Source organism: Serratia sp. L9 (assembly GCF_050632285.1).
Classification (GTDB): Bacteria; Pseudomonadota; Gammaproteobacteria; order Enterobacterales; family Enterobacteriaceae; genus Chania.
Genome location: NZ_CP192591.1, coordinates 1,094,603 through 1,325,288, shown reverse-complemented (window position 1 = coordinate 1,325,288; position 230,686 = coordinate 1,094,603). Strand labels below are relative to the sequence as shown.

181 protein-coding genes, 1 tRNA gene, 3 rRNA genes and 34 pseudogenes (2 of these 219 cut by a window edge) are annotated in these 230,686 nt (G+C 52.7%); 120 read left to right on the top strand and 99 right to left on the bottom strand.

The features are described 5' to 3' along the window. Window positions 1-358, bottom strand: partial view of an HTH-type transcriptional repressor FabR gene (gene fabR / locus ACQ86O_RS06215; RefSeq protein WP_024482854.1) — the 5' portion only. Its footprint begins 275 nt before the window's first position; 358 of the gene's 633 nt are visible here — the first part of the coding sequence; its start codon is at window positions 356-358; its stop codon lies beyond the left edge, outside the window. Window positions 359-572: 214 nt separating this feature from the next. On the opposite strand from fabR, the gene sthA reads away from it, so the two are divergent. Continuing rightward, complete coding sequence (gene sthA, locus ACQ86O_RS06210) at window positions 573-1,970, top strand: Si-specific NAD(P)(+) transhydrogenase (protein ID WP_431224539.1); 1,398 nt, start codon at window positions 573-575, stop codon at window positions 1,968-1,970. Here sthA and oxyR read toward each other — a convergent pair. Further along, window positions 1,953-2,870 carry a DNA-binding transcriptional regulator OxyR gene (oxyR, locus tag ACQ86O_RS06205; RefSeq protein WP_431224538.1) on the bottom strand — a complete coding sequence of 306 codons (918 nt, stop codon included), beginning with the start codon at window positions 2,868-2,870 and terminating at the stop codon, window positions 1,953-1,955. The genes sthA and oxyR overlap by 18 nt on opposite strands. Window positions 2,871-3,020: 150 nt before the next feature. Between oxyR and ACQ86O_RS06200 the strand changes: the two genes are divergently transcribed. The 4 genes and pseudogenes from ACQ86O_RS06200 to ACQ86O_RS06185 all read left to right on the top strand — a co-directional run bounded on the left by ACQ86O_RS06200 (window position 3,021) and on the right by ACQ86O_RS06185 (window position 6,039). After that, entirely contained in the window at window positions 3,021-3,752 is a 732-nt protein-coding gene (locus tag ACQ86O_RS06200) for a glutathione peroxidase (protein WP_431224537.1), read from the top strand. 139 nt (window positions 3,753-3,891) lie between these two features. Beyond that, a pseudogene (locus tag ACQ86O_RS06195) lies at window positions 3,892-5,339 on the top strand (dihydrolipoyl dehydrogenase). Window positions 5,340-5,714: 375 nt separating this feature from the next. After that, window positions 5,715-5,930, top strand: coding sequence for a hypothetical protein (locus ACQ86O_RS06190; RefSeq protein WP_431224536.1), 216 nt, complete (start codon window positions 5,715-5,717; stop codon window positions 5,928-5,930). A gap of 16 nt (window positions 5,931-5,946) precedes the next feature. After that, window positions 5,947-6,039 carry a toxin-antitoxin system HicB family antitoxin gene (locus ACQ86O_RS06185; protein ID WP_431224535.1) on the top strand — a complete coding sequence of 31 codons (93 nt, stop codon included), beginning with the start codon at window positions 5,947-5,949 and terminating at the stop codon, window positions 6,037-6,039. Between the two features lie 69 nt (window positions 6,040-6,108). Here the strand turns inward: ACQ86O_RS06185 and argH are convergent, their stop codons facing one another. The 4 genes from argH to argC all read right to left on the bottom strand — a co-directional run bounded on the left by argH (window position 6,109) and on the right by argC (window position 10,600). Beyond that, window positions 6,109-7,482, bottom strand: a complete 1,374-nt coding sequence (gene argH, locus ACQ86O_RS06180; RefSeq protein ID WP_431224534.1) for an argininosuccinate lyase — start codon at window positions 7,480-7,482, stop codon at window positions 6,109-6,111. A gap of 71 nt (window positions 7,483-7,553) precedes the next feature. Then, complete coding sequence (locus ACQ86O_RS06175; RefSeq protein WP_431224533.1) at window positions 7,554-8,774, bottom strand: argininosuccinate synthase; 1,221 nt, start codon at window positions 8,772-8,774, stop codon at window positions 7,554-7,556. 27 nt (window positions 8,775-8,801) lie between these two features. Then, window positions 8,802-9,575, bottom strand: a complete 774-nt coding sequence (argB, locus tag ACQ86O_RS06170; protein ID WP_431224532.1) for an acetylglutamate kinase — start codon at window positions 9,573-9,575, stop codon at window positions 8,802-8,804. A 20-nt stretch (window positions 9,576-9,595) separates the two neighbouring features. Further along, complete coding sequence (gene argC / locus ACQ86O_RS06165; protein ID WP_431224531.1) at window positions 9,596-10,600, bottom strand: N-acetyl-gamma-glutamyl-phosphate reductase; 1,005 nt, start codon at window positions 10,598-10,600, stop codon at window positions 9,596-9,598. 217 nt (window positions 10,601-10,817) lie between these two features. On the opposite strand from argC, the gene argE reads away from it, so the two are divergent. Both argE and ppc read left to right on the top strand, forming a co-directional pair. After that, the gene (gene argE / locus ACQ86O_RS06160; RefSeq protein WP_431224530.1) at window positions 10,818-11,963 is read left to right on the top strand and encodes an acetylornithine deacetylase; all 1,146 of its coding nucleotides are present in this window, start codon (window positions 10,818-10,820) and stop codon (window positions 11,961-11,963) included. A gap of 318 nt (window positions 11,964-12,281) precedes the next feature. Continuing rightward, window positions 12,282-14,918 carry a phosphoenolpyruvate carboxylase gene (gene ppc / locus ACQ86O_RS06155; RefSeq protein WP_431224529.1) on the top strand — a complete coding sequence of 879 codons (2,637 nt, stop codon included), beginning with the start codon at window positions 12,282-12,284 and terminating at the stop codon, window positions 14,916-14,918. Window positions 14,919-15,035: 117 nt separating this feature from the next. Here the strand turns inward: ppc and metF are convergent, their stop codons facing one another. From metF to metB, 3 genes are all read right to left on the bottom strand, one after another. Beyond that, window positions 15,036-15,929 (bottom strand): methylenetetrahydrofolate reductase, encoded by an 894-nt coding sequence (gene metF / locus ACQ86O_RS06150; protein WP_431224528.1) that lies wholly within the window; start codon window positions 15,927-15,929, stop codon window positions 15,036-15,038. A 244-nt stretch (window positions 15,930-16,173) separates the two neighbouring features. Beyond that, window positions 16,174-18,609, bottom strand: a complete 2,436-nt coding sequence (locus tag ACQ86O_RS06145) for a bifunctional aspartate kinase/homoserine dehydrogenase II (RefSeq protein ID WP_431224527.1) — start codon at window positions 18,607-18,609, stop codon at window positions 16,174-16,176. A gap of 2 nt (window positions 18,610-18,611) precedes the next feature. Continuing rightward, window positions 18,612-19,772 carry a cystathionine gamma-synthase gene (gene metB / locus ACQ86O_RS06140; protein ID WP_431224526.1) on the bottom strand — a complete coding sequence of 387 codons (1,161 nt, stop codon included), beginning with the start codon at window positions 19,770-19,772 and terminating at the stop codon, window positions 18,612-18,614. Between the two features lie 316 nt (window positions 19,773-20,088). Here metB and metJ point away from each other — a divergent pair. Then, window positions 20,089-20,405 (top strand): annotated as a pseudogene (metJ, locus tag ACQ86O_RS06135) (met regulon transcriptional regulator MetJ). Window positions 20,406-20,475: 70 nt separating this feature from the next. Here metJ and rpmE read toward each other — a convergent pair. Next, window positions 20,476-20,691, bottom strand: coding sequence for a 50S ribosomal protein L31 (gene rpmE, locus ACQ86O_RS06130; protein WP_037425558.1), 216 nt, complete (start codon window positions 20,689-20,691; stop codon window positions 20,476-20,478). 198 nt (window positions 20,692-20,889) lie between these two features. Between rpmE and priA the strand changes: the two are divergent. The 7 genes and pseudogenes from priA to rraA all read left to right on the top strand — a co-directional run bounded on the left by priA (window position 20,890) and on the right by rraA (window position 29,136). Next, window positions 20,890-23,084 (top strand): annotated as a pseudogene (gene priA / locus ACQ86O_RS06125) (primosomal protein N'). Window positions 23,085-23,363: 279 nt separating this feature from the next. Then, window positions 23,364-24,392: a DNA-binding transcriptional regulator CytR gene (gene cytR, locus ACQ86O_RS06120; RefSeq protein ID WP_431224525.1), complete on the top strand. Its 1,029-nt coding sequence runs from the start codon at window positions 23,364-23,366 to the stop codon at window positions 24,390-24,392. Window positions 24,393-24,637: 245 nt separating this feature from the next. After that, complete coding sequence (gene ftsN / locus ACQ86O_RS06115) at window positions 24,638-25,549, top strand: cell division protein FtsN (RefSeq protein ID WP_431224524.1); 912 nt, start codon at window positions 24,638-24,640, stop codon at window positions 25,547-25,549. 103 nt (window positions 25,550-25,652) lie between these two features. Continuing rightward, entirely contained in the window at window positions 25,653-26,183 is a 531-nt protein-coding gene (hslV, locus tag ACQ86O_RS06110) for an ATP-dependent protease subunit HslV (RefSeq protein ID WP_037404291.1), read from the top strand. Between the two features lie 12 nt (window positions 26,184-26,195). Next, window positions 26,196-27,530: an HslU--HslV peptidase ATPase subunit gene (gene hslU / locus ACQ86O_RS06105; protein ID WP_431224523.1), complete on the top strand. Its 1,335-nt coding sequence runs from the start codon at window positions 26,196-26,198 to the stop codon at window positions 27,528-27,530. A gap of 97 nt (window positions 27,531-27,627) precedes the next feature. Further along, a complete protein-coding gene (locus ACQ86O_RS06100) occupies window positions 27,628-28,545 on the top strand; it encodes a 1,4-dihydroxy-2-naphthoate polyprenyltransferase (protein WP_431224522.1) in 918 nt (305 codons plus the stop codon). A 105-nt stretch (window positions 28,546-28,650) separates the two neighbouring features. After that, window positions 28,651-29,136: a ribonuclease E activity regulator RraA gene (gene rraA / locus ACQ86O_RS06095; protein WP_076943998.1), complete on the top strand. Its 486-nt coding sequence runs from the start codon at window positions 28,651-28,653 to the stop codon at window positions 29,134-29,136. 54 nt (window positions 29,137-29,190) lie between these two features. On the opposite strand, the gene zapB is transcribed toward rraA, so the two are convergent. After that, window positions 29,191-29,430, bottom strand: coding sequence for a septal ring assembly protein ZapB (gene zapB, locus ACQ86O_RS06090; RefSeq protein ID WP_021181887.1), 240 nt, complete (start codon window positions 29,428-29,430; stop codon window positions 29,191-29,193). A 539-nt stretch (window positions 29,431-29,969) separates the two neighbouring features. Here zapB and ACQ86O_RS06085 point away from each other — a divergent pair. The 3 genes from ACQ86O_RS06085 (at window position 29,970) to glpX (ending at window position 33,503) form a co-directional block, all read left to right on the top strand. Then, on the top strand, window positions 29,970-30,815 hold the full coding sequence (locus ACQ86O_RS06085) for an MIP/aquaporin family protein (RefSeq protein ID WP_431224521.1): 846 nt from the start codon (window positions 29,970-29,972) through the stop codon (window positions 30,813-30,815). Between the two features lie 61 nt (window positions 30,816-30,876). Continuing rightward, window positions 30,877-32,364 (top strand): glycerol kinase GlpK, encoded by a 1,488-nt coding sequence (gene glpK / locus ACQ86O_RS06080; protein WP_431225662.1) that lies wholly within the window; start codon window positions 30,877-30,879, stop codon window positions 32,362-32,364. Between the two features lie 128 nt (window positions 32,365-32,492). Then, window positions 32,493-33,503 carry a class II fructose-bisphosphatase gene (glpX, locus tag ACQ86O_RS06075; protein ID WP_431224520.1) on the top strand — a complete coding sequence of 337 codons (1,011 nt, stop codon included), beginning with the start codon at window positions 32,493-32,495 and terminating at the stop codon, window positions 33,501-33,503. Between the two features lie 34 nt (window positions 33,504-33,537). Here the strand turns inward: glpX and ACQ86O_RS06070 are convergent, their stop codons facing one another. After that, window positions 33,538-34,254 (bottom strand): MFS transporter, encoded by a 717-nt coding sequence (locus ACQ86O_RS06070; RefSeq protein ID WP_431224519.1) that lies wholly within the window; start codon window positions 34,252-34,254, stop codon window positions 33,538-33,540. Beyond that, a complete protein-coding gene (locus ACQ86O_RS06065) occupies window positions 34,152-34,721 on the bottom strand; it encodes an MFS transporter (RefSeq protein ID WP_431224518.1) in 570 nt (189 codons plus the stop codon). Before ACQ86O_RS06065 ends, ACQ86O_RS06070 begins: the two co-directional genes overlap by 103 nt. A 294-nt stretch (window positions 34,722-35,015) precedes the next feature. On the opposite strand from ACQ86O_RS06065, the gene ACQ86O_RS06060 reads away from it, so the two are divergent. Both ACQ86O_RS06060 and fpr read left to right on the top strand, forming a co-directional pair. Beyond that, the gene (locus ACQ86O_RS06060; RefSeq protein WP_431224517.1) at window positions 35,016-35,639 is read left to right on the top strand and encodes a helix-turn-helix transcriptional regulator; all 624 of its coding nucleotides are present in this window, start codon (window positions 35,016-35,018) and stop codon (window positions 35,637-35,639) included. 4 nt (window positions 35,640-35,643) lie between these two features. Next, entirely contained in the window at window positions 35,644-36,390 is a 747-nt protein-coding gene (gene fpr / locus ACQ86O_RS06055; RefSeq protein ID WP_431224516.1) for a ferredoxin--NADP(+) reductase, read from the top strand. Between the two features lies 1 nt (window position 36,391). On the opposite strand, the gene ACQ86O_RS06050 is transcribed toward fpr, so the two are convergent. Further along, on the bottom strand, window positions 36,392-36,811 hold the full coding sequence (locus ACQ86O_RS06050) for a DUF805 domain-containing protein (RefSeq protein WP_431224515.1): 420 nt from the start codon (window positions 36,809-36,811) through the stop codon (window positions 36,392-36,394). 196 nt (window positions 36,812-37,007) lie between these two features. Here ACQ86O_RS06050 and ACQ86O_RS06045 point away from each other — a divergent pair, with 196 nt between their 5' ends. Together ACQ86O_RS06045 and tpiA are read left to right on the top strand one after the other, a co-directional pair. Continuing rightward, on the top strand, window positions 37,008-37,595 hold the full coding sequence (locus tag ACQ86O_RS06045) for a DUF1454 family protein (protein WP_431225661.1): 588 nt from the start codon (window positions 37,008-37,010) through the stop codon (window positions 37,593-37,595). A gap of 126 nt (window positions 37,596-37,721) precedes the next feature. Next, a complete protein-coding gene (tpiA, locus tag ACQ86O_RS06040) occupies window positions 37,722-38,489 on the top strand; it encodes a triose-phosphate isomerase (protein WP_431224514.1) in 768 nt (255 codons plus the stop codon). A gap of 65 nt (window positions 38,490-38,554) precedes the next feature. Here the strand turns inward: tpiA and ACQ86O_RS06035 are convergent, their stop codons facing one another. The 4 genes and pseudogenes from ACQ86O_RS06035 to ACQ86O_RS06020 form a co-directional block, all read right to left on the bottom strand. After that, window positions 38,555-39,544, bottom strand: a complete 990-nt coding sequence (locus tag ACQ86O_RS06035) for a sulfate ABC transporter substrate-binding protein (RefSeq protein ID WP_431224513.1) — start codon at window positions 39,542-39,544, stop codon at window positions 38,555-38,557. A 182-nt stretch (window positions 39,545-39,726) separates the two neighbouring features. Further along, window positions 39,727-40,689 carry a 6-phosphofructokinase gene (gene pfkA, locus ACQ86O_RS06030; protein ID WP_431224512.1) on the bottom strand — a complete coding sequence of 321 codons (963 nt, stop codon included), beginning with the start codon at window positions 40,687-40,689 and terminating at the stop codon, window positions 39,727-39,729. A gap of 232 nt (window positions 40,690-40,921) precedes the next feature. Next, entirely contained in the window at window positions 40,922-41,824 is a 903-nt protein-coding gene (fieF, locus tag ACQ86O_RS06025) for a CDF family cation-efflux transporter FieF (protein WP_431224511.1), read from the bottom strand. 128 nt (window positions 41,825-41,952) lie between these two features. Then, a pseudogene (locus ACQ86O_RS06020) lies at window positions 41,953-42,078 on the bottom strand (phage tail protein); the annotation flags it as partial. 321 nt (window positions 42,079-42,399) lie between these two features. Between ACQ86O_RS06020 and ACQ86O_RS06015 the strand changes: the two are divergent. Next, window positions 42,400-42,879 carry an Hcp family type VI secretion system effector gene (locus ACQ86O_RS06015; protein ID WP_431224510.1) on the top strand — a complete coding sequence of 160 codons (480 nt, stop codon included), beginning with the start codon at window positions 42,400-42,402 and terminating at the stop codon, window positions 42,877-42,879. A gap of 416 nt (window positions 42,880-43,295) precedes the next feature. Here the strand turns inward: ACQ86O_RS06015 and ACQ86O_RS06010 are convergent, their stop codons facing one another. Further along, complete coding sequence (locus tag ACQ86O_RS06010) at window positions 43,296-43,613, bottom strand: DUF4225 domain-containing protein (protein WP_431224509.1); 318 nt, start codon at window positions 43,611-43,613, stop codon at window positions 43,296-43,298. A gap of 35 nt (window positions 43,614-43,648) precedes the next feature. Further along, a pseudogene (locus ACQ86O_RS06005) lies at window positions 43,649-44,856 on the bottom strand (IS256 family transposase). Window positions 44,857-45,493: 637 nt separating this feature from the next. Between ACQ86O_RS06005 and ACQ86O_RS06000 the strand changes: the two are divergent. Next, window positions 45,494-45,679 (top strand): annotated as a pseudogene (locus ACQ86O_RS06000) (tyrosine-type recombinase/integrase); the annotation flags it as partial. A gap of 170 nt (window positions 45,680-45,849) precedes the next feature. Here ACQ86O_RS06000 and cpxP read toward each other — a convergent pair. Beyond that, a pseudogene (cpxP, locus tag ACQ86O_RS05995) lies at window positions 45,850-46,343 on the bottom strand (cell-envelope stress modulator CpxP). Between the two features lie 148 nt (window positions 46,344-46,491). On the opposite strand from cpxP, the gene cpxR reads away from it, so the two are divergent. The 3 genes from cpxR to trmL are packed head-to-tail and all read left to right on the top strand — an operon-like array spanning window position 46,492 to window position 49,088. After that, window positions 46,492-47,190 carry an envelope stress response regulator transcription factor CpxR gene (cpxR, locus tag ACQ86O_RS05990; protein WP_431224508.1) on the top strand — a complete coding sequence of 233 codons (699 nt, stop codon included), beginning with the start codon at window positions 46,492-46,494 and terminating at the stop codon, window positions 47,188-47,190. Beyond that, window positions 47,187-48,557: an envelope stress sensor histidine kinase CpxA gene (cpxA, locus tag ACQ86O_RS05985; protein WP_431224507.1), complete on the top strand. Its 1,371-nt coding sequence runs from the start codon at window positions 47,187-47,189 to the stop codon at window positions 48,555-48,557. The genes cpxR and cpxA overlap by 4 nt, the downstream gene beginning before the upstream one ends. A 57-nt stretch (window positions 48,558-48,614) precedes the next feature. Further along, entirely contained in the window at window positions 48,615-49,088 is a 474-nt protein-coding gene (trmL, locus tag ACQ86O_RS05980; protein WP_431224506.1) for a tRNA (uridine(34)/cytosine(34)/5-carboxymethylaminomethyluridine(34)-2'-O)-methyltransferase TrmL, read from the top strand. Here trmL and ACQ86O_RS05975 read toward each other — a convergent pair. Next, window positions 49,078-49,215 (bottom strand): hypothetical protein, encoded by a 138-nt coding sequence (locus tag ACQ86O_RS05975; RefSeq protein ID WP_431224505.1) that lies wholly within the window; start codon window positions 49,213-49,215, stop codon window positions 49,078-49,080. The genes trmL and ACQ86O_RS05975 overlap by 11 nt on opposite strands. Window positions 49,216-49,295: 80 nt before the next feature. Here ACQ86O_RS05975 and rhaT point away from each other — a divergent pair, with 80 nt between their 5' ends. Next, window positions 49,296-50,330 carry an L-rhamnose/proton symporter RhaT gene (gene rhaT, locus ACQ86O_RS05970; RefSeq protein WP_431224504.1) on the top strand — a complete coding sequence of 345 codons (1,035 nt, stop codon included), beginning with the start codon at window positions 49,296-49,298 and terminating at the stop codon, window positions 50,328-50,330. Between the two features lie 13 nt (window positions 50,331-50,343). Here the strand turns inward: rhaT and rhaR are convergent, their stop codons facing one another. Together rhaR and rhaS are read right to left on the bottom strand one after the other, a co-directional pair. Beyond that, window positions 50,344-51,183 (bottom strand): HTH-type transcriptional activator RhaR, encoded by an 840-nt coding sequence (rhaR, locus tag ACQ86O_RS05965; protein WP_431224503.1) that lies wholly within the window; start codon window positions 51,181-51,183, stop codon window positions 50,344-50,346. 86 nt (window positions 51,184-51,269) lie between these two features. Then, window positions 51,270-52,091: an HTH-type transcriptional activator RhaS gene (gene rhaS, locus ACQ86O_RS05960; protein ID WP_431224502.1), complete on the bottom strand. Its 822-nt coding sequence runs from the start codon at window positions 52,089-52,091 to the stop codon at window positions 51,270-51,272. A 323-nt stretch (window positions 52,092-52,414) separates the two neighbouring features. Between rhaS and rhaB the strand changes: the two genes are divergently transcribed. The 5 genes and pseudogenes from rhaB (at window position 52,415) to rhaM (ending at window position 57,520) form a co-directional block, all read left to right on the top strand. Then, entirely contained in the window at window positions 52,415-53,884 is a 1,470-nt protein-coding gene (rhaB, locus tag ACQ86O_RS05955) for a rhamnulokinase (RefSeq protein ID WP_431224501.1), read from the top strand. Continuing rightward, window positions 53,881-55,137, top strand: a complete 1,257-nt coding sequence (locus ACQ86O_RS05950) for an L-rhamnose isomerase (RefSeq protein ID WP_431224500.1) — start codon at window positions 53,881-53,883, stop codon at window positions 55,135-55,137. The genes rhaB and ACQ86O_RS05950 overlap by 4 nt, the downstream gene beginning before the upstream one ends. Before the next feature lie 12 nt (window positions 55,138-55,149). Then, window positions 55,150-55,973, top strand: a pseudogene (rhaD, locus tag ACQ86O_RS05945) (rhamnulose-1-phosphate aldolase). Between the two features lie 67 nt (window positions 55,974-56,040). Further along, entirely contained in the window at window positions 56,041-57,189 is a 1,149-nt protein-coding gene (fucO, locus tag ACQ86O_RS05940; protein WP_431224499.1) for a lactaldehyde reductase, read from the top strand. 16 nt (window positions 57,190-57,205) lie between these two features. Further along, window positions 57,206-57,520 carry an L-rhamnose mutarotase gene (gene rhaM, locus ACQ86O_RS05935; RefSeq protein ID WP_431224498.1) on the top strand — a complete coding sequence of 105 codons (315 nt, stop codon included), beginning with the start codon at window positions 57,206-57,208 and terminating at the stop codon, window positions 57,518-57,520. Window positions 57,521-57,534: 14 nt separating this feature from the next. On the opposite strand, the gene cysE is transcribed toward rhaM, so the two are convergent. From cysE to ACQ86O_RS05910, 5 genes are all read right to left on the bottom strand, one after another. After that, window positions 57,535-58,356 (bottom strand): serine O-acetyltransferase, encoded by an 822-nt coding sequence (cysE, locus tag ACQ86O_RS05930; RefSeq protein WP_431224497.1) that lies wholly within the window; start codon window positions 58,354-58,356, stop codon window positions 57,535-57,537. 104 nt (window positions 58,357-58,460) lie between these two features. Next, window positions 58,461-59,480, bottom strand: a complete 1,020-nt coding sequence (gene gpsA / locus ACQ86O_RS05925; protein WP_431224496.1) for an NAD(P)H-dependent glycerol-3-phosphate dehydrogenase — start codon at window positions 59,478-59,480, stop codon at window positions 58,461-58,463. After that, window positions 59,480-59,950 carry a protein-export chaperone SecB gene (gene secB, locus ACQ86O_RS05920; protein WP_431224495.1) on the bottom strand — a complete coding sequence of 157 codons (471 nt, stop codon included), beginning with the start codon at window positions 59,948-59,950 and terminating at the stop codon, window positions 59,480-59,482. The genes gpsA and secB overlap by 1 nt, the downstream gene beginning before the upstream one ends. A gap of 86 nt (window positions 59,951-60,036) precedes the next feature. Beyond that, window positions 60,037-60,285, bottom strand: a complete 249-nt coding sequence (gene grxC, locus ACQ86O_RS05915) for a glutaredoxin 3 (protein ID WP_142008446.1) — start codon at window positions 60,283-60,285, stop codon at window positions 60,037-60,039. A 25-nt stretch (window positions 60,286-60,310) separates the two neighbouring features. After that, on the bottom strand, window positions 60,311-60,745 hold the full coding sequence (locus ACQ86O_RS05910) for a rhodanese-like domain-containing protein (protein WP_431224494.1): 435 nt from the start codon (window positions 60,743-60,745) through the stop codon (window positions 60,311-60,313). Window positions 60,746-61,040: 295 nt separating this feature from the next. On the opposite strand from ACQ86O_RS05910, the gene gpmM reads away from it, so the two are divergent. The 3 genes and pseudogenes from gpmM (at window position 61,041) to ACQ86O_RS05895 (ending at window position 64,883) form a co-directional block, all read left to right on the top strand. Then, the gene (gpmM, locus tag ACQ86O_RS05905; protein WP_431224493.1) at window positions 61,041-62,588 is read left to right on the top strand and encodes a 2,3-bisphosphoglycerate-independent phosphoglycerate mutase; all 1,548 of its coding nucleotides are present in this window, start codon (window positions 61,041-61,043) and stop codon (window positions 62,586-62,588) included. A 9-nt stretch (window positions 62,589-62,597) separates the two neighbouring features. Continuing rightward, a pseudogene (gene envC, locus ACQ86O_RS05900) lies at window positions 62,598-63,930 on the top strand (murein hydrolase activator EnvC). A 2-nt stretch (window positions 63,931-63,932) separates the two neighbouring features. Then, window positions 63,933-64,883 carry a divergent polysaccharide deacetylase family protein gene (locus ACQ86O_RS05895; protein ID WP_431224492.1) on the top strand — a complete coding sequence of 317 codons (951 nt, stop codon included), beginning with the start codon at window positions 63,933-63,935 and terminating at the stop codon, window positions 64,881-64,883. A 34-nt stretch (window positions 64,884-64,917) separates the two neighbouring features. Here ACQ86O_RS05895 and tdh read toward each other — a convergent pair whose 3' ends face one another. Beyond that, window positions 64,918-65,943: an L-threonine 3-dehydrogenase gene (tdh, locus tag ACQ86O_RS05890; RefSeq protein WP_431224491.1), complete on the bottom strand. Its 1,026-nt coding sequence runs from the start codon at window positions 65,941-65,943 to the stop codon at window positions 64,918-64,920. 124 nt (window positions 65,944-66,067) lie between these two features. Next, window positions 66,068-67,273, bottom strand: coding sequence for a glycine C-acetyltransferase (gene kbl, locus ACQ86O_RS05885; protein ID WP_431224490.1), 1,206 nt, complete (start codon window positions 67,271-67,273; stop codon window positions 66,068-66,070). A 240-nt stretch (window positions 67,274-67,513) separates the two neighbouring features. Here kbl and rfaD point away from each other — a divergent pair, with 240 nt between their 5' ends. The 5 genes from rfaD (at window position 67,514) to ACQ86O_RS05860 (ending at window position 72,544) form a co-directional block, all read left to right on the top strand. After that, window positions 67,514-68,446 (top strand): ADP-glyceromanno-heptose 6-epimerase, encoded by a 933-nt coding sequence (gene rfaD, locus ACQ86O_RS05880; RefSeq protein ID WP_431224489.1) that lies wholly within the window; start codon window positions 67,514-67,516, stop codon window positions 68,444-68,446. A gap of 24 nt (window positions 68,447-68,470) precedes the next feature. Further along, a complete protein-coding gene (rfaF, locus tag ACQ86O_RS05875) occupies window positions 68,471-69,517 on the top strand; it encodes an ADP-heptose--LPS heptosyltransferase RfaF (RefSeq protein WP_431224488.1) in 1,047 nt (348 codons plus the stop codon). Window positions 69,518-69,519: 2 nt separating this feature from the next. Next, window positions 69,520-70,491, top strand: coding sequence for a lipopolysaccharide heptosyltransferase RfaC (gene rfaC, locus ACQ86O_RS05870; RefSeq protein WP_431224487.1), 972 nt, complete (start codon window positions 69,520-69,522; stop codon window positions 70,489-70,491). Next, a complete protein-coding gene (locus ACQ86O_RS05865) occupies window positions 70,491-71,393 on the top strand; it encodes a sugar glycosyltransferase (RefSeq protein ID WP_431224486.1) in 903 nt (300 codons plus the stop codon). The genes rfaC and ACQ86O_RS05865 overlap by 1 nt, the downstream gene beginning before the upstream one ends. A gap of 185 nt (window positions 71,394-71,578) precedes the next feature. Beyond that, window positions 71,579-72,544 carry an O-antigen ligase family protein gene (locus ACQ86O_RS05860; protein WP_431224485.1) on the top strand — a complete coding sequence of 322 codons (966 nt, stop codon included), beginning with the start codon at window positions 71,579-71,581 and terminating at the stop codon, window positions 72,542-72,544. A gap of 41 nt (window positions 72,545-72,585) precedes the next feature. Here ACQ86O_RS05860 and ACQ86O_RS05855 read toward each other — a convergent pair whose 3' ends face one another. From ACQ86O_RS05855 to ACQ86O_RS05845, 3 genes are all read right to left on the bottom strand, one after another. After that, on the bottom strand, window positions 72,586-73,545 hold the full coding sequence (locus tag ACQ86O_RS05855; RefSeq protein WP_431224484.1) for a glycosyltransferase family 9 protein: 960 nt from the start codon (window positions 73,543-73,545) through the stop codon (window positions 72,586-72,588). A 207-nt stretch (window positions 73,546-73,752) separates the two neighbouring features. Continuing rightward, complete coding sequence (locus ACQ86O_RS05850; protein WP_431224483.1) at window positions 73,753-74,844, bottom strand: glycosyltransferase family 9 protein; 1,092 nt, start codon at window positions 74,842-74,844, stop codon at window positions 73,753-73,755. 1 nt (window position 74,845) lies between these two features. Continuing rightward, the gene (locus ACQ86O_RS05845; RefSeq protein WP_431224482.1) at window positions 74,846-75,802 is read right to left on the bottom strand and encodes a polysaccharide deacetylase family protein; all 957 of its coding nucleotides are present in this window, start codon (window positions 75,800-75,802) and stop codon (window positions 74,846-74,848) included. A 212-nt stretch (window positions 75,803-76,014) separates the two neighbouring features. Between ACQ86O_RS05845 and rfaQ the strand changes: the two genes are divergently transcribed. The 3 genes from rfaQ to ACQ86O_RS05830 are packed head-to-tail and all read left to right on the top strand — an operon-like array spanning window position 76,015 to window position 79,324. Then, the gene (rfaQ, locus tag ACQ86O_RS05840; protein WP_431225660.1) at window positions 76,015-77,097 is read left to right on the top strand and encodes a putative lipopolysaccharide heptosyltransferase III; all 1,083 of its coding nucleotides are present in this window, start codon (window positions 76,015-76,017) and stop codon (window positions 77,095-77,097) included. Continuing rightward, the gene (locus tag ACQ86O_RS05835) at window positions 77,094-78,221 is read left to right on the top strand and encodes a glycosyltransferase family 4 protein (protein ID WP_431224481.1); all 1,128 of its coding nucleotides are present in this window, start codon (window positions 77,094-77,096) and stop codon (window positions 78,219-78,221) included. The genes rfaQ and ACQ86O_RS05835 overlap by 4 nt, the downstream gene beginning before the upstream one ends. Before the next feature lie 2 nt (window positions 78,222-78,223). After that, a complete protein-coding gene (locus tag ACQ86O_RS05830; RefSeq protein WP_431224480.1) occupies window positions 78,224-79,324 on the top strand; it encodes a glycosyltransferase in 1,101 nt (366 codons plus the stop codon). 28 nt (window positions 79,325-79,352) lie between these two features. On the opposite strand, the gene ACQ86O_RS05825 is transcribed toward ACQ86O_RS05830, so the two are convergent. Continuing rightward, window positions 79,353-80,366, bottom strand: coding sequence for a glycosyltransferase family 9 protein (locus tag ACQ86O_RS05825; protein WP_431224479.1), 1,014 nt, complete (start codon window positions 80,364-80,366; stop codon window positions 79,353-79,355). A 122-nt stretch (window positions 80,367-80,488) separates the two neighbouring features. Here ACQ86O_RS05825 and waaA point away from each other — a divergent pair, with 122 nt between their 5' ends. From waaA to coaD, 3 genes are read left to right on the top strand one after another with little or no spacing between them, the layout of a single operon-like run. Beyond that, window positions 80,489-81,766 carry a lipid IV(A) 3-deoxy-D-manno-octulosonic acid transferase gene (waaA, locus tag ACQ86O_RS05820; RefSeq protein ID WP_431224478.1) on the top strand — a complete coding sequence of 426 codons (1,278 nt, stop codon included), beginning with the start codon at window positions 80,489-80,491 and terminating at the stop codon, window positions 81,764-81,766. Beyond that, a complete protein-coding gene (locus ACQ86O_RS05815; RefSeq protein ID WP_431224477.1) occupies window positions 81,767-82,540 on the top strand; it encodes a glycosyltransferase family 2 protein in 774 nt (257 codons plus the stop codon). A 3-nt stretch (window positions 82,541-82,543) separates the two neighbouring features. Then, window positions 82,544-83,029: a pantetheine-phosphate adenylyltransferase gene (coaD, locus tag ACQ86O_RS05810; protein WP_431224476.1), complete on the top strand. Its 486-nt coding sequence runs from the start codon at window positions 82,544-82,546 to the stop codon at window positions 83,027-83,029. On the opposite strand, the gene mutM is transcribed toward coaD, so the two are convergent. From mutM to radC, 4 genes are all read right to left on the bottom strand, one after another. Further along, window positions 83,030-83,839: a bifunctional DNA-formamidopyrimidine glycosylase/DNA-(apurinic or apyrimidinic site) lyase gene (gene mutM, locus ACQ86O_RS05805; protein ID WP_431224475.1), complete on the bottom strand. Its 810-nt coding sequence runs from the start codon at window positions 83,837-83,839 to the stop codon at window positions 83,030-83,032. A 250-nt stretch (window positions 83,840-84,089) separates the two neighbouring features. Continuing rightward, window positions 84,090-84,257: a 50S ribosomal protein L33 gene (rpmG, locus tag ACQ86O_RS05800; protein WP_002208990.1), complete on the bottom strand. Its 168-nt coding sequence runs from the start codon at window positions 84,255-84,257 to the stop codon at window positions 84,090-84,092. Between the two features lie 11 nt (window positions 84,258-84,268). Continuing rightward, a complete protein-coding gene (gene rpmB / locus ACQ86O_RS05795) occupies window positions 84,269-84,505 on the bottom strand; it encodes a 50S ribosomal protein L28 (protein WP_004931195.1) in 237 nt (78 codons plus the stop codon). Between the two features lie 264 nt (window positions 84,506-84,769). After that, complete coding sequence (gene radC, locus ACQ86O_RS05790; RefSeq protein WP_431224474.1) at window positions 84,770-85,453, bottom strand: RadC family protein; 684 nt, start codon at window positions 85,451-85,453, stop codon at window positions 84,770-84,772. Window positions 85,454-85,634: 181 nt separating this feature from the next. Here radC and coaBC point away from each other — a divergent pair. The 3 genes and pseudogenes from coaBC to slmA form a co-directional block, all read left to right on the top strand. Beyond that, window positions 85,635-86,840: pseudogene (gene coaBC, locus ACQ86O_RS05785) on the top strand (bifunctional phosphopantothenoylcysteine decarboxylase/phosphopantothenate--cysteine ligase CoaBC); the annotation flags it as partial. Continuing rightward, window positions 86,817-87,287: a dUTP diphosphatase gene (gene dut / locus ACQ86O_RS05780; RefSeq protein ID WP_431225659.1), complete on the top strand. Its 471-nt coding sequence runs from the start codon at window positions 86,817-86,819 to the stop codon at window positions 87,285-87,287. The pseudogene coaBC and the gene dut, both read left to right, overlap by 24 nt. A 538-nt stretch (window positions 87,288-87,825) precedes the next feature. Then, window positions 87,826-88,422: a nucleoid occlusion factor SlmA gene (gene slmA / locus ACQ86O_RS05775; protein ID WP_431224473.1), complete on the top strand. Its 597-nt coding sequence runs from the start codon at window positions 87,826-87,828 to the stop codon at window positions 88,420-88,422. 74 nt (window positions 88,423-88,496) lie between these two features. Here slmA and pyrE read toward each other — a convergent pair whose 3' ends face one another. Beyond that, window positions 88,497-89,138, bottom strand: coding sequence for an orotate phosphoribosyltransferase (gene pyrE, locus ACQ86O_RS05770; protein ID WP_431224472.1), 642 nt, complete (start codon window positions 89,136-89,138; stop codon window positions 88,497-88,499). Window positions 89,139-89,230: 92 nt separating this feature from the next. Continuing rightward, the gene (gene rph / locus ACQ86O_RS05765) at window positions 89,231-89,947 is read right to left on the bottom strand and encodes a ribonuclease PH (protein ID WP_431224471.1); all 717 of its coding nucleotides are present in this window, start codon (window positions 89,945-89,947) and stop codon (window positions 89,231-89,233) included. Window positions 89,948-90,074: 127 nt separating this feature from the next. Between rph and ACQ86O_RS05760 the strand changes: the two genes are divergently transcribed. The 6 genes and pseudogenes from ACQ86O_RS05760 to ACQ86O_RS05735 all read left to right on the top strand — a co-directional run bounded on the left by ACQ86O_RS05760 (window position 90,075) and on the right by ACQ86O_RS05735 (window position 94,761). Continuing rightward, the gene (locus ACQ86O_RS05760; protein WP_431224470.1) at window positions 90,075-90,938 is read left to right on the top strand and encodes a YicC/YloC family endoribonuclease; all 864 of its coding nucleotides are present in this window, start codon (window positions 90,075-90,077) and stop codon (window positions 90,936-90,938) included. A 176-nt stretch (window positions 90,939-91,114) separates the two neighbouring features. Next, window positions 91,115-92,380 (top strand): tyrosine-type recombinase/integrase, encoded by a 1,266-nt coding sequence (locus tag ACQ86O_RS05755; RefSeq protein WP_431225658.1) that lies wholly within the window; start codon window positions 91,115-91,117, stop codon window positions 92,378-92,380. A 577-nt stretch (window positions 92,381-92,957) separates the two neighbouring features. Beyond that, window positions 92,958-93,428: a single-stranded DNA-binding protein gene (locus tag ACQ86O_RS05750; RefSeq protein ID WP_431224469.1), complete on the top strand. Its 471-nt coding sequence runs from the start codon at window positions 92,958-92,960 to the stop codon at window positions 93,426-93,428. Window positions 93,429-93,525: 97 nt separating this feature from the next. Then, window positions 93,526-93,729: pseudogene (locus tag ACQ86O_RS05745) on the top strand (terminase small subunit); the annotation flags it as partial. Between the two features lie 178 nt (window positions 93,730-93,907). After that, window positions 93,908-94,294, top strand: a complete 387-nt coding sequence (locus ACQ86O_RS05740) for a hypothetical protein (protein ID WP_431224468.1) — start codon at window positions 93,908-93,910, stop codon at window positions 94,292-94,294. A 278-nt stretch (window positions 94,295-94,572) separates the two neighbouring features. Then, on the top strand, window positions 94,573-94,761 hold the full coding sequence (locus ACQ86O_RS05735; protein WP_431224467.1) for a hypothetical protein: 189 nt from the start codon (window positions 94,573-94,575) through the stop codon (window positions 94,759-94,761). Here ACQ86O_RS05735 and ACQ86O_RS05730 read toward each other — a convergent pair. Further along, window positions 94,762-95,071, bottom strand: a pseudogene (locus tag ACQ86O_RS05730) (hypothetical protein). Window positions 95,072-95,254: 183 nt separating this feature from the next. On the opposite strand from ACQ86O_RS05730, the gene ACQ86O_RS05725 reads away from it, so the two are divergent. Continuing rightward, window positions 95,255-95,992 carry a hypothetical protein gene (locus tag ACQ86O_RS05725; RefSeq protein ID WP_431224466.1) on the top strand — a complete coding sequence of 246 codons (738 nt, stop codon included), beginning with the start codon at window positions 95,255-95,257 and terminating at the stop codon, window positions 95,990-95,992. Window positions 95,993-96,246: 254 nt separating this feature from the next. Here the strand turns inward: ACQ86O_RS05725 and tssD are convergent, their stop codons facing one another. Next, complete coding sequence (tssD, locus tag ACQ86O_RS05720; RefSeq protein WP_431224465.1) at window positions 96,247-96,591, bottom strand: type VI secretion system tube protein TssD; 345 nt, start codon at window positions 96,589-96,591, stop codon at window positions 96,247-96,249. Then, window positions 96,582-97,698 (bottom strand): IS3 family transposase gene (locus ACQ86O_RS05715; protein WP_431224464.1). Its coding sequence is split into 2 segments (ribosomal slippage): window positions 96,582-97,446 and window positions 97,445-97,698, totalling 1,119 coding nucleotides; the frame shifts between segments, so codons are not numbered across the junction. Before ACQ86O_RS05715 ends, tssD begins: the two co-directional genes overlap by 10 nt. A 751-nt stretch (window positions 97,699-98,449) precedes the next feature. Here ACQ86O_RS05715 and fdnG point away from each other — a divergent pair. Genes fdnG through fdnI form a run of 3 tightly spaced genes read left to right on the top strand, consistent with a single transcriptional unit; the run spans window position 98,450 to window position 103,031 of the window. Continuing rightward, window positions 98,450-101,497 (top strand): formate dehydrogenase-N subunit alpha, encoded by a 3,048-nt coding sequence (fdnG, locus tag ACQ86O_RS05710; RefSeq protein WP_431224463.1) that lies wholly within the window; start codon window positions 98,450-98,452, stop codon window positions 101,495-101,497. Between the two features lie 12 nt (window positions 101,498-101,509). After that, window positions 101,510-102,403 carry a formate dehydrogenase subunit beta gene (gene fdxH / locus ACQ86O_RS05705; protein WP_431224462.1) on the top strand — a complete coding sequence of 298 codons (894 nt, stop codon included), beginning with the start codon at window positions 101,510-101,512 and terminating at the stop codon, window positions 102,401-102,403. Next, window positions 102,390-103,031 (top strand): formate dehydrogenase-N subunit gamma, encoded by a 642-nt coding sequence (gene fdnI / locus ACQ86O_RS05700; protein WP_431224461.1) that lies wholly within the window; start codon window positions 102,390-102,392, stop codon window positions 103,029-103,031. Before fdxH ends, fdnI begins: the two co-directional genes overlap by 14 nt. 61 nt (window positions 103,032-103,092) lie before the next feature. On the opposite strand, the gene ACQ86O_RS05695 is transcribed toward fdnI, so the two are convergent. After that, window positions 103,093-103,986: a LysR family transcriptional regulator gene (locus tag ACQ86O_RS05695; RefSeq protein WP_431224460.1), complete on the bottom strand. Its 894-nt coding sequence runs from the start codon at window positions 103,984-103,986 to the stop codon at window positions 103,093-103,095. A gap of 107 nt (window positions 103,987-104,093) precedes the next feature. Here ACQ86O_RS05695 and ACQ86O_RS05690 point away from each other — a divergent pair, with 107 nt between their 5' ends. Further along, window positions 104,094-105,173, top strand: coding sequence for a linear amide C-N hydrolase (locus ACQ86O_RS05690; protein WP_431224459.1), 1,080 nt, complete (start codon window positions 104,094-104,096; stop codon window positions 105,171-105,173). Window positions 105,174-105,454: 281 nt separating this feature from the next. Further along, window positions 105,455-106,639 carry a NupC/NupG family nucleoside CNT transporter gene (locus tag ACQ86O_RS05685; RefSeq protein WP_431224458.1) on the top strand — a complete coding sequence of 395 codons (1,185 nt, stop codon included), beginning with the start codon at window positions 105,455-105,457 and terminating at the stop codon, window positions 106,637-106,639. 44 nt (window positions 106,640-106,683) lie between these two features. On the opposite strand, the gene ACQ86O_RS05680 is transcribed toward ACQ86O_RS05685, so the two are convergent. Then, window positions 106,684-107,112, bottom strand: a complete 429-nt coding sequence (locus ACQ86O_RS05680; RefSeq protein ID WP_431224457.1) for a DUF3574 domain-containing protein — start codon at window positions 107,110-107,112, stop codon at window positions 106,684-106,686. A gap of 266 nt (window positions 107,113-107,378) precedes the next feature. Here ACQ86O_RS05680 and ACQ86O_RS05675 point away from each other — a divergent pair, with 266 nt between their 5' ends. Continuing rightward, window positions 107,379-107,996: a trimeric intracellular cation channel family protein gene (locus tag ACQ86O_RS05675; protein ID WP_431224456.1), complete on the top strand. Its 618-nt coding sequence runs from the start codon at window positions 107,379-107,381 to the stop codon at window positions 107,994-107,996. Here the strand turns inward: ACQ86O_RS05675 and ligB are convergent. After that, window positions 107,993-109,261, bottom strand: a complete 1,269-nt coding sequence (gene ligB, locus ACQ86O_RS05670) for an NAD-dependent DNA ligase LigB (RefSeq protein ID WP_431224455.1) — start codon at window positions 109,259-109,261, stop codon at window positions 107,993-107,995. The genes ACQ86O_RS05675 and ligB overlap by 4 nt on opposite strands. After that, entirely contained in the window at window positions 109,174-109,740 is a 567-nt protein-coding gene (locus ACQ86O_RS05665; RefSeq protein WP_431224454.1) for a hypothetical protein, read from the bottom strand. Before ACQ86O_RS05665 ends, ligB begins: the two co-directional genes overlap by 88 nt. Before the next feature lie 284 nt (window positions 109,741-110,024). Here ACQ86O_RS05665 and gmk point away from each other — a divergent pair, with 284 nt between their 5' ends. The 5 genes and pseudogenes from gmk (at window position 110,025) to recG (ending at window position 115,891) form a co-directional block, all read left to right on the top strand. Beyond that, window positions 110,025-110,648 (top strand): guanylate kinase, encoded by a 624-nt coding sequence (gene gmk / locus ACQ86O_RS05660; RefSeq protein WP_431224453.1) that lies wholly within the window; start codon window positions 110,025-110,027, stop codon window positions 110,646-110,648. Between the two features lie 54 nt (window positions 110,649-110,702). After that, complete coding sequence (gene rpoZ, locus ACQ86O_RS05655) at window positions 110,703-110,978, top strand: DNA-directed RNA polymerase subunit omega (RefSeq protein ID WP_024482945.1); 276 nt, start codon at window positions 110,703-110,705, stop codon at window positions 110,976-110,978. A gap of 18 nt (window positions 110,979-110,996) precedes the next feature. Then, window positions 110,997-113,111, top strand: a complete 2,115-nt coding sequence (gene spoT, locus ACQ86O_RS05650) for a bifunctional GTP diphosphokinase/guanosine-3',5'-bis pyrophosphate 3'-pyrophosphohydrolase (RefSeq protein WP_431224452.1) — start codon at window positions 110,997-110,999, stop codon at window positions 113,109-113,111. Between the two features lie 5 nt (window positions 113,112-113,116). After that, window positions 113,117-113,814 (top strand): annotated as a pseudogene (trmH, locus tag ACQ86O_RS05645) (tRNA (guanosine(18)-2'-O)-methyltransferase TrmH). Further along, window positions 113,811-115,891 (top strand): annotated as a pseudogene (gene recG, locus ACQ86O_RS05640) (ATP-dependent DNA helicase RecG). The pseudogenes trmH and recG overlap by 4 nt, the downstream one beginning before the upstream one ends. Before the next feature lie 45 nt (window positions 115,892-115,936). Here the strand turns inward: recG and gltS are convergent. Further along, window positions 115,937-117,146: pseudogene (gene gltS, locus ACQ86O_RS05635) on the bottom strand (sodium/glutamate symporter). Between the two features lie 237 nt (window positions 117,147-117,383). Here gltS and ACQ86O_RS05630 point away from each other — a divergent pair. After that, a complete protein-coding gene (locus ACQ86O_RS05630; RefSeq protein ID WP_431224451.1) occupies window positions 117,384-118,778 on the top strand; it encodes a nucleobase:cation symporter-2 family protein in 1,395 nt (464 codons plus the stop codon). Window positions 118,779-118,920: 142 nt separating this feature from the next. Then, on the top strand, window positions 118,921-120,585 hold the full coding sequence (locus tag ACQ86O_RS05625) for an AsmA family protein (protein WP_431224450.1): 1,665 nt from the start codon (window positions 118,921-118,923) through the stop codon (window positions 120,583-120,585). A gap of 49 nt (window positions 120,586-120,634) precedes the next feature. Here the strand turns inward: ACQ86O_RS05625 and fabY are convergent, their stop codons facing one another. The 5 genes from fabY to typA form a co-directional block, all read right to left on the bottom strand. After that, window positions 120,635-121,582, bottom strand: coding sequence for a fatty acid biosynthesis protein FabY (gene fabY, locus ACQ86O_RS05620; protein WP_431224449.1), 948 nt, complete (start codon window positions 121,580-121,582; stop codon window positions 120,635-120,637). 23 nt (window positions 121,583-121,605) lie between these two features. After that, on the bottom strand, window positions 121,606-122,043 hold the full coding sequence (gene dtd, locus ACQ86O_RS05615; RefSeq protein WP_431224448.1) for a D-aminoacyl-tRNA deacylase: 438 nt from the start codon (window positions 122,041-122,043) through the stop codon (window positions 121,606-121,608). Beyond that, entirely contained in the window at window positions 122,040-122,933 is an 894-nt protein-coding gene (locus tag ACQ86O_RS05610) for a virulence factor BrkB family protein (protein ID WP_431224447.1), read from the bottom strand. Before ACQ86O_RS05610 ends, dtd begins: the two co-directional genes overlap by 4 nt. A 173-nt stretch (window positions 122,934-123,106) precedes the next feature. Beyond that, window positions 123,107-123,697, bottom strand: a complete 591-nt coding sequence (gene yihX / locus ACQ86O_RS05605) for a glucose-1-phosphatase (RefSeq protein WP_431224446.1) — start codon at window positions 123,695-123,697, stop codon at window positions 123,107-123,109. A 166-nt stretch (window positions 123,698-123,863) separates the two neighbouring features. Next, a complete protein-coding gene (gene typA, locus ACQ86O_RS05600) occupies window positions 123,864-125,687 on the bottom strand; it encodes a ribosome-dependent GTPase TypA (protein ID WP_431224445.1) in 1,824 nt (607 codons plus the stop codon). Window positions 125,688-126,057: 370 nt separating this feature from the next. Here typA and glnA point away from each other — a divergent pair, with 370 nt between their 5' ends. The 4 genes from glnA (at window position 126,058) to ACQ86O_RS05580 (ending at window position 130,465) form a co-directional block, all read left to right on the top strand. Further along, window positions 126,058-127,467 carry a glutamate--ammonia ligase gene (glnA, locus tag ACQ86O_RS05595; RefSeq protein WP_431224444.1) on the top strand — a complete coding sequence of 470 codons (1,410 nt, stop codon included), beginning with the start codon at window positions 126,058-126,060 and terminating at the stop codon, window positions 127,465-127,467. A gap of 292 nt (window positions 127,468-127,759) precedes the next feature. Then, the gene (glnL, locus tag ACQ86O_RS05590) at window positions 127,760-128,815 is read left to right on the top strand and encodes a nitrogen regulation protein NR(II) (protein WP_431224443.1); all 1,056 of its coding nucleotides are present in this window, start codon (window positions 127,760-127,762) and stop codon (window positions 128,813-128,815) included. A gap of 2 nt (window positions 128,816-128,817) precedes the next feature. Further along, window positions 128,818-130,230, top strand: a complete 1,413-nt coding sequence (gene glnG, locus ACQ86O_RS05585; protein ID WP_431224442.1) for a nitrogen regulation protein NR(I) — start codon at window positions 128,818-128,820, stop codon at window positions 130,228-130,230. 112 nt (window positions 130,231-130,342) lie between these two features. Then, window positions 130,343-130,465: a YshB family small membrane protein gene (locus ACQ86O_RS05580; protein ID WP_431225657.1), complete on the top strand. Its 123-nt coding sequence runs from the start codon at window positions 130,343-130,345 to the stop codon at window positions 130,463-130,465. Window positions 130,466-130,500: 35 nt separating this feature from the next. Here the strand turns inward: ACQ86O_RS05580 and hemN are convergent, their stop codons facing one another. The 3 genes and pseudogenes from hemN to ACQ86O_RS05565 all read right to left on the bottom strand — a co-directional run bounded on the left by hemN (window position 130,501) and on the right by ACQ86O_RS05565 (window position 132,866). Then, a complete protein-coding gene (gene hemN, locus ACQ86O_RS05575) occupies window positions 130,501-131,874 on the bottom strand; it encodes an oxygen-independent coproporphyrinogen III oxidase (protein WP_431224441.1) in 1,374 nt (457 codons plus the stop codon). Window positions 131,875-132,060: 186 nt separating this feature from the next. Further along, window positions 132,061-132,608: pseudogene (gene yihI / locus ACQ86O_RS05570) on the bottom strand (Der GTPase-activating protein YihI). A 120-nt stretch (window positions 132,609-132,728) separates the two neighbouring features. Further along, window positions 132,729-132,866: a hypothetical protein gene (locus ACQ86O_RS05565; protein WP_431224440.1), complete on the bottom strand. Its 138-nt coding sequence runs from the start codon at window positions 132,864-132,866 to the stop codon at window positions 132,729-132,731. Window positions 132,867-133,351: 485 nt separating this feature from the next. Between ACQ86O_RS05565 and yihA the strand changes: the two genes are divergently transcribed. Then, window positions 133,352-133,999 (top strand): ribosome biogenesis GTP-binding protein YihA/YsxC, encoded by a 648-nt coding sequence (yihA, locus tag ACQ86O_RS05560; RefSeq protein WP_431224439.1) that lies wholly within the window; start codon window positions 133,352-133,354, stop codon window positions 133,997-133,999. A 473-nt stretch (window positions 134,000-134,472) separates the two neighbouring features. Here the strand turns inward: yihA and polA are convergent, their stop codons facing one another. After that, entirely contained in the window at window positions 134,473-137,271 is a 2,799-nt protein-coding gene (polA, locus tag ACQ86O_RS05555; protein WP_431224438.1) for a DNA polymerase I, read from the bottom strand. Between the two features lie 499 nt (window positions 137,272-137,770). Here polA and ACQ86O_RS05550 point away from each other — a divergent pair. Next, window positions 137,771-138,666 (top strand): annotated as a pseudogene (locus ACQ86O_RS05550) (acyltransferase). A 41-nt stretch (window positions 138,667-138,707) separates the two neighbouring features. On the opposite strand, the gene dsbA reads toward ACQ86O_RS05550, so the two are convergent. From dsbA to ACQ86O_RS05535, 3 genes and pseudogenes are all read right to left on the bottom strand, one after another. Further along, complete coding sequence (gene dsbA / locus ACQ86O_RS05545) at window positions 138,708-139,331, bottom strand: thiol:disulfide interchange protein DsbA (protein WP_431224437.1); 624 nt, start codon at window positions 139,329-139,331, stop codon at window positions 138,708-138,710. A gap of 29 nt (window positions 139,332-139,360) precedes the next feature. Beyond that, a pseudogene (locus tag ACQ86O_RS05540) lies at window positions 139,361-140,346 on the bottom strand (serine/threonine protein kinase). Between the two features lie 93 nt (window positions 140,347-140,439). Continuing rightward, window positions 140,440-140,709 carry a YihD family protein gene (locus tag ACQ86O_RS05535; protein ID WP_431224436.1) on the bottom strand — a complete coding sequence of 90 codons (270 nt, stop codon included), beginning with the start codon at window positions 140,707-140,709 and terminating at the stop codon, window positions 140,440-140,442. A 151-nt stretch (window positions 140,710-140,860) separates the two neighbouring features. Here ACQ86O_RS05535 and mobA point away from each other — a divergent pair. Beyond that, window positions 140,861-141,501, top strand: a pseudogene (gene mobA / locus ACQ86O_RS05530) (molybdenum cofactor guanylyltransferase MobA). After that, complete coding sequence (mobB, locus tag ACQ86O_RS05525; protein ID WP_431224435.1) at window positions 141,446-141,967, top strand: molybdopterin-guanine dinucleotide biosynthesis protein MobB; 522 nt, start codon at window positions 141,446-141,448, stop codon at window positions 141,965-141,967. The pseudogene mobA and the gene mobB overlap by 56 nt, the downstream one beginning before the upstream one ends. 182 nt (window positions 141,968-142,149) lie before the next feature. Here the strand turns inward: mobB and rrf are convergent. The 4 genes from rrf to ACQ86O_RS05505 form a co-directional block, all read right to left on the bottom strand. Continuing rightward, window positions 142,150-142,265: ribosomal RNA gene (rrf, locus tag ACQ86O_RS05520) — 5S ribosomal RNA — on the bottom strand. 106 nt (window positions 142,266-142,371) lie between these two features. After that, window positions 142,372-145,278 (bottom strand): 23S ribosomal RNA (locus ACQ86O_RS05515). Between the two features lie 373 nt (window positions 145,279-145,651). Continuing rightward, a tRNA-Glu gene (locus tag ACQ86O_RS05510) sits at window positions 145,652-145,727 on the bottom strand. A gap of 143 nt (window positions 145,728-145,870) precedes the next feature. Then, window positions 145,871-147,412: ribosomal RNA gene (locus ACQ86O_RS05505) — 16S ribosomal RNA — on the bottom strand. Together the 16S, 23S and 5S rRNA genes with 1 tRNA gene alongside form the textbook arrangement of a ribosomal RNA operon. A 531-nt stretch (window positions 147,413-147,943) precedes the next feature. On the opposite strand from ACQ86O_RS05505, the gene ACQ86O_RS05500 reads away from it, so the two are divergent. Together ACQ86O_RS05500 and mdtD are read left to right on the top strand one after the other, a co-directional pair. Next, window positions 147,944-148,633, top strand: a complete 690-nt coding sequence (locus ACQ86O_RS05500) for a FadR/GntR family transcriptional regulator (protein WP_431224434.1) — start codon at window positions 147,944-147,946, stop codon at window positions 148,631-148,633. 56 nt (window positions 148,634-148,689) lie between these two features. Then, complete coding sequence (gene mdtD / locus ACQ86O_RS05495; RefSeq protein ID WP_431224433.1) at window positions 148,690-150,108, top strand: multidrug transporter subunit MdtD; 1,419 nt, start codon at window positions 148,690-148,692, stop codon at window positions 150,106-150,108. Here the strand turns inward: mdtD and rbsR are convergent. The 7 genes and pseudogenes from rbsR to kup all read right to left on the bottom strand — a co-directional run bounded on the left by rbsR (window position 150,105) and on the right by kup (window position 157,943). Beyond that, window positions 150,105-151,106, bottom strand: a complete 1,002-nt coding sequence (gene rbsR / locus ACQ86O_RS05490; protein ID WP_431224432.1) for a ribose operon transcriptional repressor RbsR — start codon at window positions 151,104-151,106, stop codon at window positions 150,105-150,107. The genes mdtD and rbsR overlap by 4 nt on opposite strands. A gap of 4 nt (window positions 151,107-151,110) precedes the next feature. After that, window positions 151,111-152,037 carry a ribokinase gene (gene rbsK / locus ACQ86O_RS05485; RefSeq protein WP_431224431.1) on the bottom strand — a complete coding sequence of 309 codons (927 nt, stop codon included), beginning with the start codon at window positions 152,035-152,037 and terminating at the stop codon, window positions 151,111-151,113. A 63-nt stretch (window positions 152,038-152,100) separates the two neighbouring features. Continuing rightward, a pseudogene (gene rbsB / locus ACQ86O_RS05480) lies at window positions 152,101-152,987 on the bottom strand (ribose ABC transporter substrate-binding protein RbsB). A 25-nt stretch (window positions 152,988-153,012) separates the two neighbouring features. Then, a complete protein-coding gene (gene rbsC, locus ACQ86O_RS05475; protein WP_431224430.1) occupies window positions 153,013-153,978 on the bottom strand; it encodes a ribose ABC transporter permease in 966 nt (321 codons plus the stop codon). Between the two features lie 6 nt (window positions 153,979-153,984). After that, window positions 153,985-155,489: pseudogene (rbsA, locus tag ACQ86O_RS05470) on the bottom strand (ribose ABC transporter ATP-binding protein RbsA). A gap of 7 nt (window positions 155,490-155,496) precedes the next feature. Further along, on the bottom strand, window positions 155,497-155,916 hold the full coding sequence (gene rbsD, locus ACQ86O_RS05465; protein WP_431224429.1) for a D-ribose pyranase: 420 nt from the start codon (window positions 155,914-155,916) through the stop codon (window positions 155,497-155,499). 159 nt (window positions 155,917-156,075) lie between these two features. After that, window positions 156,076-157,943, bottom strand: a pseudogene (gene kup / locus ACQ86O_RS05460) (low affinity potassium transporter Kup). Between the two features lie 309 nt (window positions 157,944-158,252). Here kup and ravA point away from each other — a divergent pair. After that, window positions 158,253-159,761, top strand: coding sequence for an ATPase RavA (gene ravA, locus ACQ86O_RS05455; RefSeq protein ID WP_431224428.1), 1,509 nt, complete (start codon window positions 158,253-158,255; stop codon window positions 159,759-159,761). A gap of 2 nt (window positions 159,762-159,763) precedes the next feature. After that, on the top strand, window positions 159,764-161,227 hold the full coding sequence (gene viaA, locus ACQ86O_RS05450; RefSeq protein ID WP_431224427.1) for an ATPase RavA stimulator ViaA: 1,464 nt from the start codon (window positions 159,764-159,766) through the stop codon (window positions 161,225-161,227). 10 nt (window positions 161,228-161,237) lie between these two features. Here the strand turns inward: viaA and ACQ86O_RS05445 are convergent, their stop codons facing one another. Both ACQ86O_RS05445 and asnA read right to left on the bottom strand, forming a co-directional pair. Then, complete coding sequence (locus ACQ86O_RS05445; protein ID WP_431224426.1) at window positions 161,238-161,618, bottom strand: fimbrial protein; 381 nt, start codon at window positions 161,616-161,618, stop codon at window positions 161,238-161,240. Between the two features lie 406 nt (window positions 161,619-162,024). Beyond that, complete coding sequence (gene asnA / locus ACQ86O_RS05440) at window positions 162,025-163,017, bottom strand: aspartate--ammonia ligase (protein ID WP_431224425.1); 993 nt, start codon at window positions 163,015-163,017, stop codon at window positions 162,025-162,027. Window positions 163,018-163,172: 155 nt separating this feature from the next. Here asnA and asnC point away from each other — a divergent pair, with 155 nt between their 5' ends. The 23 genes and pseudogenes from asnC (at window position 163,173) to ACQ86O_RS05325 (ending at window position 186,167) form a co-directional block, all read left to right on the top strand. After that, window positions 163,173-163,634, top strand: a complete 462-nt coding sequence (gene asnC, locus ACQ86O_RS05435; RefSeq protein WP_431224424.1) for a transcriptional regulator AsnC — start codon at window positions 163,173-163,175, stop codon at window positions 163,632-163,634. 182 nt (window positions 163,635-163,816) lie between these two features. Further along, entirely contained in the window at window positions 163,817-164,257 is a 441-nt protein-coding gene (gene mioC / locus ACQ86O_RS05430) for an FMN-binding protein MioC (RefSeq protein WP_431225656.1), read from the top strand. 381 nt (window positions 164,258-164,638) lie between these two features. Beyond that, complete coding sequence (gene mnmG / locus ACQ86O_RS05425) at window positions 164,639-166,528, top strand: tRNA uridine-5-carboxymethylaminomethyl(34) synthesis enzyme MnmG (protein WP_431224423.1); 1,890 nt, start codon at window positions 164,639-164,641, stop codon at window positions 166,526-166,528. A 102-nt stretch (window positions 166,529-166,630) separates the two neighbouring features. After that, on the top strand, window positions 166,631-167,287 hold the full coding sequence (rsmG, locus tag ACQ86O_RS05420) for a 16S rRNA (guanine(527)-N(7))-methyltransferase RsmG (RefSeq protein WP_431224422.1): 657 nt from the start codon (window positions 166,631-166,633) through the stop codon (window positions 167,285-167,287). A gap of 626 nt (window positions 167,288-167,913) precedes the next feature. Next, window positions 167,914-168,297, top strand: a complete 384-nt coding sequence (gene atpI / locus ACQ86O_RS05415; protein WP_431224421.1) for a F0F1 ATP synthase subunit I — start codon at window positions 167,914-167,916, stop codon at window positions 168,295-168,297. Between the two features lie 20 nt (window positions 168,298-168,317). Next, window positions 168,318-169,139: a F0F1 ATP synthase subunit A gene (atpB, locus tag ACQ86O_RS05410; RefSeq protein WP_431224420.1), complete on the top strand. Its 822-nt coding sequence runs from the start codon at window positions 168,318-168,320 to the stop codon at window positions 169,137-169,139. A gap of 49 nt (window positions 169,140-169,188) precedes the next feature. Next, on the top strand, window positions 169,189-169,428 hold the full coding sequence (gene atpE, locus ACQ86O_RS05405) for a F0F1 ATP synthase subunit C (protein ID WP_004093904.1): 240 nt from the start codon (window positions 169,189-169,191) through the stop codon (window positions 169,426-169,428). 58 nt (window positions 169,429-169,486) lie between these two features. Beyond that, a pseudogene (gene atpF / locus ACQ86O_RS05400) lies at window positions 169,487-169,956 on the top strand (F0F1 ATP synthase subunit B). Between the two features lie 14 nt (window positions 169,957-169,970). After that, entirely contained in the window at window positions 169,971-170,504 is a 534-nt protein-coding gene (gene atpH, locus ACQ86O_RS05395; protein WP_431224419.1) for a F0F1 ATP synthase subunit delta, read from the top strand. Window positions 170,505-170,516: 12 nt separating this feature from the next. Then, on the top strand, window positions 170,517-172,058 hold the full coding sequence (gene atpA, locus ACQ86O_RS05390; protein WP_431224418.1) for a F0F1 ATP synthase subunit alpha: 1,542 nt from the start codon (window positions 170,517-170,519) through the stop codon (window positions 172,056-172,058). A gap of 57 nt (window positions 172,059-172,115) precedes the next feature. After that, a complete protein-coding gene (gene atpG, locus ACQ86O_RS05385) occupies window positions 172,116-172,979 on the top strand; it encodes a F0F1 ATP synthase subunit gamma (RefSeq protein WP_431224417.1) in 864 nt (287 codons plus the stop codon). Between the two features lie 156 nt (window positions 172,980-173,135). Beyond that, a pseudogene (gene atpD / locus ACQ86O_RS05380) lies at window positions 173,136-174,517 on the top strand (F0F1 ATP synthase subunit beta). A 20-nt stretch (window positions 174,518-174,537) separates the two neighbouring features. Next, complete coding sequence (locus ACQ86O_RS05375) at window positions 174,538-174,957, top strand: F0F1 ATP synthase subunit epsilon (protein ID WP_004933814.1); 420 nt, start codon at window positions 174,538-174,540, stop codon at window positions 174,955-174,957. Window positions 174,958-175,251: 294 nt separating this feature from the next. Next, a pseudogene (gene glmU, locus ACQ86O_RS05370) lies at window positions 175,252-176,621 on the top strand (bifunctional UDP-N-acetylglucosamine diphosphorylase/glucosamine-1-phosphate N-acetyltransferase GlmU). Window positions 176,622-176,836: 215 nt separating this feature from the next. Continuing rightward, window positions 176,837-178,666, top strand: coding sequence for a glutamine--fructose-6-phosphate transaminase (isomerizing) (gene glmS / locus ACQ86O_RS05365; protein ID WP_431224416.1), 1,830 nt, complete (start codon window positions 176,837-176,839; stop codon window positions 178,664-178,666). Between the two features lie 412 nt (window positions 178,667-179,078). Beyond that, on the top strand, window positions 179,079-180,119 hold the full coding sequence (gene pstS / locus ACQ86O_RS05360) for a phosphate ABC transporter substrate-binding protein PstS (protein ID WP_431224415.1): 1,041 nt from the start codon (window positions 179,079-179,081) through the stop codon (window positions 180,117-180,119). Window positions 180,120-180,211: 92 nt separating this feature from the next. After that, window positions 180,212-181,168: a phosphate ABC transporter permease PstC gene (gene pstC, locus ACQ86O_RS05355; RefSeq protein ID WP_431224414.1), complete on the top strand. Its 957-nt coding sequence runs from the start codon at window positions 180,212-180,214 to the stop codon at window positions 181,166-181,168. Between the two features lies 1 nt (window position 181,169). Beyond that, window positions 181,170-182,060, top strand: coding sequence for a phosphate ABC transporter permease PstA (gene pstA, locus ACQ86O_RS05350; protein ID WP_431224413.1), 891 nt, complete (start codon window positions 181,170-181,172; stop codon window positions 182,058-182,060). A 54-nt stretch (window positions 182,061-182,114) separates the two neighbouring features. Continuing rightward, window positions 182,115-182,885, top strand: coding sequence for a phosphate ABC transporter ATP-binding protein PstB (gene pstB, locus ACQ86O_RS05345; protein WP_431225655.1), 771 nt, complete (start codon window positions 182,115-182,117; stop codon window positions 182,883-182,885). A gap of 12 nt (window positions 182,886-182,897) precedes the next feature. Next, window positions 182,898-183,620, top strand: a complete 723-nt coding sequence (gene phoU, locus ACQ86O_RS05340; RefSeq protein ID WP_431224412.1) for a phosphate signaling complex protein PhoU — start codon at window positions 182,898-182,900, stop codon at window positions 183,618-183,620. Between the two features lie 168 nt (window positions 183,621-183,788). Beyond that, the gene (locus ACQ86O_RS05335) at window positions 183,789-184,619 is read left to right on the top strand and encodes an ABC transporter substrate-binding protein (RefSeq protein WP_431224411.1); all 831 of its coding nucleotides are present in this window, start codon (window positions 183,789-183,791) and stop codon (window positions 184,617-184,619) included. 78 nt (window positions 184,620-184,697) lie between these two features. Beyond that, window positions 184,698-185,411 (top strand): amino acid ABC transporter permease, encoded by a 714-nt coding sequence (locus ACQ86O_RS05330; RefSeq protein WP_431224410.1) that lies wholly within the window; start codon window positions 184,698-184,700, stop codon window positions 185,409-185,411. A 1-nt stretch (window position 185,412) separates the two neighbouring features. Then, window positions 185,413-186,167 (top strand): annotated as a pseudogene (locus ACQ86O_RS05325) (amino acid ABC transporter permease). Here ACQ86O_RS05325 and yieH read toward each other — a convergent pair. Next, entirely contained in the window at window positions 186,123-186,788 is a 666-nt protein-coding gene (gene yieH / locus ACQ86O_RS05320) for a 6-phosphogluconate phosphatase (protein WP_431224409.1), read from the bottom strand. The pseudogene ACQ86O_RS05325 and the gene yieH sit on opposite strands and share 45 nt — an antisense overlap. 224 nt (window positions 186,789-187,012) lie before the next feature. On the opposite strand from yieH, the gene ACQ86O_RS05315 reads away from it, so the two are divergent. After that, window positions 187,013-188,350, top strand: a complete 1,338-nt coding sequence (locus ACQ86O_RS05315) for an NCS2 family permease (protein WP_431224408.1) — start codon at window positions 187,013-187,015, stop codon at window positions 188,348-188,350. Window positions 188,351-188,387: 37 nt separating this feature from the next. On the opposite strand, the gene ACQ86O_RS05310 is transcribed toward ACQ86O_RS05315, so the two are convergent. The 8 genes and pseudogenes from ACQ86O_RS05310 to rpmH all read right to left on the bottom strand — a co-directional run bounded on the left by ACQ86O_RS05310 (window position 188,388) and on the right by rpmH (window position 195,111). Continuing rightward, window positions 188,388-189,443: a hypothetical protein gene (locus ACQ86O_RS05310; RefSeq protein WP_431224407.1), complete on the bottom strand. Its 1,056-nt coding sequence runs from the start codon at window positions 189,441-189,443 to the stop codon at window positions 188,388-188,390. Between the two features lie 96 nt (window positions 189,444-189,539). Next, window positions 189,540-190,105: pseudogene (locus tag ACQ86O_RS05305) on the bottom strand (NADPH-dependent FMN reductase). Between the two features lie 174 nt (window positions 190,106-190,279). Further along, entirely contained in the window at window positions 190,280-191,011 is a 732-nt protein-coding gene (locus ACQ86O_RS05300) for a 4'-phosphopantetheinyl transferase family protein (protein ID WP_431224406.1), read from the bottom strand. Between the two features lie 259 nt (window positions 191,012-191,270). Further along, window positions 191,271-192,634: pseudogene (gene mnmE / locus ACQ86O_RS05295) on the bottom strand (tRNA uridine-5-carboxymethylaminomethyl(34) synthesis GTPase MnmE). A 58-nt stretch (window positions 192,635-192,692) separates the two neighbouring features. Then, window positions 192,693-194,369 carry a membrane protein insertase YidC gene (yidC, locus tag ACQ86O_RS05290; protein ID WP_431224405.1) on the bottom strand — a complete coding sequence of 559 codons (1,677 nt, stop codon included), beginning with the start codon at window positions 194,367-194,369 and terminating at the stop codon, window positions 192,693-192,695. Between the two features lie 2 nt (window positions 194,370-194,371). After that, window positions 194,372-194,629, bottom strand: a complete 258-nt coding sequence (gene yidD / locus ACQ86O_RS05285) for a membrane protein insertion efficiency factor YidD (RefSeq protein WP_431224404.1) — start codon at window positions 194,627-194,629, stop codon at window positions 194,372-194,374. Further along, a complete protein-coding gene (gene rnpA, locus ACQ86O_RS05280; protein ID WP_431224403.1) occupies window positions 194,593-194,952 on the bottom strand; it encodes a ribonuclease P protein component in 360 nt (119 codons plus the stop codon). Before rnpA ends, yidD begins: the two co-directional genes overlap by 37 nt. 18 nt (window positions 194,953-194,970) lie before the next feature. Continuing rightward, window positions 194,971-195,111, bottom strand: a complete 141-nt coding sequence (gene rpmH, locus ACQ86O_RS05275) for a 50S ribosomal protein L34 (RefSeq protein WP_004093983.1) — start codon at window positions 195,109-195,111, stop codon at window positions 194,971-194,973. A gap of 681 nt (window positions 195,112-195,792) precedes the next feature. Between rpmH and dnaA the strand changes: the two genes are divergently transcribed. The 5 genes from dnaA to yidA all read left to right on the top strand — a co-directional run bounded on the left by dnaA (window position 195,793) and on the right by yidA (window position 202,917). Beyond that, window positions 195,793-197,196, top strand: a complete 1,404-nt coding sequence (gene dnaA / locus ACQ86O_RS05270) for a chromosomal replication initiator protein DnaA (protein ID WP_431224402.1) — start codon at window positions 195,793-195,795, stop codon at window positions 197,194-197,196. Window positions 197,197-197,201: 5 nt separating this feature from the next. Next, a complete protein-coding gene (dnaN, locus tag ACQ86O_RS05265) occupies window positions 197,202-198,302 on the top strand; it encodes a DNA polymerase III subunit beta (RefSeq protein ID WP_431224401.1) in 1,101 nt (366 codons plus the stop codon). A gap of 155 nt (window positions 198,303-198,457) precedes the next feature. Then, window positions 198,458-199,543: a DNA replication/repair protein RecF gene (gene recF, locus ACQ86O_RS05260; protein ID WP_431224400.1), complete on the top strand. Its 1,086-nt coding sequence runs from the start codon at window positions 198,458-198,460 to the stop codon at window positions 199,541-199,543. Window positions 199,544-199,561: 18 nt separating this feature from the next. Continuing rightward, entirely contained in the window at window positions 199,562-201,976 is a 2,415-nt protein-coding gene (gyrB, locus tag ACQ86O_RS05255) for a DNA topoisomerase (ATP-hydrolyzing) subunit B (protein ID WP_431224399.1), read from the top strand. Between the two features lie 125 nt (window positions 201,977-202,101). After that, window positions 202,102-202,917 carry a sugar-phosphatase gene (gene yidA, locus ACQ86O_RS05250; protein WP_431224398.1) on the top strand — a complete coding sequence of 272 codons (816 nt, stop codon included), beginning with the start codon at window positions 202,102-202,104 and terminating at the stop codon, window positions 202,915-202,917. A 112-nt stretch (window positions 202,918-203,029) separates the two neighbouring features. Here yidA and ACQ86O_RS05245 read toward each other — a convergent pair whose 3' ends face one another. The 6 genes and pseudogenes from ACQ86O_RS05245 to ACQ86O_RS05220 all read right to left on the bottom strand — a co-directional run bounded on the left by ACQ86O_RS05245 (window position 203,030) and on the right by ACQ86O_RS05220 (window position 209,822). Then, on the bottom strand, window positions 203,030-204,439 hold the full coding sequence (locus tag ACQ86O_RS05245; protein ID WP_431224397.1) for a Na+/H+ antiporter NhaC family protein: 1,410 nt from the start codon (window positions 204,437-204,439) through the stop codon (window positions 203,030-203,032). 16 nt (window positions 204,440-204,455) lie between these two features. After that, complete coding sequence (locus tag ACQ86O_RS05240; RefSeq protein ID WP_431224396.1) at window positions 204,456-205,616, bottom strand: trans-sulfuration enzyme family protein; 1,161 nt, start codon at window positions 205,614-205,616, stop codon at window positions 204,456-204,458. Window positions 205,617-205,697: 81 nt separating this feature from the next. Beyond that, window positions 205,698-206,966: a serine dehydratase subunit alpha family protein gene (locus tag ACQ86O_RS05235; RefSeq protein WP_431224395.1), complete on the bottom strand. Its 1,269-nt coding sequence runs from the start codon at window positions 206,964-206,966 to the stop codon at window positions 205,698-205,700. Window positions 206,967-207,324: 358 nt separating this feature from the next. Continuing rightward, window positions 207,325-208,266, bottom strand: a complete 942-nt coding sequence (locus ACQ86O_RS05230; protein ID WP_431224394.1) for an ornithine cyclodeaminase family protein — start codon at window positions 208,264-208,266, stop codon at window positions 207,325-207,327. After that, a pseudogene (locus ACQ86O_RS05225) lies at window positions 208,253-209,220 on the bottom strand (threonine/serine dehydratase). The gene ACQ86O_RS05230 and the pseudogene ACQ86O_RS05225 overlap by 14 nt, the downstream one beginning before the upstream one ends. After that, window positions 209,217-209,822, bottom strand: coding sequence for a helix-turn-helix transcriptional regulator (locus ACQ86O_RS05220; protein WP_431224393.1), 606 nt, complete (start codon window positions 209,820-209,822; stop codon window positions 209,217-209,219). The pseudogene ACQ86O_RS05225 and the gene ACQ86O_RS05220 overlap by 4 nt, the downstream one beginning before the upstream one ends. Before the next feature lie 245 nt (window positions 209,823-210,067). On the opposite strand from ACQ86O_RS05220, the gene dgoR reads away from it, so the two are divergent. The 6 genes and pseudogenes from dgoR to ACQ86O_RS05190 all read left to right on the top strand — a co-directional run bounded on the left by dgoR (window position 210,068) and on the right by ACQ86O_RS05190 (window position 216,327). Further along, complete coding sequence (dgoR, locus tag ACQ86O_RS05215) at window positions 210,068-210,763, top strand: D-galactonate utilization transcriptional regulator DgoR (protein WP_431224392.1); 696 nt, start codon at window positions 210,068-210,070, stop codon at window positions 210,761-210,763. Then, window positions 210,760-211,653 (top strand): 2-dehydro-3-deoxygalactonokinase, encoded by an 894-nt coding sequence (locus ACQ86O_RS05210; protein WP_431224391.1) that lies wholly within the window; start codon window positions 210,760-210,762, stop codon window positions 211,651-211,653. The genes dgoR and ACQ86O_RS05210 overlap by 4 nt, the downstream gene beginning before the upstream one ends. Beyond that, window positions 211,637-212,254: a 2-dehydro-3-deoxy-6-phosphogalactonate aldolase gene (locus tag ACQ86O_RS05205; protein ID WP_431224390.1), complete on the top strand. Its 618-nt coding sequence runs from the start codon at window positions 211,637-211,639 to the stop codon at window positions 212,252-212,254. Before ACQ86O_RS05210 ends, ACQ86O_RS05205 begins: the two co-directional genes overlap by 17 nt. Beyond that, window positions 212,251-213,398, top strand: a pseudogene (gene dgoD / locus ACQ86O_RS05200) (galactonate dehydratase). Before ACQ86O_RS05205 ends, dgoD begins: the two are co-directional and overlap by 4 nt. Before the next feature lie 306 nt (window positions 213,399-213,704). After that, a pseudogene (locus tag ACQ86O_RS05195) lies at window positions 213,705-214,996 on the top strand (MFS transporter). A gap of 46 nt (window positions 214,997-215,042) precedes the next feature. Next, window positions 215,043-216,327: pseudogene (locus ACQ86O_RS05190) on the top strand (DUF3748 domain-containing protein). An 11-nt stretch (window positions 216,328-216,338) separates the two neighbouring features. Here ACQ86O_RS05190 and ACQ86O_RS05185 read toward each other — a convergent pair. Then, window positions 216,339-216,686 carry a YceK/YidQ family lipoprotein gene (locus tag ACQ86O_RS05185; RefSeq protein ID WP_431224389.1) on the bottom strand — a complete coding sequence of 116 codons (348 nt, stop codon included), beginning with the start codon at window positions 216,684-216,686 and terminating at the stop codon, window positions 216,339-216,341. Between the two features lie 370 nt (window positions 216,687-217,056). On the opposite strand from ACQ86O_RS05185, the gene ibpA reads away from it, so the two are divergent. From ibpA to ACQ86O_RS05170, 3 genes are all read left to right on the top strand, one after another. After that, window positions 217,057-217,470: a small heat shock chaperone IbpA gene (gene ibpA, locus ACQ86O_RS05180; RefSeq protein ID WP_431224388.1), complete on the top strand. Its 414-nt coding sequence runs from the start codon at window positions 217,057-217,059 to the stop codon at window positions 217,468-217,470. Between the two features lie 135 nt (window positions 217,471-217,605). Further along, window positions 217,606-218,034: a small heat shock chaperone IbpB gene (gene ibpB, locus ACQ86O_RS05175; RefSeq protein ID WP_431224387.1), complete on the top strand. Its 429-nt coding sequence runs from the start codon at window positions 217,606-217,608 to the stop codon at window positions 218,032-218,034. A 165-nt stretch (window positions 218,035-218,199) separates the two neighbouring features. Continuing rightward, window positions 218,200-219,858, top strand: a complete 1,659-nt coding sequence (locus ACQ86O_RS05170; RefSeq protein ID WP_431224386.1) for a putative transporter — start codon at window positions 218,200-218,202, stop codon at window positions 219,856-219,858. A gap of 40 nt (window positions 219,859-219,898) precedes the next feature. On the opposite strand, the gene ACQ86O_RS05165 is transcribed toward ACQ86O_RS05170, so the two are convergent. From ACQ86O_RS05165 to ACQ86O_RS05125, 9 genes and pseudogenes are all read right to left on the bottom strand, one after another. Then, window positions 219,899-221,152, bottom strand: coding sequence for a valine--pyruvate transaminase (locus ACQ86O_RS05165; protein ID WP_431224385.1), 1,254 nt, complete (start codon window positions 221,150-221,152; stop codon window positions 219,899-219,901). 134 nt (window positions 221,153-221,286) lie between these two features. Beyond that, window positions 221,287-223,352, bottom strand: a pseudogene (locus tag ACQ86O_RS05160) (alpha-amylase). Between the two features lie 342 nt (window positions 223,353-223,694). Continuing rightward, entirely contained in the window at window positions 223,695-224,672 is a 978-nt protein-coding gene (gene ghrB / locus ACQ86O_RS05155; protein ID WP_431224384.1) for a glyoxylate/hydroxypyruvate reductase GhrB, read from the bottom strand. Between the two features lie 168 nt (window positions 224,673-224,840). Continuing rightward, window positions 224,841-226,109 carry an MFS transporter gene (locus ACQ86O_RS05150; RefSeq protein ID WP_431224383.1) on the bottom strand — a complete coding sequence of 423 codons (1,269 nt, stop codon included), beginning with the start codon at window positions 226,107-226,109 and terminating at the stop codon, window positions 224,841-224,843. A gap of 89 nt (window positions 226,110-226,198) precedes the next feature. Continuing rightward, complete coding sequence (locus ACQ86O_RS05145) at window positions 226,199-227,143, bottom strand: sugar kinase (RefSeq protein WP_431225654.1); 945 nt, start codon at window positions 227,141-227,143, stop codon at window positions 226,199-226,201. Further along, window positions 227,143-227,901, bottom strand: coding sequence for a sugar phosphate isomerase/epimerase family protein (locus ACQ86O_RS05140; protein ID WP_431224382.1), 759 nt, complete (start codon window positions 227,899-227,901; stop codon window positions 227,143-227,145). The genes ACQ86O_RS05145 and ACQ86O_RS05140 overlap by 1 nt, the downstream gene beginning before the upstream one ends. 156 nt (window positions 227,902-228,057) lie before the next feature. Next, on the bottom strand, window positions 228,058-229,092 hold the full coding sequence (locus ACQ86O_RS05135) for a LacI family DNA-binding transcriptional regulator (protein WP_431224381.1): 1,035 nt from the start codon (window positions 229,090-229,092) through the stop codon (window positions 228,058-228,060). Between the two features lie 127 nt (window positions 229,093-229,219). Next, entirely contained in the window at window positions 229,220-229,882 is a 663-nt protein-coding gene (locus ACQ86O_RS05130) for an OmpA family lipoprotein (RefSeq protein WP_431224380.1), read from the bottom strand. Window positions 229,883-230,180: 298 nt separating this feature from the next. Next, window positions 230,181-230,686, bottom strand: a pseudogene (locus ACQ86O_RS05125) (6-phospho-beta-glucosidase); it runs 930 nt beyond the window's last position.

The following is a 230,686-nucleotide window of genomic DNA, read 5'->3' as shown; positions in this document are numbered from 1 at the left end:
ACGCCGCAGAAGTCCCGGAGCGTTCACGCAACAATAGCCGGAAGGCATTGGGATTATTGCCGATAAATTCCATAAAGGTAGAAACCGACGTGCGGATCACGCTACCGCCTTTGGCAATACGTTGGCGTGCCTGGCGCATCAACTGGCGCAACATCAGACCGCTTTCGTCTACCATGGTTAACCCGAGTTCATCCACGTCACGGAAATGACGATAAAATGAAGTGGGCGCGATACCCGCCTCGCGTGACACTTCGCGCAGGCTCAGGCTGGCAAAACTGCGTTCGGCACTGAGCTGGCTGAAAGCCGCCTCGATGAGGGAACGACGCGTCCGTTCTTTTTGTTGTGCTCTGACGCCCATATGCATATCCGGATAATTCCATTCTCTCAGTCTAACGTCGCAGAACTGGCAATATAGCAAATTTATTGCAACAGCATTTACACAAACGCGCTTTGTCACAGTTCCGAACCGCACTGATTGTGCTTTGCCTCAAAAAGCCTAATGGTGATTGGGCACGCAGCGCTATGATGTTAAGATACCGTTGTAATTTTGTATAAGAACAGGTCTCTCCTACATGCAACAGCACTATCAATTTGACGCCATTATTATTGGCTCGGGCCCTGGTGGTGAAGGCGCCGCTATGGGGCTGGTGAAACAAGGTGCCCGCGTGGCCGTGATTGAGCGGTACAATAACGTGGGCGGCGGCTGTACTCACTGGGGAACCATCCCCTCCAAAGCTCTCCGCCACGCCGTCAGCCGCATCATCGAATTCAACCAGAACCCGCTTTACAATAACTCCCGCACGCTCAGTGCAACTTTCCCTGACATCCTTCGCCACGCCGATAACGTCATTAATCAGCAAACCCGCATGCGCCAAGGTTTTTACGAGCGTAACCAATGCAAACTGTTTGCCGGTGATGCCCGTTTTATTGACGCTAATACCGTCAGCGTAAGCTATATGGACGGCACCCAGGATACTGTCCGCGCCGACCATATCGTCATCGCCTGTGGCTCACGCCCTTACCACCCAAACAGCGTCGATTTTAAACACCCGCGCATTTATGACAGCGATTCCATCCTTGAGCTGAGCCATGAACCGCGCCATGTGATTATCTATGGTGCGGGGGTGATTGGCTGTGAATATGCTTCGATCTTCCGTGGGTTGAACGTAAAAGTCGATCTGATCAACACCCGCGATCGCCTGCTGGCGTTCCTCGATCAGGAAATGTCAGACTCCTTGTCTTACCATCTTTGGAATAACGGTGTGGTGATCCGTCACAACGAAGAGTTCGAGAAGATCGAAGGCACCGATGACGGCGTTATCGTTCATCTCAAATCCGGTAAAAAAGTGAAGGCCGATTGCCTGCTGTACGCCAATGGCCGCACCGGCAATACCGATTCGCTGGGGTTAGATAACGTGGGCCTGGAAGCAGACAGCCGCGGCCTGCTGAAGGTCAACAGTATGTACCAGACTGCCGTGGCCCATATTTACGCTGTCGGTGACGTCATCGGCTACCCAAGCCTGGCTTCAGCCGCTTACGATCAGGGGCGTATCGCTGCACAGGCCATTTCTTCCGGGGAAGCTAGCGGGCATTTGGTCGAAGACATTCCAACGGGCATTTATACCATTCCGGAGATCAGCTCAGTGGGTAAAACCGAGCAGGAGCTGACGGCGATGAAAGTGCCGTACGAAGTGGGCCGAGCGCAGTTCAAGCATCTGGCTCGTGCGCAAATTGCCGGGATGAGCGTTGGCAGCCTGAAGATCCTGTTCCACCGCGAAACGCTGCAGATCCTTGGGATCCACTGTTTTGGTGAGCGTGCGGCAGAGATCATTCACATCGGCCAGGCGATCATGGAACAGAAAGGTGAAGGTAATACGATCGAGTACTTCGTAAATACTACCTTCAACTATCCGACCATGGCCGAAGCCTACCGTGTTGCAGCACTAAACGGTTTAAACCGCCTGTTCTAGCACCGTGCCCAGGTAATTCTGCATATGTTCGCGAATTGCCTCGGCCAGTTGCTCGTAACGGCTACGCAGCGGGGAACCGGGGCGATACACCAAAGCGATGGTGCGCTTCGGTTCCGGCTTGTAACAGTCCAGATAGCAAATGCCGTCGCGCTCACGTTCAGGCGGTACCGCAAGCTTTGGCAACAACGTAATGCCACTGCCTGCAGCTACCATATTACGCAGCGTTTCCAGACTGGTCGCGCGGAAATGGGTATCCTCATCCGCCCCGGCCTGGAAGCAAAAGCCCAACGCCTGATCCCTTAGGCAGTGGCCATCTTCCAGCATCAGCAGTTTTTCCCCCGCCAAATCAGGCATTGCTACGCGATCGCGCTGTGCCCAAGGGTGATCGGAATAAACCGCAAGCTTCATCGACTCATCAAACAATGGCACTTCAATGAAAGCTTCGGTCTCTTTCACCAGCGCCAGGATGGCGCAATCGAGCTTGCCGCTGTCGAGTTGTGCCAGCAATTGATGAGTTTGCGCTTCGTGCAGATACATTTCCAACTTGGGAAAGGTTTTATGCAGCGTAGGGATAATTTGCGGCAGCAGGTAAGGCCCCACGGTGGGGATCAGGCCGATATGCAGCGGCCCGGACATCGCCTCGCCCTGCTGGCTGGCCATTTCCTTGAGGACTTTGACTTCGCGCAACACGGTACGCGCCTGTTCCACCAGCAATAAACCCGCCTGAGTGAACAACACTTTACGGCTGGTTCGCTCGAGCAACATCACGCCCAGTTCGTCTTCCAGCTTGCGGATCTGCCCACTCAACGTGGGCTGGCTGACATGGCATGAATCTGCAGCGCGCCGGAAATGGCGGTGCTCGGCCAAGGCGACCAGGTACTCTAAATCACGGATATTCATTGTTTCCCTCCATACCATGATAGCTCATGGCGATAGATAAGATAGCAATGAGCGATTAGATCTATCAAGCCCCGATGTGAATAATGTCCAACAACAAAGCGAAACACTGCGAACACTAAAAATTTATTTTCTTAATTAAGGGGTTAATCCATGTTTACCAGCCAAGAAGGCAAAAAAGTCCCTCAGGTTACTTTCCACACCCGTCAGGGCGACCAATGGATTGATACCACCACTGATGACCTGTTTAAAGACAAAACCGTAATCCTGTTCTCTCTGCCAGGCGCATTCACCCCAACCTGCTCTTCCAGCCATTTGCCGCGCTATAACGAACTGTCCAGTGTGTTCAAGCAGCATGGCGTTGACAGCATTCTGTGTGTCTCCGTAAACGACACCTTTGTGATGAATGCCTGGAAAGCAGACCAGCACGCTGAAAATATTACGTTCGTACCAGACGGTAACGGCGAATTCACCAAAGGCATGAACATGCTGGTTGAGAAAGCCGACCTGGGCTTTGGCCCACGCTCATGGCGTTATTCCATGCTGGTGCGCAACGGCGTAGTGGAAAAAATGTTCGTAGAGCCCAACAAGCCGGGCGACCCGTTTGAAGTATCTGACGCAGACACCATGCTGAAATACCTGGCGCCGGAGTTCAAAGTGCAGGAATCGGTTTCCGTGTTTACCAAACCGGGCTGTCCGTTCTGCGCCAAAGCCAAACAAATGCTGCAAGAGCGCGGTATCCAGTATGAAGAAATTGTGCTCGGCCAGGACGCTACCACGGTCAGCCTGCGCGCTGTAACTGGCCGTGCGACCGTGCCGCAGGTATTTATCGGTGGCCGCCACATTGGTGGCAGCGATGACCTGGAAACTTTCCTGTCAGCTTGAATTATAAAAAAACCCCGATGGACATCATGCACAGTTCAACAATCTGTTGTTTGAAAACATTGGGTTAAATGCCAACGTGAACTTTTTGGCGGGCACTAGCCCGCCTTTTTTTACATCAAGGATCTTTCCAGGAGCGGATATGAAACTGTTGAATGTGGATATTGCCGTGATTGGCGGTGGCACCGCCGGATTAGGTGCCTATCGCGCAGCCAAACTTTCGACCCCCAGCGTAGTGATGATCGAAGGCGGGCCTTTTGGCACCACCTGCGCACGCGTTGGCTGTATGCCATCCAAATTACTGATTGCCGCTGCAGAAGCGGTGCACCAGATAGAACGGGCCCCAGGTTTTGGCGTCCACCCTGCGGGGAAAACCACCATCAATGGCCGTGAGGTGATGGATCGTGTCAAACGCGAGCGCGATCGCTTTGTCGGCTTCGTACTGGAAGGGGTCGATAGTATCCCGGCCACTGACAAAATTCAGGGCTATGCCCGTTTTATTGACGACAATACGTTACAGGTGGACGAGCATACGCGCATCGTGGCGCAACGTATTGTGATCGCTACCGGTTCACGCCCGAGCTGGCCAGCCCCTGGAACTCGTTGGGAGATCGCCTGATCGTTAATGATGATGTCTTTAACTGGAGCGATTTACCCCAATCCGTCGCGGTATTCGGCCCAGGCGTTATCGGGTTGGAACTGGGCCAAGCGCTGCATCGTCTTGGTGTTAGCACCAAAGTGTTCGGCGTTGGTGGTGCGGTTGGTCCATTGACTGACAGCGTGGTTCGTGAATATGCCGCTAAAACGCTAGGGGAAGAGTTTTACCTCGATCCAGATGTCAAAGTGGACATCATGCAGCGTGAAGGCGACAAGGTGTTTATCCGCTACCAGGATCTACAGGGTCAGATGCAGGAAATAATGGTGGATTATGTGCTGGCCGCCACGGGCCGTCGCCCGAACGTTGACAACCTTGGGTTGGAAAACACCACTCTGGCGCTGGACGCCAAAGGTGTACCGCAGGCCGATCGTCTGACCATGCAAACCAACTTGCCGCATATTTTCATCGCCGGAGATGCCAGCAACCAACTACCGTTGCTGCACGAAGCCAGCGATCAGGCACGTATTGCCGGACAAAACGCCGGCAGTTTCCCGGAAATCAATCCTGGCCTGCGCCGCAGCGCGATTTCCGTCGTGTTTTCAGATCCACAGATCGCTATGGTGGGGGCGACCTTCCGCGAACTGAGCCAGAAATTCAGCGCCTGTGGCTGTTTTGAAACCGGTGAAGTGTCGTTCGAGAATCAGGGCCGTTCCCGCGTGATGCTGCGTAACAAAGGTATCTTGCACGTCTATGGCGAGCAAGGCACTGGCCGCTTCCTGGGAGCCGAAATGATGGGCCCGGATGTGGAGCACATCGCTCACCTGCTGGCCTGGGCACATCAACAGCAGATGACCATCGACCAGATGCTGGACATGCCGTTCTATCATCCGGTGATCGAAGAAGGCCTGCGCACTGCGCTACGCGATCTGCAGTCCAAATTGAAACTGGGTGAATCCGAGGCGGAACGCTGCCAGCGTTGTCCTGGCGAATAAACCTTTCGCGATGCAGTTAGTCATCACAGCCGGGCCTTGCGCCCGGTTTTTTGCGTATGGCATTCCAGCCTTGAACCATCCTGCTTGCCGAATTTTGATTCCAGCGTCATTTTTATATTCCTTTAGCTTGAAGTGATATCAATATTGATACTAATACTGAGGAGTTAAATGAAAGGACTCAGGGAGACCATTGACGATCTGCAACAGCGGCAAACCAACATAAAATTCAACGCATTGGTAAAGATCTGCACCTACTGGTTTGGCCCACCTCGCTTGAACGTGGCCAGGAGACCCACGGGTCAATATCCAACGGCATGGCAAAGGTCTATCAGGCTAAACAAGTCATCTCTGCATTGATCAAACTGGAGGAAGAGCATGGAAAGACATGAACACTCGACCTACCGTATCACTTGGTCAGCGGGGGACAGCGAATATGTCGGCCTCTGTACAGAGTTTCCCTCACTGTCATGGCTGGCCACTACCCACACGGCTGCGCTAGACGGTATTGAAAAACGGGTCTGCGAGGTGATTGCGATATGCTCGCTCAAGGCGAAACACCGCCAGAGGCGCTGGCAGAGAAAACTTCAGTAGCAAGCTGGTGTTGCGGATGACTCCAAAACAGCATCGCCGCTTGGCGATGAATGCCATGGATGAAGGCATCAGTTTGAACCGTTATCTGTGCGCACGGCAGGCAGGATAAGCGGGTGCGGCAGGCAGCGCCCCTGCAAATAAATTCGAAGGGCAGCATTGCTGCTGCCCCTGGCAGAGTTTAATACAGGCGTTTTTTGGCTTCGGCAATCGCGCTGGCGACCTGCTGAGGAGAAACGCCGCCTTTGGCCGCACGCTTATCCAGGCAAGATTGCAGCGACAGGATCGGATAAACGTCTTCGCCAATCACGCTGTTGAATTTCTGCAAATCGCTCAGCGGCAGGTCTTCCAACGGTTTGCCCTGACGGATCGCTTCAACCACCGCTTCACCCACAATGTGGTGCGCTTCGCGGAACGGCACACCTTTGGCCACCAGATAATCAGCCAGTTCGGTGGCGTTGGCATAACCCTGCTGCGCCGCTTCCTGGCAACGCGGGCGCTTCACCTGAATGCCGTCCAGCACCAGAGCCGCCATCTGCAAGCAATCCATCCAGGTATCAAGGGCGTCGAACAGCCCTTCTTTGTCTTCCTGCATGTCCTTGTTGTAAGCCAGCGGCAAGCCTTTCAACGTCATCATCATGCCGGTCAGAGCCCCCTGAACACGGCCAGACTTGCCACGGATAAGCTCTAACGCATCCGGGTTTTTCTTTTGCGGCATCAGGGAGGAGCCGGAAGTTACACGGTCCGAAAGCTCAACAAACGCCGCTTCACCGCTGTTGAAGAAGATCAAATCTTCGGCAAAGCGCGACAGATGCACCATGCTGATGGCGGCATTCGACAGCAATTCCAAAACGTGGTCACGGTCAGATACGCTATCGAGGCTGTTACGGGTAGCACTAGCAAAGCCCAACCACCCAGCAAGCTGCTCGCGATCGATCGGATAAGCCGTACCGGCTAAGGCACCGCTACCCAACGGGCTAACATCAAGGCGCTTTAGCGTATCCTGCAAGCGAGTCTCATCACGCGCCAGCATCTCCACATAGGCCATGCACCAGTGGGCAAAAGTTACCGGTTGCGCGCGCTGCAAGTGGGTGTAACCAGGCATCACAGCGTCCTGATTGGCTTCGGCGGTTTCTACCAACGCTTGCTGCAACTGGATAATCGCCTGATGCAGTTCACTTACCTGATGCTTGCACCACAGTTTCAGATCGGTAGCCACCTGATCGTTACGGCTACGGCCGGTATGCAGTTTTTTACCCAGATCGCCCACTTTGTCGATCAGCTTCTGCTCTACCCAGCTGTGGATATCTTCCGCGTCGCTTTTGACGATCGCCTGGGGATCGGCCTGCACTTCTTGCAGCAGCACATTCAGTGCCTGCTCAAGTTGCTGTTGTTCTGCTGCCGTCAGTACATTGACGGTTACCAGCGCTTTTGACCAGGCAACGGAACCCACAATATCCTGTTCCGCCAGGCGATAGTCGAAGCGCAGAGAATCATTTAATTGTTTGAACCGCTGGTCTGCTGCCTGACTGAAGCGTCCGCCCCAAAGTGCCATAATCTTGCTCCTGAATAAGTATGCGAAAGGGCGCAGCATGCTGCGCCCCTCAATTTGACGCTAAATTGCTATTATTTTTGCTTCTCGTCGTTCAACGCACGAATACGGGAAGACAGCGAGAACAGACGGATAAAGCCACCAGCATGGCTGTGGTCGTAAACCTCGTCCTCGCCAAAGGTAGCAAACTCTTCCGAGTACAAGCTATTGGCGGATTTCTTCTGGATTGCCGTTACCTGGCCTTTATACAGCTGTAACACGACTTCGCCGTTCACCTCTTCCGCCAGCGCTTGCGCAGAAGCCTGGATAGAACGACGCAGCGGAGCAAACCAGCGGCCATCGTAAACTACATAGGACATTTCCAGGCCCAACTGCTCACGCCACTTAAAGCTATCACGATCCAGAACCAACTGCTCAACTCCGCGCAGTGCGGCCACCATTATGGTGCCCCCTGGGGTTTCGTAGCAGCCACGGGATTTGATACCTACCAGGCGGTTTTCCACAATATCAATACGGCCAACGCCGTGTTTGGCACCCAGCACGTTGAGGGTTTCCAGACATTTGTATGGGCTCATCGCCTCGCCGTTCACCGCAACCACACGGCCTTTCTCTACAGTGACCGATACCTGCTCTGGCTGATCCGGCGCTTCCTGCGGATCAACAGTCCATACCCAGCAATCTTTATTCGGGGCATTCCATGGGCTTTCCAGCACGCCACCTTCAGTGGAGATATGCCAGGCATTTTCGTCACGGCTGTAGATTTTCTCCAGTGAGGCGGTGGTGGGTATATGACGCTCTTTCAGGTAATCCAACAGTGCTTCACGGGAACGCAGGTTCCACTCACGCCATGGCGCCACCACTTTCAGGTGTGGTGCCAACGCGGTATAGGTGGTTTCAAAACGCACCTGATCGTTACCTTTGCCGGTTGCCCCGTGGCACAGCGCGTCTGCGCCGACTTTCAACGCCAGATCAACCTGTGCTTTGGCAATAATCGGACGCGCCATAGAGGTACCCAGCAGATAGCTGCCCTCGTACAACGCACCGGTTTGCAGCACCGGATAAACATAGTCGCGGATAAACTCTTCACGCAGATCGACAACGTGGCACTCAGAGGCACCGGATTGCAGAGCTTTCTGCTCAACGCCTTCCAGATCGCTGCGCTCCTGGCCGATATCCGCAACGAAAGCCACGACTTCGCAGCCATCGTAGTTCTCTTTCAGCCATGGAATGATGGCCGAAGTATCCAGACCGCCGGAGTACGCCAGAACGATTTTCTTGATGCCTTTGTTTTGCATTGTGTTATTCCTTGTTAATTCTTAAATTTAAGCGAGGATCCGGGTGCCAATCGACACACCATTAAACAGAGCAGGAAGCTTTTCGGCATTGCGCCAGCTGGCGATATCCACCGGGCGGCCAAGCGTGCGGGCCGCATCCAGTGCCGCATTCACCTTCACAACCATACCATCGGTAATGATGCCTTGAGCAATCAGTTGCTCTGCTTTTTGTGCTGTCATTTCCGCGATACGCTGCCCTTTCCCGTCGAGAATGCCACTGACATCCGACAGCAGGATTAAATCCGCCTCCAGCGTGGCGGCCAGGGCCGTCGCAGCCTGATCGGCGTTCACATTCATCAGTTGGCCATCGTTAGTGATCCCAATGGAACTTACCACCGGCAGGTAACCGGCACCCAACAAGGTATTGAGCAGCACGGGAGAACCTGGTTGTGCGTTGCCAACGTGACCTAATGCTGGGTCCAACTGCGTGACAGCAACGCTGCCACCGTCTGCCAGGCTCAGACCAACGGCGTTGATTTTGTGTTTCACTGCCCATGCCAGCAGGGTTTTGTTGGCAGTCCCCGCCAGCGCACCGGTAATGATGTCGATCTGTTCGGCTGGCGTGACGCGCAGGCCGTTTTTCTTCACCACCGGCAGGGAGAGCTGTTTCATCAGTTCATCCACAACGCAACCGCCGCCATGGACAATCACCAGCGGGCGCTGATGCTCTTGGCGATAGACATCCAGCGCGGTAAACAAGCGCTCCAGCGCTTCTTCACTGTCCAGTAATACGCCGCCTAACTTGATAATCAATGGATTCATCGCTGTTTACTCACGCTGATTTAAAGTAATGACTGGGTTTCCGGGAACCCGAAACGGATATTCAGGCATTGCACCGCCTGGGCGGCTGCACCTTTCAATAAGTTGTCTTCTGCTGCCACGACGATCAGATGCTCGCCCTGCACGGCAAAGCCGATATCGCAAAACGGCAGGCCCACAACGGATTTCAGGGCCGGCACTCCTTTGTCGTACAACCGTACCAGCGGTTTGCCGTCATATGCCGCACGGTAAGCCGCCGCCACGTCCTGGGCAGTAACGCCGGCTTTCAGACGGCAGGTGATGGTTTCCAGAATACCCCGAGGGAAGTTGCCCAAATGCGGCGTAAAGATGACCGGCACCCCCAGGTGGGCAGAGATTTCTGGTTGATGACGATGGGCGAACAAGCCGTAAGGCTGAAGGCTGACCTCACAAAAACTGGTGGTGATGCTGGCTTTACGCCCGGCGCCGCTCACGCCGCTAACGGCGTTGATGACCGGCCATTGATCCCGATTCAGCAGTTGTTGATCGATCAAAGGTTTCAGCGCCAGTTGCGCAGCCGTCGGGTAGCACCCCGGCACGGCAATCAACTGCGCCTGTTTGAGCTCTTCACTGTGCCACTCTGCCAGCCCATAAACCGCCTGCGCCAGCCAATCGGCATGCTGATGCTTAAAACCATAATATTGGCTGTAAAACTCAATATCCTGAACGCGGAAAGCACCGGAAAGATCGAACACCACGCAACCGGCTGCCAGGAAGGCTGGCGCGATATCATGGCTCACCTCATGGGCAGTGGCGAGGAAGACAACATCAATGCCTTTCGCGGCTTCGACCACGTCAACCAGAGGCTGTAAAGGCAGATCGATGACACCTTTTAAATGAGGATGCAGCTCAGAAAGCAATTTTCCTGCATCTGCACTTTGCGCTGAAACCGCTAAAGCGGTTATGTTCATGTGTGGGTGGCGATTCAGGTAAGCCGTGAGCTCTGCTCCGGCATAACCGCTGGCACCAACAATCAGCGTATTCAACATGTGGCCTTTCACCTTCTTGGCTGGCAATACGAGTCACTTGCGACTCCGGTAGCAGGGCTTGGTCGCGTTGTTGCGCGCTTCACCCATATGGTTGAGCGTTGATGTTTTTATAAACACCTGGGCATCGTTTCCCTTACGCTCCAGCTTACTGTATTTTTATTCAAAATAAATGCATGAATATTGATACTATCCTAACCAAAGGCTGTCAACAGTGAAGATGAAATTACCTCCATTTATTGAGCTGTACCGGGCGTTGATCGCCACTCCGTCGATCAGCGCCACCGATGGTGCCCTCGATCAGAGTAATGAAGCATTAATCAACTTGCTGGCTGGCTGGTTTAACGATTTGGGTTTCCGCGTCGACGTACAACCCGTGCCAGATACCCGCAATAAATTCAACCTGCTGGCAAGCCTCGGCGAAGGCAGTGGTGGGCTGCTGCTGGCAGGCCATACCGATACCGTGCCCTACGATCAGGGCCGCTGGACGCGTGACCCCTTTACCCTGGCCGAACACGATAACAAGCTGTACGGGCTGGGAACCGCCGACATGAAAGGCTTCTTTGCGTTTATTCTGGATGCCCTGCGCGACATTGACCCCAGTAAACTGACCAAGCCACTGTACATTCTGGCCACCGCAGATGAAGAAACGACGATGGCCGGTGCACGTTATTTCGCCGCCTCCACCAAAGTCCGCCCGGATTTTGCCATTATTGGCGAACCCACTTCTCTGCAGCCGGTACGCGCACACAAAGGCCATATCTCCAATGCAATCCGCATCGTGGGTCAATCGGGCCACTCAAGCGATCCGGCGCGAGGCGTGAATGCCATCGATCTGATGCATGAATCCATCGGGCATCTGATGGAATTACGTAAAACGTTGCAGGAACGCTACAATAATCCAGCGTTCGCGGTGCCTTATCCAACCATGAACTTCGGCCATATCAGTGGCGGTGACGCAGCCAACCGCATCTGCGCCTGTTGTGAATTGCATATGGATATCCGCCCGTTACCGGGCATGACGCTGGATAATATCAACGCGCTGTTGCATGAAGCGCTGGCGCCGGTCAGCCAACGCTGGCCAGGTCGTCTGACTATCGATGAACTGCATCCGCCAATCCCGGGCTACGAATGCCCAACCGATCACCAGATGGTGGCGGTAATTGAGCAGTTGCTGGGGTCACGTACCGAAGTGGTCAACTACTGCACCGAAGCGCCATTTATCCAGGAAGTATGCCCAACGCTGGTCCTGGGGCCAGGCTCGATTAACCAGGCACATCAACCAGATGAATATCTCGATACCGCATTTATCGAGCCGACACGCAAGCTGCTGGGCCAATTGGTTGACCATTTCTGCCAGCAATAAACCATTAATAAAAGCAGGGGAATGAGTTACCATTCCCTACCTCTTTAGGCGTACAAACTGAAGCCAATAAGCCAGACTGATAACCGGCAGCCCGTAATTAAATTTCAGAAAATACGCCGAATTTGATGTTTTTTTGCTAAAAATAGTGTCAATTGATGATTGGACAGGAACGTGGCTTGCTAAAACTGGCGGACTTCGCCAGGCACGTGAAATTTACTTACAAGATGAAAAATCACGTACTCACCGCGCTCAGGTGGTGGTTAACAACGCCATAACCGGGGGGATGATGGGTATGCAGAGAACTGGGTCAGGGGTTATATGAACGAACAATATTCGGCAATGCGAAGTAATGTCAGTATGCTCGGCAAATTGCTCGGCGATACCATCAAAGAAGCGCTGGGCGAGCATATTCTCGATCGCGTTGAAACTATCCGTAAGCTTTCCAAATCTTCACGTGCCGGTAATGAGGCTCATCGTCAGGAGCTGCTATCGACGTTGCAGAATCTGTCCAATGATGAATTGCTGCCAGTTGCCCGCGCCTTCAGCCAATTCCTTAACCTGACCAACGTGGCCGAGCAATACCACAGTATTTCGCCCCATGGCGAAGCGGCCAGCAACCCGGAAGCGATGGCCCAGCTGTTTGCCCGGCTGAAAGATAAAAAACTCAGTAACAAAGAGCTGCAAAAGGCGGTGGACGATCTCTCCATCGAACTGGTACTGACGGCCCACCCGACGGAAATTACCCGTCGCACACTGATTCATAAACTGGTTGAGGTTAACCACTGCCTCAGCCAGCTAGACCATAACGATCTGGCCGACTACGAGCGCAATAAAATCATGCGCCGCCTGCGCCAACTGGTCGCACAATCCTGGCATACCGACGAAATCCGCAAAAATCGTCCTTCGCCGGTCGATGAAGCCAAGTGGGGCTTTGCCGTGGTAGAAAACAGCCTGTGGGAAGGTGTGCCCGCATTCCTGCGTGAGTTTAACGAACAGTTGGAAAACTCCATCGATTACCGCCTGCCGGTGGAATCCGTGCCTGTCCGCTTCACCTCATGGATGGGGGGCGACCGCGACGGTAACCCGAACGTCACCGCAGAAATCACACGTCATGTGCTGTTGCTGAGCCGCTGGAAAGCCTGCGATCTGTTTACCCGGGATATTCAGGTGCTGGTCTCCGAACTGTCGATGACCGAATGTACCCCCGAACTGCGCGAACTTGCCGGTGGTGACGAGGTACAAGAACCTTACCGCGAATTGATGAAGCAGTTGCGCAGCCAGTTGATGAGTTCTCAAGCCTATCTTGAAGGCCGCCTGAAAGGCGAGCGCGTCCTGCGCCCGCACGATCTGCTGGAAAATAACGAGCAGTTGTGGGAACCGCTGTACGCCTGTTACCAGTCACTGGTAGCCTGCGGCATGAGCATCATTGCCAACGGGCAACTGCTGGATACACTGCGCCGCGTGCGCTGCTTCGGCGTGCCATTGGTTCGTATTGATGTACGTCAGGAAAGCACCCGCCATACCGAAGCCCTTGCCGAGCTGACCCGCTATCTGGGGCTGGGTGATTACGAAAGCTGGTCAGAAGCCGACAAACAGGCATTCCTGATCCGTGAACTGAACTCCAAACGCCCACTGGTGCCGCTGAAGTGGGAGCCAAGCGCCGATACCCAGGAAGTACTGGAAACTTGCCAGGTTATCGCTGAAGCGCCGCAGGGTTCGATCGCCGCCTATGTGATTTCAATGGCCCGCACACCGTCCGACGTGTTGGCCGTGCATCTGCTGCTGAAAGAAGCAGGTTGCCCGTTCGCCCTGCCGGTAGCTCCGCTGTTCGAGACACTGGACGATCTGAATAACGCCGATGATGTGATGACCCAGTTGCTGAATATCGATTGGTATCGCGGCTTTATTCAGGGCAAACAGATGGTGATGATCGGTTATTCCGACTCGGCGAAAGATGCCGGTGTGATGGCCGCTTCCTGGGCACAATACCGTGCACAGGATGCTCTGATCAAAACCTGCGAGAAAGCTGGCGTAGCGCTGACGCTGTTCCATGGCCGTGGCGGTTCGATTGGCCGCGGTGGCGCTCCTGCCCACGCCGCCCTGCTGTCACAGCCGCCGGGAAGCCTGAAAGGCGGCCTGCGGGTAACCGAACAGGGTGAGATGATCCGCTTCAAGTTCGGCCTGCCAGAAGTCACTATCAGCAGCCTGGCGCTTTACACCGGTGCCATTCTGGAAGCTAACCTGCTGCCACCGCCAGAGCCCAAGAAAGAGTGGCGCTCACTGATGGACGAACTGTCCGAAACTTCATGCAAAATGTATCGCGGCTACGTGCGTGAGAACCCAGAGTTCGTGCCCTATTTCCGTGCCGCCACGCCGGAGCTGGAACTGGGTAAACTGCCATTGGGATCACGCCCGGCCAAACGCAAGCCAAACGGCGGCGTAGAAAGCCTGCGGGCCATTCCGTGGATCTTTGCCTGGACACAGAACCGCCTGATGCTGCCAGCCTGGCTGGGTGCCGGTGCCGGCCTACAAGAAGCGGTGAAGGCTGGCAAACAGGATCAACTGGAAGCCATGTGCCACAACTGGCCATTCTTCTCTACCCGTATCGCGATGCTGGAAATGGTATTTGCCAAAACCGACCTGTGGCTGGCGGAATACTACGATCAGCGCCTGGTTGATAAAGCCCTGTGGCCACTGGGCCAACAGCTACGCGATCAGTTGGAAAGCGATATCAAGGTTGTACTGACCATCGCCAACGACGATCATCTGATGGAAGACCTGCCGTGGATTGCCGAATCTATTGCCTTGCGCAACGTTTACACCGATCCCCTCAACGTGCTGCAGGCGGAGCTGCTGCACCGTTCACGCCAGCAGGAACAACCGGATGCCCGCGTTGAGCAGGCGCTGATGGTCACCATCGCAGGCGTCGCCGCCGGGATGCGCAATACCGGCTAGGTTCGATGAAGTCTTTAACCCGAAAGCACTGCCGAGACGCAGTGCTTTTTTTATGGGGAACAGGCATAAAAAAAGCGCCGTGATAGCACAGCGCTGTTCTCTTGAAACGATGCGATCTTACGCCGTTACTGGGCGAACCCCCAAGGTATGGCAAATGGCGTAACTCATTTCCGCACGGTTCAAGGTGTAGAAGTGGAAATCTTTCACCCCTTCGCGGCTCAGGATCTTCACCATGTCCATGGCGATATTGGCGCCGACCATTTTGCGGGTTTCCGGGTCCTCATCCAGCCCGTCAAACATGCTGGTCATCCAGCTTGGCACACGCACGTTGGTCATGGTGGCAAAGCGTTGTAACTGCTTGAAGTTGGACACCGGCAAAATACCTGGCACGATTTCCACATCAATACCGGCAGCCACACAGCGGTCGCGAAAACGCAGATAGCTTTCTACGTCAAAGAAGAACTGGGTGATAGCACGGTTGGCACCGGCATCGATTTTACGTTTCAGGTTGATCAGATCCGCCTGAGCGCTTTTCGCTTCTGGATGAACTTCCGGGTAGGCTGCTACCGAAATATCAAAATCACCAACGTCTTTGAGCAGCGTCACCAGATCGGCTGCGTACATTTCCGGCTTGCCACCGCCCGCAGGAAGATCGCCACGTAGTGCAACGATATGGCGGATACCGCTATTCCAGTAGTCGGTAGCGATATCACGCAGCTGTGCCGGGCTGGCATCAATACAGGTGAGATGTGGTGCCGCTTCCAGGCCGGTACGCTCTTTAATTCCTTTGATGATGCTGTGAGTGCGATCGCGCTCGCCCGAGTTGGCACCGTAGGTGACAGAAACAAACTTGGGTTTAAGGCTGCTCAGGCGATCGATTGACTGCCACAAGGTATCTTCCATTTCGCTGGTACGCGGCGGGAAAAACTCGAACGACACATTAATCTGGCCGCTTAACTCTGCCAGACTCTGATTCAGCGCTTCCCGCTGGTTTGCGTGAAAAAAACTCATACCCTGTCCGCCTCTTATCGATCGCTGTTTTGCGTTTTGCTTTATTTTAATAAGCGTCTATACGTTTAGACGTCTAGATAGAAAATGCCGGATGTTGCCCGAAGAGTCAACAGTAAAGTGAGGGTAATGTAATGATTAATCCTCACGCTGGATGAGAGAATTTCATGATCGTCTTGGCAGGGAATGAGGATGGCAGATTAAGCAGGGGCAGCATACCGCCGCCCCCTGAGGTTAACTCAAAGATTTAAAGCAACTGCGCCAAACGGTTAAGGTCTGACTGGATCGCCCCGGCGGTAACATCACGCCCGGCCCCTGGCCCGCGGATCACCAGCGGATTATCGCGATACCAGCGGCTTTCAATGGCAAACACGTTGTCGCAAGGCAGCAGCGAGGCCAGTGGATGCTCCGGCCGCACGGCCTCAACGCCAACCCGCGCTTTACCATTGGCATCGAAACGCGCCACATGCCGCAGCACCAGCCCCATTTCACTGGCCGCTTCAAAGCGCTGCAACATCTGCTGATTCAGCGCATCGCCGTTCTCAAAGAACTGGTCGATAGAGCCATTCTCCGCACCGGCGGGTACCAGCGACTCAACACGCACCTGGTTGGGTTCAATATCATAACCCGCCTCGCGAGCCAGGATCACCAGCTTACGCATCACGTCCTGCCCAGAGAGATCGACGCGAGGATCGGGCTCCGTCAGCCCTTGCTGCCAGGCCTGATCGACCAGGTCGGTAAAGGGGATCGTGCCGTCAAACTGCAGGAAAAGCCAGGATAGCGTGCCGGAGAAAATACCGCTGATCGCCAGGATACTGTCACCGCTGTCACGCAGATCGCGTACGGTATGGTTCACCGGCAGCCCAGCGCCCACCGTGGCGTTATACAGCCAGTGGCGACCCGTTTTGGCAAAAGCATCACGGATCTGACGATAGTTGGCGCTGCACGACGCCCCCGCCAATTTATTGGCACTGATCACATGGAAGCCATAACTGGCAAAATCCAGGTATTGCTCTGCCAGACTCTCGCTGGCGGTAACGTCGAGCACCACCAGATCGTCAAACGGGTGCGCGCGCATCCACAGGAACAACGATTCTTCATCCAGTTCCTGGGCTTCTTCTTCAAAGAATGCCAATGCGCGACTCGTATCCAGCCCTTCGTAATCCAGCAGGCTGCGGCGGCTGTCCACCACCCCGGCCAGGGTAAATTCAAAACCACTGCGCGCCGAGATATTCTTCTGTTCGCGAGCAAACAGCTCCAGCCAACGTGAACCGATATTTCCTTTACCAAACAGCACCAGCCCAATGCGTTTTTCTGCACGGAACAGCGTCTGGTGCAGGCCCTGGATCAGCAGACCGGTTGGCCCCTGACGCAGCACGGCCACCAGGCTGATACCATCTTCCGCCTGCCAGATAAACTCCACCGGCTGGTCCTTCAACTGCTGATAGAACCGATGGCTGTGCAGCGGATTCTTGCAAACCCCGGCACCCACCAGCGCCACCAGCGCCAATCCTTCACGCAGTTGCAACTCACCGGGGAGCACGGTCTCCTGCAAAATACGCAATACGCTGCCCACCACTTCCGAGGTGTAGCACAGTTGGATCAGGTTACGGTCAGGATGAACGCCTACGGCCAGCGGCTTGATCTGCGCGCGCTTAAGCACCAGTTCCAGTTCTTTCTGCGCCAACTTGAAATCATGCTGGGGAGCTACGCTGAGTTCGATCAGGCAGACATCATCATGGCTGGTGACAATTTTGGCACCGGTGCCTGAAGCCAGCACGCGCTCGATGCGGGTAGAACCTTGTTCTGGCTGGTAGCTGCAACGCAGTTGCAGATCGATATCGCTGCCGGATACCGGCTGCAAGGTACGGGTATGCAGCACCGGAGCCGCCAGGCGAGCCAGTTCGCTGGCTTCATCCAGGCGCAACAGCGGCAGCAGGCAGGCATCTTTCACTTTACGGGGGTCGGCACTGTAAACCCCGGCCACATCGCTCCAGATAGTGACCCGCTCCACACCGGCCAAGGCACCAATCTGTGTTGCTGAATAGTCACTGCCGTTACGCCCCAACAGCACGGTTTCACCGTCGTCGTTGCGCGAAATAAAGCCGGTCACCACCAGGCGCTTGCCCGGATGCTGAGCCATCAGCTGTTGTAATAAAGGATAGGAGCGGCCTTCATCCACCTGCGGCTGTGCAGCACGCTCGGCCCGCAGGAAATCACGCGCATCCAGCCATGCCGCCTGCATGTCCTGCCTGTTCAGCACCGCGGCCATCAAACGGGCTGACCAGATCTCCCCGTGCCCCACCACTTCGGCATACACCGCATCGTCAACTTTGCCGTCCAGCAATACCGCCAGGCGCTCAAGGTCGTGGATAAATTCGGCAATCAGCGGCTCTGCGGTTTCCGGCGGTAATAAACCACCGATCAGTTCGCTGTGATAACGGCGCAGTGTCTGCTGCACCTGATGCGCGGAAAGGCGATCGTTCTGGCTGAGCTTCAGCCAGCTAATCAATTGGTTGGTGGTGCTGCCAGCCGCCGAAACCACCATCATATCGCCAGGCTGGCTGTACTCGGCCATGATCCCGGCCACCCGCAGATAACACTTCACATCGGCCAGGCTGCTGCCACCAAACTTGTGCAGTTGACGCCCGCTTACCGGCCCTGCTACCGCAATTGCATTCATGCTTACCTCGTTGCCGCCGCCTGGAAGGCTTGTTCCAGATCGGCAATCAAATCTTCGCTGTCTTCAATACCCACGGAAACACGCAGCAGGCTTTCGGAAATACCGGCGGCGGCACGCGCTTCTGGCGCCATGCCAGCGTGGGTCATGGTCGCCGCATGTGAGATCAAGCTTTCTACGCCACCCAGTGATTCCGCCAGAGTAAACAGCTCCAGAGCGGACAGGAAACGGCGCAGCAGCGCTTCGTCACCATCCAGTTCAAAGCTGAGCATGGCACCGAACCCGCGTTGCTGACGGCGCGCAATCTCATGGCCAGGGTTTTCTGGCAGAGAAGGATGATACAGCTTTTTGACCAAGGGTTGCTGCTGTAAATAGCTGACAATTGCCTCGGCATTGTGTTGGGCCGCCTTGATGCGCGGAGACAAAGTGCGCATCCCACGTAATAACAGATAGCTATCGAAAGCCGCGCCGGTGACGCCGATATTATTTGCCCACCACGCCAGTTCCACTGCCAGATCTTTATCTTTGGCGATCACCGCCCCTGCGACGACGTCGGAATGGCCATTGAGGTATTTGGTACAGGAATGCACCACCAGATCGGCACCCAGTTCGAGCGGCTGTTGCAACGCCGGGCTGAGGAAGGTGTTATCCACCACCGCCAGCGCGCCCGCTTCATGCGCCGCGTTACAGATTGCAGCAATATCCACCACGCGGAGCAACGGGTTGCTTGGGCTTTCAATCAGTACCAGCTTGGGTTTTTGTGCCAATGCCTGTTGCAGCGCGGCTTCATTCCCTTGATCGACAAACAGCACCCGGTACGCGCCACGCTTACTCAGGCTGTCGAACAGACGGTAGCTGCCACCGTAACAATCATGAGGAGCCACCAGCAAATCACCTGGCTTGAGCAGCACCGTCGTCACCAGATGGATCGCCGACATACCACTGCTGGTCATTACCGCCCCCTCGCCCCCTTCCAGCTCAGCCAGCGCACGCTGCACCACATCACGCGTCGGGTTTCCACGGCGCGAATAATCATGGGCCCGGGGCTGGTTGAAGTCGGTGAAATTATAGGTACTGGAAAGATGGATCGGCGGGACGACACAACCGTACTGTTCGTCATCGTTCAGACCGCTACGCACGGCAATAGTGGCAGGTTTACGCGTCATAGGGTGGCTCGGCTCTCGGAAAGTGGGAAAATGAGGCCTAAAGATTAACCGCAGGAGATATGGACGTCAATACATCTGGACATCTAAACTTCTTTGCGTATAGATTGAGCAAAGAGACAATACCCGCTAAAATTATAGCGGTTTGTTATGACGATAAGATTTTAATCCGCAACCTAGAGAAACTGCCTGTTAATCGAGCAGATTCAGTGATTCGAGTCGCGTAAAATGGACATTTACTTAGTGCGAACAGTGAAGATCGGGCATAATTGGCCGGTTTTTAGAATTTTGTAATTTCAGACAAATTTTAAGGTGTCCCATGGCTGAGTGGAACGGCGAGTATGTCAGCCCTTACGCTGAACACGGTAAAAAAAGCGAGCAAGTAAAAAAATCACGGTATCCATTCCGCTGAAGGTCCTGAAAATTCTGACTGATGAGCGGACCCGTCGCCAGGTTAACAACCTGCGCCACGCCACCAACAGCGAATTGCTGTGCGAAGCATTCCTGCATGCCTTTACCGGTCAGCCGCTGCCAAATGATGAAGACCTGCGCAAAGAACGCAGCGATGAAATCCCGGAAGCCGCGAAAGTGCTGATGCGTGAATTGGGTGTTGATCCCGATACCTGGGAATATTGATCTGCCTGCCCAGAAGGCAAAAACGAAAAAAGGCGCCGAAGGCGCCTTTTTCATCTGACGATAAGAAATCTTATTTCTTAGCGCCTGGTACGCTGAAACGCTTGTTGAAGCGGTCAACGCGGCCACCGGTAGCAACATCACGCTGCTTGCCAGTGTAGAACGGGTGGCATGCGCCACAAACGTCCAGGTTCAGATCGTGACCCACGGTAGAGCGGATTTTGATCACGTTACCGCAAGAGCAGTTAGCAGTAACTTCTTCGTATTTTGGGTGGATACCTTGTTTCATGGGAAACCTCAGTTAAGGCCGTGTCGCTATCCAGCCCTGTTCCGCCAGACACCACACGTGGTTGATAATAGGTTTTGATATGGAATTATACCAAAGGCGGCAAATTATACAGAATAAAATGTACTGCGCAATCGGATCCGTACATTTGCCGGCCCGCAGTGTAAACTAGCCGACACTTTTTTCCACCTGGATAGCCACATGCCTGTTGTACACGTTGCTCTACCGGTTCCTCTTGCCCGCACCTTCGATTATCTGCTGCCTGAAGGCCTGCAGCCGGTCACTGGCGCGCGCGTTAGCGTGCCCTGGGGAAAGCAACGCGTAATAGGTATCGTCACCGGTTACAGCGAAACCAGCGAACTGCCCCTGGAAAAGCTCAAACCTATCGACAGCCTGCTGGACAAAGGTTCACTGTTCTCTGCCAGCTTATGGCGCATCCTGCTGTGGGCCAGTGAATATTATCATTACCCCATCGGTGAAGTGCTGTTCCATGCGCTGCCCATTCTGTTGCGCCAGGGTAAACCGGCGGAAACCGCCCCACTGTGGCAATGGTTTGCCACCGAGCAAGGGCGCGCAACGCCGCCGGAAAGCCTGAAACGGGCACCAAAACAGCAGCAGGCATTGGCCGCGCTGTTGCAACGCCCGGTGTACCGTCATCAGGTCAGTGAGCTGGAACTGACAGAAAGCGCATTGCAGGCGTTACGTGCCAAAGGGTTGATCGACCTGCGCACGCAGGAGGTGGCAACACAGGACTGGCGGCCCGGCTTTAAAATCCTTGGCGAACGGTTACGCCTGAATACCGAGCAGGCCACCGCCGTCGGGGCTATCCGCAGTGAGGACGATCAATTCGCCGCCTGGCTGCTGGCCGGGGTCACTGGCTCCGGCAAAACCGAAGTTTATCTCAGCGTGCTGGAAAACATCCTGGCAAAAGGCAAACAGGCTCTGGTGCTGGTGCCAGAGATCGGCCTGACCCCGCAGACCATTGCCCGTTTTCGCGAACGCTTCAACGCCCCGGTCGAAGTGCTGCATTCTGGCCTGAACGACAGCGAACGGCTTGCCGTTTGGCTACGCGCCCGCAGTGGTGAAGCCGCAATTGTGATCGGCACCCGCTCAGCATTGTTTACCCCCTTCTCGCGTCTTGGGGTGATCATCATCGATGAAGAGCACGACAGTTCTTACAAACAACAGGAAGGTTGGCGCTACCACGCTCGAGATCTGGCCGTCTTCCGCGCCCGGGAAGAAGACATCCCGATGGTGATGGGCTCGGCGACCCCGGCGCTGGAAACGCTGCACAATGTGCAACTGGGCAAATACCGCCAGCTCAGGCTGACCCAACGGGCGGGGAATGCCAAACCCGCCAATCAGCACCTGATCGATTTGAAGGGCTTGCCGCTGAAAGTTGGGCTCTCTCAACCCCTGCTGAAAAGCATGCAACACCATCTGAAAAACGGCAATCAGGTGATGCTGTTCCTTAACCGGCGCGGATATGCGCCAGCGTTGCTATGCCATGAATGTGGTTGGATTGCCGAGTGCCAGCGCTGCGACCACTACTATACATTCCACCAGAATCAGCGCCAGTTGCGTTGCCACCACTGTGATAGCCAACGCCCGGTGCCGCATCAGTGCCCGCAGTGTGGCTCCACGCATCTGGTTTCCGTCGGCGTCGGGACCGAGCAGTTGGAAAACGAACTGGCTCCCCTGTTCCCGGAAACGGCAATTACCCGTATCGACCGTGATACCACCAGCCGTAAGGGATCGCTGGAACAGCATCTGGCAGATATTCATCGGGGCGGCCCGCGCATCCTCATTGGCACGCAAATGCTGGCAAAAGGCCACCACTTCCCAGATGTGACCCTGGTTGCGCTGCTGGACGTAGATGGTGCGCTTTTCTCGGCCGATTTCCGTTCTGCCGAACGGTTTGCTCAGCTCTATACACAAGTTTCTGGCCGTGCCGGGCGCGCAGGTAAGCAGGGCGAAGTGCTGCTGCAAACCCATCACCCGGAGCATCCTTTACTCCAGATTTTGCTGCAACAGGGTTACGACGCCTTTGCCAAACAGACGCTGGCCGAGCGCAACAGCGTATTCTTACCGCCCTACACCAGCCACATTATCGTGCGTTCAGAAGACCACGATAATCAGCAAGCACCTCTATTCTTGCAGCAATTGCGCAATCTGCTGGAAGCCAGCCCGCTAAAGGATAATTCGCTGTGGGTCATGGGGCCGGTTCCAGCTTTGCAATCAAAACGCGGGGGCGATTCCGCTGGCAATTGCTCTTGCAACACCCTTCCCGGCGTTTATTGCAGCACCTGATGAAGAGCACATTGCCGCTGATCGGTACCTTACCCCAAGCCCGCAAGGTGAAGTGGACGCTGGACGTCGATCCCATTGACAGTTGATTAAGAAATTTCTTGTTTTTGCCGCTAAAGGCAAACGTTTACCCCATAATTTGCGATAGAACACGAAAAAACCTTCCTGCGTCACACTTTTTATGCAAATTAGGTAACAAAAGCGGTCCGTAATCTGTTTAGAATATCTGCGAAGGCTTTTTATACCTGAATACCGCAATGGGATGTTTGAATGTGGATGGCGCTAATAATAACAACACCACCGCAGACAGAATTGATGAGCACACTGAAGTAACCGCGTTAGCATGGCCTAACGCAAGGAGACAGGCGTTGGAACACAAGAAAGAATTAACCATGGCGACCATGAAGGATGTTGCCGAAATGGCCGGCGTTTCAACGGCAACCGTATCGCGTGCGTTGATGAATCCGGAAAAGGTGTCAACGCCGACGCGCCAGAAAGTGGAACAGGCCGTGCTGGCCGTAGGTTACTCCCCTCATGCTCTGTCCCGTAATATCAAACGCAACGAATCTCGTACCATTCTGGTGATCGTCCCCGACATCTGCGATCCATTTTTTGCCGATGTGATCCAGGGGATCGAGCAAACGGCAGCGCAACAGGGATATCTGGTGCTGATCGGTGACTGTGCGCAACAAAACCAGCAGGAACGCACCTTCGTTAATCTGATTATCACCAAACAAATCGACGGTATGCTGCTGCTCGGTTCCAATCTGCCTTTCGACGCCAGCAAGGAGGAACAGCGCAACCTGCCGCCGATGGTGATGGCTAACGAATTTGCGCCAGAGCTAGAGCTGCCAACGGTGCATATCGATAACCTGACCGCTGCATTTGAAGCGGTACATTATCTGCACCAGCTTGGCCATAAACAGATCGCCTGTGTGGCTGGGCCGGAGCATATGCCTCTCAGCCATTATCGGCTGCAGGGTTACATTCAAGCACTACGCCGTAATGGCATTAACGTCGAAAGCAGTTATATTACCCGTGGTGATTTCAGCTATGAGGCTGGCGCGCAAGCCTTGGCATCACTGATGGCACTGCCGAAACCGCCGACGGCGGTGTTCTGTCATAGTGATATCATGGCAATCGGTGTGTTGTCCCAAGCCAAAAAAATGGGCTTGCGGGTACCGCAGGATCTTTCCATTGTCGGCTTTGACGATATTAAACTGGTGCAATATTGCGATCCGCCGCTGACCACTGTCGCTCAACCCCGCTTCCAGATTGGCCAACAGGCGATGTTGCTGCTGCTGGAACAGTTGCATGGCCAGGTAGTGAACAGCGGTTCCCGGCTGTTGGACAGCGAATTGATCATCAGAGGCAGTACCGCGGCCCCTAAACGCTAGTCAAACATTTTTGGGTTAAGTAACATGGCTGACCCGACGCCTGCCTGGCAGGCGTAATGATTATTGTTGTGGCCATTTTGCCAGAACGGCTCCCCAGAGCGTGCTCACCCGGCGTTCATCATGGGCACAAGCTGATGCGAAATGGCCGATAAAGTAGCCTATACCTATTGATTTCAATGGGTTAATTTGAAATACCACCAGCAAGTGGATAGGCTCTAACCTCATTAGAACACAGCGGAATTATAGTGGCACAGAGAGACTATGTAGGCCGCGGGCGCTCAGGAGCAGCGCGGCGCAAGACCCCCAGCCGTAAAAAACGCAGTTCTCCGAAGGTCTCCAAAACCGTGGTGGCGCTTGCCGTCGCCCTTCTGGTTGTCTTTATCGGTGGCCTCTATTTCATTACGCACAACAAGCCGGAAGATACGCCGCTATTGCCTGCGCACGGCACACGCCCAGGTAACGGCCTGCCACCGAAGCCGGAAGAACGTTGGCGTTATATCAAAGAGTTGGAAAACCGCCAGATCGGCGTTCAATCGCCAACCGAGCCAACGGCCGGTGGTGAAGTGAGCTCCAAAACCGAACTGACCAATGAGCAGCGCCAACTGCTGGAACAGATGCAGGCCGATATGCAACAGCGCCCAACGCAGCTGTCCGAAGTGCCTTATAACGATCCTTCGCAGTTGCGCAATAATACGCGCCAGCAGCAGATACAGCCGCCAGTGCAACAACAGGCCCAACAGCCGCCGGTGCAGCAACAGGTAACACAGCCGCCGCGCAACCCGTTCAGCAACGGAGCCGCACCGGTGCAACAATCCAAACCGGCAGTGGTAACGCCACCGGTTCAAACCCGGCAGCCGGAACCAAAACCCCAGCCGAAGCCTGAAGTGAAGCAACCAGAAACGGCTAAACAGGAAACCAAACCTGAGCAGAAACAGAAATGGATGGTGCAATGTGGTTCGTTCCGCGCCACCGACCAGGCCGAGTCGGTCCGGGCACAGCTGGCGTTTGAAGGTATCGAAAGCCGTATTACCTCCGGCGGAGGCTGGAACCGCGTTGTGCTTGGTCCATACAGCAGCCGTGCGGCGGCAGACAAAGCTTTGGCCCGTCTGAAAGGCACAGGCATGACAAGTTGCATTCCCCTCTCCGTTGGGGGTTGAAAAGCGCGAATCCTCCCCCCATCTATACTCTCAATATGCCCCGTAGTCTCTGCCCCCGCAGCGGCTGCGGGGGCTTCTTTCCGTCCGCAACGAGGGTCTGCTCGTGACAACAATTGTAAGCGTACGCCGCAACGGCCAGGTAGTGATCGGTGGCGATGGCCAGGCCACACTGGGCAACACGGTAATGAAAGGCAACGTCAAGAAAGTCCGTCGCCTGTATAACGATAAAGTGATTGCCGGTTTCGCCGGGGGTACCGCTGATGCCTTCACCCTGTTCGAGCTGTTCGAGCGTAAGCTGGAGATGCACCAGGGCCATCTGGTGAAAGCCGCCGTTGAGCTGGCGAAAGACTGGCGTACCGACCGCATGCTGCGCAAACTGGAAGCATTGCTGGCCGTGGCAGATGAAAACGCATCGCTCATCATCACCGGTAACGGTGATGTGGTACAGCCAGAAAATGATTTGATTGCGATCGGCTCCGGTGGCCCTTATGCCCAGTCTGCCGCCCGTGCGCTGTTGGAAAATACCGAGTTAAGCGCCCGCGAAATCGTGGAGAAATCCCTCAGCATCGCTGGTGATATCTGTATTTACACCAACCATTTCCACACTATCGAAGAATTGCCTTCCAAAGCGTAAGGATCGAATACCATGTCTGAAATGACACCGCGCGAGATTGTCAGCGAACTGGACAGCTACATTATTGGCCAGAACAAAGCCAAACGTGCTGTCGCTATTGCCCTGCGCAACCGCTGGCGCCGGATGCAGCTCAATGAGATGCTGCGTCACGAAGTGACCCCAAAAAATATTCTGATGATTGGCCCAACCGGTGTCGGTAAAACCGAGATCGCCCGCCGTCTGGCCAAACTGGCTAATGCGCCGTTCATCAAGGTAGAAGCCACCAAGTTCACCGAAGTGGGCTATGTGGGTAAAGAAGTGGACTCCATCATCCGCGATCTGACGGATGCCGCGGTAAAAATGGTACGTCTGCAATCGATCGAGAAAAACCGCACCCGCGCGGAAGAAATGGCGGAAGAGCGCATTCTCGACGTGCTGATCCCGCCGGCCAAGAACAACTGGGGCCAGAACGAAGAGCAGAGTGAGCCTTCTGCTGCACGTCAGGTGTTTCGCAAGAAACTGCGTGAAGGCCAGTTGGACGATAAAGAAATCGAAATCGATCTGGCCGCAGCGCCGATGGGCGTAGAAATCATGGCCCCTCCGGGCATGGAAGAGATGACCAACCAACTGCAATCGATGTTCCAGAACCTCGGTGGGCAGAAACAAAAACCTCGCAAGCTGAAGATCAAAGAAGCCTTCAAGCTGTTGATCGAAGAAGAAGCCGCCAAGCTGGTAAATCCGGAAGAACTGAAGGAACAGGCAGTTGAAGCCGTTGAGCAGCACGGCATCGTATTTATCGACGAGATCGACAAAATCTGTAAGCGCAGTGGCCAGAACTCCGGCCCAGATGTCTCACGCGAAGGGGTGCAGCGCGACCTGCTGCCTCTGGTAGAAGGCTGCACGGTATCGACCAAGCATGGCATGGTGAAAACCGATCACATTCTGTTTATCGCCTCCGGTGCTTTCCAGACCGCCAGCCCTTCCGATCTGATCCCGGAACTGCAGGGCCGCCTGCCGATTCGCGTTGAGCTGCAAGCGCTGACCACGGAAGATTTCGAGCGTATCCTGACGGAACCGAGCGCATCACTGACCGAGCAGTATAAGGCGTTGATGGCAACCGAAGGGGTCACCATTGATTTCACCGCTGACGGCATCCGCCGCATTGCTGAAGCCGCATGGCAGGTTAACGAAAGCACAGAAAACATCGGCGCACGCCGTCTGCACACCGTGTTGGAGCGGTTGATGGAAGATATTTCGTACGATGCGAGTGAAATTAACGGTCAATCCATTACAATTGACGCAGAATACGTGCGCAATCATCTGGATGAACTGGTAGCAGATGAAGATCTGAGTCGTTTTATCCTATAATCGCTCTATCACTGCCCTGTCAGTTATCTATGTGGGAGGCATTGCCTCCCACATCTGTTTTTGGCAGACACCGCCTTTTGACTTACTGAAGCGAAAAATGAGCTTATCAACCACCACCACCCCGGCCAGAGCCTGGCTGGAAAGTTTACGACCACGAACCTTGCCGCTGGCCTTTGCCTCCATCGTGGTTGGTTCCGCGATCGCCGCCTGGCAAGGCAGCCTCAAGCCGGGTGTGGCACTGTTGGCCCTGCTCACTGCGGGCCTGTTGCAGATTCTCTCCAACCTGGCCAATGACTATGGCGATGCGGTAAAAGGCAGCGATAAAGAAGACCGGATTGGCCCCCTACGCGGTATGCAAAAAGGCATGATCACCCAAAGCCAGATGAAACGTGCGCTGGTGCTGACGGTGATCCTGATTGCTATTTCCGGCTGCTGGCTGATAGCCGTTGCCTGCGAAAAACCGAGTGACGTGCTGGGCTTTCTGGTGCTGGGTGGGTTAGCTATCGTCGCGGCCATTACCTATACCGTCGGCACCAAGCCTTATGGCTATCTGGGGTTGGGCGATATTTCGGTGTTGGTGTTCTTCGGCTGGCTCAGCGTAGCAGGCAGTTACTATCTGCAAACGCACACTTTTGACAGCATCGTAATGCTGCCCGCGACGGCCTGTGGCCTGCTGGCTGCGGCGGTACTGAACATCAATAACCTGCGCGATATCGAAAGCGACCGCCTCAACGGTAAAAATACCCTGGCAGTCCGCCTTGGCCCGCAGAATGCACGCTACTATCACGTATTGCTGCTGATCGCCGCCGTGACCTGCTTCGCCCTGTTTACCCTGATCAATTTACAAGGCCTGTGGGGCTGGCTGTTTGTATTAGCCATTCCGTTACTGTTCCGCCACGGTCTGCGCGTACTGCGCGATCCAACGGCTATCGGTATGCGCCCAATGCTTGAGCATATGGTCAAGGCAGCATTGCTGGCCAACGTTCTGTTCGCCATCGGTGTCGTACTCAGCTAACCATTGCATCAGTGGCCGGGAAGCCTCCCGACGCTGATGATTTTGCCAACAGGGCGAATAAAGGGATATACTGGTTATTCCAGCGGCAAACAGACGTAAAATCCTATGAAATACGATACTTCCGAACTTTGCGATATCTATCAGGAAGAGGTCAACGTAGTTGAGCCTCTGTTCTCCAATTTTGGCGGGCGTACTTCATTTGGCGGGCAAATCACGACGGTGAAATGCTTTGAGGATAACGGCCTGTTGTTTGAACTGCTCGAAGAAAACGGCCGTGGCCGCGTGTTATTGATTGATGGCGGCGGTTCCGTACGCCGTGCACTGATCAACGCAGAACTGGCTCGCCTGGCAACTCAGAACGAGTGGGAAGGCATTGTGGTTTACGGTGCAGTGCGCCAGGTGGACGATCTGGAAGAACTGGACATCGGCATTCAGGCGATGGCCGCCATTCCGGTGGGCGCAACCAGTGAGGGTGTGGGTGAGAGCGATATTCGCGTCAATTTTGGCGGTGTCACTTTCTTCTCTGGCGATCACCTGTATGCCGACAACACCGGCATCATCCTTTCCGAAGATCCGCTCGACATCGAGTAACTGCAGAATATGACAAAGGGCGCCTAGGCGCCCTTTTCGATCTTGGCTTACGGATCAGACTTCTTCCATTTTGCCCAGCAATGCCCGCAGGCGGTCTTGCCACACGTGCTGCTCTTCTTTCAACTGTTGGTTTTCACGCACCAGTGATTCGTGATTGCCAGCTGCACTCTGAACTTCCTGAGACAGGGAATTATTCTTCTCTTTAAGCTCTTCAATTTCCATCTGTAACAGAGTGATGGTATCGATCGCCTGCTGAACTTTTGCTTCCAGTTTTTCAAATACTTCAAATGACATTCTTCAGTCCCCTCATGGTAGCAAGGCGTACATCTATAAGTAGCGCCGCAACTTTGGTTGCGGCGGCTGCGAATATGCTCGCGCCAAGTGACAGGAAAACGCGCCTGTCTTGATAAAACGCTCCTACAATAAAAACGATTGTAAGTAGCCTGCCTCTCAGTGTCTAGCAACATACCGGCCCAAAGCGCAGTCTGTTGCAAATTTCCTGCTGCTACTATCAGCCAAAACTGAAAATCCCTGATGGACAGCTCAGTTTTTGTTAATAAAAGGAAACCAGAATACTGGTCAGATCACAGTTTTATGATGCAGAAAGAACACAGAACGACGCGAAATCGCTCAATTTTATGACGAAGGACACACATTTTGATTTCGCTATTTCTCGTTTATGTTCGTTAACGATAAATTCACATCACGCCTTCAATCGATAAGAAGGCGAAATGAAAGAAACTGTAATCCTGGGCCAAACGCGCAACATGCGCCTGGCCTGCATACCCGAGAGGGTATGAATCTATAACCGTCGTCTGCAGGACAAAAATTTTATGAGCCAAACCATCAGTCCGACCTTGAAAGGCCAGTGCATCGCAGAATTCCTCGGCACCGGTCTGTTGATCTTCTTTGGCGTAGGTTGTGTTGCAGCGCTGAAACTGGCAGGGGCCAGCTTCGGTCAGTGGGAAATCAGTGTCATCTGGGGTCTGGGCGTCGCCATGGCCATCTATCTGACAGCCGCCATCTCTGGCGCGCATCTGAACCCGGCAGTCACGCTTGCCCTGTGGTTGTTTGCCTGCTTTGATGGACGCAAAGTATTCCCTTATATCGTTGCGCAGATTGCCGGCGCCTTCTGCGCAGCAGCGCTGGTCTACGGACTCTATTACAACCTGTTCTTTGATTTTGAAGCTGCCCACCAGATGGTGCGTGGCAGCAACGAAAGCCTGGAACTGGCTGGTATTTTCTCCACCTATCCAAACGCGCATATCTCCGTCGGCCAGGCCTTTCTGGTTGAGACCGTAATCACCGCTATCCTGATGTGCCTGATCCTGGCGCTGACCGATGATGGCAACGGTATCCCACGTGGCCCATTGGCGCCGCTGTTGATCGGCATTCTGATTGCCGTCATCGGTGCCTCTATGGGGCCATTGACCGGTTTTGCGCTGAACCCGGCACGTGACTTCGGCCCGAAACTGTTCGCCTACCTGGCAGGTTGGGGCGAGGTTGCCTTCACCGGAGCTCGCGATATACCTTACTTCCTGGTTCCTATCTTCGGCCCTATCCTCGGTGCCGGTCTGGGTGCCTTTGGCTATCGCGCGCTGATTGGCCGCCACCTGCCTTGTGACGTTTGCGCTGAGGAAGAACAACCCACCGCCAAAGCAGAACAGCATAACGTGTGATTGGCACAGTTTTAACGGTTAACAACAGCAGGATTAAACTTATGACAACCGAAAAAAATATATTGTTGCTCTCGATCAGGGAACCACCAGTTCGCGTGCCGTAGTCCTCGATCATGACGCCAATATTGTTGCGGTTTCGCAACGTGAGTTCACGCAAATCTACCCGAAAGCCGGCTGGGTAGAACATGACCCGATGGAAATCTGGGCATCGCAGAGCTCTACGCTGGTGGAGGTGCTGGCCAAGGCCGATATCAATTCCGATCAGATAGCCGGTATCGGCATTACCAACCAGCGTGAAACCACCATTGTCTGGGAAAAAGAGACCGGTAAACCGATTTATAACGCTATCGTCTGGCAATGCCGCCGCACTGCCGATATCTGTGAAAAACTCAAACGTGATGGCCTGGAAGAATATATCCGTCACAACACCGGCCTGGTGGTTGACCCTTATTTTTCGGGCACCAAAGTCAAATGGATCCTCGATCACGTTGAAGGTTCCCGCGAACGCGCCAAGCGTGGCGAACTGCTGTTCGGTACCGTAGATACCTGGCTGGTGTGGAAAATGACCCAAGGGCGGGTACATGTGACCGATTACACTAACGCCTCTCGTACCATGATGTTCAACATCCACCAGTTGGATTGGGATGAGCGCATGCTGGAAGCTCTGGATATTCCACGCGCCATGCTGCCAGAAGTGCGTCCATCTTCAGAAGTGTATGGCCAGACCAACATCGGGGGTAAAGGCGGTACGCGTATTCCTATCGCCGGGATCGCCGGTGACCAGCAAGCGGCGCTGTATGGCCAACTCTGTGTCCAACCGGGCATGGCAAAAAACACCTACGGTACTGGCTGCTTCCTCTTGATGAACACCGGTAAAGAAGCGGTGCGTTCCAGCCATGGCCTGCTGACCACCATCGCCTGCGGTCCACGCGGTGAAGTGAACTACGCGCTGGAAGGTGCCGTGTTTATTGGCGGTGCGTCTATCCAGTGGCTGCGAGATGAATTGAAATTGATCAGCGATGCCGCTGATTCCGAATACTTTGCTACCAAGGTAAAAGACAGCAACGGTGTGTACGTGGTACCTGCTTTTACTGGCCTGGGTGCTCCTTATTGGGATCCGTATGCTCGCGGTGCTATTTTTGGCCTGACCCGTGGTGTGAACAGCAACCACATCATCCGCGCCACGCTCGAATCTATCGCTTATCAGACCCGAGACGTGCTGGATGCCATGCAGGCTGATGCCAATACCCGCCTGAAGTCGTTGCGAGTGGACGGGGGTGCCGTTGCCAACAACTTCCTGATGCAGTTCCAGTCTGACATTCTGGGAACTCGCGTTGAGCGTCCAGAGGTGCGGGAAGTGACCGCACTGGGTGCCGCTTACCTGGCAGGGCTGGCGATTGGCTACTGGAGCGATCTGGATGAAGTGAAGAGCAAGGCCAACATCGAGCGTGAATTCCGCCCTGGGATCGAAACCACCGAGCGTAACTACCGTTACAGCGGTTGGAAAAAGGCCGTGGCTCGCGCCCAAGCCTGGGAAGATCACGAATAAACGACGTTGTCGTTTTATCCGGTTGATGCGCTGCCTTCGGGCAGCGTTTTTTTGCCCCGCCCTGCCGCTATGACCCTGTGGTAAACTTTGCCGATATTTTCTTCCTTTTCATCACTGACAGGTTTGCCATGAAACGTGAATTAGCCATCGAATTTTCCCGCGTTACCGAAGCCGCCGCTCTGGCGGGGTACAAATGGCTGGGGCGCGGCGACAAAAACGCTGCCGACGGTGCCGCCGTCAATGCCATGCGCATTATGCTTAACAGAGTAGATATCGATGGCCGTATCGTGATCGGCGAAGGTGAAATCGATGAAGCACCGATGCTGTATATCGGCGAAAACGTCGGGACCGGGCAAGGAGACGCTGTGGATATCGCAGTCGATCCGATCGAAGGCACCCGAATGACCGCCATGGGGCAATCCAACGCGCTGGCGGTACTGGCAGTGGGCGATCGTGGCACCTTCCTGCACGCCCCCGATATGTACATGGAAAAGCTGGTGGTTGGCCCACAGGCACGCGGCGCTATCGACCTTAATCTGCCGTTGGCTGTGAACCTGAACAATATCGCCATCCGTCTTGGTAAGCCGCTGGCTGAATTAACGGTGATCACGTTGGCAAAACCGCGCCACGACGCAGTGATCGCTCAAATGCAGCAGCTTGGGGTGAAAGTCTTCGCTATTCCCGACGGCGACGTCGCGGCCTCAATCCTGACCTGTATGCCAGAGAGCGAAGTGGATGTCATGTACGGCATCGGTGGCGCTCCGGAAGGGGTGATTTCCGCAGCGGTGATCCGGGCGCTGGATGGCGACATGCAAGCCCGCCTGCTGGCTCGTCATCAGGTGAAAGGCGACAACGAAGAAAACCGCCGCATCGGTGAGCAGGAACTCGCCCGTTGTAAAGAAATGGGCATCGAAACCGATAAGGTGTTGGTGTTGGATGAAATGGCCCGCAATGACAACGTAATCTTTGCTGCAACCGGCATCACCAAAGGCGATCTGTTGGAAGGTATTACCCGCAAGGGCAATATGGCGACCACCGAGACCTTGTTGATCCGTGGTAAATCTCGCACCATCCGCCGCATCCGCTCAACCCATTATCTGGATCGCAAAGACGCCGCGCTGCACGAATTCCTGCTGTAAACTGACAGGGCTCAGCCTGCTGAGCCCATCCCTGTCATGCCGCATGCCCCTGATGCTGCATGCGGCTGGATAACGGCCACCAACACAGCAACATCAACAGCGCCATAGCAAACATCAGCAGCCCCAGACTGAATTGCCCGGTTTGCGGCAACATGGCCGAAAGCCAGGTTGCCAGGCCTGACCCCATATTCTGCATGCCCCCGACCAGCGCACCCGCAGCACCGGCCAGATAGGGGAATGGCTCCATTGCGCCAGTGGTGGCCAAGGGGAATAACATCCCGGCACCAAAGAAGAACAGGGAAGCAGGCACGATCAGTGTCCAGATGTTCATCACACCGAACCAGCCGGGGATCCACATCATTACCCCAGCTAACAGGCAACTGATCACCGAATGCCACATCAGGCTGTGAAATGATTTACCCTCGCGGCCAGCATACCAGGCTCCGAAAAACGCCGCCGGGATTGGCAGGATAAACAGGATACTGACCGTCAAACCGCTCAGCCCCAGCACCCCGCCCATCAACACCCCACAGCTGGCTTCAAAGACGGCGATCCCGGCCAGAGCACCGATCAGCATCACCAGATAGCAACTGAAGGTGCTATCTGCCAACAACTGGCGGAAACTGGCAAGCATGCGCCGTTTTTCCGTCAGCTGTGGCCGGGTTTCCGGCAACCAGCGGAACATGGCGAAGGCCACACCGGCACAAAGCACCAATAAAAAGGCATAACAGGCCCGCCAGCCAAACACCATCGCCAGCGCTCCCCCATCACCGGGGCCAATAACGGACTGACCAGGATCCCCATATTCAGCAAACTATTGGCATAACGCAGGGCCGTGCCGGCATACAGATCGCGTGGCATGGTTCTGGCCATCACGCCAGCAACGCCGGTTCCCATCCCCTGAATGGCGCTCGCGGCGACCAACATAGTTAAACTGCTCGCCAGCAAAGCACCCGTAGCTCCCAGCAGGAAAATCACCATCCCAGCCAGGATCACCGGGCGGCGACCAATACGATCGGAAAGCGGCCCATAAATCAGCTGCGAGAAACCATAAGTCATCAGATAAGCCGCCATCACGCGCTGCACGGCACCGGTTCGCACCGAAAGATCGTGGGCAATATCAGCAATGGTGGGAACATAAATGGTTTGTGCCATCTGCCCGACTGCGACCAGCAGGATCAGCATCACCAACAGGTGAAAGTTTTCAATTTTTCTCATTATCTTCATTACGTATCCGTCTTAACAACGCTCATTCACGCCCATATCTCAGGGGGAACCACATAGCGTCATCCTTGCGGCGCATAAGCTAACAAATCTGCTTTTTTTAGCGAGCTTCAGACAAATATAGATCGCCATCACACTGGCATTAATCGCGACCAGTCTCGTAAATTAAACTGTACGTATAACAAGAAAGAGTTAAAAATGATAAGCTTGCAATAGCGTCGCTTTAGCATTTAATCGATAATTATTTCCATCAACTTGCAATAAGATACCGCCACAGGGATTGGGTTTATGAAGACACCAGAGCTGATTTTATTACAGTTAAAAACCTTGGGTCCCCATTCTGCCAAAATGCTGGCAGAGCGGCTCGAAATCACGCCGATGGGTATCCGCCAGCATCTGCAATCCCTTGAACAACGTGAGCTGGTTTGCTACGAGGAAGCGCGCACCAAAGTAGGCCGCCCAACACGCTTCTGGTCGCTTACCCCGCAGGGTCATGCCCAGTTTGCCGATCGCCACGACCGGCTTTCATCGGTGTTGTTGGAGTCGGCACATGAGCTGTTCGGTGCTGAAGGCCTGGAGAAGTTGATCCGTGCGCGGGAAGATAAACTTTACCAACGCTATGCCAATGAGCTGGCTGAGGAAGAAAATCATCTCGGCAAGCTCGCCCGCCTGGTTCGCCTGCGCCAGCACGACGGTTACATGGCGGAACTGCTGGATCATCCGCAAGGTATGCTGCTGGTAGAAAACCACTGCCCAATCGGCGTTGCAGCACATACCTGCAGCAACCTGTGCAACTCCGAAATGCAGCTGTTCCATCGCCTGCTCGGCAGGGGTTACCGGATAGAGCGCACCGCGCATGCCATTTCCGGCTCACGACATTGTGCTTATTTGATTCGACCGCGGGAGCATTAAAAGTATGGCTGAATGGGTTAATGGCAAAGTGACACAGGTGCAACACTGGACTGATGGGTTGTTCAGCATCACCGTCAACGCCCCGATCGACAGTTTCACCGCCGGGCAATTTGCCAAACTGGCGCTGGAAATCGAAGGCGAACGCGTTCAGCGTGCTTATTCTTACGTCAATGCCCCCAGCGACCCTAATCTGGAGTTTTACCTGGTCACGGTACCCGAAGGGAAACTCAGCCCAAGGCTCAACCTACTGCAGCCCGGCTCAGAAGTTTTGGTCACCAAAGAGGCGGCAGGGTTCTTTGTGCTGGAAGAAGTGCCTGATTGCGAAACCTTGTGGATGCTGGCGACGGGTACGGCGATCGGCCCTTACCTGTCTATCCTGCAGGAAGGCAAAGATCTGGAGCGGTTCAACAATCTGGTGCTGGTTCATGCCGCACGCAAGGCTCAGGATCTCAGCTACCTGCCACTGATGCAGCAACTTCAGCAACGCTATAACGGCAAACTGCGCATTCAGACCGTGGTCAGCCGCGAAGAGGTGGCCGGTTCATTGACCGGGCGTATCCCGGCCCTGCTCGAAGATGGGCGGCTGGAAGCAGCGGTGGGCCTGACCATCGATGCCGAAACCAGCCATGTGATGCTATGTGGCAACCCGCAGATGGTGCGGGATACCCAACAAACGCTGAAAGAACATCGCCAAATGCGCAAACACCTGCGCCGCAAGCCCGGGCATATCACCAGCGAACATTACTGGTAATTCAGCGGAATTTTACCGGTTTGGCCTCAGGGCCGAACCGGTTATCCCCTTCGGTACCCACAAACGCCCCCAGATCGATAGCCATCATCACCATAATCAGCGTAGGGATAAAACGCCCGACGCCCCACTGCCATATCGGGGCCAACATTTGCCAATTTCCGGCCGCCAACATCCAGGCCAGGATCAACAGCAACGCCCACCAACCCTTTTTATTGCGATCGTGCAGGCGTTTGACTATCACCGCCGCCGTTGGCCACATCAGTGCCACAATGAAAAAGGCAATGGATTGGATCGCGACAACATCGTAGTTAGCCAATGTGAAGGCTGCGGCCATCAATACCACCCACGCCCCCATCCAGATCCAAAAATCACGCCGCCCGATACGACCATTTAATGAAAAACACCACTGCTGTAAAGTCATTGATTCATGCACTCTTGGCCTGCCCATATTCTGCGCCGCAGTGTAACATAGGCGATGCCGTGTTGAGTTACCCCGGCAGAACGCAAACCATCGCACGACTTGGTCTTTCAGCAAACGGGAGCCAGCAGGAATTTTTGACAATTCCCCCTGGTTATCGTTTTAATCGGAGCCATCTTTGTTACCGATACTTTATGCCATGCTGAGAAAATTCATCGTTATTGCCTGCCTGTTTTCCGGCATCAGTTGCGCCCTGGCCGATCCACCAGATGCGATAACCCCGGCGCCAGCGAACGCGCCTTATCTGCTGGCCGGAGCACCCACATTTGATCTGACGGTGGTGCAGTTTCGCGAAAAATACAATCGCGACAACCCGACGTTGCCGATTGGCGAGTTTCGGGTTATCCCTTCCAGAGAGGATGACTCGCCTCTATTAACCCGCGCAGCCAGCAAGCTTAACGAAAACCTGTATGCCTCCACCGCACTGGAAAAAGGCACCGGTAAAATCAAAACGATGCAAATCACTCATTTGCTGTTACAGGGCAATGAAGAGAAACCAGCACGAGCTATTGCGATCAATTATATGGCCGCCCTGATGCGCCAGTTTGAACCAGCGCTAACGGTAGAAGAAAGCATCATCAAAGTGAGCAATCTGCTGGAAAAAGGCAAAGGATCGTACTTTTATCAGCAACAGGTTGGGGCGATTCGCTATGTGGTGGCAGATAACGGCGATAAGGGCATTACCTTCGCTGTTGAACCGATTAAGCTAGCGCTTTCTGAACCCTGATTGCACCGTAATAAATGACAAAAAGCAAAGCCTTTGCATCGATTCATCTCTATACTGTTGGGCAGGTAAACTGCCGGTCCGGCAGTTGTCATTTAGACTCTCGCGTCCCTTTGTTGGAGAAAAAACATGCGTCATCCATTAGTTATGGGTAACTGGAAGCTTAACGGCAGCGTTCACATGGTTAACGAACTGATTGCCGCCCTACGCAAAGAACTGAGCAGCGTTGACGGTTGTGGGGTTGCTATCGCGCCTCCGGTCATGTACCTGGACCTGGCCAAGCACGAACTGGGCGGTAGCCGCATCGCACTGGGCGCACAGAACGTTGACATCAACCTGTCTGGCGCATTCACTGGCGAAGTCTCTGCCACCATGCTCAAAGATGTGGGCGCACAATACATCATCATTGGCCACTCAGAGCGTCGCACTTATCACAAAGAAACTGATGAAGCGATCGCTGAGAAATTCGCCGTGCTGAAAGCTGCTGGCCTGATCCCAGTGCTGTGTATCGGCGAAACCGAAGCCGAGAACGAAGCAGGTAAAACCGAAGAAGTTTGCGCTCGCCAGATCGACGCTGTACTGAAAACCCAGGGCGCTGAAGCGTTTAAAGGCACCGTTATCGCTTACGAACCAGTTTGGGCGATCGGTACCGGTAAATCCGCCACCCCTGCGCAAGCCCAGGCGGTACACAAATTTATCCGCGATCATATCGCCAAACAGGACGCTGCGGTTGCTGCTGAAGTCATCATCCAGTACGGCGGTTCTGTAAACGATAAGAATGCCGCAGAGCTGTTTGCTCAGCCAGACATCGACGGCGCGCTGGTTGGCGGCGCATCGCTGAAAGCAGACGCTTTCGCCGTGATCGTCAAAGCCGCTGCATTAGCGAAAAAAGCCTGATTTAATCTGGCCTGAAATAGCAAAACCCCGGCACGCCGGGGTTTTTTATTGCCAAGCTAATTGGCTCAACGTTTGCTGATTTCGTCAAACACGCCGCCAGTAGCAAAGTGCACCTTCTGCGCCTGCGTCCAGCCGCCAAAAGTATCATCCACGGTAAACAGTTTCAGTTTGGGGAACTGCTCGGCAAATTTGGCTGCCACAGCCTCATCACGCGGTCGGTAGTAATTTTTGGCCGCGATAGTCTGGCCTTCGGTTGTATACAGATATTTCAGGTAAGCAGTAGCCACATCACGGGTGCCACGCTTATCCACCACCTTGTCAACTACCGAGACCGTCGGTTCTGCCAGGACAGATTCACTCGGGGTGATGATTTCAAATTTATCTTTGCCCAGCTCTTTTTCCGCCAGCAAAGCTTCGTTTTCCCAGGCGATCAATACATCACCAATGCCACGCTCCACAAAGGTATTGGTTGCCCCACGCGCTCCTGAATCCAGTACTTCCACATTCCTGTACAGCTGTTTGACGAACTCCTGAGCCTTGGCTTGATCGCCATTATTGTGGCGCAACGCATAGCCCCAGGCGGCCAGATAATTCCAACGGGCACCGCCAGAGGTTTTTGGGTTCGGGGTGATGATCGATACACCGGGTTTTACCAGGTCGGCCCAGTCATGGATCTGCTTCGGGTTGCCCTTGCGCACCAGGAAGACAATGGTTGAGGTATAAGGCGCAGAGTTGTCTGGCAGACGCTTGATCCACTCTTTATCTATACGCCCACGCTCGGCAATGGCATCCACATCATAGGCCAGCGCCAGCGTGACCACATCGGCTTCGATCCCGTTAATTACCGAGGTCGCCTGCTTGCCGGAACCGCCGTGTGATTGACGTACCGTGACCTGATCGCCGGTTTTCTGCTGCCAATATTTACCGAACGCCTGGTTATATTCCTGATAGAACTCACGCGTTGGATCGTATGAGACATTCAGCAATTGAATATCTTGCGCCACAGCGCCCGATGCCAGCAGCAGTAAAGTCAAACCCACACCCCATTTACGCATTGCAAGTCCCCTAGAAAATGACGCAACCTCAATCGGTTGATTAAGCATCAGAGCCTGCCAGAAATTTTCATCGCAATTAAAGAATAAAAAATGTTGGGATAGACCATTCTGGAATATAGCGGCCTCAGACATAAAAAAAGCCTCCGAAAATGGAGGCTCTTTGGCAGCAATCCGATAGCGTATCAGTACAGCTTTTTCGCCGTGTCCAGCCAATCGCCCTTGAACGGACGCTTCATGTTTTCGATCGCGTCAACGATGTCATGATGCACCATCTTTTCGTTCTGAATACCGACACAACGGCCGCCGTAACCTTGCAGCAGCAACTCGATGGAATAGGCACCCATGCGGGAAGCCAGGATGCGATCATAGGCAACCGGTGAACCGCCACGCTGGATATGGCCCAACACGGTTGCACGCGTTTCACGCTTGGTTTCCTGCTCAATATGGCGTGCCAGCTCATCGATATCACAGATGTGCTCGGTGATCGCCACGATGGCGTGCTTTTTACCTTTGGCAATACCGGCTTTGATTTCTTTAACCAGATCGTCACGGTTGAAGTCAATTTCCGGCAGCACGATAAACTCACAACCACCAGCAATGGCTGCAGCCAGGGTCAGGTCGCCGCAATAGCGCCCCATCACTTCTACAATGGAGATGCGCTGGTGCGACGAAGAGGTGTCACGCAGGCGGTCAATTGCTTCTACCACGGTTTCCAGCGCGGTGAAGAAACCAATCGTGTAGTCGGTACCTGCTACGTCGTTATCGATGGTGCCCGGTAGGCCAATACATGGGAAACCTTCTTCGGTAAGGCGTTTTGCCCCCATGTAGGAACCGTCACCGCCGATGACAACCAGAGCATCGATGCCACGATTTTTCAGGTTTTCAATTGCCTTGGCTCGTACGGTGTCATCTCTGAACTCAGGGAAACGCGCAGAGCCCAGGAAGGTGCCGCCGCGGTTGATCATGTCAGACACGCTGTAGCGGTCTAATTGCTCCATGCGATCTTCGTACAAACCAAGGTAGCCATCGTGAATACCAAACACTTCCAGACCTTCTGACAGCGCAGACCGCACAACACCACGAATGGCCGCGTTCATACCTGGGGCGTCGCCGCCACTCGTCAGTACACCGATTTTCTTGATCATGACTACCTCTAAACTTGTAGATACAATTTTTTAAGAATTCTGTATTCACCGATCACCCTGGCACTTTACGACGGTGAAAAACCAGTTTTACGGCTTTTATTGCTGGATATTATAACAAAAACACCCAGCTGAATTGATTCAGGTCACGCAATAACTAGGTAAAAACGCCACATGGCACGCTGAGCTAACTCAATATCCATCTATCCATAAAACATTGGACCATGTTGCTTGATTATAGCTCCCAATGACCCTGCCGACCTGAAGGAACAACAGAACAAGGATCCTGGTGAATAATGACGTCCGCACCAGGAAAACGGTGCAATAGCGCTTGCTCCACCTGTTCCGCCAGAATGTGCGCCTGCATCAGCGGCAAAGAGTCTTCCATTTCCAGATGTAGCTGAATAAAGCGCGTTGGCCCAGACTGCCGCGTACGCAGATCGTGTGCCCCTTTCACCCCCGGCCAGGATGTGACAACATCGATAATCACCTGGCGCTCTTCATCCGGTAAAGCGCGATCCAGCAAAGATTGTACCGCTTCATACCCCATACGCAGCGCACTGTAGAGAATATAAACCCCAATCCCCAGGGCAAACAGCGCGTCCGCACGGTGAAAGCCATACCAGCTTAGCCCAAGCGCGACCAGAATAGCACCATTCATCATGACATCTGACTGATAATGCAGCATATCGGCTCGCACCGCCTGGCTACGCGTTTTTCTTACGACCCAGCGTTGATAGGTCACCAGGATCAGGGTACTGATCAACGCAATCACCGTAACACCCATCCCGATACCGGGTGCATTAAGGGGTTGTGGAGCATAAAGGTGTTGGAAGCCGGTAAGGAAAAGGAACAGGGCAGAGCCGGAAATAAACATGCTTTGTGCCAGCGCGGCCAGCGACTCGGCCTTACCGTGGCCGAAAGTATGTTCTTCATCCGCCGGTTGCAGCGAGTAGCGCACCACCAGCAGGTTGGTCAATGAAGCGGCAATATCAACCAGTGAATCCACCAATGCTGCCAACAGGCTCACCGAGCCGGTGAGATACCAGGCCACGATTTTGATCAGTAGCAAAACGGAAGCCATGGCGGTGGCCGCTAAAGCAGCGGATTGCACCAGACGTGCATATTGCTGTTCCATAAAGGGTCCCAAAGAAAGTTTATGGGCCTAGTATAACGGAATGTCAGACAAAAAAGCCCCGCCATCATGGCGGGGGACAACGAGAACTCAGCCACACCGCGCTGTAACTTTTCCCACTTGGCCTGTGCGGCACGCATGGCGGCGGCCTGGGTGCCTTTCTTACCGGCCTTGCCACTGGCAGCCAACACATCGGTGATGAGTACCGGGGTATCGAGGGGAAACAGTGTGGCATCGGCATCTTCCCCGGTGCAGATCTGCACACGATGGCGGGTGGAGGGCCTACCAGACAACAAACCGCATGAGTGAGGTAACGCAATGCAGGGGTAACGATCGTTTTCACCGTTCAATATTTGATTATTGATCTGGCGAATCGGTTGGGCGGGTTTTAGCCCTCCCTCTAGGGTAAATGGGCTTCTTGTGGCAACACCAGGGAAACGCCATAACCGCCGAAAACCCGCGTTTTTATGCGGGTTTTATTATGGGCGCTTATGTTACATTCTGTAGGTTCACTTAATGATACAACGCTGTCCGTCTGGTGGCACAAAGTCATATTGTTAATATAAGGATATTGAATAATGGCTAACGTAATCTATTTGACGTTGAAAGGTAAAAAGCAAGGGCTTATTTCTGCAGGATGTTCCTCCATGGACTCCATTGGTAATAAAGGGCAGGAAGGTCATTTAGACCAAATACTGATTTATAGCCTTCTCCATTCGATGACCAGGGAACAGAATGTCAGCCATCACCCTGCCGTACTGACCAAGCCTATCGATAAATCCTCGCCATTGTTGGGTGTGGCTATTTCCAATAATGAATCTCTTGAAGCCTTGTTTGAATTTTACAGAACCAATGCTTCCGGTGCTCAAGAGCTTTATTTCAGTATCTTACTCACTGATGCCACCATTTCGGATATCTCGGCTTCGCACCCCCATTCTATTACCCACACCGGCGCGCAACCGCAAGAAACCGTCTCTTTGAAATACAAAAGTATCACATGGAGCCACCACATCGCAGGCACCAGTGGTTACAGTATTTGGGATGACAGAGTCTATTGATGTTCGTAGGGATGGTTAACGCCATCCCAAACAGATTTTTAAATAAGTCAGCATGCTTTCAGTTAAAAAGAAATGCAGTGTTATTAATTGTAACTTATTTTCTATCTTTACCATGTGCCAACATGCTGACTATTACGCTTAAGATGGCATAGAGCAGTGGACCATAGTACATAAAATCATCATCTTCTGGGACTGAAATACCCAAAATAGGGATCACATGCAACCTTAAAACTATCATATGGAAAAGCACAAATAAGAGAGATATCATTATCCATAAAAAATATGAAGAGGATAAGGTGATGATGTTAGTTTTTTATTTGCGAAATATAAAATAATTAGGGTTAAAATAGAAAACGCAGAGTATGCATAACTCATAACAAGCTCCTAATAGGCTTCGTATTGAGAAATTAAGGTATTCATACTGCCAACAAACTCCGAATACAATTCTTTTTTGACATCATTTTAATACCCATTTCCTTTAAGCCCCAAAGCAGATCAGTATCAATGTAACGATATAGCCTTACTGCATCCTCGTCTAATCGCAGGCCAAGTAAGCCATTTATGGATATGCTTAAATCAACAAAAGCATAGATAACATCAGCATCTTTCTTCTCTATACCGAACAAAGCGCCCACCCCTTCATAAATAAACTTAAGAGGCCCGGTATAACTTTCTCGATAAAGCAGGAAGTAGCCATTCTCAACGATATTATTTATACCGTGAGCAATTAACAAGAGCCTGTCCATAATTCTGTGTAACTGCCAGCGTATTAAAGGTGCTCGTTTAGACGGTCACCAAACTCGATAATAAAGCGGCTCATCGCCAACCGCCAGTTCTGGATTGGCATACTCCATTTTTTCGATGCTGCCTGGATCGCCAGATAAATCACTTTTCGCACTGAGTCGTCTGTTGGGAACACCTTACGTTTCTTTATCGCCTGCCGGATTACGCTGTTCAGCGATTCTATAGCGTTGGTCGTGTAAATGGCCTTGCGGATATCCGCAGGGTAACCGAAGAACGTGTTGAGATTTTCCCAGTGGGTACGCCAGCTTTTGCTGATTTGCGGGTATTTCTCATCCCAGATACCTGCAAACTTATCCAATGCCATCAGGGCGGCTTCCTCTGTCGGGGCCTGATACACCGTTTTCAGCACGCTAGTCACCGCTTTGTAGTCTTTCCACGAAACGTATTTCAGGCTGTTACGCACCATGTGGATAATGCATAACTGGATGTGGGTTTGCGGATAAACGCTGTTTATCGCCTCTGGAAAGCCCTTCAAGCCGTCCACGCAGGCAATCAGGATGTCCTGAAGCCCCCGATTTTTCAACTCGGTCAACACGTTGAGCCAGAACTTTGCTCCCTCATTCTCGGCTAGCCACATGCCCAGCAGTTCTTTTTACCTTCGGTATTAATCCCCAGAGCCAGGAAGACGGCCTTGTTGATGACACTACCATTTTGACGCACTTTCACCACGATACAGTCAAGGTAAACAATGGGATACAGTGAGTCGAGGGGGCGATTCTGCCACTCGGTGACCTGTTCTTTGACGGCATCAGTGACTTTGGATATTAGCGTGGGTGACACATCGGCATCGTACATCTCCTTGAATGTGGCAACGATTTCCCTTGTGGTCATTCCTTTGGCATACAAGGATAAAATCTGGCTGTCCATCTGCGTGATACGTGTCTGATTTTTCTTGATTAACTGAGGCTCGAAAGTGTTTTCGCGATCACGGGGTGTATTCAGTTCGACCTCGCCATCATCAGTGAGCAGCGTCTTTGATGAGTAACCGTTGCGGGTATTCGAACCTGTTTTAGGGGCATTTTTTTCATGACCAAGGTGTTCGGTAAGCTCAGCATTCAACGCCGTTTCGACGGTGAGCTTGGTCAGCATACGAGAAAACGCATTAAGATCGGCTTCGGTTTTGAGGCCTTTAGCCAGTTCGGCAGCCAGTGCCTTAAGTTTCTTTTCGTCCATAATTTGCCTGTCTCCATTGTCAGGAAGAACATATCAAAAACAGGCAATTACACAATTTAAATTACAGTCTCCATTTCATATATTACATCAAATCTTCTTATTGGCATTGGCGGTATGTTTGGCACATTATCACTTGGCTACCTGCTTTATCTACTATTAAGCCCATCATTCGACAATGAAATATTTCATGTGATAATATCGATGCTCATTATAGCGTTAGGGTATATCATCTATGTAATGGGTGAAAAAATGCGATTGCGTCGTCAACATCACCATAATGACCAATAGGCTAGTAATATGCTCTGATTTATATTGTTAATGTATAGCTTTGATTGCTATCACCTCATCCCTCTTGTAGAGAGGAATAAAGTGACTGACAGTTATTATGATTGTAATAAATACTCAAGCACTGCAGATTCAATAATAGGTATATCGTTGTGACCATATCCAAGTAGGGGTCTTACTTCATACTTAACCTCTGGACCCACACCGAAGACCGATCCCGCAACCCATAGTGATGCACCTCGGCCATACGTTTAACCCGTCCAACAAACCCCACCACGGCAGCATCCCTGTTGCCTTGGGCCGTGCCGTGCGCAGCTTGGTAAACATCACCCGCTTAATTCCCCCTGCTTAGGCAACCCACGTATTGCGGCATACCTTTGTGAGCCATTTCATGATGAATGGCGGCAACATTATTGCGCTGCAACAAATCTTGGGGCACGCCAACATACAGCAGACTATAGCCTACGCTCATCTAGCGCCGGACTACCTGCAAAATGCGGTGATGTTAAGCCCGCTGAGAGGAGGGTTAGGTATTTGAGAGTGTCCACATAGTACCCACGCTCAAACGTTTTTGAAAACGCCCCAGCCCTTTGTAACTCTGCTAACAGCCTGTTTTTTTTAAGGATACAGATTATACAGGGTTAAAAAAACCCCCACATCATGTGGGGGAAGACAGGGATGGTGTCTATGGCAAGGAAAAACTGGAGACTACTCGGTCATACTTAACTTCTGGGCAGAAGTTTGCTGCAAACCAGAAATTTGTTGCTGCACCTGCTGCATACGCTGCTGATGTTTCTGGTCTAAAATACTTTTTGCTCTGGCGTCAGCAGGTTATACATTTGGTTGCGTACCCGGGCCATTTCGACCTGGCGCTTAACCTGTTCCTGAGCCATCTTTTCCGCTTGAGCATACACAGCGGATTCATCAAATTTGTCTGCGGTCACCAGCTTATGCATGGTTTCCATTTCAGCTACGTTGACTCCTGGCACATCGTAGCGAGCCTGGCGCATCAGATCGCGCATCTGCTGGCGTTGTTGTTCGGTAAGGCTGACGCCATCGAACATGTGATTCTGACCAGGCGTTGGCAGTAAAGAATCATTAGCAGGAGGCAAAGTAGTTTCCGGTGTAGTATCAGCAGCAAAGGCAGCGGTAGAACCTATTGCCAACATTGATGCCATAACTACTGCGGTAACCTTAACCATTTTCACTCCTCGAGCTTTCTCACTTTGCTAATCAACGAGGAGCAGTGTATCGCTGCACCTGCAAACATGCGTCAGTGCATGTAAAACTACGTAAAGTCATGGAATGCCAACAGTTGATGACGTATTTTGCCTCAGGAGGTAAATCACAATGAACAAAATTCTGTTAGTTGACGACGACCGCGAGTTGACCTCGCTATTGAAAGAACTGCTTGAAATGGAAGGTTTTAACATCGTCGTAGCCTACGACGGTGAACAGGCGTTGTCGCTGCTGGACAGCTCCATCGATCTGCTGCTGCTCGATATTATGATGCCAAAGAAAAACGGCATCGATACGCTGAAGGAATTGCGCCAGCACCATCAGACTCCGGTGATTATGCTGACCGCGCGCGGCAGCGAACTGGACCGGGTGCTTGGCCTGGAACTGGGCGCCGACGACTATCTGCCGAAACCCTTCAACGATCGCGAACTGGTTGCCCGCATCCGTGCCATTCTGCGCCGTTCCAACTGGAGCGAACAGCAGCAGAACGTGGATACCAGCGCCCCTACGCTGGACGTTGACGGCCTGCAACTTAACCCAGGCCGCCAGGAAGCCAGTTTCGATGGGCAAGTGCTCGACCTGACCGGTACCGAATTTACCCTGTTGTATCTGTTGGCACAGCATCTCGGCCAGGTGGTTTCCCGCGAATTGCTTAGCCAGGAAGTGCTGGGTAAGCGTCTGACGCCATTCGATCGCGCCATCGATATGCATATCTCCAACCTGCGGCGTAAATTGCCGGATCGCAAAGACGGCCACCCGTGGTTCAAAACCCTGCGTGGGCGGGGCTACCTGATGGTATCTGCTACATGATCAATAGTTTAACGGCACGCATCTTCGCCATTTTCTGGTTCACATTAGCCCTGGTGCTGATGCTGGTGTTGATGGTGCCCAAGCTAGACTCCCGCCAGATGACCTCGCTGCTGGACAGCGAGCAGCGGCAGGGGCTGATGCTGGAACAGCACGTCGAGGCCGAGCTGCAAAACGATCCGGCCAACGATCTGATGTGGTGGCGCCGCCTGTTCCGCGCCATTGATAAATGGGCACCACCGGGCCAACGTCTGCTGCTGGTGACCAGCGAAGGGCGAGTGATCGGCGCGCAGCGCAACGAAATGCAGATTGTGCGCAACTTTATCGGTCAATCCGATAACTCAGACCAGCCACAAAAGAAGAAATATGGCCGCGTCGAGCTGGTTGGGCCCTTCTCGGTTCGCGATGGCGAAGACAACTATCAGTTGTACCTGATCCGTCCAGCCAACAGTTCACAATCCGATTTTATCAACCTGATGTTCGACCGGCCGCTGTTGCTGCTGATTGTCACCATGTTAATCAGTGCCCCGCTCTTGCTGTGGCTGGCCTGGAGCCTGGCCAAACCGGCACGTAAACTGAAAAATGCTGCCGATGATGTCGCACGCGGCAACCTGAAACAGCATCCGGAGCTGGAGGCTGGGCCGCAGGAGTTCCTCGCCACCGGAGCCAGTTTCAACCAGATGGTGAGCGCGCTCGAAAGGATGATGACAGCCCAGCAACGGCTGATTTCCGATATCTCCCATGAATTGCGCACTCCCCTGACGCGCCTGCAACTGGCTACCGCACTGATGCGCCGCCGCCACGGCGAAGGCCATGAACTGGCGCGTATTGAAACCGAAGCTCAACGGCTGGATTCAATGATTAACGATCTGCTGGTGCTGTCTCGTGGGCAACAAAAAAGCGAACTGGTGCGCGAGCTGCTGAAAGCCAACGAACTGTGGGCCGATGTGCTGGATAATGCCGGCTTTGAAGCCGAGCAAATGGGTAAGCAGTTGGAGGTGACCTCTCCGCCGGGCCCATGGACCCTTTATGGCAACGCAGGGGCCCTGGACAGCGCGCTGGAAAACATTGTGCGTAATGCCCTGCGTTATTCCCACACACGTATAGCGGTGGCATTCAGCGCCGATAATCAGGGGATCACCATCGTGGTGGACGATGATGGCCCAGGCGTCAGTCCGGAAGACCGTGAACAGATTTTCCGGCCATTTTACCGTACCGATGAGGCACGCGATCGCCAATCTGGCGGCACTGGCCTGGGGCTGGCCATTGTTGAGGCTGCCGTCAACCAACATCGTGGCTGGGTGAAAGCAGAAGACAGCCCGTTGGGCGGCCTACGTCTGGTCCTGTGGTTGCCACTGCATCAGCGCTAATCGCCAGCACGCAAAGATTTTGCTATTCTGCGCCCCTCGTCATGAGGGGCTTTTTACATGCTGAATATCGTCTTATTTGAACCTGAAATTCCACCGAACACTGGCAATATCATCCGTCTGTGCGCCAATACGGGCTTCCAGTTGCATCTGATCGAGCCAATGGGTTTTCCGTGGGATGACAAACGCCTGCGCCGTGCCGGGCTGGACTATCATGAATTTGCCAGCATCAGGCGCCATGCCGATTATGCCGCCTTTCTAGCCAGCGAAAACCCGCAGCGGCTGTTTGCCCTCACCACCAAAGGCACTCCAGCTCACAGCGCGGTCAGTTACCAGGCTGGTGACTATCTGCTGTTTGGCCCAGAAACCCGTGGCCTGCCAGCCTGTATTCTTGATGCATTGCCCGCGCAACAGAAAATCCGTATACCCATGCAGGCCCAGAGCCGCAGCATGAACCTGTCAAATGCTGTCTCCGTGGTGGTTTACGAAGCCTGGCGGCAGTTAGGTTATGCAGGAGCATTGCTCAAAGAGTAGAACGCCATCGGGTGATACCAACATCACCCGAACACTGCCCTGCCAAATCTGTGATCGTCGACATACCCACCCACTGAATTTTGCCATGCTCGGTAATCACCCGGCAGCCAATTGAAGGTTCCTTCATCTGTGTCTCTTTAGACTTCCTGTTCATCCGTGGTTTCAGCGTTTTACGCCACTGCGCCAACAACAACGAAGGATAACAAGATGAACAATGCTATTTTGCTAGGGATACTCTGGCACCTGGTCGGGGCAGCCAGCGCCGCCTGTTTTTACGCGCCATTCAAACAGGTAAAAAGTTGGTCCTGGGAAACCATGTGGTCCATTGGTGGCTTTGTATCCTGGCTGATCCTGCCTTGGGCTGTCAGCTATGTACTGCTGCCGGATTTCTGGCAATACTATGGTTCATTCAGCGCAGCGACGCTGCTGCCGGTGTTTCTGTTCGGGGCCATGTGGGGTATCGGCAATATCAACTATGGCCTGACCATGCGCTATCTCGGTATGTCGATGGGGATTGGTATCGCCATCGGTATTACGCTGATCATCGGTACGCTGATGACCCCACTGCTGCAAGGCCGTTTTGCCGTCCTGTTCGGAACTGCCGGTGGCCAAATGTCTCTGGCGGGGGTATTTGTTGCCTTGATCGGTGTGGTGATCGTCAGCTACGCAGGCTTGCTGAAAGAACGGGCCATGGGCATTCGGGCCGAGGAGTTCAACCTCAAAAAAGGGTTGGCGTTGGCGATAATGTGCGGCATTTTCTCCGCCGGGATGTCATTTGCCATGGACGCCGCCAAACCCATGCACGAAGCGGCAGCCACACTGGGGATTGACCCACTTTACGTCGCACTGCCGAGTTATGTGATCATCATGGGCGGCGGTGCCCTGATCAACCTGGGTTATTGTTTTATCCGTCTGGCTACCATGAAAAATCTCTCGGTCAAGACAGACTTCTCTTTGCCGAAGAAACTGCTGGTCGCCAACGTGCTGTTTTCCATGCTCGCCGGGCTGATGTGGTATCTGCAATTCTTCTTCTATGCCTGGGGCCATGCCAAGATCCCGGCGCAGTATGATTATATGAGCTGGATGCTGCACATGAGCTTCTACGTGCTGTGTGGCGGTATCGTCGGGTTGCTGCTGAAAGAGTGGAAATGCGGCACCAGAAAACCGGTGGCCGTACTGTGCATCGGTTGTCTGGTGATCATCTTGGCGGCCAACATCGTGGGTCTGGGTATGGCGTCCTGAGGGTTGGAAAACCCTACGCGACAAATCGCTGGCGGTATTCGCGTGGGGTCATACCAGCCTCGCGCGTAAACACCACAGAAAAATAGTTACTGTCTTCAAACCCGCATCGGGCAGCAATATCACTGATGCGGAACTCGCTGCGGCGCAGCAAGCGCTTGGCCTGGCACAGGCGTATCTGCCGCAGATAATGGTTGATGGTCATGCCGGTTTGCTGGCGGAATAAGAGCTTCAGCGCCCGTTCGGTAAGGTTATGCTGCTGGCAAAATACCGGCAGATCAAAGTTCCCTTCAATGCCACCTTGCAGCGCCGCCATCAGTAAATCCAACTGCTCACCATCTGGCAGCATGTGCGCACAATTTACCGCATAGCGGTAGCGCTTGAGCACGATGGCCAACTGCAACAGCAAGGCTTCCGTCAGTTGAATTGACAGCGAATCAGTTTTGCGGCTCTCCTGCGAAAGCTGGGCGATAATTGGCCGTGCCTGCGCCATGCCCTGGGTAGACAGCCGCCAGTATTGTTCGTGTGACACGTCAAACGGCGGCAACAGGTTTTCCCATTGGGCATTGAGCCGCAAGCGTTCCGGGCAGTAGATAATATTATCCAGCACCAGATCGTTCACCGACTCATAGCTGTGGCTATCGCCGGCACGGATATAAAAAATATCCCCGCAGGTAATTCGGTAGGGTCGATCGTTCAGAACCTGTAGCCCGTTGCCGCGCCAAACGATCACAATCTCGCAAAACTGATGGGTGTGTGTGGCAAACCCCTCCTGGGGATAGCGCTCTGCAACGGCCACTGGCATCTGTTCAGAGGGCAGATAGTCTCGGCTCTCTAACAGTAATATCTCCCTCATCTGCACACCTTTTGTTTTTATCACGACCGAGCATTATTGCCGAACTTAAGCCGGGGGAAGTTGACAGGGTCGCGATTTCCACACTTCTAGCGCAACCCCCTCAACGCACGAGGTGGACAGGTAAATTCACGTTTGAACAGGGTTGAGAAATGGTTGCTGTCACCAAAGCCGCAGCGAAAAGCGATATCGGTGATGCTGCTGTCGCTGTGACGCAGCAAATGGCGAGCCTGCAGCAGGCGCAGGTGAGTCAGATAACGCTGGGGCGTCATGTTGGTGTGATGTTTCAACTGCCGGTGCAGCGTACGCAGCGGGATGGCAAAACGCTCTGCCAGCTCGGGCCATTCAATCTGTTCAGCATAATGCCCTTGCAGCCAATCCAGCAACTGATGCAGGCGCCCCTCCTGGTCGTCCCCTTGTCGGGCCAGGCACCCTTGCCACAGCTGCACCAGCAGTTGCATAAACCAGCTTTCATGCAACGCGATATCCTCTGGCCGATCGCCTGTCGGCGCATTTGCCAGTAACGAGATCAACCCTTTTACCTGTTGCAACACCTGCTGACTGACGCGCCAATGGGCGGGATAAACCCCGTCATGCTCACGCGGCAGGAATTGCTCAATGCCGGAGACAAAGCGAAATGCGTCCGGTGCCCGGAACAGGATATTGGTCAGTGTCAGGCCATCGGTCTGTTCAAACAGGTGGCGATCGTGATCGCGCACAAAACAGACGCAACCACTGTTCAAAGTATAAGGATTACCATTAAAAACATGGACCCCAGCCCCTTGCTCGACAATCACAATTTCATAAAAATCATGATGATGCTCAGGGAAAGCCTGCTGCGGCTCGCGGGGTTCGATCACCACGGGGGCGCTGCAGGAAGGGAAAAAGTCACTACTGTGCAATAGATTCATCTTACCCCCCGATGCTTTGGCGCGGCGGGATTACCGCGCTACGTCGGTTATCGATAGTAAGAGAAGCATCAGGGAAGATACCTTAAAGTTTTGACCAAAAACCGCGCTAAAACTGTGCGTTTTTTAAGAAAGACAGGGCAATGTCAAGAAATGCGCACAAGGTCACAACCCGTAGAAAAACGACCCGAATAACAAACTGTGAGCTACTTCACCTTTACCTTTGCCATTTTGCCAATCCCCTCCCGGCGCTGGCAGTGGTGAGAAGGCTTGGCTATCCGCAACTTCCTACACTGCTCGCATCAAGTAATTACGGGCTTTCTCTCATGACTATTCGCAACACTGTCGCCATCGATCTTGGAGCCTCCAGCGGGCGAGTGATGCTGGCCAGTTATCAACCGGAACAGCAACAGCTCCAACTGCGTGAAGTCAGTCGCTTCACCAACCGTTTGCAACATCGGGCCGGGCAAGACTGCTGGGATCTGGACGCGTTGGAACTCAATATCCGCCAGGCACTCTCGCAGCTTGATGAAGAAGGCGTCCATCTCGACAGTATTGGTATCGATACCTGGGGCGTGGATTTTGTCCTGTTGGATGCGCAAGGCGAACGGGTCGGCCAGGCGGTGTCTTATCGTGATGCCCGCACACAGGGGGTGATGGCCAAAGCGCAGCGGGAGCTTGGCAGGCGCAATATCTATCAGCGTACCGGCATTCAGTTCCTGCCTTTTAATACGTTGTACCAATTGCGGGCCTTGCGTGAGCAACAGCCAGAACTGCTGGAGCGCGTGGCCCATCTGTTGATGATCCCGGATTACCTGCATTTTCGTCTGACGGGTGAGCTGAATTGGGAATACACCAATGCCAGCACTACGCAGCTACTGAATATTGAAAGTGATCAATGGGATCAGGAACTGCTGGCCTGGGCAGGTGTGCCAACACGCTGGTTTGGTAAGCCGACCCCACCGGGCAACCGCGTTGGTTATTGGGCCAGCGCCAGCGGCCAGCGGATCCCGGTAATTGCGGTGGCCACTCACGATACCGCCAGCGCGGTTCTCGCTACCCCGTTACAGAATGCCGATGCAGCCTATCTCAGCTCTGGCACCTGGTCACTAATGGGCATTGAAAGCCCGGTCCCGGTAGTTCACCCCGCAGCCCTGGCGGCGAACATCACAAACGAAGGTGGGGCAACGGGTTACCGGGTGTTAAAAAACATTATGGGCCTGTGGCTACTGCAACGAGCCACTCAGGAACTGAACATCTGCGATCTCCCTGCGATGATCGCCCTGGCAGCACAACAACCGGCCTGCCGTTCATTGATTAATCCCAATGACGATCGTTTCATCAACCCGGCCAACATGTGCCAAACCATTCAGGACAGTTGCCGTGAACAAGGTATGCCCGTGCCGGAAACCGCGCCGCAGCTGGTGCGTTGCATCTTTGACAGCCTTGCCATGCTCTATCGCCAGGTTGCACAACAACTGGCAACGATGCATGGCCGCCCGCTCAGCCACCTGCATATCGTCGGTGGCGGCAGCCAGAACCATTTTCTTAATCAGCTGTGTGCCGACGCCTGCGGGCTGGCGATCAGCGCCGGGCCAATCGAAGCCTCGACACTGGGCAACGTTGGCTGCCAATTGATGGCATTGGATGCCGTCACTGACATCGGGCAATTCCGCCATATCGTGGCGCAGAATTTCCCACTGCAACATTTCACCCCTCGCGACAATCCAGACTTTGCTGCCCATTGGTCGCAATTTCAGTCGTTGAGTCAATTACCTGAGGAACTTTGCATATGAAAAGCTCTATCGATCAAGCCTGGGAACTGGCAAAACAGCGCTTCGCTGCCGTTGGCGTGGATGTTGAGGCCGCCATTAGCGCCATGGATACCCTGCCAGTGTCGATGCACTGCTGGCAAGGGGATGACGTGGCGGGGTTCGAAAACCCGGAAGGTTCACTGACCGGAGGTATCCAGGCCACCGGTAACTATCCTGGCAAGGCGCGTAACGCCAAAGAGCTGCGTGCCGATCTGGAGCAGGCGCTAGCGCTGATCCCTGGCCCAAAGAGACTGAATCTGCACGCCATTTACCTTGAGTCCGATGCTCCGGTAGCACGCAACAAGATTGAACCTCGTCATTTTAAAAACTGGGTGGAATGGGCAAAACAGCACCGCCTTGGGTTAGACTTCAACCCTTCCTGCTTCTCACACCCGCTGAGTGCCGATGGGTTTACCCTTTCCCATGCCGATCCAAAAATCCGCCAGTTCTGGATTGAACATTGCCAGGCCAGCCGCCGCGTTTCCGCCTATTTTGGTGAGCAGCTCGGTACCCCTTCGGTCATGAACATCTGGATCCCGGATGGCATGAAAGACACGCCGATCGATAGATTGGCACCACGCCAGCGTCTTTTGAGCGCGTTGGATGAAGTGCTCGCCGAGAAACTCGATCCGGCACACCACATCGACGCGGTGGAAAGCAAACTGTTCGGTATCGGTGCAGAAAGCTACACCGTGGGATCCAACGAGTTTTATCTCGGCTATGCCACCAGCCGCCAGACCGCGCTGTGTCTGGATGCAGGCCACTTCCACCCAACCGAAGTGATCTCCGACAAGATCTCCAGCGCCATGCTGTATGTTCCACGCCTGCTGTTACACGTCAGCCGCCCAGTGCGTTGGGACAGTGACCACGTGGTGCTGCTGGATGACGAAACCCAGGCCATTGCCGGTGAGATCGTGCGCCATAACCTGTTCAACCGCGTACATATCGGCCTGGACTTCTTCGACGCCTCCATCAACCGCATCGCCGCCTGGGTGATCGGTACCCGCAACATGAAGAAAGCCCTGCTGCGTGCGCTGCTGGAGCCAACCGACATGCTGCGCAAGGTCGAAGAGAGTGGCGACTACACCGCACGCCTGGCCCTGCTGGAAGAACAGAAATGCCTGCCATGGCAAGCGGTGTGGGAAACCTACTGCCAGCGTAACGATGTCCCGGCTGATGCCAGCTGGCTCGACAACGTACGCAACTACGAACAACAGATTCTCAGCCAACGTTAAGGATACGCCGCAATGCAACGCATACTTTCTTCCTGGTTTATCCAGGGCATGATCAAAGCCACCGGTGATATGTGGCTCAAAGGCTGGGACGAACGCAACGGTGGCAATGTCAGCCTGCGCCTGATGGCGGAGGATGTTGAACCCTTCCGCAGCGACTTTGTCGCCGAACCACGCTGCGTGGAACTGACACAACCGGCAACCGAACTGGCCAACTGCTGGTTCCTGGTCACCGGTTCCGGCAAATTCTTCCGCAATGTTCAGTTGGCCCCGGAAGAAAACCTGGTCCTGCTACAGCTGAACCACAACGGTACGGCCTACCACATCCACTGGGGGCTTTCGTTGGGGGGTTGCCCACCTCGGAACTGGCCGCCCACTTTCAGTCTCACATCGTGCGGATGAATGCCACTGATGGCCGCGATCGCGTCATCATGCACTGCCACGCGACCAATCTGATCGCACTGAGTTTTGTGCAGGAACTGGATAATGCCAGCTTTACCCGCCTCTTGTGGGAAGGCAGCACCGAATGCCTGGTCGTGTTCCCGGACGGCATCGGCATCGTGCCCTGGATGGTACCGGGTACTGACGGCATCGGCACACAGACTGCTGAACAAATGCGGGAACATAGCCTGGTGCTCTGGCCATTCCACGGCATCTTCGGCTCCGGCCCAACGCTGGATGATGCGTTCGGCCTGATCGACACCGCTGAAAAATCGGCCGAGATCATGGTGAAAGTGCTGTCGATGGGCGGCAAAAAACAAACCATTTCCGGTAGTCAGTTAAGCGCGCTAGCCAAGCGCTTTAACGTTACCCCACTGGCCGCCGCGCTCAAAGATTGAGAAATCGGTGCCCTGCGTCCGCTACGGCGGGCGCATCACAACGCTTTCCCACTTCAGGAGCAATAACATGAGTTTTATGCTGGCATTACCGAAAATCAGTCTGCACGGCAGCGGTGCCATTGAAGATATGGTCAAGCTGCTGGCACAGAAGCAATGGGGCAAAGCGCTGATCGTCACCGACGGCCAATTGGTTGAACTTGGGCTGTTGGAAGGATTATTCAGCGCGATGCAGCAGCACAATCTGCCCTACACCCTGTTCAGCGACGTTTTCCCTAACCCCACCGAAGAGCTGGTACAGCTTGGCTGGCAGGCGTTCAAACAACAGCAGTGTGACTATTTGATCGCCTTCGGTGGCGGCAGCCCGATAGATACCGCTAAAGCGATAAAAATTCTTACCGGTAATCCTGGCCCTTCCACCGCCTACTCCGGCGTTGGCAAAGTCAAAAGCACCGGCGCTCATCTGGTGGCCATCAATACGACCGCCGGAACGGCAGCCGAGATGACCAGCAATGCGGTGATCATCGACAGCCAGCGTCAGGTCAAAGAAGTGATTATCGACACCAATATCATCCCTGACATTGCCGTAGACGATCCGCAGGTGATGTTGAATATTCCTGCCAGCGTTACCGCTGCCACCGGCATGGATGCACTGACGCACGCGATAGAAGCCTACGTTTCTGTAGGAGCTCATCCACTGACCGACCACTCGGCGTTAGAAGCGATCCACCTGATAGGCCGCTGGCTACCCGCCGCCGTGGATGACGGCAAAAACCTGCAAGCCCGAGAAATGATGGCCTACGGCCAGTATCTGGCGGGTATGGCGTTCAACAGCGCCGGGCTAGGCCTGGTGCACGCACTGGCCCACCAGCCAGGCGCTACCCATAACCTGCCTCACGGCGTCTGTAATGCCATTCTGCTGCCGGTGATCGAAGAGTTTAACCGGCCTAATGCGATCGCTCGCTTTGCCCGTATTGCGCAGGCTCTGGGCGCAGATACACAGGGAATGAGCGAAGAACAGGCCAGCCATCAGGCGATTGCCGCCATTCGTGCGCTTTCGTTACGCGTGGGTATCCCGGCCGGGTTCTCGGCGCTGGGTATTAAAGAAACGGATATTGAAGGCTGGCTGGATAAAGCGCTCGCCGATCCATGCGCCCCTTGCAACCCACGTCAGGCCGATCGCGAACAGATACGTACCTTGTATTTGGCCGCCCTGTGATCCCAGAGGAGACCCCATGATCCGTAAAGCTTTTGTGATGCAGGTAAATCCGGAGGCTCACGCCGAATACCAGCAGCGCCACAACTCCATCTGGCCCGAATTGGAACAGGTGCTGAAAGACCACGGCGCGCACCACTACTCCATTTTCCTGGATGAGGCACGCAACCTGCTGTTTGGCTATGTTGTGATCGAATCGGAAGAGCGCTGGAATGCCGTCGCCAATACCGCCACCTGCCAACGCTGGTGGCGTTTTATGGGTGACGTGATGCCGAGCAACCCGGATCACAGCCCGGTTAGCTCGCCACTGCGTGAAGTGTTTTATCTGGAGTAACGCTATGGCGGCGGTTAAATCCCGTCGCCGTATTCAAACCCGTGATTCGCACCGTTAAAGTACTGATCCATATCCATCGAGGGCGTATCACTCTCTGGGCGACCGACAATACGCGCTGGCACACCGGCGGCCGTGGTATGTGGAGGGACGGGCTGCAACACCACTGAACCGGCACCGATTTTTGCCCCTTTACCCACTTCGATATTGCCGAGGATCTTGGCCCCTGCGCCAATCATTACCCCTTCACGGATCTTGGGATGGCGATCGCCACTGGTCTTGCCGGTACCGCCGAGAGTTACCGACTGCAAAATGGAGACGTTATTCTCCACCACGGCGGTTTCACCGATCACAATGCCGGTGGCATGGTCAAGCATGATGCCGCAGCCGATGGTGGCTGCCGGGTGGATATCCACGCCAAAGACGACGGAAATTTGATTTTGCAGGTAAATTGCCAAGGCCTGACGGCCCTGCATCCACAACCAATGGCCAATACGATAAGCCTGCAAAGCATGAAAACCCTTCAGATACAGCAAGGGGGTTGAGTATTTATCTACCGCAGGGTCACGCAGCCGTACCGCCAGAATATCGCGGGCCGCAGAGACAATCATTTGCGCGTCGGAACGGTAGGCTTCTTCTGCCACTTCACGAACGGCAATTGCGGGCATGATTGGGTTAGCCAGTTTGTTCGCCAGAATATAGCTCAGTGCGCTCCCCAGGTTTTCGTGCTTAAGCAAGGTCGCATGGAAAAAGCTAGCCAGCATCGGTTCACAATCAGCCAGTGCTCTCGCCTCTGATTTAATGCTGCTCCAGACCTGCTCTAACTCTTCTGACGACATTGCATTTCTCCTGCCTCACAAAACAAGCCACCTCACCAGCGTGCTGGCAAGGTGGCCTAATCCAATCGTAGGAGCACGTTAAACTGCCCTACAGGTGCCTAAGGTCAAGCACTGTGTTTCTCATCTTTCTTGGTGCGACCAAGTAGACTCAACGCTGCCTCGCGGGCATTTTTATCACAGTACAACACCTGATAGATCTGCTCGGTAATCGGCATTTCCACGCCGTGGCGCTTGGCCAGTGCCAACACCTCTTTGGTATTGCGATAGCCTTCGACCACCTGGCCAATGCTATCCTGCGCTTCCTGCACGCCCAAACCTTGCCCCAGCATAATACCGAAACGCCGGTTGCGCGATTGATTATCCGTGCAGGTCAAAACCAGATCGCCCAGCCCGGCCATGCCCATAAAGGTCGAAGGGTCGGCCCCCAGAGCAGAACCGAGGCGGCTCATTTCTGCCAGACCACGGGTGATCAGTGCGGTGCGCGCGTTAGCGCCAAAACCGATACCATCTGACATCCCCGCGCCGATGGCAATCACGTTTTTCACCGCGCCGCCCAGTTGCACCCCGATAAAATCCGGGTTGCTATACACACGGAAACTTTTGCCACAGTGCAGCAGTTGCTGCAAATCTTCAGCAAACTGCTCGTCGGTTGACGCCAGGGCGATTGCCGTTGGCAAACCTGCCGCCAGCTCTTTGGCAAACGTCGGCCCCGAGACTACCGCCAGTGGGATATCTGCCCCAAGCGCTTCGCGAGCGACGTCTTGTAACAGACGGCCCGTTTCGGCTTCCAGGCCTTTGGTGGCCCAAACAATACGCGCATCCGGGCGCAGATGGGGTTTCAACTGGCGCAGCACGTCACCAAAGACATGGCTGGGCACCACCACCAGCACATCACGGCTGGCGGCCAACGCACGGGCCAAATCGGTTTCGAGCAGCAAGGTATCTGGGAAAGTGACGTCGGGTAGAAACGCCTGATTACAGCGATCCCGCTGCATAATCTGAATCTGTTCGGGGTTATGCCCCCACAGCACTACCGGGTGGCCGTTACGCGCCAGCGTAATGGCTAATGCGGTGCCGTACGAGCCGGCACCGATTACGGTCATTGAAGCATTGACGGTGTTCATCAGGCATCCTGATGTGGTTCAGCACCTTCGCCTTCCGCCTGCTGTTGCAAATAGCTCATGAACAGTGCGTCAAAGTTTACCGGTGCCAGGTTCAACTGCGGGAATGTACCGCGTGAAACCAGGCTGGTGATGCACTCGCGTGCATACGGGAACAGAATGTTCGGGCAGTATGCACCCAGGCAATGTGCCAGCTGTGTACCTTCGATACCGGCTACAGAGAAGATACCCGCCTGCTGAACTTCACACAGGAATGCAGTTTCTTCGCCCAGAGAGGCCGTTACGGTAACACGCAGTACCACTTCATACACTTCGTCAGCCAGGTGGCTGGAAGCGGTATCCAGATCAAGTTTAACTTCTGGCTGCCATTCCTGCTGGAATACCTGCGGAGCGTTTGGCGCTTCGAAAGAGATATCTTTGGTGTAGATACGTTGGATCTGAAAAGCCATCTCGGTGCTGTTTTGTTCTGACATGTGTGTAATACCCTTGGTTAAATATCCTTATTGACACTCAGTGACCGTCATCCCCCCGTTACCGAAGCAGGGAATAGACAGCCAGCTTAAAGCAGTGGATCCAGCCCACCGCGAGCATCGAGTGCATGTAAATCATCACAGCCGCCAATGTGTTGGCCGTCAATGAAAATCTGAGGCACAGTGGTTCGCCCACTGCGCGCAATCATCGCTTCACGCTTCAGGTTGTCGCCATCAATGGCGATCTCGCTGAAAGCGGCCCCCTTGCTGTTCAGCAACGCTTTGGCGCGATGGCAGAACGGGCAGGTTGCCTTGGTGTAGATCTCAATGTTAGCCATGGGAACCCCTCAACGACACTAAAATTTACTTACCACGAGCCAATGGCAGGTTCTCCCCGCTCCATCCGGCAATGCCGTCTTTGAGGGTATAAACGTTTTCAAACCCGGCTTTGCTCAGGTTTTCTGCTGGCTCGCGTGACGTGGTGCCATTGGCACAGACTACGATAACCGGTTGAGCCTTGTGCTTTTCCAACTCGCCTAGGCTGCCACTTTTGATCTCACTCGCCGTCAGGTTGATCGCGTTGGCGATATGGCCCCTACGAAAATCGTCACGGCTGCGGGTATCAACCACAACAGCGTCTTCTTTGTTAATCAAGCGTGTTGCTTCGCCACGGGCGATTTCTTTCACCTTGGAGAAACGGCTTTTAAAGGTCATGACGATCACCGCAACCAGCAGGGCAACCCAGGCCAGGCTTAGTATCGGGTGCCGGCTAACAAATGGCATAATTTCTTGCAGCATGGGGTGTAACAACTCCCGTCAGTTAAGGGAAAATAAGTCAAGGTTTCAGAGTATACCTGCCGAATGCGTCAAATACAGCCAATAAGCAAACGGGATTGCAGAAACTGCGGCGTACAGCGGAAAATTACCGCAGTGCCATCACGAAAGTCGCCGCTGTTAACAGCATATTTGATCTTTCTGGGCTCTTTTTCGCCTGCCACGTTGTAGAATCATCAGGTTTTGGAGAGTGAATAGCCATCATTCCAACGGGCTGATGGCTATTCACAACTTAAGCGATCATAAAGAGGTTACAGCAATGTCGAGTACGAAAAAGCCCATGGTACTGGTGATCCTGGACGGTTACGGCCACCGGGAAGAGCAACAGGACAACGCGATCCTGAATGCCAGAACGCCGGTTATGGACCGTCTGTGGCAGCAACAGCCGCATACCCTGATTGCCGCTTCCGGCCTGGATGTTGGCCTGCCTGATGGCCAGATGGGTAACTCGGAAGTAGGCCACGTCAACCTGGGTGCCGGGCGCATCGTCTATCAGGATCTGACCCGTCTGGATAAAGAGATCAAAGACGGTGACTTCTTCACCAACGCCACGCTGACGGCAGCCGTCGACAAAGCCGTGAAAGCGGGTAAAGCGGTGCATATCATGGGCTTGATGTCCCCTGGTGGTGTTCACAGCCATGAAGACCATATCCTGGCGATGATCAAGCTGGCCGCCCAGCGCGGAGCCAAAGCCGTTTACCTGCACGCCTTCCTGGATGGACGTGACACTCCACCGCGCAGTGCTGAAAATACACTGAAACGTTTCAGTGATGAGTTTGCCAAACTGGGTGCCGGACGTATTGCTTCAATCATTGGCCGTTACTACGCGATGGATCGTGATAACCGTTGGGATCGCGTGCAATTGGCTTATGACCTGATGACTCAGGCGAAAGGCGAATACACCGCTGATGATGCCGTTACCGCGCTGCAGGCTGCCTATGCCCGCGATGAAAACGATGAATTCGTCAAACCAACCGTGATCCAGGCCGCAGGCGAAGCCACTGCCGATATGAATGACGGCGACGCGTTAATCTTCATGAACTTCCGTGCCGACCGTGCACGCCAGATCACCCGCGCCTTTGTTAACGCCGATTTTGACGGTTTCCCTCGCGCCAAAGTGGTCAAATTCTGTGATTTCGTGATGCTGACCGAATATGCTGCGGACATCAAAACTGCCTGTGCCTACCCACCGGCGTCATTGGTAAATACCTTTGGTGAATGGCTGACGAAGCACGACAAGACCCAGTTGCGCATCTCGGAAACCGAAAAATACGCTCATGTCACCTTCTTCTATAACGGCGGTGTCGAGGAGCCGTTCAACGGTGAAGACCGCATATTAATTAACTCGCCGAAAGTGGCTACCTACGATCTGCAGCCGGAAATGAGCTCCGCAGAACTGACCGAAAAACTGCTGGCGGCCATCCACAGCGGCAAATATGACACCATCATCTGTAACTACCCGAACGGCGATATGGTGGGTCATACCGGTATTTATGATGCGGCGGTCAAAGCGGTAGAAACGCTGGATAACTGCATCGCGCAGGTAGTTGATGCAGTGAAGGCCGTCGATGGCCAACTGTTGATCACCGCCGATCACGGTAATGCCGAGCAGATGCGCGATCCGGCCACCGGCCAGGCACATACCGCGCACACCAGCCTGCCAGTACCGCTGATCTATATCGGCAGCAAACCGGCTAAAGCGGTGGAAGGCGGCAAACTGTCAGACATTGCCCCCACCATGCTGACACTGATGGGAATGGAAATCCCGCAAGAGATGACTGGTAAGCCGCTGTTCATCGTGGAATAATCCTTCTCCATGAGGGAGAAGGCGAATTTTGCACTATCAAGGGTAACCCGAAGCGCAAACTCAGGCAGCCAGCCGCTGTCTGAACGCTCTGTGCCGCGGAAGTTAACCACCGTCTGCGCCAGCGTTTTTTCGCTGGCGCATTGCTGTTGCCATTAACTGGCAGTGCTGCTGAAGATAGCAAGTCTCAGCTCAAAGACATTCAACAGAGCATCGCCGAAAAAGAAAAAGCGGTTAAACAACAGCAGCAACAGCGCAGCTCGTTGCAGGATCAGCTCAAACTGCAGGAAAAGACCATCGCGCAGGCCAGCCGTGCGCTGCACGATACCCAAGGCACACTCAACATCCTGGGTAAAGACATTACCGGCCTGAACGCCTCCATCGCTAAACTGCAGACCCAACAGACAACCCAGCAGGATATCCTCGCCAAACAGCTGGATGCCGCATTTCGACAAGGGCAGCACAGCGCATTGCAACTGGTGCTCAGCGGTGAGGAAAGCCAACGCAGTGAACGCATTCTGGCCTATTTTGGCTATTTGAATGAGGCACGTCAGCAATCCATTGAGCAACTCAAACAGACCCAAACCCAACTGGCTGAGCAAAAGAGCTCACTGGTAGCCAAACAGAGCCAGCAGAAATCTTTGCTCGGCGAGCAGCAAACCCAGCAACAAAAGCTGGAACAGGCACGCAGCGCGCGCAAAAAACCCTGACCGCACTGGAAGCTTCGCTGGAAAAAGATCAGCAGCGGTTGGTGGAACTGCGCCAGAACGAAACCCGTATGCGCGATCAAATCGCCCGGGCGGAGCGTGAAGCCCGTGCCCGGGCCGAACGCGAAGCGCGTGAAGCCGCCAAAGTGCGTGAACAGGTCCGGGCCAAAGAACAGCAGGCAAAGAAAACCGGCTCCAGCTATAAGCCAAGTGAAGGTGAACGCTCACTGATGGCCCGAACCGGTGGATTAGGCCAGCCAGCAGGGCAAGCCGTGTGGCCGGTACGAGGCAGCATCGAGCATCGCTTTGGCGAACAGCTGCAAGGTGAATTGCGCTGGAAAGGGATGGTGATCTCCGCCGCCGAAGGCAGCGAAGTGAAAGCCATTGCCGATGGCCGCGTACTGCTGGCCGATTGGTTGCAAGGTTACGGCCTGGTCATCGTTGTCGAACACGGCAAGGGTGACATGAGTCTGTATGGTTATAACCAGAGTGCCTTAGTCAGCGTCGGTGCCCAGGTACGCGCCGGCCAGCCAATTGCTCTCGTCGGTACCAGCGGTGGGCAGGGAACGCCATCGCTCTATTTCGAAATCCGTCGCCAGGGTCAGGCGGTTAACCCACAGCCGTGGTTGGGAAGATAGATTTGCACTATACCAAAACGCGCACTGGCCTGTTGTTGGGTGCAGTGCTGTTAGCCAGCGCGGCACAGGCAGGAAAGCTCTCTATTGTGATTGATGATGTGGGTTATCGCCCACATGAAGAAAATGCCGTACTGCAAATGCCGACAGCCATCTCCGTTGCGGTGTTACCCAACGCGCCCCACGCTCATATGATGGCCACCAAAGCCCACAGCCAGGGCCGTGAAGTGCTGATCCACATGCCTATGGCCCCACTCAGCAAACAACCGCTAGAGCGTGATACCCTGCAACCGTCCATGAGCAGTGAAGAAGTACAGCGCATCATCCGTAACGCGGTGAATAACGTGCCTTACGCCGTGGGGATGAATAACCATATGGGCAGCGCCATGACTTCCAGCCTGCCAGGTATGCAAAAGGTCATGCAGGCACTGGAAGGTTATCACCTCTACTTTCTTGACAGCATGACCATCGGCAATAGCCAGGCTACCCGCGCAGCCTCTGGCACCGGAGTCAAGGTGATCAAACGCAAGGTGTTCCTTGACGATACCGCCAATCCGGATGATATCCGCCGCCAGTTCAACCGTGCCGTCGATTTGGCTCGCCGTAACGGCTCAGCCATCGCTATCGGCCACCCGCGCCCGGCTACGGTAAAAGTGTTGCAACAGATGCTGGCCACCTTACCTGGTGATATCGTGTTGGTGAAACCCAGTTCGTTGCTCAATGAGCCGCAACAAAATGGTGGCGGCTATGTACCTGTGCCTAAACCGAACAAAGGGCAGTCAAAAAATCCGTTTACCGGAGCCATCAAGCAGTGCAGGGTCAAATTGCCTAAGGAAGGCATGAACGCCAGCAGGGTGCTGAACGTGATCGAAGAAAGTGTGGCGCAGTCGCCGGTTGTGGTGGTGATCAAACGCCATTGGCAAAATTGGATGGGCTCGGCGCAAACCAGGTCGTAAATTAATTGGCGGAGCAAAAGCTCCGCCAATCATATCAATCCCAGCTCAGCACCACTTTCCCGGACTGCCCTGAGCGCATGGCGTCAAAGCCCTGCTGGAACTCGTCAATCGAGAAACGGTGGGTGATGATAGGCGTCAAATCCAGACCTGATTGAATCAAGGCCGCCATCTTGTACCAGGTTTCAAACATTTCGCGGCCATAAATCCCTTTGATAAACAGCCCTTTGAAGATCACTTGATTCCAGTCGATAGACATATCCGAAGGTGGGATCCCCAGCATTGCAATGCGGCCCCCGTGATTCATGGCATTGAGCAGCGTACGGAATGCCGGTGGTGCACCAGACATCTCCAGACCCACGTCAAACCCTTCCGTCATGTGCAGTTCGGCCATCACATCGTTCAGGTTTTCTTTACTGACGTTCACCGCACGGGTTACGCCCATTTTGCGCGCCAGATCCAGACGATATTCATTTACGTCGGTGATCACCACATGGCGTGCGCCAACGTGTTTACAGACTGCTGCCGCCATAATACCGATCGGGCCAGCACCAGAAACCAGCACATCTTCACCAACCAGATCGAAAGAGAGCGCGGTATGCACGGCGTTACCGAAGGGATCGAAGATAGAGGCCAGCTCATCCGAAATATTGTCCGGGATTTTGAAGGCGTTAAATGCCGGGATCACCAGATATTCAGCAAATGAGCCTGGGCGATTAACGCCCACGCCGATGGTATTACGGCACAGATGAGTACGGCCACCACGGCAGTTGCGGCAATGACCGCAGGTAATATGCCCTTCTCCAGAAACGCGGTCACCAATAGTGAATCCTTTGACTTCCTGGCCGATGGCCACCACTTCACCAACATATTCGTGGCCAACAACCATCGGAACCGGGATAGTTTTCTGCGACCATTCGTCCCAATTATAGATATGTACATCTGTGCCGCAGATGGCGGTTTTGCGGATCTTAATCATGACATCGTTATGGCCCAGCTCAGGCTGAGGCACATCGGTCATCCAAATACCTTCTTCCGCTTTCAGTTTTGATAATGCTTTCATGGAATTACCTTATGCAAATACCCTTCGTCTTTTAAGCTGGCGCGTTGTTACCTGCACTCACATACCCCAGTCACTGACTTGAGTCAGCTCCAGGGGAGCGGTGAGCTGGCGGCCTCGCTACGACTTAAAATCCATTGGGAATGACGCCGAGTGTCTTACCAATGCGGATAAACGCCTCAACAGCACGTTCAATCTGCTCCGGTGAGTGATCGGCAGACATCTGGGTGCGGATACGTGCCTGGCCTTTCGGCACGACCGGGTAGAAGAAACCAGTGACGTAGATGCCTTCCTTAAGCAATGCGTTGGCAAAATCCTGTGCCAGTTTAGCCTCACCCAGCATTACCGGGATGATGGCATGATCGGCCCCGGCAAGTGTGAAACCTGCAGCGGTCATTTTTTCACGGAACAGACGAGCATTGGACCACAGGCGATCGCGTAACGCGTCCCCTTCTTCGAGTAATTCCAATACTTTAATAGAAGCCGCCACAATCGCCGGTGCCAGCGAGTTGGAGAACAGATAAGGGCGTGAACGCTGACGTAGCCACTCCACAACCTCTTTCTTACCTGCGGTATAGCCACCAGAAGCCCCACCTAATGCCTTACCCAGAGTGCCGGTAATAATATCGACGCGGCCCATCACTTCGCAGTATTCATGTGTCCCGCGCCCGTTCGCCCCGACAAACCCCACCGCGTGGGAATCATCGACCATCACCAGCGCGCCGTACTCATCCGCCAAATCGCACACGCCCTTCAGGTTGGCGATCACACCATCCATGGAGAACACTCCGTCAGTGGCGATCATGATGTGGCGCGCACCGTCTGCCTTGGCCTGCTTGAGCTGTTCGGCCAGTTGGCTCATGTCGTTATTGGCATATCGGTAACGTTTGGCCTTGCACAGACGAACACCGTCGATGATCGAAGCATGGTTCAGCGCATCGGAAATAATGGCATCTTCCGGGCCGAGCAAGGTTTCAAATAACCCGCCGTTGGCATCAAAACAAGAGGAGTAGAGGATCGCATCTTCCATTCCCAGGAAGCTGGCCAGCGCCTGCTCCAGTTGCTTGTGGCTATCTTGCGTACCGCAGATAAAACGCACCGATGCCATACCAAAACCATGACTGTCCATCCCTGCCTTCGCAGCGGCAATCAAAGCGGGGTGGTTGGCTAGCCCCAGATAGTTATTGGCGCAAAAGTTGATGACGTGACGACCATCAGCAACGGCAATATCAGCCTGCTGCGCAGAAGTGATAATACGCTCTTCTTTGAACAGCCCTTCGGCACGAGTGGTAGCAAGCTGTTGTTCCAGTTGCTGATAAAAGGACGCAGACATACGGTCATCTCCAGGATAAGGACATTTCCGGCATATTTTACTGATTTGTTAGCAAACTGACGACAATGCACAGCAGAGAATATGAAAATTGCAGCAGATATCACGGCAAACCGCCACACTTGATAGCTCGGCGGGATATTAAGACCCGTTCAGATGTTCCCCGTGGCATGAAATGCTATTATAGGCTGCATATAGGGTGGGGCATTGTGCGCCACCGGGTAGAATACAGGGGTAAACCCAATGATTATCGTCACTGGCGGCGCTGGCATGATTGGCAGTAACATCGTTAAGGCACTGAATGATAACGGGTATCGCGACATCCTGGTGGTGGACAACCTAAAAGATGGGACTAAATTCGTCAACCTGGTCGACCTTGATATCGCCGACTACATAGATAAAGAAGATTTTATCGCCAGCATCATGGCGGGCGACGATCTGGGTGATATCGAGGCCATCTTCCACGAAGGTGCCTGCTCTTCCACCACCGAGTGGGATGGCAAATACATGATGGACAACAACTATCAGTATTCCAAAGACATCCTGCATTACTGCCTGGATCGCCAAATCCCATTCCTGTATGCCTCTTCTGCGGCAACTTACGGTGGCCGCACCGATAACTTTATCGAAGAGCGCCAGTACGAGCAGCCGCTGAACGTCTACGGTTATTCCAAATTCCTGTTCGACCAGTACGTGCGTGAAATCCTGCCAGAAGCGGATTCGCAGGTTTGCGGTTTCCGTTACTTCAATGTTTATGGTCCGCGCGAAGGCCATAAAGGCAGCATGGCCAGCGTAGCGTTCCATTTGAATAATCAGATCAATCGCGGTGAGAACCCAAAACTGTTCGCAGGCAGCGAGAACTTCAAACGTGACTTCATCTACGTCGGTGACGTAGCAGCAGTTAACCTGTGGTTCTGGAAAAATGGCGTATCTGGCATCTTCAACTGCGGCACTGGCCGTGCTGAGACTTTCCAGGCCGTCGCCGATGCGGTGGTGGACTACCACCAGTCAGGTGCCGTGGAATATATTGAGTTCCCGGAAAAACTGAAAGGCCGCTATCAGGCGTACACCCAGGCCGATCAGACCAAGCTGCGCGCAGCGGGTTATGACGCTCCGTTCAAAACCGTCGCCGAAGGCGTTAAAGAGTATATGGCCTGGTTGAACCGTACCGCTTAAGCGCTGAAGGAATTTATTAACGGTATGAAAATACTGGTCATTGGCCCTTCGTGGGTTGGCGATATGATGATGTCGCAAAGTCTCTACCGCACCCTGAAGGCCGAACATCCCTCAGCAGAAATTGATGTGATGGCACCAGCCTGGTGCCGTCCACTGCTGGCGCGGATGCCCGAAGTCAACCAGGCGTTGTCGATGCCGCTAGGGCATGGCGCTCTGGCATTGGGCGAGCGCCGCCGTCTTGGCCATGCGCTGCGCGCGAATGGCTATGACCGCGCCTATGTGCTGCCCAACTCATTCAAATCCGCACTGGTGCCGTTCTTTGCCAACGTACCGCAACGCACTGGCTGGCGCGGCGAAATGCGTTACGGCCTGCTCAATGATATACGTATACTGGATAAAGCCGCATTTCCGCTGATGGTGCAACGTTACGTGGCGCTGGCCTATGACAAACAGCGGATACAGCGTGCCGAAGACCTGCCGCAACCGTTGCTGTGGCCACAGTTGCAGGTTAGCGATGAAGAAATTGCCGAAACCACCTCTGCGTTTAACCTCACCGATCACCGGCCGATCATTGGCTTTTGCCCAGGAGCGGAATTTGGCCCGGCCAAACGCTGGCCGCACTACCATTACGCCGCATTGGCACAAATGCTGATCGATGAAGGCTATCAAATCGCCCTGTTCGGTTCGGCCAAAGATAGCGAAGCCGGTGAGCAGATCCGTTCGGCCCTGGCAGAAAATGCCCGAGATTTCTGCTTTAACCTGGCCGGAGAAACCCAGCTTGAACAGGCAGTGATCCTGCTTGCGTCCTGCCAAGCCGTGGTGAGTAATGATTCCGGATTGATGCACGTTGCCGCTGCGTTGAACAAACCGCTGATAGCCTTGTACGGCCCAAGCAGCCCGGATTTCACACCCCCATTGTCCCATAAGGCCAAAGTGATCCGTTTAATTAGCGGCTATCATAAAGTCCGTAAAGGTGATGCCGAGCAGGGATACCATCAGAGTCTGATCGACATTCAGCCACTGCAGGTGTTGGACGCGCTGAAGCCGTTACTTGCCGCCAGCGAGGAATAAACATGCAGGTTCTGATCGTTAAAACCTCCTCGATGGGGGATGTGCTTCATACGCTGCCAGCCTTGACCGATGCCATGCAGGCCGTTCCCGGCATCCGCTTCGATTGGGTAGTGGAAGAAGGGTTCAGCCAGATCCCTACCTGGCACCCGGCTGTAGATCGCGTGATCCCGGTAGCCATCCGCCGCTGGCGTAAAAACTGGTTTGGTGGGGAAGCGCGTCAGCAGCGCTGCGATTTCAAACGCAAAGTGCAGGAACGCAGTTATGATGCAGTCATCGACGCGCAAGGCCTGATCAAAAGCGCGGCGCTGGTAACGCGTATCGCCCATGGCCCCAAGCATGGCCAAGATTGTAAAAGCGTACGCGAACCCTTTGCCAGTTGGTTCTATAACTACCGTCATGAAATTGACAAGCAGCAACACGCAGTGGAACGTATCCGCGAGCTGTTCGCCAAAAGCCTGGGTTATGAAAAACCCCAGAGTACGGGCGATTACGCCATTGCCGCCCGCTTTCTCAGCCACCTTCCGGCGGATGCTGGGCAATACCTGGTTTTCCTGCACGCCACCACGCGTGATGAAAAACACTGGCCAGAGCAAAATTGGCGTGACCTGATTGAGCTTATCGCCCCAACCGGGCTGAAAATCAAACTTCCCTGGGGTGCAGAGCATGAGCGCCAGCGCGCCTTACGGCTGGCAGAGGGATTCCCGCACGTTGAGGTGTTGCCAAAACTCAGCCTGCAACAGGTGGCAGAAGTATTGGCCGGAGCAAAAGCCGTGGTATCGGTTGATACCGGGCTAAGCCACCTGACGGCCGCGCTGGATCGCCCTAATATCACCCTGTTCGGCCCAACCGATCCTGGGCTTATTGGGGGGTATGGACAGAATCAATATGCCTGCCGCCCTGAATCGGGAAATCGCATGGCCGGTATTTCTGCGCAAGAGGTTGCTGCGCTAATTCAAAACAGGATGCTGTTGTAATGGGAACTCTGTTCAAGCAGATTTACCGCTATACCCATGCTCGTCCCTTTCGGCATAATGAGAATCTTTGGCCCTACGTAAAAATTAAACGTGCCGCCAGCGGGGAAATCGTCGAACTGCGTTACAAACGGCAGTGGGTACCGATTGTGCCATTAGCCAGCCTGCAGGGGAATTTTACCGGTGACCTTCTGTTGACTGCCACGGGTCCCTCAGTAAAGCATCTTTGCCTGGATAAATTCCCTGCTATGCCGGCAATGGGGGTCAATGGGGCCTACTTCCTGCATGACCGCGTTGATTTTAAATTCTATGTCATTGTTGATATGGGATTTATTGACCAAAAACCAGAGATTATCCGCAAAATTATCGATAATCACGGGCTAACACTCTTCACCACGGTACATGGCGTTGCCAAAATCATCGACAGGTTCAGCCTTGAACAGATCCAATGCCGTTTTGCGGTGATTGAAGACGCCGCATTTAAGATCTATCAACCCAGGGTTGCCAACGACGCACTGTGGCCAACCTACCGCGACAATCGTGATGTGGTTTTTGCAACTGACCGCAAAGACATTGCCTTTAATACCGACATTCGCAACGGCATCTTTGATGCTGGTACGGTCGTTTACTGGGCATTACAGATCCTGACTTTCCTTGGTTTCAAACGCCTGTATATCATAGGGTTGGATATGAATAACTTCCACCAGCCCCGCTTTTATGAAGCAGCAGATAATAAATTGCCAACCAATTTGGAAGATAAAGTTGCCAGCCTGGTTATGCCCTCCTTCAATCATGCCAGCAAAATCATGAAGGCCAGGAATATCGCTGTAAAAAATCTTTCAGTCACCAGCGCCATCAGCAATGACATTTTCGACAAGGTTGACCCCGATGAAATATTCAAATAACGCTTTTCATCCGAAAAAGCTGTATGTGACGTTTTTTTCTTTTTTCATTTTTTAGCGCTATTTTTTGTGGCTTTACAAAGGTCAACAACCTGTTCCATCTCTCAGCCATTCTTTTTATTATCACTCTGTATCTTGATAAAGACCTCAGGCTGTCTTTTTTTCGCAATCGTGAGATCCGCCGTGGCTTGGCGCTTATTGCTGCAATGCTGCTCTACTTCGCCTGCAGCAACCTCTGGTCAAGCGAGCCATTCAATATCGAATCCACCCTGACGCACAGCATTTATCTGCTGTTGTATCTGGCGATGCTGATCACCGTGCTCAATGGCCGGCAACGAAATCTGTTGTTCACCATAATTGCTTTAGGTTTAACCCTTCTGTGTTTGTACTCAATAATATTTGATTACAACGAAATGCTGACCATTCGATTGTTATCGAAAAGCAATCCTGGCCCGGATAATGTCATCGATTTATCGGGATTGGCGGGTGTTGGCGTCATCCTCAGCCTGATCGTATTTCGCGAAAAACAGAGCAAGCTGATACTGCTCACCATTCCGGTTCTCTTTGGTACCATGCTGCTCACACAAAGCCGTGGACCGGTACTTTCTTTACTGATTGCCCTGATAATAACGCTGCCTTACAAGCATTTGAAATTGAAGCATCTCAGTTATTTCCTGCTGGTTTTGATCGGGATAGGCATAGCGATTTCTTTCACCGAAATGGGGCAGTTGCTGGTTGCCCGCTTCGAAGAAATGTACGTTCAAAGTTTCCTGCGTTTGAGCATCTGGAACCATACATTTGATCTGGTAAAGCAGGCACCTTATTTCGGCTATGGCTTCAACTATGAGCTGGATTTCACCAATTATTCTGGCGAACAGATCCACACTACACATAGCCTGTATTGGGGGGCGTTGCTGAAAGGTGGCATCGTGGGGCTGGGTATGTTACTCGCGGTATTAAGCTATTGCGCTGTTCTGGCTAAACGCCATCTACGCAATGGCAGGCAATTGGAGGCAGGATTATTCATTTTCGCACTGCTGTTTTATACCTCGCAAGGCATGTTCATGATCGGTAATCCGGCTGAATTCTGGTACCTGTTCTGGTTCCCCTTGGGCGTCCTCATGACCACCAACTTGAATTCCCGCGTTTATTGATGACCGATAGAGCCACTCATTCTGTGGCTCTGTTTTATCTTCTAAGACGTTATTTTCCGTGTTGCAGACGCGTCAACCATCATCGTAATCTGCTCACCAATCAACAGGGTGATCTGTTCAATCGGCACATCACTCACGTTTTTCTGATCCGTCACAAGCTGCACGGCATTTTCATAATTGGGTGACCATGTGACATAACCAGGCAACCCGGTATCCTTGAGTAATCGTTGGTTATAAATAGCAACCAGCCGCTTGTTAAAAGCACAAGCCATGTGAACCACCGATGTATCCGGAGAAATAATCAAATCTGCTCTTTTCACCATTTCTACCGCAGTGTTTACGGTACTGCCGGGGATATAAATGCACTCGGCAATGTTAAGAGAGGCGACCTTTATTTCCTGGCCAATGAGGAGCACCTGAGCGTGAATATTAAAAGATTTAATAAAATCAACGATATTCACAATTTGTGCGTGAGACAGATCCTTGTCCTCAGAGCCGGTAAAAGGGTTGATGGCGATCAGATAATCATAGCGAAGCCCTGCCAGGGCCGCGTCGACCTCATCCATTGACGACTGTGTGGGTTTTAAGGCATAGCGATATTCTTCACAACCAATTTCCAATAAATTCAACACTCGTTTATGCCGTTCAGTAACGTGCTTTTGGGCGTCAAGGAAATCAATCGAAGTGTCATACATGGAAAAATCTTTCTTGTTAAAACCAATAACGTGTTTAGCGCCAAGCTTATAAATTAACCGGCAGCGTTCATAGGTCGTGACATCATCAAAATCGATGATAATATCAAAACCTTCGTTCTTGAGCCGACTCAGCGATGCGCGACGCTGATATAAATAGCAATGGGTGATGTACTGCACACCAGAAAGTAAATTTGCGCAGGCAGGCCCGGATAGAACAGACACCTCATGACCGGCGTCGACAAGCTTCTTGATGGTTCCGGTAGCAACCACCATATCCCCGATTTTATCGTCCAGACGCAGTAGCAAGATTTTTTTGGCATTGACCCGATCGAAATTTTTACCGTTCTTTTTTTAGACCAATCACACCATGATAGAAGAAGTTGTAATTTCAGCTTCCTCAGTGCGGCGTTTTTCTGCCTGATAATCTTTCCAAATGGCGTCATCGTCAATAGCTCACTATTTCGGCAGAATAACGTTAAATTTGCTTATATTATTAAATATCCGGTGGCCCGGTTATTCGGTAATTATTTTCATCATCCTATCCATTACTTCATCGCTGGAAATAATGCTCAAGGGTTGATGACGCTGCTCATCACCTAGGGTGTTCGATTCTATCGGCACATATATCACCTGGTGACACTCGATATTCTGATAAGGCCCGGTTTGTTGTGGATCAGCGGTAACAAACAGGCTGACGGTCTTGGTTTTCAACGCAATGGCAAGATGCAACGGCCCGGTATCACCCGTAACCAGCACATCCATATTTTTCATCACCGCCAGCAGCTGTGGGAGCGTCGTTTTGCCAATATGGCTGACAACCCGGCCCTGTTCTTCCACCGTTAACCCAGCCATGAACTCTCTCTCGATCGTCTGCTCTTTTGGCGTTCCGATCAGGACAATCAGGTAATCCGGTGAACGTGCCAGCACCATTTTCGCCAGGCTGACAAAGTGGCTTACGGGCCAGCAACGCAACGGCTCGGAAGCCCCCATCTGGAAACCAACCAGGATTTTACCCGGCTGTTTTTGCTGCAGCGGGAATTCTATCGGGATAAACATTTCCCGGTTTTGTGTATCGCAACCCAACTGACCGACTAAATCCAGTTTACGCTGGATCAAATGACCTCTGCCTCGCACGCTAGTGCCGGTAAGCCATTGATCCACGCCGATCAGCTCATTTTTATACACGTCTTTAAATAGATACTCGCAACCGGAAAAAATTGCCGTGATGATGTCATACGGGGCTTTTGAATGCAGTATTACCGCCAGTTGCGGCCGGTTTTTCCTTAGCTGGCAGATAACGCTGAGCATATCTTTGGCTTTGTGATCCCAATAAATCACGTTGTCAAAATAGCGGCTAGTGCCGACGAGACCTCCGTTTTTATAGCTGGAGACCAAGGTGATTTTAGCTGCGGGATAGCGCTCGCGGATCGCGCGGATCGCCGGCGTGTTAAACATCAAATCGCCTAATGCGGTGGTAGAAAAAATAGCAATGCGGTCAAACTCGCGGCTTTTATCGAACGAGTGTATATCTTTAAAATTACTGCCAAGTTTTGTATAAAGCCGGAGACAAGTATTCGCCAGCTTTACCTTCCATTGCTTCGACATGTTAATTCACTTTAAGTTGATAATATTCAGCCAACGTCATGCCAACCGTGCGTGTCTGCAACCAATCAAACAGCTGTTCTAAATCGCGGTACAGCGCTTCAATATCCTGCTCAGTTTTAAACGTCGGGCTGCCTCCGGGCATGAACTCGGAGGAATGCAGCATAAATTCGACATAATCATGCCCTTGCGCCAGAGAACGTTCGGCCACAAGTTTCATTTTGTCCAGATTATTGCCGGTAGGTCGCAACCAATGCACCGACGGCGAACGCTGTTTACCACGCAAGCTGTCATAGCTTTGCTTGGCCAGGTTCATCAGCGCAGAGTGTTTATACTGGATACTCATTGGCACTTCCAGCAGTGTCGAATTACCAGGTTTGGCAATGTTAGCCGGATCGATAAAATAAGCCTGAGACGGGAAGTCTCGGTAATCGGTGCCGCCCTGCCCCTGCGGATTGCCCGGCGAATACTGCCAGTTAACCCGAGGCGTGACAGAGCAATCGACCTGATACCCATATTCCAGCAGTAATGAGGCGTAAAACTCATTAAACGCCCAGCGGCCAGCGCGATGGCTGAGCATCTTGGTCTGAAAAGCATCTTCCAACAATTTGGTCATATGATCGACCTTGGCGCGAATTTGCTCGGCCGGGTATTCAATCAGATAGGGTTTATGCCGCCAGTCATCGTCGGTTAGCGGGGTCAGCGGCGGGCTGTTCCAGGCATGCAGATGCATCCCTACTTCACCGGTGCCCCGTGCAATCACATCACGGGCAAATTCGACGTATTGCGCGTCTACCGCCATTTCATAATTGGTCAGGTAAACCGGCTTGAAGGCATACCTTTCACACAGCGCCTGAAAGCGTGGCAGGAAGCGTGCGTTCTCGGTCAAAATACGGTCGTGATTTTGCCAAAGGTTGTCGCCTTCAGTATCAATAGTGATAAGAAATGCCGGTTTAGTCATAAATATTGAGCCTGATATCAACAGATAAACATTATGTTACGCAGCCCGTTTGTTAAGGGCAAATGACTTTGCTGCCTCGTTTGGACAACATTGCATCTCATTTGTCACTACGAGTAATTATTTTTTTCGTTACCGGCAAGAAAACCGAGCAACAGTAGCCACATCCGATCGGGTCATTTAGAATCAAAGATTGGTTTCCCTGAAAGCGACTCATCATGAACGACGCGCCAGTCTTAGCTTCTGCCACGCCAGTACAGCGTATTCTGATCGTTAAACTTCGCCATCATGGCGATATGCTGCTGACCACACCGGTCATCAATACTCTGCGGCAGAACTACCCCGACGCACAGATCGACATACTACTGTACAAAGAAACACAGGATATGCTGGCGAGCAATCCGGCGCTGTCGCAAATATTTGTTATCGATCGCCAATGGAAAAAACTGGGTACCAAAGCTCATCTGAGCCACGAGCTGCACCTGATCCAACAATTGAAGTCTCAACGCTACGATCTGGTGGTGAACCTTGCCGATCAGTGGCGCAGTGCGCTGATTGCTCGCCTCACTGGCGCCCCCATGCGCCTGGGATTTGATTTCCCCAAACGCCGCGGCTTACTGTGGCGTTTTTGCCACACTCAGTTAGTCCCGGTGACCGGGCATGGGCAACTTCATACCGTTGAGCAAAACCTTTCATTACTGCAACCTCTTGGTTTACCTGCCCTCAGCCAGCAGGTCACCATGAGTTACAGCCCGCAGGACTGGCAAACCAGCCGCCAGCTTTTGCAACAAAATGACGTCATCGGCAGTTATATCGTGGTACAACCTACTTCGCGCTGGTTCTTTAAATGCTGGAGTGAAGAAAAAATGGCCATTACCATCAGCGCATTACAGGCCGAAGGCCACCAATTGGTGATCACCTCAGGGCCAGATGCCAAAGAGCAGCAGATGGTGGCACGGATCCTGGAACAGTGCCCACCGCAAGGCGTGGTCTCTTTGGCAGGCCAGTTGACCTTGAGACAACTGGCTGCACTGATCGACCACGCCAAACTGTTTATCGGGGTCGATTCCGTCCCTATGCATATGGCAGCGGCGTTACAGACCCCCTGCGTGGCGCTTTTCGGGCCCTCCAAATTAACCTTCTGGCGCCCCTGGCAGGTTATTGGCCAAGTGATTTGGGCCGGGGATTACGGCAACCTGCCAGACCCCGATGCGATCAACACCGGTACCGATGAGCGCTACCTCGACCTTATTCCTACAGACGTGGTGATTGCAGCCGCGCGGAGCACGCTTGCATGAAAGCATTTCGTTTGGCTATTGTTCGCCAAAAATATCGCCCGGACGGCGGGGCAGAGCGTTTCGTTTCCCGTGCCCTGGAGGCTCTGGAACAACAGGATCTGGATCTGAATGTCATTACCCGCGAATGGCAAGGCGATACCAATCCCAACTGGCACATTCACCTGTGCAACCCCATAAAAATCGGCCGTATCAGCCGCGAACGCGGTTTTGCAGAAGCGGCCAGGGAATTATGGCAGAAAGAAAATTTTGATCTGGTCCAGAGCCATGAGCGTATTGCCGGTTGTGATATCTATCGCGCTGGCGATGGCGTGCACCGCCGCTGGTTGCTGCAACGGGCGCGTTTGCTGCCGGAGTGGCGCCGTAAGTGGTTATTCTCAAACCGCTACCATCGCTATGTGATGTGCGCCGAACGGGCCATGTATGCCGCCCCGGAGCTGAAAGCGGTGATCTGCAATGCAGAGATGATCAAGCAGGAGATTATCGACGATTTCGGTGTTCCTGCGGACAAAATCACCGTGATCTACAACGCCATCGATAACCAGAAGTTTTCACCGGTAAATGAACAACAGCGGCAACTGTTGCGAGCTCAATATCACATCCCCCAACAAGCGCACTGTCTGATTTTTGTTGGCTCAGGCTTCGAACGTAAGGGATTGGCAGCCGCAATCCGTGCTGTAGCCGCAACCGACAGTTATCTGCTGGTCGTCGGCAAAGATAAAGCCGAGAAGCGCTATCGCTCAATGGCTCAGTCGCTGGGTTGCGGTGACCGGGTGTGCTTCGTGGGCGTACAGAAACAGACACTGCCGTTCTACCAGGCCGCAGATGCGCTGATACTGCCGACGCTATACGACCCATTCCCCAATGTCATTCTGGAGGCGATGTCCTGTGGGCTACCGGTGATCACCAGCACCACCTGCGGTGGCGCTGAGTTTATTACACCTGGGCAAAACGGTTTTGTCTGCGATGCGCTGGACGTCAGCGCTCTCACCGACGCAATTTTCGCGTTGCCACGGCAAGCTCTGGGTTCGGGCATGGGAGAAGCCGCACGGTTGCGCATCATGTCGGCCACTCCAGCGCACCTCTCAGCACAGCTTATTTCGCTCTATAACCGACTGCTGGACTAACTATGCGTATTCTGATGATTATCGATGGTCTGCCGGGCGGCGGTGCCGAAAAGGTCGTACTCACTCTTTGCCAGGGTATGCGGCAATCGGGGCATGACGTCAGCCTGATCTCACTGCGCAACGTATGCAACTATCCCATCCCGCCCGGAGTTGATTATCAGGTACTCATCGACAGTTGCCGCAAACCTTGGCGTAAACTGACCGAATTGGCACGCCGCGCTGCAATGTTGGATCGGGCGATTACCGCCGCCGAACAGCAAAAAGGCGGTTATGACCTGATATTCTCCAACCTGCATAAGACCGATCGTATTGTCAGCCATAGTAAAGTTATCGATCGCGATCGCTTATGGTTTTGTATTCACGGTATTCTTTCAACCTCCTACCTCGGTCATAGAGCCGGGCTGGGGCGCTGGCTGAAACGTCGCAAGATCGCGGGTGTCTATCAACAGCAAAATATTGTTGTTGTCTCACAGGCGGTGGGCAATGATCTGCAGCACAATCTGGGGATTGAGCCACATCGGTTGGAGGTGATCAACAACCCGTTCGATATCGCTGCAATCGAACGGCTGGCGGCAGAACCTTGTGAGCTGGCAGGCAAGGATTATCTGGTGCATGTGGGCCGTTTTCATCCGCATAAACGCCATGATCGCTTGCTGAAAGCCTATGCACTTTCCGGGATACAGGCGCCATTGGTGCTGGTAGGTACCGGTGATGAGCAGCATATCGAACAGATAAAATACCTCGCTGAACAGCTGAGCATCAGCGAACGCGTGCTGTTTCTCGGTTTTCAGGCCAATCCATATCCGTTGATCAAACATGCCGCGATGCTGGTGCTGAGTTCTGACAGCGAAGGGTTCGGTAACGTGCTGGTTGAAGCCTTGCTTTGTGATACCCCAGTGGTCAGTACCCGCTGCCCGGGAGGGCCTGAGGAAATTCTGGAAAAAGCGGGAATGCAACACGCTCTGGCAGAGTTAAATGAGAAATCACTGGCGGAGAAAATGGCACAAGTTTATGCGCAACCACCGGAGATTAATCACCAGCAGTTGTTAAGCTATTGTCTTAAACCTATTTGTGAAAAGTATTTGGCATTAAGAAATAAATAAAGGCAGGTTAATCCTGCCTTATTTTCAATTAGTTTAGTTCCTGTATTTTTTGCCAGACCTCTTCTACAGAAACATCCACGCAATCGCCAGAGTCGGTTTGCAGAATATGATAACGCCCGGACCACGGGTGCCATGACTCTTTATCGGTATCACCAAAAAACACCACCATGTCCTTATTCAGCGCCGCAGCAAGATGCATCTGCCCGCCATCGCTGCACAGCACCCTGTCGCATAGATCCAAGCCTGCCAATAACTCGCGTACCGAGGCCGTTGGATAAAGTGCTACCCGTTGATTCTGGCAGGAGGCCAATAATTGCTCCGCCCGTTGTTGATCGCCAATATCATCAGGGGTCAGCGTGCCCTGTGGTGACCAGAAGATCAGTACACCGTGACCAGGTTCGGCGATTAACCGGTTGATAATTTCCGCATAGCGCTCAATCGGCCAGCGCCGCTTGGGGCTGCGGCTGCTGATATGCACGGCAAAAACGCGGCTAACAGGGGGTAAGAGCTTATGCAAACGCTGCGCTGCTGCCTGCTGCTCTTGCGGGGTAAGAAATACCCTGACAGGAGGCGTGGGAATGGTTTTATCGGTAATCGCCGATAAATAACTGTAAGTACGTTCTACCTGATGTTTACCGCGAAAGTCGGCCCTTGTAAAAGGGCGCTGGATTTCACTGGTGCCTAAATCCGCACCGATAATATGTTTTGCCCCGGCCATTTTTGCCAGACGCAAGCTGTACTTGCAAGGCACCGGGTTAGCCAGGATCACCGCATCAAACTTTATTTTCCTAAGCTGCAGAAATATCATCAACCGCTCAAGATAAACGCCTAAGGTAGTTTCATTTTTGGCTTTGTGTTTTGCCTTTTTATAAACAAAAACCTTTTCAAGATGGGGGTTGTTTTTCACCACATCCTGACTGATTTTATTGATCAACAGATAAAGCTTCGCGTCAGGGTAGGCAATTTTCACCCCTTCAATTAATGGAGTGGTACAAACGAGATCGCCAATATTGTCACGGCGGATAATTAAAATATTCTTCATTCCAAACCTATCGGCGAAATCTCTCGCCTGTTGCCCCACCTGCTCCCGAGCTACCAAATTAGCGCCTTTCCCTTCCGGTTATGGTACTATTCTGGTTAACCCATATAAATGAAATTGATAGAATGCTGCTCCGTTTATATCAGGTACTACTCTACCTTATCCAACCCCTGATCTGGCTCCGCTTACTGCTGCGCAGCCGCAAAGCACCAGCCTACCGTAAACGCTGGGCAGAACGCTATGGTTTCTGCGCCGGTAAGGTGGTGCCAGGTGGCATCATGCTGCATTCTGTTTCTGTTGGCGAAACGCTGGCGGCCATCCCGTTGGTACGTGCACTGCGCCATCGTTACCCTTATCTGCCGATTACTGTGACCACAATGACGCCAACGGGTTCCGAGCGCGTGCAATCAGCTTTCGGTAAAGACGTACATCACGTCTACCTGCCTTACGATCTGCCTGGCTCTATGCGCCGTTTCCTCGATCAGGTGAACCCCAAGCTGGTGATCATCATGGAAACCGAACTCTGGCCAAATCTGATTAACGCCCTGCATCAGCGCCAAATCCCTTTGGTGATTGCTAACGCACGCCTTTCTGCTCGTTCGGCGGTGGGTTATAAGAAAATCAGCGGTTTTATCCGCGATATTCTTCGCCGTATTACCCTGATCGCCGCACAGAATCAGGAAGACGGTGAGCGCTTTATCGAACTGGGCCTGAAACGTTCACAACTTACCGTCACCGGCAGCCTGAAATTCGATATCTCTGTTACGCCAGAACTGGCGGCTCGTGCCGTCACGTTGCGCCGTCAGTGGGCACCGCGCCGCCCGGTATGGATCGCAACCAGTACCCATGAAGGTGAAGAAAGCATTTTGCTGGCAGCACACCGCAAATTATTGGAAAAACACCCTGATTTATTGCTTATCCTGGTGCCACGCCACCCTGAGCGCTTCCCAACCGCCAAGGATCTGACGCAAAAAGCGGGGTTCAGTTATACCACCCGCAGCAGCGGTGAAATTCCTTCCGGCAGTACTCAAGTGGTGATCGGCGATACCATGGGTGAGTTGATGCTGTTGTACGGCATTGCCGATCTGGCCTTCGTCGGTGGCAGCCTGGTTGAACGCGGGGGGCATAACCCGCTGGAGGCCGCAGCCCATGCCATACCGGTACTGATGGGGCCGTATACTTTCAACTTCAAAGATATCTGCGCCAAGCTCTCTGAAGCAGGTGGGCTGATCACCGTCAGCGATGTGGATTCACTGGTAAAAGAAGTAGACACATTGCTGACCGATGAAGATTACCGCCGCTATTACGGCCGCCACGCGGTTGAAGTGTTGTATCAGAACCAAGGGGCGTTGCAACGCCTGCTGCAACTGCTAGAGCCACACTTGCCGCAACGGAGCCACTAAATGAGCAGCCGTAAGAGCCTGTCGGTGGTGATGATCGCCAAAAACGAAGCCGAATTACTCACCGAGTGTCTGCAGTCGGTCAGTTGGGCCGATGAAATCATCATGCTCGATTCCGGCAGCACTGACGGCTCTGTCGCTTTGGCAGAAAACCTCGGGGCTAAAGTCTTTACACACACTGACTGGCAGGGCTTCGGCAAGCAGCGCCAGAAAGCGCAAAGCTACGCTACCCAGGATTACGTTCTGATGATCGATGCCGACGAGCGCGTCACGCCTGAACTGCGCCAATCAATCGAGCAGATACTGACATCCGCAGACGACAACGTTGTCTACAGCCTTGGCCGCAGCAACCTGTTCCTCGGCCGTTTTATGCGCCACAGCGGCTGGTACCCCGACCGGGTCAATCGGCTGTATGCCAATTCGCGTTACCACTACAACGACGATCTGGTACACGAATCGCTCAATACCCAGGGCGCAAAAATCGTACCGTTAAAAGGCGATCTGTTGCACCTGACCTGCCGTGACTTTTTTGCTTTCCAACGCAAGCAACTGCATTACGCCGAGCAATGGGCAACCCAACGCCATCAGGCTGGCAAACGTTGCGGTTATCTGTCTATCCTCACTCACACGCTGGGGGCTTTCTGCAAAACCTGGCTACTGCGTGCTGGCTTCCTTGACGGTAAACAGGGCTTGCTGTTAGCCGTGGTTAACGCGCAATATACCTTTAATAAATATGCCGCATTATGGGCATTGGGCCGTAACTATTCAGAGAAGTGAATCATGAGCAGCAAAGCCATTTACCCAGGAACCTTCGATCCACTGACCAATGGCCATCTGGATCTGGTAACCCGCGCATCACTGATGTTTGATAATGTGATTCTGGCTATTGCCGCCAGCTCAAGCAAAAAGCCGCTGTTTACGCTGGAGGAACGCGTTGCCTTGGCCAAGCAGGTGACCTCTCATCTGGATAATGTGGAAGTGCTGGGTTTCAGCGAATTGATGGCGCATTTTGCCGCCCACCAGAACGCCAATATTCTGGTGCGAGGCCTGCGTGCCGTGTCTGACTTTGAATATGAATTGCAGTTGGCGAATATGAACCGCCATCTGATGCCAACGTTGGAAAGCGTCTTTCTGATGCCCTCAGAAGAGTGGTCGTTTATCTCTTCTACGTTGGTGAAAGAAGTTGCACGCCATGGCGGCGACATTGCACCATTCCTGCCAGATGTCGTCACCAAGGCGCTGATGGAAAAGCTCGCAGCACGGTAATCAATGCTGGCAGCGGCGGCAAAAGAAGGTACTGCGCTGCCCGTGCTTTACGCTTTCAATCGGAGTGCCACATATGCGACAGGGTTCCCCTGCCCGGCCATAGACCTGCAGTTCCTGCGCAAAATACCCCGGTTTACCGTCTGATTGCAGAAAATCCCGCAGTGTCGTGCCACCTTGCTCAATGGAACGCAGCAAAACCGCCTTGATGGTCGCCACCAGGAGCTCCGCTTCAACGTTATTCAATGACCCGGCCTGTCGATCTGGCAGGATCCCGGCGGTGAACAGCGATTCGCTGGCGTAGATATTGCCAACCCCGACCACCAGTTTGTTGTCCATCAACCAGGGCTTGATCAACGTGCGCTTGTTGCGGGATTTCTCATAAAGATAGGTGCCATTGAACGATTCGCTCAGCGGCTCCGGGCCAAGATGGGCCAAAACGTTGCTGGCGGCCAGGTCTTCACACCACAGCCAGGCGCCAAACCGGCGTGGGTCGGTATAACGCAGGGTAAAGCCGTTGCTCATGACCAGATCGACGTGGTCGTGCTTACCCGCTTCGGTTTCTTCTGCCAGCATACGCAAACTGCCAGACATCCCTAAATGCACGATAATCCAACCATGGTCCAGCTCGATCAGCAAATATTTGGCTCGGCGCTGTACGCTGCGCACCGGCCGGTCACTCAACGACAGGATCTGTTCAGAAACCGGCCAACGCAGACGAGCATTACGCACCACCGCATACTGAATGTTGTGGCCAACGAGATAAGGCTCAATACCGCGGCGGCTGGTTTCGACTTCGGGTAATTCAGGCATACAGTCAGGCTCCTTCTCCAGTTTCTATACCCGTCGCCTTTCAAGTTGCAGCGTTATTACCTGTACTCATTCATCCCAGCCACTGGCTTAAGTAAGCGCCTGGGGATGAGTGAGCGGCTGTGCTGTACAGAGATGTACAAATATCACGGGCGCAGGGATGCGCTTGAGCGGCCAACTTGAAATTCATAGGGTATATACCCCTTATAACGAAAAAACCCGGCCGAGGCCGGGTTTCATTAGTCCACTAAAATTACTTAATTTTAGCTTCTTTGTAGAGCACATGTTGACGGACAACTGGATCGAATTTCTTCAGTTCCAATTTTTCCGGCTTAGTACGCTTGTTCTTCGTAGTGGTATAGAAGTGACCAGTACCAGCAGAAGAAACCAGCTTGATCTTCTCGCGAACACCTTTAGCCATGATTCAGTTCCTTAATACTTCTCACCACGGGCACGCAGATCGGCCAAAACCGTCTCAATACCCTTCTTATCGATAACGCGCATACCTTTAGCAGATACACGCAGAGTTACAAAGCGCTTCTCAGCCTCAACCCAAAAACGGTGTGAGTGCAGGTTAGGCAGAAAACGGCGTTTGGTCGCGTTCATTGCGTGGGAACGGTTGTTACCGCTCACCGGGCGCTTGCCAGTAACTTGGCAGACTCGGGACATGTCTATTCTCCAAAAATCAAATCAGCTCGAGCTTCGTATAGGGTATGGCCGCCTCGTCAGGCTTATAGAGCCCATCTCAGCAAACTTCATACTGAGGAGACTCCCGTCATCAGGTCAGAAACTACACATCAGGTCAGAAACCTGCTGAGATAGGCTCTTAACGCCAAACCCAAGATTCTCAAAGGTGGCGTAGTATACGCTCTGAAGCGTAAGTGCTCAAGTCCCGAACAGCTAAAGATCCCTCAAGGATCGCGAAAAAATTGCTTAAAGCCATCCGCGCTCGGCAAAAGAGACGCATTCACCCCGGCCGATAACCAAATGATCGAGCACTCGGATCTCCAATAACTGGCAGGCATTGACCACTTTCTCGGTTATCAAACGATCGCCATGGCTGGGCTCTGCCTTACCCGAAGGGTGATTATGCGCCAGAATGATGGCGGCTGCATTAGCCTTCAACGCTTCACGCACAATTTCTCTTGGGTGTACTACGACGCTGCTGATGGTACCAGCAAACATCTCTTGATGGCGAATAACGCGGTGTTGATTGTCTAAAAACAACACTAAAAACACCTCTCGCTCGTGATTAACCAGCAAACTATGCAGGTAATGCTGGGTAATTTTCGGATTTAGCAGCGCGTTCTCCAGTAAATGTGGCCCGGAAAACAACCGGAACGCCAATTCAGAAATCGCCTGCAACTGCGCATAAGTGGCATCCCCCAACCCTTTGTGGCTGCGAAATTGTTCGTAGTCCGCCGAAACCAGATGATACAGCGAGCCAAAATGCGCCAATAGCTGTTCGGCTCGTTGCGAAACATGGATCCCAGGCAAGCCGGTTCGCAGGAAGATCGCCAACAGTTCCGTATCGGAGAGTGCCGCTGCCCCATCACGCATTAATTTTTCTCTGGGAGCCAAGGCTCCTGACCATAAAGACCTATCCTGACTGCTCATCGCCTTCTCCCTGTAAGCCTACCAGCATGCCACGGCAGATTTCATCCCGCGACAGGTGGTTGATAACATTGCGAAGTATTACGAAAATCTCAATGTAACTGGGTGCATACACAGTTGAATCACTCACCCTGCCAGCGGTTATGCTAAAATGTCGCATCTTTCGGTTTTCAATCGGACACTCATGATGACGGGACTTTCTGGCAAGCATATTGTGCTTGGCATCAGCGGCGGTATCGCGGCTTACAAATGCCCTGAGCTGGTACGCCGCCTGCGCGACAGGGGCGCCGAAGTAAGAGTGGTTATGACCACCGCCGCCAAAGCATTCATCACCCCACTGACGCTACAGGCCGTCTCCGGTTATCCGGTTAGCGACGATCTGCTGGATCCTGCGGCAGAAGCCGCCATGGGCCATATCGAATTGGGCAAATGGGCCGATCTGGTGATTCTGGCACCGGCAACGGCCGACCTGCTGGCCCGCGTTGCCACTGGCATGGCCAACGATCTGCTGACGACGGTCTGCCTGGCAACCGATGCCCCTATCGCAGCGGCCCCGGCCATGAATCAGCAGATGTACCGCGCAGCCGCCACCCAAGCCAACCTGCAAACTCTGCAAGCGCGTGGTTTGCTGCTGTGGGGGCCTGACAGCGGCAGCCAGGCCTGTGGCGATGTAGGCCCAGGGCGCATGCTGGATCCGTTAGAGATCGTCGAACTGGCCAACAGTTATTTCTCTGTGCCACAGGATCTGAAACATTTAAAGATTATGATCACCGCCGGCCCCACTCGCGAGGCGCTGGATCCGGTACGTTTCATCAGTAATCACAGCTCAGGCAAGATGGGCTTTGCAATAGCCCGTGCCGCTGCCGCTCGTGGCGCACAGGTAACGTTGATAGCCGGGCCAGTCAGCCTGCCAACTCCGCCCTGGGTCACTCGTGTCGACGTCATCAGCGCGCTGGAAATGCAGCAGGCGGTGCAGCGGCAGGCCGCACAGCAGAACATTTTTATTTCCTGTGCCGCCGTAGCTGATTATCGTGCCGAGCAGATTGCCGATGAGAAAATCAAAAAACAGGGTGATGAGATCACCCTCAAGATGGTAAAAAACCCCGATATCGTCGCTGGCGTTGCCGCGATGAACAAAAATCGTCCTTTTGTCGTCGGATTTGCCGCCGAAACCCAGAATGTGGAAGAATACGCCCGTCAAAAACTGACGCGTAAGAAACTGGATTTGATCTGCGCTAACGATGTATCGCTTGCAGAGCACGGTTTTAACAGTGATACCAATGCCCTGCATCTTTTTTGGCAGGATGGAGAAAAGCACCTTGCGCATAGCGACAAGGCACTCCTTGGCCAACGTTTAATAGACGAGATAGTCAGCCGTTATGATGAAAAAATCGACGTTAAGATCCTCGACCCGCGCATCGGTCAAGATTTCCCATTACCCACTTACGCTACCCCTGGCTCCGCAGGTCTTGATCTGCGTGCCTGTCTGGATAGCGCGATTGAGCTCGCCCCGGGTGAAACCACCTTGCTGCCCACCGGCCTGGCAATCCACATTGCCGATACCGGACTTGCTGCGGTGATCCTGCCGCGCTCAGGTCTGGGCCACAAGCATGGGGTGGTGCTGGGTAACCTGGTTGGCCTGATCGATTCTGATTATCAGGGCCAGTTAATGGTGTCTATGTGGAACCGCGGCCAGAAATCTTTCACCATTGAGCCGGGCGAGCGCATCGCACAGATGGTGTTTGTGCCGGTGGTGCAAGCCGAGTTCAACCTGGTGAATGAGTTCGATAGCAGTGAACGTGGTGCCGGTGGCTTTGGCCACTCTGGTCGCCAATAGGTCTACCTCGTTAACAGGATAGTTGACAGGGAATGTTGCGTGAAAGCTTGCTGCCCCAAAGTAGTGGGATACCCGGCAATGAGAATACCGCACACCAGGTAACGCGGAGAATGATGGTCTTAGAGACCATATACCCTATGGATTTCAAGTTGCAGCCAGCCGACAGGCCTGTTTATCCCCAAGCGCTTACTTTTGTCAGTGAACGGGGTGAAAAATCTGTCGGGACAAATCGGTCAGGAACCGATTTGAATGCCGCCAGCGGTAGCCCGTAGGGGAATCACACGGCGGTGATTTCTGACAGATTGGCACACTGCTTGTAGAGCCCTTACAGGGCGAGCTCCACAGAGGCCCCGGGTAATCGGGTTCAGGTAACAAGACTGTGGCTTGAAAAACAACGGGTACGGCCCAAACATCGTACAAAAGCTATCACATAAGCCGCACAGAGCTTGCTCTGCAGCGGCCGGTGCACGGGTTTTCGAGAATCTATACCCAAAGAATGACCAAGGGTATAAGCCGTTTTAGCAAGGGTCTAACAAACATGGCAGAAAAAGAAAATACGAAAAGGAATCGGCGCGAGGAGATATTGCAGGCGTTAGCCCAGATGCTGGAATCCAGCGACGGCAGTCAGCGTATTACCACAGCAAAGCTTGCCGCCAACGTTGGTGTCTCTGAGGCTGCCCTTTACCGGCACTTTCCCAGCAAGACACGGATGTTTGACAGCCTGATCGAGTTTATTGAAGACAGCCTGATAACGCGTATCAACCTGATCCTTCAGGATGAAAAAGAAACCTTCAATCGTGTGCGCCTGATCATCTTGCTGGTTCTTGGGTTTGCAGAACGCAATCCGGGCCTGACACGCATCATGACCGGGCACGCGCTAATGTTTGAACAGGATCGCCTGCAGGGCAGAATCAACCAACTGTTCGAACGTATTGAGGCGCAATTGCGTCAGGTATTGAAGGAACGTAAGTTACGCGAAGGCAAAGGCTTTATCGTGGATGAGACATTGCTGGCCAGCCAGCTGTTGGCCTTCTGCGAAGGGATGCTGTCACGCTATATTCGCTCTGAATTCCGCTATCGTCCAACGCAGGATTTCGATGCCCGCTGGCCACTCCTGGCGGCTCAGTTGCAATAACGCCACACTCGAGAGGCACGCGCAATAACGTGCCAGCGATAAATAACGCCGGGTTTTATCCCGGCGTTTTCATTTTAAACGCCGTATTGCTCGCGATAGGCCCGCACTGCGGCCAGGCTATCGGCCATTTCCGGTTTCTCTTCCAGATAAGCAATCAGTTCCTTGAGCGTAATAATAGAGATCACTTTGCAGTGATAATCGCGCTCCACTTCCTGAATCGCAGAAATATCAGCCAGGCCACGCTCCTGACGATCGAGGGAAATCAGCACGCCAGCCAGGCTGGCATTGTGGGCGCTGATGATCTCCATCGATTCACGGATAGCGGTACCTGCGGTGATCACATCATCCACCAGCATCACACGGCCTTGCAGCGGGCTACCGACCAGCGTGCCACCTTCACCATGGTCCTTGGCCTCTTTACGGTTGAAGCAATAAGGCACATCACGCTCATGATGTTCTGCCAGTGCGACTGCTGTGGTGGTGGCGATTGGAATACCTTTGTATGCCGGACCAAACAGTAGATCGAAATCGATGCCAGAATCTACTAACGCCTCGGCATAGAAGCGCCCTAACAACGCGAGGTCACGCCCGGTATTGAACAGGCCGGCATTGAAGAAATAAGGGCTGATACGGCCGGATTTCAGGGTGAACTCACCGAATTTCAATACCTGCTTGTTAAGCGCAAACTCGATAAACTGGCGCTGATAGGCTTTCATTACTGCTTCTCCTCGTCTTACCTATAAGGTTGGATCTACTACCGCCCGATCTCCAGGCGTAAAAAAGGCGACTTCTCAGTCGCCTTGAAAAATCAGTCTGCCAGCGCCGCTTTCTGCGCCTGGAAGATAGTTTCGATGCCCCCTCGGGCCAGTGCCAGCAACGCCAGCAATTCGTCATGGCTGAACGGTTCGCCTTCGGCGGTTCCCTGCACCTCTATCATGCGGCCATCTTCCATCATCACAACGTTCATATCGGTTTCTGCGGCGGAATCTTCAACATATTCCAGATCGCATAGCGCTTCACCTTTGACGATACCCACCGAAACCGCAGCCACCAACCCTTTCATCGGATTGGCTTTCAATTTGCCGGCAGCTACCAAGGCATTAAGCGCATCGGCCAATGCGACACAGGCGCCAGAAATAGAAGCAGTGCGAGTGCCACCGTCCGCCTGCAATACATCGCAATCCAGAGTGATGGTGAATTCGCCCAGTTTTTTCAAATCTATCGCTGCACGCAGTGAGCGGGCGATCAGACGCTGGATTTCCAGAGTGCGCCCACCTTGCTTGCCTTTGGCCGCTTCACGGGCATTACGGCTGTGGGTGGAACGCGGCAACATGCCATATTCTGCGGTGACCCATCCCTGCCCCTGGCCTTTCAGAAAGCGCGGAACGCCCTCTTCTACCGTGGCGGTGCACAAAACTTTGGTATCGCCAAACTCAACCAGCACTGAACCTTCAGCGTGTTTCGTGTAGTGACGGGTCAGTGTCAGGGGGCGAACTTGTTGTGGTGCTCTGCCTGCAGGACGCATGGGCTCTCTCCGGCTTCTTATTCAACGATTGGCTGCGCATTATACGGGCTTCGTGACGTTATGCCTATCCTGCCTGCGGGTGCAACGCTATAATCATTTCATCTTTTCCTATTACGGGTACGCATCAATGATCCGCAGCATGACCGCCTACGCCCGGCGTGAAATCAAGGGTGAATGGGGCAGCGCAGCTTGGGAGCTGCGTTCCGTTAACCAGCGCTACTTAGAAACCTACATCCGCCTGCCAGAGCAGTTCCGCAGCCTTGAACCGGTGATCCGCGAGCGTATCCGTGGCCGTCTGACGCGCGGTAAAGTGGAGTGCAACCTGCGTTTCGAGCTGGATCCGAGCGCCCAAAGCTCAATGATCCTGAACGAAAAACTGGCTAAACAGCTGGTTGAAGCCGCCAACTGGGTCAAAATGCAAAGCGACGAAGGGGAAATCGACCCGATCGACGTATTGCGGTGGCCAGGTGTCATGTGCGCCCAGGAACAGGATCTGGACGCTATCAGCACGGAGCTGATGCAGGCGCTGGAAGGCGCACTGGATGATTTCATAACCGCACGCGAGAGCGAAGGCACCGCGCTGAAAGCCCTGATCGAGCAACGCCTCGATGGTGTGAGCGCCGAAGTGGTAAAAGTACGCGCACAGATGCCAAATATCCTTCAATGGCAGCGTGAACGCCTGGTAAGTAAGCTGGAAGAAGCGCAGGTGCAGTTGGAAAACACTCGCCTGGAGCAGGAACTGGTGCTGATGGCGCAACGTATCGACGTCGCCGAAGAGCTGGATCGCCTGGAAGCGCATGTGAAAGAAACTCACAATATCCTGAAGAAGAAAGAAGCCGTTGGTCGCCGTCTCGACTTTATGATGCAGGAGTTCAACCGCGAATCGAATACGCTGGCCTCCAAATCGATCAATGCCGACGTGACCACTTCAGCCATTGAGCTGAAGGTGCTGATAGAGCAAATGCGAGAGCAGATCCAGAATATCGAGTAACGTTGCATAGCATCGCACATCATCGCAAAAAACCAGAAGGCCCGCATAACAGCGGGCTTTTTTAATGTCATCAACTAGCATAAGGAATCAAGAAAGCGCACCATTGCCGTGTACATAGTGGTATTTATATACATAGCTTTATGTACACACCCATATTCAATGTTCAGGTATACACAATACCAAAGCTTACAGACATGCAGATCCGCGCCTGGATAAAGACCGCTGAACGTTTTGCAGGCCGCGCCGATGGTGGCGGGTTGTATCTGTGTTTCCCCAAAAACTACTCATCCCCATTCTGGCGGTTCCGGTATAAATTCGCCGGGAAGGCACGGGCAATGGTTATTGGTTCCTATGCCGAGCTGTCGCTCGCCAAAGCACGTGAAACTACCAAAGAGTTATCAGCGCGGGTTTCTTTGGGCTATGACGTGGCCGGAGAAAAGCAGGAACGTAAATCCGAAGCGCTGGAGAAGATGGAGCAGGAGAAACACGCGATGCGAGTATCAGCGCTTGCCGCTGAATACTTTGAACGCCAGATCCTGCCACGCTGGAAGCACCCCGACATTTTGCGCCGCCGCATCGACAAGGATATAAACCCGCACATTGGTAGCATGAAGGTGGAGGACGTTAAACCGCGCCACATTGACGACATGCTAAAAGCTATCGTTGATCGTGGAGCACCGACCATAGCAACCGACGTCTTAAGATGGACGCGCCGCATATTCGATTACGGCATTAAACGGCACGCACTGGAGATTAACCCCTGTTCGGCCTTTGAGGTTTCCGACGCTGGCGGGAAAGAGATAGCGCGTGACAGGTGGCTAACCCGTGACGAACTGATCCGACTGTTCCAGGCTATGCGAACCGCCAAGGGGTTCAGCAGACAAAACGAACTCACGTTCAAGTTATTGCTGGCCCTATGTGTGCGTAAGATGGAGCTATGCGCCGCACGGTGGGAAGAATTCGACCTAGACGCTGCTATCTGGCATTTACCAGAGGAGCGTAGCAAGAACGGCGACGCTATCGACATTCCATTACCGCCACCAGCGGTTGAGTGGCTGAGAGAGCTTCACACGTTCTCATGTAATAGCGCCTGGGTACTGCCAGCCAGGAAGATGCAAAACAGAATGATCCCCCACATACAGGAAAGCACCCTGCCTGTTGCTCTGACAAAGGTGCGGGCAGAAATGCCGGATGTACCGAACTACACAATTCACGATTTCCGGCGCACAGCACGTACTCACCTTGCAGCGTTAGGCGTTGATCCGGTTGTGGCTGAACGCTGCTTGAATCACCGCATTAAGGGTGTTGAGGGCATCTACAACCGGCACCAATACTTTGATGAGCGTAAAGCCGCACTGGCGCAATGGGCGGCGTTGCTGGTGGCCTTGGAACATGGTGAAGGCTACAACGTGACACCAATTAATAAAAAACTGGCAAGGTGATATATGGTTAGCTTTATAAAAATGGGTTTATTCGAAAGAGAAGCGAAGGCACCAGAAATTAACACAAGACAGTTGGCGCTTCTATTATGTGGCCTTGATCCAGAACTAAAGGCATCCGAAATTCCAAGTGAACATTCGGATGCTTATGGGATATTTTATCGTCACATCAGTAAGTGGATAAGCGCATCTAAATTATTCCCAAGAGGAAACGCAACTCCATTACGTTCCGATTATATGTTTGCTTTGGCGTACCCCCTAATCGATGACGAGATCACACCAGAGCCAATCCAGAGAAGATGCCTTCAAGCCGTAGCCGACCTTGCCGTAAGGAACGGAGGGAAGGACATATTGAACAATTTGCACGGGGAACTTTACCAAGCGTCGCACACCGGTTTTTCAGTCATATTCTAGGGGCTAGCGGTAGTTGTTATCTCGAAAGGCGCAGCGGTAAGTTCATAGAGAAGGATCCGGGTAATCAGTTTTTTGATATTTACGTTCGTGAGGGGACTGCATACCTGCTGGACTTATTGCCCGAAGAGCAACCGCTGGGATATGAGATCCACGGGAGAATCATCGAATGACCGCACAAATCGCAGCCCATGGCCGTCTGGTGGCCGATGTGCAGAGCAAGACCACCAGCAACGGCAACACAATGGCGTTCACGCGCATGGTGGTATCACTGCCCTGCCATAAGGCGGAGAACGGAGAAGCCCCTTTCTGGCTGGCTGTGGTGGCATTCGGCAAGCAGGCGGAGGCGCTGGCCCGTCACAGTAAGGGTGACATGGTGAGCGTATCGGGCAACATGCAGATCAGCCAATGGACGGCGCAGGACGGTAGTGCGGCAACGGGCTATCAAGTGGTGGCTGATTCGGTGGTCAGCGCCAGAACGGCACAACCAGGCGGTAAGGTAGCCGGTCAGAGCGGTGCCTCAAATCAGAGCGGGAAACCAGAGGCGCAGCAGGCAACAAACCAGGCACCGAGAGGCTGGGAGGTTTACCAGCAGCCGGACGATTTCGACCAGACACCGCCGTATGACAAGCCACTCTAACGGAGGGCACCCCCCGACCTAGAACGAGCGGGACAACCGACACAAGATTGCGAATTCCCAAAATCAAAGTGCGAATGAAACTGCGAATTCGCAAAGTAAAATTGCGCAGAAGAAATTGCGCACTGCGCAGATTGAAGAAAGCGCCGAAGAGCTGGTTAATGGTGAGTTAAGCGCAAAACAAAAACTCTTTGTTGCTGAATATCTTAAAGATTCCAATGCAACACAGGCAGCCATCCGGGCGGGATATAGCATAAAGACGGCTGAGCAAATCGCTTATCAGTTATTTCAGAAAACTTCAGTTCGCAATGGCAACTCCTCACGATTCCTCACGCTTGTTATCAATTGTTATTGTTGCTCCGAGCTACTGGGAAAAACCGGGGTTGCGCAGGTGTACCACGATGAGAGGCTGAAAAATGGCAAAATCGAACCAACAATCAAAATCGGGCTGGGGTGGCAAGCATCTAGGCGCGGGCGCTCCATTGGGTAACACGAACGCGGTGAAGCATGGCGAACGAAGCAGGCGGGCATTCTCGTCGCTGGTCGGTAGCGGGCAATTACCGCCGCTGGTGTCCCTGCGTGCCAGTAACCTGATGATTGCCGAGCGTGTGGGGGAATTATCGCGCCTGATGCCTTCTCCCGCTTTTGGCCCGGCAGCCTACCGCGAATTGATGTTGTTGGATGGCATTATGTGGCAACGCACCCGACGCATGGCCCGCATTGAGATGGATAACGCCAAGACGGCGATTAATCTGGCAAGCCTGGGGCGTGATCAGGCAAAGGCAACGTTACGCCTTGCTAAAGAGGTGTCCGCGGCTTTGCGCCCCTCTTTGTGTGGAGTGCAAAATACGCCAGACAGTAAGAAATAGTAAGGTTCAGGCCCCTGCGTAGGTGTGGGCGGTCACTGTGACGTATCCGCTTGATAGCGACAAATATAGACATTTGAGCGGCACGGATGGTAACAAATGGTAACGTTTCAAGCTGTTCACGGCAGCTTCTCGGATGTATGCAAATGTTAACGTTCGGGTGCTTTCCGTTCCGGTACCGGATGATAACATTTGATAAGGTTCGGAGGGTTTCGCCATTGCGACAAATTGCGACGTTCAAGCCCTCCCCGCCAGTACACGCCACACCTGCAGGTAACGCCATGTTAGACCATCAAGCTATAGAGCAGACGCTAATCAGCGCAGCCCGCCAGCAAGGTCTTACCCTGGACGGCAAAGACCTGCTGGATCTCCGCACCAGCGTAGCGGCATCACTGGCCGCCAAGGAACGACACAAGCAGCGTATGACCGCACCAGCCCACCAGTGGAAGAAGCCAGCGCCGAGGCGGTAGCTACCCTACCAGGGCGACAGTAATTAGACTGGCGTTATTGCCCTGCCGCTTCCAGGCGCTGTAAATATCCTTATCCCATAGCTTTACCGGCTTTGGTCTGATATTCGGCACCATTCAGCCGCTGAGCGATGATCCGGCCATTGTCCAACCCTTCCCCGATGGTCTGCGCCACAATGGCAATCACGGCCTCTTCACTGTACGGATGTGGAGGTATGCCAGGCTTATCGGCAACTAATGCCGCCACGGCCTGATTAAAGGCAGCCTGTAAATCTGCCGGAACCCGGAACGCCACTAAGTTGGATTTGCTCACGTTCGCACCTCGATAGCTTCTTATCTTGGTCAGTGATGCTAAAATTCAGGGATAGACTTATCATGGCTATAATTACATTCTGCTACGTGTAACTGCTTAAGTTTTAAATGGCATAGGCCCGCATTTGTTATTTTTTGCTATGATGCGGGTACCATGCCAAACAATCATAAGGAGTGTGAATGGATGGACTACAATCAATCAGCCCATGAAGTGTTGGCCAAATATTTTGAAGCGTTTATAGACAAGGCCAGCGGAGCTTTGCATGAAAGTGTAAGGGATATTGAAACCGGCGCAATTAGAACTCTCGCATTTATCTCACCACCTACTCCATTTGTGTACTCTAGCCCGCAATTTGCGTCTCTAATCGCAGCGTATAGAGATAAAGTTCGACAGGATGATTTACGAATGCTTTACTCCATCCGCTCCTTAATAATGAAACCTTTTGTAATTTATGATATGACACATGCTATTGTTAGCTTCATTTTTGCAACAATGCCAGAAAAAACAAAGAAAGACTTTGCAGAAAGACGCTCTGAGATTGAAGATAAAGTAACGGATACGATTGCAAAACAAGCCATAAAAGCAGCGGCTAAAATTGCTCTAATAGAAGTTATCGTGCAATTGATATCATTGCAAATTTCAAGATCTCCAGATGTTCTTTTAATGTCTAGGAAAGTAGTGGCTAGAATGCTAACAGCATTTCAAATTTATAGTTACTTCGATAAAGCATCTAGAGCCGCCGGTAAGTTAAGGCGGGAGAGTAGACTTATTTATAATATGTTATACGGTCAAGAGGTTGAAATGCTTTACTTTATCATTGCTGGAAAATTAGACCCATTAATAAAAGTTTCTGCCTCGAATGACCATGCGAACGCAGATGCGTTGATGTATGCTTTGGGTGACGTGTTTTACAAGAGGTAATGGTTATGCTTAAAGCGCTCGGTTCGGTGGGATTGGATATCTTAAGCTACATCTTGGCCTTTGTTCTTTCAGGGCTTTGTATATTTTTAGCTGGTTTTTTCTCTGATAGATTCTTCCTTGCGTTTTCTGTTGTCGGGGTTATATGTTCATTCTATTTCAGCATTAAGCTGATAGATAAACTCAGATAATTTTAAAACAGTCTTAACTTAAATTGCCTGCAAATTTGCAAGCAACTTAAGTTGTAGTTATATGGTTCAATAAACGCGATCATCCCAGATACTATAGCCAGAAGTCCCCGCTATTTTGTGCGCCCATGTAATCGACTCGTATTTTAATGAAAGTGATTCATATGGCATTACCCCAGAGCTATTAACCACATGCGGGTAAGTTGAATTTAAGCTTATAATGGTCGCATTAGTTAATTTTACTTCGTAGAACACTTCCAATACACCTGATTGATTGAGCCAATAGACTTGAAAAATAGCGGTGAGTTTTTCATTATTGGATACTGCAAGAGCGATTAATGGTGATGATTTATCTATAGGCTTTACGACATCAACAGGCAAGTGGTTGTGTAAGCACACCTGTTTTAGTTCCACACACTTTTTGAGATTTCCAGGTTTTCAGCCATCAGCCGATATTCTTCCGGCGTCAGGTTATTCAAGGATTCATGCGGACGCTCGCTGTTATATTCACTCAGCCAGAGCTCCGTGATTTCCCGCACTTCATTCAGGGTTCTGAACAGATAAAAATCCAGTATTTCTGTTCGGTATGTCCTGTTAAACCGTTCGATAAACGCATTCTGTGTTGGCTTTCCCGGTTTGATAAATTCCAGCATCACGCCATGAGCATGAGCTTCTGCCCATTGTGCCAGCGCCAGCGAGACCAGTTCCGGGCCGTTGTCCATCCGCAGTTTCAGTGGATAACCCCGGTTTGCCACGATCCTGTCCAGTACTCTGACCACCCGCTGTGCCGGGATATTCAGATCGATTTCTATTGCGAGGGCTTCGCGGTTAAAGTCATCCACCACGTTGAAGGTCCGCAAGCGTCTGCCACAGACCAGCGCATCATGCATAAAGTCTATCGACCAGCTCTGGTTAAGTGCCTCAGGTGTCACCAGTGGTGCCGGGTTACGGACTGGCAAACGCTGCTTTCCCTTGCGGCGAAAATTCAGTTTCAGCAGGCAGTAAATCCGGTGAACGCGTTTATGGTTCCAGGCATTACCCTGCCTGCGCAGCAACTGGAACAGCTTCTTAAAACCGTATCGCGGGTAGCGCTCTGCCAGCTCAGTCAGCACCTGGATCACCGGTTCATCGCGCCGGGTATCGGGCTGATAAAAATAGACCGTCCTGCTCAGCGATAACGTCCTGCATGCCTGGCGTATGCTCATCGTAAACTGTGCCGTCAGATAGCTGACGAGCTTACGCTTTATCGCTGGTTTTAAAGCTTTTTTCGATAACATCTTTGAGTGCCCGGCACTCTAGACTCAGCTCGGCAAACATCTGTTTCAGCCGTCGGTTTTCGTCTTCAAGATCTTTCATCTTTTTGATATCAGACGCTTCCATACCACCAAATTTCGCTTTCCAATTGTAGTACGAGGCCTCAGATATCCCTGCTTCACGGCAGACATCTTTGACAGTACGTCCGGCTTCAACGGACTTCAAAACGGCGATGATCTGGTGTTCGGTGAATCGAGCTTTGCGCATAGCGATCTCCTCAATGGGACATAATCAGTATGTCGGAAGATCTCTATAAGTGAATGGTTCGTTTTGCCGGGATACTTACACTGCCCTCGGCACTATTTTCTGCCGCCGTTCTTCAGGTGAAAACGTTGTTTTTTTACGCGTTCTGGCTCAGCGTAAAAATCATCTGCAAACTAAACAGCAACCGAATGGCCTCTGGATTCTGGACGATAGAGGCCAAATTCAATACCCGCCGTTTGCGGGTTTATTCCCTTCGCCAAAGCACGTAATCTCTGGTGGTTCTTCCTCGCGCCTCCCACAGTGAGCAATGCAGCAGCGGGTCCTTTTGCCTTTTCTCGCAATAACCCAGGTAGTTCAACCCGTTAAACGTGGAAAATAATAGTGTCGCGAAGTAAGTTCCAAATTAAAGCTTAAAAAATAAATAGTCCCGGCAAAAATAACGCCTGTCAGGAAATAAAACACCCCCCTCTCTTTCGATGAGTAATATTGCGCATAATCAGAAAGGTGTATTATCTCAAATTATTACCAAGCCCTTGGGAAAGTCTTTTATTCTAATTAATTAGCTTAATTAACCATTTTTACCCGTCCCCCGTTGGCCCCGATAAATTCAGGATGAGAAACGCCAGAAAAAACTACTTATTAAGGAGTATTTTTACGCTAAACCTGCGCTATTTTGATTTCCCTCAATAATCCCCCGGTTATTGCTGTTAATTTGCCATCAATAAAAAACCACTCACGTGAAATAGGGAAAACAATGGACGTCAATCGCAGACAGTTTTTTAAAATCTGCGCTGGCGGAATGGCTGGTACAACGGTGGCAGCTTTAGGCTTCGCGCCCAAGGCTGCACTAGCGGAAACGCGCAACTATAAGCTGTTGCGCGCCAAAGAAACCCGTAACACCTGTACTTATTGTTCCGTAGGCTGCGGTTTATTGATGTATAGCCTGGGAGATGGGGCGAAAAACGCCAAATCATCGATTTTCCATGTTGAAGGCGATGCGGATCACCCAGTCAACCGCGGTGCGCTCTGCCCGAAAGGGGCGGGCCTGCTGGATTACATCCACAGTGAAAATCGCCTGCGCTACCCAGAATATCGGGCCCCAGGTTCAGACAAATGGCAGCGCATCAGTTGGAACGATGCATTAGATCGCCTTGCCAGACTGATGAAAGATGACCGCGATGCCAACTTTGAAACCACTAACGCCGCTGGCGTTACGGTAAACCGTTGGCTGTCTACCGGTATGTTGTGCGCCTCTGCGGCCAGCAACGAAACCGGTATGCTGACACAAAAGTTTGTCCGCTCGCTGGGCATGCTGGCAGTTGATAACCAGGCGCGCGTCTGACACGGACCAACGGTAGCAAGTCTTGCTCCAACATTTGGTCGCGGTGCGATGACCAACCACTGGGTTGATATCAAAAACGCCAACGTTGTTATGGTGATAGGCGGCAACGCCGCTGAAGCGCATCCAGTGGGATTCCGCTGGGCGATGGAAGCCAAGAACAACAACGATGCCACGCTTATCGTGGTCGATCCACGCTTTACCCGTACGGCTTCGGTCGCTGATATCTATGCGCCGATCCGCTCCGGCACCGACATTACTTTCCTGTCGGGCGTCTTGCTGTACCTGATTTCCAACAACAAAATCAATGCCGAATACGTCAAGCATTATACCAATGCCAGCCTGCTGGTAAGGGACGACTTCAGCTTTGACGATGGGTTATTCAGCGGTTATGACGAAAGCAAGCGTCAGTACGACAAGACCAGCTGGAACTACCAGTTCGACGAGGACGGCTACGCCAAGCGCGATGACACACTCCAGCACCCACGCTGCGTATGGAACCTGCTGAAAACACACGTCAGCCGCTATACGCCGGAAGTGGTGGAAAATATCTGCGGCACCCCGCAGGAAGACTTCCTTAAAGTGTGTGAAGTACTGGCTTCGACCAGTGCCGCAGACCGCACTACCACCTTCCTGTATGCCCTGGGTTGGACACAGCACACGGTTGGCGCGCAGAACATCCGCACCATGGCGATGATCCAGCTGCTGTTAGGCAATATGGGTATGGCAGGCGGCGGCGTAAATGCCCTGCGTGGCCACTCCAATATTCAGGGGTTGACCGATATCGGCCTGCTGTCCACCAGCCTGCCGGGTTACCTGACGTTGCCTTCTGACAAACAGGCGGACCTGGACACTTACCTGCAAGCCAATACGCCGAAGGCCACCCTGCCAGGCCAGGTTAACTACTGGAGCAACTACCCGAAATTCTTTGTCAGCCTGATGAAGAGCTTCTACGGTAACGATGCCCAGAAAGAGAATAACTGGGGCTTTGATTGGTTGCCTAAGTGGGATCAGTCTTACGACGTGATGAAATACTTCCAGATGATGGATCAGAATAAGGTCAATGGCTATATCTGCCAGGGCTTTAACCCGGTCGCGTCATTCCCGGACAAGAATCAGGTCGTCGCCTCATTAGCCAAACTGAAGTATCTGGTGATCATCGATCCGTTAGTCACAGAAACCTCCAATTTCTGGCAAAACCACGGTGACATGAACGATGTCGACACGGCTTCGATTCAAACCGAAGTGTTCCGTTTACCATCCACCTGCTTTGCCGAAGAGGATGGCTCGATTGCCAACTCAGGCCGTTGGTTGCAGTGGCACTGGAAAGGCGGCGATGCCCCAGGCGAAGCGATGACGGATGGCGAGATCCTGGCCGGTCTGTACCATCGTCTGCGCCAGATGTATCGCAGCGAAGGTGGCAAAGGCGCAGAGCCGTTACTGAAGATGGGTTGGCACTACGAGCAACCGGATCACCCAGAGTCTGAGGAAGTCGCGAAAGAGAGCAACGGTTTTGCGCTGGCAGATCTCTATGATGCCAACAATAACCTGCTGGTGAAGCAGGGGCAGTTGCTGGATTCCTTCGCCCAGTTACGCGATGACGGCAGCACCGCTTCCGCCTGCTGGATTTATGCCGGTAGCTGGACCAGCAAGGGCAACCAGATGGCCAACCGTGATAACAGCGATCCTTCTGGTTTGGGGAATACGCTGGGCTGGGCTTGGGCATGGCCGCTCAACCGCCGCATTATCTACAACCGCGCCTCTGCTGACCCAATGGGGAAACCTTGGGATCCAAATCGCATGCTGATTGAATGGAACGGCACCAAGTGGGTCGGGAACGATATCCCGGACTACAACACCGCCGCACCAGGCAGCGGCGTTGGGCCGTTTATCATGCAACCGGAAGGGCTTGGCAGGCTGTTTGCCATCGACAAAATGGCCGAAGGGCCGTTCCCGGAACACTACGAGCCGTTTGAGACGCCGCTGGGCACCAACCCGCTGCATCCGAACGTTATCTCGAACCCGGCGGCTCGTCTCTATCCGTCTGATGCCAAACGTATGGGTGATAAATCCGAGTTCCCTTATGTGGGCACCACCTATCGCCTGACTGAACATTTCCACACCTGGACCAAGCACGCGCTGATTAACGCAATCGTGCAGCCGGAACAGTTTGTAGAAATCAGTGAAGGCCTGGCGAAACAGAAAGGAATTGCGAATGGCGACACCGTCAAGGTCAGCAGCAAACGGGGCTTTATCAAGGCGAAAGCCGTGGTGACACGCCGTCTGAGGACTTTGAAAGTGAATGGCCAGGACGTCGAAACTATCGGTATTCCGCTGCACTGGGGCTTTGAGGGTAAAACGCAAAAAGGCTATCTGGCCAACACCCTGACACCGTTTGTTGGCGACGCCAACTCGCAAACGCCAGAGTACAAGGCGTTTCTGGTTAACGTGGAAAAGGGTTAAGGAGCCGAATTTATGTCCATGCAAACACAAGACATTATCAAACGTTCGGCCACCAACTCCCTGACGCCGCCTGCACAAGCGCGTGATTACAAGGCAGAAGTCGCCAAGCTGATCGACGTTTCAACCTGTATCGGCTGTAAGGCGTGCCAGGTTGCCTGTTCCGAATGGAACGATATCCGCGATGAAGTGGGCCACAACGTCGGGGTTTATGATAACCCCGCCGATCTGAGCGCCAAATCCTGGACCTTGATGCGTTTCTCTGAAGTCGAGCAGAACGGCAAGCTGGAATGGCTGATCCGCAAGGATGGCTGTATGCACTGCGCCGATCCGGGCTGCCTGAAAGCATGCCCGTCTGCTGGTGCGATAATCCAATATGCCAATGGCATCGTGGATTTTCAGTCCGACCACTGTATCGGTTGTGGCTACTGCATTTCCGGGTGTCCGTTCAACATCCCGCGTCTGAACCCGAAAGACAATCGGGCGTACAAATGTACCCTGTGCGTCGATCGTGTCAGCGTAGGCCAGGAACCGGCCTGTGTGAAAACCTGCCCGACAGGAGCTATTCACTTTGGCACCAAGGCAGAGATGCTGGATGTGGCGCAGGAACGGGTCGAAAAGCTGAAGAAGCGTGGTTTTGATAACGCAGGGGTGTACAACCCGCAAGGCGTTGGCGGTACGCATGTCATGTACGTGCTGCATCACGCCGATAAACCCGAGTTGTATAACAATCTGCCAAAAGATCCCCATATCGACCTGTCTATCGGGCTGTGGAAAAGCGTACTCAAACCGTTATCTGTCGCAGGCTTCGTTGCTACCTTTGCCGGTCTGATTTACCACTACATCGGCATTGGGCCAAACAAGGAAGTAGATGATGAGGACGAGGAGGACCATCATGAGCAAAAGTAAAATGATTGTTCGCACCAAGTTTATCGATCGGGCCTGTCACTGGACGGTGGTCATCTGCTTCTTTATGGTGTCGCTGTCGGGCATTGCCCTGTTCTTCCCAACGCTGCAATGGCTGACCGAGACCTTCGGTACGCCGCAGATGGGCAGGATCCTGCATCCTTTCTTTGGCGTGCTGATTTTTATCGCGCTGATGTTTATGTTCTTCCGCTTTGTGAAGCACAACATTCCAGAGAAAGAGGATTTGCCGTGGATCAAGGGCATCGTGGAAGTTCTGAAAGGTAATGAGCATAAGGTCGCTGATGTCGGCAAATATAATGCCGGTCAGAAGATGATGTTCTGGAGCATCATGAGCATGATTTTCGTGCTGTTGATCACCGGTATTATCATCTGGCGCCCATATTTTGCTCAGCACTTCCCGATTCAACTGGTGCGCTATTCTCTGCTGATCCATGCCGCCTCGGCGATTGTCCTGATCCACGCCATTCTGATCCATATGTATATGGCTTTCTGGGTAAAAGGCTCAATCAAAGGGATGGTTGAAGGCAAAGTCAGCCGCCGCTGGGCGAAGAAACATCACCCACGCTGGTATCGCAAGGTCGAGGCTGAAGAGCAAAAGGACGAGAAATAATTCGTTCTGGTTAATCGCATCCGCCCTCTTACCTTGCGGGAAAGAGGGCGGATTTTTCACGTCAAACTTCGGCACCATTTGCACCAGCAAACATCTGCTGCATGTTTTCGATAACCTGCAGTAATTCGCCATCGGCTCCCGGTGTCCATAGCGCCACCATCGGGTGCATCAAACCCTGTTTCCCCAGTTCCGTATCGAGCCTGCTCACCTGTGGCAAATGCTGTATTTCCAGATGCGTTGGCAAGAAGGCCCACCCCATCCCGGCATTTAACAACGTTTGCAGCAAATCCAGCTCATTGACAACCTGAATGCGATCGGCAATCTGCAGGCGTTTCGCCATAGGTTCAGGCAGGTCATTAAACGGGATGAGTTGATTGCTGGAGGCCAGGGATAATAACGTTACCGGACCAGTTGCAGGGAAAAACCCCTCGGCTGCGTAGACTGCCAGCTCAATGGCCCCCAAGGCTCGCCATTTGAACTTCTCGCTGATCGAACGGTTCACGGCCTGGTAAACGCCAATATCGGCAATGCCGCTTTCCAACGCCTGCTCGGCATCAGCACGCTCCATCATCAGCAAATCAAGCTGGATGCCACGCTGGCCCAGCCAAACCGCCAGCTCAGTTAAAAAACTACGGGGAGTAAAAGCGTCGTAGCACAGTGTCAGTTTTTGCCTTACCTGCTGCGGGATATGCTGTGCCAACAGGCTGAAGGCTTCGGCTTCCTGTAAGAACAGGCGCGCTTGCCGATAAAGGCGCTGACCGGCTTCGGTCAATTGCAGCGGGCGCGTGCTGCGATCAAACAAGGCATACCCAAGATCCAGCTCCAGATATTCGATCAGTTCACCGATCGTGGTGCGATCCTTGGCCAGGCGTTTGGCTGCCCGTGTCAGGTTGCCAGTTTCACAAACGCTGGCGAACGCTTCAATTTGCGCCAATGAAAATCGTATCTGCCCCATTTGTGCTCCATATCATTACGGGGGATTTCCCCCAGTGATGCACTCTGCATCATCGCAAAGCAGGCTTACCATCGCTTCGTTCACCTAAAAATGGTAAGGAAAATCAGATGAAAAAAATGACACATACCCTATCGGCCCTGATGCTCGGCGCTGCCTTCAGCGCCAGCCTGACTACCGGCGCGCAGGCCTGCACCCGCGCCTTTATGAACATGTACCCAGGCTATATGATCAGCGCCCGTAATCTGGATTTCTTCGGACCGGTGGATCCTTCGCTGGTGATCACGCCACGAGGCATTGCTCATAACGGTGGTGACGCGAAAAACGCAGCCCAGTGGCAGACCCAATACGGCAGCGTTGTCGTTTATGCCGACGGGGTATTCCCGATGGACGGCATGAATGAAAAGGGGCTAGCGGGCCATACGCTGTTTTATATGAATGGCAGTCAGGTACAACAGGATAACCAGGACAAACCGGTGATCGAAAGCCGTGCCTGGTTAAGCTACATTCTAGATAACTACGCAACGGTAGATCAGGCGGTTAATGCTATTCGTAACGACGTACGCCTGGCCGCGGCGCATATGCCCATCGATTACGCCTCTGATACCAAACATATTGCGATCGAAGACGTTAGCGGTGACTCAGCCATCATCGAAATCGATAACGGCAAAGTGAACGTCTATCACGACAAAAACTATCGCGTGATGACCAATCCGCCTTCATACGATAAGCAGCTACAGAACCTGATGAAATATCAGAATGCCAAGCGCAGTGAGATCCCAGGGGGGTTAGAGGCCGACGAACGCCTGGTACGTGCCAGCTACAATCTGAAAAACCTGCCGCAACCGGACAACAAAAATCAGGCTCAGGGCTTTATCTTGTCGGTGGTGAATAACGTCGCTTACCCGATCGGCTCACCGGCTGAACCCAGCGAGCAAAAAGTCACTGATATGTATGCCAAATACAGCAAACGCCCGGATCAGAATAAAGGCATTGGCACCTATTGGACGGCTATCTCGGATCTTAGCCATGCGGAATACCACTTTAAGTCGGCTTTTGCCGCCTCACAGGTGTGGGTATCGCTGCAGGATATCAACTTCAACCAGGGCCAACCGGTACGCAAAATCGCTCACCTTAACGACTATGCGCAACAAGGATGGGAAGGAAACGTGCTGGCTCAGGCCAAATAACTCGCCTTCTCCAAATGTTTGTCTATTAAGCAATATCATGCCCGGTAAGTGAGTACCGAGTGGGTAGCAAAGCCCCCTCTACCGCAGGGAGAGGGGGCTTTGGCGCGGTACTCTCTTCCCCCTCACCTTCTCCCCGAAGGAGAGAAACTGGTGAGTCTCAGCGGACAGATATTCCGTCTGCCATAAGTATTTTGTTCTAATTATCACTAAGGATAATGAAAGGTGCAGCCTGCTGTGGCTAAATGTCATTTTTACTCGCTTGCAAGCTGTTCGGACTGTTTATGTCGCAAATTCTGCAATTTATTTTAGCCTTGGTTGTTATCCTCGCTCTCGCATTATTGGTCAGCAATGACCGCAAAAAAATCCGCCCACGCTATGTTATCCAGCTTCTGGTGATTGAAGCCGCGTTGGCCTATTTCTTCCTGCACTCAGAAAGCGGCTTGGGCGTGATCAAACACGTAGCCGGTTTCTTCGAGACATTGTTAACTTTTGCTGCTCTGGGTTCCGATTTTGTTTTTGGCGGTATGAGCAAAGAGGGGCTGGCCTTTATCTTCCTGGGCGTTCTGTGCCCGATTATCTTTATCTCTGCGTTGATCGGCATTCTGCAGCATTTTCGTATTTTGCCGCTGGTGATCCGCGCAGTAGGTACTGTGCTTTCCAAAGTGAATGGCATGGGCAAGCTGGAATCTTTCAATGCGGTCAGCACGCTGGTATTAGGCCAATCAGAGAACTTCATCGCCTATAAAGGCATTATTGCGGAAATCTCCCCACGCCGGATGTACACCATGGCAGCCACAGCGATGTCGACGGTATCCATGTCGATAGTGGGAGCCTATATGGTGATGATCGATGCCCAATACGTGGTGGCCGCATTAATCCTCAATATGTTCAGCACCTTTATTATTCTCTCTATCATTAACCCCTATCAGGTGGCAGATGAACCAGAACTAAAGTTGAATAAACTGCATGAAAATCAGAGCTTCTTTGAAATGCTGGGGGATTACATTCTGGCCGGTTTCAAGATTGCGATGATCATTGCCGCCATGCTGATCGGCTTTATTGCCTTGATCGCCGCAGTGAACGCCATTTTTTCCGCCATTTTCGGCATCAGTTTCCAGCAAATCCTGGGCTACGTATTTTACCCGCTGGCCTGGCTAATCGGTATTCCTGCACAGGATGCGCTTCACGCAGGCAGCATTATGGCCACCAAGCTGGTCGCCAATGAGTTTGTCGCAATGATTGAACTGAAAAAAATCGCGGCGGATATGACCCCGCGTGGATTGGGGATCCTATCGGTGTTCCTGGTCTCCTTCGCCAACTTTGCTTCCATCGGTATCGTTGCTGGTGCCATCAAGGGGTTAAACGAGCACCAGGGCAATGTCGTCTCCCGTTTCGGTCTTAAACTGGTCTATGGCTCCACGCTGGTTAGCCTGCTTTCGGCGGCAATCGCCGGGCTGGTACTTTAAAGGGCACCCGGCTTGCTACTTTTTTGCCGCAAGCCGGGAAATGGTCAAAACGCCACGCACACTGGCATATCGATACGCATCACCGAATCTTGCGCAAACTGTTGGATGTACTGGCTCCTCAGCGCTTCAATATTTTGCTCACTGGCAGCTCCAGGAACATGAATTAGCATCAGCGCTTTGCTGTTTTCCCGCGCTAATTTCCCCTCTTTCCCCAGCCATTGCCCTTTGGCATCAAAGACGGATAACCCCTCTTTAAAGCGCGGAGTTACCTGTTGATCGACATAGCTTTGCCACTCGGTAGCCGTAATCACCGGCCCTGCCGGTCGGTTCAGCCCGAAATAGAGCGTGGTTTGTGTCATAGGTTCACCGACGCTGCATTTCAGCGGTGTGGTTTTTTGGGTAGGTGCCACGCAGCCGCTTAGCAGCAAGGTCATGGTGACGGCAGCCACCGCCAGTACCGGGATGCTTTTCATCTTGTTTTCATGTTCCTTAATTTTAGTGGTTGCCTGGAGCAGGGCGGGAAGCAGAGTATAATCACTCAGTGCAATTAACCATAATTTTCTAATGAATCCGTTAAATCGAAAACAACAGTAATGCACCTATAAATGGGTTAATCGCCGAGTAATCATTAGATAATATAATTCGAAAGCGGATACCTCAAAAAACTCAGTGGTGATATTACCCGATGATAGATACCCTGCGCCGCTATCCCTGTCACAGGCTATTTTGTGGATCACCTATGTTACTGAGCATTCTTTATATCATCGGCATTACCGCAGAAGCCATGACTGGAGCATTGGCCGCTGGCCGCCGCCAAATGGATATGTTCGGCGTGATTTTTATCGCTTCGGCAACTGCCATTGGTGGAGGTTCGGTGCGTGACATGTTGCTTGGGCACTTCCCTTTAAGTTGGGTAAAACACCCTGAGTATATTGTTATCGTGGCGATAGCGGCGATTATCACCACCCTGCTTGCCCCCTTGATGCGCCATTTACGCCGCCTGTTTCTGGTGTTAGATGCCATCGGGTTGATTGTCTTTTCGATTATCGGTGCCCAGGTGGCTTTGGATATGGGCCATGCTCCGCTTATCGCTGCCATTGCCGCCGTGATCACCGGCGTATTCGGCGGTGTGCTGCGTGACATGTTCTGCAACCGCATTCCGCTGGTTTTCCAAAAGGAAATCTACGCCGGGATCGCCTTTGCCGCCGCCTGGCTGTATATCGGCCTGCAACACCTCGCTTTACCGCATAACATGGTGGTAATCATTACCCTGGTTGCAGGCCTTGGCGCCCGCCTGATTGCATTGCGCTTTCGCCTCGGCCTGCCGGTATTTAATTACCAACACCCCGACCATTAATCCACTGCCGCACTGCCAGGCAATGTGGCAATAACGGCACGATCCGGCGGCGGACTAAAACCGCTGATGTTGTGTTGCTGTAAGGTCTTGACCAATGCCAGAAACGCGGGGTTTTGCAGAAAGTCCTGCACAGCTTTAGCTTTTCTGGCCCCGACACCAGCAACTTTTTGCCACTGTTCCAGCGTGATTTGCCGGGTCTGTGGCCAACTTTGTAAAGCGGCGGACTGTAAGGGTGAGAGAGGGATGCCAAGTGCTATCAGCCAGCGGTTGAAAGGCTGTTGCCGGGCAAGGATCAATTGCTGGTAAAGCGCCCTTGCACGTTTTTCCCCTAAACCAGGCACCTGGCTGAGCGACTCCGCGGTTAAGTTCATCCAGCTCAATAAATCATTCACCAGACCCTGGTCGATCAGGGCCTGCCACCCTGCTCTATTTAGCCCAGTGATGTTTAACCCATTGCTGCTACTCAACCAGATCAACCGCGCCAGAAACTGCTGGCGGCAGCCAGGTTGCAAAGTAAAGCAGCTCAACGGGTGGTAATGCTCTGGGATGGGCGCTATGGGGACGGCTCTTTCTACCGCTCGCCAGACCACGCGATTCAGATGGGGAATACCGTGCCCCATCAAATTGATGGCAATATGATCGCCAGGCACGATATCCCATTTCTGCCACAGGGCCAGTGAACCCAGGTTAACTCTGCGGATCCATTTGTCGTCCATGCGAACCGGCTCCAGGCGCAACACCACGGCGATCTTTCCGGTGCGACCAATGGCAAACTCCACCCCCGTGACTCTGGCCACTTGCTGAACCGGAGGATATTTCCAGGCGACAGCCCAATCACTGGGTTTAGCCTGCCAGTAACGCCCCTGGGGCACCTGCCCTTGATGAATAACAATGCCATCGGTCACGAACGGCAAAGGGCCCTGATGCCAGAATGCTCGCCACTGTTCCACCTCAGCCAGCGTTTTAACCGGTTTTGAATATTGCTGCACAACTGCAAAACCCATAGCACCAAGCTGCTGCAAACGCTCGGCCATAGTTGGTGGGCCATCGGGCCATGCCCAGACAAACAGGCCAAGCCGTTTGAGTTCTGGCGAGAGCTGATGGCGCATCAGTATGCCAGCAACTTTTGAACGCGCGTTTACCCCTCCCTGAGCTTGCTGGCGATGATCGTTCACCATCAAAAACAACTCCCCCTGTAGCACCAATTCTGCCGGAGCCCCCGGTAATTCAATGGGCACAGCGGGAATAGCCTTGACCTTTTCCAACCAGTTTTCACCTTTCTGGCCATCACCCCGGCTGATGGCGCGGACCAAAACCCCTTTCGGTAGACCAGCGTTACCGCCACACCGTCCACCTTGGGTTGCACCCACAGATCGCCGCGCCCCTGTATCCATTGCCCCACAGCAAGACTGTCAGCCAGTTTACGCAACCCGGTTTGCACCACCGGATGCTGAACTTTGCCCGCAGGTAACGGGCGTTGAATTCCCTGCGAATACATGCCACCCGCACAGCGTTGCCAATTTTGCAATTGTTGCAGCAGGCCGTCGTAAACCTCATCTTCGATCAGGCTGTTACCTTGGCGATAATAAGCCTCATCCCAGCGCCCCAACTGGTTATCCAGGGCCTTTATTTCCAGCTGCAGCCGTTCTGGTGACCAATCCGGACAGTTTTTGGCCCATGCGGTGCCGCACAGCAAACCTATGGTCACCAGCACATGACACAACCCGTTAATGTATCCCCACATTCAGCACCTCCTTGATGCAAGGCAGTAAATACCCCATCGCCCGCGTTGGCTATTACCGCAATCTTGGGATGCAAAGTGGTTTCCAAAAAGAATGGGTATGTGCTGAAAACGGCAAAAATTCCCAGATCCGCAGCGCAAATCGGCCATTTCCCGCTGTTTTTGCCAGAAAACGGCGGCCAAAATGCGAGCTAACGCTGCATACCGCACGTTAGCCGTGTATACTGTGCGGAGAATTTACACATCCGCTGTAACTGGCTTATCAACCGCTATCAACGAACATCATCATGGCTCAAGGCACGCTTTATATTGTCTCTGCCCCCAGTGGCGCAGGGAAATCAAGTCTGATTCAGGCTTTGTTAAAAACGCAACCGCTGTACGACACGCAGGTTTCGGTTTCACACACCACGCGCGATAGCCGCCCGGGTGAAAATCACGGCGAACATTACTTTTTCGTCTCTAAAGACGAATTTCGCCGTATGATTGAGCAGGATGCGTTTCTTGAGCACGCAGAAGTGTTCGGCAACTATTACGGCACGTCCCGCGCAACCATCGAGCAAGTGCTGTCGACCGGCGTTGATGTCTTTCTGGATATCGACTGGCAGGGTGCCCAACAGATCCGGGCCAAAATGCCTCAGGCGCGCAGCATCTTTATTCTGCCGCCGTCAAAGGAAGAACTTGGCCGTCGCCTGCGTGGCCGTGGGCAAGACGCGGATGACGTGATCGCCAGGCGTATGGCGCAAGCCGTTGCAGAAATGGCGCATTACGCCGAGTATGATTATTTAATCGTGAATGACGATTTCGATCTGGCTTTATCTGATTTGAAAACCATTATTCGCGCCGAACGCTTGCGTTTGGGCCGTCAAATGCTGCGGCATGATGCTTTAATCAGCAAACTATTGGCAGACTGAAGACAGTTTCAGTATTATGCCCAGTCTTTTCGTCACCTGTGGAGTCGCACAAATATGGCACGCGTAACTGTTCAAGACGCTGTAGAGAAAATTGGTAACCGTTTTGACCTGGTGTTGGTCGCTGCTCGTCGGGCACGTCAAATCCAGACCGGTGGTAAGGATGCACTGGTACCTGAAGAGAATGATAAGTACACCGTTATCGCTCTGCGCGAAATCGAAGAGGGCTTAATCAATAGTCAGATCCTCGATGTGCGTGAGCGCCAGGAGCAGCAAGAGCAGGAAGCCGCAGAGATACAGGCGGTTACCGCAATTGCTGAAGGTCGTCGTTAATTAGACTGCGAGTCTGCCTTGTACCTGTTTGAAAGCCTGAATCTGCTGATTCAACGTTACTTGCCTGAGGAGCAGATTAAGCGCCTCAAACAGGCATACCTCGTTGCACGTGACGCTCACGAGGGACAGACACGCTCCAGCGGTGAGCCCTATATTACTCACCCGGTCGCCGTGGCCTGTATTCTGGCGGAGATGCGTCTCGATCATGAGACGCTGATGGCAGCCCTGCTGCATGACGTCATCGAAGACACCCCGGCCACCTATCAGGATATGGAACAACTGTTTGGCAAAAGCGTTGCCGAACTGGTTGAAGGCGTATCCAAGCTTGATAAATTAAAATTCCAGGATAAAAAAGAAGCGCAGGCGGAGAACTTCCGCAAAATGATCATGGCGATGGTGCAGGATATCCGCGTCGTATTGATCAAGCTGGCTGACCGCACCCACAACATGCGGACACTAGGCTCGCTGCGCCCTGATAAACGGCGGCGTATCGCCCGCGAAACCCTGGAAATCTATAGCCCACTGGCCCACCGCCTGGGTATTCATCATCTGAAAACCGAGTTGGAAGAGCTGGGTTTTGAGGCGCTTTATCCAAACCGTTATCGCGTAATCAAAGAAGTGGTGAAAGCCGCTCGTGGTAACCGTAAGGAGATGATCCAGAAAATCCTCTCCGAGATCGAAGGGCGTCTGACTGAAGCCGGTATCCCTTGCCGCGTCAGTGGCCGGGAAAAACACCTTTACTCCATCTACTGCAAGATGCACCTGAAAGAACAGCGCTTCCATTCCATCATGGATATTTATGCGTTCCGGGTGATCGTGAAAGAGGTAGATACCTGTTATAGGGTGCTTGGGCAGGCTCACAGCCTGTATAAACCCCGCCCGGGCCGGGTCAAAGACTATATTGCCATCCCCAAGGCCAACGGCTACCAATCGCTGCATACTTCACTGATCGGCCCGCATGGTGTACCGGTTGAAGTACAGATCCGTACCGAAGATATGGATCAGATGGCAGAGATGGGGGTTGCCGCACACTGGGCCTATAAGGAAAAGGAATCGGGTGAAACCACCGGTACCACCGCACAAATCCGTGCCCAGCGCTGGATGCAGAGCCTGCTGGAATTACAGCAAAGCGCAGGCAGCTCGTTTGAATTTATTGAAAGCGTAAAGTCTGACCTGTTCCCGGATGAGATTTACGTTTTCACCCCGGAAGGCCGTATCGTCGAGCTGCCTGCCGGTGCGACACCTGTCGATTTCGCCTATGCCGTGCACACCGATATCGGCCATGCCTGCGTCGGCGCACGTGTCGATCGCCAGCCGTATCCGTTGTCGCAATCCCTTAGCAGCGGCCAGACTGTCGAGATCATCACAGCCCCAGGCGCACGGCCAAATGCGGCCTGGCTGAACTTTGTGGTGAGTTCAAAAGCCCGCGCCAAGATCCGCCAGATGCTGAAAAACCTCAAGCGCGATGATTCTGTCAGCCTGGGTCGTCGCTTGCTCAATCATGCGCTCGGGGGCAGCCGCAAGCTTTCTGAAGTGCCGCAGGAAAATATCCAGCATGAGCTGGATCGCATGAAGCTGGCCACGCTGGACGATCTGCTGGCAGAAATCGGCCTCGGTAATGCCATGAGCGTGGTGGTAGCTAAAAACCTGCAAGGCGATCAGTCCAGCCTGGGAGCCTCTTCCGGTGTGCGTAATCTGGCTATCAAAGGCGCCGATGGCGTGTTGATTACCTTCGCCAAGTGTTGCCGCCCGATCCCAGGCGACCCCATTGTTGCTCATGTCAGCCCAGGAAAAGGGTTGGTGATCCACCATGAATCCTGCCGTAATATCCGTGGTTACCAGAAAGAGCCAGAGAAATTTATGGCGGTGGAGTGGGATATGGAAAGTGAACAGGAGTTCACTGCCGAGATCAAAGTGGACATGTTCAACCATCAGGGCGCGTTAGCTAACCTGACGGCGGCTATCAACGCGGCCGAATCGAATATCCAGAGCCTGAATACTGAAGAGAAAGATGGCCGGGTCTACAGCGCCTTTATTCGATTAACCACTCGCGATCGCATCCATTTGGCAAATATCATGCGTAAAATCCGTATCATGCCGGATGTGATTAAAGTTAACCGTAACCGAAACTAGCGCTTATGAGCCCTGAACGCTATGCGCGGATTTGTGAAATGCTGGCCACCCGGCAGCCCGACCTGACGGTCTGCCTGGAACAGGTTCACAAACCGCATAACGTCTCCGCAATTATCCGTACCGCCGACGCCGTTGGTGTGCATCAGGTGCATGCCGTGTGGCCGACTCCCCGCATGCGCACGCTGGTCTCCTCCGCTGCGGGCAGTAACAGTTGGGTGAACGTAAAAACTCACCGAACCATCACCGATGCAGTCTCTCATATGAAAGATCAGGGGATGCAAATCCTGGCAACTCACCTTTCTGCCCGGGCTGTCGACTTTCGCGAAATAGATTATACCCGCCCCACCTGCGTGCTGCTGGGGCAGGAAAAACCGGTATTACCGAAGAAGCCTTAGCCTTGGCGGATCGGGACATCATTATTCCGATGATCGGTATGGTGCAATCATTGAACGTTTCCGTGGCTTCGGCGCTCATCCTGTATGAGGCCCAGCGCCAGCGGCAAAACGCGGGGATGTATCTCCGGGAACACTGCGCCCTGGATCAAGAAGAACAGCAGCGTCTGCTATTTGAAGGCGGTTACCCGGTGCTGGCCAACGTGGCCAAGCGCAAAGGGCTGCCGCGCCCGCATATTGATGAGCAGGGCCAGGTGGTTGCCGATGCCGAATGGTGGGCAACCATGCAGGCGACGACGGTACGCCGATGAAAGGCCGCCTGCTGGATGCCGTCCCGCTTACAACACTTTCCGGGGTTGGAGCCAGCCAGGCAGGGAAACTCGCCAAAATCGGCCTGAATACCATTCAGGATCTGCTGCTCCATCTCCCTTTACGCTACGAAGATCGCACCCGCCTCTACCTGATTAATGATCTGCTGCCCGGCATTTTTGCCACGGTGGAAGGGGAAGTGCTGCGCAGCGATATCAGCTTTGGACGCCGCCGTATGCTGACCTGCCAGATCAGCGATGGCACGGGTATACTGACCATGCGTTTCTTCAATTTTAACGCAGCAATGAAGAACAGCCTGGCCACTGGCCGCCGTGTTACGGCCTATGGGGAAGTCAAGCGTGGTACCCACGGTGCAGAAATCATTCACCCGGAATACCGCATTCAGGGTGAGAACAGTGACGTCGAGCTGCAAGAAGCCCTGACGCCGGTATATCCCACCACCGAAGGTATTCGGCAAGCCACGCTGCGCAAATTAACCGACCAGGCTCTTGAGTTGCTGGATACCTGCGCGATTGCTGAACTGCTGCCGCCAGAACTGAACGGCGGTTTGATGAGCCTGCCGCAGGCGCTGCATACTCTGCATCGGCCACCGCCAGATATTCAATTGGTTGATTTGGAGCAGGGGAAACACCCCGCACAGAAGCGCCTGATCCTGGAAGAGTTGCTGGCGCACAACCTCAGCATGCTGGCAGTACGCGCCGGAGCACAAAGCTATAAAGCGTTATCACTAGCCCCGGACGACAGCCTGAAAACCCGCTTCCTCGCTCAGTTACCGTTCTCCCCTACCGGCGCGCAAAACCGGGTAGTCGCAGATATAGAAGCAGACCTGCAGAAAGGTTTCCCGATGATGCGTCTGGTTCAGGGCGACGTTGGTTCAGGTAAAACGCTGGTTGCGGCGCTGGCGGCTTTGCGGGCCATTGCCCACGGTAAACAAGTGGCACTGATGGCCCCAACCGAACTGTTGGCTGAACAACATGCCAACAACTTCCGCCAGTGGTTCGAACCGCTTGGGATCGAGGTAGGCTGGCTGGCCGGGAAGCAAAAGGCAAAGCGCGTCTTGCTCAGCAAGAAGCTATTGCCAGCGGCCAGGTAGCCATGGTGGTTGGAACCCATGCCATTTTCCAGGAACAGGTGCAGTTTAACGGTCTGGCACTGGTAATTATTGATGAGCAACACCGCTTTGGCGTGCACCAGCGGCTGGCACTATGGGAGAAAGGCGAAGAGCAAGGCTTCCATGCCCATCAGTTGATCATGACCGCCACGCCAATCCCACGTACCCTGGCGATGACCGCCTACGCCGATCTGGACACCTCAGTGATTGACGAGTTGCCGCCGGGCCGTACCCCGGTGACCACCGTAGCCATACCTGACACTCGCAGGGCGGATATTATCCAGCGGGTAAAAAACGCTTGTATCGAAGAAGGCCGCCAAGCCTATTGGGTTTGTACACTGATTGAAGAGTCTGATCTGCTGGAAGCCCAGGCAGCGGAAGCAACCTGGGAAGAATTGAAAATTGCACTACCGGAATTGAAAGTGGCGCTGGTGCATGGCCGCATGAAATCCCAGGAGAAACAGGCGGTAATGCAGGCATTCAAACAGGGTGAGTTGCAGTTGCTGGTAGCCACGACGGTGATTGAAGTCGGTGTCGATGTACCAAATGCCAGCCTGATGATTATCGAAAACCCAGAAAGGCTGGGCCTGGCACAGTTGCACCAATTACGTGGCCGGGTTGGCCGTGGTGCAATTGCCTCGCATTGTGTACTGCTGTATAAAACACCGCTCAGCAAAACTGCCCAGAAGCGCCTGCAAGTGCTGCGCGACAGTAACGATGGGTTTGTGATTGCTCAGCAGGATTTGGAGATCCGCGGGCCCGGTGAGTTATTAGGCACGCGCCAAACCGGCAGTGCAGAATTCAAAGTGGCGGATTTGTTGCGCGATCAGGCCATGATCCCAGAGGTTCAGCGCGTAGCACGCCATATTCACCAGCAATATCCGCAGCACGCTCATGCCCTGATTGAACGCTGGTTACCGGAAACCACCCGTTACTCAAACGCCTAAGATAGCCCCTTTTCTCCAGAAGAGGGGCTATCACATCCATTTACCTTAGCCAATCGCCGGGAACACCGGCAGCATCAGATACAGCTTGATTACGATGGCATTGGCGATATCGATAAAGAACGCCCCAACCATGGGCACCACCAGAAACGCCAGATGCGAAGGACCGAAACGATCGGTAATCGCCTGCATATTGGCAATCGCCGTCGGCGTCGCACCCATACCAAAACCGCAGTGGCCAGCAGCCAGCACAGCGGCATCATAGTTTTTACCCATCACGCGATAGGTCACAAAGATGGCGTACAGCGCCATCACCAGCGTCTGTACCGCAAGGATTGCCAACATCGGCAATGCCAACGAAGCCAACTCCCACAGGCGCAGGCTCATCAACGCCATCGCCAGGAAAAGCGAAAGGCTCACGTTACCCAATACCGAAACCGCCCGCTCGAACACCTGGTAGAAACCTGTTGCCGATAGGGTATTACTGAGGATCACACCGACAAACAATACGCAGACAAAGGTTGGCAGTTCGAAGGCAGTACCGTTCAATAACCCGGCAATAAAGTTGCCGATGCTCAAACAGATGGCAATCATGGCAATGGTTTCCACCATCACCAATGAGGTGATCATTCGGGCACTTTCCGGCTTTTCAAAACCGCTTGGCTGCACGCTGTCTTCCGGCGTTCCCTCTGGCGTAGAGGAGTGTTTCACCAGGTAGCGGGCCACCGGGCCACCAATCAACCCCCCAGCACCAGGCCAAATGTGGCACAGGCCATCGCCACTTCGGTGGCATTTTCAAATCCGTAGCGTTCAATGAACACCTTGCTCCAAGCAGCGCCAGTGCCATGCCCGCCGGAAAGCGTAATTGAACCGGCAATCAATCCCATCAAGGGATCCAGCCCCAGCATCTTCGCCATAGCAATACCAATGGCGTTCTGCACCAGCAGCAATCCCAGCACCACAAACAGGAACACCATCAGCGCCTTGCCCCCGGCACGCAGGCGCGCCAGATTGGCATTCAGGCCGATAGTGGCAAAAAAGGCCAGCATCAACGGGTCTTTCAGCGACATATCAAAGCTGATTTCCCAGTTGGCAGTTTTTTTCATAACCAGCAGCAATAACGCGACCAGGAGGCCCCCGCCACAGGGGCCGGGATCGTGTATTTTCTAAGCAGAGGAATGGAGCGCACACATTTGCCCCCGAGGAGCAAAACCAGTGTGGCAGCGACTAAGGTGCCATAAGTATCAAGATGAAACATCCAGGTACTCCGTGTAGAGGAAAACATCCAATAAAATAATAAGTTATAAAATTTACTCAGTTTTTTAACTTAGTGAATGCTGGATTAAAAGTAAAAACGGCTAATAACACAAGAAAAAATGAACGAAAATGCGACATTAAAGGACCGGGTTAGCCAAAAATATAAATGCGCAACCGTTTGCTTTTGTGAACTGGATCATTAAAATGCCTTCTTTGCCGCCTTTGGGAATGCCACACCATGACCATCCAATCCGCCGAGCTCGAAGCCGTACAACGAGCATCTGCAGCAGCGCCAAGCAACAGTGAACTGATTTATCGCCTGGAAGATCGCCCGCCGTTGCCGCAAACCCTGTTTGCCGCCAGCCAGCATCTGTTGGCAATGTTCGTTGCCGTGATAACCCCAGCCTTGCTGATCTGCCAGGCGCTTGGTTTGCCTGCGCAAGACACCCAACACATCATCAGCATGTCACTGTTTGCTTCCGGTCTGGCTTCTATTCTGCAAATCAAAACCTGGGGCCCGGTGGGTTCTGGCTTGTTGTCGATTCAAGGCACAAGCTTCAATTTTGTCTCTCCGCTGATTATGGGCGGCTTGGCGTTGAAAAACGGCGGCGCCGACGTGCCAACCATGATGGCTGCTTTGTTTGGCACCCTGATGGTCGCTTCATGTACCGAAATCTTGCTGTCACGCGTGCTGCATCTGGCGCGCCGCATTATTACCCCGCTGGTATCCGGCATTGTGGTGATGATCATCGGCCTGTCATTGATTCAGGTTGGGCTGACCTCTATCGGTGGTGGCTATGCGGCCATGAACGACCATACCTTCGGTACCCCCAAGAATTTGCTGCTGGCCGGTGCGGTTCTGGTGGTTATCATTCTGCTTAACCGCCAACGTAACCCCTACCTGCGCGTCGCCTCTTTGGTGATTGCCATGGCCGTCGGCTATCTGCTGGCCTGGGTAATGGGCATGCTGCCCGAAACTCAGCCAGTCACGCAAACCGCCGCTATCACTATTCCTACACCGCTTTATTACGGCCTGGGTTTTGACTGGAACCTGCTATTGCCGCTGATGCTGATCTTTATGGTCACTTCTCTGGAAACCATCGGTGATATCACTGCCACCTCTGACGTATCCGAACAGCCGGTCAGCGGCCCGCTCTATATGAAGCGCCTTAAGGGAGGCGTGCTGGCCAACGGCCTGAACTCGATGCTGTCTGCCGTATTCAATACCTTCCCGAACTCCTGCTTCGGCCAGAACAACGGGGTGATCCAACTGACCGGCGTTGCCAGCCGCTACGTGGGTTTTGTCGTGGCGCTGATGCTGATCCTGTTAGGGTTGTTCCCGGCGGTCGCCGGTTTTGTGCAGCATATCCCTGAGCCGGTACTAGGCGGTGCCACCATTGTGATGTTTGGCACCATCGCCGCCTCTGGCGTGCGTATCGTTTCCCGTGAGACGCTAAACCGCCGTGCGGTGATGATCATGGCACTGTCGCTGGCCGTTGGCATGGGGGTTTCCCAACAACCCCTGATCCTGCAATTTGCACCAGACTGGCTGAAAACCCTGCTTTCTTCCGGTATCGCAGCCGGCGGGATCACTGCCATTGTGTTGAATCTGGTGTTCCCACCTGAGAAATAAGCGCTTTAACGCGGTTAGAAAAAAGGCCGAAAGCAAACCGCTATCGGCCTTTTTTTATTGTCTTTCAGTCTATTGCACTTGAGCTGGCGAGCTAGTTGCGGCATAAACAAGGTATCTTTTCTGACCGCTACGGACTCCAACGATGAAATTTATCGGAAAACTGTTGCTGACATTACTGCTGCTGGTAGTGCTTGCGGCGGTATTGCTCTATGTTGTAGGGCAAACCCGCTGGGCTGCAGGCACCTTGAGCCGTTGGATCAGCGATAACAGTGAATATCGCCTTTCGCTGGAAAAAATCTCTCACTCGTGGAGCAAACCTGGGCAAATCAGCCTGGAGGGCGTTGCTTTTACCCGAGCCAACCAACCGCAGATTCTGGCTGCCAAGCAGGTCAACCTGGCATTCAGCCTGCGGCAGATCACCGATTTCGGCTATTTCGACAGCATAACCTTGCGCGATGGCACCCTCAACCTGCAGCCACAGCAGGGTGCCGTTCTGCCCATCCAGGCTGATGTACTGCAACTAAGTAATATGGCGCTGCACTATAACGATGAGACCTGGCAATTAAACGCCGAGAAGGTGAATGCCGGTATCAATCCGTGGCAACCCAAAACCGGCCATCTGCTCGGTGAAAACAATCAGTTCCAACTGAGTGCCGGTGTCATGGTATTGAACGGCATTCCTGCCTCACAAGTGTTGGTGCAGGGTGAAATCAAGCAGAACCAATTGATATTAAGCGACTTCGGTGCCGGGTTGGCGCAAGGAGATCTGACGGGCGTTGCCAGCCGGGCAGCCGATGGCAGCTGGTTGGTAGAACGCTTACGGCTGAGCAATGTACGCCTGCAAACGCCGTTAACGCTGGAGCAGTTCTGGGATCGCTTCACGGCACTGCCACCCATCACGGTGAAACGTTTTGATCTGATCGATGCTCGCCTGGAAGGGAAAGAGTGGGCGGTTAACGATCTCGATCTGTCGCTGCAAAATGTCACCTTCCAGCAGGGGGACTGGAGTAGCCAAAACGGGTTGCTCGACTTCAACGCGGGCGATCTCATCAACGGTAGTTTCCATTTAATCGATCCGATCATGAATATGCAGCTCTCCCCGGCGGGTATTGCCATTGGGCAATTCACCACCCGTTGGGAAGGTGGGCTATTACGAACCTCAGGCAACTGGCTGCGGGCCAATAAGCGTTTGCAGTTAGATGAGGTGGCCGTAGCTGCGCTGGAGTACACATTGCCTATCAACTGGCGTACGTTGTGGCTACAACCGCTGCCAAGCTGGCTGGCCGAGGTGTATATCGGCAAGATGACCACGAATCGTAACCTGATTATCGATATCAACCCGGATTTCCCGTTCCAAATCACCGCGCTGGACGGTTATGGCAGTAACCTGCTGTTAGCCAAAGATCATCAGTGGGGAGTCTGGTCGGGTTCGATGAAATTTAACGGCAACGATGCCACCTTCAACAAGGTCGACATACGCCGCCCTTCGCTGGCATTGGATGCCGATGCCCAGCAGATCAACGTTACCGAACTGAGCGCCTTTATGCCCGATGGCCTGTTGGATGCCAAGGTAAACGTCAGCCAATTGCCCGGCAAACCGTTCACGTTAAACTTTAGCGGCCGCTCGGTACCGTTGAACACTTTGCAACAATGGGGATGGCAGCACATTCCATTGGAAGGAGAGGGTAACCTGCAATTGCAGTTAAAAGGGCTGCTGAACAGCGATGGGCCATTCAAGGCTTCACTGCAAGGCCAATTACAGGCCACCAGTAAAGAGGGGCAAACGCTGGAACAACAGTTGCCATAATGAAAAAGGGTTCGGCATTACCGAACCCTGCATGTTAAGTCGGCGGTATTCAGTTAGGGATTGCTTCTGAACCGCCTTTGTCCAACGGCTCATCCGGTTCGGCAGGCAGCACCATATAAGTCCCTTCAAATACCGCCCCTTTGTCATCATCACCGAATAAATGCACCTCCGCCTGCACTCGCGCCCGGCGGCCACGCGCCAAACGGGCAAGATCGCCACTGAGTGAACTGAGATCGGCAACCGCTCGCGGCCGCCCGGTGATGGGTTTGCTATAACGGATATGCGCATCTGCCAGAATAATCGTCCCACCCAGATGGCGTTCACGCAGCAGCAGCCAGATCAATCCCCAGGCGGTCAGTGTCGCCAAGGAGAACAGGCTACCGGCAAACAGCGTATGATGTGGGTTCTGGTTGCCGACTTCCGGCATGGTGGTAACAAAGCGCTGGCCAGTATACTGGCTGATGCGTACCCCCATTTTTTCACTGAGCGGAATATGTTCATACCAGGCTTGCTGTAACTGCCCGCACCAGTCGGGGCGATGCAGGATATCGTCCAGTGTTGCCACCGGCTTGATCATCAGATAATGGCGGATAGGCGTCGTTTGTGGCGCAGTAATCTCACCCTGATTGATAAACCCGAGTTTGGCAAAGAAATCCACAGCATCTTCACGGGCGCTACACACCACCCGTTTGACTCCTTCCTGGCGTGCTACCGATTCCAGGGTCATCGCAACCAGCGTTCCCAACCCTTTGTCCTGCACCGTAGGATCAACGGCCAGGAAGCGGATAGCGGCTTCGTTATCGGCATTGATATATAAACGACCAATAGCCACAATGCGGCTATTCTCATCCACCACCATTTGATGGTGCGCCATGGCGTCGTAGGCATCCTTTTCCGAACCCACTGGCTGGTGCAATGGCTTACGCAGCATTTCCCAGCGAAACTGGTAATAATCCTTCAGTTCTTGCTCTGTAACGGGTACTCGTAGGTGATACATAGACGCCTTCTCTCTCGTATTGCTTAAACTTGAAGCCAGAATGTTACCGGCCCGTCGTTCACCAATGACACTTTCATATCGGCGGCAAACTCACCGGTCTGGGTTTCAACACCGCGCTCACGGCACTGGCCAACAAAATAGCGATACAACCGATCTGCCTCTTGTGGCACGGCACCGCGCGAGAAGCTCGGGCGCATGCCTTTCTGGGTATCCGCTACCAAGGTGAACTGTGACACGACCAGCACGCTTCCACCCGCTTGCCGGACGTTCAGATTCATCTTGTCATTCTCATCACCGAAAATACGGTAGCCTAAAACCCGCTCGCACAAACGTTCGGCTTTCTGTTCATTGTCATCCTGCTCAACGCCCAATAACACCAACAAACCCAGGCCGATCTCGCCGACTATTTTCCCTTCTACCGTGACGTTGGCATTTGATACCCGTTGAATTAACGCAATCATAAAGGCCCTTCCTGCTCCTGTTTTGGCTGTTGTTCTGCTTTTTGTTGCCGGTAAACACGATACTCACCGAGGGTTACGGTGATTTCGGCACCGAGTAACACGATACACCAGCTCCAATAGACCCACAGGAATAAAATCGGGATCACCGCCAACACGCCATAGATCAGCTGATATGACGGGAACATGGTGACGTACAGCGCAAACCCCTTCTTGCCCAGTTCGAACAGTGCCCCCGCCACCAGCGCGCCGATCAGGGCATCCTTCGGGGGGACACGCACCGTTGGCACCACGCTGTATAACAACCAGAAGGAGACCCACGACAGGATCAGCGGAAAAATACGTAACACTTCATCCACCAGGCTGTTTACGCCGGTTTGCGTTAACCAGTTCAGCGATAACAGATAAGAACTGATGGCCATACTGGCCCCCACCAGCAGCGGGCCCAAGGTCAGCACCATCCAGTAAACGGCAAAGGAAAACACGATAGGCCGTTTATTTTTGCTGCGCCAAATGGTGTTCAACACGCTATCTACCGAGGAAATCAGCAACAGCGCGGTGACAATCAGACCGCAAATCCCCACTGCAGTCATCTTGTTGGAATTGGCAACGAATTGTTCCAGGTAACGCTGAAGTACGTTACCAGCAGCAGGCATAAAGTTGGAGAAAATAAAGCTTTTCAACTGGACACTGATGTCAGCGAACATAGGGAAAACGGCAAATAGCGCAAACACTACGGTGATCAATGGCACCAGTGAAAGTAGCGAAACGAATGCCAGATGGCCCGCCAACATGGTCAGGCCATCGTCATCAATACGTTTAAACAGCAACCGCCCGAAGGTAATACCGGGCGTGATCGACGTTGGCAGCTTTTTGCGGCGGAAAAACGACATATCTTCTTCCTCTGATGTCAGTCTTTACCCTATGGATTTCGAGTTGCAGCTAGGCGACAAGCTATCTCATCCCCAGGAGCTTACGTTTAGTAAGTGACTGGGGTGAGATAGTGCAGGTAACAACGCTGCAGCTTGAAAGACGACGGGTACGCCTTAAGCTTAACGTACGGTGATTATTGAGCAAAATAAGCCGGCACAACCTGGCGATCGGTGACGTGCACCGCTTTGATCCCAAGTGCTTCAGCTGCTGCAACGTTAGCTGCCACATCGTCAAAAAATACCGCCTGCTCCGGCGGCATGTTTTCCTCGTTTAGCACATGCTGGTAGATATTGGCATCGGGCTTGCGCATGCCGATATCTTGCGAGAGGTACATATGATCGGCGGCCTCTGCTACCTGTGGGTAATGTTGCGGCCAGTAATTACAGTGCAGGCGGTTAGTATTTGATAACACTACGACGCGATGCCCCTCGCTACGCAGGCGATGCATAATGTCGATCACTTCCGGGCGCAGGGCGACAAACACCGCCTGCCAACCGGTAGCAAACTGCTCGAAACTGAGCGCAATCCCCATCTCTTCACACAGTTTTGCCGCAAACTCTTCGTCGCTGATCTCACCGCGCTCATGCTGCTGGAAAACCTCGCCCATGCTAAAGCGATCGGACAACATCGCCAGCGGTGTACCGCTAAGGTTGCTCCATACACCCAGTACACGTTTGAAATCGATATCGACAATCACATTACCTAAATCAAAGATATACAGCATAGTCCTCTCCCGATGGGCCAGTAAGATTTCACTGTAACGGGAAAAGTTAAGACTGAACAGGGAGCGGAGTGAAAATCGTTTGGCACGCCGTAGAAACGGGGAAAGGCAGAGGAAAAAACTCAGGGCGCTGTTACACGCCCTAAGCATTGCGGTTTAAATCGGCTGATTAAGCTTCTTTAGGACCACGGTTTGCACGCTTACGATCGTTTTCCGTCAGGTGACGCTTACGGATACGGATCGAGGTTGGCGTGACTTCGACCAATTCGTCATCATCGATGAATTCCAGAGCCTGCTCCAGAGACATCTTGATAGCGGGTACCAAGGTGGTGGCTTCGTCAGTACCGGAAGCACGCATGTTGGTCAGTTTTTTACCGGTCAGGCAGTTCACGGTCAGGTCGTTAGAACGTGAGTGAATACCGATGATCTGGCCTTCATAGACTTCAGCACCGTGGCCCAGGAACAGCTTGCCGCGATCTTGCAGACCAAACAGCGCGAACGCTACCGCTTTACCCTGACCGTTGGAGATCAGCACGCCGTTCTGACGCTGGCCCACTTCACCTTGACGGACATCGTCGTAGTGGCTAAAGGTGGAGTACAGCAGACCGGTACCCGAAGTCATGGTCATGAATTCGTTACGGAAACCGATCAAACCACGGCTTGGCACCACATAATCAAGACGCACACGGCCTTTACCATCTGGATCCATGTTTTTCAGGTCAGCTTTACGCTCACCCATCGCCTGCATCACAGAACCCTGATGCTGTTCTTCGATATCCAAGGTGACGTTTTCGAACGGCTCTTGTTTGCGGCCATCGATTTCACGGAAGATAACTTTCGGACGGGAAACGGCCAGTTCAAAACCTTCACGACGCATGTTTTCGATCAGCACAGACAGGTGAAGTTCACCACGGCCTGAAACACGGAACGCATCAGCATCTGCAGTTTCTTCAACGCGCAACGCAACGTTGTGTACCAGCTCTTTGTTCAGGCGCTCAAGGATCTGACGTGAAGTCACATACTTGCCTTCTTTACCGCAGAACGGAGAGGTGTTGACGTTAAAGAACATGCTTACGGTTGGCTCATCTACAGACAGTGCTGGCAACGCTTCTACTGCGCTCACATCACAAATGGTGTCAGAGATGTTCAGTTCGCCCAGACCGGTGATCGCGATGATGTCGCCCGCTTCGGCCACGGTCGCTTCGATACGCTCCAGACCCATATGAGTCAGCACTTTACCGACTTTACCGTTACGGGTTTTGCCTTCACTGTCGATGACGGTGATCTGCTGGTTAGGCTTAACTTTACCGCGCTTGATACGGCCGATGCCGATAACACCAACATAGTTGTTGTAGTCAAGTTGAGAGATTTGCATCTGGAACGGAGCTTCCAGCTCAACCTGCGGTGCAGATACGTGGTCGACGATCGCCTGATACAGCGGGGTCATGTCTTCAGCCATATCGTTATGGTCAGCACCCGCGATACCCATCAAGGCAGATGCATAGATGATTGGGAAATCGAGTTGTTCGTCGGTTGCATCCAGGTTTACGAACAGGTCGAAGACCTGATCAACAACCCAGTCCGGGCGAGCGCCAGGGCGGTCAACCTTGTTGATTACCACGATCGGTTTCAGACCATTAGCAAATGCTTTCTTGGTCACAAAACGGGTTTGCGGCATTGGGCCATCCATTGCATCCACAACCAGCAACACCGAGTCGACCATTGACATCACACGTTCTACCTCGCCGCCGAAGTCGGCGTGTCCTGGGGTATCTACGATGTTGATGCGGTAGTCTTTCCAATTAATGGCGGTGTTTTTTGCGAGGATAGTAATCCCACGCTCTTTCTCCAAATCGTTGGAGTCCATTACACGTTCAGTGGCTTCTGCACGCTCTCCGAAAGTACCGGATTGTTGCAGCAACTTGTCAACCAGGGTGGTCTTACCATGGTCAACGTGGGCAATAATGGCGATGTTACGCAAATTTTCGATCACAGCTTTGCCTCAGGCATTAGAAATAGCGCGCTATTGTACACGTATTAAGCGAGGGACTAAACAAGATCACAACACTCTCTTATAAACAACTGTGTACAGGTTAGTTTGTGATCCCTTTCACGGTGCAAAAAGCAGCAGCCGGACTCATTTTGCACCATTTTAGTGCTTGGCATCGATAAATTGCACTATCTTAGTGCGTTAGATCATTAATGGTGCATACTGGCCATGAGTAAAACCCGCGCAAACAGGCGATTTTTTCGCTTTTAAAAAGTTGGCACAGTTTTCGCTTTAGTCTAATCAAGGCGAAATCAAGCCAGTTACACAGATTCGTTCCACGACGACGACAATGATAAATCCGGGAGAGTTAAGTATGTCCGCTGAACACGTTCTGACGATGCTGAATGAGCATGAAGTGAAATTCGTAGACCTGCGTTTCACCGATACCAAGGGTAAAGAACAACACGTTACTATCCCAGCTCATCAGGTAAATGCCGACTTCTTCGAAGAAGGTAAAATGTTTGACGGCTCCTCAATCGGTGGTTGGAAGGGCATCAACGAATCTGACATGGTGCTGATGCCAGACGCCAGCACGGCAGTTCTGGATCCGTTCTTCGAAGAGTCTACCCTGATCATTCGTTGTGACATTCTCGAGCCAGGCACCATGCAGGGCTACGATCGTGACCCTCGTTCGATTTCAAAACGTGCGGAAGATTTCCTGCGCTCTTCGGGCATCGCCGATACCGTGCTGTTCGGGCCAGAACCAGAATTCTTCCTGTTTGATGACGTGCGTTTCGGCAGCAGCATCCGTGGTTCTCACGTAAGCATCGATGACATTGAAGGCGCCTGGAACACCAGCACCAAATACGAAGGCGGCAACAAAGGCCACCGTCCTCCAGTAAAAGGCGGTTACTTCCCAGTGCCACCGGTTGACTCTTCACAGGACATCCGTTCTACCATGTGTCTGACCATGGAAGAAATGGGTCTGGTGGTTGAAGCTCACCACCACGAAGTGGCAACAGCAGGTCAGAACGAAGTGGCCACCCGCTTCAACACCATGACCAAGAAAGCCGACGAAATCCAAATCTACAAATACGTGGTTCACAACGTGGCCCACGCGTTTGGCAAAACCGCAACCTTTATGCCAAAACCGATGTTCGGTGATAACGGTTCCGGTATGCACTGCCACATGTCATTGTCCAAGAACGGCACCAACCTGTTCGCTGGCGACAAATACGGCGGCCTATCTGAAATGGCGCTGTTCTACATCGGCGGCATCATCAAGCACGCTAAAGCAATCAACGCCCTGGCTAACCCGACCACCAACTCTTACAAGCGTCTGGTCCCAGGTTACGAAGCCCCGGTCATGCTGGCTTACTCTGCCCGTAACCGTTCAGCTTCAATCCGTATTCCCGTGGTTGCCAGCCCGAAAGCGCGCCGTATCGAAGCCCGCTTCCCGGACCCAGCGGCTAACCCATACCTGTGCTTCGCTGCGCTGCTGATGGCTGGCCTGGACGGCGTCATCAACAAGATCCATCCTGGCGATGCCATGGACAAAAACCTGTATGACCTGCCACCGGAAGAAGAAGCGGAAATTCCAAAAGTTGCAGGCTCGCTGGACGAAGCGATGGCTGCGTTGAACGAAGACCGTGAATTCCTGACCCGTGGCGGCGTATTCACCGACGACGCGATCGACGCTTACATCGACCTGCGTAAAGAAGAGATGGATCGCGTTCGCATGACGCCACACCCGGTTGAATTCGAACTGTACTACAGCGTTTAAGTCATACCCGCGTCCTCTGCGGAGGGCGCGTCGTTTTTTGTTGCCGTGGAAACTTTTTAGCCCATCTTCGGATGGGCTTTTTCTCCACCCTATCTTCTATAAAACTATTTCATACCGCGACGGATGAAGTAGGATGGATGCACTAAAACGGTGCAGTCGTCTGCTATGCTCAAGAGATTTCCAGGCGCAGCGAGACGGCAACCGAGCGAACCAACCGGAGCTTGGTCTGCCAAGTGACAGGTGTGAGTAAGGGCAGCCAACAACGCTGCGTCTTGAAAGATGAAGGGCATATATGGCAACTGGCAAGCTGCCCGAAGCAGGGCAGATCCTCAATTCTCTTATCAACAGTATTTTGCTGTTGGACGATCGGCTGGCCATTCACTATGCGAACCCGGCGGCACAGCAACTGTTGGCGCAAAGTGCCCGTAAACTTTTTGGTACGCCACTGCCCGAGTTGCTCGGTTATTTTTCGCTGAATATCGATTTGATGCGTGAGAGCCTGAATGCAGGCCAAGGCTTTACCGATAGCGAAGTGACCCTGGTAGTCGACAGCCGCGCACATATTCTCTCATTGACCGCGCAGGCGTTACCGGAAGGCTTTATCCTGATTGAACTGGCCCCGATGGATAACCAGCGCCGCCTGAGCCAGGAACAGCTGCAGCATGCCCAGCAGATTGCCGCACGCGATCTGGTGCGCGGGTTAGCCCATGAAATCAAAAATCCCCTTGGTGGCCTGCGTGGCGCAGCACAATTGTTGGCTAAAGCTCTGCCTGACCCGGCATTAACCGAATACACCAAGGTGATTATCGAACAAGCCGATCGGCTGCGTAATCTGGTAGATCGCCTGCTCGGGCCACAGCGCCCCGGCCAACATATTACCCAGAGTATTCATCAGGTGGTGGAGCGAGTCTGCCAACTGGTATCACTGGAAAAACCGGATAATGTCACGCTGGTACGTGATTACGATCCCAGTCTGCCTGAACTGGCGCACGATCCGGACCAAATAGAACAGGTGTTGCTCAATATCACCCGCAACGCACTGCAGGCACTGAGTGAAACCGGTGGAACCATCACGCTACGCACACGTACTGCGTTCCAGATTACTTTGCATGGCACCCGTTATCGGTTATCAGCACGTATCGATATTGAAGATGACGGCCCCGGCGTAGCGGCACAACTGCAAGACACCCTGTTCTACCCCATGGTGAGTGGCCGTGAAGGCGGTACCGGCCTGGGATTATCCATCGCCCGCAGTCTGATCGATCAGCATTGCGGAAAAATTGAATTTAACAGTTGGCCAGGGCATACCGAATTCTCGGTTTACCTGCCTATTCGGAAGTCGAGGTAGCTATGCAACGAGGGATAGTCTGGATCGTAGATGACGATAGCTCCATCCGTTGGGTGCTTGAACGCGCACTCACTGGAGCCGGCTTAAGCTGCGCCACCTTCGACAATGGCAATGCCGTGTTAGCTGCATTGGCTACGCAAACTCCCGACGTATTGCTATCTGATATCCGCATGCCGGGTATGGATGGCCTAGCACTGCTAAAGCAGATAAAACAACGCCATCCGATGCTTCCGGTCATCATAATGACGGCGCATTCGGATCTGGATGCGGCGGTGAGTGCCTATCAGCAAGGTGCTTTCGATTACCTGCCAAAACCTTTTGATATTGATGAAGCCGTGGCGCTGGTAGAGCGCGCCATCAGCCATTATCAGGAACAGCAGCAACCCGCACGCAGCCAACCCGCCAGCGATCCTGTCGCGGATATCATTGGCGAAGCCCCGGCAATGCAGGATGTTTTCCGTATTATTGGCCGTCTGTCGCGCTCCTCTATCAGCGTGCTGATAAACGGGGAGTCGGGAACCGGTAAAGAACTGGTCGCACATGCATTGCACCGCCACAGCCCACGGGCCAAATCCCCCTTTATCGCACTGAATATGGCCGCCATCCCTAAGGATCTGATCGAATCCGAACTGTTTGGTCACGAGAAAGGAGCCTTTACTGGCGCCAACCAGATCCGTCAGGGCCGTTTTGAGCAGGCCGATGGCGGTACGCTGTTCCTGGATGAAATCGGTGACATGCCGTTAGATGTGCAAACCCGTTTGTTGCGCGTGCTGGCTGACGGCCAATTCTACCGGGTAGGAGGTTATGCGCCGGTAAAAGTGGATGTGCGCATCATCGCCGCCACTCACCAGAACCTGGAGTTGCGCGTGCAGGAGGGTAAATTCCGTGAGGATTTATTCCACCGCCTGAACGTGATCCGCGTTCACCTGCCGCCATTACGTGAGCGCCGTGAAGATATCCCGCGTCTGGCGCGCTACTTCCTGCAGGTGGCAGCAAAAGAGCTGGGTGTGGAAGCCAAGAATCTGCATCCGGAAACAGAAACAGCCCTCACCCGCTTGCCCTGGCCTGGCAACGTGCGTCAGTTGGAAAACACCTGCCGCTGGTTAACCGTGATGGCGGCCGGGCAGGAAGTCTTGATCCAGGATCTGCCGGGCGAACTGTTTGAAACAACCACACCGGAGTCCAGCAGCCAAGGCCTGCCGGACAGCTGGGCGACCCTATTGGCACAATGGGCCGATCGCGCACTGCGTTCCGGTCATCAAAACCTGTTGTCTGAAGCACAGCCAGAAATGGAGCGTACCCTGCTCACGACCGCGCTAAGGCATACCCAAGGACACAAGCAGGAAGCCGCGCGTTTATTGGGATGGGGCAGAAATACCTTAACACGTAAGCTGAAAGAATTAGGGATGGAGTGATTTAGTGCGCTGATTATTAAAAATACAATGGAGCGCACAAAAAATAGACGAATTGAGACTTTACAGGGTTACCGGCGGCAGTATGATCGAGTCGCAAACATGGGAGGTTACGATGCTGGACTCACTCATCGTCTTTATTAGTCAAGGTGCAGACGTCGGCTCTGCGATCAGCCACACGCCGCAGGCAGCCGTTGCTGCTGTGTTGTGCGTTGCACTGATCAATTTCTTCAGTTAAAACCACAGCTGCCAATGCGGCTGTGGTTTTATAAATCAAATCACGCGTGAGAACTGTTGGGCGCGAGCCTGTTTACGCAGATAGATATCGAAACACATACAAATATTACGGATCAGCAAGCGCCCACGTGGTGTTACGCGAATGCTATGTTCATCACGTTCCACCAGCCCGTCACGCTCAAACGGTGCCAACAACTCCAGATCCGAAGCAAAGTACTCCGCAAACGTGATCCCATACTGCTGCTCGACGGGTTGATAATCCAATTGAAAATTGCAAATCAGTGTCTTGATGACGTCACGGCGCAGGCAATCGTCTTCCGTCATTGCCAAGCCACGCCACAGCGCATTACCCTGCTCTTCGATACTCGAGTAGTACACCTTCAGCTCTTTCTGGTTCTGCGCATAACTGTCGCCAAGCATACTGATGGCGGAAACCCCCAGCCCCAGCAGATCGCTGTCCCCTTGCGTGGTGTAACCCTGGAAGTTGCGGTGCAACCTGCCTTCGCGCTGAGCGATGGCAAGTTCATCGTTGGGCCGAGCAAAGTGATCCATACCGATAAACTGGTAGCCGGATCCCGTCAGTGAAGCGATAGTTTGCTGCAAAATATCGAGTTTCTGTTGGGCGCTAGGCAAGTCGGCATCTTTGATTTTGCGTTGAGCGGCGAACAAACTCGGCAAGTGTGCGTAGTTGAAAACGCTCAGACGATCCGGGTTAAGCTCGGCGACTCGTTGCAGCGTGAAGGCGAAACTCTCAGGCGTCTGCTTGGGCAGGCCATAAATCAGATCAATATTGGTCGAGTTGAACCCCAGCGCTTTTGCACGGGCGATCAGGGCAAAAATAAACTCCTCATCCTGCTCGCGGTTAACCAGGCGCTGCACTTCCTTATTGAAGTCCTGCACGCCCATGCTGAGGCGATTAAAGCCTTCTGCACGCAAGTGATCCAGCACATCCAGCTCGATTTCCCGTGGGTCGACTTCAATCGACATTTCCACCTCGGGCTGAAAATCGAAGTGCTGGCGCAGCATGGCCACCAGCCTGCTGATTTGTTGTTTATCAAGGTAGGTCGGTGTACCACCGCCCCAATGCATCTGGCTGACCTTACGCCCAGCAAACAGCGGTGCACGAGCGACAATCTCTCGCTCTAACAGGGTCAGGTATTCGTCCGCCTTGTGCGTCTGGCGCGTCACCAACTTGTTGCAACCGCAGAAATAGCAGAGCTTGTGGCAGAAAGGAATATGGACATACAGCGAAAGCGGGCGCTCAGGATAACGTGCCGCGGCACGTTGGAACGCGGCTTCGTCATAGCTCTGGCTAAACTCCAGTGCTGTGGGGTATGAGGTGTAACGCGGGCCTGAATAGTTATATTTTTGGATCAGGGCCAAATCCCAGACAATGCTCTGTTCTGACATGCTTACTCACTCCTTCCGATATTTTTTCCTACCGGGCCGGGAAATGGGCAGTTGTCTACGCTGTCTGGCCGCGGAAGCGCCGCGAAAACGCGCTTTGCGCTTCGACAGCCGCCATAGTTTACCGAATAACCACAGCAGATAACATGTCAACAGTAAGGCTATTACTGGGATCAGCCACATAACCGGTTAAAATACTTCTTTTGGGTTACCGCCTTTCAGCAGTTTCAGGATGTCTTCTTTCTTCTCTTCTTCTTCTTCGTCGTCTTCATCACCCAATTCGATACCTAACTGCTCCATCAGGGCATCGATACGATCCAGGGTTTGATCGACGTAAGCCTGATCTTCAGCATTAAGGGTTGCACCCTCATCCAGGCGATCGAGCAATGCATCCAGACGCTCATCGTTTTCCAGCTTGGTCAATTCTTCTTCTGGGGACAGGCGCGGCTTTTCTGCAACCTTAGGTTTCGGCTGTGATTTTACCTGCGCTTTAGCTTCGACCAACAGTGCAACCGGCACTTTACTGCCGATACGTGGATCCTTGGGTTGCGCCCCAGTTTTATTTTTCTGGTTTGTGGCATCGACCTGGGTACGGGAACCGGAAGCAAGACCACGGCGTTTTTTAAGACGCTTGCGCTCACGAGCTTCCTGATCGAGCTCCACACGACTTTTCTTTTACTTTTTGACGTCGCCGCGCTGTTGCGTGGGGCGCGAGGTGCTTTTGATGGCTGGTTCATAGCTTATGCTCTTAGGTATGTAAGTTCAGTATAGAGTTGCTATACGATTGCGGCGGAATCTAGCAGAAAGCAGACAAAGAAAAAAGGCGGCAGGTTAAACCTGCCGCCTATTTCGCACCTTCAGTCGAAGGATATTCTTGCTTCGCGCTCCATGCGCACACTCAACATCCCGGTCTTTCCATCTGCAATAACCGCATTCCCTGCAACTACGTCTTTCATCCTGAAAGGAAAATCGTCCTTGGCGCAATCCATATACATCCACTCTTCCTGAGTGCGCTTCCCGCGTGCATCCAAATTGCCGTTACTTCACCATCCGTAAGCTATTTATACGCTCCGATATAAATAGTCTCAAATCCCTCTGACATCATCCTGGTACTCATCACACATCCTGTGTGTTCCCTGAGATTTTTCACCCTTCCTGGATGTTCCTGATTCCTTCGCGTCCTGCGTTGCAACCTACTTTACGCTTTTATGGGTTGCACTCAAGGTACCTACAGTTGGCTTACGGCAATATCTTTAATATCGAAAATTCAACTTATTGTTTTATAAAGAAAACAATAATATCGGCTTTCGAATAAAGCGACATTACCCTCAGTTCGAATGGTCAATGTCTCACACGGCAGGTGCCGGTTTGCCACAAAAACTTTGTGGGCAAACGCTTAAAAACGGAGAAACACACCCTTTTATCGCTGATGCAGTTATAATCGCCAACCAGATAGCCATCCTCGCGGAGACGAAAGATTTTGACCAGCAAGAATTACAATTATCACGTGACCCACTTCGTCACCAGTGCGCCCGATATTCGCCACCTTCCGGGGGATGAAGGTATTGAAGTTGCGTTCGCCGGTCGTTCCAACGCCGGTAAATCCAGCGCACTAAATACCCTGACCAATCAGAAAAGCCTGGCGCGTACCAGTAAAACGCCTGGCCGTACTCAGCTAATCAACCTGTTTGAAGTAGAAGAAGGTATTCGCCTGGTCGACCTGCCAGGTTATGGCTATGCCGAAGTGCCGGAAGAGATGAAGCGTAAATGGCAGCGGGCGCTGGGTGAATACCTGCAGATGCGTAACTGCCTGAAAGGCCTGGTGGTGCTGATGGATATCCGCCATCCGCTGAAAGACCTCGATCAGCAAATGATCCAGTGGGCCGTAGACGTCGGCACCCCGGTGCTGGTTCTACTGACCAAAGCCGATAAGCTGGCCTCTGGCGCGCGCAAGGCACAGCTTAATCTGGTGCGTGAAGCCGTGCTGCCGTTTATGGGTGATATTCAGGTAGAAGCTTTCTCATCACCAAAAAAGATCGGTGTCGACAAACTCAGCCAGAAACTGAACACCTGGTTTAACGAAATCCCACCGGAAGTACTGCCAGAAGACGACATCGGCGGGGAATGATTCCCCCTGATGTAAAAAGAGCCGATGCAGAGACATCGGTTTTTTTACGTCTGTCCTACGCTGCGCTGTGTTTTCTGTTATCTAATTACAGTTTTGAAAGGAAACGACCAGAGAACACCGATGAAAGTCGGGGGCTTAACTGAAAGGTGGATGTTGCAACTATTGACATCGCGCAGGAAAACCAGGCTTCGATAAGAGAATGCGTTGGTTTCAGGGTGCTTTTACCATAAAAAACGCCCCAGTCAATACTGACTGGGGCGGCTAAATATTCAGCCAAATCCGATTACGTGAAGTAAAAGGTCTGAAAGATAGAACATCTTACCTCTGTACCCTACGCCGCTAACTCTACATCATTTTTTCGGGCTGCAAAAGAATTTTTTGTAGTTTACTTACATACTTTAGGCAGTAAGAACGGCTATTTTGCGGAAATAGTGGCCGATGCATGTTGCTCAATTACCAAAAGTAGATGACGGTTAGTGAGCCTCATCCCAGTTCTTGCCTACCCCAATATCCACCTTAAGTGGCACCGCCAGTTGCATGCTGCTTTCCATCAGCTCGTGAATGCGCAGGCTGGCAGCCTCAATAGCCGACTCATGGATTTCAAACACCAGTTCATCGTGTACCTGCATAATCATGCGCACCAGAGGCTTCTCTTGCCCTTGCAGCCAAGCATCCACCTCTATCATCGCACGCTTGATGATATCCGCGGCAGTGCCCTGCATAGGCGCGTTAATCGCCGCTCTTTCGGCTGCTTTGCGACGCATGCCATTACTGGAGCGGACATCTGGCAGGTACAGCCGGCGACCATCCAGGGTACTGACATAGCCCTGCTCGGCAGCCTGTTGCCGGGTTCGCTCCATATATTCCAGCACACCAGGGTAGCGCTCGAAGTAAAGATCCATATAGCGCTGTGCTTCACCACGCGGGATCCCCAACTGACGCGCCAGGCCAAATGCACTCATACCGTAGATCAGACCAAAGTTAATCGCCTTGGCGCTACGACGCTGTTCGTGGGTAACTTTGTCCAATGCCAGACCAAATACTTCTGCTGCCGTTGCACGGTGAATATCTTTACCTTCCGCGAAAGCCTTGAGTAAACCTACATCCTGTGACAGATGGGCCATGATACGCAACTCAATCTGGGAGTAGTCCGCGGCGACAATGCGATAACCTTCCGGAGCAATAAACGCCTGCCGAATACGACGGCCTTCATCGTTACGCACCGGGATATTCTGAAGGTTTGGATCGCTGGATGACAGACGACCCGTTGCTGTTACGGCCTGATGATAAGAAGTATGTACCCGACCGCTGACCGGGTTGATCATCAGCGGCAGCTTGTCGGTATAGGTGGTTTTCAGTTTTGCCAACCCGCGGTATTCCAGGATCACCTTGGGTAATGGGTAATCCAGGGCCAGCTCGGCCAGGACTTCTTCATTGGTTGAAGGAGCGCCACCAGGGGTTTTTTTCAGTATTGGCAGCTTTTGTTTTTCATACAAAATGGCCTGCAGCTGTTTGGTTGAGGCCAGATTAAACGGCTCTTCTGCCAGTTCGTGCGCCTGCACCTCAAGTTCCGCCAGGCGTTTGGTCAGCTCTTTGGAGTGTGCAGCCAGAATATTGGGATCGATCAGAACCCCGGTTCGTTCGATATGGGAGAGCACCGGCAACAATGGCATTTCAATCTCATTGAATACCGTCAGCAGGCTCTGGCTTTCTTTCAGCTGCGGCCACATGGCCAAATGCAGCTGTAGTGTAACGTCCGCATCTTCCGCCGCATAAGGAGCAGCCTGCTCAAGAGCAATCTGGTTAAAGGTCAGCTGTTTTTTGCCTTTGCCAGCAATCTCTTCAAAGGTAATGGTTTTATGACCAAGATAACGATCGGCCAGGCTATCCATATCATGGCGGCCACTGACGCTGTCCAGCACGTAGGATTCGAGCATGGTGTCGTAGGCAATACCGCGCAGGTTGATGTCATAACGTGCCAGCAGGCTCTTATCGAACTTCAGGTTCTGGCCCACCTTCAGCGCTTTTTCATCTTCCAGCAGCGGTTTCAGGGTGGCTAGCACCTGGTTACGATCTAACTGTGGTGGCGCATCCAGATAATCGTGCGCCACTGGCAGATAGGCAGCAACACCCGGTTCGATGGCGAAGGACAAGCCAATCAAATTGGCTGTGAGGGTATCCAGACCATCGGTTTCGGTGTCGAAGGCGAAAACTTCAGCTTTTTTCAAGCGTTGCATCCAATCTGCCAAAGCCTCCTCATCCAGGATTGTCACGTAACCTTCCTGCGATAAAGTAGCTTCTGATGCGGCTCTTGGTGCCTGCGGTTCAACGGCTGTCGGTTTTGCAGCAGAGCTGGCCTTACGGACTGCACCTTTGCTTTCTAGCCAGGTACCCGCTTCAACATCGGCCATCCAGCGTTTAAATTCATAGCGTTTAAACAATGCCTGCAGTTGGTCGATATCCGGTGAGCTGACTGCCAGTTCACTGCAGCTTAAATCCAGCTCAACGTCGGTTTTAATCGTGGCCAGTTTGTAAGAGAGGTAGGCCACCTCTTTATTCTGCTCCAACTTGGCTGCCATGGTCTTGGCACCACGGAAGCTTAACGTCGCAATGCTTTCAAGATTTGCATAGAGCGCATCCAGGCCGCCCAACCCTTGCAACAACGCCTGAGCGGTTTTCTCACCAACGCCCGGCACACCTGGAATGTTATCCGATGAATCGCCCATCAACGCCAGGAAGTCGATAATCAACTCTGGGGGAATGCCATATTTATCGCAAACTTCCTCGGGACCCAGAATGGTGTTGTTCATGGTATTGATCAAAGTGATATTAGGCGTTACCAACTGCGCCATATCTTTATCACCCGTGCTGATCAATACGGCATGGCCCGCTTTTTCTGCCTCTTGCGCCAACGTACCGATAACGTCATCGGCCTCTACGCCCGGCGTCACCAAGAGCGGCAGCCCCATGGCTTTTACCATCTGGTGCAGTGGCTCGATCTGCATACGCAGATCGTCCGGCATCGGTGGCCGGTGAGATTTATATTCGGCAAACAGGTCATCGCGGAAGGTTTTCCCTTTTGCATCAAACACCACCGCAACATGGCTGGGAGTATACTGCAGCAGCAGGCTGCGCAGCATGTTCAGCACACCGTACATCGCTCCGGTCGGCTCACCGGACGAGTTGGTCAGCGGTGGGAAGGCATGGTAGGCGCGGTAAAGGTAAGAGGAACCATCCACCAGGATTAATGGGTTTTCTGCAATCTGGGCCATAGCGTTTCTTTTTTGAAAGGGACTGGGGTAAGCATGCCATAGCTAGCCGCTGGTGACGAATCTTAGCGTGCATTACGACTAAATTAGATCTGATTATGCGAAGCGATCTACAAGATCCTGCCTGTGGATAACTTTGTGCATAGATTAGATACCGAATTATAACAATAGAAAAGTTGTTATAGCGGATAAGAAATTTTCTATTTGAATCAATCCGTTAATAAAGGCTATTTTCTTGCGGGGTATTTATTGGCCGTCAGATAATTTGTGGATATAACTGGCACCCAATTTTAGTAGCACAAATAATCAAATTTAGAGCCTCAATTAACATAGCACAGGATTAAAAACTTGCACGAAAACACTCCGGGGAACTATTTGTGCCCGGTTAAAAAACGCTTACTTTTAACTGCGTTAACTTTCCCATGATTCTGTTAAAATATTTTTTTGTTCATACGCTGTAATGTATGTAACGATGTTCTCATCAACCTTCAGCGCTTAACTCATGCCAAAATTGTTAGCCCCTGTTATTTTTATCTTTTCTGCGCTGCTTGCCATTGTTGTGACGGTACTGTGCTCTATCCCCATTGTACTGGCCGGTATCATTAAGCTGCTCATCCCGGTGCCTGCCGTTTGGCGGAACATTTCTGCTTTTGCCGATTTAATGATGAGATGCTGGTGCCAATGTCTGGCAATACTTTTAAGAATTAACCAAGGTTTACAATGGGATATTGTTGGGTTGGAAGGGCTGGAAAAAAGAAGTGGTATCTGCTGATCGGTAATCATGGAAGCTGGGCAGATATTGTGGTGCTCTGCGTATTATTCCGCAACTATATACCCATGAATAAGTACTTCCTCAAGCAACAGTTGGCGTGGATACCTTTCGTTGGTCTGGCTTGCTGGGCGCTTGATATGCCTTTTATGAAGCGTTACTCCCGAACCTATTTACTCAAGCATCCGGAAAAACGGGGCCAGGATATCGAAACCACCCGACGCTCTTGCGAGAAGTTCCGCATGCGTCCGACGACTATCGTCAATTTCGTCGAGGGCTCTCGTTTTACTGAAGCCAAGAAAATTAAAACCCGCTCCCCGTACCGCAATTTACTTGCACCCAAAGCGGCGGGGATCGCCTTTACGCTCAGTGCGCTCGGCCAGCAATTTGATAAAGTCCTGAACGTTACTCTGCTTTACCCGGATAACCACGAGCACCCTTTTATGGATATGCTGTGTGGGCGATTGAAACGTATTGTTGTCAGGATTGAATGTCTGCCTATAGATAAAACCCTGCACGGAGACTACTTCAATGACAAACGTTTTAAGCGTAAATTCCAGCTTTGGTTGAATACGTTATGGCAGGAAAAAGATCGTCTGCTTGATAAGCTCAAGCGCCAGTACAGCTAAAAAAACGCCGGGCATCAACCCGGCGTTACGATATAACCAGATTACTTTTTCTCGCTCAGGAACTTAACCACGTCAGCAAATTGCTTCACGTAACCGTCCATTGAGCTGGTATCCAGGCCTTCGTTTCTAACCATGTATTTGCCGTTAACAAACACGGCTGGAACACCGCGCAACTGCAAATCTTCAGCCGCTTTCTCTTGTTGAACCACCAGAGATTTCACCACGAAGCTATTTAACGCTGAATCATAGTCTTCTGCGGGTACGCCAGCTTTGATAAATACATTGCGAATATCATCCGGAGTTTGCACCGTCTGAGTCTTCTGAATCGCTTCAAACATTGGTTGAGTAATTTTGTCTTCCACACCCAAAGCCATTGCAACCGCCCACGCCTGAGTCAACTGTTTGCCCAATGGGCCCAGGAACTCTACGTGATACTTGGTCATCTTGGTCCCTTCAGGCAGCGCTTTCTTCACTGCATCAGAGATATGATAAACCTCTTCAAACTGATAGCAGTGCGGGCAGTAGAAAGAGAAAAACTCCAGCACCTGTGGTTCACCCGTCACCGGTTTGTCCAAAGTGACGTATTGTGTACCGTCGCTATATTGTGCAGCAGAGACACTGAATGCCATCACCATGCCAGCAAGTGCCAACCAGATTTTCTTCATAAGACTAAACTCTCCATTGTGTTAAAGCTTCAATACATTGGCATTAGCTGCAGAGGAGGTTCCTGCAACAGCTTAACCTGTTCAGTAAATGCAGCAGTCTGTGATAACCAAAAATCAGACTCCGCCATCCACGGAAAACTTTTTGGAAACGCAGGATCTTGCCATCGCCGCGCTACCCATGCCAGGTAATACACCATACGCATGGCCCGCAATGGTTCAATCAGCGCCAGTTCACGCTGATCGAATTCAGCAAATTCACCGTAGGCTTCCAACAAGATATCCAACTGCATAAGTTGGTCACGGCGTTCACCGTGCAGCAACATCCACAAATCCTGTATCGCAGGCCCGTTACGTGCATCATCCAGATCGACAAACAGTGGCCCATCGCGCCACAATATGTTGCCCGGATGACAATCACCATGCAAACGCAGTGGCTGCCAATCCACTTGCCAAAGCGGCTTGATTGCCGCAATCAGCGTATCTGTGGCACGCAAAAAAGCATCGCGCTGTGCTTTGGGAACTAAATTACAGTTTTCCAGAACCTGTCGTGGTGTCGTGAGGTATTCCTCCACGCCAATCGTGGGGCGCTGTACAAACAAACTCTCACTGCCCACCTGATGGATACGGCCAAGAAAACGCCCAACCCACTCCAGTTGCTCGAGATTATCTATCTCATACTGACGGCCGCCAACGCTCGGAAATACGGTAAAAAGAATCCTGCGTGGGTGTGCAGAGTATTTCCCTGCAACACCAGTGGCGCAACCGCCGGAATTTCGTTTTTTGATAAATCGAGAGCAAACTGATGCTCTTCACCGATTTGTTCTGCATTCCAACGTTCTGGCCGATAAAACTTCACCACATATCGCTTACGATCTTCATCCATAAACTGGTAAACGCGGTTTTCATAGCTATTTAACGCCGTAAGCCCTGAATCAACACGCAGACCTATCCCTTCCAATGCATCCATAATCAGATCGGGAGAAAGGGTGTCGAAATTAAATGCTGAGTTGTTCATAACAACCGCTCAGTTAGCCAGGTGACAACAACGTGCCAGGAATGAGAATAGTAGCACCGATCATCATCACTGGATGACTACACCACATGAATACTAATCTTTTATCACCCCACGGGCACGCAGCAACGCCGTTTTGAAGTCTTCTTCATAGTCTTTCTTCAAACCCGGGATCTGCTCAGTGCCAGCACTGCCACGCATTTTAAGATGATAGATCAAAATGTCATCGCTCAGATCGGCTAACTCACCCTGAAAACCCGCTTCCTGCGCCAGCTTTTGCAAAAACTGCATCAGATTTAGATCCGGATCCTGTTGCCAGGCTGGGTGCAGCAACTCAATCAGCTCGTTTACACGATGCGTTTTCATACCAATATCATCCAGTAAATTGAATAAGCCCACAAAGTAGCAGGCTTGTTCACACAGTGAAAGAACCTGCGTGTCAATAAAGGTAAATCCTGATGTCTAGAGAGCTTTAGCGCTACAATCTGGGCATTGGCAATAAGGCAGGATAATGATTATGCATGCACAAATAACCGGGGTTATTCTGGCCGGTGGGCGCTCTACCCGCATGGGGGAGAAGATAAGGGATTAGTTCAGCTAGGTGATAAAACCTTGTATCAATATGCACTAGCCCGATTAACGCCACAGGTTAGCCAGATTATCATCAGTGCTAACCGCAACCTGCAATGCTATCAAGAGAGCGGTTTACCCGTATTCAGCGATATGACTGCGGGTTTCCCGGGTCCTTTGGCCGGCATATTGGCAGGACTAACTCATGCCAGTACAGAATGGATAGTCTGTATCCCTTGCGACGTGCCGGGTTTCCCACTCAACCTGGTCGAACAACTATGGAAGCAGAAGGGTAACGCTCTGGCTGCCTATGCCAGTGATGGCGAACGGGCGCATCCAACATTTGCGCTATTGCATACCAGCCTGGCAACAGACTTAGCCAACTACTTGGCACAGGGCGAGCGCAAGCTGATGCTGTTCATGGCGGCAGTAAATGCACAGCAGGTAGTGTTCAGCGGCCAACAAGAGGCATTTCGTAATTTGAATACACCAGAGGATTGCCACCAATGGCTGCTGGAAAGGGGAAGCAACAATGACCAGCCGATTGCCACCGTTACTGGCCATCGCTGCCTACAGCGGTACCGGTAAAACCACTCTGCTTAAGCAGCTGATCCCAAGGCTAAAACAACACCAGGTGCGAGTTGGCCTGATCAAACATACCCACCATGATATGGACGTAGACACGCCCGGTAAGGACAGTTATGAACTGCGTAAGGCTGGTGCAGACCAGACACTGGTCGCGAGCGATAATCGTTGGGCATTAATGACCGAAACACCAGAGCAACAGCCCTTGGATCTCCAGTATCTGGCTAGCCGATTCGATCATGACAAGGTGGATTTGATCCTGGTAGAAGGGTTTAAACATGAGCAGATCAGTAAAATCGTGCTCTATCGTGAGGAGGTGGGCAAACCTCTCGCAGATATGCTGGATCAATATGTGATTGCAATAGCCAGTGACAGGAAGGTTGAAGGTAGCGCACCACTATTAGATATAAACCAACCCGAAATGATAGCGTTATTTATTACTCAGTGGCTGGCACGGCGAAAAGCGTAGGCTTACATTGGCCCTTTCCCATACCGTTAACCTGCTGGGCTACCCGGCAGGTTTATTGATTGATAACTCACTTATCTGCCGCCTTCCCCTTATATTCTGACAAAGATAAACTGACCAGAACGGTATTTGGCACAAAACAAAAAGCCCTACGTTTTCACGTAGGGCTTTTTGTTTTATTTGATGCCTGGCAGTGTCCTACTCTCGCATGGGGAGACCCCACACTACCATCGGCGCTACGGCGTTTCACTTCTGAGTTCGGCATGGGGTCAGGTGGGACCACCGCGCTATTGCCGCCAGGCAAATTCTGTTTCATCAACCCGCATCACTTTCGTCATGCCAGCCAATCCAATCTCGGAACTTCGCTGAAAATCAATCTCGTCTCTCTAAAACACCTTCGGTGTTGTAAGGTTAAGCCTCACGGTTCATTAGTACTGGTTAGCTCAATGCATCGCTGCACTTACACACCCAGCCTATCAACGTCTTAGTCTTAAACGTTCCTTCAGGGACCTTAAAGGCCCAGGGAAGACTCATCTCGAGGCAAGTTTCGCGCTTAGATGCTTTCAGCGCTTATCTTTTCCGCACGTAGCTACCGGGCAGTGCCATTGGCATGACAACCCGAACACCAGGGGTGCGTTCACTCCGGTCCTCTCGTACTAGGAGCAACCCCTCTCAATCTTCCAACGCCCACGGCAGATAGGGACCGAACTGTCTCACGACGTTCTAAACCCAGCTCGCGTACCACTTTAAATGGCGAACAGCCATACCCTTGGGACCTACTTCAGCCCCAGGATGTGATGAGCCGACATCGAGGTGCCAAACACCGCCGTCGATATGAACTCTTGGGCGGTATCAGCCTGTTATCCCCGGAGTACCTTTTATCCGTTGAGCGATGGCCCTTCCATTCAGAACCACCGGATCACTAAGACCTACTTTCGTACCTGCTCGAGCCGTCACTCTCGCAGTCAAGCTAGCTTATGCCTTTGCACTAACCTCACGATGTCCGACCGTGATTAGCTAACCTTCGTGCTCCTCCGTTACTCTTTGGGAGGAGACCGCCCCAGTCAAACTACCCACCAGACACTGTCCTCACCCCAGATTATGGGGCCGAGTTAGAACATCAAACATTAAAGGGTGGTATTTCAAGGTTGGCTCCATGCAGACTGGCGTCCACACTTCAAAGCCTCCCACCTATCCTACACATCAAGGCTCAATGTTCAGTGTCAAGCTATAGTAAAGGTTCACGGGGTCTTTCCGTCTTGCCGCGGGTACACTGCATCTTCACAGCGAGTTCAATTTCACTGAGTCTCGGGTGGAGACAGCCTGGCCATCATTACGCCATTCGTGCAGGTCGGAACTTACCCGACAAGGAATTTCGCTACCTTAGGACCGTTATAGTTACGGCCGCCGTTTACTGGGGCTTCGATCAAGAGCTTCGCCTTGCGGCTGACCCCATCAATTAACCTTCCAGCACCGGGCAGGCGTCACACCGTATACGTCCACTTTCGTGTTTGCACAGTGCTGTGTTTTTATTAAACAGTTGCAGCCAGCTGGTATCTGCGACTGGCTTCAGCTCCAGGAGTCAATCCTTTCACCTACGCGCCAGCGTGCCTTCTCCCGAAGTTACGGCACCATTTTGCCTAGTTCCTTCACCCGAGTTCTCTCAAGCGCCTGAGTATTCTCTACCTGACCACCTGTGTCGGTTTGGGGTACGATTCAATGTTACCTGATGCTTAGAGGCTTTTCCTGGAAGCTTGGCATCAACTACTTCTGCACCGTAGTGCATCGTCATCACGCCTCAGGGTTGATAGCGTTCCGGATTTACCAGGAACACCCCCTACACGCTTAAACCGGGACAACCGTCGCCCGGCTAGCCTAGCCTTCTCCGTCCCCCTTCGCAGTAACACCGAGTACGGGAATATTAACCCGTTTCCCATCGACTACGCCTTTCGGCCTCGCCTTAGGGGTCGACTCACCCTGCCCCGATTAACGTTGGACAGGAACCCTTGGTCTTCCGGCGAGCGGGTTTTTCACCCGCTTTATCGTTACTTATGTCAGCATTCGCACTTCTGATACCTCCAGCAGACCTCACAGTCCACCTTCAACGGCTTACAGAACGCTCCCCTACCCAACAACGCCTAAGCGTTGCTGCCGCAGCTTCGGTGCATGGTTTAGCCCCGTTACATCTTCCGCGCAGGCCGACTCGACCAGTGAGCTATTACGCTTTCTTTAAATGATGGCTGCTTCTAAGCCAACATCCTGGCTGTCTATGCCTTCCCACATCGTTTCCCACTTAACCATGACTTTGGGACCTTAGCTGGCGGTCTGGGTTGTTTCCCTCTTCACGACGGACGTTAGCACCCGCCGTGTGTCTCCCGTGATAACATTCTTCGGTATTCGGAGTTTGCATCGGTTTGGTAAGCCGGGATGGCCCCCTAGCCGAAACAGTGCTCTACCCCCGAAGATGAGTTCACGAGGCGCTACCTAAATAGCTTTCGGGGAGAACCAGCTATCTCCCGGTTTGATTGGCCTTTCACCCCCAGCCACAAGTCATCCGCTAATTTTTCAACATTAGTCGGTTCGGTCCTCCAGTTAGTGTTACCCAACCTTCAACCTGCCCATGGCTAGATCACCGGGTTTCGGGTCTATACCTTGCAACTATTCGCCCAGTTAAGACTCGGTTTCCCTACGGCTCCCCTATACGGTTAACCTTGCTACAAAATATAAGTCGCTGACCCATTATACAAAAGGTACGCAGTCACCCAACAAAGTGGGCTCCCACTGCTTGTACGTACACGGTTTCAGGTTCTATTTCACTCCCCTCGCCGGGGTTCTTTTCGCCTTTCCCTCACGGTACTGGTTCACTATCGGTCAGTCAGGAGTATTTAGCCTTGGAGGATGGTCCCCCCATATTCAGACAGGATGTCACGTGTCCCGCCCTACTCATCGAACTCACACCTTGTGCATTTTAGTGTACGGGGCTATCACCCTTTGCTGCGCGACTTTCCAGACGCTTCCACTAACACACAAACTGATTCAGGTTCTGGGCTCCTCCCCGTTCGCTCGCCGCTACTGGGGGAATCTCGGTTGATTTCTTTTCCTCGGGGTACTTAGATGTTTCAGTTCCCCCGGTTCGCCTCGTATGGCTATGTATTCACCATACGATAGTGCAACGGATTGCACTGGGTTTCCCCATTCGGGTATTGCCGGTTGTAACGCTTCATATCAGCTTACCGACACTTTTCGCAGATTAGCACGCCCTTCATCGCCTCTGACTGCCTAGGCATCCACCGTGTACGCTTAGTCACTTAACCTCACAACCCGAAGGTGTCTTTTCTTTATTGGTGTGGCTGCGAACACACTCTGCTGCGTTGTTCCGTGCGCGCAATCCTCATGGACCTTAAGTCCACTGCGGTTGCTGTGCGCGGTACGCCTTGCCGAGTATCTTCTCGCTCACACTGCAACAAGGAAGATGACCTTCGTATTGCAATTATTTGAGAGACTCTATGACAGGTTACTCCTTACCCCAATAGTTCTACGGAGGGATAAGTTTCAGCTGTCATGTTTCAATTTTCAGCTTGTTCCAGATTGTTAAAGAGCAATATCTTAAACACGACTCGTGAGAGTCATCTTTAAGATTTTTGGGTTATAAATAACCGGTGATAATGTCTTTCACTCATTATCGGATGGCGTCCCCAAGGGGATTCGAACCCCTGTTACAGCCGTGAAAGGGCAGTGTCCTAGGCCTCTAGACGATGGGGACACGAAAATCCGATCAGACATTATGTCCTAATCGGTTCGTATCAGCATGAGTCAGGGACTCATTACATCAACAGGTAGCGCTTTGCTCGTTACTTTTTCATCAGACAATCTGTGTGGACACTGCACTCAACCAATATCTTTAGGTAAGGAGGTGATCCAACCGCAGGTTCCCCTACGGTTACCTTGTTACGACTTCACCCCAGTCATGAATCACAAAGTGGTAAGCGCCCTCCCGAAGGTTAAGCTACCTACTTCTTTTGCAACCCACTCCCATGGTGTGACGGGCGGTGTGTACAAGGCCCGGGAACGTATTCACCGTAGCATTCTGATCTACGATTACTAGCGATTCCGACTTCACGGAGTCGAGTTGCAGACTCCGATCCGGACTACGACATACTTTATGAGGTCCGCTTGCTCTCGCGAGTTCGCTTCTCTTTGTATATGCCATTGTAGCACGTGTGTAGCCCTACTCGTAAGGGCCATGATGACTTGACGTCATCCCCACCTTCCTCCGGTTTATCACCGGCAGTCTCCTTTGAGTTCCCACCATGACGTGCTGGCAACAAAGGATAAGGGTTGCGCTCGTTGCGGGACTTAACCCAACATTTCACAACACGAGCTGACGACAGCCATGCAGCACCTGTCTCACAGTTCCCGAAGGCACTAAGCTATCTCTAGCGAATTCTGTGGATGTCAAGAGTAGGTAAGGTTCTTCGCGTTGCATCGAATTAAACCACATGCTCCACCGCTTGTGCGGGCCCCCGTCAATTCATTTGAGTTTTAACCTTGCGGCCGTACTCCCCAGGCGGTCGACTTAACGCGTTAGCTCCGGAAGCCACGCCTCAAGGGCACAACCTCCAAGTCGACATCGTTTACAGCGTGGACTACCAGGGTATCTAATCCTGTTTGCTCCCCACGCTTTCGCACCTGAGCGTCAGTCTTTGTCCAGGGGGCCGCCTTCGCCACCGGTATTCCTCCAGATCTCTACGCATTTCACCGCTACACCTGGAATTCTACCCCCTCTACAAGACTCTAGCTTGCCAGTTTCAAATGCAGTTCCCAAGTTAAGCTCGGGGATTTCACATCTGACTTAACAAACCGCCTGCGTGCGCTTTACGCCCAGTAATTCCGATTAACGCTTGCACCCTCCGTATTACCGCGGCTGCTGGCACGGAGTTAGCCGGTGCTTCTTCTGCGAGTAACGTCAATGCCCAGCGCTATTAACACTGAACCCTTCCTCCTCGCTGAAAGTGCTTTACAACCCGAAGGCCTTCTTCACACACGCGGCATGGCTGCATCAGGCTTGCGCCCATTGTGCAATATTCCCCACTGCTGCCTCCCGTAGGAGTCTGGACCGTGTCTCAGTTCCAGTGTGGCTGGTCATCCTCTCAGACCAGCTAGGGATCGTCGCCTAGGTGAGCCATTACCCCACCTACTAGCTAATCCCATCTGGGCACATCCGATGGTGTGAGGCCCGAAGGTCCCCCACTTTGGTCCGAAGACGTTATGCGGTATTAGCTACCGTTTCCAGTAGTTATCCCCCTCCATCGGGCAGTTTCCCAGACATTACTCACCCGTCCGCCGCTCGTCACCCAGAGAGCAAGCTCTCCTGTGCTACCGCTCGACTTGCATGTGTTAGGCCTGCCGCCAGCGTTCAATCTGAGCCATGATCAAACTCTTCAATTAAAAGCTTGATTTGCTGCAACTCGTGCAGCGATGCTCGAAAATTAACTTTCGTAATAATTCATTCGCATGAATTACTGCTTGGTCACTCTTCAAGACTTGATATTTTTTTGCCACCGAGGTGGCTGGATATCGTCTTGTGAGTGCCCACACAGATTGTCTGATAAATTGTTAAAGAGCGTTGGTTACCGCCATCTTTCTCGGTAACGCGGGAGGTGCATATTACGCTTTCCCGCTGAAGAGTCAACCTTTTTCTCTTGCGAGAGGCGGTGTTTTCACCGGGTTGCTTCTTCCTGGCTGGGCGACATTCTTTGCTATCAAGGAGTCGTTGTTCCCGGTCAGTGGAGGCGCATTATAGGGAGTTCTGAGAACGCCGCAACCCCTAAATTCAAAAAACTTTTCAAGCGCGGGTTTTTTCGGCAAAACGCTGTCTTGTTCAGCGCTTTTGCCACTATTTCCAGAAAACAGAGGTAAAAGCTGGCGTTCCCTAGAGTAAAATGAGGGATAACAATGCAGTTAAAGGAAACCGCAGCCATGCAATTTAATGCTCAACAACAGGCCGCACAGCGTAATCTTTCTTATCTGCTAGCAGAAAAACTCGGCCAACAAATTCTGGCTGGCGAATATAAGGAAGGCAGCATTCTGCCCGGTGAGATGGAATTGGGGGAACAGCTCGGGGTCAGCCGTACCGCGGTACGCGAAGCGGTAAAAATGCTGGCGGCCAAAGGTATGCTTCTACCCCGCCCACGTATCGGCACTCGGGTAATGCCACAGAGCCAATGGAATTTCCTGGACCAGGATTTACTGACCTGGTGGATGACAAAAGATAACTTCGATCAGGTAATGCAGCATTTCCTGATCCTGCGAACGTCACTTGAACCCCAAGCCTGCTCGCTGGCCGCAGCCCATGCAACCCCACAACAGAAAGCGCAATTGACCAGTTTGATGGCAGAGATGCGGGCACTGCACGTCAATTTTGACCGCGAACGCTGGATTGAGGTCGATACCCAATATCACCAGTTAATCTATGAGGCCAGCGCCAATCCGTTTTTGACTTCGTTTGCCAACCTGTTCAGTTCGGTCTATCAAAACTATTTTCGGGCAATCACCGGTAATGAGGTGATAAAACTGCAGCCTCATCAGGCCATTGTGGATGCCGTGGTGGCAGGTGACAGCATGGCGGCGCTCACCGCGTGCCAAACTTTGTTGCAGGATAACGCGTAAACTCATTACTGCTTATATATAGAAGAAAGACAAGAGACAGTTAATCAGGAAGAATAATGACAAAATCTGCACGCAGCATGGCCGGGTTACCCTGGATCGCCGCGATGGCGTTCTTTATGCAGGCACTGGATGCCACCATCCTCAATACCGCCTTACCGGCGATAGCCCACAGCCTCGATCGCTCACCTTTAGCGATGCAGTCAGCAGTGATCAGCTATACCTTGACGGTGGCTATGTTGATCCCGGTCAGCGGCTGGCTGGCAGATCGCTTTGGAACCCGGCGGGTCTTTATTCTGGCCGTTTCTCTGTTTACTCTTGGTTCGCTGCTGTGCGCGCTGTCACCTACGTTGGGTTTCCTGGTAGCGTTCCGAATATTGCAGGGGGTTGGCGGGGCAATGATGATGCCGGTGGCACGTCTGGCACTGTTGCGTGCCTATCCGCGCAGCGAGCTGTTACCCGTATTGAATTTTGTCACTATGCCCGGCTTGGTGGGGCCAATAATGGGGCCACTGCTTGGCGGCTGGTTAGTCACCTATGCAACCTGGCATTGGATCTTCCTGATTAACATCCCGATCGGTTTACTTGGCATTATATACGCCCGTAAATACATGCCAGATTTCACTACGCCAAAACGTCCGTTTGATTTCACTGGTTTTATCTTGTTCGGCCTCAGCCTGGTGTTGGTGTCTACCGGTTTGGAGCTATTTGGTGAACAGGTATTGGCCAATTACATTTCGCTTGGGGTGCTACTCAGCGGCTTTGTGATGCTATTTGGTTATATCGCCCATGCACGCCGGCATACTCACCCGCTGATTGGATTAGATCTGTTTAAAACCCGCACTTTTTCCGTCGGCATTGCGGGTAACGTCGCCTCGCGGCTGGGTACCGGATGCGTTCCATTCCTGATGCCATTAATGCTGCAGGTGGGCTTTGGTTATTCGGCGATCGTTGCCGGTTTTATGATGGCGCCAACGGCTGTAGGTTCCCTGATGGCAAAATCCACCGTCACCCAGGTGTTACGTTGGTTTGGTTATCGTAAGACGCTGGTAGGTATCACTATCATCATCGGGATATTGATAACCCAGTTTTCACTGCAAAGCCCAGGTATGCCGCTATGGCTGATGATTTTGCCGCTGTTTATTCTGGGGATGGCAATGTCGACACAGTTTACTGCCATGAACACCATCAGCCTGGCTGATTTAAATGATGGCAATGCCAGTTCCGGTAATAGTGTTCTGGCCGTTACCCAGCAGCTTTCCATCAGTTTTGGCGTGGCAATCAGCGCAGCGGTATTGCGATTTTATGGGGCAATGGAGATCGGCACCATGATCGATCACTTCCACTACACCTTTATTACCATGGGGATAGTGACCGTGGCCTCTGCCTTGGTGTTTATGCTGTTAAAAAGGAAAGATGGTAATAACCTGATTACTGGCAAAGAGAAACAACGTAAAGCTGTGAAAACCACGAGTTAACGTTGGCCAACGGAGGCTCGCTCCACCAGCTCAGGTGTTAGAACCAGGATCTGGGCAGCACGCTCGGGATTTTGCAGGCGGTTGATTAACGCATCAATCGCCAGTTCCCCCAGCGAATCCTTAGGCTGATGGATGGTACTGAGCGGCGGTGCCAGATATTTAGCCAGTTCGATATCGTCATAACCCATAACCGCCATATCCTGTGGCACAGCCAGCCCTGCCTGATACAAAGCCTGATAAACACCAACCGCAACGGCGTCGTTCCCCGCAAACACCGCATGAGGGGGTTGCGCCAATGCCAGGAGTTGCTTCATGGCATTCACTCCCCCTTCAAACTCAAAGTCGCAATGCACTTCGTAACCCGGTGGAATCTCGAGACCTGCACGCTGCATGGCACGGCGATAGCCTTCCAAACGATGACGTGCAGTGGTTTTATCAGGCGGCCCGGCAATGCAGGCAATTTGGCGATAACCCCGGGCTATCAGATGATCGGTGGCCATTTCGCCCCCCAGCAACGAGTTATCCTGAATAATATCGTTGGCCCCGGCAAACGGCGACCAGTCCATCATCACGATGGGTAGAGAGGGATAACGACGCAGCGCATCCTGTGAAGGGCGATGATTCTCAGTACACATCACCAAAAGGCCATCAACACGCTTTTGCAGCAGCGTTTCCATACTGCGATTCATGCGCGCCTCGTCCTCTTCGGTATTACAAAGGATCAGGCTGTAACCCCGTTCATAGCAGCTACGTTCAACACCGCGCACCACTTCGGCATAAAACGGGTTATTGCTGGATGTCACCAGCATACCAATCGTACGCGTAGTATTAAGCTTCAAACTGCGGGCCAGCGCGGAAGGGGCATAGTTGAGTTGTTCTACGGCCACCATGACTTTGTCACGCACGCTATCGCTGACAAAACGATTGTTATTGATCACATGCGATACGGTTGAGGTAGACACTCCCGCCAGGCGGGCAACATCTTTCATGGTAGCCAAAAGTTTATTCCTGTTGCTGCAAGAAGGCGTCAATCTCTTCACGCCAAGGCACGGAGGGCTGCGCACCAGGCCTGGTGACGGCAATTGCCGCAGCCGCATGGGCGAAACGCACTGCATCACTCATCGCTTTGCCTTCGAGCAATGCCGTTACCAACGCACCATTGAAGGTATCACCAGCCGCAATGGTATCCACCGCTTTAACCTTAAAGCCCGGCACCAGTTTGCCATTCCCGTTTTCGCTCAGCCATACACCACGGCTACCGAGGGTGATGATCACGCAGCCGATGCCCTTATCGTGCAATACCTTGGCAGCACGATCGGCATCGCTATCGTTATTGACCGCAATACCCGTCAGCCGCTGGGCTTCGGTTTCGTTCGGGGTGATCATGTCGATCATCGCCAACAGTTCATCGGGTAATTCGCAGGCCGGGGCCGGATTGAGGATCACCTGCGTATGGTGTTGTTTTGCCAGTTTGGCGGCAGCAATCACCGTTTCGAGCGGTGATTCAAGCTGCATCAGTAACGCATCGGCATCGATAACATTTTGTTGATAGCGATTGAGATATTCCGGCGTAACGGCAGCATTGGCACCCGCATCAATACCGATCACGTTCTCGCCTTCGGCATTCACAAAAATCAATGCCACGCCGGTGGTATTATCGGCAATGGCTTCAATCGGTTGAGTATCAATGCGATCGGTAGCCAGCTGTTGGCAGATACGTTTACCGATATCATCAGCACCAACGCAGGCAATAAACGCGATATCCGCGCCACTGCGCCCAGCAGCGACCGCCTGGTTGGCACCTTTGCCACCAAAGGCAACGTTATACTGCTTCCCGATCACCGTTTCGCCCGGTTGGGGAAATTGTTGGATATTGAGGATATGGTCGGCATTGATACTGCCCAAAACCACCAGTTTTCCTGTTTCCATCACATTGATTCCTGTAAAAATTGTGCGCCATCGTAACGCCCGTTCCAATGGCGCGGAAATGACTTACTTGGTAACCAGTTTCAGATCAACCGGGATAGTGGCTGGAACCTTCTCGCCTTTGAGGATTTTATCTGCAGTTTCGACGCCAATCACACCGATTTGATCTGGGCGTTGTGCCACGGTAGCGGCCAACTTGCCCCCTCAACCGCTTTCACACCGTCATCAGTGCCATCAAAGCCTACCACGATCACATCGGTTTTACCGGCCGTTTGCAGCGCACGCAGTGCACCCAGCGCCATCTCGTCGTTCTGTGCAAATACCGCCTGCACGCCTGGATGCGCTGTCAGCAGGTTCTGCATAACGTTGAGACCCTTGGTACGATCGAAGTCCGCAGGCTGGCTGGCCAGCAAGGTAAACTTGTGCTGATCCAGAGACTGTTTGAAACCTTCGCCACGTTCGCGTGCTGCAGAAGTCCCGGCAATACCTTCCAGTTGAATAACCTTGGCGTCAGCACCCACTTTCTGGGCGATAAAGTCACCGGCCATTTTGCCGCCAACGCGGTTGTCGGAAGCGATATGGCTGACCACGTCACCTTTAGCCGCCATACGGTCCAGCGTAATCACCGGGATTTTGGCCTGGTTAGCCATTTTAATAGCGTTACCCACCGCATCGGAGTCAGTCGGGTTAATCAGCAGCAGTTTCGGGCTCTGCACCATCAGATCCTGCACGTTAGCCAGTTCTTTTGCCGGGTTGTTCTGGGAGTCCAGCACCACCAGGTTATACCCCAGCTTGTTGGCTTCCTGCTGTGCCCCTTCCTTCATCGAAACAAAGAACGGGTTGTTAAGGGTAGAAACCACCAGCGCGATGGTATCTTTTGCCAATGCGTTCGCACTCAAAGTGGCGGTTAACGCGAAGGCTGAAACTAAAGTTGCCAGTTTTTTCATTTTCATGGTCGTGATTCCTGTAGGGGAAAGGTTATTTGTTGCTTTTGTTGTCTACCAGAACCGCCAGCAGAATAACGGCTGCTTTCACGATCATTTGGTAGTAGGAAGAAACACCCAGTAAATTCAAACCATTATTCAGGAAGCCAAGGATCAGCGCCCCGATCAATGTACCAACGATACGCCCTTTACCGCCAGCCAGGCTGGTACCGCCCAGAACAACCGCGGCAATAGCATCCAGCTCATAACCCGTACCGGCAGTGGGTTGTGCCGAGGACAGGCGCGCTACTTCGATAACCCCCGCCAATGCCGCTAACAGGCCACACAGGGAGTAAACGATGATTTTAACTTTATCGACGCTGATACCGGAAAGCCGGGTCGCAGATTCGTTGCCACCTAAAGCATAGATATAGCGGCCAAGACGGGTGTGATGCAGCATATACCAGGCGGCGATAAACACGATCGCCATAATCCAGATCGGGGTCGGCACCCCCAGCGGGCGGCCGATGCCGAACCAGCCGAACGTGTCGGCAACGTCGGTAAAGCCGGTATTAATTGGGCTACCGTTGGTGTACACCATGGTCACACCACGCAATAACAGCATCATCACCAGCGTGGCGATAAACGCCTGAACTTTGCCTTTGGCAACGATAACCCCGGTGCAGGCCCCCACCGCAGCCCCCAATGCCAACGCTGCCGCTACGGCTACCACCGCATTGACTTCAAAACCCACAATGGAAGCGGCTACCGCTCCGGTCAGCGCCAGTAACGATCCCACGGACAGATCGATGCCGGAGGTGAGGATAACTAACGTCATGCCAACCGCCATAATGGCGTTCACCGACGTTTGCTGCAGAATATTGAACAGGTTATTGACGGTAAAGAAATTCGGGCTCATTGAAGAGACCACGGCAATCAGCACCAGCAGCGCAATCAGCGATTTCTGCTCCAACAGCCACTCTTTACTGAACCAGCGCTTTGCGACACTCTGTGAACTCATATCTGATTACTCCTGCTTTACGCCGTATTGCTTGCCGACGGCCGCTGCCATCAGCACTTCCTGGGTGGCCTGTTCAATCGGGAATTCACCGCTGAGGTGGCCTTCGTGCATCACCAGAATGCGGTCACTCATCCCCAGCACCTCCGGCATCTCCGAAGACACCAGAATGATGCTCAGCCCTTCCTGTTTGAACTGGTTGATTAACTGATAGATCTCTTTCTTTGCCCCCACGTCGACACCGCGTGTCGGTTCATCGAGGATCAACACCTTTGGCCGGGTCATCAAGCCACGGGCGATAGCCACTTTCTGCTGATTCCCCCGGACAGCAGGCCGATAGGCTGCTCCATCGAAGGCGTTTTGATGTTGAACAGGCGAATAAAATCGCTCACGGCTACCTGTTCATCCGCATGTTTCAGGCTGCCACCGGCACGGCTGAAGTAGCGCAGAGCGGTCAGAGACATGTTTTCCTTCACCGACATCCCCAGCACCAGGCCATCGCGCTTACGGTCTTCAGAGATATAAACGATGCCATGTGCCAAACCGTCCTGGGGAGAACGCGTCACGACGTCGTGACCATCGAGGTTCACAGTGCCGCTTTTACATGGCGCGGCACCGTACAGAATTTTCATTAACTCGGTGCGGCCAGCCCCCATCAGGCCAGCAACCCCCAAAATCTCACCGCGATACAAAGTGAAACTGACGTCATTCACGCCAGGGCCAGAAACATGGCTGACCTGCAGGCGCTGCTCACCCCGCGGCAGGTTCAAGCGCGGATACTGCTCTTCCAGCTTGCGGCCTACCATCATTTCAATCAGCGTATCTTCCTGTAGCTCGGCAACCGGGCGTTCAGCAATAAACTGCCCGTCACGGAACACCGTAACGTCGTCGCAGATTTCAAAGATTTCCTTCAGGCGATGGGAGATATAAACGATGCCACGGCCTTCGGCTTTCAGCTCGTTAATCACTTTAAACAGCGAGGCAGTTTCGGTATCAGTCAGCGCGTCCGTCGGTTCATCCATAATGATGACTTTGGATTCAAAACTCAGCACCTTGGCGATTTCCACCATTTGCTGATCGCCGATCGATAATTCTCCCACCAGCCGGTGGCTGCTGTAACGCAGGTTCAGGCGTGCCAGCAGTTTATCCGCTTCGGCATACATGCGTTTCCAATCAATTCGGCCAAAACGGTTAACAAACTCACGGCCAAGAAAGATGTTTTCGGCAATGGTCAGTTGCGGGATCAGGTTCAGTTCCTGGTGGATGATGCCGATGCCGGCTTCCTGCGAGTCTTTCGGCCCGTTGAAAAGGACTTCTTTACCCAGAAAATACTGGCTGCCAGCGTCTTTGTTGTAAATGCCGGTCAGCACTTTCATCATGGTGGACTTCCCGGCGCCGTTTTCCCCCACCAGCGCCATCACCCTGCCGGGATAAACGCTTAGGGCGGCGCCAGAAAGCGCCTTAACGCCGGGAAAGGCTTTATCGATCCCTTTCAGTTGCAGTAAAGGTTGCATAAATGCCTCAGAAAGTTACGCCGGCGCACAGGATCACATTCGCGTAAGGCGAACATTCTCCACTGCGGATAACGCACCGGCTTTGTTCAGTTTGCGCTTTAAAAGCGCTGTGGCTGATATAGCTTATGCTGATGGTGTTTCCCTGGAGTTGGCCAAGTTGTGTCAGTTGAGCCAGCAACGCTTCATGGAGTGGCGGATTATGTTTAACAATCTCTTGTGCCAGAATAGCGCTTTCTACCTGCATTTCCTGCGTCACCACCCCGACCACTTGTAAAAACGTCGGCACTCCTTGAGTCAAAGCCAGATCGATGCGCTGCGTACCCGCCGGGATGGGCAGCCCCGCATCACCAATAGTGATCTGATCGGTATGACCGAGGCGGGAAACAACTGCGGAAACTTCAGAATTCAGTAGTACGCCTTTTTTCATGATTTTACTCCGACAGCGAAACGTTTCGCTCATTAAGGAGTTTAAAAAACACCGGAGGAAGGCAACTGCGAAATAACGAAAATGTGATCGCCATCGAAACGTTTCGCTCGCGTTCAACAACGGGATAAAAAAAGGCTCAGCCAATGCTGAGCCCTTAATTTATATCTCGACCTGGGTTCCCAGTTCGATCACACGGTTTGGCGGGATCTCAAACTGATCCGGAGCACGCAGTGCGTTGCGGCTCAGCGCGATAAACAGTTTGCCGCGCAGGAACAGATACCATGGCCGTTTGGTGAGGATCAGCGATTCATGGGACATAAAGAACGAAGTTTCCATCATCCGGCAAGGTAATCCTTCCAGACCACAACGGTGGAAGACTTCCTCGACGTTTGGCGTTTCTCGCCAACCATAACTGGCCACCACGCGCCAGAAGGTCGGCGACAATTGTTCGATAGTTACCCGGCGAACATTATGCACATAGGGAGCATCTTCGGTACGTAAGGTCAGCAACACTACCCGCTCATGCAACACCTTGTTGTGCTTGAGGTTATGTAACAGCGCAAACGGGATCACATTAATAGCCCGCGACATAAACACCGCAGTGCCAGGCACGCGAACCGGCGGCGATTTTTCCAGCGAGGCAATCAATGCCTCAAGGGAATTACCGTGCTCGTGCATCCGGCGCAGCAGGCGGAAACGTTCGCTCTTCCAGGTAGTCATAATGATAAACATGACCAATGCCAGCGTCAGCGGCAACCAACCACCAGAGAACAATTTCAAGGCGTTGGCCGAGAACATCGGCAGATCAATAATCAGCAGGATAACCAAGATACCTACCGCCAGGAAGCGGTTCCATTGCCAGTTTTTAATTGCTACCGAAGTGATAAGAATACTGGTCAATACCATGGTGCCGGTAACCGCTATACCGTAAGCCGCTGCCAGATTGCTGGAGTGTTCGAAGCCAACAATCACCAGCACCACCGCGATGTACAGCGTCCAGTTAATCATTGGGATATAGATCTGGCCAGATTCCATTTCCGAGGTATGAATGATACGCATCGGCGACAAGTACCCCAGACGCACGGCCTGACGGGTTAAAGAAAAGACGCCGGAGATCACCGCCTGCGAGGCGATAACCGTCGCCAATGTGGCCAGTATCAACAGCGGGATCAGTGCCCAATCGGGTGCCAACAGGAAGAACGGGTTTTTGATCGCCTCTGGATTTTTCAGCAACAAGGCCCCCTGCCCGAAGTAGTTGAGCACCAGCGAAGGCAGCACCACGGTGAACCAGGCCAGGCGGATCGGGAATTTACCAAAATGGCCCATATCCGCATACAGGGCTTCCACACCGGTAATAGAAAGCACCACCGCGCCCAGGGCGAAGAACGACACCTTCTTATATTCGACAAAGAAGTTGAATGCCCATTTAGGGTTCAACGCCTGTAATACTTCCGGGTTGGCGATGATGCTGCGCGCACCTAGTACCGCCAAAACGATAAACCACAACAGCATCACCGGGGCAAAAAGTTTACCCACGCTGCCGGTACCGTGCTTTTGGATAGCAAACAGTAAGGTCAGAACCAGAATAGACAAAGGAACAATATAGGTATCCAACGACGGCGCCGCGATTTCCAGCCCTTCTATCGCCGACATGACCGATATCGCCGGGGTGATAACCACCTCACCATAAAAGAAGCTGCCGCCAATCAGGCCGAGGATCACCAGTAATGAGGTCGTGCGCGGCGACGTATTGCGCCCAGCCAATGACATCAATGTCAGTATCCCCCTTCACCGGCGTTATCTGCACGCATGACATAGGTGAGATACTTTAGGGAAACGATGACAATCAGCATCCAGAAGATCAGAGAGAGGAAGCCAAACACCACATCAGGGCGAACATCAAACCCATAATGACCCGAAAAGCACTCTCTTAAGGTGTAAAGCGGGCTGGTACCAATATCACCGTAAACGACCCCAATGGCCGCCAGCGTAACCGCTGACAATGACTGTTTATGTTCTGTGCTCATAATTTATTTCTTTTGCTGGATCATCCGGCAGCCGATGTATCCGCATCAGGCTAAAGATACGGGCTCTAAGTGCCGTTACGCCTTCTTAAGGGCGCTCAGTATGCACCAATTATGGTACTTGCCTACTCTTATATCTGCCCCGAAAAATAAACAAAATGTGAACCAGCACCCCTTTTGATAATAGAAAATTTTTACTAATCAACAAGCTATACTGGTAAAAATAATGGTGGTTTATCATTAGATTCTCCAGCAAGATTGCCTGACAGCCTGATTAACAGGCGCTAACCCACGGACAACGCGGACTATTTTATGGCGTCATCTTCACTTCTGGCAGAACGGATTTCCCGCCTCAGCAGTGCGCTGGAGAGCGGCCTCTATGAACGGCAAGAAGCTATCAGGCTTTGTTTGCTGGCAGCACTGTGCGGCGAAAGCGTTTTCCTGCTCGGCCCGCCGGGCATCGCTAAAAGCCTGATAGCGCGCCGGTTGAAATTTGCCTTCCGCAATGCCCGTTCATTTGAATACCTGATGACGCGCTTTTCCACTCCGGAAGAGGTGTTTGGCCCGCTATCTATCCAGGCCCTGAAAGATGAAGGCCGCTACCAGCGTTTAACCGCCGGTTATCTACCTGAAGCAGAGATCGTTTTTCTTGATGAAATCTGGAAAGCGGGTCCGGCAATCCTCAATACCCTGCTGACCGCGATCAACGAACGTCGCTTTCGCAACGGCAACAGTGAGGAACCTATCCCGCTGCGCCTGCTGGTCACCGCCTCGAATGAATTACCTGACGCCGACAGCAGTCTTGAAGCGCTGTATGACCGGATGCTTATCCGCCTATGGCTGGATAAGGTGCAGGATAAACAGAACTTCCGTTCTCTGCTGGTCAGCCGCCAGAGCGAAAGCGAAAACCCGGTGCCTGAGGCGCTGAGCATCAGCGATGAGGAGTTCCACCAGTGGCAACCACTCATCGATAAGGTCAAACTGCCGGAAAACTGCTTTGAATTGATCTTCGTACTGCGCCAGCGGCTGGATGCGTTGGAACAGGCACCTTATGTTTCCGACCGCCGCTGGAAAAAATCCTTAAGGTTACTGCAGGCCTGCGCATTTTTCAGTGGTCGTGAGAGCATTGTACCGCTGGATTTGATGCTGCTGAAAGATTGCCTGTGGCACGATCAGACTTCGTTAAAACTGTTGCAACAGCAAGTGGACCAACTGCTGACCGAGCAGGCTTACCAGCAACAAACCCTGCTGATCCAGTTACAACAGACTCATACCCGTTGGATGCAGCATCAACAGCAGCAAAGCCATCGTCAGGCTATCCAACTGGTGAAAAAAGGCGGCATGTTCAGCCGCAAACCACAATATGCTCTGGCGCAGCCCTTTGGCGGCACCACCTTGACGCTATTGCTGCAAAAACCGCTGCAGTTACACGACATCCAGGTTAACCACTTGAGTATCGAAAACAGCATGCTGGAAAACTGGCTGCAAAAAGGCGGCGATGTGCGCGCCAAGCTTAACGGCATCGGTTTTGCTCAGCAGATCGAGCTAGAAGTTGACGAGCAACTGCACCTGACCGTGCTGGATGTCAGCCGCCAACCTGCCTTGCTTACCCTGCCGGGTAATCCCACCGGGGGTACGCCACAGGAACTGCTGGATGAGATCGAAGCGCTGAGCCAACGCCAGGCAGAACAGCGGCGATTATTCAGCCAGCATCAACCTTGCCTGTTCACTCCCGCAGGTGGTTTGTCAAAGATTGAAGCCAGCCTGTTGCAGGTTGCCGATCAAATCAAACAGCAACACCAGCAGATGCGCGGCCAATAAGCATGCTCAGCCTTGAAACGCTCGATTTACTGTTGTCGATCGCCGAAGGGGAACTGATCGAAGAGATGATCATTGGCATGTTGGCCACCCCGCAGCTGGCGGTATTTTTCAATAAATTCCCGGCAATACGCCGGGCGTTGAACCGCGATCTGCCCCGCTGGAAGCTGCAATTAAAGGAACGCCTTCATCAAGCCATGGTGCCCCCGGCACTGGCGCAAGAATTTTACCGCTACCAGCAATGCCAATTAGAAAACCCTTCTCAGTTCTTCCATAACCTCAACGATACGCTCGATCTGTTGCGCCAGTTGATTTCGCCGTTCTACGAACAGGCGCAAAAGCTGGTGGATGCCGCCGATCTGGCTAATTATCCGATTAATAGCAGCTTCCAGACCCTGTTCCTGCAGCGCTGGCGGATTAGCCTGACATTACAGGCCACCATGTTGCACCATCAGTTACTGGATCAAGAGCGTGAACAATTGATGGCCGAACTACAGGAGCGGCTGGCATTAAGTGGAGCGTTAGAACCGGTGCTGGCAGAAAACGACACCGCAGCAGGCCGATTATGGGATATGAGCAAAGGCCACCTACAGCGTGGTGATTATCAACGGTTGCTGGAATATGGTGACTTCCTGCAACAACAGCCGGAACTACAAAAGCTGGCACAGCAATTGGGACGCAGCTATGAGGCCAAAGCGGTACTGCAACAAGACGCGCAGCCAGAACCTTACCGGGTAATGGTACAGGTACCCGCTATCCAGCCGGAAGAAGTCAGCGGGATACACCAGAGTGACGATATTCTGCGGCTTTTGCCGCCGGAGCTGGCGGCACTGGGTATTGAAGAACTGGAATTCGAATTTTACCGGCGCTTGCTGGAAAAGCGGCTCCTGACCTATCGCCTGCAAGGGGATGCCTGGCAGGAACAGACCCTGATGCGCCAGGTTACCCATCAACAGCAGGATCAGCAGCCTCGCGGGCCATTTATTGTCTGTGTTGATACTTCCGGTTCAATGGGCGGCTTTAATGAACAATGTGCCAAAGCCTTTTGTCTGGCGCTATTGCGCATTGCTCTGGCCGACAACCGCCGCTGTTACATCATGTTGTTTGCCAACCAGATTGTTCACTATGAGCTGACTGCAGCCAGCGGTATCGAGCAGGCGGTCCGGTTTTTAGGCCAGCATTTTCGTGGTGGAACAGATTTGGCAGCCTGCCTGAATGCTACGGTCAGCAAAATGACGGAAAGCGGCTGGTTTGATGCCGATGCGGTGATCATTTCTGACTTTATTGCCCAACGGTTGCCGGATGAGGTAATAAAAAAAGTGAAACAACAGCAGCAAAGCCACCAGCAACGTTTTCATGCGGTGGCAATGTCGGCTTATGGCAAACCCGGCATCATGCGCATCTTCGATCATATCTGGCGCTTTGATACCGGGTTAAAAAGCCGTTTAATGCGCCGCTGGCGGCGCTAGTGTGCAAGACCTAATAGTCGTTGATAGTAAATACAGCTTTGCCATCTGCCCGGCCAGGCGTGATATCCGGCGCCGTTTGTATATATCTTGCAACTAATGGAATGGTAAACGTCGGTGTGTCATCAGTCGGTGGCATATAGCGATTTGGTCCAGCAAAATTGAATGCAACCGGCGAACCAGAGACCACTCCTCGGCCAAATTGTATCCCTACACCGGTCGCCGCCAAGTTGTTATCTGCCGAGCTTACGGCCATCACACCATTAGCGTTATCAATGATTTCCGTAGTTGGCTGAATAGAGAAATCCAGGATGTTCGCCGTTGCTGTGGGGGATATTTTGCTCCCCTCCCTCAGTGATGGTGATTTCTTCACCACCAAAGGCATAGTAGCCATGGAACCGAGGGCAATGGGTTAAATGAATCGAGGCGTCCTTCCAGGCGGTAACTGAGCCCTGACCTTTAAAATACCTACTTTTTTCATAAACCCCCAGGTCAACTTTCACGCCAGGCGTGGTACAGGTCTGGGAAGTGACATTGGTTACCCCATTAAAAGTGATAAGAGTGGGTAAGTTAGGTATAAGATTTATACCTATCCCCTTTCAGGAGGGAATAAATAGATTTAATTTCAAACTAGAAATTAGCGTGCTTGAATTATGCATAGTTTATCTGAAACCCTAACGAAAAGTTGCACCCGTGGTTAGCCCACCGGCCCCGGATGCACGATATAACGATGCAACTGGGAAAGGCAGGCGAACACTCACGTCTGCAACTTGCTTTCGAGCGGGTCAAATCACCAAGGATTACAACAACCCATCCACACTTTCACGGACTTCTGATCCCCATACGCCACATTGTACCTGGCCGATATGTGACAGTTGCAGTAACAGCATCACCAAACGTGATTGACCAATACCGCCGCCAATCGTCTGGGGCATTTCACCGCGCAACAGCGACTGATGCCATTCCAGTTTCAGGCGTTCCAGATCGTCGGTCAGCGTCAGTTGATATTGCAATGCTGCTGCATCGACACGGATCCCCATAGAAGAAAGCTCAAACGCATCCTGCAACACGGGGTTCCATACCATGATGTCACCGTTCAGACCCGCCAGCCCTTCGGCACCCTGCGTAGTCCAATCATCATAATCAGGTGCACGCACGTCGTGCGATTTACCATGTGACAGCTTGCCACCGATACCAATCAGGAATACCGCACCCAATTCTTTGGCGATGGCACGCTCACGGCCTTTGGCATCCAGATCTGGATAACGCTGCAACAGGGTTTCGCTGTGAACAAAGTGGATCTGTTCTGGCAGGAACGGTGCCAGGCCAAATTCACGACTCACTGCAGCTTCTGTTTCTTTGATAGAAGCATAAATACGCTTAACGGTATCTTGCAGGTAAGCCTGGTTGCGTTCGCCATCCCCCATGACACGTTCCCAATCCCACTGATCGACATACACCGAATGGATCGGCGTCAGGCGATCTTCATCCGGGCGCAGCGCTTTCATGTGGGTATAAATACCTTCGCCTGCGCTGAAGTCGTTGCAACCAAGCGTTTTACGTTTCCATTTGGCCAGTGAATGCACCACTTCAAACGTTGACTCTGGCAAGCTTTTTACTTTTACCTGAACGGCCTTCTCGCTGCCGGAAAGGTTGTCTTGAGTGCCGTCACCCAGACGACTGAGGATCGGTGCCTGAACTTCGATCAGGCCAAGCTGTTGCTCCAGCTGGCGGGAGAAGAAAGATTTTACGAAGCTGATTTGTTGTTGTTTTTGGATAAACTGCTTTTTCATTGCCGTATCTCTTAAATAACCTGTCTTGTTGCCAGTGATTAAGCAACAGAATGGCATCACAATTCAATATCCATCAATCAATATTGCCTTTTCACTTTTAATCGTTCATTTTTAAGCGGTGAAAATTCAATAATCCGCAGTTAAAGGGGGATTTAATGGCAGAAATTTATCAGATCGATAATCTCGATCGCGGCATCCTCAACGCCTTAATGGAAAATGCCCGTACGCCTTACGCCGAGCTGGCAAAGAACTTTGCCGTCAGCCCTGGCACCATTCATGTGCGGGTGGAAAAGATGAAACAGGCCGGGATCATCATCGGTGCTCGGGTAGACGTGAACCCAAAACAACTGGGTTATGACGTCTGTTGTTTTATCGGCATCATATTAAAGAGCGCCAAGGATTACCCTTCGGCGCTGAAAAAACTCGAGAGCCTGGAAGAAGTGGTTGAAGCCTACTACACCACTGGCCACTACAGCGTATTTATCAAGGTAATGTGCCGTTCGATAGATGCGCTGCAACAGGTGCTTATCAACAAGATCCAGACTATCGACGAGATCCAGTCAACGGAGACCCTGATCTCGCTGCAGAACCCGATTATGCGCACCATTACGCCCTAGACCCCCGCTCTTGATGAACCCTGCCTTCTCCCCCGGAGTTTACTCAGTAAGGGGCCGGGGGATGAGTTATGCACAACGCTGCGGCTTTAAAGGCTATGGGGATATACCCCTATTATCCACAGGTAGATCCCAATCAATTCACAGCGTACAATGCTGCCTCTTCAGAAAGCTTGGGATCATTTATGGCAGACATTACTCTGATCAGTGGCAGTACGCTTGGCAGTGCAGAATACGTTGCTGAACATTTGGCTGAAAAGCTGGAAGAGGCTGGTTTCTCAACTGAAACGCTGCATGGTCCTGAATTGGATGAACTGACGCTGTCCGGGCGGTGGCTGGTGGTTACTTCCACTCATGGTGCAGGCGATTTACCAGATAATCTGCAACCGCTGTTAGAACAGATAACCGAACAGCAGCCTGATTTATCCCAAGTAGAGTTTGGAGCCGTCGGTTTAGGCAGTTCCGAGTACGATACCTTCTGTGGGGCGATCAAACAGATCGACGATCTTTTGTTGGCTCGAGGAGCAAAAAGGATCGGTGATCGCTTAGAGATCGACGTGACCAAACATGAAATTCCAGAGGATCCAGCAGAAGAATGGATCGCAAACTGGATTAATTTACTCTGATTCGTTTAAAGATTGAGCGAACGATTGTGGATAACTAAGCTTATAAGCAGGGTAAAACCGGTAGTTATCCCAATAACAACTGCAGTACGCTTTTCATGCTGTGCATAACATGCCATTTAGATCCCAGCTTATACGGTCCAGGATCACCGATCACTCACAGCAAACGATCCTCGTTAATCTACTGATCTTCATCTGGAATAATCACTTATCCACAGAGGATCGCGATCCTAATAAGAGATCTAATAAAGAGATCTTTAAATAAAAAAGATCTTCTTTTAATTACCTACGATCCTGACCGCTTGGTCGATCGTCTAAACTTGAGTAGAATCCCCAACCTTGGGCAAATAACGATCGTCCGTAAGTACTTCGAGGTGCAGTTCCATGTTTTATCCAGACCAATTTGACGTCATTATCATCGGTGGTGGCCATGCAGGTACCGAAGCAGCGATGGCTGCGGCACGCATGGGGCGTCAGACTTTATTACTGACCCACAATATCGACACGCTGGGGCAAATGTCCTGTAATCCGGCGATCGGTGGTATTGGTAAAGGGCATCTGGTTAAGGAAATTGATGCACTCGGCGGGCTGATGGCCAAGGCTATTGACCATGCAGGGATCCAGTTTAGGATACTAAACGCCAGCAAAGGCCCTGCTGTCAGGGCTACCCGTGCTCAGGCAGACCGTGTCCTGTATCGCCAAGCCGTCCGTACAGCGTTAGAAAATCAGCCAAACCTGATGATTTTCCAACAGGCAGTCGAAGACTTGATTGTGGAAAACGATCGCGTAGTCGGTGCTGTGACCCAGATGGGGCTGAAATTCCGTGCCAAAGCGGTGGTACTGACCGTTGGTACCTTCCTGGATGGCAAGATCCACATCGGGCTGGAAAACTACAGCGGTGGCCGTGCTGGGGATCCTCCGTCGATCTCTTTGTCACAGCGTCTGCGAGAACTACCGCTGCGCGTCAATCGCCTGAAGACAGGTACACCACCGCGCATTGATGCACGAACTATCGATTTCAGCGTATTGGCTGAGCAGCATGGCGATACACCGATCCCGGTGTTTTCTTTCCTGGGTAACGCGAGCCAGCATCCGCAGCAAGTAGCGTGCTACATCACGCATACCAATGAAAAAACCCATGATGTGATCCGTAACAACCTCGATCGTAGCCCGATGTATGCCGGGATCATCGAAGGGATCGGGCCGCGTTATTGTCCATCGATCGAAGACAAAGTGATGCGCTTTGCCGATCGTAACGCTCACCAGATCTTCCTTGAGCCAGAAGGGTTAACCAGCAACGAAATTTATCCAAACGGTATCTCGACCAGCCTGCCGTTTGACGTACAGATGCAAATCGTTCGTTCGATGGAGGGGATGCAAAATGCCCGAATCGTTCGGCCTGGTTATGCCATCGAATATGATTTCTTCGATCCACGCGACCTGAAACCTACGCTGGAAAGCAAATTTATTCAGGGTCTGTTCTTTGCTGGTCAGATCAACGGCACCACGGGTTATGAAGAAGCTGCTGCGCAAGGCTTGCTAGCCGGGCTGAACGCTGGGCGCTATGCCAGCGAAGACGAAGGATGGTCACCTCGCCGCGATCAGGCTTATCTGGGCGTGCTGGTGGACGATCTCAGCACCTTGGGCACCAAAGAACCCTACCGCATGTTTACCTCAAGGGCTGAATATCGCCTGATGCTGCGGGAAGACAACGCCGATCTGCGCCTGACGGAAAAAGGCCGTGAACTCGGGTTGGTGGATGATATTCGTTGGGCGCGTTACTGTGAGAAACTCGAACACATCGAGCAGGAACGCCAGCGCTTACGTGATATCTGGGTGCACCCGCATTCAGAAAACGTCGAGCAGGTTAATCTGTTGCTGAAAGCGCCGCTATCGCGTGAAGCCAATGGTGAAGAGCTGCTGCGCCGCCCGGAAATGGATTACGCCCTGTTGACCAGGGTTGAAGCTTTTGCGCCTGCATTGGCTGATACCGAAGCTGCGGAGCAAGTGGAAATCCAGGTGAAATACGAAGGGTATATCGCTCGTCAGCAAGATGAGATCGATAAACAGCAGCGCAACGAAAACACCGTACTGCCGTTGGATCTCGATTATCGACAGGTTTCTGGACTATCGAACGAAGTGATCGCCAAACTTAACGATCACAAACCCAACTCGATCGGCCAGGCGTCACGTATTTCCGGTATTACGCCTGCAGCGATCTCTATTTTGCTGATCTGGCTGAAAAAGCAGGGATTACTGCGCCGCAGCGCCTAAATCTGTATTCTGAGCGGTCGTTTGCCTATCTCCTGAGCAAATGACCGCTGACATCACATTCTGCCTGAATTATCATAGATTGCCTTAGGGAACAGCGTCGGGGTGGCCCACTGTTTCGCGCCAGTCAGAGGATCAAGCTGTGCAAAAAAACTGGATTCACTGCTTTCAGTGGCAGGAATTACCCTTTCCGATCAGCAAAAACAGCAACTGCTGGGCTATGTCGGCATGCTCGACAAGTGGAACAAGGCTTACAATCTCACCTCTGTCCGCGATCCCCAGCAAATGCTGGTGCGCCATATCATGGACAGCATTGTGGTTAACCCACATCTGACCGGTTCACGTTTTATCGATGTTGGCACCGGTCCTGGATTACCGGGCATTCCGTTGGCTATCGTGCGGCCTGATGCGCATTTCACTTTGCTAGACAGCCTGGGCAAGCGCGTCCGCTTCTTACGGCAGGTACAGCATGAGCTGGGTCTGAAAAATGTCGACCCGGTGCAAAGCCGTGTCGAAGCGTTTCCTGCGGAGCCGCCATTTGATGGCGTGATCAGCCGTGCTTTTGCCTCGTTGCAGGATATGTTGGCCTGGTGTCACCATCTACCCAAGCCATCGGTGGGGCGTTTTTATGCGCTGAAAGGGATTTGCCCGGATGACGAACTTGCCCAGTTGCCCGAGGGGATATCTCTGGATTCGGTGATTCGTCTGCAGGTACCGGAACTGGAAGGTGAGCGGCATTTGGTGATACTAAAGCGAAACTAAGTTTGCTCGGAATCAAATAATTAGGAATTAACGCAAGACGTGGAAGGTAAAACCAAGCAAGCTAATCAATTAAGCCTTCAGTGGGGTTTGTTTACCTTTTTTAACAAAAAGGGCATCGCAAGCCACTAATTGCACAGGGTAATAGTCACGTTGGCAATGATATGTGAATGATTCAATCTTGCTGTTAGTGTTAATTCTCGGTTGCAATATTACTTGTGTAAATGTCAATAGAAGGTTTTTATCGAGTATAAGTATTGTTTTTGAATGGTTACTCTGTAATGTTTTGATTTATAAAATTTTTTAACCGCTCAAATAGCTAAAGACGTCGGTTGTTAACTTGGGCTATAAATCAGAAATATTCATTACTGTGATCGGTTGCACGTTTCATAGCGTAACGATGGAATAGTCAGACAATTAAATGCGATGGATTATTCCGACCGTTTTCTTGTGAAAATAGCCCTAAAAGGGGAAATTTAAATAATTGTTCACCTTTTCGCTACTTATCCATTGAATTCGGTGGAGTGGCCCGTATAATTTGCTCGTTTTTTGCTGCTTGACTCATGGTTGCAAAAACAGTTGTATACGTCACTCAGCATACCCCCTGGGGTAGGGAGAGAACAAACGTCATGTCTGTGTCCCTATACAGCGGAAAAGTTGCACGCAAGCTGCTGTTTCTGCAGTTAATGACTTTTGTTTTGATCAGCGCTGCATTCGGCCTGAAAAGCCTGGAGTGGAGCGGCTCGGCATTAGCTGGCGGCCTTGCTGCCTGGTTACCGAATGCCATGTTTATGCTGTTTGCCTTGCGTCATCAGGCGCAAACGCCGGCACCCGGTCGGGTTGCCTGGTCGTTCGCCATTGGTGAGGGGCTGAAGGTCGTGATCACCATAGTTTTGCTGATCGTGGCCCTTGGGGTGTTCAAAGCGGCGTTTGTACCGCTTGGCCTGACCTATTTAGCGGTGTTGATTGTGCAGATAGTGGCACCAGCCGTGATTAACAGTTACCGAACTTAACTAAAAGGGTAAGAGGCATCATGTCTGCATCTGGAGAAAATGGGACTGCAAAGGACTATATCAGCCACCATCTGAATAACCTTCAGTTGGATCTGCGTACTTTTCAGTTAGTTGAACCACACTCTGGTAACCCGACATTCTGGACGTTGAACATTGACTCATTGTTCTTCTCTGTTTTGTTGGGGGTTGTTTTCCTGTTTATTTTCAGGAGAGTAGCGAAAACAGTAACCAGCGGTGTTCCGGGGAAACTTCAAACTGCCGTCGAACTTATCATGGGTTTCGTCGACAGCAGCGTGCGTGATATGTATCACGGCAAGAGCAAAGTGATTGCTCCGCTGGCACTGACCGTGTTTGTCTGGGTATTCCTGATGAACATGATGGATCTGTTGCCAATCGATTTACTGCCACTCATTGGTGAACATGTCTTTGGTTTGCCTGCGCTACGTGTGGTACCCACTGCCGATGTCAGTATTACGTTGTCGATGGCGTTGGGCGTGTTTGTCCTGATCCTGTTCTATAGCATCAAAATGAAAGGTGTTGGTGGGTTTGTTAAAGAGTTAACCATGCAGCCGTTCAACCACCCGGTATTTATTCCAATCAACCTGATTCTTGAAGGTGTCAGCCTGCTGTCCAAACCTGTTTCTCTGGGTCTGCGACTGTTCGGCAACATGTATGCGGGTGAGTTGATCTTCATCCTGATTGCCGGCCTGTTGCCGTGGTGGTCACAGTGGCTTCTTAATGTGCCTTGGGCCATTTTCCACATCCTGATTATTACGCTTCAAGCCTTTATTTTCATGGTTCTGACGATTGTCTATCTGTCGATGGCATCTGAAGAGCACTGATTTTCTTAAAACACTTGCACTTTATAACTGAAACAAACTGGAGACTGTCATGGAAAACCTGAGTATGGATCTGCTGTACATGGCTGCCGCTGTGATGATGGGTTTAGCGGCAATCGGTGCTGCGATCGGTATCGGCATCCTGGGTGGTAAATTCTTGGAAGGCGCAGCACGTCAGCCTGATCTGATTCCTCTGCTGCGTACACAGTTCTTTATCGTTATGGGCCTGGTTGACGCCATCCCGATGATCGCTGTTGGTCTGGGTCTGTACGTGATGTTTGCTGTCGCGTAAGTAGAGTTCGCACTCTGCAAACAAACCACATTATTAACTTTTATAGAGGCATTGTGCTGTGAATCTTAACGCAACAATCCTCGGCCAGGCTATCGCGTTTGTCCTGTTTGTCTGGTTCTGTATGAAGTATGTATGGCCGCCGATTATGGCTGCCATCGAGAAGCGTCAGAAAGAAATTGCTGATGGCCTCGCTTCTGCAGAGCGTGCCAAAAAGATTTGGACTTAGCGCAAGCTAATGCGACCGACCAGCTGAAAACTGCCAAAGCGGAAGCTCAGATGATCATCGAGCAAGCAAACAAACGCAAAGCTCAGATCGTGGACGAAGCGAAAGCGGAAGCCGAGCAGGAACGTAGCAAAATCGTGGCACAGGCTCAGGCTGAGATCGAAGCCGAACGTAAACGCGCTCGTGAAGAGTTGCGTAAGCAAGTCGCGATGCTGGCGATTGCCGGCGCCGAGAAGATCATCGAACGTTCCGTGGATGAAGCTGCTAACAGCGACATCGTTGATAAACTGGTCGCTGAACTGTAAGGAGGGAGGGGCTGATGTCTGAATTTGTAACTGTAGCTCGCCCCTACGCCAAAGCAGCTTTTGACTTTGCCGTTGAGAACCAAAGCGTAGAGCGCTGGCAGCAAATGCTGGCGTTTGCTGCTGTTGTCACCCGCAACGAACAGATGGCGGAGATGCTTTCCGGTGCAGTCGCACCAGAAACATTGTCCAACACGTTTATTGCGGTATGTGGCGATGAGCTCGACGAACATGGCCAGAACTTTATCCGCGTAATGGCCGAAAATGGACGCTTACTGGTTCTTCCTGCGGTACTGCAACAGTTCATCGAACTGCGTGCCGCGCTGGAATCCACCGTCGAAGTCGACGTGCTCTCTTCGAGCGCACTGAGCGATGAACAGCAGACCAAAATTGCTGCTGCGATGGAAAAACGTCTGTCACGCAAAGTTAAGCTGAATTGCAAAATTGACAAGTCTGTACTGGCCGGCGTAATTATCCGCGCTGGTGATATGGTGATTGATGGCAGCGTTCGCGGTCGTCTAGAACGCCTGGCAGACGTCTTGCAGTCTTAAGGGGACTGGAGCATGCAACTGAATTCCACCGAAATCAGCGAACTGATCAAGCAGCGCATTGCTCAGTTCAATGTGGTGAGCGAAGCTCACAATGAAGGTACTATCGTTTCCGTCAGTGACGGGATCATCCGCGTACACGGTCTGGCCGACGTAATGCAGGGCGAAATGATCGCACTGCCAGGCAACCGTTATGCAATCGCATTAAACCTGGAGCGCGACTCTGTAGGTGCTGTGGTAATGGGTCCGTACGCGGATCTGGCCGAAGGCCTGAAGGTTAAATGTACTGGCCGTATTCTGGAAGTTCCGGTTGGCCGTGGCCTGCTGGGCCGCGTGGTCAACACCCTGGGCGCACCTATCGATGGTAAAGGCCCGGTTGAACATGACGGTTTCTCTCCGGTTGAAACCATCGCACCTGGCGTTATCGAACGTCAGTCTGTCGATCAGCCTGTACAGACCGGTTACAAATCGGTCGACGCCATGATCCCAATCGGCCGTGGCCAGCGTGAGCTGGTGATCGGTGACCGTCAGACGGGTAAAACTGCACTGGCGATCGATGCGATCATCAACCAGCGCGATTCCGGCATCAAATGTGTTTACGTGGCTATCGGCCAGAAAGCGTCCACCATTGCTAACGTGGTGCGCAAGCTGGAAGAGCACGGTGCACTGGCTAACACCATCGTGGTTGTGGCTACCGCGTCTGAATCCGCAGCACTGCAATACCTGGCCCCCTATGCCGGTTGCGCAATGGGCGAATACTTCCGTGACCGTGGTGAAGATGCGCTGATTGTTTATGATGACCTGTCCAAACAGGCCGTTGCTTACCGTCAGATTTCCCTGCTGCTTCGTCGTCCACCAGGCCGTGAAGCTTACCCAGGCGACGTATTCTATCTCCACTCCCGTTTGCTGGAGCGTGCTGCGCGTGTTAACGCCGAGTACGTTGAAGCCTTCACCAAAGGTGAAGTTACTGGGAAAACCGGTTCACTGACCGCTCTGCCGATCATTGAAACCCAGGCTGGTGACGTTTCCGCGTTCGTTCCGACCAACGTAATCTCGATTACCGATGGCCAGATCTTCCTGGAATCCAACCTGTTTAACTCCGGTATCCGTCCGGCGGTTAACCCAGGGATTTCCGTATCCCGTGTGGGTGGTGCAGCACAGACCAAGATCATGAAAAAACTGTCTGGTGGTATTCGTACCGCGTTGGCACAGTATCGTGAACTGGCTGCGTTCTCTCAGTTCGCTTCCGATCTGGACGATGCGACCCGCAAACAGCTGAGCCACGGTCAGAAAGTGACCGAACTGCTGAAGCAGAAACAGTATGCGCCGATGTCTGTCGCACAACAGTCTCTGGTGCTGTTTGCCGCCGAGCGTGGCTACCTGAACGACGTTGAAGTCGCGAAAGTCGTGAGCTTCGAAGCCGCTCTGGTTGCTTATGCGGATCGCGAGCATGCCGAACTGCTGAACCACATCAACCAAACTGGCGCTTATAACGATGAGATCGAAGGCAAGCTGAAAGGCATCCTCGATAGCTTCAAGGCAACCCAGTCCTGGTAACGCATAGTGGCCTGACGTTGAAAGACGGCAGGCCGCTGGCAATGAGGAGAAGCAGAGATGGCCGGCGCAAAAGAGATACGTAGTAAGATCGGCAGCGTGCAAAACACGCAGAAGATCACTAAAGCGATGGAGATGGTCGCCGCCTCCAAAATGCGTAGATCGCAGGAACGCATGGCGGCCAGCCGTCCTTATGCAGAGACTATGCGTGAGGTGATTGGTCACCTGGCGCTAGGTAATCTGGAATATAAGCACCCGTACCTGGATGAGCGTGATGTCAAGCGCGTCGGGTATCTGGTGGTGTCTACTGACCGTGGTCTCTGCGGCGGCTTGAACATCAACCTGTTCAAGAAGCTGTTGGCAGAGATGAAACGCTGGTCTGAAAAAGGCGTCGAAGCTGATTTGGCGTTGATTGGCTCAAAAGCGGCCTCTTTCTTTGGTTCCGTGGGCGGCAACGTAGTTGCTCAAGTGACCGGCATGGGGGATAACCCTTCCCTGTCGGATCTGATCGGGCCGGTGAAAGTGATGCTGCAAGCCTACGACGAAGGTCGTTTAGACAAGCTGTACATCGTCAGCAACAAATTTGTTAATACGATGTCCCAAGAACCGCAGTTACTGCAACTTCTGCCATTGCCACCTTCTGATGACAGTGAACTGAAGAAAAAATCCTGGGATTACCTGTATGAACCCGATCCTAAAGTGCTGCTTGATACCTTGCTGCGCCGCTATGTGGAATCGCAGGTTTATCAGGGCGTCGTGGAAAACCTGGCCAGCGAGCAGGCCGCACGAATGGTCGCGATGAAAGCCGCAACCGATAACGGCGGTAGCCTGATCAAAGAGCTGCAGTTGGTATACAACAAGGCGCGTCAGGCCAGCATCACTCAGGAACTCACCGAGATCGTTTCGGGAGCCTCCGCGGTTTAACCAGGTTATTACCCTAAATAGTTCAGATTGCGGGAAGGCGACAACTGAGCGAGTCCCCAGGCGCTGACTGAAGTAAGCAACTGGGGTGAGAGAAGGCAGTCAACGCACCAGCAATGTGAAATATGCCGGGTAAACGAATTACGTAGAGGATTCAAGATGGCTACTGGAAAGATTATCCAGGTAATCGGCGCCGTGGTGGACGTCGAGTTCCCTCAGGATGCCGTACCAAAAGTGTACGACGCTCTTGAGGTTGAAAACGGCACCGAAAAACTGGTGCTCGAAGTTCAGCAACAGCTGGGTGGCGGCGTGGTTCGCTGTATCGCAATGGGGACCTCAGACGGTCTGCGTCGCGGTCTGAAAGTGACCAACCTGCAACACCCAATTGAAGTCCCGGTAGGTAAAGCTACCCTGGGCCGTATCATGAACGTATTGGGTCAACCAATCGACATGAAAGGTGACATCGGCGAAGAAGAACGTTGGGCAATCCACCGCCCGGCGCCAAGCTACGAAGAACTGTCCAGCTCCCAGGATCTGCTGGAAACCGGTATCAAGGTAATGGACCTGATCTGCCCGTTCGCCAAGGGGGTAAAGTAGGTCTGTTCGGTGGTGCTGGTGTAGGTAAAACCGTAAACATGATGGAGCTGATACGTAACATTGCGATCGAGCACTCCGGTTATTCAGTGTTTGCGGGCGTGGGTGAACGTACTCGTGAGGGTAATGACTTCTACCACGAAATGACCGACTCCAACGTACTGGACAAAGTTTCCCTGGTTTACGGCCAGATGAACGAGCCACCAGGTAACCGTCTGCGCGTTGCGCTGACCGGTCTGACCATGGCTGAGAAATTCCGTGACGAAGGTCGTGACGTTCTGCTGTTCGTGGATAACATCTACCGTTATACCCTGGCCGGTACCGAAGTGTCTGCACTTCTGGGCCGTATGCCATCGGCGGTAGGTTACCAGCCAACGCTGGCGGAAGAGATGGGCGTTCTGCAAGAACGTATCACCTCGACCAAGACAGGTTCTATCACTTCCGTTCAGGCCGTTTACGTTCCTGCGGATGACTTGACTGACCCGTCACCAGCCACCACCTTTGCGCACTTGGACGCAACCGTGGTACTGAGCCGTAACATCGCTTCTCTGGGTATCTACCCGGCCGTTGACCCGCTGGATTCCACCAGCCGTCAATTGGATCCGTTGGTGGTTGGCCAGGAGCACTACGACGTAGCGCGTGGCGTGCAGTCTATTTTGCAACGCTATCAGGAACTGAAAGATATCATCGCAATCCTGGGTATGGACGAGCTGTCAGAAGACGACAAGCTGGTGGTATCCCGTGCGCGTAAAATCCAACGTTTCCTGTCTCAGCCGTTCTTCGTGGCCGAAGTCTTCACCGGTTCTCCGGGCAAGTTCGTATCGCTGAAAGATACCATCCGTGGTTTCAAAGGCATTATGGACGGCGACTATGACCACCTGCCGGAGCAGGCGTTCTACATGGTTGGCACCATTGAAGAAGCAGTGGAAAAAGCCAAGAAACTGTAACGCCTTGAGAGGAGGGTGATATGGCTATGACTTACCATCTGGATGTTGTCAGCGCGGAAAAACAGATGTTTTCCGGCCTGGTACAGAAGATCCAGGTGACAGGCAGCGAAGGCGAACTGGGGATCTTCCCTGGCCATGCGCCGCTGCTGACTGCCATCAAGCCTGGCATGGTGCGTATTGTTAAACAGCATGGTGAAGAAGAGTTCATCTACCTGTCCGGCGGTATCCTTGAGGTACAGCCGAGCGTGGTAACCGTGCTGGCGGACACTGCCATCCGTGGAACGGACCTCGACGAAGCGAGAGCGCTGGAAGCCAAGCGTAAAGCTGAAGAGCACATCCGTAGCTCTCATGGCGATGTCGACTATGCCCAGGCATCCGCTGAACTGGCGAAAGCGATCGCGAAATTGCGCGTTATCGAGCTCACCAGAAAAGCGATGTAATTTCCTCGCGTGGCACTTAGCGTGTGGAAATAAGAAAGCGGCCCCTGTGGGTCGCTTTTTTTGCTTTAAAATAAGCGTTTCAACCGGGCTGGCATTGTGCTGTATTGGTGCCACTCATGATTTAAAACGTCTCCGATCGCCGACAGTTTTTTCGGTGGCTGAATAGGAATGCTCCGGTTATTGGCACGCCTTGAGCCACGCGGCTTGTACTGGATTCGTGTAGAGAAATATGTAGTAATTCCGTCTGCAAACGGTTTTACTTTCGTCCATCAAAATGGAGTTATCAGGTTGCTTATGTCTAACAGCGCAATGAGCGTGGTTATCCTCGCCGCGGGCAAGGGAACACGCATGTATTCCGATCTTCCCAAGGTGTTACATCCGCTGGCGGGTAAGCCAATGGTGCAGCACGTCATTGATGCTGCCATGAAGCTGGGGGCTAAAAACGTTCACCTGGTCTATGGCCACGGCGGTGAGTTGCTGAAAAACACGCTGAAGAACGATGCGCTAAACTGGGTATTGCAGGCGGAGCAGTTGGGGACTGGCCATGCGATGCAACAGGCGGCTCCCTATTTTGCAGATGATGAAGACGTGCTGATGTTATATGGCGATGTGCCATTGATAGCCGTCGAAACGCTGACCCGGTTGCTGGCGGCAAAACCGCAGGGGGCATTGGCCTGCTGACGGTGAAATTACAAGATCCGAGTGGCTATGGCCGCATTGTGCGTGAAAACGGCGGAATTGTAGGCATTGTCGAGCATAAAGATGCCAGCGATGAGCAACGCCAGATTAATGAAATCAATACCGGCATTCTGGTCGCCAATGGGCGCGATCTGAAGCGCTGGCTAGGGATGTTGAACAACAACAATGCGCAGGGTGAGTTCTATATCACCGATATCATTGCCTTGGCTCATGCTGACGGTAAGAAGATTGAAGCGGTGCATCCTTCGCGCCTGAGCGAAGTTGAAGGCGTCAACAACCGCTTACAACTGTCGCAACTGGAACGCGTCTATCAAGCCGAGCAGGCAGAAAAACTGCTGTTGGCGGGGGTCATGCTGCTCGATCCCGCACGTTTTGATCTGCGTGGCGAGCTGGAACACGGTCGTGATATTTCCATTGATACCAACGTGATCGTCGAAGGTAAGGTCACGTTGGGCGATCGAGTAAAAATTGGCGCTGGCTGTGTACTGAAAAACTGTGTGATCGGCGACGATTGCGAAATCAGCCCGTATAGCGTGCTGGAAGATGCGGTGCTGGAAGCGGGTTGCACAGTGGGTCCGTTTGCCCGTCTGCGCCCAGGTGCCGAACTGGCTGAAGGCGCACATGTCGGCAACTTTGTAGAAATCAAAAAAGCGCGTCTGGGCAAAGGCTCCAAAGCCGGTCACCTGAGCTATCTGGGTGATGCCGAGATTGGTGACGATGTGAATATCGGCGCTGGCACTATCACCTGTAACTATGACGGTGCCAATAAGCATAAAACCATTATCGGCGACGGGGTGTTTGTTGGTTCGGATACTCAGTTGGTTGCCCCAGTCTCAGTGGGTAAGGGAGCGACTATCGCTGCGGGTACTACCGTCACCCACAATATTGCAGATGATGAACTGGTGCTGAGCCGCGTGAAGCAGGTACATATTCAAGGCTGGCAACGCCCAACCAAGAAAAAGTAACAGATTTATACTCCCTCTCTTTTGGCAGAGGGTTGAGGTGAGAAGGAACATATAGCTTCTCACCTCTGTTTTGCTCTGTGCTTTCGTCAAAGAGTACAGAGCAAAACATAATAATCCCCACCGTCTACAGGCTCGGGGAAGCACGGTAAAACCGGCAAAAATCAGGTCGAGGCATCGAAAGCGCCCCGAAAGGCGTTTAATTAGGAATACAACAAATGTGTGGAATTGTAGGCGCAGTAGCGCAACGTGATATTGCTGAAATCCTGTTGGAAGGTTTACGCCGTCTGGAATATCGCGGCTATGACTCAGCGGGCCTTGCCGTGGTTGATGGCGCAGGTAATGTCAGCCGTTTGCGTCGTGTGGGTAAGGTACAAAAACTGGTCGAAGCCGCAGAGCAACATGCTTTGCACGGTGGAACCGGTATTGCGCACACGCGTTGGGCAACGCACGGTGAACCTACCGAAGCGAATGCGCATCCCCATGTTTCAGATTACATCACCGTAGTGCATAACGGTATTATCGAAAACCACGAGCCGCTGCGTGAATTGCTGATGGAACGCGGTTACCACTTCAGCTCAGAAACCGATACCGAAGTTATTGCTCACTTGGTGCATTGGGAGCAAAAACAAGGCGGTACTCTGCTGGAAGTGGTTCAACGTGTGATCCCGCAGTTGCGTGGCGCTTATGGCACCGTTGTAATGGACAGCCGCGATCCTAGCGTTTTGGTTGCTGCCCGTTCCGGTAGCCCGCTGGTGATTGGCCGTGGCGTGGGTGAAAACTTTATCGCCTCCGACCAGTTGGCTTTGCTGCCGGTCACCCGCCGCTTTATCTTCCTGGAAGAAGGCGATGTGGTAGAAGTTACTCGCCGTTCTGTCAGCATTTTTGACAAGCAGGGTAATGCGATTGACCGCCCAGAAATTGAATCTCAGGTGCAATACGACGCTGGTGACAAGGGCGCATACCGTCACTACATGCAGAAAGAGATTTTCGAGCAGCCAATGGCGCTGAAAAACACTCTGGAAGGGCGTTTCAGCCATGGTCAGATTAACCTGACCGAGCTGGGCCCGCGTGCAGACGACATTCTGGCAAAAGTTCAGCACGTACAAATCATCGCCTGCGGGACTTCGTACCACTCAGGAATGGTTGCGCGTTACTGGTTCGAATCTCTGGCCGGTGTACCTTGTGATGTTGAGATCGCCTCTGAATTCCGTTACCGCAAATCTGCGGTGCGCCCAGGCAGCCTGATCATCACCTTGTCTCAGTCCGGCGAAACCGCCGATACGCTGGCGGCGCTGCGCCTGTCCAAAGAACTGGGTTATCTGGGTTCATTAGCCGTATGTAACGTGGCGGGTTCTTCGCTGGTGCGTGAATCGGACCTGGCGCTGATGACCAAAGCCGGTACCGAAATTGGTGTGGCATCCACCAAAGCCTTTACTACTCAGCTTGCCGTGTTGTTGATGCTGGTGGCTCGTCTTGGCCGTCTGAAAGGGATGGCGGAGAGCGTTGAGCATGACATCGTGCATGGCTTGCAGGCGTTACCTGCACGTATCGAGCAGATGCTGTCGCTGGATAAGAGCATTGAAGCGCTGGCGGAAGGTTTCTCTGACAAGCACCATGCGCTGTTCCTTGGCCGTGGCGATCAGTACCCAATTGCCATGGAAGGGGCGCTGAAGCTCAAAGAGATTTCCTATATTCATGCGGAAGCTTATGCTGCCGGTGAGCTCAAGCATGGCCCGTTGGCATTGATCGATGCGGATATGCCGGTGATTGTGGTTGCGCCAAACAACGAACTGTTGGAAAAACTGAAGTCCAACATCGAAGAAGTGCGTGCGCGTGGCGGCCAGCTGTATGTGTTTGCCGATCAGGATGCCGGTTTCACCAGCAGCGAAGGTATGACTATCATTCCATTGCCACACGTTGAAGAGATTGTTGCACCTATCTTCTACACCGTGCCGTTGCAACTGTTGTCTTACTACGTGGCGCTGATCAAAGGCACCGACGTGGATCAGCCACGCAACCTGGCGAAGTCTGTTACCGTAGAATAACTGCGTTAAGGTTTCTCCCCTCAGTCCAGATTGGGGGAGAAACATCATCAGAATCTGATCTCCACTTCCAACCCAACCGAGTAGGCTTGATCGCTACGGGGGCTACTTGGCTTTCTGTCCGAGGCGAAGCGTCTGGAAGGTGTTAACTACCTGCTATGGCTCCAATCTTGGTATTGTCTGTTGTCTTCCATCCAAACACCATATCTGCCTCTGAACCTCAATAGCGGGTGTTTTGGCGATCGTATCGGCTATTAGGCCAGGCTTCGCAGGGGAGAATTCGCCGCTGTCATATAAATGTCATATTTCGTACATTTTATTGTCACCAAACTGTCCTATTTTCCCTCCTGCAACAATACTTACTCTGATGAAAACGACTCAAAGTCGATTTTTAAATATCCCATTAGGAGGGATTATGAAACTGATGCGTACCACCGTCGCCAGTATTGTGGCAGCGACTTTCTCCCTGGCCTCTGTGTCTGCGTTCGCTGCTGCTAGCCTGACCGGTGCAGGTGCGACATTCCCCGCTCCGGTTTATGCCAAGTGGGCAGATTCTTATCAGAAAGAAACCGGCAACAAAGTTAACTACCAGGGGATCGGTTCTTCTGGTGGTGTGAAGCAGATTATTGCCAACACCGTTGACTTTGGTGCTTCCGACGCCCCGTTGTCTGATGACAAACTGGCTGCTGACGGCCTGTTCCAGTTCCCTACCGTGATTGGTGGCGTGGTGCTGGCCGTGAACATTCCGGGCATCAAATCCGGCGAACTGACTCTGGATGGTCAAACCCTGGGTGACATCTACCTGGGTAATATCAAAAAATGGAATGACCCGGCGATCGTTAAACTGAACCCTGGCGTTAAGCTGCCGGATCAGAATATCGCTGTGGTACGCCGTGCTGACGGTTCAGGTACCTCTTTCGTCTTCACCAGCTATCTGTCCAAAGCCAACGCGCAGTGGAAAGAGAAAATTGGTGCGGGCTCTACCGTTAACTGGCCAACCGGCCTGGGCGGCAAAGGCAACGACGGCATCGCCGCCTTCGTCCAGCGCCTGCCTGGTTCAATCGGCTACGTGGAATACGCTTACGCCAAGCAGAACAATCTGGCCTACACTAAACTTGTATCTGCCGATGGCAAACCGGTGAGTCCAACAGAAGAGAGCTTCAGCGCCGCCGCTAAAGGTGCGGACTGGAGCAAAACCTTCGCTCAGGATCTGACCAACCAGAAAGGCGACAACGTTTGGCCAATCAGTTCTACCACCTTCATCCTGTTACACAAAGAGCAGAAGAAGCCTGAGCAGGGCGCAGAAGTGCTGAAGTTCTTTGACTGGGCTTACAAGACCGGTGCCAAGCAAGCCAGCGAACTGGATTATGCCCCGTTGCCTGCTGAAGTGGTTGAGCAAATCCGTGCTGCCTGGAAGACCAATATCAAAGACAGCTCCGGTAACGCACTGTTCTAAGAGAACGCAGGGGGTGCGAAATATCGCGCCTCAGCCTGATGTGTCAGGGCTCAGTTCGCTGAGCCCTCCAAGCTTTAACAGAAGAGTAATCTATGGCTGAGTACAAGCCGACCATTAAAGCACCGGGTAAAAACGGTGACATCATCTTCAGCGCGCTGGTAAAACTGGCGGCGCTGATTACCTTATTATTGCTGGGCGGTATTATTGTTTCGCTGATTATTGCCTCCTGGCCAAGCATGCAGAAGTTCGGGTTCGCTTTCCTGTGGACTAAAGAATGGGATGCGCCTGCGGAACAATTTGGTGCCCTGGTCCCGATCTACGGCACGGTAGTGACCTCACTGATTGCGCTGATCATTGCTGTTCCGGTCAGTTTTGGCATCGCGCTGTTCCTGACTGAACTGGCTCCCAACTGGCTCAAACGCCCGCTGGGCATTGCCATCGAACTGTTGGCTGCGATCCCAAGTATCGTTTACGGCATGTGGGGCCTGTTCGTGTTTGCCCCGTTGTTCGCTCAATATTTCCAGACCCCGCTGGGGGATGTGATGTCCGGTATCCCGATTGTTGGTGAGCTGTTCTCTGGCCCGGCTTTTGGTATCGGCATTCTGGCCGCCGGGGTGATCCTGGCCATCATGATTATTCCTTACATCGCTGCGGTAATGCGCGATGTGTTTGAACAAACCCCGGTGATGATGAAAGAGTCGGCCTACGGCATTGGCTGCACCACCTGGGAAGTCATCTGGCGCATCGTGTTGCCGTTCACCAAAAATGGGGTGATTGGCGGCGTGATGCTTGGTTTGGGCCGTGCTCTGGGGGAAACCATGGCGGTAACCTTCATTATCGGTAACACCTACCAGCTCGACAGTTTCTCTCTGTTTATGCCGGGTAACAGTATCACCTCGGCACTGGCCAACGAATTCGCTGAGGCGGAATCTGGGCTGCATACTTCTGCGCTGATGCAGTTGGGGCTGATTCTGTTTGTTATCACCTTTATCGTCCTGGCACTGTCGAAATTGATGGTTATGCGCCTGGCCAAGAATGAGGGGCGCTAACGTGGCGACGATGGATATGCAAAACCCTGTAGAACTGGCCGAAAGCCGCCGCAAAATGCAGGCCTGGCGCCGCCAGAAAAACCGTATTGCCCTGTTCTTGTCAATGGCGACCATGATCTTCGGCCTGTTTTGGCTGGTGTGGATCCTGTTTTCCACCATCACCAAAGGTATTGATGGCATGTCGCTGGCGTTGTTCACCGAAATGACGCCACCGCCGAATACTGCGGGTGGCGGTTTGGCTAACGCCATTGCCGGTAGTGGCCTGTTGATCCTGTGGGCCACCATCTTCGGGACTCCGCTAGGCATTATGGCGGGGATTTATCTGGCGGAATATGGCCGTAAATCCTGGCTGGCAGAAGTAACCCGCTTTATTAACGACATTCTGTTATCCGCACCGTCGATCGTTGTGGGCCTGTTCGTCTACACCGTGGTGGTGGCGAAAATGCAACACTTCTCCGGGTGGGCGGGGATTATTGCGCTGGCCTTGTTACAGATCCCGATTGTGATCCGTACCACCGAGAACATGCTCAAACTGGTGCCGGATACGCTGCGAGAAGCGGCCTATGCGTTGGGGACACCGAAATGGCGCATGATTTCTGCCATCACTTTGAAAGCTTCCGTGTCCGGCATTATTACCGGTGTGCTGCTGGCGATTGCGCGTATTGCCGGTGAAACTGCCCCGTTGCTGTTTACCTCACTGTCTAATCAGTTCTGGAGCACCAACCTGATGCAGCCGATCGCCAACCTGCCGGTCACCATTTTCAAATTCGCCATGAGCCCGTTTGCCGAATGGCAACAGTTGGCCTGGGCTGGGGTGCTGTTGATCACCCTGTGCGTCCTGTTACTGAATATCCTGGCGCGTGTGATTTTCGCCAAGAAAAAGCATTCATAAAAATTTAAGCGCCAGCCAGGCTGGCGCTGTGAAAAGAGAGAAGTCTTGATGAGTATGGTTACTGACGCTTCCAGCAGCAAAATTCAGGTACGCGATCTGAACTTTTACTATGGCAAATTCCATGCGCTGAAAAACATTACGCTGGATATCGCCAAGAACAAGGTTACCGCGTTTATCGGCCCTTCCGGCTGCGGTAAATCGACTTTGCTGCGTACTTTCAACAAGATGTACCAGTTATATCCGGAACAGCGTGCCGAGGGCGGGATCCTGCTCGATGGGCAAAATATCCTGACCGACAACCAGGATATCGCTTTGCTGCGCGCCAAGGTGGGCATGGTGTTCCAAAAGCCAACGCCGTTCCCGATGTCGATTTACGATAACATTGCCTTTGGCGTGCGCCTGTTCGAGAAGTTGTCACGGGCGGATATGGATGAACGCGTTCAGTGGGCGCTGAGTAAGGCGGCACTGTGGAATGAAACCAAGGATAAGCTGCACCAGAGCGGTTACAGCCTCTCCGGTGGCCAGCAGCAGCGCCTGTGTATTGCCCGCGGCATAGCCATTCGCCCGGAGGTGCTGTTACTGGATGAGCCATGCTCGGCGCTCGATCCCATTTCAACCGGCAAGATTGAAGAGCTGATCAGCGAGCTTAAGTCTGACTACACCGTGGTGATCGTTACCCACAATATGCAGCAGGCGGCGCGCTGTTCTGACACCACCGCATTTATGTATCTGGGTGAGTTGATTGAGTTCAGTGATACTGACACTCTGTTCACCGCACCGCAGAAAAAGCAGACTGAAGATTACATTACTGGCCGTTATGGTTGATTAGGATGCATCATGGATAATCTGAATTTAAACAAACACATTTCCGGCCAGTTCAACGCAGAACTTGAGCATATCCGCACCCAGGTGCTGACCATGGGCGGGCTGGTGGAACAGCAACTGACCGACGCCATCACCGCGATGCACAACCAGGACGGTGAGCTGGCCAAGCGCGTGATCGAAGGTGATGCCAAGGTCAACATGATGGAAGTGGCGATCGATGAAGCCTGCGTGCGCATTATTGCCAAACGCCAGCCGACCGCCAGCGATCTGCGTCTGGTGATGGCGATAATCAAAACCATTTCCGAACTGGAACGCATTGGTGACGTGGCGGATAAAATCTGCCGCACCGCGCTGGAGAAATTCTCGCATCAGCATCAACCGCTGTTGGTCAGCCTGGAATCCCTGGGCCGCCATACCGTCCAGATGCTGCATGATGTGCTGGATGCCTTTGCGCGTATGGATCTGGATGAAGCGATCCGTATTTACCGTGAAGACAAAAAGGTCGATCAGGAATATGAAGGCATTGTCCGCCAGTTGATGACCTACATGATGGAAGACACACGCACTATCCCAAGTGTGCTGACCGCGTTGTTCTGCGCCCGTTCGATCGAACGTATCGGCGATCGCTGCCAGAATATCTGCGAATTTATCTTCTATTTCGTCAAAGGCCAGGACTTCCGCCATATCGGCGGCGACGCGCTGGAAAAATTGCTGGCAGACGGTAAAGACGCGTAATTCTCCCCACGTTTTATCTCCTGAAGGTGCAGTTTTCTGCACCTTTATCCTTTCTAAAATCCGTAAAGATAAAAAGGTTATAAATATAGCTTTTTATATTATTTCCTGACCTAAGTGAGGCTTGCTAGCTTAGCAGCCAGTAAAACATCAATCACTTGGGAGCCTTTTATGAATCAGCGCGTTCTAGCCTTAACGTTGTTAGCTAGCCTTGCCACTGGCGCGGCACATGCCGACAAACTTGACGACATTAAAAAAGCCGGTGTGGTTCGTATCGCGGTGTTCGACAGCAACCCGCCGTTTGGCTATGTTGATCCCCAAAGTAAAAAGCTGGTGGGCTACGATGTGGATGTAGCTGATGCTATCGGCAAGGCGTTGGGTGTCAAAGTTGAACTGCGCGCCACCAACCCCGCTAACCGTATTCCTTTGCTGGCTTCCAATAAGGTTGATCTGATCGCCGCCAATTTCACCATCACCGATGAACGGGCCAAAGCGGTGAATTTCAGCGTGCCGTATTTCGCCACCGGCCAGAAATTTATTGCCCATAAAGGTGTGCTGAAAACGCCGGAAGATATCAAAAAGCTGCGCATCGGAGCAGACAAAGGCACGGTGCAGGAAATTACCCTGCGTGAACATTACCCAACCGCCAAAGTGATTTCTTACGACGATACGCCGCTGGCTTTTGTCGCATTGCGTAACGGCAACGTTCAGGCCATTACCCAGGATGACGCCAAACTGGTTGGTCTGCTGGGTAACCTGCCAGCCGCACAGAAAGCCGACTTTGAAATATCCCCGTTCAGTATCACCAAAGAGTATCAGGGGGTTGGCATTCCCAAAGGTGAAGAGCGCCTAACGGCGACCATCAACGACACCTTGATCAAACTGGAACAAGACGGCGATGCGGTGAAGATTTACGATCGCTGGTTTGGCCCGGAAACCAAAACCGCTCAGCCGCGTGGTGAATTTAAAATCGGCCCGTTGGATCAACAACCCAAAGCCTGATTCTGCGGGTAGTTAGATAGTAAGTTTAGGGCGCAGCATGCTGCGCCCTTGGTGCATTCTGTCATCGAAGGATAAAGCATGAATCTGGACTGGTTGCTGGCGCCGCAATATCTGGGCTGGCTATGGAATGGCTTCCTGATAACGTTATGGCTGTCGGCCTGTGCCGGGCTGGCGGCAACGCTGTTGGGATTCGGCCTGGCGGCCATGCGGGACAGCACACTGCGCCCTTTGAGTTGGCTGGCGGTGGCTTACAGTTCGCTATTTCGCAATACTCCCCTGTTGGTGCAACTGTTCTTCTGGTACTTCGCCGCCGGGCAGATATTGCCTTCTTTCGCCATGCAATGGCTGAATACGCCCCACCAGTTAGGTTTTCTTGCGTGGCCCTCCTTTGAGTTCCTCGCTGGCTTTTTGGGCCTGACGCTTTATTCCACGGCGTTTATTGCCGAAGAGATCCGCTCGGGCATTCGCGGCGTCGCCAGTGGGCAAAAGCATGCGGCCAATGCGCTGGGGCTGACCGGCTGGCAGTCAATGCGTTATGTCATATTGCCCCAGGCGCTGAAAATTGCTTTCCCTCCCCTGTTGGGCCAATACATGAACGTGATTAAAAACTCCTCGCTGACCATGGCTATCGGCTTGGCGGAGCTGTCCTACGCTTCACGCCAGGTCGAGACTGAAACTCTGCGTACTTTCCAGGCATTTGGCGTGGCGACGGTGTTGTATATCGCCATTATTGCCTTACTGGAAGGCTGGGGCATGTGGCGACAACAGCGTAAACCGCTGAGAGGACAGTAAGATGGACTTTACCGTTATTCAGGAAAACCTGGGCTACCTGCTGTGGGGTACTTTCCCTGATGGACCTTTGGGGGCGCAGCCCTGACGTTGGCGATAAGCCTGATGGCCGGGGTGGTTTCGGCTATTTTAGGCACGTTGCTGGGTGTGGCGCTGGCGATGTCTCGTGGCGTGTGGGCTGGGCTGCTGGCAATGGTGCTGGGGTTTTTCCGCGCTATCCCGGTAATTATGTTGATTTTCTGGACCTATTTCCTGCTACCGATGGTGTTTGGTGTCGATATTCCAGAAATTACCACCGTGGTGTGCGCATTGGCGCTGATCGCTTCGGCTTATCTGGCACATGCGGTAAAAGCGGGGATTATTGCAATCGGTGCCGGGCAGTGGCAGGCAGGGCTATCACTCGGATTGAACCGTTGGCAGGTATTGCGGATGATCGTATTGCCGCAGGCGCTGCGCATGATGGTACCTTCGTTTATCAACCAATGGATCTCACTGATCAAAGATACTTCGTTGGCGTATATCGTCGGAGTGGGTGAATTGACCTTCCTGGCAACACAGGTTAACAACCGCAGCATGGTTTACCCGATGGAAGTTTTCCTGTTTGTGGCATTGGTGTATTTCATTTTTTGCCTGGCGCTGGAGGTGCTGGCGAATGGGTTGAACCAGCGCTTCAGCCCGCAGGCCAAGGCGCTGAAACGCAGTTGGCGCGGGTGGTTAGCGGGTAAGTTGCCAGCCACGTTGTTGCCACAGCGCCGGTAACTGTGCCAGATCGTCAAACATGGTTACCAGTGGGTGATCGATAGGCTTATTGTGAGGATCGGCGCAGAAGTAGAATACCGGGATCCCGGCGGCAATTCCCGCTTGCGCACCGGCTGCGGAATCGTCCACCAGAATGCAACGCTCAACGGGGACCTGCATTTGCTCGGCGGCATGGAATACGATCGCCGGATCGGGTTTCCAACGTTGAATATCGTAGCCGCTGAACAACCGGTCATCAAAATAGGACAGCATGTCGGTCAGCCCCAGCGAATGCTGCATTTTGCTCACCGGGCCATTGGATACGGTGCACATCGGGGTTTTCATCTGTGCCAGCAACTCACGCGCCCCTGCAATGGGTTGTAGTTCAGCATCAAACAGGCGCGCCACTTCCTGGCGATAGACCGGTTCCAGTTCACTGGCGGGTAAATTGATCCCTTGCTCGGCGTTAACCTGCTCGATGATTTCGTAGAGTTTTACCCCTTTGTACTTTTTGAAGACCTCTTCTAGCGAAAGTTCGATGCCGTAATGAGCAAACATATGCACATACGCTTTGCTGCACAGGACTTCGCTGTCTACCAGTGTGCCGTCACAATCAAATAAAACACATTCAACCTGATTCATTCGGGTAAGCGCCCTCGGTTAAGTCAACGTTGTTGTCACTTTAACCGGATCGTGCAGGATTGCGACCCTTTAATCCCTGTTCGACGATGAATATCAATAAATACAGAATGTTGGAAATATTAGCCGTAAAGATGGCGAAAAAAAGCGATGGGCGAGGCCAAAACCCAGCCTTTTTGTTATAGGATAGCCAGCGAAAGTCCATTCCCCTCTTCGGAATTCTGATAATGACCAAACAAGACATCAGCCTTGATGCAAAGCAAGGCTTGCTTGAGCGCGTGTTTAAACTCAAGCAGCATGGAACCACGGTGCGTACGGAAACGATTGCCGGGATCACCACTTTTTTAACCATGGTATATATCGTGTTCGTTAACCCCCAGATCCTGGGCGTAGCGGGTATGGATACTCAGGCGGTGTTTGTAACAACCTGCCTGATTGCGGCTTTTGGCAGTATTCTTATGGGCTTGCTGGCTAATTTGCCAGTGGCTCTGGCACCCGCGATGGGCCTGAACGCGTTCTTTGCGTTTGTGGTGGTTGGTGCGATGGGCATTTCTTGGCAAGTGGGTATGGGGGCTATTTTCTGGGGAGCCGTCGGCCTTCTTTTGCTGACGGTTTTCCGTATCCGCTATTGGATGATTGCCAATATTCCGCTGAGCCTGCGTGTGGGGATCACCAGCGGTATCGGCCTGTTTATCGCCATGATGGGGCTGAAAAATGCCGGTATTGTGGTCGCTAATCCAGATACGCTGGTGGCGGTAGGGAACCTCACTTCTCACAGCGTGCTGTTGGGGGCATTGGGCTTCTTTATCATCGCGGTACTGGCTTCGCGCAATATTCATGCTGCGGTATTGATTTCGATTGTAGTAACCACGCTTATCGGCTGGGCGTTGGGCGATGTGAAGTATGGCGGCGTATTCTCACTGCCCCCGGATGTGACTTCCGTTGTGGGTCAGGTGGATATCTTTGGCGCGCTGAATATCGGCCTGGCAGGAATTATCTTCTCCTTTATGCTGGTAAACCTGTTTGACTCTTCGGGCACGCTGATTGGGGTGACCGATAAAGCAGGCCTGACGGATGAAAGCGGGAAGTTCCCGCGTATGAAGCAGGCCTTGTACGTTGACAGTATCAGTTCGGTAACCGGTTCGTTTATCGGCACCTCTTCGGTCACGGCTTATATTGAAAGCACCGCCGGTGTTGCTGTTGGTGGGCGTACCGGCCTGACCGCCGTAGTGGTAGGGATCCTGTTCCTGCTGGTTATCTTCTTGTCGCCGTTGGCAGGTATGGTTCCGGCCTACGCCGCAGCCGGGGCGCTGATCTACGTAGGGGTATTAATGACCTCCAGCCTGGCGCGGGTGAAGTGGGAAGACATGACCGAAGCGGTTCCTGCTTTTGTTACCGCCGCCATGATGCCATTCAGTTTCTCTATCACCGAAGGGATTGCCCTGGGCTTTATCTCTTACTGTGTTATGAAGCTGGGTACTGGCCGCTGGCGTGAAATCAGCCCCTGCGTGATCGTTGTGGCGCTGCTATTTGTACTCAAAATCGTGTTTGTTGACGGGCATTAATTGAAAAGGGGCGGTTCAATTTTGAACCGCCCCTTTGCTATCTGGCACCTGGCGATGCATCCGGCGCCTTACCCATCACCCAGCGTAGTGGTCGGTTAAAGCGCTCTTGCCAGCCTCCGATCTCATCCTCCCCCTGAGAAAAATGCTCTATCTCGACCTGATTTTTGTCATTGAACAGGTTGGCAAAATAGAGCGCTAACGCCTGTTCGTTGAAGTTTTGCCGATCGTAATAGGCGATCATAATCCGTTTGTTTTCCGCCATGGAATGCTGTGCCTTGTTGATATCTCCCTGCGGGGCAATCAACAGAGCGCCTGCGTAAAACTGCGGGTATTTGGCCATCAGATTGGCCCCGTGCAGTGCCCCTTGCCCGCGAGCGGTCAGGTAGACCTGATTAGGGTTAAGCTTTAGCTGCGGCGTTAATTTCTGCAGGGTGCGTTGAATGGCACTTTGGGTGCTTACTTCACTGTAATTTGACCACCGGAAACTGTCCTCGGCCAGCATTTGGGTACCGTTCAACTCAATGTAGGCAACACCCGCCTCAGCAAACAGCAATCTGTCTTCCGGCGTGATGATGGCGGCTTTGCCATAAGCGTGCAGGTAGATGATGGTCGGCCAACCTCCGGCCGGGGGAGTGCCATTAGGAACCGCATAGAGGGGTTTGCCTTCAAACCTTGAAGCATGCAGTTGATAACGCACTTTGGTTTCTGCCAGGATCGAACGGTAAGTGTCACTTTGCTGGATGCTGTTGAAGGCATTATCCTCCAGCAGATTGTAGTAATACCATAATCCGCGTTTGGCACTGAGTTGCAGATAGCGCTCCGCCAGCTCAGTCTGGCCTTGCTCTGCAGAAGTGGCTGCCAGTTGGAAGGGAGCCCATACGTTGCGCGCATCTTCGCGCATCAGCGTCAGATACAACGACATGGCCTCGGCCTTTTTATCCTCTTGGCTATAGACCGAGCGCGGTAATTGCGCATTCAGCGGGCTATGGATTGGGAGTTCTACCGGCTCCTCTCCGGCAGGGTAAAGCATTTCTGCGGCAAGCAGAGAACTGGTGGTAAAAACCATTAAAATGGTAAAAATAAAAAAATGCATAATTTTAACGCTTTGTTTATTAATAATATTTATAGATCATATTAGGAAAAAAATCGGCGCCCTCTGTTTTTCGTATCAAGGCGCCTGAAATCGGCTTTAATTCACTCGGCGGATATAGTCACTGAACGCAGACAATTGACCACTGAGGAAGTCCAGTGTGCCTTGTTCTATCAGCTCCCCCGCTTGCTCATCGACCTTGTTCTGGATCACTCCCCCATAAATTCAGGTTTGTTCATCACCATCGCATCCAGGAACACCAGGATTTGACGCAGGTGATATTGGCAGCGTGCGCCACCAATCGGCCCCATGGAACTGGTCTGGATAGCTACCGGCTTACCGGCCAAAGGCTGGTTCGGTAAACGAGAAAGCCAGTCGATGGCATTTTTCAGGCCGCCAGGAACCGAGTAGTTATATTCCGGCGTAACGATTATCACGCCGTCTGCCTGGCGGATCTGTTCGGCTATAGCTTCTATTTCGGCGGGGAAACCGTCTTCTTGCTGCAGATCGGCGTCGTACAGTGGAATATTACGAATGGAAGGAAGTGCTTCGATGGTTACCCCGTGTGGGGCTAGTTTAGGTAATGAACGGGCGACCATGGCGTTATAAGAGCCTTTACGCAGGCTGCCCAATAACGTGACGATTTTTAATGCTTGGTCTGACATGATGACTCTCCCTTTCTAATGAACAGATTCAGCTTAGAACAATCGACAGATAGTAGGGTAAATATTCATCAGATAACAGGCTAATCCTGCGTATTTATCTGTTTTTACAATTCCATACAGGGATTAATGTTTTAAAGAAAGTTTTCTTTTGATGATTTCACTCTGGACAGATGTTCAGTCGGTACTTTTAGCTTGCCACCGTGGTGAGGTTGTCAGCTTCAAAAAATGTGTGGAAGGCGGCAGGCTCTGCTTTGATATTTCACGACATTTTTGTAATCCCTGACTCTCGTCATACTGCCAGCAAATCAGACGATTTAAGCCTGGTTCATGTGCGCAAGCCCAACAGAGATACTCTTCCGCATCGCTCATTACCTGGACATTGGGTGCGATGCTAGAGCGTAAATGGCCGGAAAAAGGGTGCAGATGCAGCGATCCCTGCTCACTGTTACTTAAACCGGAGAGTTTCAGCACCGACTGGCGGATACTCCATAGCTGAGTTTCCGCTTCCAACCGATCATACTGCGCAGTGATCCAGGCATTCTCCGTGGATGAGAGGTACTGACGCAGCAGATTTTGGCCGCGGGCACGCATCACTTCTATATCCAGCCCAACCTTGCCTTCCAGGCTTAGCAGAACACCGATGGTATTCCCGGCATACGCCAGGCTGAAGTCGGGTAAATGGCTATCGGCAAAGCAGGGGCGCCCGGTTGGAGTGGTGGCGATAGCAGGAAGCTGAGGGATGCCATACAGATAAAACATCATTTCAGCCAGCAGGATGCGGCCCTGCAAAAAGCGCCGACGGCGCTTGGCAGAGAAACCCGAGGTTTGTTCAATCACATCGCTGGATAGCCGGTGGGTTCTTAAACTGTCTGTCGTGGCATCCCATCGGATAAAATGACAAGCCATTGTTCACTCCATGATCGCGGCTTATAACAAACTGGAGTGCTAGAGTAAGCATTACCTAAGAAATTTTCATCAAAAAAAGCATGAGTTTTGTCTTAATTATTCGATTTTAAAATATATTAAGTTGGGGTTACTTAGGGGCTTAATCTGGGAGCAGAACTTAGAAAAAGATGAAATGATTATTTATGTTTATCTAATTGATAAATATATTTTTTAAGTTGAAAATAACGCATCCCGGGTGATGGGATGCGCTGAAAAAATCTTATTTACCAATACAAAAACTGGAGAAGATACGGCCAAGCAGGTCATCAGAGGTAAACTCACCGGTGATTTCGCTCAATGCCTGTTGTGCCAGCCGCAATTCCTCGGCAAGCAACTCCCCCGCGTAAGCGCTCACTAACTGTTCTTTTCCCTGAACCAGATGTTGCGCCGCTTGTTCCAGAGCCTGCAAGTGGCGGCGACGAGCCAGAAAACCGCCTTCCATATTGCTGGTGAAACCCATGCTCTGCTTCAGATGATCGCGTAACTGCTCAATCCCTTCACCGGTACGCGCCGAAAGGCGAATAAGTGAGTGGCCATTTACTTCGGTTATGCCCAGGGTTTCACCGGTGATATCGGCTTTGTTACGCACCACGGTGATCGGCAGGGTGCCAGGCAGGCGTGCCATAAAATCTGGCCAGATCTCTGCGGGATCTGTTGCGCCCGTGGTGGTGCCATCAACCATAAACAGGACACGATCGGCCTGTTCGATCTCGTTCCATGCACGTTCGATACCGATACGCTCAACTTCGTCACTGGCTTCACGCAGGCCTGCGGTATCGATTATGTGCAGCGGCATGCCATCGATATGAATATGTTCACGCAGCACGTCGCGGGTGGTACCGGCAATATCGGTAACAATGGCCGCGTCCCGCCCTGCCAGGGCATTCAGCAGGCTGGACTTCCCGGCGTTTGGCCGCCCGGCAATCACAACTTTCATCCCTTCACGCAGCAGGCTACCCTGGCGTGCTTCTGCACGGACATTGTCCAGATCGGCCATGACCCCATTAAGCTGCGCCTCAATCTTCCCATCGGAAAGGAAGTCAATTTCTTCATCAGGGAAGTCGATCGCCGCTTCTACGTAGATGCGCAAGTGAGTAAGTGCTTCCACAAGATGATGGATGCGGGTGGAGAAAACCCCTGTAATGAGTTCATTGCCGAGCGAGCTGCCTGCACGGAACTGGCATCGATCAGATCGGCAATGGCTTCTGCCTGGGCCAGATCCAGCTTGTCATTGAGGAAGGCACGCTCCGAGAACTCGCCAGGGCGGGCAATACGCACGTCTGGCAGCGCCAGCACGCGTTGGAGTAGCAAATCGAGGATCACCGGCCCACCATGGCCTTGCAGTTCCAGCACGTCCTCACCGGTAAAGGAATTAGGACCGGGGAACCACAGAGCGATACCTTGATCCAGCGTGGTGCCTTCGGCGTCACGGAATGGCAGGTAATCGGCATAGCGCGGTTTTGGCAGTTTACCAAGTACCGCCTGAGCGACGTCTTTTGCTCCACGACCTGAAATGCGCAGAATGCCGACACCGCCGCGTCCGGGCGGAGTGGCAACAGCAGCGATGGTATCGGTGGTATTCATAACGGCTTATCTCTCTGACAATATGCAAAAAGGCGGTCAACTGACCGCCCTTGGCATTTTAATAGGAACCCGGCTCGCGGTTTCTTATCAAGTGCTTATGATGTTTTTTCTTGTCGCGGCTGTGCAGACCACGTTTTTCCAGCCCGCGATAAATCAGCTGCTGCTGGATGATGGTCACCAGGTTACTGACGATGTAGTACAGAACCAGACCAGACGGGAACCACAGGAAGAACACTGTGAAGATCACCGGCATGAAGGTCATGATTTTCTGCTGCATCGGGTCAGTCACGGTGGTTGGTGACATCTTCTGGATGAAGTACATGGTCACGCCCATCAGCACTGGCAGGATGTAGTACGGGTCCTGCGCTGACAGGTCATGGATCCACCAGATAAACGGAGCATGACGCAGTTCAACCGAGCCCATCAGCATGTAGTACAACGCCAGGAAGATAGGCATCTGGATGATCAACGGCAAGCAGCCACCCAGAGGGTTCACTTTCTCAGCTTTGTACAGCGCCATCATTTCCTGGCTCATACGCTGCTTGTCATCACCGATACGCTCACGCATGGCCTGCAGCTTTGGCTGCAACATACGCATCTTGGCCATCGAGGTGTACTGCGCTTTGGTCAGCGGGTACATGATGCCACGCACGATAAAGGTGATGATGATGATTGAGAAGCCCCAGTTGCCGATGAAACCGTGAATGAACTTCAGCAGTTTGAACAGCGGTTGGGAAATGAACCACAGCCAGCCGTAATCCACGGTCAGGTCCAGATGCGGAGCCAGTTTGGCCATCTGATCCTGCAGTTCCGGGCCAACCCACAGGGTGGCGTTCAGTTGCTGCTCGGTACCAGGCTGCACGATGATCGGCGTAGATTTGAAGCCGATGGCAGACATATTATCGCCAGGCTTAGCGGTATAGAAAGTATTGTCACCTTTGGTCTCTGGCACCCACGCTGTTGCAAAATACTGCTGCAGCATGGCAACCCAGCCCCCTTGAGTGGTGACATTCAGGTTCTCATCCTTGTCGAACGCATACTTCTGGTATTTGTCTTCGCTGGAAGAGTAAGCCGCGCCACGGAAGGTGTGCAGCGCAAAGTTGTTGCTGCCGGTATCACGGTGCTTTGGCAACTCGGTGTTCTGCTTCAACTGACCAAACAACATCAGCTCCAGCGGCGCAGCACTTTTGTTGACGATGGAGTAATCCACACCAACAGCATAATGGTTGCGCTTGAGCACGAAGGTCTTGGTGAAGACTGAGCCATCTTTACCGGTAAAGGTCAGAGGAATACGCAGTTCATCCTGGCCATCTTCCAGCGTGAAGGTATCTTGCGCTGCTTCAAACAGAGGGCGTTCGCCGTTTGCCGGGTTATCCGGGCCGTCTCTGCCAGTCAAGCCACTTTGTGCCTGGTAGACAAACGCCGGGGTCGTTTCCAGCAGTTGGAATGGAGTCGATGAACCCAGAGTATCCGGGTAGGCCAACAGTTTAGCCTGCTCGATATCGCCACCACGGGTGTTGATGGTCAACGAAAGCACATCAGTGTTAACGGTGATCAATTTACCCTGGCCGCTGGCTGGCACTGCCTGGCTTGCGGCATCACCGGTAGCGGTGTTCGATGTCTGTTGCGTGGTCTGGGTGGCTGGTTGCGGAGCATTGTCCGTTTGCCAGGCCTGCCAGATCATGAAAGACACGAACAGTAGAGCGATGAGGAGAAGATTGCGTTGCGAATCCATCGTTAGAGTTCTCTGTTATCGTCGGTTTTCGGCGGCACGGGATCATCGCCACCTGGGTTCAAAGGGTGGCATTTTAATACGCGTTTCAATGTTAACCAACTGCCTTTTAACATGCCAAACCTGCGTAATGCCTCAATTGCGTAATGAGAACATGTCGGCTGGAAGCGACAACGTGGCCCAAGCAGCGGACTGAGCACGAGCTGATACGCCCGTACCAGTCCGATCAGGATGCGGGAGCCTGGCGACAGTGGCGACGCCATAATTTTTCCAAAGCTTCCGTCAGTGCACGGTTATCCAATTCCGCTATCCCTTTTTTAGCCACCACAACAAAATCCATCGCCGGTAACTCGTGTTGACGTAAACGGAAGCTTTCGCGGGTTAAGCGTTTGATCCGGTTGCGTTCATGCGCGCGTTTGACGTGTTTTTTGGCGACAGTAAGACCGATGCGGGGATGCCCCAGCTGGTTCAGGCGGCCGAGGATGGTGATTTGCGGCGTGCCAGCCCGTTGTGGCTGCTGGAAGACGAAAGTGAAATGAGTGGGAGTTAACAAACGTAACTCCCTAGGAAAAGCGAGCTTAACCACTCAGCGGGTTAGCTTTTATTACTTAGAAACGGTCAGACGAGTACGGCCTTTCGCACGACGGCGGGCCAGAACTTGACGACCATTCTTGGTGGCCATACGAGCACGGAAACCGTGGCTACGGTTGCGCTTCAATACGGACGGTTGGAAAGTGCGTTTCATAGCGATTTCTACCTAAACTTAAATGAATTACTGCTAAGTCAATGCGTTTGGCTACTCGGCGTGAAAATGACCGACGCCTCAATCGCAATACATAAAGAGGCGGGATTGTAATAATTGTACAGTCCTGAGTCAATTCACATCGCGCTAGCCTACCTGGTTGTCTGCCAATACGGAGTAAAATCCGGTTTTGGCCCGTGGTCACCGCAGAATCCTGTCTGGCTATTGACGCACCATTAAGGAACCAGGTATCACACGTAGGGCGAAGATTATACGGACTCGCAGGCAAATCGCAAGGATCCCGGAGCGATCCTGGGTGGTTTATGCAAGGATCCCCGTGGATAACAAGGTATAACTTGCTTTTTGTGTAAAAACCTCGTGCTACAGGCTCAGATCTCATCGGTGCTGGCAGGATAATGATTAAAATATCGTCGCTTACCGATGGCTGTGGATAAAATGGATCTAATCTGTGATGAAGGGGAGGATCTCTTGCGCGGATTGCGCTATGATCCGTCATTCCGATCGCGATCCAAAACCGGGATCGTCAGGGACATAAACCGTGAAAGGCGGTTCGCATGCTCTACGGTTTTTCAACCGATGCCGGGCGTGTGTCAAAAATCATGAGTTATAAAAAAGTAGCCTGATTCTTTTCTTTTTATTGATCTTGTTCGAGTGGAGTCCGCCGTGTCACTTTCGCTTTGGCAGCAGTGTCTTGCCCGATTGCAGGATGAGTTACCTGCCACAGAATTTAGTATGTGGATACGCCCATTGCAGGCGGAACTGAGCGACAATACCCTGGCGCTGTATGCACCCAACCGTTTTGTGCTGGATTGGGTTCGCGATAAGTACTTAAACAATATCAATGGCCTGTTGAATGACTTCTGCGGTACGGATGCGCCGCTGTTGCGTTTTGAAGTGGGCAGTAAACCACTGACACAAACCCTCAGCCAGCCCGTGATGGCCAGTATCAACCATAACAACAGCGCTCCGGTAGCCCCGGTGGTACGTACGGCTGCACCGTCTCGCCCAAGCTGGGACAACGCGGCGCCACCGCCTGAGCTTTCCTACCGTTCTAACGTTAACCCCAAGCATACTTTCGATAACTTCGTTGAGGGTAAATCCAACCAGTTGGCCCGCGCTGCGGCCCGGCAGGTAGCGGATAATCCTGGGGGAGCCTACAACCCGCTGTTCTTGTATGGCGGTACAGGCCTGGGTAAAACTCACCTGCTGCATGCGGTGGGCAATGGCATCATGGCGCGTAAAGCCAATGCAAAAGTGGTTTACATGCATTCGGAGCGCTTTGTACAGGACATGGTCAAGGCGCTGCAGAACAATGCCATTGAAGAATTCAAACGCTACTACCGTTCGGTGGATGCGTTGCTGATCGATGACATTCAGTTTTTTGCCAACAAAGAGCGTTCGCAGGAGGAGTTCTTCCATACCTTCAACGCGCTATTGGAAGGCAATCAACAGATCATCCTGACTTCGGATCGTTACCCGAAAGAGATCAACGGGGTAGAAGATCGTTTGAAATCCCGTTTTGGTTGGGGCCTGACGGTGGCGATCGAGCCACCGGAGCTGGAAACCCGCGTAGCGATCCTGATGAAAAAGGCCGACGAGAACGATATCCGTCTGCCAGGCGAAGTGGCGTTCTTTATTGCCAAGCGTCTGCGTTCCAACGTGCGTGAGCTCGAAGGGGCATTGAACCGCGTGATCGCCAACGCGAACTTTACTGGCCGTGCCATTACCATTGATTTCGTGCGTGAAGCGCTACGGGATCTGTTGGCGCTGCAGGAAAAGCTGGTCACCATCGACAATATCCAGAAGACGGTGGCAGAGTATTATAAAATCAAAATCGCGGATCTGCTGTCCAAGCGGCGTTCGCGCTCCGTTGCCCGCCCGCGCCAGATGGCGATGGCATTGGCAAAAGAGCTCACCAACCACAGCCTGCCAGAAATCGGCGATGCGTTTGGTGGCCGCGACCATACCACGGTGTTGCACGCCTGCCGGAAGATCGAGCAGTTGCGTGAGGAAAGTCACGACATCAAAGAAGATTTCTCTAATTTAATCAGAACATTGTCGTCATAGCGCATATGAAATTTATCGTTGAACGTGAGCATCTGCTAAAACCACTGCAACAGGTGAGCAGCCCACTGGGCGGCCGCCCGACGTTGCCCATTCTGGGTAACCTGCTGTTGCAGGTGACGGAAGGTTCCCTGCTGCTGACAGGAACCGATCTGGAGATGGAAATGGTGGCTCGTGTCGCCTTGTCCCAGCCGCATGAAGCGGGCGCGACGACCGTCCCCGCACGTAAATTCTTTGATATCTGCCGTGGTCTGCCGGAAGGCGCGGAGATCGCCGTGCAGCTGGAAAGCGAACGAATGCTGGTGCGCTCTGGCCGCAGCCGTTTCTCGCTTTCCACCTTGCCAGCAGTAGATTTCCCTAACCTGGATGACTGGCAGAGCGAGGTGGAGTTTACCTTGCCGCAGGCCACGCTTAAGCGCCTGATTGAAGCTACCCAGTTCTCGATGGCACATCAGGATGTGCGCTACTACCTGAACGGTATGCTGTTTGAAACCGAAGGGGAAGAGTTGCGCACCGTGGCCACCGACGGCCACCGCCTGGCGGTATGTTCAATGCCTATCGGCCAGCCGTTGCCTTCGCATTCGGTGATCGTGCCGCGTAAAGGGGTGATGGAGTTGGTACGCCTGCTGGACGGTGGCGATACCCCGCTGCGGGTGCAGATTGGCAGCAACAATATCCGTGCGCATGTGGGTGACTTTATCTTCACCTCCAAGCTGGTCGATGGCCGTTTCCCGGATTATCGCCGCGTATTGCCGAAGAACCCGGATAAAACGCTGGAAGCAGGTTGCGATCTGCTCAAGCAGGCCTTTGCCCGTGCGGCGATCTTGTCGAACGAGAAGTTCCGTGGTGTACGCCTGTACGTCAGCCAGAATCAGCTCAAGATCACCGCCAACAATCCAGAGCAGGAAGAGGCGGAAGAAATCCTCGATGTCAGCTATGACGGCACCGAAATGGAGATTGGCTTTAATGTCAGCTATGTGCTGGACGTGCTGAACGCGCTCAAGTGTGAAGATGTACGCCTGCTGCTGACCGATTCGGTCTCCAGCGTGCAGATCGAGGACGGCGCCAGTAAGTCTGCCGCCTACGTCGTCATGCCAATGCGACTGTAAAAATTATCGGGCTATCTTACTTGCCCCTTTGCGATTGGGCAGTGCTCGCAATCCTCACGTACTTTAAGTACGCTGCGGTTGCTGTGCGCTGGCCGCACGCAAATGACCTGCGACGATAACGCCCTGGATGGTTCGATGATTAAGATAACGACAGCATGGCATTAACGCGTTTACTGATTAAAGATTTTCGCAATATAGAAGATGCCGATCTGGCGCCTGCTCAGGGGTTTAACTTCCTGGTGGGGCCAAACGGCAGCGGAAAAACCAGCGTGCTGGAAGCGGTTTACACCCTTGGCCACGGGCGTGCGTTTCGCAGCCTGCAGGCTGGCAGAGTGATCCGCCACGATCGGCCGGAGTTTGTGCTGCATGGCCGAATCGAAGGTGCAGAGCGCGAATTATCGGTGGGGCTTAGCAAAAGCCGTCAGGGTGACAGCAAAGTGCGTATTGATGGCAGTGATGGCCATAAAGTAGCAGAGCTTGCTCAGCTATTACCTATGCAGTTGATTACCCCCGAAGGTTTTACCCTGCTAAATGGCGGGCCGAAATATCGGCGCGCTTTCCTGGACTGGGGTTGTTTTCACAACGAACCCGGTTTCTTCACCGCCTGGAGCAACCTGAAAAGGTTACTGAAGCAGCGCAATGCCGCGCTGCGCCAGGTCAATCGCTATGCGCAGATCCGCGCCTGGGATCAGGAACTGATCCCGTTGGCTGAGCGTATCAGCGAGTGGCGGGCAGCTTACAGCGACGCAATTGCCGCGGATATTACCGCGACCTGCGCGCAGTTTTTGCCCGAATTTGCCCTGAGTTTCTCTTTCCAGCGTGGCTGGGACAAAGAGAGCGACTACGGAGAATTGCTGGAGCGCCAGTTTGAGCGCGACAGGGCGTTAACCTATACCGCGCTCGGGCCGCATAAAGCGGATTTCCGTATCCGTGCCGAAGGTACGCCGGTAGAGGATTTGTTATCGCGTGGTCAGCTTAAACTGCTGATGTGCGCATTGCGCTTGGCGCAGGGTGAGTTTCTCACCCGCCAGAGCGGGCGGCGTTGCCTGTATCTGATTGATGATTTTGCCTCCGAGCTGGACACCGGCCGTCGCCGGTTACTGGCCGATCGCCTGAAAGCCACTCAGGCTCAGGTTTTTGTCAGCGCCGTAAGCGCTGAACAAGTAACCGACATGATGGGTGAAAAGGGCAGGATGTTCCGCGTGGAACAAGGTAAAATAGAGGTTCAACCACAGGACTAAAATGAGCGAGAAACGTTGATGTCGAATTCTTATGACTCCTCAAGTATCAAGGTATTAAAAGGGCTGGATGCGGTGCGTAAACGTCCGGGCATGTATATCGGCGATACTGATGACGGCACCGGTCTGCACCACATGGTATTCGAGGTCGTGGACAACGCTATCGACGAAGCACTCGCTGGCCACTGTAGTGTCATTCAGGTGACCATCCATGCCGATAACTCCGTTTCGGTGCAGGATGATGGCCGTGGTATTCCAACCGGTATCCACGAAGAGGAAGGGGTGTCTGCGGCGCAGGTCATCATGACCGTTCTGCATGCCGGCGGTAAGTTTGACGACAACTCCTATAAGGTTTCCGGCGGCTTGCACGGCGTGGGTGTTTCAGTTGTTAACGCGCTGTCCGAGAAGCTTGAGCTGGTGATCCGCCGTGAAGGTAAAGTGCATGAGCAAACCTACAAGCACGGCGAACCGCAAGGCGCGTTGAAAGTCGTAGGTGAAACCGAACAGACCGGTACCAGCGTGCGCTTCTGGCCTAGTTACCAGACCTTTACCAATAACACCGAGTTTGAGTACGACATTCTGGCCAAGCGCCTGCGTGAACTGTCGTTCCTGAACTCTGGCGTATCCATTCGTCTGAAAGACAAACGTAACGACAAAGAAGACCACTTCCACTACGAAGGTGGTATCAAGGCGTTTGTTGAATACCTGAACAAGAACAAAACCCCAATCCACCCAACGGTGTTCTACTTCTCTACCGTGAAAGACGATATTGGTGTAGAAGTGGCGCTGCAGTGGAACGATGGCTTCCAGGAAAACATCTACTGTTTCACCAACAACATCCCGCAGCGTGATGGGGGGACTCACCTGGCCGGTTTCCGTGCCGCGATGACCCGTACCCTGAACACCTACATGGATAAAGAAGGCTACAGCAAGAAGTCCAAGATCAGCGCGACCGGCGACGATGCGCGTGAAGGCCTGATTGCCGTGGTTTCGGTGAAAGTTCCGGATCCGAAGTTCTCTTCACAGACCAAAGACAAGTTGGTGTCTTCTGAAGTGAAAACCGCGGTGGAATCGCTGATGAACGAGAAGCTGGTGGATTACCTGATGGAAAACCCATCAGACGCCAAAATCGTCGTCGGCAAAATTATTGATGCAGCTCGTGCCCGTGAAGCTGCGCGTAAAGCGCGAGAAATGACCCGTCGTAAAGGCGCGTTGGACTTGGCTGGTCTGCCAGGCAAACTGGCGGATTGCCAGGAACGTGACCCGGCGCTGTCTGAGCTGTACCTGGTGGAAGGTGACTCTGCGGGCGGCTCTGCCAAGCAGGGTCGTAACCGTAAGAACCAAGCGATATTGCCGTTGAAAGGTAAAATCCTCAACGTTGAGAAAGCGCGTTTCGACAAAATGCTGTCTTCACAGGAAGTCGCCACGCTGATCACCGCGCTGGGCTGTGGTATTGGCCGTGATGAATACAACCCGGACAAACTGCGTTATCACAGCATTATCATCATGACCGATGCCGACGTCGATGGCTCGCATATCCGTACGCTGCTGTTGACTTTCTTCTATCGTCAGATGCCGGAAATTATCGAACGTGGCCACGTGTTTATTGCACAACCACCGCTGTATAAAGTGAAAAAAGGCAAGCAGGAACAGTACATCAAAGACGATGAAGCAATGGATCAGTACCAGATCTCGATTGCTCTCGATGGTGCTACCCTGCACACCAATGAAGTTGCACCACCGTTGGCGGGTGAACCGCTGGAGAAGCTGGTGGCTGAACACTACAGCGTACAGAAACTGATTGGTCGTATGGAGCGCCGTTATCCGCGTGCGTTGCTGAATAACCTGATCTACCAGCCAACCCTGCACGAAGACGATCTGAGCGATCAGGCCAAGGTGAAAGCCTGGATTGAATCGCTGGTGAAATTGCTGAACGATAGTGAACAGCATGGCAGCAGCTACGATTTCGTGATCAACGAAAACCGTGAGCGTCAGATGTTTGAGCCAGTGTTGCGTATCCGTACGCACGGTGTAGATACCGACTATGAACTGGACTTCGATTTTGTTCGCGGTGGTGAATATCGCAAAATCTGTCAGCTCGGTGAAAGTCTGCGTGGCCTGCTCGAAGAAGATGCCTTCATCGAACGTGGTGAGCGCCGTCAGCCGGTAGCCAGCTTCGAACAGGCGCTAGAGTGGCTGGTGAAAGAGTCTCGTCGCGGCCTGTCTGTACAGCGTTATAAAGGTCTGGGCGAAATGAACCCGGAACAGCTGTGGGAAACCACCATGGATCCAGAGCAGCGTCGTATGCTGCGTGTGACCGTGAAAGACGCTATTGCGGCCGATCAACTGTTCACCACCCTGATGGGTGATGCGGTTGAACCCCGTCGCGCCTTTATTGAAGAGAACGCCTTGAAAGCGGCGAACATCGATATCTAACGCGTTAAATGAGCAATTAAAAATCCGCGCCGGTCTTCCCGCGCGGATTTTTTTATGCCGTTTTTGCGCTAACATGCCAGGCTGAAACGCGTTAGCATGAGGAAAAACCTTTGGGAGAGGCTCGAATGGCTATTGAACTGATTGCAATTGATATGGATGGTACGCTGCTCAACCCGCAGCACCAGATTACACCAGCGGTGAAGCAGGCTCTTACTGCCGCGCGCAACCAAGGGGTACATGTGGTGCTGGCCACCGGGCGGCCTTATGTCGGCGTGCAGGACTATCTGCGTCAGTTGGATATTCAGGGCAGCGGCGATTACTGCATCACCTACAACGGTGCGTTGGTGCTGAAAGCGGCGGACGGTACCTGCATTTTGCAAGAAACGCTCGGTTTTGAGGATTACCTCTATTTTGAACAGCTGGCGCGAGAGTTTGGCGTTCATTATCAGGCTTTTGACTTCGATACCCTATACACGCCCAATAAAGACATTGGTAAATATACCGTCCATGAGTCAGAGATGACCGGTATTCCGTTGAAATACCGTAGCGTGGAAGAAATGGATCGCTCAATCCGTTTCCCGAAGGTAATGATGATTGATGAACCTGCGTTGCTGGACAGTGCGATTGCTCGCCTGCCGGCGGAAGCACTGGATCGTTACACCATTATGAAAAGCGCCCCCTATTATCTGGAGATCCTGCACAAGCGGGTTGATAAAGGCGCCGGGGTAAAAATGTTGGCCGATCACCTGGGTATCCAGCAGGAAAATATCATGGCTCTGGGTGACCAGGGTAACGATATTGCGATGATTGAGTACGCCGGAGTGGGCGTGGCAATGGGTAATGCCATCCCAGAGCTGAAAGCGATTGCCCAGTTTGTGACCACGACCAACATGGAAGACGGCGTAGCGCGCGCGATAGAGAAGTTTGTACTGAACGCTTGATGTTGTGCTGTCTGAGTGCTCTTTTTTGTGGGGAGCGCTCGCCCTTCAAGCTGCTGCCGGCACCGCAGCAGCTTGAAGGGCTATGGGGAGCAAAGTGCGCTGAGTTATCCTGTTAAACGGTAAACCCCAGATAGAGATAGATCGCCAGTACAATGCTGGCGGTGGCAATGGCATAAGGCATCTGTGTTCGAATATGCTCAATATGATCGCAATCCGTTGCCATCGAAGCCACAATGGCATCCCCGGATATCGGTGATGTCATATCCCCAAAAATAGAACCCGCAATGGCTGCACCGATCATATATTCCACCGGTATTCCAACAGAGACGCCCAGCTGTACGCCTATGGGGATCATAATGGCAAAAGTGCCCCATGACGTTCCTGTCGCTAACGACATGACCGCACTGATAATAAATATAAATCCAATAGAGAACCCTGGTGAGATGACTCCGGAAGTGATCGTGGCAATATATTGCCCAGTGTTCAGCTCAGCCGAAACGTCACCCATTAAAAATGCCAGAACCATGATGGAACTGATTTTAACCATGCTGGCATAGCCGATATATAGTTCTTTAAAGAATGATTCTATATTCATAATTCTGCGGCCCCAGAACCATAAAAAAGAAACGGCGGTGCCAAACATAACGGCGCTATAAACTGACATCGAGCCACTGCCTTTGGTGAAATCGCCATCTCCTGTTATATAAAGCGCGGCGGGTACGGCCAGCACCGTTGAAAGGATAGGAATAAGGAAGTTTAACAGTGAATTACAGGCCGGATGGTCAATAACCTCGTCTGCGACTTGCTCTACATCGAGATGCTGTCTGCTGGAGAAGTTCACCTCGGCTTTCTTCATTGGCCCCCAAGATGCGCCAGAGAAAATATAAAAGAGCACTGACGCTAATGAAAACCATGCCATCAGGTTCCACACCATAGAACTGGCAAGAATTCCAAATGGCTGGCCTTCGATATAACCCTTCGCTATTTGAACGCCGATGACACCCATCATGGCCGCCCCCCAACCGTTAATCATGGCTGATGAGCAGACTGATACACAGGATGTCTGTATTATGTACGACATTTTCTCGGGTGACAGGCCGTATCTTTTTGCTAAATCCTTGGTTGAGGCACCGGCAATGAGCTGGTTAATTGAGCTTTCTATGAAAATAATGGATGTAATGACCATTGCCAGCAGTTGTACTGCTTTTTTGTTAGTCACAAACTGGGTTTTTTCTGTTAAAAATCGCACTAAACTTCTTACGCCGCCAGTGACGACAATCAAACGCATGATCCCGCCAATCATCACCATAAAAATAATGGTGCGAGTATTTCCTGAAGAAGAGAAGGTATCAATAATTCCATTTAATGTGCCACTTAAACCATGAAAAATATTGTGGCCATTAATCACCGTAAATCCGACCACTATCCCCATGAGCAATGAAAGTATTACCTGTCGAGTAAAAATCGCCAAACAAATAGTTACCATTGGCGTTATGATGGTCCATACACCATAATCATGCATGTTATTACCCTCTTAATTATTGTAAAAAGGAAAGGGCCTGCTTTGCGTCATCGATTAAATCATTGATATCTTCAATCCCTATTGAAAGGCGAAGTGTTGTATCGAATACTCCTATTTTTTCTCGCTCTTCTTTAGACATCGAGCCGTGAGACATGGATGCAGAATGGTTAATCATGCTTTCTACGCCCCCCAGGGATTCTGCTAAAACAAAATAATTCAGGTGTGCAATAAAGGTTTTAACCTCGGAGATATCTCCTTTTAGCCGGATGCTGACTACCGCACCACCAGAGCGCATTTGTTTTTTGCATAGCTGATATTGGGGATGGGTAGGTAACCCGGGATAATGTACCTCAAGCACTTTTGGATGCTGCTCTAAAAAACTGGCGATTTTTAAAGCATTACTGCACTGGCGTTCCATACGTACATCAAGGGTTTTCATACCGCGTAACGCGAGATAGGCGTCAAATGGAGAGGCTATGGCCCCGACGGTGGTTTTACAAAAATCGAGCCGTTCCGCGATATCCTGGTCATGCGTTACCACCGCCCCACCAATCAAATCAGAATGCCCACCAATATATTTGCTGGTAGAAAGCATGACTAGATCGGCGCCAAGGGTGAGAGGCCGTTGATTCCAGGCGCTGGCAAAGGTGTTATCCACACAGGTCATGATACCCCGGCTTTTTGCCACCTGGCATACCGCCTCAATATCGACCAGCTCTAAAAGTGGGTTAGTCGGGGTTTCAATCCATATCAGTCGGGTATTTTCCTGAATATGGCTATTTACGGCCTCAAGATCGTTCAAATCGACATAGCTGAATGTGGCGCCTGATGTCTGTGTTCGCAATCTTTCGAACAACCGATAGGTACCGCCATAAACTCCCTTCATCACCAATACGTGGGAGTTTTTGGGCAGTAATTCCATTATTAATGCCGTTGCAGCCATACCTGAGGCTGTTGCTGTGGCATAGATCCCACCTTCCAATTCTGCCAGAGCTGTTTCGTAGGCATATCTTGTCGGGTTGCTGCATCTGGAATAACAAAACTCGCCTTCTTCTCCCAGGTTGGGCTGAATGAAGGAACTGGCAGTAGTAATCGGTGGAAAGATAGCATTATTGCTACGGTCAACTTGATTTCCGGCATGGATCACCAGCGTGGCGATTGATTTTTCTTTCTTCATGATTTTCCCTTTTAAATGTTGATTACCTGTAATTCATCATTATTAATAATGAATTCTGGTGTAACGGTTAAAATGGCATATTTATTTAAGCGTCATTATGCTGATGATTTCTTTATCAGTTTTTCTCATTGGAGATAACGCCAGCTGACATAAATTATTGATAGAGTTCTCGACGTTGCTGGATACAATCCCGTCACGTTCTCCTGCTGTACTATTTTGTTGAGCCATCAACACGGATTTAAAGGCACAGGCTGTCGCGGTAGAAACTTTCATGGCACAACTATTTGATGCCCCATCACAAATGATGCCGCTGATATCACTGATCATATTACTAATAGCATAGGAAATGGTCTGGTCATCCCGGGTCAGTAGCCAACTCATGCCTGCTGCTGCCCCCATAGCTGCCGTAGAGACTGCACAGAGTGCGGACAAACGGGAGTAACGCGCGTGGATTGAAATGGCTACCAGATGGGCTAATGCGAGTGCCCGGGTCAGAGTTTCGTCATCAGTATCAAGATGCCTGGCGAGCGTCACTACCGGCATCGTCACGGTAATCCCCTGATTGCCAGAACCATAATTCGACATGGCGGGTAAAGGTGCCCCGCCCATGCGGGCATCTGAAGCGGCGGTGGTATTGATCAGCATTTGGCTCAGTAAATCTGTGCTGATAAAACCGTTTTTTCTGGCCTGCGACAGCGCGCCATTAACGTTTAAACCATAGTTTTTTCTTTGGCCTTCATCAGACAATGCCGTATTCACTTCTGCGCTTTTCAGTATAAAAGCGATGTCATCAATCGGTACGTGATTAACAAAATCGGAGGCCTCTTTGAGAGAGAAATGGGGTAATAGATTATCATCACTCTCTCTAACCCATTCTCCCTTGAGTGTTTGCTTGATATTATTCACATAAATATCTGTGACGTTGGTATGATTTTCCTGGATAATAACTCTGCACCGGTTATTAAGGCTATAGAGAGTAAGATCGATAAAGATAAAATTATCCGCTTCCACGGCATCTAAATGTACTTTGCCAGATTCATTAAGCGCATAGGCTTCAGCAATTTGCGCAGCCGTAATTCCCTTCAGGACCTCCAGACCCGCATCGGAATTACCACCAATAGCCCCGGCCAGATTCACACCGCAATAGGATGTTCCGGGTATGGTTACACCCATCGCATTTTTATAAAGATTCTCAGATATTTGCCCGGTTATTTTTAATATAGGATCCTTGATATATTTTGCTGCCACCGCAGCTGCGAAGGCGATGGCGATTGGTTCAGTGCAACCCAATGAAATTCTTACTTCTTTTTTCAACCAATCTAGAAATTGAGGGTGAGTAATTTTTTGCATTTTTATTATTTATATTTTGGTTTGTTTATTTTTTAATATTATTACTTTGCAGAGAGAAATACTTTTCATTTTTTCTTTTACTTTGCGTTTTATGGAGAATTTTTTTCTCTTTATGCAAACATTAAAAATTGAAATTAAATATAAAAAATCAAATAATTACAATGAGTTGAAATCAGTATTTTGATTTTTTCAATCATAAACGAGATACTAATCACAAAAAGATAAAGAGAATAATTTTCTCAACGCTGCGCTACTCACCCTATATTATGAAACTGTAGTGTTGAAATCTGTTTCAGCCAGATTTGTAACCCCAGTTGCTTACCTGAGTAAGCTTCTGGGGCTTAGGTTCTTGGGTTATCTACAGCCCAGCCAGGATCCCCTTCACAATCTGCACATCCTGGATCGCCAATCCGGTCAGGTCAGCCAAGGTGATCTGGTTCTCTTCCTTACGCACGTTTCCACCGCTGGCCAGGATTGCGCCAAATTCGACTATTGGCACCGATGCCAGCAAATTTTGCCGGTAGGCCGTTGCAATCTCACCATATTCGCTACATTGCCTGAAAGCGTCCACCAAGATAGCATCCGCTTTGGCCACTAATGCCGTGGCCAACTCCTGCTTTCCTGTCGCGTCTGCCCCTACCGCCGTGATATGGGTGCCGGGGCGGATGTCTTGTGCCTGCAAGAGCGGTTCACGGCTTGGCGTGGTGGTCACGATCAGGTTGCAGTATGCTGCCAGCTCGGCGGTATTCTGCGTGGTGTGAACCTGAAAACCAGCCGCTTCGGCTTCCCGGCAAAAATCTGCAAGGTGTTGCGGATGGCGGCCCCAAACCCAGACCTCACGGCAATCGGTCACCGCTTTCAGCTGTTGTAACTGCAGTATCGCCTGCATGCCGGTGCCGACAATACCGATGGCTTCTACCTTGTTCGGCGCGCAAAGTTCGGCAGCAATCCGCCCGGCCAGTGCGGTACGTAACGCCGTTAGCCAACCTTCATCCATCAAAAGTGCCTGTGGTTCACCCGTTAGCGCTGAGAAGGCCATCATCAGCCCTTGGTTACTTGGCAAGCCTTGTTCTGGGTTGCGATAAAAACCGGTGGATACCTTCAAGACAAACTGGTCGTCCCCTTCCAGCCACGCCGATTTAATACAGCAGTCACCCTCGGCCGCGTTAAACAGGAAATGCTGCACCGGCGGCATCTGTACCTGGTGCGCCGAATAGGCGATAAACCCGGTTTTCAGCAGCTCGGTGATGCGCTCAGCATCAAAAACAGCAAGAATTTGCTCCTTATCAATGATTTTCATGGCTGACGGCCTTCAGGTACTTTTCCAGCACGATGTTTTTCCCGCAAAGAACCACGGCAACTTTCTTACCCTGAAGCTCTGGGGCCAGCTTGCAGGCGGCAGCCAATGCCACCCCGGCGGCGCCTTCGATAATCCAGCGGTCGCTGGCGGCGATCAGGCGCATGGCCCGTTTGATTTCATCTTCGCTGACCCGCACTTTACGGTCGATCACCTGCTGGCAAATCGGGAAGGTGATAGCGCCGGGCTCAACGCCGCCCGCCGTACCATCAGATAGTGTTTCCTGCTCTTCTATCTGGTGGATATGCCCGGCTTCCAGTGCGCTGTACATGCTGGTGGCATTCTCCGGCCAGCAGGCAATAATCTGCGTTTTCGGCGACAGTTGCTTCAATACGGTGCCAATACCGGCAATATACCCGCCGCCCCCCACGGCAATGAAGACCGCGTCCAGCTCTGGTTGTTGTTCCACCATTTCCATGCCGCAGGTGCCTTGGCCAGCCACCACTTCGGCGTCGTTATACGGGGAGATATAGGTTTTATGCTGCTCGCGGGCGGCTTTTTCGCCGGCTAATTCGGCATTCAACGCATCGCCTGGCACCAAATTGACGGTTCCCCCAGAGCGCGAATGGTGTCCAGCTTAATGGCTGCCGCACTTTCTGGGGCATAGACAGTGACGTTGACGCCCATCAACTTGCCTGCAAGCGCTACCGCTTGGCCATGGTTGCCGGTGGAGGCAGCAATCACCCCTTGCTGGCGTTGTCGATGACTCAGCAGGCGCAGTTTGTTGCTTGCTCCACGGAATTTAAAGGAGCCGGTATGCTGCAGATGGTCACATTTCAGGTACAAATCGCAGCCTAATTGCTGGGAAAGCAGCACGCTGTGTTCCAAAGGGGTAACGCGCACCTGCGGGCGTAATTCCTGGTGGGCGGAAACGATCTCATCAAATAGCTTACTCATACAGGCTCCTTTATATTTTTCAGATAGTTGTAGACCGTTGCGCGGCCAATACCGAGGATTTTTGCCACATAGCCCGCCGCGTTCTTTCCTTTAAACGCCCCTTCGTGATACAGCGCCTCTACCAATACCCGACGGCCAGCAACGTTGAGTGTGCCCAGGGTTTGCTGGTGCTGCTGTAACCATTGGTGGATAAAAGTATTGATGCGCTCCTGCCAGTCATCCTGAAACAGCACTTCGGGTTGTGGTTGTAAAACGTTACCCGCCAGGAACAGCTCCAGCGCCGTTCTGGCACTCTCCAACACGGAAATATCCAGATTGATGCACATCAGGCCAATGGGGTTTCCCTGGTCGTCGCGCAACACCGCGCTGATTGAACGCAGTTGGCTGCCATCCCAATTACGCTTCAGGTATGGGCCGATAACCTGCGAATCATAGTCATCCTGCAGATCGTTCAGATTGGAATCTTCACCTAACTCACGCTGTGAACGGTTGTTGGCAATATAAACCAGCGTCTGGCTGGCGAGATCGTGAATAGCGATTTCAGCGTAGGGCGCAAACAGCAGCGCAATGGCATCGGCGATGGCGTGATAGCGGGTGAGCATAGATTAGCTTTCTAGACATAAAAATCCACTTTGTACTATTTATTCTAATTTGTAAACCTTATCGACCAAAATAGTCATTGCCTGTTTTGTGATCTAGATTGTAGTACAAAAATTTAAAATAGAACTACAATCGTGACAGGTTTAAAGATGAACAGATAAAGATTGTGCTGCAACCCTGAGACGCCACGATAAGACGCGAGGTAAAGTGAAGTTGTTATCCCGACATGGCGAACGACGGAGAGCTTATGAAGCAGCAGATCAGTAAAACCGACCGCATCATCATTGAGATTGGCCAGCAGATCGTTGGCGGAAAATATGTACCAGGCTCGGCTCTGCCAGCGGAGATTGACCTGTGTGAAGAGTTTCAGACTTCACGCAACATAATCCGTGAAGTGTTGCGCGCCTTGATGGCAAAACGATTGGTGGAAGTGAAACGCTATCGTGGCGCGTTCGTCACGCTACGTAACCAGTGGAATTACCTGGATACCGACGTTTTGAATTGGGTGCTGGCACAGGATTACGACCCGCGCCTGATCGCTGCGATGAGTGAAGTCCGTAATCTGGTGGAGCCGACCATTGCCCGCTGGGCTGCTGAACGAGCGACCTCCAGCGATCTGGCGGTGATAGAAGCGGCATTGAACGACATGATCGCCCTGCACCAGCAGCGGGAGCTGTTTAACGAAGCCGATATCCGTTATCACGAAGCGGTATTGGCGGCGGTGCATAACCCGGTCTTACAACAGCTCAGTGTGGCAATCAGTTCACTACAGCGAGCGGTGTTTGAACGGACTTATATGCCGGATGAAGACAATATGCCGCGCACCTTGCGTGAGCATCAGGATCTCTATGACGCTATCCGTCATCAGGATGCGGATGCTGCAGAACGGGCTGCGCTGACGATGATTGCCAGTTCGACCAAACGCCTGAAGGACATTACATGAGTGACAGCTTTATCGCGATTGACTGGGGTTCCACCAACCTGCGTGCCTGGCGCTATGAGCACGGAGAGTGCGTAGACAGTGTGCAATCAGAAGCGGGTGTTACCCGTCTGGAGGGGCGGTCCCCTCGGCAGGTTTTCACCGAACTGATGGCGCGTTGGCAAGAGCCGCTGCCGGTGGTGATGGCGGGGATGGTTGGCAGTAACGCCGGGTGGTTGCAGGTGCCTTATCTGCCTTGCCCGACCCGCCTGACGCAAGTGGCCAAACGGTTAACCGAGGTGAAGCAGGTATTACCGCTAAAAGCCTGGATAGTCCCAGGAATTTGTGTCGAACGTGCAGACAATTGCAACGTTATGCGTGGCGAAGAGACTCAGTTGATTGGCGCTTATGCCGAATTGCCAGCAACGCTCTATGTGATGCCCGGTACCCACAGCAAATGGGTGCAAATGGAGGGGGATACCCTGGTGGATTTCCGTACCGTCATGACCGGCGAACTGCATCATCTGTTACTCAATCATTCACTGATTGGCGTAGGGCTAACCGAACAACGGCCAGATCCCCAGGCTTTTACCCAGGGCTTGGAAGCCGGGCTTGACGAAGAGCATCTCGTCTGCCGCCTGTTTGAAACCCGGGCGGCGCATGTGCTTGGCAAATTGGAGAAAAGTGCCGTCAGTGACTGGCTATCCGGCCTGCTGATCGGCAATGAAGTTGCCCAAATGCAACGTAAGTATCCGTTGCCAACCGGGGCCGCCCTCACGGTGATCGGTAACCCGAAACTGGGGGAGCGATATGCGCAGGCGCTGAATCTGGCCGGAATACGTCACCGAATGTTGGATGGCGATCGGGCTTTTCAATCCGGGATAAGGAGTATTGTGAATGAACTGGAAGACTGAGCTGCCGCTGATCGCCATTCTGCGTGGGATCACGCCGCATGAAGTGCATACGCATGTGCAGGCATTACTGGATGCCGGGTTTGACGCCATCGAGATCCCGTTGAATTCACCACAATGGCAACAGAGCATTGGCGATATGGTGCAAACTTTCGGCCAACGGGCCTTGATTGGTGCGGGCACCGTATTGCAGTTGCAACAGGTGGAGGAACTGGCGGAATTGGGTAGCAAACTGGTGGTGACGCCAAATACGCAACCGGCAGTGATCGCTTGTGCCGTGCAGCATGGGATGACGGTCTGTGCCGGATGTGCCACGGCTTCCGAGGCATTCAATGCTCTGGAGGCGGGGGCGCAGGCGCTAAAAATCTTCCCGTCGGTTTCCTTTGGCCCGGACTATATCAAAGCGTTGAAGGCGGTATTGCCGCCGCAGATACCTGTTTTTGCCGTTGGCGGTATCACACCGGAAAACCTGCATCTCTATTTGGCTGCTGGTTGTGTGGGTGCAGGATTGGGCAGCGATCTTTATCGTGCTGGTCAATCGGTCGAACGTACCGCGCAGCAAGCCGCCGCTTTTGTTCAAGCTTATAAGGAAGCGACACGATGAAAATAACCAAACTGACGACCTATCGGCTGCCGCCGCGCTGGATGTTCCTGAAGATTGAAACCGATGAAGGCATTGTGGGCTGGGGGAACCGGTGATTGAAGGCCGTGCACGCAGCGTTGAAGCGGCGGTGCATGAACTGTCGGAATATGTGGTTGGCCAGGATCCGGCCCGAATTAACGATATCTGGCAAACGCTATATCGTGGCGGTTTTTACCGTGGCGGTCCTATTTTGATGAGCGCCATTGCCGGTATCGATCAGGCGTTATGGGATATTAAAGGCAAGGCGCTGGGCGTGCCGGTATATCAACTGCTGGGCGGATTGGTGCGCAACAAAATCAAGGCTTACAGCTGGGTGGGAGGCGATCGCCCTGCTGACGTGATTGACGGCATCAATAAATTGACGCAAATCGGCTTCGATACCTTTAAGCTCAACGGCTGCGAAGAGATGGGAATTATCGATAATGCGCGCAAAGTCGATGCCGCCGTGGCGGTGGTAGCGCAAATCCGTGAAGCCTTTGGTAACAGCATTGAGTTTGGCCTGGATTTTCATGGCCGCGTTGATGCGCCAATGGCGAAGGTGTTGATCAAAGAGTTGGAACCCTATCGCCCGCTGTTTATTGAAGAGCCGGTATTGGCTGAGCAGGCAGAGTATTACCCTCGCCTGGCGGCCCAGACGCATATCCCCATTGCTGCCGGTGAGCGTATGTATTCACGTTTTGATTTCAAACGTGTGTTGGCGGACGGGGGATTGGCGATTATACAACCCGACCTTTCCCATGCCGGGGGTATCACGGAATGCTTCAAGATTGCAGCGATGGCGGAATCTTATGACGTGGCACTGGCACCACATTGCCCTCTGGGGCCAATCGCTCTGGCTGCCTGCCTACATATTGATTTTGTCGCACGTAACGCGGTGTTCCAGGAGCAAAGCATGGGTATTCATTACAACCAGGGTGCCGAACTGTTGGATTACGTGCTGAATAAGGACGATTTCAAAATGAGCGACGGCCATTTCTACCCGCTAAACAAACCGGGCTTAGGCGTGGAAATCAATGAAGAACTGGTGATCGAACGCAGCAAACAGGTAACTGACTGGCGTAACCCGGTATGGCGATATCCTGATGGCGCCGTCGCGGAATGGTAAGCCTGATTTAAATTATTAATACCTAACCTGATAATACACGCTTTTGTATCGCCTTATTGCGAGGGGTCAACTTGTCGATTAAATAAGAGTGATCTATTGCATTCCTTTTTATTAATGAGTCAATGACTAACGCGTAGTCATGATATTACCACCTGTTTTTTAAAGACAAATGCATTATGGATTTCAAACTGCAGCTCAGTGTTTTGCTGCAGTTTGAAAGACTCTGAGTATATAAGCCATCTTCTGGCAGGTGCCCTACATAACACTCCTGCCGATATTAAATCCGAAAATAACGGAATAATAATTATGGAAATGACATTAACCTCAACGCCAAAAAGCAAACGCCGCTATCTGACATTATTAATGATATTTGTCACCGTGGTGATTTGCTATGTCGATCGCGCCAATCTGGCGGTAGCCTCTGCCCATATCCAAGAGGAATTCGGCATCAGCAAAACGCAGATGGGCTACATCTTCTCTGCCTTTGCCTGGACTTATACCCTTTGCCAAATCCCGGGAGGGTGGTTCCTCGACCGGGTCGGCTCAAAAATGACCTATTTCATCGCCATTATGGGCTGGTCGATTGCCACATTGCTGCAAGGATTCGCCAATGGTTTGGGCTCGTTGATAGGCCTGCGGGCTATTACCGGGCTGTTTGAAGCCCCTGCGTTCCCGACCAATAACCGCATTGTCACCAGTTGGTTCCCAGAGCAGGAACGTGCTTCCGCCGTTGGCTTCTATACTTCGGGCCAGTTTGTCGGGCTGGCGTTTCTTACCCCGTTGCTGATTTGGGTACAGGAAGTCTTGAGCTGGCATTGGGTATTCATTATTACTGGTGGCATCGGCATTGTCTGGGCGTTGATCTGGCACTTTGTTTATCAATCACCACGCAAGAGCAAAGGCGTTAACCGCGCTGAACTCGAATATATTCAAGCCGGTGGCGGCATCATTGATGGCGATGTTGCCGCGGAGAAGAAAACCCGTGTCGCGATGACCGCTGCCGATTGGAAGCTGGTATTCCACCGTAAATTGGTGGGTGTCTATCTCGGCCAGTTCGCCATCACTTCCACGCTGTGGTTCTTCCTGACCTGGTTCCCGAACTATCTGACACAGGAAAAACACATTGCCGCGCTGACCGCCGGTTTTATGACCACCGTGCCCTTCCTGGCGGCCTTCTTCGGCGTGTTGCTTTCCGGGTTTGTCGCCGATCGCCTGTTACGTAGCGGTAAATCAATAGGTTTTGCGCGCAAGACCCCGATCATCTGCGGGTTGCTGCTTTCCACTTGCATTATGGGAGCCAACTATACCAACGATCCGCTATGGGTAATGATATTGATGGCCTTGGCTTTCTTCGGTAATGGTTTTGCTTCCATCACCTGGTCGTTGGTGTCTTCATTGGCCCCGGTGCGCCTGATCGGCCTGACCGGTGGGGTATTTAACTTCGTGGGGGGCCTGGGGGCATTACCGTACCGTTGGTGGTGGGGTATCTGGCGCAGGATTATGGGTTTGCACCTTCGCTGATTTATATCTCTGTCGTTGCTCTGTTAGGTGCCTTGTCTTATCTGCTGCTGGTGGGTGATGTGAAACGGGTTGGCTGATCGGGTACTATGGCGGTTCTATGCCAGCCTGTGCACAGGAGCCGCCATGCGCCATCGGGAACAACAACTGACTTTTGACCCACGTGGTCATCAACTCACCAATATCAACGTCTGGACGCCGTGCAGCCAATGGCTGGCATATGATGTGCGCCCGAACGGGGCGACCTTTAGCGGGCTGACCATTGAGCGAGTAAACGTAGCCAGTGGCAAGGTGGAGGTGGTTTACCAGGCGCAACACGGTGCCCATGTCGGGGTGGTAACGGTTAGCCCGGATGCCCCGGCACGTTACGCGTTTATTCACGGCCCGGAACACCCGGACAGCGCCTGGCATTACGATTTTCACCACCGCCGTGGCGTGATTGTCAGCGAGCCGGATCGCGAGTTGGCGATCACCCTCGATGCGATGGATATTACCGCTCCCTACACTCCTGGCGCCCTGCGTGGTGGTACGCATGTGCATGTGTTCAGCCCAGATGGCAGCCGCCTGAGTTTCACGTATAACGATCATGTCATGCATGAGCGGGACCCGGCACTGGACTTACGCAATGTCGGTGTTGCTGTGCCATTGCACGGCGTGAACCCTCCCAAACAGCATCCGCGTGAGTACGACGGCAGCCATTATTGCGTGCTGGTCAGTGCAACCACGCCAGCTCCGCAGCCCGGTAGCGATCAGATTAACCGGGCCTATGAAGAAGGCTGGATTGGCCAGCAAGGCTATTGCAAACCCGATGGCCATCGTCAGCGTTGGGCGCTGGCGTTTATCGGTGATACGCTTGGCGCGCAGGGAGATAGGTTGCCAGAGGTTTTTGTGGTCGACCTGCCTGAAAATGATGCCGATTATGCCAAGCCCGGTAGTGAACTCTTACAGGGAACCGAAAGTACTTTGCCAGCCCCCCGTTGGGCGTTCAGCAGCGTAGGTTGACCAACACCAGCCAACGCCGTTATCCCGGGGTTGCCACTACCCCACGCCATTGGTTGCGAAGTTCCCCTGACGGCAGCGCGATTGCTTTTCTGATGAAGGATGAACGGGGTATCGTGCAATTGTGGTCAGTTTCCCCTAATGGCGGTGAACCACGTCAGATAACGCAGGCAAAACAGAGTATTCAATCGGCGTTTAGCTGGCATCCGCAAGGTGAGCGGATCGCTTTTGTCTGTGATAACAGTGTGATGTTGTGCGAGGTTGCCAGCGGCAAAATGCAGCGCCTGACCCGACGTACCCCGCACCCCCGTTGGGTGACGCAGTGGTATTTTCACCAGACGGCAAAAGCGTGGCGTTTATGCGCGAGATAGCAGGTTTCAGCCAGATTTTTGTGGCAACGCTTCTTGACTGAACAGGATCGCCTCAAGGCGCTGGCGGTGTCGTCATGCCCTGGCCAGGATTACCGCTGGCAGCCAGATTCTGTTCTTCATCGTGCTGGATGCGGGCTCTGGGGGAACTGGCCGTTTTATCTGAGTCCGATCGCAGGTAGTCATAAGGCAACAAGACGGTATCCATCACCGCCGAGAAGGGCAGATCGATCGCCAACAGTGGCATCATTGCCCAACTGGTATCATCATTTTTCATCATGTTCACGTTAGCACGCGTGCCGGCATAATAACCCTGATCGGCGCCGGTATGGCTCATCACGCTGGAGCAGCCGCTGGCGCTCAGCAGCAGGCAACTGGTGGCTAGCATTTTTACTGATTTCATTTATCCATCCCGAGGCGTTACTCCTCTGAAATTTGCTGATTTATCCCGCCGCCTTTCAAGCCGCAGCCTGGTTACCCGCACTGGCCGAAACTTGAAATTCATAAGGCTGTATAACATTCAATGAACCAGTGAAAAGATAAAAAAAGCCAGCTCTGTGGCGACCTTCTCACTTTATTGTATGTGATAAACAAATTTTCGCCGTTCCGATTGGCAATTTTTTGATCATCGACTGTTGAAATGCGGAAATCAAACCCCATCTTATTTACAAGGCCAAATTAAGAATTTGCCGCAAGGGAGTTCTGGCCATATAGCCTGTCCATAATGGAAGGCTCGGATATTAACCTCGCTAAATGCCTTAGGAGGCTGTTTTATGCGCAACTTTGATCTTTCTCCATTATACCGCTCCGCAATTGGTTTCGATCGCCTGTTTAATGCCCTTGAAGCTGGCCAAAGCCAGGGTAACGGTGGTTATCCTCCGTATAACGTAGAGCTGGTCGATGAAAACCATTATCGCATCGCCATTGCGGTTGCCGGGTTTGCCGAGCAGGAACTGGAGATTACTACCCACGATAACCTGTTGATTGTGCGCGGGGCGCATAATAATGAACCTGCAGAGAGAACCTATTTATATCAAGGCATTGCCGAGCGTAATTTTGAGCGCAAATTCCAACTGGCCGAACATATTCAAATTAAAGGCGCCAAACTGGAGAACGGTTTGCTGTATATCGATCTGGAACGCATCGTGCCGGAAACATTAAAGCCGCGTCGGATCGAAATTAAATAATTCTTGTTTAATCTTTGCCTGCCGTTAGGGGGCAAAATTTAAGTTACCCTATGAATTTCAGTGGCGGCTTGGTAGCAACGCTGCGGCTTGAAAGATGACGGGTAGAAATCTCGCTTCTTAGAAGGAGTTTATACTATGCGTAACTACGATTTATCCCCACTTTTGCGTCAATGGATCGGTTTTGACAAACTGGCCAGCTCAATGGGAGGCCAGGAACCACAAGGGTTCCCGCCTTATAACATTGAGAAAAGCGACGACAACCACTACCGCATTTCCCTGGCTCTGGCCGGATTCAAGCAGAGCGAGCTGGATATTGAGGTCGAAGGCCCACGCCTGACCGTACGTGGCAAGCCAACACCGCCGGAAAAACAGGTGGAGTATCTGCATCAGGGGTTGGTGTGCAAAGAGTTCACCCTGACGTTTACCCTGGCAGAGCACCTGCAGGTTTCCGAAGCCAAATTTGAAAACGGCCTGCTGCATATCGATCTGGTGCGCCATGTACCAGAAGCTTTGCAGCCACAACGTATCAGTATCGGTAGCACTCCGGGGCTGGAAGCTAAATAACCGGCTGAAAAAAGAAAAACTCACGGGGGAGGTCCATTCGGGCCTCCCCCGTTGCATTCTGTGGTACACCCCACATTCCCCCTCTGCGCCTTATGTCAGAATCCCTTTTAATTGCACAGTTTTATGCGCATACCGATTGTTAAACTTATGGTAAGGATGTGACGTATGAGTGATATTGCCCTGACCGTCAGCATGTTGGCGTTGGTGGCTATTCTCGGGTTATGGATTGGAAACTGGAAAGTGTATGGCGTGGGTTTAGGGATAGGCGGCGTCTTGTTCGGCGGCATCATCGTCGGGCACTTTGCACAGACTTACCAAATCAGCCTCAACGGCGACATGCTGCACTTTATTCAGGAGTTCGGTCTGATCCTGTTTGTTTACACCATCGGTATTCAGGTTGGTCCTGGTTTCTTCTCATCCCTTCGCGTTTCCGGTCTCAAGCTGAATGGCTTCGCTATTTTGCTGGTGCTGATCGGTGGGGTGGTGGCAGCAGTTGTCCACAAACTGTTTGCCGTGCCGTTGCCGATTATTCTTGGCGTGTTCTCCGGTGCGGTCACCAATACCCCGGCACTCGGTGCTGGCCAGCAGATCCTCACCGATCTGGGCTCTGATCCATTATTGGTTAACCGCATGGGGATGGGCTATGCGATGGCCTACCCGTTTGGTATCTGCGGCATCCTGCTGGTGATGTGGCTGATCCGGCTGTTCTTTCGCATCAATATCGAACAGGAGGCGCAGGCATTCGAAAACAGCCTGGGTAACAATCGCGAATTGCTGCAGACGATGAACGTGGCGGTACGTAACCCCAACCTGCAAGGTATCGCGATCAAGAACGTGCCGATGCTCAACAGCGACGACATTATCTGTTCGCGCCTTAAACGAGGCGATTTGCTGATGGTGCCAGCCCCGCACGAAAAGCTGGAACTGGGGGATTTCCTGCACCTGGTCGGCAAGCGTGAAAAGCTGGAAAACGCCCGCTTGGTGATCGGCGAAGAGGTGGACGTTTCGCTCTCCACGCGTGGCACCGCGCTGCAGGTGGTACGTGCGGTGGTGACTAACGAAAAGGTGCTGGGCAAAAAAATCCGCGATCTGAACCTGAAGCAGAAATATGACGTGGTGATTTCGCGCCTCAACCGTTCCGGGGTTGAGCTGGTGGCTGGCAGCAATGTTACGCTGCAGTTCGGGGATATCCTCAACCTGGTAGGGCGGCCTGAATCCATCGAAGCGGTGGCGGCGATCGTCGGTAATGCCAAGCAGAAGCTGCAACAGGTGCAGATGCTACCGGTGTTTATCGGTATTGGCCTAGGGGTGTTGCTGGGGTCCATTCCGCTGTTTATTCCCGGTTTCCCGGCGGCGTTGCGGCTGGGCTTGGCCGGTGGCCCGCTGGTGGTGGCGTTGATCCTGGGGCGTATCGGCAGCATCGGCAAACTCTACTGGTTTATGCCACCGAGCGCTAACCTGGCTTTACGCGAGCTGGGTATTGTGCTGTTCCTGGCGGTAGTCGGCCTGAAGTCTGGCGGCAACTTTATCGACACCCTGCTGCATGGCGAAGGGCTGGCCTGGGTAGGCTATGGCGCGTTGATCACCGCGATCCCGCTGATTACCGTGGGTATTCTGGCCCGAGTGGTAGGCAAGATGAATTACCTCACGCTCTCCGGCATGCTGGCGGGGTCAATGACCGATCCACCGGCGTTGGCCTTTGCCAATGGTTTGCACCCAACCAGCGGCGCTGCAGCACTGTCCTACGCCACGGTGTATCCGTTGGCGATGTTCCTGCGGATTATGTCGCCGCAACTGCTGGCGGTACTGTTCTGGGCGATGTAGTGATAGAAAATGGGGCTCTGCTGGCAGAGCCCCTGCTGATTTAAACCATTTCCTGATGCGCCCGCTCAACCTCTTCGGCCAGGATCATCACGCCACGCTCAATATCTTCCGGATTAGGTACATAGTTCATACGCATACATTGGTGCGTATGCGGCCATTCATGCTCCAGGCCCGGGAAGAAGTAATGGCCAGGCACCATCAGCACACCACGCTTTTTCAAACGTTGATACAACAGCTCGGTAGTGATCGGCAGATCCTTAAACCACAGCCACAGGAAGATTGCACCTTCCGGCTTGTGGATCAGGCACCGCTCCGGTGAAAGATAACGGCGAATAATATTGATGGTCTGTTCGACACGCTGTTTGTAGAACGGGCGGATAACCTCATTGGACAAACGCAGCAGATCGCCGCGTTCAATCATCTCGGTGGCCAAGGCCGGGCCGATGCTGCCAGGGGACAGGCTGATGATGCCGTTCATATTGGTGAGCGCGGTAATGGTTTTCTCGTCGGCAATCACGATGCCACAACGTGAACCCGGCAGGCCGAGTTTGGACAGGCTCATGCAAAGAATGATGTTCGGGTTCCACAGCGGCGTAGCTTCGCTGAAGATAATGCCCGGGAACGGCACGCCATAAGCGTTATCGATCACCAGCGGAATATCTCGCTGTTGTGCCAACAGATCGAGCTTCATCAGCTCTTCGTCAGTGATCACATTGCCGGTAGGGTTCGTCGGTCGTGAGACGCAGATCATGCCGATATCATCACCGATATTGAGGTGTTCAAAATCGACGTGATATTTGAACTGGCCGTCTGGCAGCAGTTCGATATTGGGTTTGGCAGAGACAAACAGCCCTTCATCCAGCCCGGAATCGGCATAGCCAATGTATTCCGGCGCGAGCGGGAACAGCACGCGCCGGCGGCTGCCATCCGCGTAGCGGCCAGCGAACAGGTTGAACAAGTAGAAAAATGCGCTTTGGCTACCGTTTGTTAGTGCAATATTCTGTGGTTCGATCTGCCAGCCAAGCTGTTCTTGCAGCAGCTTGGCCAGCGCTTTCAGCAGGGCATCTTTGCCCTGTGGGCCATCATAGTTGCACAGCGCCTCGGTCAGTTTGCCCTGATCGAGCATCTCCTGGCATAGCTGCCTGAAGTAGCTCGCCATCTCTGGGATTTGCGCCGGGTTACCGCCGCCAAGCATGATGGCGTCTGGATTACGCAGGCCTTCATTCAGATCGTCCATTAAGCGGGTGATGCCCGCGTAACGGGTAAATTTGTCGCCGAAAAGTGAAAAAGTCATAGATGCAGCAGTATTGTTATTGGCAGGTAGATGCCCACCATACCGCCAGATAAAAGCTGGCGCAATGCGTCAGAGATTTCATCCGCCGGGCATAGATATCGCCCGGCGTTTACTTTACAGCATAATGCGCTGGATTATTGTGACCGATCGCCAGCCCACACCACCATCACCTTATCGCCGTCATGCTGGCGGCTGAAAGCATAATAATGCGCGGTTTGCTGTGATTGCTGTGTCCCTGCGCCAATGGCGGTGTGGCGGGCACGGAACAGGCCTAACACCTGCCAATGTGCCAGCAAGGGGGCTTTGGCCCCTTGCAGTTCACCCCAGTTCATATCGGAACGGGTTCCCTGCAGGGGATCGGAACCCGTTGGGCCAAAGGGGCGACCGCTTTCATCGCCGTAATAAATCTGTACCGCCCCAGGCGCCAGCAGCAGCAAGTTTGCCGCCCGCTGCTGTAAAGGCAGGGAGCCTTTGGCATCGTTGGCGAAAAACAGGCGCGTATCGTGCGAGGAGATATAGCTCAGTACGTTGAAGTCCTGCAGCTTGTCAGCCATTTGCTGATAGGTGGTATCGATATTAGAAAAACACCCCAGCGCCTGTGAGGCCTGATCCTGAAAATCGAAGTTGATCATCGCATCGAAGCCATTCTGGTAATAATCACTCTTCATCACCCCGTGGCCCCAGGCTTCGCCGGTCATCCAGAACGGGGAGTTATCCAGCGCCTGCTTAGGGTTAGCGGCCTTCCATTCAGCCAATGCCTGGGTTGCGCGTTGTTTTAGCAGAGCCAGCGTCGGTTTATCGACATGCTTGGCCGTATCGACGCGGAAACCATCAATGCCATAGTCACGTACCCATTGGCTGAGCCAGAGGGTCAGGTAATCACGCGTGGTGGCTCCCGGGATTTCGCGTGCGGCGGTATCCGGTTTATTACGGAAGAACAGCGGCAGGCCGCTGGCACCGGGGGCTTCGGTTTTGATATCCGGTAAGAATGCCAATGACATGGTCAGATCGTTAAAACCCGGAGAGTCGTAATCGCCGATATCGGTGCGGATCCAGTTTTTCCCCACCATTGGCTCCAGCCCTGTTTGTCGCTGAAGTTGATGTAGTCGTTGAAACTGTGCCAGCTCTGGCCTGCTCCTGGTTGCCAGTCCCCCCAGTGTTTGCCCAGGGTCTTTTCGGCTTCGCTGCCCTTCAGGTACAGCGAACCGAACTGGAATTGCTGCATATCCGTCAGCGTGGCGTAGCCGACATGATTGACCACCACGTCAAACAGAATGCGGATCCCGCGCTGGTGAGCCTGTTCCACCAGATTACGCAGATCCTGCTCGTTACCCATATTGGCGTCGAGTCTGGTCCAGTCCAGATGATAGTAACCGTGATAGGCATAATGCGGGAAGTCGCCTTTGGTGCCGCCGCCGACCCAACCGTGGATCTGCTCCAGTGGCGAGCTTATCCACAGCGCGTTGACCCCCAGTTGTTGCAGATAATCCAGCTTTTGCGTCAGCCCGGCGAGATCGCCACCGTGGAAGGTCCCGATCTCCTGCATACCGTCGCTACGGCGGCCATAACTGTGATCGTTGGCGGGGTTGCCGTTTTCAAAACGGTCAGTCAGCACAAAGTAAACCGTGGCATTGTGCCAGTTGAAGGCGGCCTGTGGTGATGTGTTGGCAGACTCGAGCAAGAGCAGGCCACCGCTGTTGGCGGCCGGTTGCAGCCGGATCTGGCCCTGAACCACGGTGGCGGTTTGGCCGGAGTAAAAATCACGCACCGTTTCGCCTTCGGCAAAAGTCCCCTTAACCGCTACCGTGATCGGTTGACCATCCCAGCGTTGGCAAGTCCGCGCCACGGCGGCCACGGTTTTTTCCGGTTCGGCTTTCAGGCTGAGCTGCAAGGTGGGAGTGCCGCTGCGGGTATCGATACGTACCTGATAATCACCATCACGAAACAGCCGCCAACTGGCTGGGGCGTTATCGGCACAAGGCTGTAATGAGAGAGTCTGGTTCAGCTTTATCGCCCCGATGGGCTGCCAGCATTGTTGGTTCTGATACAGTTGTAGCGGCAGTTGGCCCTTGGGCAGCGTGGCCTGGCTGGTAAACAGGCCGCTGGTGGATTCACTGAAGGCCGGGAAGTTTTGCAGTGTCCAATTGGCCAGCGCTGCGGGTGAAAGCAGCATCAAAAGGGGAAGGGTCAGGCGTTTCATGGCTCTCCTTACTCGTGGCAGGAAGCGTTTTTATCCTAGGGTAATGCCAGTTTGATGGATAGTGAAAAAACCGCCTCATCCCACGGCAGGAAATTGAGGGCGGAGGGAGAAGGGGGAGAGGTTTGTGGGGTTTTATTGACGCGAGAGATGAGCGTTTGCACTCTTGGCAGAGAACAACCCGCGCAACTATCGGCGAGCAGCCTGACGCTTTCGCCAGCCGATCAATTGAAGCGGTTGTGGCAAACGGATTGCCCGTATTCTGCATCAGCAGATGAACCCCCGCGCCATTTCTTGTTATGGCGAAGCGATGCCAGCCCCCAACAAGCTGGCATCGGATAAACCTTACTTTTCCAGTAATTGCATATTTACGCAGTTTTCTTTTACCGTGCCGGTCAGCGCAGCAATCAGGTTATCCACGGCGCATGCGGCCATACCATAACGGGTTTCATGGGTCGCGGAACCAATATGCGGCAGGGCAACCACGTTAGGCAACTTCAGTAGCGGCGAGTCGACCGGTAATGGCTCCTGCTCGAAAACATCCAGCCCGGCGGCGTGAATAGTGCCATTCTGCAAGGCGTCGATCAGCGCTTGCTCATCCACCACCGGGCCACGGCCCGCGTTGATCAGAATGCCGCTCTGCTTCATTTTCGCCAGTTGTTCACGGCCAATCATATGGAAGGTTTCGTCGGTCAACGGCAGCGTAATACAGATAAAGTCAGATTCGGCCAGCAGCGTATCGAGATCGCAGCGGCGGGCGTTGAAGCGTTGCTCGGCCTCTTGATGAGTGCGGCGTGCGTTATACAGCACCGGCATACCAAAGCCAAAGTGTGCACGTTGCGCCAGTGCCAGGCCGATGCGACCCATGCCGAGGATACCCAGAGTTTTATGGTGCACGTCAACACCGTACCAATCCGGCCCGATACTGCCCTGCCATTCGCCCGATTTCACCCGCTCAGCCACTTCTACCACCCGGCGCGCGCTGGCCAGTACCAGGCTCATGAGGGTGTCGGCCACGGTTTCGGTCAGCACGGTGGGGGTATGCATCAATAACACGTTGTGGGCGTTGAGCGCTTCGACGTCAAAGTTGTCGTAACCCACGGAGATGGTTGAAGCCGCACGCAGTTTAGGTGCCCGTTGCAGAAAGGTTTCGTCAATCTTGCCGCCGGAACCGAGGATCCCTTCGGCCTGTTGCAGGGCCTGTTCCAAGGCTGCCGAGTTATCTGGATGCAAGCCATCAAAGGCATGCACGGTGAAGTACTGGTCCAGCCGTTCACGCAGATCGTCAGGAATAGTTTTGTACAACACAATGGATGGTTTCATCACAAACTCCAAAATCCCCTTCGTCTTGCAAGCTGCAGCGTTGTTGGCTATCAGCACACCCCCAGTCACTGACCTTAGTAAGCTCCGGGGGATGTACGTATCTGCCGCCTAGCGGCAACTTGAAATCCATTGGGCATTATATTCAATAGAACACAAAGTATAACGAGATCAGGCCATTTTTGGCTGAGCTTCGTTGCTAGTGGGCTTAACGATCAGCGTCAGTCCTACGGCGGCCAACAGCGCAATCGCCATAAACATGTAAGAGGCTGCCGGGCTGCCGGTGGCCCCGTTCAGGTAGCCGACAAACCAGGAACCGAAGAAGGAACCCAGCGCACCCATGCTGTTGATCAGCGCCATGGCACCGCCAGCGACGTTTTTCGGTAGCATTTCAGGAATGATGGCGAAGAATGGGCCATAAGGGGCATACATGGCGGCACCGGCAACCACCAACAGGCCGTAAGAAATCCAGAAGTGATTTGGCCCAATGGCATAAGAACCAAAGAACGCCAACGCGCCAATCAGCAGTAGCGGCCAGACAAACAGCTTGCGGTTCTGCATTTTGTCCGATGCCCAGGAAACCACGATCATCGCAATGGTCGCCGCCAGATAAGGCACAGAAGAAAGCCAGCCGGCTTCGACCATGCCCATCTGCATGCCGCTACGTAGAATGGAAGGCAACCAGAGCACGAAGCCATACACACCGATGCTCCAGGCGAAATATTGCATGCACAGCAGGATCACGTTGCGGGAGCGGAAGGCTTCGCCGTAGTTACGCACGGCTTTGATGCCTTTCTGCTCTTCCTCCAACTGTTGTTGCAGCGCCAGCTTCTCTGCATCACTCAGCCAACCGACCTGGGCCGGTTTATCTTTCACCAGTACCCACCAGCAGAATGCCCAGATCACCGCTGGAACCCCTTCAATGATAAACATTTCACGCCAGCCAAAGGCGTGGATCAGGTAGCCGGAGACCACCGACATCCACAGCACCGTTACCGGGTTGCCGAGGATCAGGAAGGTGTTGGCACGCGAGCGTTCAGACTTGGTAAACCAGTTGCTGATATAGATAAGCATCGCTGGCATCACTGCCGCCTCGACCACGCCGAGCATAAAGCGAATGGCCGCCAGCATCGGGATATTGCTCACCATCCCGGTTAATGAGGCGCAGCCACCCCACAGGATCAGGCACCAGAAAATCAGTTTTTTTACGCTACGGCGTTCGGCATAGATGGCGCCGGGGATTTGGAAGAAGAAGTAGCCCAGAAAGAACAGGGCACCGAGCAATGACGACATGCCCTTGGTGATGCCGAGATCGTCATTGATACCGGCAGCGGAGGCAAAGCTGAAGTTAGCTCGATCCAGATAGGCCAGGCTGTAGGTAATAAACACGATGGGCATGATGTACCACCAGCGTTTTGCCGCAACGGTTGCTGTATTCATGTTCAGGTTCCTATAGATGTTCTCCTGGCGAACCTGGTTGTAGGGCCAGAGGCGTGCGCCGTGTGGAGAAGCCGGTTATGTTGGATTATTTATTCCGCCAGTGTGGCCCGGGTTGGCAGCCCTTCGCTGTCGCCGATGGTCTGGATTGCCAGCGAGCCGATCTTATTGCCGCGTTGCACCGCCTGTTTCAGCGTTTTGCCTTCCAGCAGGGCGCTCAATGTACCCACAGCAAAGCCGTCCCCGGCACCCACGGTGTCAACGACGTTGGTCACTTTAACCGCCGGAACCGTAGCACGATCGCCTGCCGCCGTTTTATACCAGGCGCCATCCGGGCCAGTTTTAATGATGACCGCCTGCACCCCACGCTCCAGATAGAAATCGGCGATACCTTCGGCGGTAGATTGCCCGGTCAGGATCTGGCCCTCTTTCAGCCCTGGCAGCACCCAATCGGCGGCATAAGCCAGTTTGTTAAGTTGGTCGATCATCACCTGCTGGCTAGGCCACAGTACCGGGCGCAGGTTGGGGTCGAAGGAGATGGTTTTGCCCATGGCACGCATCTCTTGGGCGGCGAAATGGCACAGCTCCAAAGACTGGGGGGATAAGGCCGCAGCCACGCCGCTCAGGTGTAAATGGCGCGCGCAGGCAAAATAGTCGCGGTTAAAATCGGCAGTGGAAAGATGGCTGGCCGCTGATCCCTTACGGAAATACTCTACAATGGGATCGGTTCCATCGGTGTTTTTAGATTTGAGCTGAAAACCGGTTGGAAAATGACCATCAACGCTAACCTGGCGGGCGTTGATGCCCTCCTTTTGCAGCTGTTGCAGCGTAAAGCGGCCAAAGGAATCATTGCCAACCCGGCTAACCCAGCCGACGCTCAGGCCCAGGCGGGCCAGCCCGATCGCTACGTTCAGTTCGGCCCCGGCAATACGCTTGGTAAAGTTCTCTACCTCGGCCAGATCGCCGGTTTCTGCTGCCACAAACATCGCCATGGCTTCGCCCAGTGTCACCACGTCTAACGGGGGATATGCTGTCATCATGCTTGCTCCGACCGTAAAAGTTCGACGTAGTGACGAGTGACCGCTTCCAGATTGTCGCCTTGTAGCGGGAATTCGATGCCACGTGGCACATCCTGCGGCAGGCGGGCCAGCAGCTTGCGCCAGCTACCCTCGGTCTCATCCAGTGCAATCGCCCGCCAGCCGCGAGGGCCTTGGGTTGCGGCTTTAACATGAATATAGCCAACCTGATGCGCCAGCTTTTCTGCGGCGGCCAAGGCGTCTTGCCCCACCCAATGCCAGTTAGCCATATCGAAAGTCATGCCAACCGGCAGTGAGTTCTCTTCGACCGCATGGAAAAAGGCGTTCAGCAGCGGCAGAATGCCGCAGTCTGCAGTTTGATCGTTTTCGACCATCAATTGGGTTGGGTATTGCTCCAGCACTATTTTCAATTCGGTAAAATCAAAGCCTGGCCGGTAATGGCCCAGAGATAGCTTGAGCCGGCTGGCGCGCAGAATTTGCGCTTCTGCCAAAAAGGCTGGCAGGTTGGGGTTCAGGGTATGCTGAGGGGTAAACAGCGCCTCAGGCGCTGAATAGACTGCACAGAGCTGATGCTGTTCTAGTGCCTGTGCCAGGGCTGGCAGGCAGTCCAGTTCCTGCGGAGAAAGCAGTTCACGGCGGATCTCCACGCCATCTGCTCCTGCGTTGGCGATAAGCGGCAACAGCGACGCCTGGCCACCCAGTTGCTGGACTTTTTCGCTGCCGTAGGCGTTGGTCACTACGATGATTTCTTGCTTCATATGGGCTCCTGAGGTGGGAGGATCGCCACCGCTATTGATGCCATCACGGTAAATGGAACCGGTTCCATTGAGAAGTGGCAGAATGAAGAAGTATGATCGCAGTCACGGAGTTGGCTGAAAAATAGCCGATATGAGGAGCCCCATCTGGGGACAAGGTTAGCGCTGGGTTGAACCGCGCACGATCAGTTCGCCGGAGAAAACCTGCTCGCTAACCGGTGCATCCATCCCCTGGATACGCTGCACCAGTTGTTCCAATGCGGCGTGGCCTATCTGGTAAGTGGGTTGTTTCAGCGTGGTGATACCGACGCCCGCCAGCTCTGCCCAGTCTAGTTCATCAAACCCCAGCAGGCCGATATCGTTGCCCCATTGCATGCCTAGGCGGCGCATGGCGCGCGCAACCTGCAACGTGAGAGCGCCGTTGGCGGAGATCACCGCTTTGCGCATACCCCGGTGGCGCGTACTGAAAGCCTGCAATACTTCTTCCAGGTTTTTACCGTCACTGAGCGGGGTTTCTGCCTGTTCGGCGGATAAATCCGGATGCTTGGCCATGGTCTGGCGAAAAGCATCCAGCCGTTCGAGGCGAGTATTAACGGTGCCAATCGGTTCACTGAGGAACAAAATGGCTTCAAAACCTTGCTGCAACAGGTGCTCCGTGGCGGTAGTTGTTGCCTGCGGATTATTCAAACCCACCACATCACAGGCGAAATCCGGGATTTTGCGGTCGATCAGCACCATCGGCAGCATCGATTGTTGCAGCATGAATAGTGCATCCTCACGCATGCCCACCGCATTCACCACAATACCTTCCACCCGGTAACTGCTGAGCAGTTGCAGGTAATGCTGCTCCTGATTGACCTCGTTATTGGTGTTACAGACCAGCAAAGTAAAACCGTGCAGGCGGCAGGCGGCTTCGATACCCCGCATGACGTCGACGGAGTAGGGGTTGGTGATATCGGCAATGATCAGTCCAATCAGCCGCGTTTGCCCACCTTTCAGGCTGCGGGCCATCTGGCTTGGGCGATAATCGAGCTGCTGGATCGCGGTTTCGATACGTTGCTTCAGAGCGTCGGAGAGCAAATGTTTTTCACCATTGAGATAGCGCGACACGCTGGTTTTACCCGTTTGGGCGTGCTTTGCTACATCGCTGATGGTGGCGCGTACTGAAGTGCGCGTGGTTTTATCATTGCTCACAGCCGATCTCCCCGGTGTTTGATTGCCAAGGAGACTAACACACCCGGTGCAAAGCCGGGAATGACCGATGTCAGGATGTGGGCCGGCGTGGCGGAAATGAAAATGCGGGGCCAGGCCCCGCAGGGTATTACTGCAGCGGGCTGAGGGTTATTTCAACGCGGCGGTTTTGTGCTTTGCCTTCCGCGGTGTTGTTAGAGGCAATCGGGTTATCCGGGCCAGCACCGGTAGCGCGGATACGGTTGGCCGCTACCCCTTGGGTGATCAGTGAGCTGGCCACTCCGTCTGCACGCTGTTGCGACAGCGTCATATTATGTGCGCGTGCCCCGGTGCTGTCCGTGTAACCCACCACGTTGACGGCGGTTTTTTCATATTCTTTCAAAACCATCGCCACGCCGGTCAGGGTATTGGCGCCCGCCGGTTTCAGCGTGCTGCTATCGGTATCAAAAGTGACGTTATTGGGCATATTCAGCACGATATTATCGCCTTGGCGGGTCACACTGACGCCGGTCCCTTTCATCTTGTCACGCAGTTTGGCTTCCTGCACATCCATATAATAGCCGGCACCACCACCCAGTGCGGCCCCTGCGGCGGCACCGATCAGTGCGCCTTTGCCGCGGTCTTTTTTCGATGAAGAGAGCACGCCGATACCGGCACCCAGAGCTGCGCCAACGCCAGCGCCAATACCGGATTTACCGGCTTCTGATTCCCCGGTGTAAGGGTTGGTGGTACAGGCTGACAGCGCCATGGTTACGGCTACTGCACCAGCAATAATCGCAATGCGTTTTTTCATTGTTTCTTCCTTAAGTGGCAGTGAGATCTGCGCGCGCAAACCCAATATGGGTGTGCTAAATCATCGGCATTCTACAGCGAGCGCTCAAAGTACAGCGCTAATAAGACGTGCTTTCTGGTCGGCAGTTCCGGGAAAAGCGTGACAAATTATGTACCTGTAAAAAAGTACGCGTTTCCGGCAGGGCAAGTTAGCCATCAAATGACAGAAAGGGAACCAGAGAAAACTGAATCAGCAGGGAGAGAGCCGGACTTTCGGATAAGTAGCCCCTCTCAAAGGTTGAGAGGGGCGTTAACAACGATTAGGTCAAACTTTCGCCGTTGCTGGCAATCACGCGGCGATACCAGTCAAAGCTCTGCTTCTTGGAACGGGCGAAGGTGCCGCTGCCATCGTCGTGCTTATCCACATAGATAAAGCCATAGCGTTTGCTGTACTGGCCGGTGGTGAAGGACACGCAGTCGATGCAACCCCAAGGGGTGTAACCCATCAGTTCGACACCGTCTTCGATCACTGCTTTCTTCATCTGCTCAATGTGGGAACGCAGGTAGGCGATGCGGTAGTCATCGTGGATTTTCCCTTCAGAATCGGGTTTATCCACCGCGCCAAAGCCGTTTTCAACCACAAAAAGCGGTTTCTGATAGCGTTCATACAGAATATTGAGCGTATAGCGCAGCCCAACCGGATCGATCTGCCAACCCCAGTCAGAGGCTTTGACATACGGGTTCGGTACGCTGCCTTCAAAGCCAGCCAGCGCGGTGCCAACGCCAACGGCATCGGCCTGCACCGCGTTACTCATGTAGTAACTCA

Coding starts and splice junctions, on each gene's coding strand:
- glnL (WP_431224443.1), top strand. CDS start 127,760: ATGGCAACTGGCAAGCTGCCCGAAGCAGGGCAGATCCTCAATTCTCTT.
- dnaN (WP_431224401.1), top strand. CDS start 197,202: ATGAAATTTATCGTTGAACGTGAGCATCTGCTAAAACCACTGCAACAG.
- rfaC (WP_431224487.1), top strand. CDS start 69,520: ATGCAGGTTCTGATCGTTAAAACCTCCTCGATGGGGGATGTGCTTCAT.
- metB (WP_431224526.1), bottom strand. CDS start 19,772: ATGACGCGTAAACCTGCCACTATTGCCGTGCGTAGCGGTCTGAACGAT.
- ibpA (WP_431224388.1), top strand. CDS start 217,057: ATGCGCAACTTTGATCTTTCTCCATTATACCGCTCCGCAATTGGTTTC.
- fieF (WP_431224511.1), bottom strand. CDS start 41,824: ATGGAACAGCAATATGCACGTCTGGTGCAATCCGCTGCTTTAGCGGCC.
- ACQ86O_RS05165 (WP_431224385.1), bottom strand. CDS start 221,152: ATGACTTTTTCACTTTTCGGCGACAAATTTACCCGTTACGCGGGCATC.
- ACQ86O_RS05145 (WP_431225654.1), bottom strand. CDS start 227,143: ATGACAGCATATCCCCCGTTAGACGTGGTGACACTGGGCGAAGCCATG.
- ACQ86O_RS05315 (WP_431224408.1), top strand. CDS start 187,013: ATGACCAAACAAGACATCAGCCTTGATGCAAAGCAAGGCTTGCTTGAG.
- ACQ86O_RS05845 (WP_431224482.1), bottom strand. CDS start 75,802: ATGACTAAACCGGCATTTCTTATCACTATTGATACTGAAGGCGACAAC.
- pstB (WP_431225655.1), top strand. CDS start 182,115: ATGGTTACTGACGCTTCCAGCAGCAAAATTCAGGTACGCGATCTGAAC.
- pstC (WP_431224414.1), top strand. CDS start 180,212: ATGGCTGAGTACAAGCCGACCATTAAAGCACCGGGTAAAAACGGTGAC.
- ACQ86O_RS06050 (WP_431224515.1), bottom strand. CDS start 36,811: ATGACTTTACAGCAGTGGTGTTTTTCATTAAATGGTCGTATCGGGCGG.
- atpA (WP_431224418.1), top strand. CDS start 170,517: ATGCAACTGAATTCCACCGAAATCAGCGAACTGATCAAGCAGCGCATT.
- rph (WP_431224471.1), bottom strand. CDS start 89,947: ATGCGTCCTGCAGGCAGAGCACCACAACAAGTTCGCCCCCTGACACTG.
- mnmG (WP_431224423.1), top strand. CDS start 164,639: ATGTTTTATCCAGACCAATTTGACGTCATTATCATCGGTGGTGGCCAT.
- ACQ86O_RS05185 (WP_431224389.1), bottom strand. CDS start 216,686: ATGAAATCAGTAAAAATGCTAGCCACCAGTTGCCTGCTGCTGAGCGCC.
- ACQ86O_RS05825 (WP_431224479.1), bottom strand. CDS start 80,366: ATGAAGAATATTTTAATTATCCGCCGTGACAATATTGGCGATCTCGTT.
- ACQ86O_RS05500 (WP_431224434.1), top strand. CDS start 147,944: ATGCAATTTAATGCTCAACAACAGGCCGCACAGCGTAATCTTTCTTAT.
- dtd (WP_431224448.1), bottom strand. CDS start 122,043: ATGATTGCGTTAATTCAACGGGTATCAAATGCCAACGTCACGGTAGAA.
- grxC (WP_142008446.1), bottom strand. CDS start 60,285: ATGGCTAACATTGAGATCTACACCAAGGCAACCTGCCCGTTCTGCCAT.
- glpX (WP_431224520.1), top strand. CDS start 32,493: ATGAAACGTGAATTAGCCATCGAATTTTCCCGCGTTACCGAAGCCGCC.
- gpsA (WP_431224496.1), bottom strand. CDS start 59,480: ATGAACACCGTCAATGCTTCAATGACCGTAATCGGTGCCGGCTCGTAC.
- ACQ86O_RS05630 (WP_431224451.1), top strand. CDS start 117,384: ATGACCATCCAATCCGCCGAGCTCGAAGCCGTACAACGAGCATCTGCA.
- yidA (WP_431224398.1), top strand. CDS start 202,102: ATGGCTATTGAACTGATTGCAATTGATATGGATGGTACGCTGCTCAAC.
- ACQ86O_RS06190 (WP_431224536.1), top strand. CDS start 5,715: ATGGAAAGACATGAACACTCGACCTACCGTATCACTTGGTCAGCGGGG.
- hemN (WP_431224441.1), bottom strand. CDS start 131,874: ATGTCAGAACAGAGCATTGTCTGGGATTTGGCCCTGATCCAAAAATAT.
- rpmH (WP_004093983.1), bottom strand. CDS start 195,111: ATGAAACGCACTTTCCAACCGTCCGTATTGAAGCGCAACCGTAGCCAC.
- oxyR (WP_431224538.1), bottom strand. CDS start 2,870: ATGAATATCCGTGATTTAGAGTACCTGGTCGCCTTGGCCGAGCACCGC.
- rhaT (WP_431224504.1), top strand. CDS start 49,296: ATGAACAATGCTATTTTGCTAGGGATACTCTGGCACCTGGTCGGGGCA.
- ACQ86O_RS06100 (WP_431224522.1), top strand. CDS start 27,628: ATGAGCTTATCAACCACCACCACCCCGGCCAGAGCCTGGCTGGAAAGT.
- yihX (WP_431224446.1), bottom strand. CDS start 123,697: ATGCTGTATATCTTTGATTTAGGTAATGTGATTGTCGATATCGATTTC.
- yidC (WP_431224405.1), bottom strand. CDS start 194,369: ATGGATTCGCAACGCAATCTTCTCCTCATCGCTCTACTGTTCGTGTCT.
- argH (WP_431224534.1), bottom strand. CDS start 7,482: ATGGCACTTTGGGGCGGACGCTTCAGTCAGGCAGCAGACCAGCGGTTC.
- rhaS (WP_431224502.1), bottom strand. CDS start 52,091: ATGAATCTATTGCACAGTAGTGACTTTTTCCCTTCCTGCAGCGCCCCC.
- pstS (WP_431224415.1), top strand. CDS start 179,079: ATGAAACTGATGCGTACCACCGTCGCCAGTATTGTGGCAGCGACTTTC.
- trmL (WP_431224506.1), top strand. CDS start 48,615: ATGCTGAATATCGTCTTATTTGAACCTGAAATTCCACCGAACACTGGC.
- ACQ86O_RS05235 (WP_431224395.1), bottom strand. CDS start 206,966: ATGCAAAAAATTACTCACCCTCAATTTCTAGATTGGTTGAAAAAAGAA.
- rhaR (WP_431224503.1), bottom strand. CDS start 51,183: ATGAGGGAGATATTACTGTTAGAGAGCCGAGACTATCTGCCCTCTGAA.
- rpmG (WP_002208990.1), bottom strand. CDS start 84,257: ATGGCTAAAGGTGTTCGCGAGAAGATCAAGCTGGTTTCTTCTGCTGGT.
- ACQ86O_RS05685 (WP_431224458.1), top strand. CDS start 105,455: ATGTCGCAAATTCTGCAATTTATTTTAGCCTTGGTTGTTATCCTCGCT.
- fabY (WP_431224449.1), bottom strand. CDS start 121,582: ATGTATCACCTACGAGTACCCGTTACAGAGCAAGAACTGAAGGATTAT.
- argB (WP_431224532.1), bottom strand. CDS start 9,575: ATGAATCCATTGATTATCAAGTTAGGCGGCGTATTACTGGACAGTGAA.
- pfkA (WP_431224512.1), bottom strand. CDS start 40,689: ATGATCAAGAAAATCGGTGTACTGACGAGTGGCGGCGACGCCCCAGGT.
- rpmE (WP_037425558.1), bottom strand. CDS start 20,691: ATGAAACAAGGTATCCACCCAAAATACGAAGAAGTTACTGCTAACTGC.
- rbsD (WP_431224429.1), bottom strand. CDS start 155,916: ATGAAAAAAGGCGTACTACTGAATTCTGAAGTTTCCGCAGTTGTTTCC.
- ACQ86O_RS05245 (WP_431224397.1), bottom strand. CDS start 204,439: ATGCATGATTATGGTGTATGGACCATCATAACGCCAATGGTAACTATT.
- gmk (WP_431224453.1), top strand. CDS start 110,025: ATGGCTCAAGGCACGCTTTATATTGTCTCTGCCCCCAGTGGCGCAGGG.
- ACQ86O_RS05535 (WP_431224436.1), bottom strand. CDS start 140,709: ATGAAAACGCATCGTGTAAACGAGCTGATTGAGTTGCTGCACCCAGCC.
- sthA (WP_431224539.1), top strand. CDS start 573: ATGCAACAGCACTATCAATTTGACGCCATTATTATTGGCTCGGGCCCT.
- zapB (WP_021181887.1), bottom strand. CDS start 29,430: ATGTCATTTGAAGTATTTGAAAAACTGGAAGCAAAAGTTCAGCAGGCG.
- ACQ86O_RS06200 (WP_431224537.1), top strand. CDS start 3,021: ATGTTTACCAGCCAAGAAGGCAAAAAAGTCCCTCAGGTTACTTTCCAC.
- viaA (WP_431224427.1), top strand. CDS start 159,764: ATGCTCAGCCTTGAAACGCTCGATTTACTGTTGTCGATCGCCGAAGGG.
- ACQ86O_RS06035 (WP_431224513.1), bottom strand. CDS start 39,544: ATGCGTAAATGGGGTGTGGGTTTGACTTTACTGCTGCTGGCATCGGGC.
- ACQ86O_RS06045 (WP_431225661.1), top strand. CDS start 37,008: ATGCTGAGAAAATTCATCGTTATTGCCTGCCTGTTTTCCGGCATCAGT.
- mdtD (WP_431224433.1), top strand. CDS start 148,690: ATGACAAAATCTGCACGCAGCATGGCCGGGTTACCCTGGATCGCCGCG.
- rbsK (WP_431224431.1), bottom strand. CDS start 152,037: ATGGAAACAGGAAAACTGGTGGTTTTGGGCAGTATCAATGCCGACCAT.
- ibpB (WP_431224387.1), top strand. CDS start 217,606: ATGCGTAACTACGATTTATCCCCACTTTTGCGTCAATGGATCGGTTTT.
- dsbA (WP_431224437.1), bottom strand. CDS start 139,331: ATGAAGAAAATCTGGTTGGCACTTGCTGGCATGGTGATGGCATTCAGT.
- ACQ86O_RS05220 (WP_431224393.1), bottom strand. CDS start 209,822: ATGCTCACCCGCTATCACGCCATCGCCGATGCCATTGCGCTGCTGTTT.
- glnA (WP_431224444.1), top strand. CDS start 126,058: ATGTCCGCTGAACACGTTCTGACGATGCTGAATGAGCATGAAGTGAAA.
- ACQ86O_RS05150 (WP_431224383.1), bottom strand. CDS start 226,109: ATGAATACAGCAACCGTTGCGGCAAAACGCTGGTGGTACATCATGCCC.
- glmS (WP_431224416.1), top strand. CDS start 176,837: ATGTGTGGAATTGTAGGCGCAGTAGCGCAACGTGATATTGCTGAAATC.
- ACQ86O_RS05695 (WP_431224460.1), bottom strand. CDS start 103,986: ATGGGGCAGATACGATTTTCATTGGCGCAAATTGAAGCGTTCGCCAGC.
- ACQ86O_RS05625 (WP_431224450.1), top strand. CDS start 118,921: ATGAAATTTATCGGAAAACTGTTGCTGACATTACTGCTGCTGGTAGTG.
- ACQ86O_RS05735 (WP_431224467.1), top strand. CDS start 94,573: ATGTTAGACCATCAAGCTATAGAGCAGACGCTAATCAGCGCAGCCCGC.
- rfaD (WP_431224489.1), top strand. CDS start 67,514: ATGATTATCGTCACTGGCGGCGCTGGCATGATTGGCAGTAACATCGTT.
- ACQ86O_RS05665 (WP_431224454.1), bottom strand. CDS start 109,740: ATGTGGGGATACATTAACGGGTTGTGTCATGTGCTGGTGACCATAGGT.
- radC (WP_431224474.1), bottom strand. CDS start 85,453: ATGAGCAGTCAGGATAGGTCTTTATGGTCAGGAGCCTTGGCTCCCAGA.
- rpoZ (WP_024482945.1), top strand. CDS start 110,703: ATGGCACGCGTAACTGTTCAAGACGCTGTAGAGAAAATTGGTAACCGT.
- gpmM (WP_431224493.1), top strand. CDS start 61,041: ATGTCGAGTACGAAAAAGCCCATGGTACTGGTGATCCTGGACGGTTAC.
- ACQ86O_RS05140 (WP_431224382.1), bottom strand. CDS start 227,901: ATGAAGCAAGAAATCATCGTAGTGACCAACGCCTACGGCAGCGAAAAA.
- ACQ86O_RS06175 (WP_431224533.1), bottom strand. CDS start 8,774: ATGCAAAACAAAGGCATCAAGAAAATCGTTCTGGCGTACTCCGGCGGT.
- ACQ86O_RS05910 (WP_431224494.1), bottom strand. CDS start 60,745: ATGCTGCAAGAAATTATGCCATTTGTTAGCCGGCACCCGATACTAAGC.
- rfaF (WP_431224488.1), top strand. CDS start 68,471: ATGAAAATACTGGTCATTGGCCCTTCGTGGGTTGGCGATATGATGATG.
- cysE (WP_431224497.1), bottom strand. CDS start 58,356: ATGTCGTCAGAAGAGTTAGAGCAGGTCTGGAGCAGCATTAAATCAGAG.
- fdxH (WP_431224462.1), top strand. CDS start 101,510: ATGTCCATGCAAACACAAGACATTATCAAACGTTCGGCCACCAACTCC.
- ACQ86O_RS05565 (WP_431224440.1), bottom strand. CDS start 132,866: ATGTATATGGATTGCGCCAAGGACGATTTTCCTTTCAGGATGAAAGAC.
- argE (WP_431224530.1), top strand. CDS start 10,818: ATGAAATTACCTCCATTTATTGAGCTGTACCGGGCGTTGATCGCCACT.
- fdnI (WP_431224461.1), top strand. CDS start 102,390: ATGAGCAAAAGTAAAATGATTGTTCGCACCAAGTTTATCGATCGGGCC.
- ACQ86O_RS05815 (WP_431224477.1), top strand. CDS start 81,767: ATGAGCAGCCGTAAGAGCCTGTCGGTGGTGATGATCGCCAAAAACGAA.
- atpG (WP_431224417.1), top strand. CDS start 172,116: ATGGCCGGCGCAAAAGAGATACGTAGTAAGATCGGCAGCGTGCAAAAC.
- secB (WP_431224495.1), bottom strand. CDS start 59,950: ATGTCAGAACAAAACAGCACCGAGATGGCTTTTCAGATCCAACGTATC.
- rpmB (WP_004931195.1), bottom strand. CDS start 84,505: ATGTCCCGAGTCTGCCAAGTTACTGGCAAGCGCCCGGTGAGCGGTAAC.
- ACQ86O_RS06015 (WP_431224510.1), top strand. CDS start 42,400: ATGGCTAACGTAATCTATTTGACGTTGAAAGGTAAAAAGCAAGGGCTT.
- ACQ86O_RS05610 (WP_431224447.1), bottom strand. CDS start 122,933: ATGTCGTTTTTCCGCCGCAAAAAGCTGCCAACGTCGATCACGCCCGGT.
- ACQ86O_RS05210 (WP_431224391.1), top strand. CDS start 210,760: ATGAGTGACAGCTTTATCGCGATTGACTGGGGTTCCACCAACCTGCGT.
- ACQ86O_RS05330 (WP_431224410.1), top strand. CDS start 184,698: ATGAATCTGGACTGGTTGCTGGCGCCGCAATATCTGGGCTGGCTATGG.
- ACQ86O_RS05130 (WP_431224380.1), bottom strand. CDS start 229,882: ATGAAAAAACGCATTGCGATTATTGCTGGTGCAGTAGCCGTAACCATG.
- ACQ86O_RS05690 (WP_431224459.1), top strand. CDS start 104,094: ATGAAAAAAATGACACATACCCTATCGGCCCTGATGCTCGGCGCTGCC.
- gyrB (WP_431224399.1), top strand. CDS start 199,562: ATGTCGAATTCTTATGACTCCTCAAGTATCAAGGTATTAAAAGGGCTG.
- recF (WP_431224400.1), top strand. CDS start 198,458: ATGGCATTAACGCGTTTACTGATTAAAGATTTTCGCAATATAGAAGAT.
- ACQ86O_RS05310 (WP_431224407.1), bottom strand. CDS start 189,443: ATGCATTTTTTTATTTTTACCATTTTAATGGTTTTTACCACCAGTTCT.
- rhaB (WP_431224501.1), top strand. CDS start 52,415: ATGACTATTCGCAACACTGTCGCCATCGATCTTGGAGCCTCCAGCGGG.
- ACQ86O_RS05750 (WP_431224469.1), top strand. CDS start 92,958: ATGACCGCACAAATCGCAGCCCATGGCCGTCTGGTGGCCGATGTGCAG.
- asnC (WP_431224424.1), top strand. CDS start 163,173: ATGGCAGAAATTTATCAGATCGATAATCTCGATCGCGGCATCCTCAAC.
- metF (WP_431224528.1), bottom strand. CDS start 15,929: ATGAGTTTTTTTCACGCAAACCAGCGGGAAGCGCTGAATCAGAGTCTG.
- ACQ86O_RS05760 (WP_431224470.1), top strand. CDS start 90,075: ATGATCCGCAGCATGACCGCCTACGCCCGGCGTGAAATCAAGGGTGAA.
- cpxR (WP_431224508.1), top strand. CDS start 46,492: ATGAACAAAATTCTGTTAGTTGACGACGACCGCGAGTTGACCTCGCTA.
- fpr (WP_431224516.1), top strand. CDS start 35,644: ATGGCTGAATGGGTTAATGGCAAAGTGACACAGGTGCAACACTGGACT.
- ACQ86O_RS05950 (WP_431224500.1), top strand. CDS start 53,881: ATGAAAAGCTCTATCGATCAAGCCTGGGAACTGGCAAAACAGCGCTTC.
- ACQ86O_RS06060 (WP_431224517.1), top strand. CDS start 35,016: ATGAAGACACCAGAGCTGATTTTATTACAGTTAAAAACCTTGGGTCCC.
- polA (WP_431224438.1), bottom strand. CDS start 137,271: ATGGCCCAGATTGCAGAAAACCCATTAATCCTGGTGGATGGTTCCTCT.
- asnA (WP_431224425.1), bottom strand. CDS start 163,017: ATGAAAAAGCAGTTTATCCAAAAACAACAACAAATCAGCTTCGTAAAA.
- ACQ86O_RS06070 (WP_431224519.1), bottom strand. CDS start 34,254: ATGGTGTTTGGCTGGCGGGCCTGTTATGCCTTTTTATTGGTGCTTTGT.
- ACQ86O_RS05975 (WP_431224505.1), bottom strand. CDS start 49,215: ATGAAGGAACCTTCAATTGGCTGCCGGGTGATTACCGAGCATGGCAAA.
- ACQ86O_RS05680 (WP_431224457.1), bottom strand. CDS start 107,112: ATGAAAAGCATCCCGGTACTGGCGGTGGCTGCCGTCACCATGACCTTG.
- ravA (WP_431224428.1), top strand. CDS start 158,253: ATGGCGTCATCTTCACTTCTGGCAGAACGGATTTCCCGCCTCAGCAGT.
- ACQ86O_RS06145 (WP_431224527.1), bottom strand. CDS start 18,609: ATGAATGCAATTGCGGTAGCAGGGCCGGTAAGCGGGCGTCAACTGCAC.
- argC (WP_431224531.1), bottom strand. CDS start 10,600: ATGTTGAATACGCTGATTGTTGGTGCCAGCGGTTATGCCGGAGCAGAG.
- ACQ86O_RS05675 (WP_431224456.1), top strand. CDS start 107,379: ATGTTACTGAGCATTCTTTATATCATCGGCATTACCGCAGAAGCCATG.
- slmA (WP_431224473.1), top strand. CDS start 87,826: ATGGCAGAAAAAGAAAATACGAAAAGGAATCGGCGCGAGGAGATATTG.
- hslU (WP_431224523.1), top strand. CDS start 26,196: ATGTCTGAAATGACACCGCGCGAGATTGTCAGCGAACTGGACAGCTAC.
- ACQ86O_RS05830 (WP_431224480.1), top strand. CDS start 78,224: ATGCGTATTCTGATGATTATCGATGGTCTGCCGGGCGGCGGTGCCGAA.
- atpH (WP_431224419.1), top strand. CDS start 169,971: ATGTCTGAATTTGTAACTGTAGCTCGCCCCTACGCCAAAGCAGCTTTT.
- ACQ86O_RS05850 (WP_431224483.1), bottom strand. CDS start 74,844: ATGTCGAAGCAATGGAAGGTAAAGCTGGCGAATACTTGTCTCCGGCTT.
- tpiA (WP_431224514.1), top strand. CDS start 37,722: ATGCGTCATCCATTAGTTATGGGTAACTGGAAGCTTAACGGCAGCGTT.
- ACQ86O_RS05835 (WP_431224481.1), top strand. CDS start 77,094: ATGAAAGCATTTCGTTTGGCTATTGTTCGCCAAAAATATCGCCCGGAC.
- ACQ86O_RS06085 (WP_431224521.1), top strand. CDS start 29,970: ATGAGCCAAACCATCAGTCCGACCTTGAAAGGCCAGTGCATCGCAGAA.
- ACQ86O_RS05865 (WP_431224486.1), top strand. CDS start 70,491: ATGGGAACTCTGTTCAAGCAGATTTACCGCTATACCCATGCTCGTCCC.
- atpE (WP_004093904.1), top strand. CDS start 169,189: ATGGAAAACCTGAGTATGGATCTGCTGTACATGGCTGCCGCTGTGATG.
- yidD (WP_431224404.1), bottom strand. CDS start 194,629: ATGGCGTCGCCACTGTCGCCAGGCTCCCGCATCCTGATCGGACTGGTA.
- ACQ86O_RS06065 (WP_431224518.1), bottom strand. CDS start 34,721: ATGAGAAAAATTGAAAACTTTCACCTGTTGGTGATGCTGATCCTGCTG.
- ppc (WP_431224529.1), top strand. CDS start 12,282: ATGAACGAACAATATTCGGCAATGCGAAGTAATGTCAGTATGCTCGGC.
- atpB (WP_431224420.1), top strand. CDS start 168,318: ATGTCTGCATCTGGAGAAAATGGGACTGCAAAGGACTATATCAGCCAC.
- ACQ86O_RS05300 (WP_431224406.1), bottom strand. CDS start 191,011: ATGGCTTGTCATTTTATCCGATGGGATGCCACGACAGACAGTTTAAGA.
- ACQ86O_RS05580 (WP_431225657.1), top strand. CDS start 130,343: ATGCTGGACTCACTCATCGTCTTTATTAGTCAAGGTGCAGACGTCGGC.
- ACQ86O_RS05445 (WP_431224426.1), bottom strand. CDS start 161,618: ATGGCTACTATGCCTTTGGTGGTGAAGAAATCACCATCACTGAGGGAG.
- dgoR (WP_431224392.1), top strand. CDS start 210,068: ATGAAGCAGCAGATCAGTAAAACCGACCGCATCATCATTGAGATTGGC.
- ACQ86O_RS05725 (WP_431224466.1), top strand. CDS start 95,255: ATGGACTACAATCAATCAGCCCATGAAGTGTTGGCCAAATATTTTGAA.
- ACQ86O_RS05205 (WP_431224390.1), top strand. CDS start 211,637: ATGAACTGGAAGACTGAGCTGCCGCTGATCGCCATTCTGCGTGGGATC.
- pyrE (WP_431224472.1), bottom strand. CDS start 89,138: ATGAAAGCCTATCAGCGCCAGTTTATCGAGTTTGCGCTTAACAAGCAG.
- mobB (WP_431224435.1), top strand. CDS start 141,446: ATGACCAGCCGATTGCCACCGTTACTGGCCATCGCTGCCTACAGCGGT.
- rhaM (WP_431224498.1), top strand. CDS start 57,206: ATGATCCGTAAAGCTTTTGTGATGCAGGTAAATCCGGAGGCTCACGCC.
- rraA (WP_076943998.1), top strand. CDS start 28,651: ATGAAATACGATACTTCCGAACTTTGCGATATCTATCAGGAAGAGGTC.
- ACQ86O_RS05230 (WP_431224394.1), bottom strand. CDS start 208,266: ATGAAAATCATTGATAAGGAGCAAATTCTTGCTGTTTTTGATGCTGAG.
- ACQ86O_RS06185 (WP_431224535.1), top strand. CDS start 5,947: ATGACTCCAAAACAGCATCGCCGCTTGGCGATGAATGCCATGGATGAA.
- ghrB (WP_431224384.1), bottom strand. CDS start 224,672: ATGAAACCATCCATTGTGTTGTACAAAACTATTCCTGACGATCTGCGT.
- coaD (WP_431224476.1), top strand. CDS start 82,544: ATGAGCAGCAAAGCCATTTACCCAGGAACCTTCGATCCACTGACCAAT.
- atpI (WP_431224421.1), top strand. CDS start 167,914: ATGTCTGTGTCCCTATACAGCGGAAAAGTTGCACGCAAGCTGCTGTTT.
- rbsC (WP_431224430.1), bottom strand. CDS start 153,978: ATGAGTTCACAGAGTGTCGCAAAGCGCTGGTTCAGTAAAGAGTGGCTG.
- cpxA (WP_431224507.1), top strand. CDS start 47,187: ATGATCAATAGTTTAACGGCACGCATCTTCGCCATTTTCTGGTTCACA.
- glnG (WP_431224442.1), top strand. CDS start 128,818: ATGCAACGAGGGATAGTCTGGATCGTAGATGACGATAGCTCCATCCGT.
- ACQ86O_RS05335 (WP_431224411.1), top strand. CDS start 183,789: ATGAATCAGCGCGTTCTAGCCTTAACGTTGTTAGCTAGCCTTGCCACT.
- ACQ86O_RS05375 (WP_004933814.1), top strand. CDS start 174,538: ATGGCTATGACTTACCATCTGGATGTTGTCAGCGCGGAAAAACAGATG.
- tdh (WP_431224491.1), bottom strand. CDS start 65,943: ATGAAAGCATTATCAAAACTGAAAGCGGAAGAAGGTATTTGGATGACC.
- ACQ86O_RS05240 (WP_431224396.1), bottom strand. CDS start 205,616: ATGAAGAAAGAAAAATCAATCGCCACGCTGGTGATCCATGCCGGAAAT.
- mioC (WP_431225656.1), top strand. CDS start 163,817: ATGGCAGACATTACTCTGATCAGTGGCAGTACGCTTGGCAGTGCAGAA.
- ACQ86O_RS05170 (WP_431224386.1), top strand. CDS start 218,200: ATGAGTGATATTGCCCTGACCGTCAGCATGTTGGCGTTGGTGGCTATT.
- yieH (WP_431224409.1), bottom strand. CDS start 186,788: ATGAATCAGGTTGAATGTGTTTTATTTGATTGTGACGGCACACTGGTA.
- fucO (WP_431224499.1), top strand. CDS start 56,041: ATGAGTTTTATGCTGGCATTACCGAAAATCAGTCTGCACGGCAGCGGT.
- phoU (WP_431224412.1), top strand. CDS start 182,898: ATGGATAATCTGAATTTAAACAAACACATTTCCGGCCAGTTCAACGCA.
- kbl (WP_431224490.1), bottom strand. CDS start 67,273: ATGTCTGCGTCCTTTTATCAGCAACTGGAACAACAGCTTGCTACCACT.
- mutM (WP_431224475.1), bottom strand. CDS start 83,839: ATGCCTGAATTACCCGAAGTCGAAACCAGCCGCCGCGGTATTGAGCCT.
- waaA (WP_431224478.1), top strand. CDS start 80,489: ATGCTGCTCCGTTTATATCAGGTACTACTCTACCTTATCCAACCCCTG.